Below are 230,686 nucleotides of genomic sequence, written 5' to 3'. Positions count from 1 at the left end.
AACGTTATCCAATTACACGTGTATGGTGTAATAAACCTACCAAAGTAGCAAAAGCAGAAGATATTTTAATTTCGGTTCGTGCTCCCATAGGTGCAATGAATTATGCTAAAGAAAAATGTTGTATTGGAAGGGGAGTTGCAGCATTAACACCAAATGAAGAAAAAGTGTCATCAGAATTTATATTTTGGTTGCTCAAAGGAAAAAATAATGAATTAAATCAAAAAGGAACAGGAAGCACATTTAAAGCGATTGGACGAAAAGTCCTTGAAGAAATTCAAGTTCCAGAAATTAATCTTGAACTTCAGCGGAAGTACGCATCAAATTTAGAACGGATTTACTCTATTATTCAAGATCGACAAAGACAACTGGAGCAATTAGACAAGTTAGTTAGAGCCCGATTTGTCGAGATGTTTGGGGATGAAAATAATTCTAAAAATTGGAATGTTGTAAATGTTGAAGATGTTGCAGATGTCCAAGTTGGTGTTGTTATAAAGCCATCCCAGTATTATACAGATGAAAGTGAAGGCGTAAGAGCTTTTCGCTCTCTTAATATAGGTGCGGGATTTATTAAAGATATTGATTGGGTATATTTTACTAAAGAAGGACATCTGAAGAATTCAAAATCTACTCTTAAAGAGAATGATTTGTTAATAGTAAGGTCTGGTGCACCCGGTACCGCCTGTGTTGTTACAGAAGAATATGCGGGATGTAATGCAGTTGATATTATAATTGCTCATCCAGATTGTGAAAAAGTAAATCCTTATTATTTATGTACCTTTACAAATATGCCACATGGAAAAAAACAGATAGATGAAGGGATTGGCGGGGCAGCGCAACAGCATTTCAATGTTGGAAAATATAATAAATTACAATTGATGTTGCCGCCAAAGACGTTGCAAGATGAGTTCGGTGATTTTATCAATCAAGTCGACAAATCAAAATTGCAATATCATCCGCATACGCACACCTGTCAACCCAATACCAGTTAATATTCGACTATTTCATGCAAAATTCATAGAAAGGACACTACTTATGCCTAAAATGACAGTTTATCACGGCGGCTACATGCCGGTGAGGGAACCGGAAATTCGGATCGGGAGAAATACGAAGGACTTTGGTCCTGGATTCTACTGTACAGTGATCAGGGAACAGGCGATTCGCTGGGCGAGAAGATATGATACAAAAATTGTCTCAGTATATGACGTGCGCCTGAATACAAAACTGAATATCAAAGAATTTTCCACGATGACAGAAGAATGGCTGGATTTTATTGTCGCATGCCGGAATGGACAACCTCATTCATACGATATCGTGATCGGAGCGATGGCGGATGACCAGATTTACAGCTACATTTCTGATTTTATTGATGGAAGTATCACCAGGGAACAGTTCTGGGTATTGGCGAAGTTTAAATATCCAACACATCAGATTAATTTTTGTACCGAAGATGCCTTGAAGTGTTTGGAATATAGAGATTATGAGGTGATTCAATAATGCAGGAAACAGGGCGAGAACCGCAGAAAGACAACGATCTCTTTTTTACATGCAGTTTGATCGATTATATTGCCAGGAAGACAACAAACAAAAGAGCAGATGTTGTAAACGCATTAGGGAAAAAACGTCTGGAAAAGATTTATGATCTTGCGGATGTCTATCATTGTGATAACATGGACCGTGTCAGCGATGATTTCATTGCGGAGTCAGGTATCAAAAAAGGCAGTTTTGATAATGTAGGAGATTGTCAGTATACAATTCCGACTTACTGGGAAATTGGAAAAGTTTATAAAAGGCTGATCAAGAAGGTTGCGGAAAACGAAAAAATCAGTGTGATCGATGCACTGATGCAGGTTTATAATTCTTTTATCAGCCCGAAAATTGATGACTATAACAGCAGTGTTTACTATGAAAATCCATCGTACATTTTTGAAAGCTACAGAGAAAAGAAAATCTTGTAATGATTCAATCAGTCTGTGCACGTGCTGTACGGACGGTAATAAAAAAGTCATACACCCGAACAGGAGGTGTCATCATGACGAACTTTGATTTTTTAAAGGATGAACCAAAATTCAAAAGTTTTGCCGATACAGCGATCGCAGCGGAGCGGATTTTTTCCATTGATGAGTCTGCATCTGTTTTAAACTGCCGTCGGGCGATGGAATTTGCAATCAAGTGGATGTATTCGGTTGACAGCTCGCTGACGAAACCATGGGATGATAAGCTGGTCAGCCTGATGAGTGCGGAAGATTTCCGGGATCTTGTGGATAATGATTTATGGCAGCGGTTGGATTTTATCCGGAAAATGGGAAATACAGCGGCTCATACAGGAAAACGGGTATCGAAGGAGCAGGCGGCGCTGTGTCTGGAAAATCTGTTTGTTTTCATGGATTATGTAGCGTATTGCTATGCAGATCAATATACAGAACGGGCATTTGATGAAAAACTGCTGGGTAAGACAGAGACGAAACCAGTCGCTATAAAGCCGCAGACACCGGAGATCGACCTGGAAACACTGATCAAAGAAAACCAGGCGTTAAAGGCAGAGCTGACGGCACGAAGAGAAGAGCAGCAGCCGACCTATGTGCCGAAACCGCTTGATATTTCGGAATATAAGACAAGAAAACTTTACATCGATGCCATGCTGGAGGATGCCGGTTGGATCGAGGGGAAAAACTGGCTGAATGAAGTGGAAATCCCGGGAATGCCGAATAAGAGCGAGACTGGATTTGCAGATTATGTTCTCTATGGGGATGATGGAAAGGCGCTTGCGATCATCGAGGCAAAGCGGACCTGTGTGGATGTGAGCAAGGGACGGCAGCAGGCGAAATTATACGCGGATCTGATCGAAAAACAGCAGGGAAGAAGACCTGTGGTATTCCTGACAAATGGATTCGAAACGCGGATTTCGGATAACCAGTATCCGGAGCGGAAGGTTGCTTCCATCTATTCAAAGCGTGATCTGGAAAAACTGTTCAATCTGCAGTCCATGCGTACCGGCTTGACGAATATTTTTGTCGATAAAAAGATTGCCGGGCGCTATTATCAGGAGGCAGCGGTGAAAGCAGTCTGCGATAGCTTTGATCGGAAAAATCGCAGGAAAGCGCTACTTGTCATGGCAACCGGTTCCGGAAAGACGAGAACCGTGATCGCGCTTGTCAAAGTCCTTCTGAATCATGGATGGATCAAAAATGTACTGTTTCTTGCAGACCGGAACAGCCTGGTAACACAGGCGAAAAGAAGTTTTGTCAATCTTCTGCCGGATTTTTCCGTCACGAATCTCTGCGAAGAGAAAGATAATTATGGCGCGCATTGTGTCTTTTCCACCTACCAGACGATGATGAACTGCATTGATATGGTTCAGGATGAAGATGGAAAATTGTTTACATGCGGACATTTTGACCTTGTGATCTGTGATGAGGCACATCGATCCATTTACAATAAATACCGGGATATTTTCAATTATTTTGATGCCCCGCTTGTCGGACTTACCGCAACTCCGAAGGATGAGATCGATAAGAATACATATGAAATCTTTGAATTGGAAAGTGGTGTGCCGACATATGGATATGAGCTGGCTCAGGCGGTAAAAGATGGTTATCTTGTGGATTTTATGTCGATCGAGACGAGGTTAAAATTTATTGAAAATGGGATTGTCTACGATGAACTTTCTGAGGAGGATAAGCAGGAGTACGAGGAGACTTTTGAGACAGAAGATGGAAATCTTCCGGAGCAGATCAATTCTTCGGCACTTAATGACTGGGTGTTTAATGAAGATACGATTCGTGAAGTCTTGAATATTTTGATGACAAATGGGCTTCGCGTGGATTATGGGAATAAGATCGGAAAGACGATCATTTTTGCGAAGAACCACCGGCATGCAGAGAAAATTCTTGAGGTGTTTGGAAAAGAATATCCACACTTGAAAGACTATGCAAAAGTGATAGATAATTATCTGAACTATGCGCAGAGTGCGATCGATGAATTTTCAGATCCAAAGAAAATGCCGCAGATCGCGATATCGGTTGATATGCTGGATACTGGAATTGATGTTCCGGAGGTCTTAAACCTTGTATTCTTCAAAAAAGTTATGAGTAAGGCAAAATTCTGGCAGATGATCGGACGCGGAACGAGACTTTGTCCGGGACTTATGGATGGTGCAGATAAGGACAAGTTTTATATCTTTGATTTTTGTGGGAATTTTGAATTTTTCCGGATGAACAAAGGAAAATCGACAGCGAATACGATTGCGGTTCAGGGGGCGATTTTTCAGCTGAAATTCGAAATGTCGTACAAGCTTCAGGATCTCGCATATCAGACAGAACAACTAAAAAAATTCCGCAGTTCGCTTATTGAAGATATGACCGGAAAGGTGCGCGAGCTGAATCGGGATAATTTTGCAGTCCGTCAGCATTTAAAATACGTGGAACTGTATTCATCAGGAGAGAACTATCAGGCGCTGACTTATGCGGATACTTTGGTAGCTCGGGATGAACTGGCACCGTTGATTGAACCGGAAAAAGATGATGCGCAGGCGCTCCGTTTTGATGCACTGATGTACGGAATTGAGCTGGCGTATCTGGCCGGAAAGAAATATTCCAGGGGGAAACATGATCTTATAAAACGAGCAAGGGGTCTTACAAAGGTTGCAAATATTCCGGAGATTACAAAACAGGCACCGTTGATTGAGCAGATCCTCCATACAGATTATCTGGATCGTGCGGATGTCAATGATTTTGAAAAAATACGGAAAAATCTGCGTGATCTCGTGAAGTACATTCCGAAAGAGTATATCATTTATGAGACGAATATGGATGATGAAGTTTTATCTACGGAGTGGAACGAATCGGAGCTCGAAAATGATGATCTGAAAAATTATAAGGCAAAGGCGGAGTTCTATATCCGGGAACATCAGAATGAATCAGTGATTGCGAAGCTGAAAGGAAATATCCCGCTGAATTCCGAAGATGTGAAGGAGCTGGAAAAGATCCTCTGGAGTGATCTCGGAACGAAGGCAGATTATGAGGCGGAGTATGGGGAAAAGCCACTCGGTGAGTTTGTACGGGGAATCGTCGGTCTCGATATGAATGCGGCGAAACAGGCGTTTTCAGAATATCTGGACAGCACCAACCTTGACAGCCGGCAGATCTATTTTGTGAACCAGATTGTGGAATATATTGTCCAGAATGGAATGATGAAGGATCTGTCTGTTCTTCAGGATTCCCCGTTTACAGATCAGGGAAGTATTGTGGATGTCTTCACAGATCTGTCTGTATGGATGGGGATCCGGAAGGTGATCGACCAGGTGAATGCGAATGCGGCGGCATGATGTTATTCCTCATGAAACAGTTTCCGCCGAACGTCTTCTTTTATCTTGACAAGTAACCGTTCGGTTGCTATAATACAAAGTAACCGAACGGTTACAAAAACAAGAAATCAGGTCATGACCGGAAAGACGGAAGAGCCAGACGCTAAGACGCAGTGCTGATTGAAAAATTCAATCTCGCATTGTGTCTTTTGTTTTTCAATGGGTTCACTCGCAAAGATTGCTGCATTCTGCCGATAGGGCGTTTTTGAGATCTATAACAAAAATTTTTGTCGCAGATCAGCTTTTATCCGATCATGCTAACACAGTTCCTTCCGGGAATGCTCCGCGGAATACGCGGCGTACAAGCGGTCCTGCAACGAGGAGCTGGAACGGAAGAGCCATGATAAAGTTCTTCGGAATGTTTGTCAGCCAGATGCTCAGGAGCAGATTGAAGTTTCCGCTCTTTACACATCCCTCAAGAGCTCCGTACATGGACATGATGATCACCATCGGAACGACCATGGAGCAGGAAACTGCGATCACTTTGTGTAATACCGGGCTTTCCGGCTTAACGAGAAAACGGAATGCGAATCCCTTTGCCGGGCCTGATACGACGAACCAGTCCATGCACATCGCAAACACGTAGGCGATCGGGAAACCGATCCATGCTTCGCGGATCGTGGTCAGGTTCAGAGCTCCCATGTGAAGGGTTACATTGTAGATGCTCATCCAGAGCACCATAGTAAAGCACATTAATACGGTGTAGATCAGACTTTCTCTTTTATTTTTTGGCATACTTTTTCTCCTCTTTGTGAAATTGTGTTTTTGGTTATTGTACGTGCCAGCGTACATATTCTTTTTCATGATCGGAAAAGCATATGGAATGTCTTTTCTTCCGGATGCGCTTCTCACTGCAAGGGGCAGAAAAAAGCAGCGAAGTCAACAAAACTCGTTGCGACTCCACTGCTTTTTGTGTGCATCTCACTGCGTTTCCAATCTCTATGTGAACGCAGTATACAATATTTTTCCGGTCTTCGTAAGTCTTTTTTTCCATTTTTTTCATTTTCGGAAACATGCACAAATTGTATACAATATTCTTATATGCTCTTATTCACATTCCCATATGGAGTTTCATGTAATGATTTCCTCACAGAATTTTCACAATTTTTTCGTTGACATTAAATGATGGATGTTTTATGATACTTAGCAAGCTAACAAATTAGTTTACTAAGTATTTGCTAAGAATAAAATCAATGGAATACGGTCGGAGACGACAGGAACTCTGATTTTGGTTTCACATTTTCTTACGGTCAGAGCGGAGAATGGAAAGAAGCGCTGAAATATGAGGCAGACAAAGATGATAGCGATCACGCTCGGTGCGAGAATGAGCTGCGGCACATTCTTTTTTAAAGGGGGATTTTGATTTATGAAAGAAACTGTTGGCAGAAGTATCGGAATGCTGTCCAATTTGATCCGGAGGCATTTCAGTACCTTTTCTTTTCACGACACTCTGAGCCCCGCGCAGGGAAAAACGCTTCATTTTATTCTGGCGAGAAGCATGGACACGGATGTGTTCCAGAAAGATGTTGAGGAAGAATACAGCCTGCGGCCGCCGACGGCCACAAAAATCTTAAAGGATATGGAAAAGAATGGTCTGATCCGCCGGGAAACGGTTCCCTACGATGCGAGATTAAAGCGGATCGTTGTGACGGAAAAGGGAATCCAGTACCAGGAAATGATCCGGGAGAGTCTGGAGGAGACGGAACGAAGGCTGACCGCGGGGATCACGGAGGATGATCTCGCGACATTTTTCCGCGTCATCAGCCGGATGATCCGGAACATGTCCTGATACAGATTAGTCAGATAAGACTCTGTTCTCTTTCCGGCAGCGGGAGACAGAAGACTTATCTGAAAGGAGAAAGTCCGTTATAAGGACAAAAGGGGGAAGATACAGCCGGTTCTGCAAGGATACGGACTTGCTGTACCGAACCTTTTGAACTTTTATCATAACAAATCATAATATGGAAACGAGGTAAGATTCATGGTTAAAACACTTTTAAAAAGCGTGCGCCAGTATAAACGGGCATCCATCGAGACGCCCGTGTTCGTTGCCATGGAGGTCGTGCTGGAATGTACGATCCCGCTCATCATGTCAAAGCTCATCGATGACATGACGGGAACTTCCATGACACCGATCTTAAAGTACGGCGTGCTTCTTCTGGTCCTTGCGACCATGTCCCTGTGTTTTGGAGTCCTCTCCGCAAGATCCGCGGCAACAGCCGGATGCGGACTTGCAAAGAACCTCCGGAGAGATCTCTATTTTAAAACCCAGGATTTCGCGTTTGCGGATATCGACAAGTTTTCATCGTCCTCTCTGGTCACGAGAATGACGACCGACGTCACAAACGTCCAGAATGCGTATCAGATGCTCATCCGGATGGCAGTCCGTGCCCCGCTCATGATGATCTTCTCCGTGATCATGAGCATGAGTATCAATGTCCGGATGTCCTTCATCTTCCTGGCACTGATCCCGGTCCTCGCGATCGCGCTGTTCGGCATCTTTTTCTATGTACATCCGATCTTCAAGCGGATCTTTAAGAAGTATGATGCCTTAAACAATTCCGTCCAGGAAAACGTCGGCGGCATCCGTGTTGTAAAATCCTTCGTCCGTGAAGACTACGAGAAGGAAAAGTTCGGAAAAGCCGCAGAGGAAGTCCGGAAAGACTTCACGATGGCAGAGAAGATCCTCGCATTGAACAACCCGCTCATGATGTTCTGCATCTATCTTGCGATGCTTTTAGTAAGCTTCTTTGGAGCGAAGCTCATCATCGGATCCGGCGGAACATCGCTCTCGACCGGTGAACTTTCCTCCCTGATCAGCTATGGCGTCCAGATCCTGTCTTCAATGATGATGCTGTCCATGGTATTTGTTATGTGCAGCATGGCGCAGGAATCCGGCGACCGTATCGCGGAGGTCCTGACACATGAGAGTGTCCTGAGATCTCCGGAAAACGGAGCGAAGGAAGTGAAGGACGGCAGCATCGAGTTTGATCATGTTTCCTTCCGCTATTCCGGAAAGAACAAGAAATATGCGCTCACGGACATCGATCTTGAGATCCCGTCCGGCGCTACGATCGGGATCATCGGAGGAACCGGTTCCTCCAAGACTTCCCTGATCCAGCTGATCCCGCGTCTCTATGACGTCTCGGAAGGTTCGGTCAAAGTCGGTGGACGCGATGTGAGAGAATATGATCTCCAGGCGCTCCGTGACGCGGTGGCCGTCGTTCTCCAGAAGAACGTCCTGTTCTCGGGAACGATCAAAGATAACCTCCGCTGGGGCAACAAGAACGCCACAGACGAGGAGCTGATCCATGCATGCAAGCTTGCGCAGGCGGATGAGTTCGTCACCCAGTTCCCGGCCGGCTATGACACTTACATCGAGCAGGGAGGAACGAACGTCTCCGGCGGCCAGAAGCAGCGTCTCTGTATTGCGAGAGCTCTTTTAAAGAAGCCGAAGATCCTGATCCTCGATGACTCCACCTCTGCGGTCGACACAAAGACCGATGCCCTGATCCGTCAGGCATTTAAGAATGAGCTTCCGGATACCACAAAGATCATCATCGCCCAGCGTGTCTCCTCTGTGCAGGATGCGGACCGCATTCTCGTCATGGACGGCGGACGGATCGTGGAGTCCGGTACGCATGAAGAACTTCTCGCTTTAAACGGAATTTACCGGGAAGTCAATGATTCCCAGACAAAGAGCAAGGAGGCAGAGTGATATGGAAAAACAGAACAATAGGAAAAAAGGCACTTTCGGCCGCCTGCTCCGCTATATCTTCCAGAATTACAGGATCCACCTGATCGTGGTCATCTGCTGCATTATCGTCAGCGCGGCGGCTTCCGTTGTCCAGACGGTATTTTTACAGCGGCTGATCGATACCTGCATCCTTCCGGGCCTGAAATCGGGCATGGAAAGTGTGAAACAGCCGTTCATGCAGACGATTCTCTCCATGCTCACGATCTACGCGTTCGGTGTTGCAGCGGCGTTCACCTACACGCATCTCATGGCGATCGTGACACAGGGAACGTTAAAGCATCTGCGTGTGGACATGTTCGATAAGATGCAGTCCCTGCCGATCAAATATTTTGATACACATGCACACGGCGATATCATGAGTACCTACACGAACGATACGGACGCGATCCGCCAGATGATCGGTCAGTCGCTTCCGATGGTATTCCAGGCATCTTTGACGATCACAGTCATGTTCCTCATGATGATCTACTACAGCGTGTGGATGACGATCCTGGTCTGCCTGTTCTCGGTGCTTATGCTGACGGTCACGAAGAAATTCGGCGGCGCGAGCTCCCGCTATATGATGGAGCAGCAGAAGTCGCTCGCGAAAGAGGAAGGTTTCATCGAAGAGATGATCCAGGGACAGAAGGTCGTAAAGGTGTTCTGTCATGAAGAAGAGTGCAAGAAGGATTTCGACAAGTTAAATGAGAAACTGTTCTCCGACGGAGAACTTGCAAACCGCTATGGTAACTCCCTGATGCCGATCTTAAACAATGTCGGCAACCTGATGTATGTGGTACTGGCGATCGTTGGCGGACTTCTCGTCTACTGCGGAGCGCCGAACTTAAGCCTCGGCGGAAACGGTGTCCTTACGATCGGTATCATCGTCTCGTTCCTCGGAATGGCAAGACAGCTTTCCCAGACGATCGGGCAGGCATCCATGCAGGTTTCCATGGTCGCAATGGGACTCGCAGGAGCTTCCAGAGTGTTCTCTCTGATTGATGAGGAGCCGGAGAAGGATGAAGGTTATGTAACGCTTGTCCGCGCGGAGTGGACTGCGGACGGAACCTTGAAGGAGACAAACGACAAGAACGGCATCTGGGCATGGAAACATCCGCACAAGGCGGACGGAACCGTCACCTACACCCCGTTAAAGGGCGATATCCGGTTGGAGGATGTTGATTTCGGCTACACACCGGAGAAGCTTGTTCTCCATGATATCACTCTTTATGCGAAACCTGGCCAGAAGATCGCGTTTGTAGGTGCGACCGGCGCCGGAAAGACGACGATCACGAACCTGATCAACCGTTTCTACGACATTCCGGACGGAAAGATCCGTTACGACGGCATCAACATCACGAAGATCAGAAAGCCGGATCTTAGAAGATCTCTCGGCGTCGTTTTACAGGATGTCAACCTGTTTACCGGCACGGTCATGGACAACATCCGCTATGGTCGTCTGGACGCCACGGACGAGGAGTGTATGGCGGCAGCGAGACTGGCGAATGCCGATGACTTTATCCAGAGACTGCCGGAGGGCTACAATACGATGCTCACCGGAAATGGTGCGAGCCTTTCCCAGGGTCAGAGACAGCTCATCTCGATCGCGAGAGCAGCCGTTGCGGATCCGCCGGTCATGATCCTCGATGAGGCGACAAGCTCGATCGATACGAGAACGGAGGCACTCGTCCAGGAAGGTATGGACAACCTGATGATGGGACGTACCGTCTTTGTTATCGCGCACCGTCTTTCCACGGTCCGCAACAGTAAGGCGATCATGGTTCTCGACCACGGTCACATCATCGAGCGCGGCGACCATGAGACGCTGATCGCGCAGAAGGGCGTGTATTATCAGCTTTATACAGGTGCGTTTGAGCTGGAGTAATGGCTGCGGTCTGGTCATACAGTAATTTGTGAATATAACAAGTGAAAACACGCTTCGCGTAAATAAAAATCCCCCTCTAACTTCTGCAGTGTGCCCGGAAATCCGGGTGTGCGGGCAGGAGTGGGAGGGGGATTTTTTATGCCGTCTGTTCTTTTTCTGTCAGAAATGATACAAATCGGAAATGACGGTCGAGGACGTTTCCAATCAGACCGATCACTTTTCCCATGGTAAAGGCAGCAAGGATCGTTCCGATCCCGAGGCCTTTGATGTGGCCGAGGAAGAGGAAGGTCAGTCCGGCAGTCACGGCGAGGCAGGTCACGTCGAAGGTGATCTTGACTCTGGAGTAGGGTACTTTGAGGATCTCAGCTGTTTCACGCGGGAACAGGTCGGTCGGGATGATCGGGAGTCCGCAGCGGTTGGAGAGTGCAATTCCGATGCAGAGGACGACATAGCTCACGATAAAGTAACAGATCTGATATCCGAGTCCCATTGGAAGACCGGCAAGGGCAGTTTTGTAGACATCCAGCATCTTGCTGAAGGCAAAGCCGACTACGAAGCTGAAGAGATAGGTTGGAACGAATTTTTTTCGAAGGACCATCAGGACAGCCACGAGTGTGCCCTGAAAGATGTAGGTCCAGGTGCCGAGTGTCATTCGTGGGAATGATTCGGAGAAGGCGTATGGTACGCTGGAGATTGCCGAGATTCCGGCGCCAGAGTCGAGCATCAGGACTACGCCGAAGCTGTTGATGAGGACAACGATCAAGAGGGCAAGTTCACCTCGCCAGATCGGGCGGGTGTCGTTTTGGTTTTTTGTATTCATTTGTGTATGTCTCCTGTTAGTCGATGTTTCTGTGAGGTGCAGAACGGTTATTATTGTAGCGCGGGGGTGGGGAATGTACAAGAGGGAGTTTTTTGCTGTCCATTGCCCGAAAAAAGTTGCCGGAGACAGGCTAACATCCGAAAAAATGTAGGAAAGAGTGAGCTAACGTCCGAAAAAATGTGGTACAGCACGACTTTAACGTCCGTAAAAATGTAGAATAGAACGAATTTACGTCCGAAAAAATGTAATATAACGCATATTTACATCCGTAAAAGTGTTGATCTCTATGGATTCTTTTTATTCCATGTAGGAGTACGGTTTTACCGGCGGCTGGTCTGCCTTGTGTTCCCCGATGATTTTTTCCATCCAGATCATGTCGTACCAGCGGTTGAATTTATAGCCGCAGTTTTCGAAGGTACCACAGAGGTGGAAGCCGAGATGTTCGTGGAACTGGGCACTGTTTTTGTTGAGATATTCGTCCTCTACTTTGGGGTAGCCGATGCAGGCATAAAGATTCAGAATGCCCATGGTTTTCAGGCGGTCGGCGAGGGCTTCGTAGAGTTTTCGGCCGAGACCACATTTTTTTGCGTTATTGTCGAGGTAGATCGTGAGTTCACAGGCCCAATCGTAGGCAGCGCGGCCGACGAAGGGACCTGCATAGGAGTACCCTTCGATTTTTCCGTTTCGCTCGATCACGAGATATGGATATTTTTTCATGGTGTTGCGCATCCGGTTTTCGAATTCTTCGAGAGAGGGGACTTCGTATTCGAATGTGATCACGGTGTTTTCGACATAATAAGCATAGATTTCCAGGATGCGCGGTGCATCTTCAAGTTTTGCATTTCGGATATTGATGGAATCCATGGGGGACCTCCTTTTTGAAAAACTGCTGTAACAGGAGTTATTATAGCACCGGAAAAAGGAGATGAAAACAGGTGTTTTGTCGCGGAACGATATCCTGCAATCATCGTCGGAAAACGTTTTTACCCCGTAAGTCTTGTAAATGACCAATTGCGGCGTCTGGATGATCCGCCTGCCAAATAGAAAGAATTTCAAGCATATTTTGCAACTGCGCCGGACATGCCAATTGACAACTCCCAAATGCCAGAGTTACAATAACTGTAATGCATAAAACGGCGGTTATCCATAACATATAGGACAGCCGCAGGTAAGGGGAACAAAATGGATTTTACAAGTTTATTTAATATGCAGGGCATGATGTTCTGCGTTCTGGCGCTCGGATGGTATCTGAGGAAAAAAGGGATGATCGATAAGAGTGGAAAGGCGCTTTTGAGCAATCTTGTCATGAACGTGACACTTCCTGCGAGTATCATCAAATCGTTCCAGATGGAATTCAGCATGGATATCTTAAAACTGACCCTGGAAGTGATCGTGATCTCATTTCTGATCCAGATCATCTCGAACGGGCTCAGCCGCGTCCTCTATCCGGGATGGAATGAAGAGAGCCGGAAGGTTCTTCAGTACGCGACGATCGTCTCGAATGCCGGGATCCTCGGAAATGCGATTGCGGAAGGAATCTTCGGAGACCTTGGGATCATGTACGCCGCAGTCTATACGATCCCGACGAGGATCTTCATGTGGTCGGTAGGACTCACTTACTTTACGGAGGCGCCGACGAAAAAAGAACTTGTGAAAAAGGTGCTGACCCATCCGTGCATCATCGCGATCTTTACCGGAATGGTGCTTCTCATCTCGCAGTTTCAGCTTCCGGGATTTGTAAACCAGACAGTCCGGACGATCGCCGGAGCTAATACGTTCTGCGCGATGCTGCTCATCGGATGCACACTGGCGGAGGTGCCGTTTAAAGAGGTGTTCTCAAAAGAAGTTTACTATTATACATTTATCCGCCTGTTCCTGATCCCGGTCATCGTCCTTGCAGGATGCCGGTTGTTCCGGATCGACTCGTTGATCACAGCAGTCTGCGTGATCCTCTCCGCGATGCCGGCGGCGAGCACGAGTGTAGTCCTTGCGGTCAAATATGGAAAAGACGACCGCCTGGCAACGAAGATCGTTGTCTTTTCCACGGTCGTCTCATTGATCACACTTCCGATCTGGTGTTATTTCCTGCAGTAGGAGATCCTGTGGGACTTTCAAGGTAATACCAGAGGTTCATTCGGATAAATTCGTACATACTGAGCCGGAAATCCCGTTCTTTATGCGGGATTCCGGCTATTTTTAATGCTTCCTTCATGACCGGATTCGAGTGAGTGCTCCCACAGAGACCGGACGCATGGTACAGGACGGCGAGAAAAATTTCGCTGGCGTCATGGTCAGAGAGACTGAAGTGGTCTGCCATAAGTCTGACGAAAGCATCTTTGCCGGTAAAATAACTTTTTTTAAAGCAGGCAAGCCGGCAGGCAGAGACATGGACCTCGATGATTGTGCAGAGGATATCGCTGTAGCGGAAATAGTCGCGGTGGTCGTTTAAGACATCGGCCCAGCGGCCAGCCCACTCGTCCGGAGTCCATGTTTTCCCTTCCGGGAAAGCGGCGAAAAGATCATCGAAATAGGAGTGCATCTTATCGGAACAGATTTCCAGATAGATCTCTTCCTTTGTCGTCACGTATTTGTAGAGGTTTGCGCGTGTCCATGACAGCTTTCCTGCGATCGTGGACAGGGTGATCTCCTGGTAGGTGACGGAATTAAAAAGAGAGTCGGCAGCAGCCTTGATCTCTGCCATCCGGGCCTGTTTCTGTTCTTCACTTCTTGCGCGTACAAAGTCTGTCATGGGGTTCACCTCCTGTCAATTCCATGCTTTATTCAATAAATACACCATCATTATAATTGATTTCCAGGCACTTGACAAGGCATGTGGGGTATGCTAACATCAAAATTAGTTACAACATGTCACTTACGAAACAGATGAAAACCGTGAGACTGGGACGCAAAATCCTGTTACAGTGCGCGGGCATGGAGTGCCCGTGTACTGTAACGGAAGATGATTTTAGATCCCGGCCGGTGAATCGCGTGGGAAAAGGAGAAGCGGATGGATAAGATCAAGAAAAATTTTGGATTTGGCTGTATGCGTTTCCCGATGATCGGGGAAGAGGTGGACGAGAAACAGGTCTGTCAGATGGTCGATTATTTCCTGGAACAGGGATTCAATTACTTTGACACGGCGCGCGGCTATATCAGCGGAAAGAGTGAGCTTGCGATCAAAAACTGCCTGACGAGCCGTCACCCGAGAGAGAGCTATATCCTCACGGATAAGCTGACTGGAAATTTCTTCGAAAAAGAAGAGGATATCCGTCCGCTTTTTGAGTCCCAGCTGAAACGCTGCGGAGTGGAGTATTTTGACTTTTATCTGATGCATGCCCAGAATGTTGAAAAGTTTGAAAAGTTCAAGAAATGTCATGCGTATGAGACGGCACTGAAATTCAAGGAAGAGGGAAAGATCCGCCATCTTGGAATCTCGTTCCATGACTGTGCGGAGGTCCTTGACCAGATCCTCACCGAGTATCCGCAGGTAGAGGTGGTACAGCTCCAGTTCAACTATATCGACTATGATGACCCGGCGGTTCAGTCCGGAAAATGCTATGAAGTCTGCAGAAAGCATGGAAAACCGGTGATCGTCATGGAACCGGTCCGCGGCGGCAGTCTCGCAAATCTTCCGGATAATGCAAAAGCAGTATTTGACGAGCTCCATGGCGGAAGTCCGGCGACATATGCGATCCGCTATGCGGCGGGATTCCCGGGGATCATGATGGTCCTCTCCGGAATGAGCACGATCGACCAGATGAAGGAAAATCTGGACTTTATGAAAGACTTCAGGCCGCTTGACGAGAAAGAGACACAGGCGGTAGAGAAGGTATGTGAGATCATCCGGGGCAAAAAGCTGATTTCGTGTACAGAATGCCGCTACTGTGTGGACGGCTGTCCGAAAAAGATCTTGATCCCGGATCTTTTCGACTGCATGAATGCGAAAAAGATGTATCAGAACTGGAATTCTGACCATTACTATGAAATCCACACGAATGGGCATGGAAAGGCATCCGACTGCATCAAATGCGGAAAATGTGAGCAGATTTGTCCGCAGCAGCTGAAGATCCGCGATCTGCTGTGTGATGTTGCGGCGGAATTTGAGAAGAAAGAGGCATAAAGGAGAATAACATGGGATTTCATGAACTGGAAGAAAATCTGATCGATATGGTGAAGGAGCAGCAGGCGAAGCTCGGGTTTCGCCCGGAGGTGATCCGGCTGTACTATCCGGTCTCGACGCTGAATCACTTTTTCGGGACAGATGATACCCAGGAACGGATGGAAGAGCGGCTTCAGGAGCTTGGAGTCCACACGAAGGATACGCTTGGAGCTGTTCAGGTGACCGCAAAAGGGGACCGGTTCTGTATTAAGATCCCGGAAGAGGGCAGTGTGTTCGTCCATGAACAGATGAAAGGACGGGAGTTTATCCAGGACCTTGTAGAACTTGTCGGGAGACATGGATGCAGCCTTGATGAGATCCGGGAGCTTTTCCTCAAATGGTCGGAATATGCCGTGTTTGAAGAAATTGAGGACGGCGATTTCGACTGGGCGTTCCACTTTGCGGATGGCATCCCGGATCGGTATTATTACTGTTTTAAGGATGAGGGATGCCATCTGATCTACCACCGGTTCCTGCCGGAGGATTATGAGGAGCTGCTGTAAATGGAAGACCGGTAATTTCATTGCCGATGGAGTTTACAATTCCAGCGTCGCTGCGATTTTTTTCAATGTCTCCGCAGACGCCCGGAGCTTTTCGGCTTCCTCCGCATTTAACGCGATTGGAACATGCGTCTCGATGCCGGTTAATCCCACGATGGCCGGCATGCTGAGGGAGATGCCGTCGATCCCGTACTCCCCGTGCATCATGGAGGAAACCGGGAGAATGGACCGCTCGTTGCGGATGATGCATTCGCAGATCCGTTTGACGCTCATGGCGATCCCGTAATAGGTTGCCTGTTTTTTGGAGATGATGTCATAAGCGCTGTTTTTTACGTCCTCCGCGATCCGGTCCATAGCGTGGTCATGGTCGAAATGGCCGCGCATCTCGCAGAAGGTGTTTAACGGGATCCCGGAGACGTTGGTGCTGCTCCATGCGGCGATCTCGCTGTCTCCGTGCTCTCCGATGATGAAGGAATGGACGCTGCGGCTGTCGACACCGAGATGTTCCCCGAGCGCATATTTTAACCGCGCCGTGTCGAGTACGGTTCCGGAACCGATGACGCGGTTTTCCGGGAAGCCGGAGAGCTTTAACGCCGCGTAGGTCAGGATGTCGACCGGATTGGACACGATGAGGAGGATTCCCTCAAAGCCGCGCTTTGCGATCTCGGGGATGATCGTTTTGTAGATTGCGACATTTTTGTGGACCAGGTCCAGGCGCGTCTCATTCGGTTTCTGGTTCGCTCCGGCGGTGACGATGATGATCGCGGAATCGGCGATGTCATCGTAAGTTCCGGCATAGATCTTCATCTGACCGGCAAACGGGATTCCGTGGGCGATGTCCTTCGCCTCCCCATCGGCTTTGTCGTGGTTGACGTCCAAAAGGACGAGTTCGGAAAAGAGGCGGCTCTGCATCAGGGTGAATGCGGTGGCAGATCCGACGAAGCCGCATCCGATGACGGCTGCTTTTCTTGGGTTGATGGTCTGTTTCATAAAGGATCCCTCCTGTTAGCTCAGAATCGTGCGGAGATGTTCCGCGTGGAAGATGGTTTCAGTTTTTCCTTCCTGCATGTTCAGTATAGTATAACCGGAAATGAAAAACCGTTGTATTTACAACGAAAAAACCAGAAAATTCCAGAAAAACCGGAACTCTTTATGTTGGAGAATGCTGCATTAGAAGATAAGTGGTAAATGTTCAGTAGGTCTGCGCATTTACTGCGCTGACCGTAAGAAAACATAGGCGGGTAGGCAAAAATCCCATTGCCGCAGGCAATTTTTCATGGATTTTTGCTCGTGACTGTGAAGGTACTGAACAGTTACGATAAGTGTGAAAAAAGTCATGTTCCCCATCTGAAAAATAGGCGGGAACATGACTTTTTATGTAACAGCGACGTTCTGTTTTGATTTTTCTTATTTCTGCTTTTTCTTCGGATTTTCCGGAAACCATCCTTTCTTTACCCGCTCTTCCTGCTCAAATAATTCCTTGATGCTCCAGATGCAGGTGATCCCGAAAACAGCGATCAGCACGCTGATGATCATATTTGAGATCAGGAGAGAGGCGAGCAGGGAAAAAATCCCGACCCCCGCGAACACAGGCCAGACCTGTTTTCCAAAGTAATATTCTGTCTTGATGACGATCACATGAAAACTGCCGATCAGAAGAAACGTTCCGATCGCAGCGATCAGTCCGGTCCAGTTCATAAAAATTCCTTTCTGTGAATCCTTGTTTTATTATGGTCAGCGCAGAACTACTGAACAGTTACTATCTAATGTTCATAGCTTCCCGTTGTGATCATATACTCGCCTTCGCCCTGGACAAACACGGTGCCGTCGGTTCCGATAATCGAAACGCTCTTTCCGTCAGCACCCGTGATGGAACCTTTGCAGATCAGGGAGGAGACTGTGCTGTTTCCGGTCACGGTCCATGCGGAGAGGGCATCGATCGTTACGTCACAGGTCCCGTTTCCACCGTCGCCGGCATTTGTCTCGTCCTGAAGAATCGAGCCGGTCAGGATCGTTCCGTTCGTGAGGTTCAGCTTCAGATTGCTGATGCTGTCCCAGAGGATCGCACCGCTCATTTCCTGCTCATCTGCGGTGAAGGTGCAGTCAGCGCCGTTCTTTCCACTCTCGCCCCAGCCGCGCTTGTTGGCATTGCCGGTACACTTTAAGAAAAAGTCATTGGATGGAGAGTAGGTGATGTCCACATGTTTCAGATAGAAGGAACTCTCAGTGTTTGTCGTGTAGAACAGACCGCCGTTTAAGGAAGTCAGGCTGCCGCCCTCCATCGAAAAGTTACTCTCGCCGACCTCGGAATCGCCGGACATGCTCTGGTAGAGGATCACGGTCCAGTCGCAGTCATTCTGCTCATTTTCCGGGATGTTTCCGGAGAGCGTGCAGTTTTTGAGGGACAGGGAGTTTAAACCTTCGATGCAGACCGCCTCGGAATTTTCCGCGGAGAGCGCTGCATCGCTGACGGTAATGTCCGCAGTACAGTAGACAGCCGGGGAACCGGTTCCTTTTGACGTGTAGGTTCCACCGTTTATGGTCATGGTCCCGCCGCCGCGGTCGCTCCGGATCGCTGCGGAAGATTCGCCGTTTGTCTCAACAGTAAGGTTGGAAGCGGTGAGAGTTCCGCCGCCGGCGACGTGGATCCCTCCGGAGGTGTCCTGCTTTGTGGTGATCGTGGTGTCGGATACGGAGACATTGCCGTTGCCGTAGCTGAAGACGCCTGCACCGCCTTTCGCGTCGGTGGTGATCGTGCCGCCGGTGAGTGTCAGGGCTCCGTCTGTGGCAAGGGCAGCGGCGCCGGTGCCGTAGAAGCTGGAGTTGTCGCCGCCGGTGCTGTCGGTGGAGGTGCGGTCGATCGTGAAGTTATTTAAAGTGACAGACGCACCGCTGGTCACAAGAACTGCACTTTCATCCTTTCCGGTGGAAGCGTAGGTCTGGTCGCTTTCCTCTTTATCTTCAGAAAAGCTGGAGACAGCATCGTAGGATTCCGGTGCGGAATTCTGTCCGCCCGGGCCGCCAGGACCGCCTTCTCCGTCTGGAGGAGCCTGTTTTCCGTCCATATTTCCCAGAGTACCATCCGGCGGATTTCCTGGCCTGTCAGAATTTTCTCCCGGAGCTCCATCCGGTTTATCAGCCGGAGCGGAATCGGAAGCTTCTGTCACCTGTGCAGTAGTATCAGCGGCGGGATCAGCGGCTTTCTGTCCGCATCCGCCGACCATAAGGGTCCCTGCAAGAAGCATGCAGAAGAGTGCCTGTTTTTTCATGAGAATCAGATCCTTTCTAAAATGAAGTATACAAAGAAGTATACGAATTAAGTTTGTTAAAACTGTGAAATACACAGATTTTTCACATGGCGGAATTTGCCGAGTGTTCATGAGGTGGCGATGCGTGCCTGCACGAAGCAATCGGTTATCAAGGACAAACGCATCCGACGCGAGAAGATGTCAGGGTTCCGGTCTCGTCAATGTCTCGAGAGCTCCCAGAACGCCACCGCACTCGCCGCTGCGACATTTAAGGAGTCAACGCCATGCGCCATCGGGATCATGACCGTGTAGTCACAGCCATCGATCGTGGCGGAGGCGAGACCGTCGCCCTCGGTTCCGAGGATCACGGCGAGCTTTTCTTCTGAGAGAAGTCCGGGATCATCGATGGAGACGGAATCTTCCTTTAATGCCATGGCGGCAGTCTTGTATCCCATGGCTTTGAGGTGTGTAAGTCCGCCTGCGGAGAGATCGGCCTCTTTCGGAAAATAAGTCCACGGGATCTGGAAAACGGTTCCCATGCTGACTCTGGCGGCTCTCCGGTAAAACGGGTCGCTGCAGCCGGAGGAGAGTAGGACGGCATCCATGCCGAGCGCTGCGGCTGAGCGGAAGATGGCGCCGATATTTGTTGGATTTACAACATTTTCGAGCACGGCGATCCGGCGTTTTCCTTTACAGATCTCCTCCACAGAAGGCATCGGCTTCCGCTTCATGGCGCAGAGAAGTCCGCGTGTCAGTGCGAAGCCGGTGAGATTTGTGAGAAGAGAGGCAGCTGCGGTATAAACGGGAAGGTCCGGGTAATCGGAAAAAAGTTCCGGGATCCATGGATCCGTCTGCCGGTCCTCGATCAGGACGGAGACAGGTTCGTATCCGGCATTCAGGGCGCGGCGGATCACATTCGGGCTTTCCGCAATGAAGATCCCGGGGGCCGGTTCGTTGATATGATAAAGCTGGGACTCGGAATAGCGGGAAAAGAGGTCGAGTTCCGGCAGATTAAGGTCGGTGATCGTTATGATTGCTGGCATAAAATCTCCTTTTCGGCTCAGTCTGTTTCTTCTTTTAAGCAGATCAGGTTGCTGACATACGGGCGTTTCCCGGAAAGCACCTCATCGTAAAAATTCTGCTTCCAGTCGATATAGTCGATGCTGTTCTCCAGCTCCCGGATGGATTCGCGCAGCATTTCCTGCTTTCTGGAAAGCATTTCCTTTCGTTTCATGATCGTGCTCTCGCCCTGAAGACAAAGGGCAAGATATTCCTTCATTTCCTGAATGCTCATCCCGCATTTTTTCAGGCAGACCAGGTCTTTGATCCATTTTACATCATGTTCATCGAAAATACGGCGGTTGTTGCTGTCACGTTTTACGTTGGCAGATACCGAAAGTCATTGACCGGTTGTTACAATCGGAATATATAATCGGTAGTATCAATCGGATTATAGCATGAGAGACCCGAAAAGACAAGGAACGGTTCGGCAGGCCGCTGGTTCCTGTCCGCGCATTGCGCAAACATGTGTTATGATATTCGGGCTGAATCTCCTGCTTGCAGGAATCATGAAAGGACGAAAAAGAGCAAAATGAAACTGGACAGAGTGAAACAGATCAGTATAGTCATGGCGGCCGCAGATGTCGTGGATAACGGACTGTCTGTTTCGAGAAACAACGTTCCGAAGGCGCAGGCAGATGTGAAAGAGTGGACGGATTTGTTATCACTTGGAAATTAATGCTGCGGTTGTATGCGGCGGAAGATGGGAAAATCTGATGAATGGTGCCTGGAAAACAATCAGCGGTTGGTTAGGCAGAGAGATGGAAGCTAGAAATTTGGAAGAATCGGAAATCGAAAGGAGGAAAATGAACTTGAAGGCAGTGGAGCAGCTTCCGGACAGCGTGGTGCATCTGACATATCTGACGAAAAAGAAGCTGGACTGAGACAGGAAGAGTATGCCTGCCCGGATCAGAAAATAATGAATGAAAAGGCGCCGTGCACGGACAGGAAAAATCCGTGTATAGGCGCCTTTCAACACGAAGATTATAAGCATAGCGCAGGAAATACCTTCACTTGACAAGCAGGTACTTGCATGATACGATTATATTAGTTACAACGTGTCACTTAAACGACGAATGTCCGTGAACGGCGGATATTCCCTGGTCCTGCGGGGAGGAAAAAGATGGATTTTTTCAGAAAAAGCACGGCAAAGAAAAATGCGGATCAGAAAGGAAATCTGACGGAAGGACCGATCGCGAAGGGGCTTTTTACGTTTATGATCCCGATCTTTCTCGGTCAGCTTCTGCAGCAGCTCTACAACATGGCGGACGCCTGGGTCGTCGGGAACTTTGCGAGCAATGACGCATTTGCGGCGGTCAGCCTGTCCGGAAATGTGACGATGTCGGTGATCACGCTCTTCGGCGGGATCGCGATCGGCGGCGGAGTCGTGATCTCAAAATACTTTGGAGCACAGGACGAGGAGAACCTGCGGCGGGCAGTCCACACGAACTTCCTTCTTGGAATCGTGTTTTCCATTCTCGCGACGATCATCGGTCAGGTGTTTGTCCCGATCCTGCTTGGCTGGCTTCACACGCCGGACAGCGTAATGACGGAGGCGCGACTGTACTTTGGAATCTATTTTGCCGGCGTCTCCACGGTCATCATGTACAACATCTGCATGAACATCATGCGGGCGGTCGGGGACAGCGTACATCCACTCTATTACCTGATCTTTTCCTCCGTGGTGAACATGATCCTGGATCTCATTTTTGTCGCCGGATTCAAATGGAGCGCAGCCGGAGCCGCGGTTGCGACCGTGATCGCGCAGGGACTCAGCGTTCTTTTATGCCTGTCACGCATGGTAAAGGACGGCGGGGCAGCGACGATCCATTGGAAGGAACTGCGCTTCCATAAAGAAATGATCCGCCAGGTTATCGTCCAGGGACTTCCGACGGGGCTCCAGAACTCGGTCATCAGCATCGGAAATCTCGTCGTCCAGTCAAATATCAATACATTCGGCGCATTCGCGATCTCCGGACAGGGTGCCTTTGCGAAGCTTGAGGGGATCGCGTTTCTCCCGATCATGAGCATGTCCATGGCGCTCACGACCTTTGTGAGCCAGAATCTTGGAGCCGGGAGAGCAGACCGGGCAAAAAAAGGCTCCGCCATCGGCCTTGCGTTCGGCATGGTGATGGCAGAGCTTGTGGGAATCTGTCTTTTTATCTGGATCCCGATCCTTCTTAGGATCTTTGTCGATGCACCGGAAGCGATCCGCTTCGGAACGATCCATGGAAGAACGGTTGCACTGTTCTTTTTCCTTCTGGCATTTTCCAACTGCGCGTCCGGCGTCCTCCGCGGAGCCGGAAAATCAGTGGTCCCGATGTTCACGATGCTCATCTGCTGGTGCGGGATCCGCGTTCTCTACGTGACGATCGCACTCCGGATCATTCCGGTATTCCGGACGATCTCATCGGCTTACCCGCTGACATGGAGCTTAAGCTCGATCATTTTTATCGTATTCTTGCTTCGGATGGACTGGGAAAAGCAGATTTAAATCTCTTTTCCGCGTTCATTGATCACGAGTGCCATAAATTCTAACGGCTCATCAAACGGATTTTTGATGGCATGGCTCTGACCAACCTCGATCACACAGACATCGCCCGGGTGGATCTCGGTCTCTGTGTGGTCGTTGTCCTCAAAGATCCCCTTTCCTTTGATCACATAGTACGGCTCGGTATTTTCTACATGCTGGTGGAAACCGATGCTGCCGTGCGGCGGGATGATCACGTGTGCGTACATGGATGCATGTCCCATGAGCTCGTCCTTGCTTAAAAGATGACGGATCTCGACGGTGCCTTCACCGCCTCTTAAATTCGGTACAAATGCGACTTCTGTTTTTCTGACCATAGTGGAAACCTCCCTGAAATATTTCAATAAAAATCTGCCGGGCAGCCATCTTTGCGGGATTGGTCTGCCTAAAATATTGACAAATTTATTATACTGCATATTTAGAAAAAGAAAAATCTGATTTTATATTTTTCGCAACCCGGCAATATGTTTATATATGCCTGAATAGTATGGCCGCTGTAGGTGTTCTTGCATTTTCCATTTGGGTTCAAAACATGAGAAAATATATTTTTTACATTTAAGATCAAAATGCTGGGATACAAGAGAAAAATACCAGGAATGCCCCCTGAGTGAACGAGATTCAGGGGGCATTTTATATTCTGCATGGCGGTGATTTCAGACAGATGATCGGCTTACCCAAGTGTATGGAAGAAATCCACCGTCTTATTCACTTTCTTCATCAGATGATCAAACATCTCCGGTGTCAGGGACTGGGCACCGTCGCAGAGGGCTTTTTCAGGATTGTTGTGGACCTCGATCATGAGACCGTCAGCTCCGGCTGCGATCGCTGCCATAGCGAGCGGCTCGACCATGAAACGGATCCCGGCTGCGTGGCTCGGGTCGATGATGACCGGAAGGTGAGTTTTCTTCTTTAACATCGGGACAGCGGAGATATCGAGCGTATTTCTGTAGGAAGTCTCGAAAGTACGGATCCCGCGCTCACAGAGGATGACCTTTTCATTTCCACCTGCCATGATGTACTCGGCACTCATCAAGAGCTCGTCCAGAGTGTTGGCAAGTCCGCGCTTTAAGAGGATCGGCTTGTCGATCTTTCCGAGAACCTTTAAGAGCTCGAAGTTCTGCATATTTCTCGCACCGACCTGGATGACATCCACGTCATCGAAGAGCGGGAGATGCTCAGCACTCATGATCTCTGTGACGACCGGGAGACCTGTGGCTTTTTTTGCCTCGAGGAGAAGATCAAGACCGTGCTCATGAAGCCCCTGGAATGCGTACGGGGAAGTTCTCGGCTTGAAAGCACCGCCGCGGAGAAGAGTAGCGCCGGAGCGTTTCACATCCTCAGCGACCTCTGTGATCTGTTCCTTCGTCTCGATCGAACACGGTCCGGCGATCACCTGGAAATTGCCGCCGCCGATCTTTCTGCCGCAGATATCGATCACGGTGTCATCCGGGTGCATGGAGCGGTTTGCCTTTTTGTACGGCTCGCGGATCCGGCGGACATCCTCAACGACATCGTTGGCGCGCAGCCAGTCCTCATGGATCATACTCGTATCACCGATCAGTCCGATCAGGGAAGCTTCGGTTCCCTCAGAGAGATGAAGCTTGAAGCCCTGGTTTACAAGTTCGGTCTTTAAAGATTCTACTTTCTGTTTATTGGCGTCTTTCTTTAAGATAATGATCATGATTGTTTTCTCCTTTTTTCTGTTAAAATAAAAAATCCGGTGTCTGCTGCAATCGCAAACACCGGCTCCACGTTTTCGTTACGTTTCCTCAGGTCCTTTGACCTTCGATCGGAGAGGTTTGTTTTTTGCAGCAGAAACAGTCCGCGCCGTAATAATAGCCCGGAAAATAATAAAAAGAATAGGATGCAAAAAGATTCATCATCTGGTTCTTCATATCTGCTGTTCTCCTCTCTGAAGATTGACCGCCGGATCGATTCTTTCCGGCTGTTGAAGTTATCATAGCGCTGTCAGATGCATTTGTCAATAGAAAAATTCAATAAGTTGAAGTTTTACGCTTTTATGTGATAAAACATACAAAAGAATGAAATAATAAAGGCTAAAAAATAAAGAAGAGCAGAAGAATGATCAGAACAAAAAAGATCCGAACAGCAGTGGGGATAGAAGACTAGTTGTAAATTTGTAAGTACGATACAAGGACGTAAAAGGTCAGGATTACAGAAGACGGGAATATCACGAAAAATCCCCGGCGCAGCCATGTGCTCATAACTATGCCGGGGATTTCCAGCCGATCAAAATCTCTATATCCTATTCCAATGACACCGTATTCGCAATGATCTCCACGCACCGCTCGATCCCGAGAGTACCGCTGTTTAAGCAGAGATCATAATTTTTCGGTTTGCCCCACTCATTGCCGCTGTAGTACTGATAGTAGTCGCGGCGCTTCGCGTCGATGGCACGAATCCGGCTTTCCAGCTTCTTCACATCCTCATCCGGTTCCTTTTCAAGCGCCAGGATGCGCTCCACACGCTTTTTGAGACCGGAGGAGATAAATACCCGGAAAGCATCCTCAACGATCACGTCAGAACATCTTCCGATGATGACACAAGGTCCCTGGTTCGCAAGCTGGCGGATGATCTTCGACTGGATCACAAAAAGCTGATCAGAAACCGGGATCTCATAGGCAGGGGAGAAAGGATCGACCGTTGCGAGATCATCATAGTTGATCCGCTTCTGTCTGGCGATCACCTCATCGTTTGCGTGAAAAAGATCCTCAGAGATATTGCTGTCCTCGGCCGCCATAGCGATCAGTTCCTTATCGTAAACAGGAATCCCAAATTTCTTTGCGAGGCAGACGCCGATCTCGCGTCCGCCGCTGCCGAATTCACGGCTGATAGTGATGACTTTGCTCATAATATCTTCCTCCCCTGTACAAGTTGCTATTATCCTTAATTCTGCACAGTTTCAGTGCTGTCTGTAAAGAGTATACCATAAAATCGCCAAAAAGTTACACAAAATTTTCCAATTTATAGAACTGTAAGAAAATATAAAACAGGCTCAACGCGTCCCGCCTTCCGCCACTATGAATCATTCAAAAAAATTACGGCCCACGCAACGCGTAAGCCGTAACCACAGATCAATCCACTTACTCACTCAGATAAGCTTTCTTCACCTGATCATTATTCATCATATCCTTCGCATCCCCACTCAAAACGATCTTCCCCGTCTCAAGCACATACGCCTTATTCGCGATCGAAAGCGCCTTCTTCGCATTCTGCTCGACCAGGAGAACCGTCACACCGTCGCGGTTGATACTCTGGATAATGTCAAACACCTCATTCACATAGATCGGAGACAGACCCATCGACGGCTCGTCAAGAACGATCAGCTTCGGGTGGCTCATGAGAGCGCGGCCCATGGCGAGCATCTGCTGCTCACCGCCGGAGAGAGTACCGGCTGGCTGGTTCACACGCTCCTTCAGACGCGGGAAACGCTCGTAGATCATGTTCAACGTCGCTTCCATCTCCGCCTTGTCCTTTCTCGTATAAGCGCCCAGCTTTAAATTCTGGAGAACGGAGAGCGTGGAGAACACGCGGCGCCCCTCCGGAACATGGGCGATGCCCATGCTGACAAGCTTGTAGCCCGGGACTCTTGTGATATCGGTTCCCTCATAGATGATATGTCCGGAACGGGCACTTAAAAGTCCTGTTACCGTGTGCAGCGTAGTCGTCTTACCGGCACCGTTGGCACCGATCAGAGCAACGATCTCTCCCTGGTTTACATCGAAGGAGATTCCCTTTAAAGCCTGGATCACGCCATAATAGACTTCCAGATCTCTTACTTCCAGCATTGCCATAATCTGTTTCTCCTCCTATTCATCACCGAGATATGCCTTGATAACATCCGGATTGCTCAAAACTTCCTGCGTAGGACCTGTGCAGAGAACCTGACCGAAGTTTAACACGGTGAGGCGCTCACAGATGCCGCTGACGAGTTTCATATCGTGTTCGATCAGGAGAATGGTCATTCCGAAATGGTCACGGACGAAGCGGATCGTCTCCATCAGCTCCGCGGTCTCGTTCGGGTTCATGCCGGCCGCCGGCTCATCGAGAAGAAGAAGCTTCGGCTCTGTTGCGAGCGCGCGGGCGATCTCAAGCTTTCTCTGCTTACCGTAAGGAAGGTTGGATGCCTTGAAATCACACTCATTGTCGAGTCCGAACACCTTTAAGAGCTCCATGGCTTCCTCATCCATCTCTTTTTCGACCTTATAATAGCGCGGGAGACGGAGAATTCCCTCGATCGTGGAGTAGGGGTGGTGATTGTGAAGTCCTGCTTTTACATTGTCAAGAACGGAGAGGTCCTTGAAGAGACGGATGTTCTGGAAAGTACGGGCAATTCCGGCCTTGTTGATGTCGGTCGTGGACTTTCCGGTAAGGTTCTGACCGTCTAAGAGGATCGTTCCCGTATCCGGCTTATAAACACCGGTCAGAAGGTTGAAGATCGTGGTCTTGCCGGCACCGTTCGGTCCGATGAGGCCGTAGAGCTGGCCCTTTTCGATATTGATCGCAAAATTGTTGACAGCCTTTAAGCCGCCGAAGGAGATGCTCAGTCCCTTTACACTTAACATGTCTGACATTTTAAGCTTCCCCCTTTCCGGAATGTGTGGTATGTGATGCAAATCCGCCGAAAATCCGTTTGCGGAGCGTGATGAACTGCGGTGCAGAGTTGAAGAGCATCGCAAGGATCAGGACGATCGCGTAGATCAGCATACGGTAGTTGTTTAAGCCTCTTAAAAGCTCCGGGAGCAGATAGAGGATGACGGTGGAGATCACCGATCCGCGGATGCTTCCGATTCCGCCGAGAACGACGTATACAAGGATCATGATGGACATGTTGTAGCCGAAGTTCTTTGGGAGAGCAGTCAGTGTGGTCAGGTTGTGGGCGTAGAGAACGCCGGCAACACCTGCTAAAGCTGCGGAGATGCTGAATGCGAGCAGCTTATATTTCGTGATGTTGATTCCGATGGACTCAGCAGCGATGCGGTTGTCACGGATGGACATGATCGCGCGGCCCGTTCTGGAATTTACAAGGTTCATGACGATCACGAGAGTGATCAGGACCAGGATGATACCGATCGTAAAGGTTGCGGCCTGCGGAGTTCCGGTGATTCCCTGCGGTCCCTTGATGAGGACTTCACCGCCGTCTTTTAAGCCGAGGGACATGGAGTCCTTAAAGGAAATGTGGAAACCATCTGCGTCCCGTCCAAGGAATATGGCGTTGATGAGGTTCTTGATGATCTCACCGAATGCCAGGGTAACGATCGCGAGATAGTCACCGCGCAGACGTAAAACCGGGATACCGATCAGGATACCGCAGACAGCTGCAACGGCAGCGCCGATAAAAATCGCGATCACAAGGCTTACAGTCGGATTTAAGGTTCCCTTCATGCATTTGGAGAAGAGGGCACCGGCGAATGCACCGACGCACATGAATCCCGCATGTCCAAGGCTTAATTCACCGAGGATTCCGACGGTAAGGTTTAAGGATACTGCCATGATCACATAGATACAGAACGGGACGAGAAGTCCCTTTAAAAGGCTGGATACATGTCCGGTGTTCATGAGGATCTCCATGATGAGCCAGGCAGCGGCCACCATTCCGAGGGTGATCATATTGTTGACGAATGTTTTCTTTTTTGCTGTACTTTTCATGTCGATCACCTACACTTTCTCGTTCAGTTTCTTGCCCAGGATACCGGTCGGACGTACTAAAAGGACGATGATCAGTACGGAGAACACGATCGCATCGGAAAGCTGGGAAGAGATATACGCTTTTGACAGGATCTCAATAATTCCGAGCAGGACTCCGCCGATCAGGGCGCCCGGGATGGAACCGATCCCGCCGAAAACTGCGGCTACGAAAGCCTTGATACCAGGCATGGATCCTGTGTACGGGGTCAGGGACGGGTAAGCGGAGCAGAGCAACACGCCTGCGATCGCAGCGAGAGCAGAACCGATCGCGAATGTTAAGGCGATCGTACCGTTTACGTTTACACCCATTAAGGTTGCAGCGCCGCGGTCCTCAGAGACAGCGAGCATTGCCTGACCTGCTTTTGTCTTGTTGATAAATGCGGTAAGTCCGATCATGATGACGATACAGGAGAGGATCGTAACGGTCGTCTCTCCGGTGATCGTGATGGCTCCGTCTGCGAGCTTGATCGCCGGGAATGTCACAACGGATGTAAAGGACTTTGTGTCGGCTCCGAATAAGAGGAGAGCGACGTTCTGTAATAAGTAGCTGACACCGATCGCCGTGATCAGGACGGACAGCGGGGAGGCGTCACGCAGTGGTTTGTAGGCAACGCGCTCGATGACGATACCGAGGAGCGTGCACACGACAACGGCCAGGAGCACGCTTAAGAAAGTCGGCATTCCCAGGTAGCGCGTTGTGATAAATACGGTATAGCTTCCGACCATGATGATATCTCCATGGGCGAAGTTCAGCATTTTGGCAATTCCGTAGACCATGGTGTATCCGAGTGCGATGATCGCGTAGACACTGCCAAGGCTGATTCCATTGATTAAATAGTTGATAAAACCCATCATAACTTTTACACCTCGGTATCTTTTCCGGCGGGTTTTCGCCGGTTCTTGCGGTCTATAATAGGAACGTACAGACCGGATGGACAGTTGCGGGCGGGATCCTGCTGACGGATTTTTGCCCCCGACAGCAAATTTTATGTTCATAATACCATAAGACCCTGAAAGAAACAAGAGGATTGCCGAAGCGACAATCCTCTTAATTCTGTCATTGTTACGGTTCACATGATGTGTCCGGTAACGTCATTCTTTCATGTCTGATTACATCGCCTGGTAAGCGCCGTCTACAACCTTGACAGCCTTCGGTGCCTTGTGCGGCTCGCCGTCTTCTGTCCATGTCATGTTCTCACCTGTAAGACCGTTTACAGTGATCTTTAACATTGCTTCTTTCATCTTGTCGCATGTATCGCTTACAGAAGTCTCCGGTGTGATGCCAGCTTCCTCAGCAGCAGCTTTGATCGCATAGATCGCATCGTATGCATCAGCAGCGAACTGGATCGGTGTCTCGCCGTATTTCTCTTTGTAAGCAGTTACGAACTTCTGTGTGAGCTCGTCGTCAGCATCTGCTGCGAACGGTGTTAAGAGCATTAAGCCCTCAGCAAGCTTTGTATCGAAGTTGTCAACCTGAAGGATACCGTCCATACCGTCACATCCGAAGAATTTCGGAGCGTAACCCATAGTGTTTGCCTGGTTGAGGATCAGGGATGCCTCTGTGTAGTAGATCGGAAGGAATACAAGGTCAGCGCCTGCATCCTTTGCTTTCTGAAGCTGTGTGGAGAAGTCCTTGTTGGAATCAGCTGTGAATGCCTCAGCAGCAACGATATCAAGACCATGGTTTGCAGCCTCGGAAGCGAACCTCTCGTAGATACCGCTGGAATATACATCGGAGCTGTCGTAGATCACTGCGATCTTATCAGCAAGCTTGTTCTCAGCAATGTAGGTTGCGGATGCAGCACCCTGATCCGGGTCAGAGAAGCATACGCGGAATACGTTCGGGTTCTGTGCACACTCAACGGAAGAACCGGACGGTGTGATCTGGAACATATTGTCAGCCATTGTCTTGTCAGCGACTGCTACGCACGGAGCGGATGTTACAGTACCCATGAGCATCTGCATGCCCCAGTCTTTTAAGGTGTTGTAAGCGTTGACGGATTTTTCTGCGTCGTGCTCGTCATCCTGGAAATTAAATTCGATCTGGTATCCGTTGATACCGCCGTCAGCGTTGATCTCGTCGACTGCGATCTGTGCGCCGTTCTTAACTGCGAGACCATATACAGCAGCTGCACCTGTTACCGGGCCGATACCACCGATCTTGAATACTTCACCGGAAGCTGCTGTACTCTCTCCGGCAGCGGCTGTTGTCGCGTCAGCTGCTGCAGCTGTTGTTGTTTCTGTTGTGGAAGAAGAGCTTCCACATGCTGTTAAAGATGCTGCCATTGCCATTGCAAGGCCAAGGCTTAAAAATCTTTTTTTCATAATGTTTCCTCCTCTGGAACTTGTTATCATGATAACCATTCACTGCTTTGTCAATTTGAAGTGGAACGGTTAAAGATTATTTTGAATTATAGGGAGTTTACTTCAAAATGTCAAGCTAATTAAAATTTTAACGGGGAAAAACACGTATTTTTTACGGGTTTATAGCATTTTGGGGAGAAAAACGCTGGATTTATTCAGAGTTGCGGAATAAAACAAGGCTTGTTTTACTGGACGGAAAGAAGCCGGTATTCCGCATTTCAAAGCGGCAGAATCCGCAGCTTCCGTTTGGAAATATTCTGTCCGTAAAAAATAGCGGACGTGTCAGACGATGTGTCTCTGTGATTGACAAAATGCGCGGGAATCGGTAAAATCTGAGTAACTGGGCGAACGAAGATCCTGGCCATCCGAACCGGCCGGAAAGGAGAGTATTATGACGCTTACGCAGTTAAAATATGTGATCACGATCGCAGACACCGGTTCCATGAACGAAGCGGCGAAGCTCCTGTTTATTTCCCAGCCGAGTCTCTCACTGGCGTTAAAGGAGCTGGAACATGAGATCGGAACGGAGCTTTTTAAGAGAAGCAACCGCGGCGTTGTCCTGACCCCGGAAGGACAGGAGTTCCTGGGCTATGCCAGGCAGGTCACGGAACAGTATAAGCTGATGGAGTCCCGCTATATCGAAAAGAAGAACGTGAAGAAAAAATTCGGCGTTTCCATGCAGCATTATACGTTCGCGGTGAATGCGTTCATTGAGATGGTCAAGCAGTTCGGCATGGATGAATACGAATTTGCGGTGCGGGAGGAAAAGACTTACGAGGTCATCGAGGATGTGAAGACATTCCGCAGTGAGATCGGTATTCTTTATTTAAACGACTTTAACCGGAAAGTCCTCACGAAGCTGTTTGATGAGTCAGATCTGGAATTCTGTCCGCTGATGGACTGCGGGATCTATGTCTATCTCTGGAAAGGTCATCCGCTGGCCGGTCAGGACGAGATCACGATCGAGGAACTTCAGGAATATCCGTGTCTCTCCTTTGAACAGGGAAATTATAATTCCTTCTATTTTGCCGAGGAAGTCCTCAGCACCTACAGCTATAAACGGCTGATCCGTGCAAATGACCGTGCGACCCTGTTAAACCTGATGGTGGGCTTAAACGGATATACGCTCTGTTCCGGGATCCTCTGCGACAATCTGAACGGATCGGATTACCTTGCCGTCAAGTTAAAGTCGGATGAGGTCATGACGATCGGATATCTGAAGAGAAAAGGAATCGCGCTAAGCCCGTTGGGACAGAAATATCTGGAGGAGATCCGGAAATTTGAGGGAATGTGACGGATCAAAATAGCAATAGGAAAAACCTATAGCCAGGCACATAGCGAATATATTGGACGAGGGCAGATACCAGGTGGTATGCTGATAAGCATCCGAAAAAGAACGGATAAAAGGCAGATTATAACGGAAACAATAGATTAACCTGTAGTTATAAGTGACTTAACTGCCGGTTATATGGTCTATTATAATAAGGAAGAAACTCATTCAAAACCGGAAAAGATCCTCGGAAACAGTGCAGAGAAGATCCAGGAAATATGAAAAAACAGTGAAGGAACCGATCAGAAAATGCAGACAGACAGAAAAGAAGCGCTCCGCTATCTGGGGCTTGGAAAACATGAACCGGATCCGGAGACGGAGCGGCTTTTAGAGGAATGTATCCGGGAAGCAGAGAGTGCGGCAGATTTCAGACATCTGATCCGGGAGTATCCGCTGATCATGGAAGATGATGGGACGATCAATGGCGGATGTTTTCGGGTGAAGAGTGAAAATTTAAGAAAAAACCTGGCTGGCTGTGATTCCGTGTTGGTGATGGCGGTCACTGTCGGCGCACAGGTGGACAGACTTCTGGCCAGGTACGGGAAACTTTCCGTGGCAAAAGCGGTGGTCATGCAGGCTGCCGCCGCTGCGATGGTGGAAGCTTACTGCAATGAACTGAATGCCGGGTGGAAAAAGGAATATCTGGAAAAAGGCCTCTATCTCAGACCGAGATTTTCGCCGGGATACGGAGATTTTCCGCTGTCGGCGCAAAAAGAGATCCTTGACGGCCTGGAGGCGGGGAAAAGGATCGGGATCACTCTGACAGAGGGATACCTTATGATGCCGTCAAAATCGGTGACGGCGGTGATCGGTGTGAGCAGGACACCGGCAGCATGTACGATCGAAGGATGTGAAGCGTGCGGGAAAAAGGACTGCGCGTTCCGGAGATGTCAGGACTGAGATACAGAAAATAAAAAATGATGGAAAATTACGAGCTGATCCGGTCAGGATCCGGATCAGGGACGATAGGAGAGAACCATGAATATTCTGGAACTGATGAAAGAGAGACGAATTTATTTTGACGGAGGAATGGGAAGTCTTCTGCAGGCGAGAGGACTGCAGCCCGGAGAACTTCCGGAGACATGGAATCTTTCCAAACCGGAGATCATCGAGGAGATCCACAGGGAATACCTGGAAGCAGGCTCTGATGTGGTGACGACCAATACCTTCGGTGCGAACCATTTTAAATTCAAGGCCGAGGACGGATATTCGGTGCAGGAGATCGTTGCGGCAGCGGTGGGAAATGCGAAGCGCGCGATCAAAGCCTGCGGACACGGATACGCGGCGCTCGACATGGGACCGACCGGAAAGCTCTTAAAGCCGTACGGTGATCTCGAGTTTGAGGATGCCTATGAGGCTTATAAAGAGGTGGTCATCGCCGGAAAAGAGGCGGGAGCCAACCTTGTGATCATCGAGACGATGGGAGACGGCTACGAGTTAAAGGCGGCAGTCCTGGCAGCAAAAGAAAACAGCAATCTCCCGGTCTTTGCGACGATCACCCTCGATGAAAAGGGAAAAATGCTGACCGGAGGAAATGTGGAGTCCGTGACGGCGCTTTTGGAAGGCCTCGGCGCCGATGTGATCGGATTAAACTGCGGACTTGGACCGATCCAGCTTCTTCCGTTTTTAAAAGATATGGTACGTGTTTCCTCCACACCGATCCTTGTAAACCCGAACGCAGGACTCCCGAGAAGTGAGGGCGGAAAGACTGTCTACGATATCAATGCGGACGAGTTTGCCGAGGCGATGAAGGAGATGGCACGGAACGGGGCGACGGTCCTCGGAGGCTGCTGCGGAACGACGCCGGAGCACATTCACAAGACAAAACTTGTCTGCGACGCGATCCCGGTCTGTGAGATCACAGATAAAGGACGGACCGTGATCTCCTCCTACTCCCATGCGGTGACGTTCGGCGGCCGCCCGATCCTGATCGGAGAGCGGATCAATCCGACCGGAAAGCCGAAATTCAAGCAGGCATTAAAGGATAAGGACCTGACATACATCCTCTCCATGGGTGTTGCCCAGCAGGAGAGCCGCGCCGATGTTCTCGACGTCAACGTGGGACTTCCGGGGATCGATGAACCACAGATGATGGTGGATGTCGTGAAGGAACTTCAGGGTGTCCTGGACCTGCCGCTGCAGATCGATACTTCCAATCCGGTGGCGATGGAGCGGGCGCTCAGGATCTATAACGGAAAACCGCTGATCAACTCGGTAAACGGAAAGAAAGAGGTCATGGAACAGATCTTCCCGCTCGTAAAGCATTACGGCGGTGTTGTCGTTGCCCTGGCACTCGATGAGGACAGGATCCCGGAGACTGCGGACGGAAGAATTGCGGTCGCGAAGAAGATCTACGAGACGGCGGCATCCTACGGGATCCCGAAGAAGGACATTCTCGTGGACTGCCTCTGCATGGCGGTTAGCTCCGATAAGAACGGGGCGCTTACAACCCTGGAAACTGTGCGGAGAGTCCGGGACGAGCTGGGCGGAAAGACGGTTCTCGGCGTTTCCAACGTGTCATTCGGACTTCCGATGCGCGAAAATATCAATGCGTCATTTTTCCTTCTCGCAATGCAGAATGGGCTTTCTGCAGGGATCGTGAACCCGAATCTGGAAGCGATGATGCAGGTTTACGACAGTTTCCTGGTGCTGACGGCGCAGGATGAGAACTGTGCGGGATATGTGGGGATCTACGGTCCGAAGGAAGCGGAGAAAAAGAGACAGAAGGAGATCTTAAAGGCAGCGGCTGTGAACCAGGCGGCAGGCGTGAGCGGGACTGCGGGCACCGGAAGTGCGGCAGGTTCCGGAACTGCATCCGGGGCAGGAGCAGCGGATACGGGCTCTGCGTTAAAGAAGAGTATCATAAAGGGAATGTCCCAGGCGGCGTCTGATGCGGCGAGACTTGCCCTGAAGGATACGGATGCGCTCGAACTCATCAACACGGACATGATCCCGGCTCTCGACGAGGTCGGAAAGGGATTCGAGGCCGGAACGGTGTTCCTTCCGCAGCTTCTGATGAGTGCGGAGGCTGCGAAGGCGGCGTTTGCTGTCGTGAAGGAGTCCATGGAGGCGAGCGGAGAGGTCCAGGAGAAGAAGGGAAAGGTGATCCTGGCGACGGTGAAGGGGGATATCCATGATATTGGGAAGAATATCGTGAAGGTCCTTCTGGAAAATTATAGTTTTGATGTGATCGATCTTGGAAGAGATGTTCCGCCGGAGACGGTCGTGGAAGAGGCGATCAGGGAGCACGTGCCGGTGGTCGGACTCAGTGCTCTTATGACGACAACGGTTCCGTCGATGGAGGAGACGATCAAGGCGCTGAGGAAGGATGCGCCCTGGGTGAAGGTCATGGTCGGAGGTGCGGTTCTGACGCAGGAGTATGCGGATGCGATCGGGGCGGATGCGTATTGCAAGGATGCGATGGCGTCGGTGAATTTTGCGGCGAGTGTGATCGGGAAGTAAGAGATCAGAGCGTGATATAGTTGTGACTGCCGGGTTCTTTGGAGAGCCTGGCAGTTGTTTTTTCGGGAGAGAGCGTGTTGGCGAGAGCGGGGCGGAGAGCTTCCGGTCAGGAGTGCGGTGGGATCCTTCCCCGTATTCATGCACTCCTGACCGGAAGCTCTCCGCTGCAGGCGCAAGGAGTGCGCCGTTGCTGCGCTCGGCGCGGATTGTGCAAAAAAGTGTGCAGAAGTATGGATTTTTCTACCGTGATACGGTATAATGATAGTTACTGTATCAGTCTGCGGTATTGTTTGGCTGTTTTGGTGCGGCGAATGGGATGATCGCAGACTCGCACGCTAATAAAGGAGAAGATCAGATGAAAAAGATTCTGGATATCATCACGGATGAGATGAGAAAAGCTTTTGCGGCGAATGGTTATGACGAGAATTTTGCGAAAGTGACGTTGTCTAACCGTCCGGACCTTTGCGAGTATCAGTGCAATGGTGCGATGGCAGCTGCAAAGACATATAAAAAGAAACCGATCGATATCGCGAACGGTGTTGTGGAGCAGTTAAAGGACAGCAAGGTGTTTGAAGAGGTGAATGCCGTTATGCCGGGATTCATCAATTTAAAGGTAGATGCTTCTTTTCTTTCTGACTATATGAACGGAATGAAGGATGCGAAGAAGCTTGGTATGGATGAGGTCGAGAATCCGGAGACGATCATTATCGACTATGGCGGAGCGAATGTTGCGAAACCGCTTCATGTCGGTCATCTTCGTTCTGCGGTGATCGGTGAGGCGTTAAAGCGCATGGGACGTTTTGTCGGCCACAAGGTGATCGGTGATGTTCATCTCGGTGACTGGGGGCTTCAGATGGGACTTATCATCGAGGAGTTAAAGGACAGAAAGCCGGAGCTTCCGTATTTTGATCCGAATTTTACAGGGGAGTATCCGGAGGAGGCACCGTTTACGATCTCTGAGCTTGAGGAGATTTACCCGGCGGCGAGCGGAAAGTCCAAGGTGGATGAGGCGTTCAAGGAGCGTGCGCAGGAGGCAACTTTCAAGCTTCAGAGTGGATATGCGCCGTATCGTGCGATCTGGAAGCACATCATGAATGTGTCTTTAAAGGATTTGAAGAGAAACTATGCAAATCTCGATGTTGATTTTGATCTCTGGAAAGGGGAGAGCGACGCGCAGCCGTATATCCCGGGACTGATCAAGGATCTTCAGGATAAGGGACTTGCTTACGAGAGCCAGGGTGCTCTTGTTGTCGATATCGCGGAGCCGACCGATACGAAGGAGCTTCCGCCGTGTATCGTGAGAAAATCCGACGGAGCCGCTCTCTATGCGACTTCTGACCTTGCAACGATCGTTGAGAGAGAGGAAGATTTCAAGCCGGATCACTACATCTATGTTGTGGACAAGCGCCAGGAGCTTCATTTTACCCAGGTGTTCCGTGTTGCGAAGAAGGCGGGGATCGTTCCGGCAGACCGGAAGATGGATTTCGTCGGTTTCGGAACGATGAACGGAAAGGACGGAAAGCCGTTTAAGACGAGAGAGGGCGGCGTTATGCGTCTGGAGAACCTGATCGCGGATATCGATGAGGCTGCTTACAACCGTATTATGGAAAACCGTACCGTCTCCGAGGATGAGGCGAAGAAGACAGCTGAGATCGTTGGTCTTGCCGCTTTAAAATACGGGGATCTCTCCAACCAGGCGACAAAGGATTATGTCTTCGATATCGACCGGTTTACTTCTTTCGAGGGAAATACAGGTCCGTATATCCTGTACACGATCGCGCGAATCAATTCGATCTTAAAGAAATATCAGGATACCTGTGAGAATACAGAGAACGGTGAGATCCTTCCGCCGTCCGCAGAGCCGGAGAAGACCTTAATGCTCGCACTCTCCAGATACAGTGACGTGATGCTCACCTGTTTTGAGGAGCTTGCACCGCATAAGATCTGTGCTTACATTTACGAGCTCTCCAACGCATTAAACCACTTCTATCACGAGACAAAGATCATCGCCGAGGAAGATAAAAAGAAACAGGCCGGATATATCAGCCTTGTTACATTAACCCGCAATGTTCTTATGACCTGCATCAACGTCCTGGGATTTGACGCGCCGGAGAGAATGTGATGAAATAACCTGTCAAGCGGCTGTACAGATTGGGAAGCTTGCTTCCCAAGATGCACAGACATTTGACAGGTAAAACTTCATGAGCAAGTAGGCCGTGAGGCCGGATTGCGAATGAAGTTTGAGATCGTGGGAGCGCGAAGCGCGGAGCGATCTGGTTTCGTAGGATATTTTATTAAAAAACCTGGGGGACAAATCGATATGGAAGTAACGGAGCTTACCGCCGAAACCTTCTGGAAAGGCGAAACAGAGATCAGAGGAACCGTCATGGACGGGGAAGATGAATACCGTGTCCGTATCCTGCGCAAGGGTAGTCAGAATTTTGACTACTCTTGTTCGCATATCAGTAAAACAGGAAGAAATCTTGGATTTTGCGGAGTCTCCTGCACACAGGGACCGGACGGGATCCCGATGTGCCCGCATGCCCATGCCCTGCTCGCGGAGTGGATCCGCAGGGAGAGCAGAGAGTCAAAACATCCGGTCTCCACTTCACAGAAGGTCCGCTTTATGGTCCGGGAATACACAAACCGTGAGGTGAGCCGGATCATGGGGGCCTCCGAGGAAGGACATTACCGTCTGGTCCCGATCGTCGCGATCTCGCGGGAACAGGTGAAGGTCCGCTTCACGGTGGGACGGGAGAAACAGTACCCGGTGAAGGATCTGACCGCCTTCGCGAAAGCAATGGAAAACATGAGTCTTGTCCAGTACGGAAAAGGACTGGCTTTCCACCACAGTCTCCAGGCTTTTGATGAGGAGAGCCGTGCGCTGGCGCTTCTCATCATGGAGCGTGTCGGATTTTTCCGGGAACAGTACCGCGGAAGCGGAAGATTTTCCATGGAGGCGGAGCCGGCGTTAAAGGAGCTGATCCTCGGAAAAGCCGGGAGAGAGCGCTTCTTAGCGATCATGGAAGGTCAGACCATCGAGTGCGAGGACTACCGGAAGAAAAAACGGATGCTCACAGTAAAAAGGGAAAATCCGGTCTTTACCGCGGTAGTGAAAAAAGAGGGAAGAGACGGCATCAAAGTCACCGTGGACAAGGATATCATGGCCTTTTCCGGTGAAAAATCCCTGTTTATCGCAGATCAGGAGGCAATCTACTGCTGTGATGCGGACTACACGGAGTGCCTGACCGTATTTATGGAATACATGGTCATGGGACTGGACGCGGAGAACGAGGTCTCAGTCAACGACCGGGATATGCCGCTCTTTTACGAGCGTGTTCTGAGAAAGCTGGAATCCTTCGGACTGATCCGCTCAGAAGGCGTGGATCTTGAGAGCTACCGCCCGAAAGAGTTGAAAGCCTCGTTCTATTTTGACAGTGACGCTGTCGGGACGGTCAATCTGCGCCCGGAGCTTGCATATGGAGATTTTTCCTTCCATCCGTTGGCAGATGAGAATGTTCCGAAAGAGATCTGCCGGGATGTTCCGGGAGAGTTCAAGGTGAGCCAGCTGATCACTACCTACTTTAAATATACGGAGGACGGTTCCGGAAACCTTGTGATCAAAAATGATGACGAGGCGGTATATCGTCTGATCTCTGAGGGAATGAAGAAGTTCATGGACACGGGTGACGTGTTCGTGTCCGAGTCCTTCAAGAAGATCCGCGTTCTCCCGCCGGTGAGCACATCTGTCCAGGTGAGAACGCTTGGAAGATGGCTGGAGCTTGAGGTGGATACCGGGGCACTTCCGAGGGAAGAGCTGGCGGCGGTCCTTGCGGCTTACGGGAAGAAAAAGAGCTTCTACCGGATGAAGAACGGCGACTTCCTGACACTCGGGGACGGCGGACTTCTCACGGTGGCAAAGATCGCGGAACAGCTGGGTGTCTCGAAGGAGCTGGTTGGTTCCGAGACGATCAAACTTCCGGCGTACCGCGCCATGTTCCTAGATGCGGCGTTAAAAGAGGATAAGAGTGTCAGCGTCTACCGGGACCAGCTGTTCAAGGCGGTGGTCCGCGGCATGAAAGACGTGGAAGACAGCGATTATGAGATCCCGGAGCGCCTCGCTTCAACGCTCCGCAGTTACCAGAAAGTCGGATACCGGTGGTTAAAGAGCCTGGATGCATATGGTTTCGGTGGAATTCTCGCAGATGAGATGGGTCTTGGAAAGACGATCCAGGTCATCGCCCTCCTGCTCGATGAGAAGGCGAAAAACGGCGGAGTTTCTCTTGTCGTGTGCCCGGCGTCCCTTGTATACAACTGGGAAAATGAGTTTGCCCAGTTTGCACCGGAACTTAAGATCATGACGGCGGCGGGAAACCAGGCCGAGCGCGAGGAGATGTTCGCAGCTTACGAGACAGAAAAGCCGGATGTGATCATCACCTCCTACGACCTTTTAAAGCGCGATATTCTCTGGTATCATGAAAAGGAGTTCCGCTTTGAGATCATCGATGAGGCGCAGTATATCAAGAATTCCTCCACACAGGCGGCGAAGTCTGTAAAGGCTGTTCCGGCAAGAACACGCTTTGCTTTGACGGGAACGCCGATCGAGAACCATCTCGGAGAGTTGTGGAGTATCTTTGATTTCCTGATGCCGGGATTTTTATTCACCTCGCAGAAATTTAAGCGGGCGTTTGAGATGCCGATCGTGAGAGACCAGGATCCGAATGCCCTGGCTCAGTTAAAGAAGCTCACAGGTCCGTTTATCCTGAGAAGATTAAAGAAAGACGTCTTAAAGGAGCTTCCGGATAAGCTTGAGACGGTCCTGTATTCCAACATGGAAGGCGAGCAGAAGGATCTCTACACGGCGGCAGCCGCCTCCTTAAAGGAACAGCTGATGGAGGGAACCGACGGTGACTACGGAAAAGAGAGGATGCAGATCCTCGCGGAACTCATGCGTCTGCGCCAGATCTGCTGTGAGCCGTCCCTGTGTTTTGAGGGATATAAAGGCGGCTCTGCGAAGCTTGACACCTGCATGGAACTGCTCTTGAACGGGACATCGGCAGGTCATAAGATCCTCTTATTCTCACAGTTCACGTCGATGCTCGAGATCATCGCAAAGCGTCTGAAAAAGGAGAAGATCCCGTTCTACCTGCTCACCGGTTCGACACCGAAGCGGGACCGCATGCAGATGGCATCTTCTTTCCAGAAGGACGATGTGATGGTGTTCCTGATTTCCCTGAAGGCAGGCGGAACAGGATTAAACCTGACAGCTGCGGATGTGGTGATCCATTACGATCCGTGGTGGAATGTGGCGGCGCAGAACCAGGCGACAGACCGTGCCCACAGGATCGGTCAGGAAAATCAGGTCTCCGTATTCAAACTCATCACAAAACATACGATCGAGGAGAACATCCTGAAGCTTCAGGAGATGAAGCGGGATCTCGCGGACACTGTGGTGACGGAGGGAACTGGAGCACTCAGCAGCATCACAAGGGAAGACCTGATCCGGATGCTGGACGAGGATGTATAGCTGCTTTCCTGCATCAGGATCCTGCTGCAGTGTGCGGACAGGCAGTGCGTGATCTGTAACGAAATGGTTACAGTACACTGGCACTCCATGCCCGCGCACTGTAACAGGATTTTGCCGATGCTTCGCATTCCGAATCGGCAAAATCCGCGACCACAACGGTATCATACGGAATTTTCAGTTCAGAAAATTCCTACCCGTGAAAAATAACACGAAATGCCAATGACATAAGAAAATCGACAGAAAAATTCAAAGTTTTTTCGGTGGATCTATGTTAGCATAGAGAGAGGAAAGGTGACTTTTCAGCAGGTCTGCGCATGGTAAAATGCGTGAACAGCGGCATCTTTGCGAAAATATACCGGAAAAAGAGGAAAAAGACATGAGAAAAATGAACAGAATTATCCCGTTTGCACTTGCGTGCGCGATCTTCGCGGCGCAGCCGGTGCAGGCGGCTACGATCATCCGTGACAGCGATAAACAGACGACCAGCCAGAATACTCAGACGACAACAGCGGGGACACAGGCTGGAAACGAGGGCGGTCCGGGATATGAGAACAGTACATCAAACAATACAAACAGTGGAAACACCCAGAGCCAGGTGAGCGCAGCGGCAAAAGCGGCTGCAGATGCCATCACAAAGCCGGAGATCACATCGGAGGCGGGAATCCTCTATGATGTGACGAACGGAAGAGTTCTCTTCGAGAAGAATGCCGATGAGAAACTCGCCCCGGCCAGCACCACAAAGCTCATGACAGCGCTCCTTGTGCTGGAGAAATCGAAACTGGACGACAAGGTGACGTTTTCAAAGACGGCTGTCACAAATCTGGAGTCCGGTGCGGTGAAGATCGGACTTGTGGAAGGAGATCAGGTATCTGTAAAAGACTGCCTCTACGGACTTCTCTTAAAATCCGCCAATGAGGTTGCAAACGGACTTGCCGAGCATGTCTCCGGCAGCATTTCCGCATTCGCAGATCTGATGAACGCGAAAGCAAAGGAGCTTGGCTGCACGAACACTCATTTTGTGAATCCGAACGGTTTAAACTCTGACCAGCAGTACACGACATGCCGTGATATGGCAAAGATCGCAGCTGCCGCATTTGCGAATCAGACGCTCTGCCAGATCGATTCCACATTGAGCTACAAGTTCCCGGCAACAAAGGCTGCTGCTGCGAGAACGATCACTCCGGGCCACAAGATGCTCTATCCGAATGATTCCAGATACTATGCAGGAATCGTCGGCGGAAAGACGGGATATACTTCCAAGGCAGGAAACACTCTTGTGACCTGTGTTGAGAAGGACGGTGTCCGCATGGTCGCAGTGATCTTAAAATCCAAGAGCACCCACTATGCAGATACAAAGAAAATGCTGGACTACGGATATCAGTATGTCAATACAGAGAAAGGCAATACGACCGGAAACAGCACGACAACGACTGCGAAGCAGGAGACTGCGGGAAAGTGGGTTCAGGACAACGGAAGCTGGAGATATGAATTCGCTGATGGAACAAAGGCTGTCGGAACGATCTATACGATCGATGCCGCTGATTTCGGCTTCGACCCGGATGGAAAGATGGTGACCGGATGGAAGATGTTCGGAACTGACTGGTACTATTTTGAGTCCAACGGGACGATGGCGAAGAATGCCTGGAGACAGGATTCCGGCAAGTGGTTCTATCTCGGTGCAGACGGCAAGATCGTGAGAAATACGACGATCGACAACAAGTATAAAGTCGGCGCGGATGGTGCCTGGGTACAGTAAAAAACATGCGCTGCCGTGTGCAGCGGCGAATATCACGCATAAGAGAAAACGGCAGTGATTTCTGAAAATAATAAAGAATAAGAGGAGTGCTTTATCATGAAAGAAAGAGTAAAAGTAATGCAGGATATGTACGAGAATCGTTCCACCAACAAGAAGGCAGCAGGATGCACCGTTATCATCAGCGGCGAGATAAAAGACGTGATGGACAAGATCATTGCGAAACATCCGGAGTACAAGAGCTATGCGCAGGCATTTGCAGGCGTTGTTGAGCGCGGGATCCGCGTATTTGAGGAGGAATAATCCGATTTGGGGACAGCAGTGTTTCTGGTTGCCGGCGCCATCGCATTTGGGGGCGGCTGCCTGGCGCGTTCCCGGTATGAGCGGGACTGCCTTGTTACGGAAGAATACCGGATCGTCTCGGAAAAGATCCACGGTCCGGGAAAGACGATCGTCTTTCTGACAGACCTCCACAATAAGGAGTTCGGAGATCAGAACTGCCGGCTGCTGGATGCGGTCCGGAAGGTGAAGCCGGATGCCGTTTTATCCGGCGGGGACGGGATGGTTGCAAAAAAAGGAAATTCTGATGTGGAGATTCCGAGAAAGCTTCTGACGGAGCTTGCAAAAGAATTTCCGGTATACTGCGGAAATGGAAACCATGAGTGCCGGATGGTCTGGAAGTCTGACATTTACGGTGCAGCCTATGAGAATTACCAGGCTGCCCTGGAAAATGCCGGGATCCGTTATCTCGCGAACGGTTCTGCGGATCTCGACGGAGAGATCAGGATCTATGGTCTCGATCTCCCGAAGAGCGCTTACCTGCCAAGGTCGGGACAGATCCCGGAAAATCTCTTGAAGGATGCCCTGGGAGAGCCGGATCCGGGAAGATTCAATCTTCTTCTCGCACATTCTCCTCTGTTTTTTGAGGAGTATGCGGCCTGGGGAGCGGATCTTACGCTCTCCGGACATTTTCACGGCGGCACGATCCGGCTTCCGGTCCTCGGCGGAGTCATGACCCCTCAGTATCAGTTTTTTTATCCGCGCTGTGCGGGTGAGTTTGAACTTCCCGGAAGATGGGGAGAGAGGAGCCGGATGATCGTCGGACGGGGACTTGGAACCCATTCGATCAATATCCGGTTAAATGATAAACCGCAGGTGGTTGTGATACGGCTCTGCGGTTTGGAAGATGGAAAGAGCGAAAAAAGCTGATTTCCATGTACCGTAAGGAAAGAGTGTGCCATGGCACATTCTTTTTTGCGGTTCAAAGCAACACAAAGGCATCTGATATCTGAAAACATGAGGTGTATATGGAATTATCGTACAAACTGGAAAAGTTTGAAGGTCCGCTGGATCTTCTTCTTCATCTGATCGAAAAAAACAAAGTGAATATCTATGATATCCCGATCACCGAGATCACGGACCAGTACATGGAGTACGTTCGGAAGATGGATGAGGAAGACCTGGATGTGGTCAGCGAGTTCCTGGTGATGGCGGCGACACTTCTCGATATCAAGGCGCGGATGCTGCTGCCGAAAGAAGTAAATGAGGAAGGCGAGGAGGAAGATCCGAGAGCGGAACTTGTGATGCGCCTCCTGGAATATAAGAAATTCCGGCTGATGTCGGAGGAGCTGAAGGATCTGGAGACCGGGGCGGACCGTGTGTTCTACAAAGATCCGACGATCCCGCCGGAGGTGAAGGAATACGAGGAGCCGGTGGATCTCGATAAACTCCTGGACGGTGTGACGCTCACAAAGCTTCAGAAGATCTTTGAGGCGGTCATGAAGCGGCAGCAGGACAAGATTGATCCGGTCCGCAGCACGTTCGGAACGATCAAAAAGGAGCCGGTGAGCCTGGAGGACAAGATCACTTCGGTTCTCGGCTATGCGAGAAAACACCGGAAGTTCAGTTTCCGCCAGATGCTGGAAAAACAGAGAGATAAGACGGAGGTCGTCGTGACGTTCCTTGCACTGTTGGAGCTCATGAAGGTGGGAAAGATCCATCTGACGCAGGAACATCTGTTTGACGACATGTACATAGAATCTCTGGAGCCGGAAGGCGGGGAACAAGATGACAATGAAATCGTCGTCACGACTGTTCAGTAGGACTGCGGAAAAGTCTGCTGCCGGGATATACGAGTGTAAACGGTGACAGGCGGGCGAATGCGCTGAGCGCAGGAAAACATGGGATGATACGATCGTGGAGGAATTTGAATGAGAGTGGAAAACCTGAAAACACAGGAGTCCGTTGTGGAGTCCGTGCTGTTTACCATGGGGCAGTCTGTGGAGATCCGACAGCTTGCGGCGGCATTGGAATCGGATGAGGAGACGGCCATCCAGGCCGTGGAGCGCCTGAAGGAAAAATATGACAAGAGAAAAGCTGGCATGCAGATCGTGCGGCTGGATGACAGCTACCAGATGTGCAGCCGTGTGGATTATTATGAAAATCTGATCCGTGTCGCAGCAACGCCGAAAAAGCAGATCCTGTCGGATGTGGTGATGGAGACGTTGGCGATCATCGCCTACAAGCAGCCGGTCACCAAGGCCGATATCGAGAAGATCCGTGGGGTAAAATCGGACCATGCGGTCAACCGGCTTGTGGAATACGATCTCGTCTATGAGGCGGGCCGCCTGGATGCGCCGGGCCGCCCGGCACTTTTTGCGACGACCGAGGAATTCCTGCGCCGTTTCGGCGTCGGATCCACGGAACAGCTCCCGGAGATGAATGTGGAGCAAAGAGAAGAGATCCGGAGTGAGGTTGAGGAAGAGCTGAACCTGAGGATCGATGAGGAAGGTCATCTGCTGGATGATGACGAAGATCCGGAAGAAGATGCAGATGAGAATGAGAACGAGAAAGAGATAGAAAACAACGAGGCTTACGGGGAGGATTCCATATCATGAAATGCAGTGAGATCAAAGTAGTCAAAAAAGACGGGACGAAAGAGGAGTTTAATGTCCAGAAAGTCCTGGCGGCAGTAAATAAGTCTGCAAACCGCGCGATGATCAACTTCTCGAAGGCCGAGAGTAAGTTTATCTGTGAATTTGTGGAAGAAAAAGCGGAGGACCTGGATGAGGCGGAAGTCCCGATCGCCCAGATGCACAACATCGTCGAGGGCGCTTTGGAGCGCGTCAACCCGGTGGTCGCGAAGAGCTACCGCGATTACCGCAACTATAAGCAGGATTTCGTCCAGATGCTCGATGAAGTCTACAAAAAGAGCCAGTCCATCATGTACATCGGCGACAAGGAGAACAGCAATACGGACAGTGCTCTCGTCTCCACGAAGCGCAGCCTGATCTTCAATGAGTTGAATAAATCTTTATACCAGAAGTTCTTTATGACCGTCGAGGAGCTTCAGGCATGCCGGGACGGATATATCTATATCCACGATATGTCAGCGCGACGCGATACGATGAACTGCTGCCTGTTTGACGTCAATGAGGTCTTGAGCGGCGGTTTCGAGATGGGAAATATCTGGTACAATGAGCCGAAGACCCTGGATGTCGCATTTGACGTCATCGGCGATATCGTTTTAAGTGCGGCGAGCCAGCAGTACGGTGGTTTTACGGTTCCGAGCGTGGAGAACATCCTGGCGCCGTATGCCGAGAAATCCTACGGAAAGTATATCGAAAAATATATCGACCTCGGTCTCGACGAGGAGAAAGCGAAGGAGATAGCCTGGAACGACGTTCAGAGAGAGATGGAACAGGGCTTCCAGGGCTGGGAGTACAAGTTCAACTCCGTTTCCTCCAGCCGCGGTGACTATCCGTTTATCACGATGACGGCAGGAACCGGAACAAGCCGGTTCGCAAAGATGGCGACGATCACGATGCTCAATGTGAGAAAGAAAGGTCAGGGAAAAGAAGGCCACAAGAAGCCGGTCCTGTTCCCGAAGCTTGTGTTCTTATATGATGAGAACCTTCACGGACCGGGAAAAGAGCTTGAGGACGTTTTTGAGGCCGGGATCGAGTGCTCTTCCAGGACGATGTATCCGGACTGGCTCTCCCTGACCGGTGAAGGTTATATCGCCGGCATGTACAAGAAATACGGGAAGATCATCAGCCCGATGGGCTGCCGCGCGTTCCTTTCTCCGTGGTATGAGCGGGGCGGCATGGAACCGGCTGATGAGAATGATGTTCCGGTGTTTGTCGGCCGCTTCAACATCGGTGTTGTGAGCCTGCATCTTCCAATGATGCTTGCAAAGGCACGACAGGAGAGCAAGGATTTCTACGAGGTCCTGGATTATTATCTGGAGCTGATCCGGAAGATCCATATCCGGACTTACGCGTACCTTGGAGAGATGCGCGCGTCCACAAACCCGTTGGCGTACTGTGAGGGCGGATTCTACGGAGGTCATTTAGGACTTCACGATAAGATCAAACCACTCCTTAAGACGGCGACGGCATCCTTCGGGATTACAGCGTTCAATGAGCTGCAGAGACTGTACAACGGAAAATCCCTGGTGGAAGACGGGGCGTTTGCGATCGAGGTCTTAAAACACATCAATGAGAAGGTGGAGCAGTTTAAACACGAGGACGGAAATCTCTATGCGATCTACGCGACACCGGCGGAAAACCTCTGTGGACTTCAGGTCAAGCAGTTCCGGAAAAAATACGGGATCGTGGAGAATGTCTCCGACCGCGAGTATGTCAGCAATGGCTTCCACTGCCATGTGACGGAAGATATCACGCCGATCCAGAAGCAGAACCTCGAATACCGGTTCTGGGAACTCTCCAACGGCGGAAAGATCCAGTACGTGAAATATCCGATCGACTACAATAAAGAAGCGATCCGCTCCCTCGCGCGCCGCGCGATGAAGATGGGATTTTATGAGGGCGTGAACCTGTCGCTGTCCTACTGCGATGACTGCGGACACGAGGAGTTAAATATGGATGTGTGTCCGGTCTGCGGCAGCAAAAACCTGACAAAGATCGACCGTATGAACGGATATCTGAGCTATTCCCGCGTCAAGGGCGATACGAGGCTGAATGATGCGAAGATGGCCGAGATCGCGGAGCGGAAATCGATGTGATGGAAACAGTTAGCAGTGCGTAAATTTTGTCAAACAAACGCGTTGCAAGCTTGCTTGCATAAGGGTTTGTTTGGCAAAATTTACATAGGGCGAACGCCCGAGATATTCTTGTTTTTATGAAATAAAAACAAGAATATGTGCACTGCGTGAAAATATAAAATAAAAAAGAGGTGATCTCATGCGCTACCACAACATTACAAAAGAGGACATGTTAAACGGCGACGGCCTGCGCACCGTCTTATGGCTTGCTGGCTGCAGCCATGCCTGTCCGGGCTGCCAGAACCCGGTGACATGGGATGTGAAAGGCGGACTCCCGTTTGACGAGGAGGCAAAGCAGGAACTTTTCGAGGCGCTGGCGCCATCCTGGATCTCCGGCGTGACATTCTCCGGCGGTGATCCGCTTCACTGGCAGAACCGGAAAGAAGTGGGAAATCTGATCGAAGAAATCCACGAAAAGTTCCCGGAAAAGACGATCTGGCTGTATACAGGATTTCTGTGGGAAGACATCCGGGATCTTCCGTTTCTGAAAAACGTGGATGTCCTGGTGGACGGACCGTTCGTGGAAGCAGAAAAAGATGTGACCCTGCACTGGAAAGGCAGCGCGAACCAGAGAGTCATCGATGTGAAACAGACGTTAAAAAATAAAAATGTAGTGCTCTATCAATCGAAATAGGACAAACGATCAGGGACAACACCTGATTTTGCCGATGCTTCGCATTCCGAATCGGCAAAATCTGCTGCCACAACTGTACACGGCAGGAGAGAGGCAGAAGGAGACAGTGACAGCTGCGTTGGCATGTGATACAATAAGACCATAGAAAACATGCAGACTCATGGGACGGATAGAAGAGAAAATTGCAGAGAACTTTCATGGAAAGGAAGGATGTCTATGCTGGCGAAATATGTACTCTGTATTTTAACGATCGAATGGGCGGTACTCGGAATGCGCCTTTTAAAAGGAAAAGGACGTTCTTATGAGCGGATCCGGAATGATGACAGGATCCGGGAAAAAGAACAGTTTGTCCGTTTTCAAGGAATGAATCTCCTGTATCTTGCACTGGTCGCATTCCTGACTCTGCTCACGACATTTGCAGGTTCCGACCGCCTGACGATCTGCTTTTTTGAGCTCACAGCATTGGCTCTGTTTGGACGGCTGCTATATGGAAATTGGAAATACAGCGGGAAGATCTGGATCCGGTGGTGACAATATAACAGAAACTATGCATCCGAAGGAAAGCTCAGTGGGGAGATTCCTGTAGGTGTGAGAAGGTACTGAATAGTTACAAATAAAGGAAAAAGGGATTTGGCATATCAGATGATGGCCAGGTCCCTTTTTGTATTTCAATGAATTCGAAAGAAGCTGCCAGCGGCAGAACTGTAAGTGTTACTGCGACATTTACCGGATCTGGATCCGGATCGTCCGCTCAAACGGATGTTCTGGCGTTGTGATGGAAAAATGTTCCGGCAGAACATGTGGGGAATCCGGAACATCCTGGGCTTCGAGCGCGATGGCGCATGACGGGCAGGAGTGCGTGCCGTCCGGGAATCCGATGGAATCATCGAGAAATCCGCCGGAATAGATGACGAGTGCCGGGGCATCCGTGTAAAGCGTGATGGAGTGTCCGGAAACAGGATCGCTCAGGATACATGCTTTTCTTACAGGCTGCGGAAGTGACCGGAAATTGCGGGAGGTCTGGTCACGGCTCAGGATAAATGCATGGTTGTAACCGCGCGCGATGGAAAGCTGCCTGCGGCAGCGGGAGCGGAGTTTTTCCTCGCGCGGCAGAAAATCCAGCCGGCTCTTAAGAGAAGCAGGGCTGGAAAAGTCGAATATCGTCCTTGCGATAGGGATGATTTCGACGGGAATATGTTCCTCATTATTCAGGCAGACATTGTTTGCGAAAACGGTGAGTGTCTCATCAAGCGCGGAAGATGAAAAGTCACCGGAAAGATTCCAGTAGGTATGATTCGACATATTGATATAAGTCGGCCGGTCCGTCGATGCCCGGTACCGGATGGTCAGCCAGTTGCTGTCATCGAGCGTATATTCCGCATGAAACGTGCGATTTCCCGGATATCCGTCGACGCCGTCGGCGAGAAATGCTGAAAATCCGATCGAGACAGAATCATAATCCTGGCGGACGAATTCTGTGTTCCAGTTCTGAGCGGAGAGATTATGCGGACCGCCATGCAGCTGGTTCGCACCTTCGTTTGGGGTCAGAGGGATCGTTTCTCCTCCGAGAAGGATGGAGGAGCCGGAGATCCTTCCGGCATTCGGGGCAAGCGTTGCTCCTGCATAACACGGACAGATGCGGTAAAAATCAGGATTGCCGGAACTCAATGTGATCGGAAGTTCATTCCCGTCTGTTTCCGGATGGTCGGACCATTTCTTACCTTTAAAAGCAATTTTTTGAATGGACGCTCCAATCGAAAACAGGGAGAGCGAGAGTCCTGAACTGGTTATTATGTCGAAAAAATGCGATTTTTCTCCGGTATCAAATGTGAAAAATTTATCACTTAACTGCATGATACGCCATCTCCTTTCTGATTCCAGTTTAAAATATTTGTACAAAAAAGAGAACATAAAAAAACGATGAGAGCAAGATTTAAAAATAATACAGCAAGCGATGATAATGATGATTATTGGAAAAAAGGTATAATATAAAGTAAATAAAGCGAAAGGCACAATAGAAATTATCTTCTGAAGTGACTGCCAATACAGTACGAAAAAAGAAAAGACTCAAAATGACAGTGAAAAAGGGAGGAACGCAATATGAGCAGTATGTTGGAATTTCAGAACATCTGTAAATATTTCCCTGGTGTAAAAGCACTGGATAATATTTCGTTTAAGGCATATGCAGGCGAGGTTCTGGCATTCCTTGGAGAGAACGGAGCGGGGAAATCCACACTTCTGAAAGTGCTGAATGGAGATTATCAGCCGACAAGCGGAAAATATCTGCTGGACGGTGTGGAAAAACATTTCCAGTCCCCGCATCAGGCGATCGAAGAAGGAATCTCTGTTATCTATCAGGAACGTCAGATTCTTCTGGAGCTTTCGGTCGCAGAGAATATTTATCTCGGAAGAATGCCGGTCAACCGTTTTGGATTCATCGATACCCAGAAAGCAAACCAGATGGCATCAAAGATCATTGAAGATTTTGGTCTTCCGATCCACCCGTCGACAAAAGTCAAAGATCTGAGTATCGCTTACCAGCAGATGGTCGAGATCATGAAGGCATATTCGAGAGAGAATCTGAAGGTAATCTGCTTTGATGAGCCGACAGCATCCCTTTCCGATTCAGAGATCGATGCTCTGTTTAAGATCATCGAAAAGCTGAAAGCGGAAGGCAAGATCATCATCTATGTATCTCACCGAATGGATGAGATCCAGAGGATCACCGACAAAGTGGCGATCTTCAAGGATGGTCATTATGTGACGACAGTAAAGACCGGTGAGGTCCCGGAATCGGAGATGATCCGGATGATGGTCGGACGTGATCTCGGAGATATCTACAAAAATCTCGACAGGAACAAAGAGATCGGAGAGGTTCTCCTGGAAGTAAAAAATGTTTCTTCCGACTATGTGAAAGAGAATTCCTTCGTCCTCAGAAAAGGTGAAGTGCTTGGATTTTCCGGACTTGTCGGTGCAGGACGGACAGAACTCATGAGAGCGATCATCGGCGCGGATCCGATCCGCAGCGGAGAGATCATTCTCGAGGGAAAGATGATCCAGAACCGATCTCCGCATGAAGCGATGGAACACGGGATCGTTCTCGTACCGGAGGACAGAAAACTTCAGGGAATTCTTTCAAACCTTGATATCAGTGATAACATCAATATTTCCATGCTGGACAAAAACTCCAACAGTCTCGGCTTTGTAGATGCAAAGAAGGAAGAAAAGATCGCAGAAGACGGCATTAAAAATTTCAAGATCAAGACGCCTTCCGCAAAGAAAAAGATCGTGGAGCTGTCAGGAGGAAACCAGCAGAAATGCATCGTTGCACGCTGGATCAGCACGAATCCGAAGGTCCTGATCCTGGATGAACCGACAAAAGGAATCGATGTCGGTGCAAAGTCCGAGTTTTACCAGATGATCTGCCAGTTCGCAAAACAGGGACTCGGCGTGATCCTGATTTCTTCCGAACTGCCGGAAGTCATGGGATTATCCGACCGGATCATCGTCATGCGTGCAAGACGGATCGTTGGTGAGGTTTCAGCAGAAGATGCAACTGAGAGTACACTTCTCAGCATGGGAATGATCGGGGAGGTAAAAGAAGCATGAGTACAAAGAAAAAAAGTAGGATCCATATTGACGGCGACAAGCTTGTTCTGATCGCAGCGATCATTGTAGTATTTGCATTGTTTACCTGCCTGAATAAAAACTTCCTGTCCGTCACAAACATGATCAACATCCTGATCGCGGCATCCCTCGTCGGAATGGTCGCAGTCGGACATACATATCTGATCATTGCCGGTCAGAACGACCTGTCTCCTGGTTCACTTGCAGCGTTTTCGGGAGTTGTAGCAGCACTTCTCGTATCAAAGGGAATGCCGTTCGCGGCAGCTGTGATCGTTACGATCGTCTGCGGAGCAGCCGTAGGCTTCTTCAATGCATTCATGGTCAACAAGATCCATCTGGAGGCATTCATCGCAACACTCGTAACACAGTCCATCATCCGTGGATTTGCCTACATCATCTGCGGAGGAAAACCGGTATCCATCAGCAATAAGACATTCCTTCTTCTCGGAAAAGCAAGGATCTTAAACATTCCGGTATCTGTATGGATCATGATCATCTGCATCGTCGTATTCGGTATCATCCTTGCAAAGACGAAATTCGGACGCAGCGTATATGCGATCGGCGGCAGCATGGATGCAGCAAGACTTGCAGGCTTAAATCCGAAAAAGATCATCACAACCTGTTATGTGATGATGGGTATCCTCTGCTCGATCGGCGGCATCATATTCGCGGCACGTATGAACTCCGGACAGCCGGCCGCAAACGTCAACCTCGAGTTTGATGCGATCACAGCTGTTATCCTCGGCGGTGTATCCTTCGTCGGAGGTGTCGGCAACATGGGCGGCACGATCCTCGGTATCATCCTGATCCAGTCCTTCAACACAGGACTTACGATGGTAAACGTTCCAAGCTTCTGGCAGTATGTCGCAAAAGGCGGACTTCTTCTTTTCGCTCTGACAACTGACTACATCAGAAAACAGAAGCGAGAGAAAGACCTGCTTGCAGCTTCCATGAAGAACCTGTAGATACCAGGGACCAAAGGCCGGAAATCCGGTGCAAGCGGATTTTTGATCCCAACATCATTGTATCAATTATGTAAACAAAATAAATTTTATAAATGGAGGGTTTTATTATGAAAAAGATGAAAAGAACAGCAGCGTTTGCAGCAGCCGCATTATTGACAGCAACGGCACTTGCCGGATGCAGCAGCTCCGACACATCCGCAACAACAGCAGCGGCAGCAGCTGATACCACCGCAGCAGCAGCTGACACGGCGGCAGCAGATGCAGGATCATCAGAAAAAGGTGTTGTTTACGGTATTTACAAAGCCGGCGACCAGACCTGGTTCATTGATGAGGGCGCAGCAGCACAGAAGAAAGTAGAGGAAAATGGAGATGAATTCATTTTCGTAGATGCAAAGATGAGCCCGGAAGAATACCTGAAAGCAATCGATAACGCGATCGCAAACCAGGCAAAGGGAATCGTAACCTGTATCCCGGACCAGACAATGTCCCAGGCTGCCGTTGACAAGTGTAAAGAAGCAGGCATCCCGATCGTTGCAGCCGATGATGCACTTCAGAACGACGCCGGTGAAAAGATCGCTCCGTGGGTAGGAATCAATGCTTACGTCATCGGACAGGCAAACGGCGACTGGCTTGCAGCATATGCAAAAGACAACGGTCTTGTAGAAGATGAGACAAGCGGTCTTCTGATCCTGACAATGGATACCGTTTCTTCCTGCGTACCGCGTGCAGAAGGTGAGTATGATAACTTTACAGCAGGCTGCCCGGACTTCCCGACAGAAAGAATCTTTAAAGCAGACTATGACGGAACGACCGATAAAGGAAACACAGCGGCGACATCCGTTATCACAGCACATCCGGAGATCAAGAAATGGATGGTAACAGGTGCAAACGAGGAAGGTACGATCGGTGCTGTCCGTGCACTTGAGAGTGCAGGTCTTGATGCAGATGCATGCGTAGTAGGTCTTGGTGCTTACATGGCAAAAGACGAGTGGAACAACAAAGGCGCTGACGGTACCTGCATGAAGGCAGCAACATACTTCTCATCTGACTCCGTAGGAACCGGTTCTGTTGAGGTTCTGTATGATGTGATCGCCGGTAAGGACGTTCCGCAGGAGACAGCAGTCGATGCAGTTGTCGTAACACCGGAAAACTACAAAGAAGTAATGGGAAAAGCGGCAGAATAAAAAGAGACCGAGTCCTGTTTTTGTAAATCCTCTCATAAAAAGGGCTGCCTGAATGATTCCGGCAGCCCTTTTCGCATGATATGATCCGATCAGGTTCGATTCTGGTTACAGGCGAGACGGTATTCGGTCGGCGTCTGTCCGGTCACCTTTTTAAAGGTGGTACAGAAGCTGCTCTCACTGCTGAAACCGGTCTGGAAGCAGACGTCCTTGATGGGGATCTCCGAAAAGTTCAGAAGATATTTTGCATTGTTTACCCGTGTCAGGATCACGTATTCATGCGGCGAGAATCCAGTCTCTTTTTTGAAAAGACGACTGAAATAAAAAGGACTTAGAGAAGCCTGGGAAGCGAGATCGTTTAAGGACAGGATCTCCGTCAGATGATTGTTGATGTAGGTGATCGTGTCCTCGATGATGCCGCCAGAGACAGCCTCCGGGTGTTCGTGGTCGCGGCTGACAAAAAGTTCGGTCAGCATGTTGACAATGTAATTGTTAAACAATGCCTCCTTTAACGGGAGATGTTCCCGGAAACGGAGATAGATCTTATGGAGATACCGCTCAAACCGGTAGGTGTCTTTCAGACTGATGACCGGAGCGGAACTGCTCATGATCGCCTGATAAAATGCACGTGCCATAGGACCGTCAAAGTGGATCCATTCACATTCCCAGGGCGTCGAGCTTCTGTAGGCATGGGGATGATAACAATCGAGAAATACGATCTGGCCGGGAAGTGCCCGGAATACCTGATCATTCAGCTCAATGATGCATTCCCCGCGCTTGATGTACATGAGAAGAAAATTGTCGAACGCAGTGCGGCGGAGACTGTAATCATCGCTGTAGGAAAAATTTCCGATGATCAGCGGATAAAAAAATAAGGACTGCGCCTGGGCGCTTGGGGTATAGACATAATAGTCGGAACCGGGGAGAATCCCTTTTTCGGTAGAGATCATGGAGTGTTTCCACCTTCCTTTCAAAGACGGATCCGGCAGGATCTGACGGCTGGTTACGATGTGCGCATGGTGCGGAAGATGACTTCCGGAACGAAAGAGCCGGGATGCGCAGTACTGGTTTCGATTATAAAGAGAAACGGGAAAAAGGTCAAGAATGATGAGAGCAATTTTTTGAAATTACATGGCAACTGAAGGTAATGAAAAACAGGAGTAATTACAGTATAGTATAAGCAAGAACGAAAAATAAGAGAGTTCCTGAAACGAAGGCAGGGAGATGTGGCTGCCGTTCAGGGAGATGAATTTTCTGAACTGAAAATTCCGTACAATACAGGAACGAGAATAGAAAACAGCAGGAGGTCAGAATTATGAGTGGAGTGAAGATCTGGGAAGAAAATGTGGTCATTCCTACTTATGGGATCGGAGCAGCAGATAAAAACCCTATGTTTTTGGAGAGCCGTGTTTATCAGGGAAGCTCCGGCCGGATCTATCCGTACCCGACGATCGAAAAGATTTATGATGAGAAAGAAGATAAGACGTACCATGCCGTCTGGCTGGAAAATGAGTATCTGAAAGTCATGATCCTTCCGGAGCTCGGAGGCAGGATCCAGAGAGCGTACGACAAGACGAATCATTATGACTTTGTCTATTACAACCATGTGATCAAACCGGCTCTTGTCGGCCTCTGCGGTCCGTGGATCAGCGGAGGAATCGAGTTCAACTGGCCGCAGCACCACCGCCCGACGACCTTCTCACCGGTCGACTATCTTCTGATCGAGAATCCGGACGGATCAAAGACATGCCGTGTCAGCGACGTCGATCAGATGTACGGAACAAAAGGCGAGGCAAGCTTTACCCTCTATCCGGGAAAAGCCTATATCGAGATCAAAGGTCAGCTCTATAACCGGACTTCCACACCGCAGACCTTCCTCTGGTGGGCAAACCCGGCTGTCCCGGTCAACGATCACACACAGTCGATCTTCCCGCCGGATGTCCATGCTGTGATGGATCATGGAAAACGTGACGTTTCAAGATTCCCGATCGCAACGGGTATTTATTACAAACATGACTACAGCGAAGGTGTTGACATTTCCCGTTACAAAAACATTCCGGTTCCGACCTCCTACATGGCGGAAAAGAGTGATTTTAACTTTGTCGGCGGATACGATTACCAGAAACAGGCAGGAATCCTTCATGTTGCCGACCATCATATTTCTCCCGGAAAGAAGCAGTGGACCTGGGGATGCGGCGATTTCGGAAAGGCCTGGGACCGCAACCTGACAGATGAGGATGGTCCGTATGTCGAGCTGATGACCGGCGTCTATACGGATAACCAGCCGGATTTCACCTGGTTAAAACCGATGGAGGAAAAGCGGTTTACCCAGTATTTCATGCCTTATAAGACGGTCGGAGCTGTAAAGAACGCCAGCATCGAGGCGATGGTCGGACTTGATGCGGATGAGAGCGGGATCCGTGTTGCTGTATACACAACGCAGGAATATCCGGATGCCCGAGTCATCCTTGCATATGAGGGACAGGTCCTTCTGGATGAAAAGAGAACGATCTCCCCGGTCGCTCCGTTTGAGACGCATCTGGATCAGGTTGTTGAGGACGAGACAAAACTTACGGTCCGCGTTCTCGACGGAACGAGAGAGATGATCTCCTACACACCGGCGAAAAAAGAGATCCCGAAGGTTCCGGATCCGGCGGAGGCAGCGAAAGATCCGGAGGAGATCATGTCAAATGAAGAGCTGTTCCTGACAGGACTTCACATTGAGCAGTACCGCCATGCGACATACCGCCCGGACCCATACTATCTGGAAGGGCTGAAACGCGACCCGGGCGATATCCGGATCAACAATGCATACGGTTCGCTCCTGATGAGAAGAGGCTGTTTTAAGGCTGCTGAGGCACATTTCCGGACAGCGATCAAACGTGCGACCTGGAAGAATCCGAACCCGTATGATTCCGAGCCGTACTACAACCTCGGATTATCCCTGTTTTATCAGGAGCGCTATGATGAGGCGTTTGATGCATTCTATAAGGCGACCTGGTCCAATGAGCAGCAGGAGATGAGCTTCTATTATCTGGCGTGCATTGAGGCGATGAGAGGAAACTTTGAGAGTGCACTGGAACTCGCGGAAAAAGGCCTTGTGAAGAATACGCACAATATCAAGGCGAGAGGACTCCGGGCATACCTTCTCGGCAGACTCGGAAGAACGGAAGAAGCGAAAGCGGCAGTCAGCGAGAACCTTGCGATTGACCCGTTTGATTATGTCTCCATGCTGGAATCCGCATATCTGGATCCGGACCATGCAGAAGAGATCCGCGCGAAGGTCAATAAGCTCTCCAGAAACTTCCATGAGACGTATCTGATGGCGGCGAGAGACTTTGCGGAGTACGGGGCATACGACAAGGCGGTTGATACACTCCGCGAATGCAGTGAGAGCTGGCCGATGTTAAAGTACTATGAAGCATATGATCTCGGAAAGATGGGAGCTTCCCATGAGGAGATCCTGAAAGTGCTCAAAGAGGCAGAAAACTGCAGTACGGATTACTGCTTCCCGAATAAGCTGGAGGACATCCTTGTTCTGATCGATGCGCAGAAACAAGATCCGGACGGGGCAAATGCATTCTATTACCTTGGAAACCTCTGGTATGACAAGCTGCAGTACGATCAGGCGATCAGCTGCTGGGAGACTGCGGCGGAGAAGAAGCCGGAATTTGCGATCACATGGAGAAATCTCTCCCTGGCATATTACAACAAGAGAAAAGATCCGGAAAAGGCAAAGGCAGCGTTGGAAAAGGCAGCAGAACTTGCACCGAACGATGCGAGAATCTTCCTGGAGCTTGACCAGCTGTACCGGAAACTGGAAATGCCGGTCGCTGAGCGACTTTCCCGCTATGAAAAGGCAAAAGAGATCTTTATGCAGCGGGATGATCTGATGATCGAATATGTCACGCTCTTAAATCTCTCTGGCCATTATAAAGAGGCATATGACTTTATCATGGCGCACCGGTTCCATCCGTGGGAAGGCGGAGAAGGAAAGGTTACGACCCAGTATACGACCTCTCTCCTGGAGCTCGGAAAAGCGGAAATCGCAAAAGAGCACTGGAGCGAGGCAAAAGAGATCCTTGAGAAGGCGCTGGTATATCCGGAGAACCTCGGGGAAGGAAAGCTGGAAGGAACGAAGGACAACCACATCCATTATTATCTCGGACTTGCAAAAGAGCATCTCGGGGAGAACGAGGCGGCGAAGGAAGAGTATGAGGCAGCTTCGATCGGAACGGATGAACCGGCAGGAATGATGTACTACAATGACCAGCCGGCCGACATGATCTACTATCAGGGACTTGCAAAAGAGAAACTTGGTCTGCCGGTGGAGGCAAAATCGAGATATTACCGTCTGCTCGACTACGGAGAGCGCCATCTGTATGACAAGATGCGCGTTGAGTACTTTGCAGTTTCCCTCCCGGATTTCATGATCTTTGATGATGACCTGGATAAGAGAAACAAGACGCACTGCTATTATCTGATGGGACTCGGATATCTGGGACTCGGAGATAAGGAAAAGGCAGCAGAGGCATTCCGGAACGCGATGCAGCTTGATCCGACGCATTTGAACGCAGGGCGTTATCTGAAGATGGTGGAGGAATAGAAGCCGGAAAAAGTCTTAACGCAGGCATAACAGAAAAAAGAAGGGGCATGAATTTTTTACAATTCATGCCTCTTCTTTTTTGCAATTTAGAAAGCTGCCTGCTTCGATTGCGAAAAGCAATCAGCAGGCAGTCAAATCGGATCGCAGATATCCATTGATGAAATTACATGGTTGCCTCGTTCTTTTCCGCTTCCTGCTCCCTCGCATTCATGATCAGCATCTGAAGCCGGTTTTCGATGTTTGCGAAGCTGACATCCGGATCGTAGTCGAGCGGAAGGATCTGGACGTCCGGGTAGAGCTCCTTTAAGCGCTTGGAGATTCCGCGGCCGACGACGTGGTTCGGCAGACAGCCGAACGGCTGCAGGATCACAAAGGCACGGCAGCCGTGGGCGGCATGGTGCAGGATCTCTCCCGGGATCAGGACGCCCTCTCCGGCATCGAAGGTGTGGTGGATGATCGGATCACTTTCCTTTACGAGCTCCGGAAGGCGCACCGCCGGGCGGTCGTAGAGAGGGTGAGCACTCGCGATCTTGTCCGCCGCATCGTGGGCGAGATCAAAGAAGAGATCCGCCATCCGGTACCAGAGCTTTTCCTGGAGCGGCTTATGTAAATGATACTCACGGACCTGCATATCCCGGTAGAAGTAGGATTTCTGGATGACATCGGACATTCTCGCCTCGATGATCTCGAAGCCGTTCTGCTCTAAAAACGCCTCGATGTCATGGTTTGCACCCGGGTGGAAGTTTAAGAGGTACTCCCCGACGATCAGGACGGTCGGTCTCGGATGAGAGCGGTCATACGGAACCTGTTTCATGATCCCGATCGCCTTTGCGAAGCCGTGTTTTGCGCCGTTTACGCCATGCCTGGAAAGTCCGTTGATCACAGCGTCCATCGCCTGCTCAAAGGCGGCATCGGCACTTCCTTTTGTAAGCTCATAAGGACGGATCTTCCGGAGCAGTTCCTCCAAAATATCGATCATCGGAAGCGCGTAGGCGATCCGGAGCGCGGAGAGGAGATTTAAGCGGAATCCCGGATGGAGGTTATGGAAATCCGCATCGTCGTTTGTGAGGATCGGAACATCGGAAAATCCTGCGTCATCGAGCGCCTTTCTTAAAAGTGCACTGTAATGCGTCAGACGGCAGTCGCCGATATATTTTCCGGTTGCGATCGCGACATCTTTTCCATCGTATTTTCCACTCTTTAAAGCGGCGAGCGCTTCACCGATCACGATCTGGGCAGGGAAGCAGATGTCATTGTGGACATATTTTTTGCCGAGACGGATCGCCTCGTCCCGCCCGATCGGCAGCGGCTCCGCGCGGAGCCCCTGTTTTTCCATCGTTGCCGACATGACGCGGCAGAACGCGTGGGAGGTATTCGGGATCAGAACGATGCGCTCTTTTCTGTCTTTCTTCTCGTACTTTACCGGGTACGGATCCGTGAGGGCATGGACCGGAGCTTCCTCGTGCTTTTCTCTCTGCATCCGGACTGTCTCGATAAAGGACCGGACACGGATCCGGAGCGGTCCCTGGATCTCACTCTCGTCGAGCTTTAAGACGAGCGGGATCTTCCCGGATACCTGTTTCATGAGGCGGATGATCTCATCGGAGAGGTAGGCGTCATGGCCGCAGCCGAAGCTTACGATCTGGACATATTCCAGGTGTGGATTTTCAGCGGCAATGACAGCGGATCCGAGCATTCTCGCATGGTAGTTGTTGACGACATCGAGACGGCTGTTGGTGAGATCCACGTCGTTGACGCCCGGAACGGCATCTGCGGTGAGGACCGGGATGCCGAGACTCGTGAACATCTCCGGAAGGTTGTGGTTCACTAACGGATCATTCTGATACGGTCTCGAGGCGAGGATCACGGCGTAGCGGTTCTCCTCCGTGACCTGCTTTAAGATCCGTTCGCCTTCTGCTAAGAGCTCCTGGTGGAAGGAATCCTCCGCCATGTCGGCATAGCGGATCGCCTCTTTGATCTCGGATTCCGGGACTCCATAAGTCTCATGGATATATTTTGTGAGCTGCTCATTCCGGTCTTCTTTCGTGTACCAATGGAACAGCGGATTGTCAAACGGGATCCCGAATACATGCTCCGGATTGTCGGAGTTTTTGATGACGAGCGGATATCCCTTTACGATCGCACACATCCATTCACTCGTCTTTTCCTTGTTTTCCGACTGGACGGAGGTGATGGACGGCATGAAGATCCGGTCCACATGCATGTTCGCGAGACTGCGGATATGTCCGTGGACGAGCTTCGCCGGGAAGCAGACCGTATCGGAGGCAACCGCGGAAAGTCCCGACTCGTAGAGCTTGTGGCTGCTCGGGGCGGACACACGGACGGTAAAGCCGAGAGAGCGGAAAAATGTGGACCAGAACGGCATGGTCTCCCAGAAGGAGAGGACACGCGGGATCCCGATCACAAGATTCCTGGAGGTTACGTGTTCCGGGACCGGGTAATCTTTCCACAGCAGGGATTCCCGGAGTTTGTAGCAGTTCGGGACTTTGTCACGCTTTTCCATGCGCTCGCGCTGAAGTTTCTGAACAGCCGGATCTTTCGGGTCTCCGAGGACCTCTCCGCGCTCACAGCGGTTGTTGGTGACCCAGGACTGGCCGTTCGGGAAGCGGACGATCGTTCGTTTGCAGTGGTTCGTGCAGAACGGGCACGGGGCATTCGCCTCCTGGGTGTAGGAGAAGGAATCCATTGCGTCGAGTCCGATAAAGGTCCGCTTCTTCGTTCCATCCGCCATCGCCTCTTTTGTGAGGATCGCGGCGCCGATCGCACCCATCATACCCGGATACGGGGCGCGTACGATGGTCTTTCCGGTGTACTGTTCAAATGCGCGCAGAACGGCGTCATTCCGGAAGGTTCCGCCCTGGACCATGATGTGATCCCCGAGAGAGTCGAGGTTTGAGATCCGGATGACCTTCGTGAAGACATTCTCGATGATGGAACGGCAGAGACCGGCCATGATATCTTCCGGCTTTTTCCCGTTTCTCTGCTCGGTGACGATGCTGCTGTTCATGAAAACGGTGCAGCGGCTGCCGAGGACCGCCGGATTTTTCGAGGAAAAGGCGGCGTCTGCGATCTCCGTCACCGGGATCTTCAACGTGGAAGCGAAGTTTTCCAGGAAGGAACCGCAGCCGGAGGAACATGCCTCGTTGACGAGAATGTTCGTGATGATGCCGTGGTCGAGCCAGATGGCCTTCATGTCCTGGCCGCCGATATCGAGAAGAAACGTGATGTCCGGCATGTACTGGAACGCGGCTCTCGCATGGGCAACCGTCTCGACGACATGGTATTCGGTGGAAAATGCCCTGGAGAATAAAAGTTCACCGTATCCGGTGGAGCCGCAGCCTAAGATCTCCAGAGTTACGCCCGCATCGCGGTAACGGTTCCGCATGGTGATCAGGGCATTTTTTGCGACGGTCAGCGGATCGCCCTGGTTGGAGGCGTAGAAGAAGTCGAGAAGCTTTCCGTCATCGCCCATTAGGACAAATTTTGTCGTGGTACTGCCGGAGTCGATGCCGAGCCATGCGCGGATGGTCGTTCCGGGTGTGAGTGCTGCCGGAGTGAAGTCTCCCTTCGGATGTTCTTTTAAGAAGGTGTCATGTTCCTCTTTGGAGGAGAAGAAGAGCGGGGCTACATGTTCCTGACCGGAATGCTGATTTTTCTTCGCGTCCTCCTGGACCTGTTCCAGGAGGGAGACCCACTCAGTGAGCGGAAGGAAGGTGACCGGAGCGTCCGAGGCTTCCGGATCTGCCTCTTTGAACATGCCGTTTAAGGAGAGTGCTGCACCGTAGGCGACCATGATCTCCGGGTGTTCCGGGACTAGGCGCTCGTTTTCTTTCAGGTTCAGACGTTCAGAGAAGACATCGATCAGCTTCGGGTTGAAGGTCAGCGGACCTCCCTCAAAGACGACCGGAGGTTTGATATCGAGTCCCTGTGCAAGTCCGCCGATCGTCTGTTTGGCGATCGCGTGGAAGGAGGAGAGGGCGATATCAGCTTTTGCGACTCCCTGGTTTAAGAGCGGCTGGATATCGGTTTTTGCGTAGACGCCGCAGCGCCCGGAGATATCGTAGACGCAGGTTCCCTTGCAGGCAAGTTCGTTCATTTTTTCCGGCGGGGTCTGGAGAATGGAAGCAACTTCGTCGATGAAGGCGCCGGTTCCTCCGGCACAGCTTCCGTTCATGCGCATGTCGGCGACGTTTAACGCGCCGGTTTTTGAATCCGTCTTGAAGAAGATGATCTTTGCATCCTGACCGCCGAGTTCGATGGCGGTGCCGACGGTCTCGTATGTATTCTTTAACGCGATGGAGTTTGCGACAACCTCCTGGATATAAGGGGTATCGGCTGCTTCTGCGACCGGTTTTGCCCCGGAGCCGGTGAGTATGATCCTGGCTTTTGTGTCAGGAAATTTTTCTGCCGCCTGCCGGATCGCGAAGAGGACGCTTGCAAGCTGATCTGCGTGGTGGCGGCGGTAGTCAGAGTATAAGAGTGATTCGGTCGTCTTATCGAGGACCGTGATTTTTGTAGTGGTGGAACCGACATCGATTCCGATGAGTAATTGTTTCATATATTTGATCTTTCGTGATAGTGATTTATCGGGTCTGCACCGACAGAAAGAAAAAGGGCATAAACCCGTTTCGTACCTGGATTTACGCCGATTTCTACACGATGCTGGTGATATTTTAGCGCTGGATTTTTTAAAAGTCAAGGAAATAGGTGCGAGGGAAGCGTTAAAAACGTGTTAAGAAGTGAGTGGCTTCGGGCGGGGCCGGTGAGTTTCCGCTCAGGAGTGCAAGGTGATCGCGGGAAGGTTCCTCTAGGCTTGCAGGAGACTGCTAAGGGCGAATGCCAGGTGACACAACTCGCTGCGCTCAAACAAGTGTCACCTGGCATTCAACGCATTCTCCCGCGAGCCAAGAGGAAGCCAGATCCCGTGATCAAGGCACTCCTGATCGGAAGCTCACCGGCTGCAGGCGCATTGACCACAGGATAAGGTGGGAGGGATAGGTGAAGACTGTGGTTTTAGCTGCGGTACAGGGGAAAATCGGCATACTATGATTTACGTGAACAATGAGCCAAGGTCTGCGCTTGCGTGAGACATTGGCGACTGTCGCGATAACAAGGGGAAACTCGCGAAGCGTGTTTTCACTTGTTGAAGTTTCATGGAAAATCCAGTATAATTTTGGAAGATTATGATACTTTTGGAGGGGGTTTTATGAGCCGGACAAGTATGGATATGACGCGGGGATCTTTGAAGAAACAGATCCTGTTTTTCAGTATTCCGCTGATGCTTTCGAATTTGCTGCAGGTTCTGTTCAACATGTCGGATATTGCGGTGATCGGGCAGTTTGCGGGGGCGATGTCTCTGGGGGCGGTTGGTTCTACGACGACGTTGATCTCGATGTATACGGGATTTCTGATCGGACTTTCCGGTGGGATCAATGTGCTGACGGCGCTTTATATCGGGGCGAGGAACCGGAAGTCGGTTTCGGAGACGGTACATTCGGCGTTTCTTGTCAGCCTGGTGGTCGGATTGATCCTGCTGATTTTGGGAGTTTCTACATCGCGCGGTGTGCTGGTGCTTTTAAATACGAAGGAGGAGCTGATCGACAAGGCCGCTCTGTACATCCGGATCTATTTCCTGGGGATTCCGGCGCTTGCGCTTTATAATTTCGGAAACGCGGTGTTCAGTGCGGCCGGGGATACGGGGCGTCCGCTGAGATATCTGTTTTTGTCGGGGATCGTGAATGTGATCCTGAATCTGTTTTTTGTGATCGTCTGTAAGCTTGATGTAGTTGGAGTGGCGCTTGCGAGTGCGTTGTCTCAGTGCCTTTCGGCGTTTCTGATCGTGATGGCATTGTTCCGGAGTCATGAAGATTTCGGACTGCATCTTGCAAAGCTCCGGCTTTCGAAGGATAAGGCGCAGGCGATCCTGCGGCTCGGGATCCCATCTGGTTTTCAGAATGCGATCTTCGGGATCGCAAATCTGTTTGTCCAGCTCGGCGTCAATTCTTTCAGTGCCGTGATGGTAGCGGGAAATTCCGCGGCGGCGAATGCGGATGCGCTGATCTACGATGTGATGGCGGCGTTCTATACGGCCTGCGCGAGCTTTATGGGGCAGAACTACGGCTCCGGAAACAAAAAGCGTGTGCGGGACAGTTATTTTGTGAGTCTTGCATATTCATTCGGGATCGGACTTGCGATGGGACTTCTTCTCGTCGTGTTCGGAAAGCAGTTCCTGTCCTTATTTACGAATGACCCGGAAGTCATGGCAGCGGGAATGAAGCGCCTGACGATCATGGGATTTTCCTATGGGATCTCCGCGTTCATGGACTGCACGATCGCGGCATCCCGGGCACTCGGAAAGAGTCTGGCACCGATGGTCATCGTGATCTTGGGTTCCTGCGTATTCCGGATCGCGTGGGTCTATACGGTCTTTGCGTATTTTCAGACGATCCCGTCCCTGTATCTGCTCTACAGCTGTTCCTGGTCGCTCACGGCGATCGCGGAGATCCTGTATTTTGTACATGCGTACCGGAGGGCGATGGAGAAGATCGCGGAAACGCGGAGCTGACAGGGGGTGTTGAGCGGGAGATGATTCTTGTTTGGATGGCTGGAAAATGGGTGATAGAAAGAGCGTAATAACTCGGAATTTACAGGAAGTGTGACAAGAAAGCCAAAACGGTATACTGGGAAAAAAGATTAAGAAAAGAATAAAGAGCTGGTTTTAATTGTAAAATTTATGGGGAACTAACATCAGCTTATTGACATAAATATAAAAATAAGTATAATAATAGTTGAGTAATTGTTCAACTATTATTATTTTGAGGTGAATATATGTCAAAAACGTCTTATATTTGTAATTGCGATGTAATTCATGAGGATATTGTGAATGATGTGAAATCCAAGATGCAGCCAAAAGATGATTATATCCAGTTGGCTTCTTTGTTTAAGCTATTTGGAGATGGAACTAGAGTACAAATCTTACACGCTCTAGAACAGAGTGAGATGTGTGTATGTGATCTTGCAGTGCTACTGGGGGTAACAAAATCTGCAATTTCGCATCAGTTAAAGGCATTACGCCTAGCGAATCTGGTAAAATTCCGTAAAGAAGCACAGATAGTTTACTACTCGCTGGCAGATGATCATGTGAAAGAGATTATTGACAAGGGATTTGAGCATCTTTGGCAGAAATAATATTTTTTAACATTATAGTTGAGTAATTGAACAATTAAACAAATTATAAGGAGATTATCATGAAACGCATATTTCTATTAAAAGGGTTGGACTGTCCAAATTGTTCCGCAAAAATTGAAAAAGAAGTCGGAGAGTTGGATGGAGTGCAATCCTCAGTGGTAAATCTGATGAAGCAGACGCTGACAATCAATGTTGCTCCAGCTGCCGCAAATACAATAGCCAGTCAGATTGAAACGATTGTCCACAGCCATGAGCCAGATGTGGAAGTTTCTGAAATTGTACAGGAATCTTATATACCGGAAAAAAAGCAGGAGGCCAATGAATCCTATAACAATGAGGATAAGAAGTTGACAGTTCGTTTAGCGACTGGTGCAGCAATCTATGCCATTGGTATGGCATTGACTGTTTTTGCGAAAGTGCCACTGCCTATCGAGTTAGCTTTTCTCATTGTTTCTTATGTTATTCTTGGTGGAGATGTTGTATGGCAGGCTGTGAGGAACATTTCAAAGGGGCGTGTATTTGATGAACATTTTTTGATGAGTGTTTCTACGATTGGGGCTTTTGTCATTGGTGAATATCCAGAAGCAGTTGCTGTTATGCTATTCTATCAGGTAGGTGAATTTTTTCAGTCATTGGCTGTTAAGCGTTCAAGAAAATCTATATCAGACTTAATGGATATACGTCCAGATTCTGCTACAGTAAGAAGAAATGGGGAATTGATTACCATATCTCCAGAAAATGTCTCCATTGGTGAGATTATTATTGTAAAGCCTGGTGAAAAAATTCCATTAGACGGTGTGGTATTGGATGGAGATTCTATGCTGGATACAAGCGCCTTAACAGGAGAATCAGTTCCGAGAAGTGTTCATAAAGGAGACGAAGCACTTTCCGGTTGTATGAATCAGACGGGTGTCTTAATGATTAAGACAACAAAAGCATTTGGTGAATCTACGGCTTCAAAGATTATTGATCTTGTGGAAAATGCGTCAAGCCGAAAAGCACCAACAGAAAATTTTATTACTACATTTGCACGTTATTATACACCTGTGGTTGTAATCTTAGCAGCTTTTCTGGCGATTCTGCCACCGATCATTCTTGGCGGAGGCTGGACAGAGTGGATTCGCAGAGGATTTGTTTTCCTTGTGGTATCTTGTCCATGTGCATTGGTTATTTCAATCCCGCTGACTTTCTTCGGCGGCATTGGTGCAGCATCTAAACGAGGTGTTCTTGTAAAAGGAAGCAATTATTTAGAGGCACTTAATAATGTCAGCGTTATTGTGTTCGATAAAACCGGAACACTTACAAAAGGTGTTTTCAATGTGACGGATATTTTGCCTGCAAATGGATTTTCAAAAGAACAGGTTCTGGAGTATGCGGCAGAGGCAGAGAGTTTTTCTAACCATCCTATTGCAAAATCCATTCTTGCTGCTTATGAAAAAGAAATTGATCAGTCAGTGATTTCTGATTATAAGGAAATTTCAGGATATGGAATCAGTGTAATGGCAGGGGAAAAGAAAGTTTTTGCTGGCAATACGAAACTTATGGATACAGAATGTATAGAGTACACAACCTGTGAAAAAGCAGGTACAAAAGTTTATTTGGCTGTAGATGGTCAATATGCAGGATGTATTTTGATAACAGATGAAGTGAAGCCGGACAGTAAAAAAGCAATTTCTGACCTGAAACATATCGGCGTGGAAAAAACAGTCATGCTTACCGGTGATGATGAAAAAATTGGGAAGTCTGTTGCAGAAGAATTGCAGTTGGATAAATATTATGCACAGCTGCTTCCTGACCAAAAAGTGGAAAAGGTTGAGCTTTTAGATAGTAAAAAGAGACCGGGAAGCAAATTGGCTTTTGTTGGTGATGGTATCAATGACGCTCCTGTCCTTGCCCGTGCAGATGTTGGTATTGCAATGGGTGGGCTTGGTTCGGATGCGGCCATTGAAGCAGCAGATGTAGTTCTGATGACAGATGAACCGTCTAAGCTGGTGGACGCGATTGAAGTAGCAAAAGCGACAAAACAGATTGTCATGCAGAATATAGTGATTGCTCTTGGGATTAAGAGTGTGTTCCTGATTCTTGGCGCTCTTGGTATTGCGGGAATGTGGGAAGCTGTATTTGGTGATGTAGGCGTTACCATAATTGCTGTTTTGAACGCAATGAGAATTTTGAAAAAATAGGAAATGAGGTGGGAATGTGAAACGAAAACTGATTCTGTTAGTTGTTACGATTGTTTTTCTTGTAGGGTTTGGTGCCATTTTACATTCACCGCCTTCTATGATTGATGCAGTCACAGGAGCAACACCGAAGTCAAAAAAGGCGGCTCAAGCCTCCGCACAGTTGGAAGGCTCTTATGTTCTCGGTATTAATATGATGTCAGATGGTCTCGACAACGAGAACACCCGGAATAAATTAAAAGAATTGGCACTGGACGATTCGGAAACAAATGAAACAGATCTCATGAAAACGGACATTAGTTTTCGGTTATATGTATCTGAGACGGATTATCCGCTTGTCAGTTATGCTAAGAAACTCTGTGACAGGTTGAAACAGGCCGGTTTCTCCGTAGATCTGAAAGAGTACAGTAACACAATGATGCTATCAAGAGTGGTAAGTGGAAAGTATGATGTATTCCTGGCATCGGATGATTTTATTGACGTTACAACGCTAACACAGATGGACTATATGATCATGGACAGCGAAGAAATGAGGTGAGCGGGAATTTATGAGAAAATGGAATACGATTTTGTCTGTTTTAATGCTTCTTATTTTTATGATTCATGGAATCATGGGCAGCTTTATGCTGAACGGAGTTGGAAGTAGCGCAGGGAAACTTCTTGCATGGATTGGTGTTGGTATTCTTGTTGTGCATACGGTGATTGGTGTCATCCTGACAGTTCAGAGTTTACGGACAGCGAAGCAATCCGGAAAAATGTATCTGAAACAGAACGCCATATTCTGGGCGAGACGAGCCAGCGGGCTGGCAATACTGATCCTGCTGTTCTTCCATATTGGCTTGTTTGGAAAGGTGCAGAATGGGACATATATTTTGTTCCCTTTTACAACGGTAAAGATGGTAACTCAGCTTTTGTTCGTAGCGGCAATCTTTGTTCATATTTTTATCAATATACGCCCATTGCTCGTATCACTGGGAATCATTAGTTATAAAGAACGAAGGAGCGATATTTATTTGATCCTTTCGGTGCTTCTTCTTTTTATAGCGGGAGCGGTTATTTTATATTATATTGGGTGGCAATATCTATGAGTAAGACAATTATTATTATAGGTGCTGGACTGGCAGGACTTTCAGCGGCTTTGCAGGCAGCGGAAAATGGATGCAATGTAAAACTGGTTTCCTTCCTTCCGTCAGAGCGGGCACAGTCTGTTATGGCGGAGGGCGGTATCAACGCAGCTTTGAATACAAAAGATGAAAACGACAGTCCCGAAGAACATTTTACAGATACAATAAAGGCAGCATGTGGTCTGGCAGATCCAAATGCAGTTTGGGGAATGACACAGGCAGCACCGGAGCTGGTGCACTGGCTGCTAAAACTTGGAGTTAAATTTAACATGAGTGGCTATGATGATGTGGATCTGCGGAATTTTGGCGGGCAGAAAAAGAAACGGACTGCTTTTGCACAGAGCGATACCGGGAAGCAGATCATGACAGCTATGATAGACGCTGTTCGCAGGAAAGAAGCATCTGGTATGGTAGAACGGTTCAGCCATCATTCTTTCCTAACACTTCGTCTGTGTGGCAATATTTGTTGTGGCTGCGTAATCAGGGATGAATACAGTCAGGAGACTGTGGAATTACCGGGGGATGCGGTTATTGTTGCCACCGGTGGTATGCACGGATTGTTTGGAAATACAACGGGTTCGCTGAGCAATACAGGAGAAGTCACCGCAGAATTGTTCCGGCTTGGTGTTCCTCTGGCAAATGGCGAGATGATCCAGTACCATCCGACAACTGTGAAATGTGGTGGAAAACGCATGCTCATCAGCGAGGCGGCCAGAGGGGAAGGTGGCAGGTTGTTTGCCATGAAAGATGGAAAACAATGGTATTTCATGGAGGAAAAATACCCGGAGCTTGGAAATCTGATGCCACGAGATATTACCGCCAGAGAGATATGGAAGGTCAGCCATGAATCAGAGGTATTTCTTGACATGACGGAAATATCGGACGAGATTATTTCAAATAAGCTATCTGGTCTGGCAGACGATTGTATGACCTATCTGCATAAAGATATACGAAAGGAACCGGTGTCTGTTTTACCGGGAATTCACTATTTTATGGGAGGCATTCTGGTGGATGAGCAGCACAGAACGCCGATTCAGAATCTTTACGCTGCCGGAGAATGCTGTGCCCAATATCATGGTGCCAACCGTCTTGGTGGAAATTCTCTGTTAGGAGCGTTATACGGAGGACGTGTTGCGGCAAAATCAGCATGTGAACAGGCAGATGTAGTAGATCTATCTTGTGCGACACAGATAGATTTTCCACCAGCGTCTCAAATTTCAGAAATAAAGCAATTAAACAAAGTGATGCAGGATACTATGGGCGTTGTCAGAAATGAGAATACGTTGTTAAATGGGATTCAAACGGTACAAGCGCTGACAGGAAATCTTCCATTGCTTGGCATGGCAGTTCTAAAGAGTGCTCTTGCAAGAAAAGAAAGCCGTGGTGCACACTGGCGGGAGGATTATCCGAAGAGCAATGACGATGATTACCTTAAAACAACGGTAGCCAGATTTGATGGAAAGCAGATACAGATTTCCTTTGTACCTGTTCCAGAAAGGCGGTGATTCACTTGGTATATAAAATAAGAATCAGGCGGCAGGAGAGTCAGAAATCAGACAGTTATTGGCAGGAATTTGAGTATGACGGAAGCAAAAACAGCTCTGTTGCCACTGTTCTAAAGGAATTGAACAGTAGAACCCCTTTGAAAGATAACTCAGGAAATATAGTTACTCCCATCAGCTGGGAATGTAGCTGTATGGTGCGAAAATGTGGGGCTTGCGCCATGCTGATTAACGAACGTCCGAGGCTGGCATGCTCTACATTTCTACATACGTTAAAAGGTTCTACAATTACCTTGGAACCTTTAAGCAAATTTCCGCTTGTAAGAGATTTGATCGTTGACCGGTCAATTCTGTTTGAAAATTTGAAAAAACTGAATCTTTGGCTTGAAAGTGAAGCTTATATGAATCCGTGGACACATGAACCGAGATACCAGTCGGCACGCTGTCTGATGTGTGGCTGCTGCCTTGAAGTGTGTCCTAACTTCTCTGCAAATGGGACTTTCGCAGGCGCTGTTGCTGCAGTCAACGCATTTCGGATTCTGAATGAAGAACAGGAAAGCACTCATTTGAATGAGATTTCTGCTGAATATAAGAAGAAATATTTTGAGGGATGCGGGAAGTCGTTATCTTGTCATGATATTTGTCCGATTGGTCTGCCTGTGGAAGAACTGCTTGTAAGGTCGAATGCAGCGGCTGTTTGGGGCAAATAAAATGGAGGATAAAAGCTATAATGAATGTATGAAGAGAATCAAAAACTTGATTCTCTTTTTTTAAAATACATACATTGACAAATATCTATGTTATATTATATTGAACATAGACAATGATCAATGTGAGGTGTCAATATGAATGCAATGGACTGGCGAGTAAACTTATTAACTGATAAATTCCGATTTATGTAATAAAATTCTCATGCAAAAGCTTCTTTTAACATATCCGAAAAATCCTCAATGTAATACCCGGAATTATCCTTTCGCCAGAAGGCGCAGTATGTCTTCCGGACAGGACCCCGTTTCTGACGAGAGGAATCCGGTCAATGGTGGAATCCGACCATACAGGATCGCCGATCACATCGACGGGCATATATCCCTGTCCGGATGGGTCATCAGGATACAGGGGATATTTTTTAATTCAGCGATATCGATCATTTCCAGACGTCCAAGCGTATTTCGGCTGGAAATTTCGATATACATCCGGCTTTCAGCCAGGATTTCATTGTTGTAGCGGTCGGAAAATGCCCGTCTCTGGTCATTCAGTACGAGGTCGACCCGGTCCGTTTCCATTGCTCTGTAGAGTTCTTCATGACTTCCGACCATGATATGCTGTATTTTGGGCGAACAAGAAAAATACGGTAATCTGGACTGGTCAAATTAACAAAAACTGGCTGTTTTAAAAAGTCCATATATCATATATCATAAGGCTAAGCTGATACAGCAAATACAAAAAGAAAGCCTGATGTCATTCTCCAAGGGCCCTGAGAGTACATTCATCGGGAAAAGAGGAATGATGATATGAGCACAAACCAGGCAGCAGTGGCTGCAAAAAAAGGATACAGCACAAAAGAACTCGTTTTAGATGCAATGTTTATTGCGCTGACGTATGTATTTACAGCCTTTGTAAATGTGAGACTCCCGATCGCGGCAAACGGAGGACTGATCCATCTCGGAAATGTACCGTTATTTATCTGCGCGATCCTGCTTGGAAAACGCACCGGCATGCTGGCTGGCGCTTTTGGTATGGGACTGTTTGATCTGTTATCCGGCTGGACGGCATGGGCGCCGTTTACGTTCGTGATCGTAGGTGCGATGGGTTACGCGGTTGGCGCGATCACAGAAGGACACCACAGCTTAACGAGAGATGCGATCGCGATCGCGGTTGCGTGTGTGATCAAGGTTGTAGGATACTATATCGCAGAAGTGATCATTTATCACAACGTGTTTGCCCCGGTTGCTTCGATCCCGGGAAATCTGGTCCAGATCGGCACAGCAGCTGTAATCGTTATGATCTGCATTGAGCCGCTTCGCAAGATCCTGCGCCCTGTCTTAAAATAAAAGGAAGCTCCGGGCAGGGATTTGATCCTGCAGGCGAGAGAAAGGAAGAGATTATGTACGATATCATGACACCCGGCCCTACACAGGTGAGGGAAAATGTACGGCAGGCGCGGGCGCTTGCCTGCACCAATCCGGATCTGGATGCCGATTTCTATGATTTTTACAAGGAGACCTGTGAGGAGATCAGCGAGCTCCTTCATACGAAAAATGAGACGCTGATCCTCGACGGAGAAGGAATTTTAGGACTGGAAGCGGCCTGTGCGACGCTCACCGAAAAGGGAGACCGCGTGCTTGTAATGGATAACGGAGAATACGGAAAAGGCTTTGCCGGGTTCGTGACCATGTACGGCGGAGAGCCGGTTCTTTACTCCACCGACTACCGCAACGCGTTTGATGTGGCGGAACTGGAAAAATATCTGGAAAAAGATCATGACTTTAAATATGCGGCGCTGGTACACTGTGACACTCCGAGCGGGATGTTAAATGATGTCTCAAAGCTCTGCCCGCTGTTAAAAAAGTACGGGATCCTGACCCTGGTGGACTCCGTTTCGGCCATGTTCGGCGAGGAGATGCGGGTGGACGATTATCAGATCGATCTTCTCTGCGGAGGATCCCAGAAAGCGGTTTCCGCACCTCCAGGATTAAGTTTTGTGACGATCAGTGCGGATGCTTACAAGACGATGCATTCGCGGAAAACACCGGTCGCGTCCTTCTATGCGAACATCCTGGCGTTTGACGGCTATTATGAGAAAAAGTGGTTCCCGTATACGATGCCGATCAGCGATATCTACGGACTGAGACAGGCGTTCGATAACATTAAAAATGATCCGTATATGCTGGAGCGGCATGCAAAGATCGGAAATGCGGTCCGGGCGGCAGTAAAAGAAGCCGGCCTGGAATTATACCAGGAGACAGGATTTTCCAACACTGTGACGGTATTCAATGTCCCGGAAGGGACCACGGACACCGCGATCCTCACCGCAATGAAGGAAAAATGCAACATCATGCTGGCCGGATCCTTCGGCGCGTTTGCGGGGAAAGTGATCCGCATCGGGCATATGGGCGAAAACGCCTATCCGGAGAAAGTGGGAGCCGTGATGGCCGGTCTGGATCTGGTATTCAAAGATCTGGGAATCACGCTGAAGTGCAGCCTGAAAGAGGCGTATGACAGGAAGATGAGCGAGCAGTAAAGGAATGTCGGCAGAATGCTGCTATGGCAGTTTTTTCACGGGTAAGAATTACGATTTTATCGGATGATCAAAGAAAATATGATAAATGCATAAAACGAAAAAGACCTGCAGAAATGTATGAAATCTGCAGGTCTTTTTATGTTGATATAGATTATCGGAATCTACCGGCTTGGGCCGACCGGAATTATGCGCCAAGTCTCACGCACGTCTGGCTGGAAACGCAGGATTATTCTCTCACAAGAACTTTTGTGATCTCCGCGATATAAACGGTGTGGTAATCTTTCTCCGGATACCATTTTTCATCGTTTTCTTTTGCGATGAAGTTCTCCGGGCGGATCTCATCCTCGTAGAGCTTTTTGCAGACGAAGACCATGTCTGCTTCCTCGAAAGCTGCTGTACCGTCAACAAAGTACGGAGTCAGACCGGCTTCTTTGACCTTATCGCAGTCACGGCCGGATTTGGAACCGCAGATGGAGAGTGCCTGTTTGTGCTCCGGCCCGTAGAAGGACAGGGTAAAGGTATCGTTCGCGTCGACGAATTTCTTTGTGTAGCGCTGCGGGCGGATATAGCAGGTGGCAACATTTTTGCCCCAGAGAACGCCGAGACCGCCCCAGCTTGCGGTCATGGTGTTGTATCCGGACTGATCGCCGGCAGTGATCAGCATCCACTCGGAACCGATCTTTGTAAAGGGATTAAAGGTGAGACTCTTGATATCAACTTCTTTGAATGCCATGGGAAAAACTCCTTTCATTGGTGGGGCAGAAACTTGTCTGCACGGAAATTTCTGTAAAGAGATCCATGCACAGGTGCCGGATCTTTTGCTGTTCCTATTATAAAAGGCATAGGACGAAAATGCAAATGGAATTCTCAGCCCGGGAAATTCCATCCCACGAAAAAACAGCGGAATACCGGCAGATAAAAACGTTAAGATCCTGCATGAATCTTAACAAAAAGGCAGATAATCGGAAACTTGGTCTTGAAGAAAAAGAATGCCGGTGTTATATTTTTGACAAGAAAGATCTGTCCGGCTCGCTGATCCTGCGAATGTGGGAGACAGGAGATGGAAGGACGTATCAACGAAAATGTTTGGAGGAAACATTTATGAGAGGTGTAGAGACAAGGATCCAGGAGATCCGTCACCGGATCTTCCGGGAAGTAGCAAGAATGGCGTACCATACGGAATGGCCGGTGGACAAACGAATCGAGGAACTTCCTTATAAGATCATTCCGGGAGAAGTTGGAAATTTCAGAAATGATGTGTTTCTTGAGCGGGCGATCGTGAGCGAGAGACTGCGGCTTGCGATGGGACTTCCGTACCGCGGGGCAGCGGATCCGGCGCCTGTCTCAACAGGGATCGAGGAGGCGGACAAACCGGAGACTTACTACACGCCGCCGCTCATCAACGTGATCAAATTTGCGTGCAATGCATGTCCGGAAAAGCGTGTTTACGTGACAGACGGCTGTCAGGGCTGCCTGGCACATCCGTGCGTGGAGGTCTGCCCGAAGGATGCCGTGACGCTTGACCGGACGAACGGAAGATCGAAGATCGACCCGGATAAGTGTATCCGGTGCGGACAGTGTGCCAATGTCTGTGCGTACCATGCGATCATCATCCAGGAACGTCCGTGTGCGGCGGCGTGCGGGATGGATGCGATCCACTCCGACATGAACGGAAAGGCAGATATCGACTATAATAAGTGCGTGTCCTGCGGACAGTGCCTTGTGAACTGCCCGTTCGGTGCGATCGCAGACAAATCCCAGATCTTCCAGGTCATCCGCGCAATCCAGACGGGCGAGCGCGTTTATGCGGCTGTGGCACCGGCGTTTGTCGGTCAGTTCGGACAGAAGGTCACACCCGGAAAACTCCGTGCGGCTATGAAAGCGCTCGGATTTGCGGATGTCTTTGAGGTTGCCATCGGCGCGGATTTATGTGCAGTCCAGGAGGCGGAGGACTTCGTGAAAGAAGTTCCGGAACAGCTTCCGTTTATGGCGACCTCCTGCTGTCCTGCATGGTCGGTGATGGCGAAAAAGCTGTTCCCGGACTACTCGAACTGCATCTCGATGGCATTGACACCGATGACGCTGACAGCGCGACTCATTAAGAAGAAACATGAGAAAGGGAAAGTTGTCTTTATCGGACCGTGCGCGGCGAAAAAGCTGGAGGCGATGCGGACTTCCGTGCGCAGCGATGTGGATTTTGTCCTGACCTTCGAGGAGATGGCGGGAATCTTTGATGCGCGCCATGTCGACATCGAAAATATCGAGGAGGATGAAGGCGGAGTCAATGCTGCATCGAAGGATGGACGAAACTTTGCGGTTGCCGGCGGTGTCGCGAAATCCGTGGTGGATGTGATCGCACAGATGTATCCGGAGAAGGAGATCAAGGTTGCGAACGCGGAAGGCTTAAAGGAGTGCAAGAAACTTCTTCAGCTCGCCAAAGCCGGAAAGTACAATGGCTATCTTCTGGAAGGAATGGCATGCCCGGGCGGCTGCGTTGCAGGTGCCGGAACGATGCAGCCGGTCAAAAAATCTCAGGTTGCGGTAAACCTCTATGCGGGAAAAGCCGGACATGTGACGAGCGACAAGACCGAGTATGTGAGCGAACTGGATAAACTGGTCGATTAAAAGTAACGATGATAAAACTTATATGGACTTGCAGAATGCGGCTTCCTTGACGGGGAGCCGCATTCGTTGTAAAATAGGAATCCGATGCCCTTTTATGATAGGAAGGAGGAAAAAACATTGGAGCAGGAGAGAAAAGAGCTTTTGAACAATGAAAGTGAAGATAGAGCAAAGAATAAGACAGGTCTTGTTCTCGAAGGCGGCGGCATGCGCGGGATCTATACCGCGGGTGTGCTCGATGTCTTTCTGGATGAGGGGCTTGAATTTGACGGCGTGATCGGTGTCTCGGCAGGCGCAGTCCATGGATGCAGTTTCCTGTCCGGGCAGCGGGGGAGAAGTATCCGGTATTATAAAAAATACTGTGCGGACAAACGCTTTATGAGCGCTGAGAACATGATACGGACCGGAAACTTTGTGGACACGGATTTCTGTTACCATGAACTTCCGGAGGTCCTGGATCCTTATGATTATGAGGCGTTCGACCGCAATAAGGAGAAAACGGATTTCTATGTGGTCTGCAGCGATGTGGAGAAGGGAACACCTGTCTACGCGAAGCTTCATGACATGAAGAAGGATATCGATTATATCCGCGCGTCAGCGTCGCTCCCGTATGTCTCAAAGTTTGTGGAGCTGGGCGGCAGAAAGCTTCTCGACGGCGGCTGTACCGACAGCGTTCCGGTCGAGGCATTCATGAAACTCGGTTTTACAAAGGATGTTGTCGTTCTGACCCGTGATCTGGAGTACCGGAAAAAGCCGGAGAATGCCTGGATGGCAGATCTTGTGTACCGGAAGTACCCGAAATTTGCCGAGGTGTTAAAGAACCGCTCGGTGGAGTACAACCGCAGCATCCGCAGGATCGAGAAGCTGGAAAAAGAAGGAAAGATCTTTGTGATCCGGCCGAGTGTACCGCTCACGATCAGCAGGACTTCGAGAAGTGCAGAGGAGATCGAAAAGACGTATCAGGTCGGAGTTCTCGACGCAAAGAAACAGATGGCTGCGTTGAAAGAATGGCTCGATATTCGCGGATAAGAATGACCTCAGAGTGTGACCGGTGAAAAACAAGACCGGGAACAGGAAACAGTCAGTGAAAAGAAGGAAGGAGAGCGCCTATGTCAGTGAAAGAATCGGGATCGGGAAATACGGATCACAGGATCCGCCCGGTTGCCAGAATCCACACGGATTTTCCGACAAAGTTCGGGATTCCCAGGCAGAGCGGCCTCACAGGAGATCTGGAGTCCCGGATCGTATTTGAACCGGAGTTTTCCAATCCGGACGCGGTCCGCGGGATCGAAGAATTCTCCCATCTCTGGCTGATCTGGGAGTTCTCCGAAAATGTGAGGGATCCGAAGAAGTGGTCTCCGACCGTCCGCCCGCCGCGGCTCGGCGGAAACACGAGAGTCGGCGTGTTTGCGACGAGATCTTCGTTTCGCCCGAATTCCCTGGGGCTCTCCGTGGTCCGCTTAAAGGCGGTGGAAACCGGGGAGAACGGAATGCCGGTCCTTGTGGTGACAGGGGCGGATATGATGGATGGGACGCCGGTCTTTGATATCAAGCCGTATATTCCCTTCGCGGACAGCCATCCGGAGGCGAAGGGCGGGTTTACGGACCAGACGAAGGAATACGGGCTCAATGTCCGGATCCCGGAGGAGTTCTTAACACTCCTTCCGGAGGAGAAACGCGCCCCGCTCCGCACCGTCCTTTCCCAGGATCCGCGTCCGTCCTACCAGGAAGATCCGGCACGGGTCTACGGGATGGAATTTGCCGGGTATGAGGTAAAATTCACGGTTTCGGGAGAGACGCTCTATGTGAAGCAGGTGGAGAAAATTCACTCTTCGCAGTAAAAAAATCCGGACTGCCGTATTTGTGCAGTTGGACAAAAACCAAAAACAAGGAAGTTAGAAAACACCAGGAGTTAAAAGAAGATGGAAAACGTATTTTTAAAGTAGTTTCTGATGATCAGCGACGTTCGGACGATCGCGTTCCTCGCTGTTCTCGCGGCTCTGTTTTATCTGATCCATGTGCTGTACCATAAAAAACACATGGATTTTGCTGCCGTAGTCATGGTTGGTACCGGACTTGGACTTGTCCTCGGCCTGGCGATCCAGTTTGTGGCCGGATTCCCGGATAAATCGATGGAAGTTGCTTTCGTCGCAGAGACGACAACCTGGTTTGCAATGTTCGGAAGCGGCTACATCAACCTGATCAAGATGATCGTTGTCCCGCTCGTCATGATCTCCATCATGCAGGTGATCATCAACATGCAGCAGGGCAGCAGCATGGCGAAGCTCGTAAAAAAGACACTTTTAGTCACGATGGGGATGGTTGCGATCGCATCTGTGACCGGTATCGTGATCGGAACGCTGTTCGGCGTCGGAAAAGGCGCAGCGATCGTGGAAGATGGAACCGCGACTGCTAAGGATATTACCCCGGTCGCTACGACCATCAAAAACCTGATCCCGGGAAACATCGTGCAGGCGATGGTCGACAGCAACATCATCGGCCTCGTTATCTTCTCCGGATTCCTGGGTCTTGCGATCTGGTGGATCAACTATGAGAGCAAGGAAGAGGCGAAGCCGTTATACGATCTGATCAACGCGGCTCACAAGGCGATGATCAATATGGCGCTCCTGATCCTCGACTACATGCCGTGGGCTGTGATGGCGCTCCTCGCGAACACGATCGCGCAGAGAGGTCTCTCCTCCATCCTGGAAGTCGGAAAATTCATCATCGCGCTTTATGTGGCGGCTGTCGTTCAGTTTATCATTCAGATCCTCTTCCTTGTGATCAACGGTCTGAATCCGGTCGTATACATAAAGAAATCGTTTGCGACCATGCTGATGGCATTCACCTCCCGCTCCAGCGTCGGATGTCTTCCGATGACGATCGAGACACTGACAAAGAAGCTTGGTGTTGACCAGGGTACCGCAAGCTTTGTAGCCGGATTCGGTACAACCGCAGGAATGCAGGGCTGCGCGGGTATCTTCCCGTCACTCCTGATCATCTATGTCTGCAACGTGACAGGAACTCCGATCGATATCACGATGATTGTGATGACGATTTTTGTCGTTACGATCGGTTCTCTTGGAATCGCCGGTATCCCGGGAACAGCCACGATGGCAGCTTCCGTCGGACTTTCCGGCGTCGGCATGGGCGCCCAGTTCGGTATGGTAAGCCCGATCTTAGCGATCGACCCGATCATCGATATGGCAAGAACCATGATCAACGTCACAGGTTCCCTGACGAATGCCCTTGTGGTGGATAAGCTGATGGGAAATCTGAATATGGATGCGTATAACGACATGAGCGAAAGGATTGTGGGAGCACGAAGTGCGGAACAATCCGGTATCAATGCTAAAACTAAAAAAGAAAACGCAGAGTAATCATAGATCCCCGCATGTGCCTGGCAGACAGGTATGTGCGGGGATTTTTCTGCCTCCATTTACCTGCAAGAAACTGCGGTTGCCCGGTTCCTGATCACGTAAGATCAGTCATCATACTGCGCATCATGTTAAAAATATATCTATTTCCGCTAAAATCCCGAAAAAACTGGACAGCTCCTTATTTTTCTGTATAATAGGTAATTGTCGGTTTTTTTACGGCTGGCGGTTATTTTTTGTTTTAAAAGAAATTTCAGGTAAATTCTTTAGAAAACAAAAAAGATCCTACTATATTTAGAACACGAAAAGAAAAAAGGAGAGTTTGAGTATGGAAAAAATACGTCCAATGTTGTTCACAACATTGAAGAAGTATTCCGGTGCCCAGCTGATGTCTGACGTCGTAGCGGGTATCATCGTAGCCATCATCGCCCTTCCGTTATCTATCGCGCTGGCACTGGCATCCGGCGTGGGTCCGGAGCAGGGTATCTACACGGCGATCGCAGCAGGATTTGTGATCTCATTCTTAGGCGGCAGCCAGGTACAGATCGCGGGCCCGACAGCGGCGTTCGCGACGATCGTAGCCGGCATCGTTGCGAGAAGCGGCGTGGAAGGTCTGGCAGTCGCTACGATCCTGGCAGGTATCATCCTTGTTATCATGGGATTCTGCCAGCTTGGTTCCCTGATCAAGTTTATCCCGTTCACGATCACGACCGGATTTACCTCCGGTATCGCGGTGACCATCGTGATCGGACAGTTAAAGGATTTCTTTGGAGTGACCTACCCGGCCGGCATGGAGACGATCGAGACGATGCAGAAGTTAAAAGCGTTTGCAGCCGGTTTCGGTACGATGAATATCCATGCGGTGATCGTTGGTCTTGTCTGCCTTGCGATCCTCATCGTGATGCCGATGATCACAGAGAAGATCCCGGGATCCTTAGTGGCAGTCATCGCAGGTATCGTGATGGTAAAATTCCTTCCGTTACAGGTCAACACGATCGGAGATCTCTACAGTGTCAGCAATGCACTTCCGGCCTTCCATATGCCGGCATTCAGCTATGACGTGATCCAGGGCTCTTTATCCGACGCATTCACGATCGCAATCCTGGCAGCCATCGAGTCCCTGCTTTCCTGCGTCGTTGCAGACGGCATGATCGGCGGAAAGCACCGCTCCAACACAGAGCTTGTTGCCCAGGGTGCAGGTAATATCGTTTCCGCCCTGTTCGGCGGTATCCCGGCAACCGGTGCGATCGCACGTACAGCAGCAAACATCAAAAACGGCGGACGTACTCCGGTGGCAGGTATGGTCCATGCGGGCGTCCTTCTTCTGATTCTCGTGATCCTGATGCCGTATGCAAGCTGGATCCCGATGCCGACGATCGCGGCGATCCTGTTCATGGTAGCCTACAACATGTGCCAGTGGAGAACCTTCGCAAGACTCGCAAAGACGGCTCCGAAGAGCGATATCGCAGTTCTTGTTCTTACCTTCTTCTTAACCGTTGTCTTTGACCTTGTCGTAGCGATCGAGGTGGGCATGGTCCTTTCCTGCCTGCTGTTCATGAAGCGCATGAGCGATGAGATGGGAGTCAGAAGCTGGCTCCATGTGGAGGAACTTGAGGAGCAGAAGCGCGACGAAGAGGAAGCTGCCAAAGGCGCGAAAAAGGCAAATGCGATTCCTTCTGTAGAGGAAGCGCAGCTGAAGGCGGCGGCAGAGGAGATCAACCCGGCAGATTTACGCCAGATCCCGATGGAGCTTGCAGTCTATGAGCTCACAGGACCGTTATTCTTCGGCGCGGCTGACCGCATCAATCAGATCACAGTGGGGGAAGGCACAAGATGCCTGATCCTTCGTATGCGTGCAGTACCGGCGGCGGACAGCACGGCCATGAACTCCATGACAGCCCTCTATGAGCGCTGCAAAAAGAACGGCGTGACTCTGATCCTGTCCCATGTCAACGAGCAGCCGATGCGCGCGATGGAGAAAGCCGGATTCGTGGATCTGGTGGGCAGAGAGAACTTCTGCAGGAATATTGAGGAAGCCCTTGACCATGCGGACAAGATGCTTGAGAAGTAAATAAGGCGCGGAGGAAGATTTTTCTGCGCAAAGCTGAAAAGAGCTGTGTGACTATATTTGGGTCAGCAGCTCTTTTGGGCATATGTAGGGAAGCCCAGACTGCAAAAATTAAATTATATTTTTGAAAAAGTCTGTTAAGATGACGCAAAACGTGAAAAAATACATACAAAAGTTACAAAAATCCTGACGAAATATATTGTACATGTTATTTGCAAAATTCGTGTTAAGGAGAAAAAATAAGCGATTAAGCGGCGGCTAAAAAGCAGGTAAAAAGGTAGCGGGGATAAAAATTCTGTGATATATATGGTTCGACTTAAAAACAGGAGAGAAATTTCATCCTGTCAGATTAAAACATCCCGAAAAAGAAATTTGGCAAAGATTCTTTGCAGGAAACAAAAGCGGGGTGGATATAAAAGAAGAGTTTGGGAGGTCTATATCATGGCTAATTTATTTTCGATCCTTTTCATCATCCTTGTTGCAATTGTAGGCGGTATTCCGACCATCGTGATCACGGGTTATATTCCGGTCATGATCGCTCAGAAGATTTATAGAAAAGTGAAGTACGGATATTCTTTATATCGTTAAAATAAAGGGATGGTTGACTGGCTGTTTGAAAAACCGGCAGTGAAATCTGAACAAATATCATTAAGACGGGTGACTTTTCGGAAAATTATCTGCAATCTTAACACGATTTTAGCAGAAATTATGTTATAATGAATCCAAAAGAAGAACAAGTGATAAGAATGGCAGCAGTTGTTCTTCATGGATCATAAAAAAACCGGAGGTTCCCCTATGAGCACAAAAGTCAGATCAGTGTTAAAGAACAGCGGGATCGCGTTCGGGATCCTGGGAATCGCGACGGCATTTTGTTTTCTTGTCCAGCGGATCTCAGAATCAGACACGCATGTCCCGCTGTTGTTCGTTTTGGCGGTGTTGTTTGTGTCCCGCTTTACGGATGGATATGTTTATGGAATCGTCGCATCGATCATCGCTGTTTTCGGTGTGAACTATGTTTTTACATTCCCATATTTCAAACTGAACTTTGCGATCACGGGATACCCGCTGACCTTCGTCGCCATGTTGGCCGTAGCCTGCAGCGTCAGCGCCCTGACGACCCAGATCAAAAAGCAGGAGCAGATGCGGCTGGAGGTCGAGAGGGAGAAGATGCGGGCGAATCTTCTGCGGGCGGTGTCCCACGATATCCGCACTCCGCTGACTTCCATTGTGGGATCCGCATCAGGAATCATCGACAACTATGATGCACTCTCAAAAGAAAATATTCTGGAACTTCTGGAAGATATGAAGTCTGAAGGACAGTGGCTGGTCCGCATGGTGGAAAATCTGCTCTCGATCACGAGGATCGGGGATGGAACCGCAAGGATCCATAAGGAAGAGGAGCTGGTGGAGGAAGTCATCAGCGGTGCTGTCACGAAATTCCGGAAACGGTTCCCGGATATCGAGGTGATCTCAAAGATCCCGGACGATGTCCTTCTTGTCCCAATGGATGCGATCCTGATCGAGCAGGTGATCGTAAATCTCCTGGAAAACTGCGTGCTCCACGCGGACGGTATGACAAAGATCTGGTTGATCGTGACGGAGGACGGGGACCAGGTGAAATTCTCCGTTGAGGATGACGGTGCCGGAATCGAGGAGTCCGTTCTTCCGAGAATGTTCGACGGAAGTTTCCAGTCGGAGGACGGAAAAGAGAGCGATTCCAAGCGAAATATGGGAATCGGACTTTCGGTCTGCATGACCATCGTAAGAGCCCACGACGGAATCATGAAAGCAGAAAACAGAAAAGAAGGCGGTGCCAGAGTGATGTTCTGGCTGCCGAAAGGAGTGGACACGGAATATGGAGATTAAAGACAGAGTGCTGGTCGTGGAAGACGACAAGAGGATCAGCAATTTCATCAAGACAGTGCTGGAAGCGAACAATTACGATGTGATCGTCGCGCAGACGGGAGCGGAGGCATACAGCATGGTGACCTCCCAGTGTCCGGACGTGGTGATTTTAGACCTCGGTCTGCCGGACATGGACGGCATGAAGATCTTACAGGGCGTGCGGGAATGGTCCGCGATGCCGGTGATCGTTGTGTCGGCGAGAACCCATGAGAGGGATAAGGTGGAGGCGCTGGATCTCGGAGCTGACGATTACATCACGAAGCCTTTTGGAACATCCGAGCTTCTCGCAAGGATCCGCACCGCGATCCGTCACACAAGGTCTGGGATCCCGAATCAGCCGGGCGGACAGACGGGAGTTTTTAAATCCGGCGGATTGACCATCGATTATGACAAGCACCGCGTGTTTATCGACGGTGTGGACGCGGGGCTGACCCAGAACGAGTATAAAATTGTGAGTCTTCTTGGAAAGTATGCCGGGAAAGTCATGACTTACGACTATATTATTAAAGAGATCTGGGGACCGAATATGAAGAACGATAACCGGATCCTTCGCGTGAATATGGCGAATATCCGGAGAAAGATCGAGAAGAATCCGGCGGAGCCGCAGTATATTTTTACAGAGGTTGGCGTCGGATACCGGATCGTGGAGCCGGATTAGGACAGGATGCCGCGTTGCAGCGGAAAGGGAATAAGCTATGGTAAAAACACCTGTTGTGTCCTCTATAAATTTAGAGGGCAGCAGGTGCTTTTTGTGTAATAGGGAATTCCGAGGAATTCCCTATTACACAAAAGGCACTAACGTGCCAATGATGTGCACTCGCGCGAAGATGTAGATTGTCGCAAGCGACCGCGCGAGGCGCGAGATATGCCAAGGCACATTCTTATTTATATTATATGTTCGAATGAAAGTTACGTTTACAGGTGCTGCCGGTATGCGTGAAAATGTCAGCTTTCGCTGTATGAAGCTGGTGAACACTGCAGACCAGGGAATTTTAAACTTGCTGAAATTATTGTGTGGCAGCAGCCTTCCGGACAAGTTCATCCAATGTCCCGAACCGGTAGCCCATCTCCTCCCACTTCGTCAGCAGCTCATCGAGGATCGCCGCGTTTGTGGAGGAAGTACTGTGCAGAAGCACGATGGCACCCGGATGGATGCGGCCGAGAAGTTTTTTGAACGCTTCCTCCTTTGTGGGCTGCTGATCCTGATACCAGTCCACATAGGCGAGACTCCAGAAGAAGGTCTGATAGCCGAGAGCTTTTGCCATCTGAAGATTCGCTTTGCTGTATTTTCCCTGGGGCGGCCGGTAGTATCTCCGCATGGTCTCTCCTGTGATCTCTGTGTAGCTTGTTTCGAGGCTTGAGAGCTCTTTCGCGAAGCTTTCCGGATCGCTGATCTTCGACATGTCCGGGTGGTGGTATGTATGGTTTGCGACAATATGCCCCTCGGAGACCATGCGTTTTACGAGGTCCGGGCTGGTCTCCAGGTAGTTTCCGACGACGAAAAACGCGGCGGGAACCTGATGTTTTTTCAGGGCGTCCAGGATCATGGGGGCATTGCCGTTCTCATATCCGGCGTCGAAGGTCAGGTAGATGACTTTCTCGCCGGAAAGATCGGCGTACCAGGTGTTGTACTGCTTTAATTCATCTGCCGTGACGTTAGCGACAGGCGGTTTTCCATCCTGCTGGAATGAGAGTCCCCAGTTTCCGTCCGCAGATGCCGGGACTGACGGAATGACGGTGGCGGCAAAAGCGCCGAGGACATAGGAGAGGGGGAGTAGGATGAGAGCCAGGAGAAGTGCGGCTGGACGGCTTCCTGCAAAAATCTGGTCATGATCGCGCGGAAATTTTTTTAAAAGACAGAAAAATGGAAATTTCATGAAATGATATCCTTTTCATGTGGTTCCAGAGACGTGCAGATGTCTCATGGAACTGCTTTTTATAATATATTCCACCCCAGATATTTGTATTCCATCGCAAAATGTGGTAAGATGTGTTGGTGCGCGTAAAGCTGCCGGTTCGGCAGTATGAAAGGAGAGAAAAAATTGAAGATTAGGATCCGGAGGATTCTTTTTCCAATACTGTTCTGTCTGGCGGTAGCATGTATCATTGAACTTCCGCTTGCGCAGACAACGATTTTCGGGGACGACGTGATCTTATGGGATACCTTGTTCCGCTCAGTCATCGCGGTTCCGATGCTGGTACATCTTTATAGAGAGGATTCGGTGTTCAGGGGAAAAGAACACTGGAACGGAAAAATCGCGGTTGCGGCATTTTTCAGTGGCGCGGGAATATCTCTGGCGTTCGGCCTTGTGGTGAGAGCGCTTCAGATCTCTGGCGCGGCCCTGGCAGATGAGAGCCTGTTCACAGGAAATCTGTGGCTGGAGGCTGTGGTGCTTCTGGCGGCATCCCCGATCCTTGAGGAATATTTTTTCCGCGGCGTTCTCTATGGAAGATGCAAGGAGCTTGTATCCGCCCCGGCGGCAGCATTTATGACCGCGGCGTTTTTCGGTGTGTTCCACTGGGACCTTGTGCAGGGAATCTACAGCTTCTTTATGGGGCTGATCCTGGCATATCTTATGGAAAAAACGAATACGGTGAAGGCACCGGTGGTGTTCCATTTCGCGGCGAATCTGGCGGCACTTGTTCTGGAGTTTTTTTAGCATGACGGAAAGAGTGTGCTTATATTTTGTATCAAAATCGGTCGGTTCCGGCGGTCCTGATGCCGCAAAGATGACGAAAAAGGCGGCAGATTGCCGTAAAATCGTAAGGGAATCGTAATTGAATCACCAAAACCCAGATGATAAAATAGTCTAGGCAAAAAAGAAAGGCGGGAAAACGACATGAAAAAAAGAACATTATTCCGCAGTGGTGCGGCGTTTCTTATGGGACTTCTGATGACCGCAGCGGTGGGATGTTTCACAAGCTTTGCTTATGACAGCGCAAGGCTGAAGGCTTGTTCAGTAGAGAACGGAAACAGCATTTCCGTCACAGGAACAGCTACGACCGGCGCTTTAAATGAGGGGGAAACTCCGGATGATGGCTATTATTATCTGTTCGAGCTTCACCCATATGAGTCTGAGATAGGCTCCAGAACGGACTACATCGCATGGAGCAACAAATCCGACAAGTTAAAATTCACCTTAAAATACAGCGGTGATTCCACAGATACGATGCTCTATTCCAGATTTGTGGTTGCGTTAAAGACCGGCAGCACCTACACACCGATCAGCAATGCGATCTATGTGACGAATCCGGGCGACGTTGCAAAGTTCCGCGAGGATTACCCGGAGCCGATGAGCAAAAAAGGACTTCTGATCCAGCTTGATATGCTCGGCGACGCGCTGAACCTGGGTGTAAAGCACACGACGGTCAATATCCCGTATCACCAGCTTGTGGGCGGCAATTTAAAGTACAAATACAACGGAAAGACCTACAACTTCAACGGTGATCTCATCAAGGATTATGATAAGATGATCAGTGCGTTCTCTGCAAAAGGAATCGTTGTGACGGCGATCCTTTTAAATGGCTGGAACGACAGCTACCCGGAGCTTCACGAAGCCGGGCTTGCGAAGAGAAAGGAAGCTTTCTACTACGGTTTTAATGTCTCCACGGAGCAGGGATATGAGACGACCCGTGCGCTGCTCTCCTTTATGGCAGAGCGCTATTCCGGTGCCCACGATGACTACGGCCGTGTCAGCAACTGGATCGTCGGAAATGAGATCAACAACAACTTAAACTGGAACTACACCGGTCCGATGGATATCGATTCCTATACAAAGCTCTATTCAAAGGTATTCCGTGTGGCCTACACGGCAATCAAGAGCCAGAGCCGGAACGCGCGGGTCTTCTTCTCCACAGACTATGAGTGGAAGCGCGCAAACTCCAACCTGATGTACGGCGCAAAGGATTTTATTGACCGCTTCAACGCCGATATCCGTGACGAGGGAAATATCGAGTGGGGACTTGCCTACCACCCGTACCCGCATCCGATGACAGAGCCGGAGTTCTGGGATGATGATCAGACGGGCGCTGTCAACAATACAGAAGATTCGCCGGTGGTAAACTTTAAAAACCTCAACGTCCTGACGGATTACTTCCAGAAGGACATCATGCGCGATGCAGGCGGAAATGTCCGCCATATCATTCTCTCTGAGGAGGGCTTTACCTCAAAGAGCGCGACCCGTGGAGACGTCTATGATATCCAGGCAGCGGCATTTGCCTACGCGTACTATCTTGTGGACAACAACCCGTATATCGACGCGTTTATCTTAAACCGTCAGGTCGATGCGGTGATCGAGGTAGAGCAGTCCTGCTCGTTTGGTCTCTGGACAGTTGACATGTCAAGCCCGAACAGGGTCATCGCCGTTATGCCGAAGAATATTTACAACGTATTTAAATATATTGATACAAATAAATCTCTGAAGTATACGGAATTCGCGAAGAAGATCATCGGAATCAACAAGTGGAGCGATGTGATCCCGGGATTTAAGCTGCAGGAATAATTCAAAAGAATAAAGCTGGTATTTTGATCCGGCAGGGCACTTTCAGATATGTGTTCTGCCGGATCTTTTCGCTTACAAATGCCAGTTTTACGGGATTTTATTGACAAAATCCTGACGAGGGCTTATAATGCGCTATGACAATTACTTAGCACGACAACTCAGGAAATGGCAGGAAACAGTTTGGTGTGTCAACATTTTTCGGGAGGATATCATTATGGCAAAGAAGAACCCAATCGCAGCCGCAGCAAAGAAAATGGCTGCAGCACCGGTTAGCAATAACACTGTAGAAGCAGAGGCAGCAGTTAAGGCAGAAGCAAAGGCTGAGGCTCCAAAGGCAGAAACCAAGAAGGCAGAGGAGCCGAAGAAGGAGACTGCAAAGAAAGCTCCGGCAAAGAGAACAGCAGCAAAGGACATCAAGACATCCGTAGTTGTACAGTTCGCCGGCAAGGAAGTTGCAGAGAAAGATCTCATCGCGGCTGTTAAGAAGGCCTACACAAAGAAAGGCAATAAAGTCGGCGATATCAAGACCATCGAGATCTATGTTAAGCCGGAAGAGAGCGCTGCTTACTATGTAGTAAACGGTGTCGGCGCGGATGATTACAAGATCGAACTGTAATCAGAGTTTCAAAGAAACAGATTTACGGACTGCTGCAGATAGAGACTACGGTCTGTAAAAGAGCAGAGACTAAGAAAGAGCGTCCGCCGGGATTTTCCCGACGGGCGCTTTTGAGATCAGGAGACTATGGAAAAAGAGAAGAAGATTAAGCTTCCGGAAGCATTCGTGAAAAAGATGGAGAAGCTTCTTGGCAGTGACGCGGAACCGTTTTTTGAAAGTTATGACGCGGAGCGGAAATTCGGTCTGCGGGTCAATCCGTTAAAACAGAAAAATGGCTGGACGGCAGAGGCGGGAACGCCTCTGGAAGAATACCTGGGAGGACTTGCAAAAGTTCCCTGGGCGAAGGAAGGATTCTACTACGAGGCAGATATGCGCCCGGGACGTCATCCGTTCCATGAGGCGGGGGCATACTATATTCAGGAACCAAGTGCCATGTCCACAGCGGAGGCATTAGCCCCAAAGCCCGGGGAGCGGATTCTGGATCTCTGTGCGGCACCCGGAGGAAAATCCACCCATCTTGCGGGAAAAATGGGCGGACAGGGGCTTTTAATCTGCAATGAGATCCATCCGGCCCGGGCAAAGATCCTGTCCCAGAATATCGAGCGCCTCGGTATCGGAAATGCGGTGGTGACGAACATGGATCCGTTTCAGCTTGCACCGGCGTTTCCGGAGTTTTTTGATGGGATCGTGGTGGACGCGCCCTGTTCCGGAGAAGGAATGTTCCGAAAGGATGAGAATGCCAGAAATGAGTGGAGCCCGGACCATGTCAAACAGTGTGCAGGGCTTCAGGACGGAATTCTGGACTGCGCGGCAGTCATGTTAAAAGATGGCGGACGGATCGCATATTCTACCTGTACATTTTCACCAGAGGAGAATGAACAGAGTGTAGCGAGATTTCTCTCGCGCCATCCGGAATTTTCTGTGGAAAAGCCGGAACTTGCGAAGTACTTTTCAGCAGGACATCCGGAGTGGGCAGACGGGAACGAAGAACTGAAAAAGACAGTCAGGATCTGGCCGCATCTGGCGGATGGGGAAGGTCATTTTCTGGCACTGCTTGTGAAAGGGGAGAGTTCCGGGGACACTGTGACGGAGGCAGACAGTCAGAACGCTGCAAAGATCGTGGAAAAGCGGAAGAAGGGCAGCAGGAAAGACAATAGAAAAGATGATGGCGCCCTTTCTGAGGCAGTCTCCGCATTCCGTGAGTTTGAAAAAGAGAACCTGACGGATGCAGAGGAGCTGGAAGACAGAAAGAAATTTCTGCTGTTTGGAGAAAATCTCTACCTCGTTCCGGAGATGATGCCGGATCTTAAGGGGCTCAGGGTCTTAAGACCGGGGTTACATCTTGGAACAGCAAAAAAGGGCAGGCTTGAACCGTCCCATGCTCTGGCCCTGTTTTTAAAGAAAGAGGAAGTGAAGCAGACGGTGGAGGTCGGTTTTGGGGCTCTTGCCTTGAAATATCTCCGCGGAGAGACGCTGCGGGAGGAAGATTTTGAAAATCAGGGAATCCCGGCAAAAGGCTGGGTCCTTGTGACGACCGGCGGCATGTCACTTGGGTTTGCGAAAGCAGCCGGAGGAATGCTCAAGAACCATTATCCGAAGGGCTTGAGGATTCAGGGAGGCTGACGGAACCTGTTTCGTTAAAAGACAGGCCCTTCCGGATTTTTGATGTCCGGAAACAGGTTCTGCATATCCTGCGGCAGCGGAGCAGAGAATTCAAGCTTCTCCCCGGTCGCAGGGTGGGAAAAGCTCAGATAGGTGGAATGAAGCGGCTGGCGGTCGATCAGACGGTAGTCCGGGCAGTAGAGAAAATCCCCCGGCAGCGGGTGCCCGATGGCTTTCATATGGACGCGGATCTGGTGCGTTCTTCCGGTCTCCAGCAGGAGACGGATGAACGAGAGGTCGGCGTCCTTGTTGTATGCAATAGTCTGATAATGGGTCACGGCAGCATCACCCCGCTCCGGATCGCAGACGCGCTCAATGGTAGAGCCGTCTTTTCTGGCGATCGGAAGGTCAATGGTGCCGGAGTCAGCTGTCTTTCCGGAAACGATGGCGGCGTATTCCCTGTGGATCGCATGATCCTTCACGGCATCTGATAGAATACAGGAGCTGTAGGGATTTTTTGCCAGAAGTATAAGCCCGGAGGTATCCCGGTCCAGACGGTTCACGGCGCGGAATACGAACGGTGTCTCCTCATTCCTGTAATACCAGGCGATCGCGTTTGCCAGCGTGTTCTCGTAATGTCCCTGAGACGGGTGGACCGGCATTCCGGCAGGTTTGTCGATCACGAGGACATGTTCGTCTTCATAGACGACAGAGAGATCCGCAGGAACCGGAACGATCTGTTCAGAAGCTTTTTTCTCTGTAACATGGACGTCCAGGCAGTCCTCCGGCTGGAGGACTGTGTTGGAAAAGACGGTTTTCCCATTTAGGAAGAAACTTTCCGCGGTGTTCCGCAGGTGGACCACAAGGCGGGATGAATAGCCGGAATCCAGAAGAAATGCAGCGATGGACCGGCCGCTTTCCGATTCGGTGATTTTGTAGGTTAAAATTACATTCATGAAATATCCTTTTTGATAAAATACGGGCAGTCAGCAGATTTCATTGTACCACAGGAAAAATTGCGCGGCAAGTCTTAGAAAGCAGACGCATATGTTGTGATAAATATGCATCGGAAGTCCTGAAACATGTGGAAGAATCAAAATATCGCTAAAAAGGCACGGTCGTGGGCCGGCAAATGGACCAGACCGACAGAAAAGATGGAGAGAAAGCGCGGTGCGTCCCTGATTGTGCAGCTCTGTCTGGGAGCGTTCCTGTTTTTTTCGGCTGCAGTTCCCGGAAATTATCCGTATGCGGAACACAGCGGGAGTCAGGCTGGTCAGCCTGCGCTGGAATCGGCGGCAGCGCAGCCGGAGACAGATCCTCTCCTTCTGAACTCCCGTGCCGCTGTTTTGCTGGACGGCGATACGGGGCGCGTTCTGTACGGAAAAAACGAGACGGAAGTCCTTCCGATGGCCAGTACCACGAAGATCATGACCTGTATTCTGGCGCTGGAAAACGCCGGGCCGGACACGGAAGTTCTGATCTCAGACCGCGCAGCATCGATGCCGGAGGTAAAGCTGCATGTGAGAAAAGGGGAAAGATACCGCCTGAGAGATCTCCTGTATTCCATGATGCTGGAATCCCACAATGATTCCGCCGCAGCGATCGCTGAGGCCGTTGGGGGCAGTGTGGAAGATTTCGCAGATATGATGAATCGGAAAGCGGCGGAACTCGGGTGTGAGGATACATATTTTCTGACACCCAACGGACTGGACGCGAAGGAGAGGAAAAGCGGAAAGATCCATTCCACAACGGCGGCAGATCTGGCGCGGATCCTCAGATACGGGATCCTGTTTTCTCCGGCAAAGGAGGAATTTCTTGCCATCACAAGAGCACCGTCCCATACGTTTTCAGATCTCTCCGGCGATAGAAGCTTTTCCTGTATGAACCACAATGCTCTTCTGACATCCATGGCGGGTGCGGTCTGCGGAAAGACCGGATTTACGGGAAAAGCAGGGTATTGTTATGTGGGGGCGGTAAAAAAAGGAGAAAAATTATTGATTGCAGCACTGTTAGGCTGCGGATGGCCACCCCATAAGACATACAAGTGGCAGGATATGAGGAAGCTTGTGACATATGGGGAGGAAAATTTTGAATATCAGGAGATCGAAAAACAGGGGCTTGGGAAATCTGCGGTGATTTCAGTGGAAAACGGTGTAATGCCGGAGGTGAAGATTCGGATCGAGAATGGGAGTGCAGATGAGAAAACACTCCGTGTCCTGCTGGGGAAAGATGAAAAAATCCGGGTGAGAACGAAGATAGCAAAGGCTGTGGATGCACCGGTGAAGGAGGGCATGCCGGTGGGGCAGAGAGATTATATGATCGATGGGATTATTCTGGACAGTGATCCGGTGGTGACAGACGGGAAGGTTGACCGGTGGGATTTTGGATATGCAGAGAGGATCGTGATGATGAAGTTCTGGCTCTACTGACATTGGTCGCGAACAGTAACGTTCTGGCAGTAACATGTGATGGGAATCCTGTTATCATACATACTTGAATTATAGGGAAATCCTGTTATACTGATAGAAAAGAAAATTGGTAACTGCAAGGGTACCGGACAGTTACTGAAAATCTATCAGTACGGAGGCATAAAAGCATGCAGACAAAACTTACAAGAGAGGATGCCATCGAGCTCCTCAGAAAACACAACAAAGAACCGTACCACATTCTCCACGGACTTACCGTCGGGGGAGTTTTAAAATGGTACGCGAATGAGCTTGGATATGGGGATGAAGCCGGATTCTGGGAGATCTGCGGAATCCTTCATGATATTGATTTTGAGGAATACCCGGAAGAACACTGTCTGATTGCCCCGCGCCTGTTAAAAGAAGGCGGAGCGGAAGACGAGGTGATCCATGCAGTCTGCAGCCACGGATACGGCATCCACGAGTGGATCAACGCAAAGCCGGAGCATGAGATGGAGAAAGTCCTCTTTGCGGCAGACGAGTTGACCGGTCTGATCTGGGCGGCAGCGAAGATGCGCCCTTCAAAGAGCACGAAGGATATGGAAGTATCCAGCTTAAAGAAAAAATTTAAGGATAAGAAGTTTGCGGCCGGATGCTCCAGAGACGTCATCACAAAAGGGGCGGAAAATCTCGGCTGGGAACTGCCGAAGCTGATGGAGATGACGATCCTCGCCATGAGATCCTGCGAGGACTCTGTTGCGGAAGAGATGAAAGAGATGGGACTGGCGGAATAAAAGCGGAAAGCCTGTGAGATGGAGTACGGACAGGAAACTTAACAGAGAAATAACAAGTGAAAACCTGAGAAGCTTTTTGGGCTCCTCAGGTTTTTAAGCTGGTGGGAAAACTTTTCTATCGTCCGGTCGGGTTTTCCTCCCGGTCCTGTCATTTCACGCTCTTGATCTGTGCGGTCATTTTGTTCGGCAGGCAGACGATGATCTCGCCGTCCATATGGATCTTCCCCTGGTGAACGCAGATCTTATCGGGGCAGGTCGCTTCGGAGACCCAGACTTCCCCGTCTTTGATGATCAGATGGTTTGTGCCGCCGGATACACCATCGATCGTGAGTTCCTGATCTTTTGCGAGATCGAGTGTCTCGACGACGTTTCCGTCGACAGAGATCTCGACGACTTCTGCCGGGCTCTTATGCATCAGCTTTGTCCCGAGAAACAGAAGAGCGGCAGCCGCAAGGACCACGGCGATCAGGATCAGGTCCTGTTTCTTAAAAAGTGTGTGTTTCATGTCTTTATTTTCTGTCATAAAAATCTCCTGAAAACTCAATAACCAATGAGGCTGCAGTGCCTGCGGATCCCGGATGCGCTGAGCCGGGGATCATTGTTTAATGATAAAGTCTTCCATCCCGTCCGAATAATAAACGTGATAATCCTCATCGATAAAGCATGCATAGATCCCGTCGAGGGAATTTGCAAGCTCCAGTCCTTTTTCAAGTCCGAGAGAAAAGCAGGTGGTGGAGAGACCGTCACCGTCCACGGATTCTTCGGAAAGGATCGTCACGGAGATCAGCCCGTTATCGTAAGGATACCCCGTTGCCGGATTTAAAATATGATGGTAATTTTTTCCGTCAACCTCAAAATGGCGTTCATAGACGCCGGAAGTGACAACGGAGAGATCATCGATGCCAAGCACCTCAAAAGTCTCATCGCGGTCCGCAAACGGTTTCTGAAGTCCGATGTGGAACTTGCTCCCATCCGGCTTTTCTCCGACGCAGAGAACGTTTCCGCCGAGATTAATGATTGCGCTCTTCACGCCGGCATCCAGAAGCTGATCCTTGATACGGTCGGCGATATATCCCTTCGCGATAGATCCGAGATCGATCGTGGTGTCAGGGGAAAGGAACGTCAGGGTGTTTCCGGAGAGGACCAGGTTGTGATAATCCACTTTCGGAATGTCCGCTTCAATGTCCGCCGCATCCGGGATCACAGCCTCGCCACTCGTGAAGTTCCAGAGGGAGCTCAGCGGTTCGATCGTAATGTCGAAAGCGCCGCCGGACTTTTCGCAGTATTCCAGACCTTTCGATAAGAGAGCCGCCATATCGTCGGAAACCGTGACGGTGTCCGTAGTCCGGTGGTTGATCTGATAGAGTTCACTAGTCTCTAACGTCTTGCTGAAAATGTTTTCATACTCTTTACAAAGTGCCATCGAATCGTCTAAGATAGAGGAGTCGTCAGAATCGTAGAGGGTGATGGTGACGAAGGTGTTGAGCAGAAAATCGGAACGGCTCAAAGGAGTCTCAGGAGTGAGAAGACCCGGACCGTCACTATTTTGGCATCCACTCAGTGCCATGCCGGAAACGAGAATGAGACCGGCGGCACAGATGCTGAAGATTGTTTTTTTGTTCATATTTGTACTTCCTGTAATTTGATGGATGATCGTAACTTTCCGATCAATGAGGAGCCGTTACGCCGGATCCTCATAATATCTGATTTTTTATTCTAACAAACAGACTTTTGAAAGTCAAGAAAGACGAGGGATCGATCCTATGTATCGAGAAAAAAAGGCGATAAATATCGCATTGTACGGACTTCTCATCGCACTCGCCATGGTGCTCAGCTTTGTTGAGACGCTGATCCCCATTCCGATCCCGGTCCCGGGCGTAAAGCTTGGACTCGCGAACCTTGTGACGGTGGTGGGACTTTACCTGATCGGGATCCCCGGAACGATCGCGGTGGCCCTGATCCGCATCGTTCTTGTGGGTTTATCTTTTGGAAATCCATACAGTATGATCTACGGGCTGTCAGGAAGCTTTCTCAGCCTGTTTGTGATGGCAATCTTAAAGAAAACGGGAAAACTCTCCCAGATCGGTATCAGCGTCCTCGGTGGCATCGCCCACAACATCGGTCAGATCACATTCGCAGCTGTCATTGTCCAGACAGCAGGCGTATTTTACTATCTCCCGTTCCTCCTCGCCGCCGGCTGCATCGCAGGAACCCTGATCGGAGTTGTCGGCGGGATCATTACAGAACGCCTGATGCACGCAATGCGCGGTATAAAAAAATAAAATACCGATTGTATTGAGGGGATATTTTTACTATAATGAATGGTAACAGGTTGCAGGTGCGCCCGATTGTTTCGGAGCATTCTCTCAGGCAAGTTTACTTGTCTGAGAGAATGATGCGGAATAATCTGGCATAGGGCGACCGCCCTATGCTTCTTGTTTTTCCATCGGAAAAACAAGAAGAGCGCACAAAAACCAGCCAATCAACTATCATGCAAGCTAACATATAACCGCAAAATCGGAGGGGATACATCATGATTGAAATGTCAGTAAAAAAACTGGTACAGTATGGAAAAGAAACAGGCCTGATCGAAAAAGAAGACGAGATCTACGCCAGAAACCAGATCCTGGAAGTTCTCGGCATGGATGAATATGAAGAGCCTGGCGAGATCGTGGGGACGATCAGCCTGGAAGATACCTTAAATGAGCTGACCGATTACGCGGCAGAACACGGGATCCTTGAAAACAACAGCGTTGTGTACCGGGATCTCTTTGATACGCGGCTCATGAACTGCCTGATGCCGCGCCCGAGTGAGGTCGTAAAAAAGTTCCACAGTGAATATGAAAAGTCCCCGGAGGATGCGACCGGTTATTTCTATAAACTGAGTCAGGATTCCAACTATATCCGCCGTTACCGCGTCTGTAAAGATCTGAAGTGGATCACAAAGACAGAGTATGGGGATCTCGATATCACGGTAAACCTCTCCAAACCGGAGAAAGATCCGAAAGCGATCGCAGCTGCAAAGAACATGAAACAGAGCGGATATCCGAAATGCCTGCTCTGCATGGAGAACGTCGGCTATGCGGGCCGCGTCAATCATCCGGCGAGAAACAACCACAGGATCATCCCGCTGACTTTAAACGGGGAGAACTGGGGATTCCAGTATTCTCCGTATGTCTATTATAATGAGCACTGCATCGTCTTCAACGGAAAACATACGCCGATGAAGATCGACCGGAACACATTTAAGAAATTATTTGATTTCGTCACGATGTTCCCGCACTATTTCCTGGGATCCAATGCGGATCTCCCGATCGTTGGCGGTTCCATCCTGACCCACGACCATTTCCAGGGCGGAAGATATACCTTTGCAATGGCGAAGGCGCCGGTGGAAAAGAGTTTTACAGTCAATGGATTCGAGGATGTGGAAGCCGGGATCGTAAAATGGCCGATGTCCGTGATCCGGATCCGTGGGGAAAAGAAAGAGCGGCTGATCGATCTTGCAGACAAGATCCTGACTGCATGGCGCGGATACACAGATGCGGATGCGGATATTTATGCGGATACAAACGGAGAACCGCACAACACGATCACCCCGATCGCGAGATTCCGCGATGGGAAGTTTGAGCTGGACCTGGTGCTCAGAAATAACCGCACCACCGAGGACCGCCCGCTCGGCCTGTTCCATCCGAACCCGAAGCTGCATCACATTAAAAAAGAGAACATCGGACTGATCGAAGTCATGGGTCTTGCGGTCCTTCCGTCAAGACTGAAAGAAGAGCTTGCCCTGCTCGCAGCTTATATTGTAGAAGGAAAAGATATCCGCAGCGAAGAGTCGATCGCGAAACATGCGGACTGGGTGGAGGAATTCCTTCCGAAATACGAGAAGATCACAAAAGACAATGTGATGGAGATCCTGCAGGATGAGGTCGGTCATGTATTTGCGAATGTTCTGGAGGATGCCGGTGTCTATAAACGCACAGAGGCAGGCCGGGAGGCATTCGGAAGGTTTATCGCGTCCCTGAACTGAAGATCCTGCGGACGCATATGCAGAATGGGAGTGAATCACTGCGATCACGTTACATTTTCCTTAATATTTTCATAAATGTAAGGACGGTGTCTCGCCAAGCGCAGGAAAATATGTTATACTTGATAACTGTTTAACGAGAATCAGCAGAAATTCTCCTGTCGCTGCCGGTGGTGAGGAGAGTGGAAGATGAGAAACTCAACGGCAGCGGCGGCAGAGAAAAATCAAAAGGAACGGTCTTTTCAGCAGCCTGTATCTGATGCCGGAACGTGAAAAGGAGACTGACATGTTAAATGAGGAGAAGATCCGTCTGATGACGGGGATCGCCATGTTTGAAAAGAAAATGATGAAGGAATCCATTCCTGCGAACCGGTATTTTAAGAGCGATTATGTGGGAAGCCACCTGATCCGGTCGTTTATCGCGTATTCACTGACCGTCTGCCTGTGCCTGATGCTATGGGTCCTTTACCGTTTTGATGATCTGATCAATGCGATGGCAGTCGACGATCTGCTTTCACTTGGTGCACGCCTTGTATTTTACTATGTGGCAGGACTTCTCGCATATCTTGTCGTGACCTGGAAGATCTATTCGAGACGCTATGATGAGGCGGTGGGAAAACTGAAGATCTACCAGGCAAAACTCCGGCGGCTGGATAAAAAGTACAACCAGCAGGGAGTGAAGGAAAACGGGGAGGAAAAGAGTAAGTGATCGGACTTTTAGTATTTAAGGAAAAACTGAAACAATTTTATGGGAAATATAATATTTACATCGTACCGGTCGTAAGATTTCTGGTAGGATTTCTCACCTTCTGGCTGATCAATGCGAATGTGGGATTTATGACAAAGCTGAAAAATCCGCTGATCCCGGTGGTAATGGGACTGATCGCCTCCTTTATCCCGTACGGAGTGACTGCGTTTTTAGCCGGGATCTTTATCCTGATTCATGTTTCCCAGGTGTCTCTGGAGATCGCCCTGATCATCTTTGTATTCATGCTCGCGGTTACTGTCCTTTACTATGGTTTCCGCCCGGGGGACGGATATCTTCTGCTCCTGACTCCGCTGCTGTTTTTCCTGCGGATCCCGTATGTGGTCCCGCTCGTCGTAGGTCTTTCCGGAAGTCTGGTCTCGATCGTTCCGGTGTGCTGTGGTGTCTGCATTTACTATATCCTGATGTATTTAAAGCAGAATGCGGGGACACTGACCGGAAGCTCCATGACGGAGATGGCGGACCGTTTTATCCAGATCGTAAAAAATGTGTTCGGAAATGAACTCATGTGGGTCATGGTGGCTGCGTTTGCCGCTGCGATCCTTGTCGTGCTCATTATCAAAAATCTCTCGGTGGATTATTCCTGGTCCATCGCCATCGTTGCAGGAGTGATCACCCAGCTTGCTGTGATCTTTGTGGGAGATTTCAACTTCAATCTTCCGGTATCTGCCGGTTCCATGATCTTTGGGATCGTTGTCTCGGTGGTGATCGCCCTGATCTACCAGTTCTTTGTATTCGCAGTGGATTATACGAGAACAGAGTATCTGCAGTATGAAGATGATGATTACTATTATTATGTAAAAGCTGTCCCGAAGCTCACGGTGTCCGCACCGGACGTAAAGGTACAGCGGATCTATTCGAGAAAAAACGTGAGACGCGAGAAAAATGAAACGCGTGAATAATTGTACGGAGGTAACAAAATGACAGAATTTCTTGGGAATATGTATTCCTGGTTTACATTTATTCCGAAGATCACATTGTCGAATCTTTTTGAAATTCTGATCCTCACAGTCCTGATCTATGAAGTCCTTTTGTGGGTAAAGTCGACGAGAGCAGGAGTGCTGCTGCGGGGTGGTATGATCATTGTCGGATTCTATCTGCTGGCGGCGATGTTCCATCTGAATACGATCACCTGGATCATCAACCATATGGGCCAGCTCGTATTGACGGCTCTCATCATTATCTTCCAGCCGGAACTCCGGAAAGCGCTGGAGCAGCTCGGAAGCAAAAACATCATCACAGATCTTTTTATTTCCGAGAATTCCAGACTCCAGGAGGGATATACGGAAAAGACCGTAAACGAGATTACACGCGCTGCCTTCGAGATGGGAAAAGTAAAGACAGGAGCGCTGATCGTGATCGAGCGCGACACTCCGCTTCCGGAGATCGAGCGAACAGGGATCCCGGTGGACGGGATCGTGACGAGCCAGCTTCTGATCAATATTTTTGAGCATAATACGCCGCTTCACGATGGAGCGATCATTATCCGCGGAAACCGTGTGACCTCTGCGACCTGTTACCTGCCGCTTTCTGATAACCTCAGCATCAGTAAGGATCTCGGAACGAGACACCGCGCAGCTCTGGGGATCAGTGAGAGCACGGACAGTCTGACGGTGGTCGTATCGGAGGAGACCGGACGGGTATCGCTGGCAGAACGCGGAAGTTTAAGAAGGATCAACAGTCCGGAAGAGCTGAAACTTGCGATCGCTGCGAAGCCGCAGGAGGAGACTGTATCCGGCCCGTTCAAACTTCTGAAGGGATGGCATAAAAATGAAAGAAAAGCAGAATAAAAGATGGGGGCTTTTGCTGATTTCCTTCCTGTGTGCTTTTTTAGTCTGGCTGGGAGTTGTCAATGTGGCAGATCCGGTCATGACGGATACGGTCGAGGTGCCGGTGGAGATCGTCAACAGTGATGTCCTCACAAAGAATAATCTGACTTACGAGGTTGTCGGAAAGTCGACGACGACAGTGCAGTATGAGGTAAAGACGACGAATGCGTATCGGATCCGTTCTTCAGATTTCCGTGCCTATGCGGATATGACGGATATGTGGTCTGTGACAGGAGCGATCCCGATCAAGATCGAGGTCTTAAATCACTCGGAGTACCTGGTATCTACCCCGGTAAGCCGGAGCGGGACCATCAAGATCGAGACGGAACCTCTTCAGAGAAAGACATTTACGATCGGGGTTACGACGACGGGAATGCTCGAGGATGGTTACCAAACCGGTAAAGTGACACTCTCACCGGAAACACTTACGGTGGAAGGTCCGGAATCCCTGATCGGGCAGATCAGCAGTGTCGGGGTCGAGATCAATTTAGACGGAAAGAATGCAGACTGGAGCGATTCGGAGGAGCCGAAGTTCTATGATGCAAATAACAACAGCATTACGATCAGCGACCGTCTGATCAGCAACTGCAAGAGCGTGGATTACACCATGGAGATCCTGAAGGTGAAGAATCTGAGCCTGGACTTCGATGTCACCGGTGAGGTGGCGAGCGGTTACCGTTATTCAGGTGTGGAATGCGCGCTTAAGAGTGTGCCGGTAGTTGGATTAAAGAGCGCTCTGGCGTCCTTAAATACCATCACGATCCCGAAAGAAGAGCTGGATGTTACCGGAGCAAAGGCGAACATCGTAAAGACGATCGATCTGAATGATTACCTGCCGGAGGGAGTTTCCCTTGCCGGAATGGACAGCTCCGAGATCACGGTGACTTTGACCGTGGAGCCGTTAAAAGAGCAGGAATACACGGTGCGCATCAGTTCTGACTGTTATGTTGGCGCTAACAGTTCCTACAGCTATCAGGCGGAACCGGCAACCGTTACGATCCGGATCCGAGCGCTTCAGGAGGAACTTGACAGCCTGCAGTTCACATCCGATGATCTGAGTCTGAATGTCTCAGGAATGGGAGAGGGAAGTCATCAGATTCAGCCTACACTGAACAGAGAACTGGATTCGGCGTATGATCTGCTGGGAATCTCCAGCTGTGTGGTAAATGTTACAAAAGAGCAGGAATCCGCGGCAGAGACAACACCGGAGACAACCGTAGAGGAGACAACTAAAGCGTCTGAGATTACTGCAGAGAGCAGCAAAGAGGCGGAGACAGAGGAGGAGACCACCGCAGCAGCGACAAGACATGCGGTGATCGTCCCGCCAGAGACAACAGAAGCTCATCAGGCAATCGGACTTCAGACGTTATTTCGAAATTAGGAGTTAAAAATACTTATGGTAAAGCAAAAAGTTACAATTGGAAACCCGACCGGTCTGCACTTGAGACCGGCAGGGCTTCTGTGCAAGGCGGCATTGCGGTTTCAGAGTTCGATCAAATTTGAATATGGACACACGACAGCAAATGCAAAAAGTGTACTGAGCGTGCTGGGGGCATGCGTAAAGTGCGGAGATGAGATCGAATTGATCTGTGATGGAGCGGATGAGCAGGAAGCCATGGCCGCGATCACAGAGCTGATCAACAGTGGTCTCGGAGAGTAGGCTGATATGCTGGTTTATGTGATCTGTTACGGCGCTGCCATGCTTTTTGCATTCAGCGCCCATTTTACCTTATCGGGGATGTCGCTGCTCCTGGCAGCGGTCTATCTCTATCTGAGAGAATACGGAAAGAGTGGAAACCCGCTCCATCTGCGCGGGCTGTTTTCCTTGTTCTATGTAGGCGGAGAGGGGATTTCCTGTCTGAAGCTTTCCAGACTCCAGACAGAGTGGAGCCTCGAAACCTGGGCATGTTTTTTTGTCGCATTTGCGGCATTCTGGAATGTGTATGAACTTGCAGAAAAGCGGTTCAGCAGAAAGAAAACGGAATCCGCAAAGGATGGTAATGTTCAGAAAGAATGTCTGCAGAGCGGATTTACGCAGGCAGCTGCCGCAAAATACGGGGATCATATTTTTATAGCGATTGCCGGACTTACAGCATTGTCGTTTGCGGCGTTTCTGTTTGAAGCAGTCCGCCTGGGATATGTTCCGTTCCTGCTTCGCGGGGTGCCCCATGCATATTCCTATTTCCATATCTCAGGAGTTCATTATCTGACGGTTTCCTGTGTGCTGGTCCCGTCGATGGAGGTTCTTCTCTGGTTCTACAAGAGAGAGATGAAAAAAACGGAAAAGATCCTTTCGCTTATTCTGACAGGAGTCGCTCTTCTGATCCCGGTGCTCTGCGTATCGAGATTTCAGCTGATCTTTGCGGTGATCCTTGCGGTGCTGACCTTTATGATCGTCAGCGGACACAGAAAACTCCGGTATCTTTTCTTTGCTGCGGCAGGACTTGTTCCGCTCTATGTGATCCTGACGATCGCGAGAAGTCACGATGTGACGTATCTCAACGGGATTTTCGAGATGAAGAATGCAGCTACGCCGATCTTTATCACGCAGCCGTACATGTACATTGCAAACAATTACGACAATTTTGACTGTCTTGTAAAGCAGCTTCCCGCCCATTCGATGGGATTAAAGGGAATGTTCCCGCTCTGGGCTCTCTCCGGGCTTAAATTTTTAAAGCCGGTGCTCGTGGACTGGCCGATCTACGTGACGAAGGAGGAGCTGACGACGGTCACCTTGTTCTACGATGCCTATTATGATTTTGGTATCGCCGGTGTATTTTTCTTTTCATCGGTACTCGGAGTCCTGTCTGCGTGGCTTTCTTCGAGGATCTATCCGGGAAGAAATCCGGCCTGGTATCTGTTTTATTCCCAGGCGGCTCTCTATTTTATGCTCTCGTTCTTTACAACCTGGTATTCCAATCCGACGACCTGGTTTTACTTTGCGGTGACCGGTGCCTTTGGAATTTTCTTAGAGATAAAAAATAAACGGAGGAAACAGTTATGATATCAGAAAAAATGAAACCATTTATGGCAAACAATTCCGCGATCCGTGCAATGTTCGAGGAAGGAAAGCGCATGGCGGCCATTTACGGAAAAGAGAATGTCTATGACTTCAGCCTTGGAAATCCGAATGTGCCGGTCCCGCAGGTGACAGAGGCGATCCTTGATGTGGTGAAAAATGAGGATTTCATGACACTCCATGGATATATGAGCAACGCCGGTTTTGAGGATGTTCGCCAGACGATCGCGGATTCTTTAAATAAGCGTTTTGGAACGAATTTCTCATTCAAAAACCTGATCATGACGGTCGGTGCGGCCAGCGGTTTAAATATCATCTTAAAGAGTATTTTGAATCCGGGCGATGAAGTGATCGTATTTGCACCGTATTTTGTGGAATATAATGCGTATGTGAGAAACTATGACGGAAATGTAGTGATCATTTCTCCGGATACGGAGACATTTATGCCGAAGCTTGATGAGTTTGAGGCGAAGATCACTGCCAGAACGAAGGCTGTCATCATCAACAATCCGAACAACCCGACAGGTGTTGTCTATGATGAGGCGACGATCAAAGCACTGGCTGCGATCATGGAGAAGAAGGAGAAGGAGTTCGGCACATCGATCGTACTGATCTCTGATGAGCCGTACCGCGAGCTTGCTTACGGCGGAGTGGATGTTCCGTTTGTGACAAAGTTCTACCACAATGCGGTTGTGGGATACTCTTACAGTAAGTCTCTTTCTGTTCCGGGTGAGCGTATCGGATATGTTGTGATCCCGGATGAGGTGGATGACTCCGCTGCGCTGATCGGTGCGGCTACGATCGCAAACCGTGTGATCGGGTGTGTGAATGCGCCGTCCCTGATCCAGAAGGCACTCCAGTACTGCATCCAGCATTATGTGACGGTGGATCTTGCAACTTATGAGAAGAACAGGAATCTGATCTACGGGGCATTGACGGAGTACGGGTTTACTTGTGCGAAGCCGGATGGAGCGTTCTATCTGTTTGTGAAGTCACCGGTTGAGGACGAGAAGGAGTTCTGCGAGGTGGCAAAGAAGCATCATGTGCTGGTGGTTCCGGGAAGTTCGTTTGCTTGTCCGGGGTATGTGAGACTGGCTTATTGCGTGTCTTATGAGCAGATCGAGAGGTCACTGCCGGCGTTTAAGGAGATCGCGAAGGAGTATGGGCTCTGCAAGTAAGAATGATATATAAAGGGGGATCTGCCTGGGTAAAATACTGCAGATGAGAAAAGCAGGATTTTTACGTGGATAGGAGGTCCGCAAAATGAATTTCAGAAAGTATATGGGAATTATTTTAAATATTGTTGTGCCATTAGCGATCATCTACGCGGTGTGCGTATGGGGATTGCGGCTGGTGGTGTTTTTCCTGCCGTTTGTGATCGGGTGGATCGTGGCGATGATCGCGAATCCGCTGGTCCGGTTTCTTGAGAGAAAGCTGAAGATCGTCCGCCGCCATGGTTCAGTGATCCTGGTCGTCGGGGTTCTTGGACTCGTGATCTTTGGATTTTATGGGCTGTGTTCCTGGCTGTTTCAGGAGATGACGGAGTTTGTCCAGGCGCTGCCGGAAATTTATGGATCTGTTCAGGGCGAGGTCAATCAGGCGTATGCCCGGATCGGCGGTCTTTTGAAGTATCTTCCGGCGGACACGGAAAATACGATCGGTGCGATCCTGGAGAACGCGGGCGGTTACATCGGGGACTTTGTTCAGAAGATCGCGGCATCGGCGGGCGGAAGAGTGGTCCGCACGCTCCCGGAGGTGTTTGTCAATGCGATCATCATCTGTCTCTCGTCGTATCTGTTTCTTGCGGATCATGACAGGATCGTGGAGACAGTGAAGCAGTTTACACCGGAACCGGTGTTAAAGTATGGGAGAATGGTGAGGAAGGATGCCCGGACGCTGATCGGCGGATATTTTCTTGCACAGTTTAAGATCATGTTCGTGATCGCGATCGTTCTTGTGATCGGAATGCTGATCCTTGGGGTCCCGTATGGGATTTTTCTTGGGATTGGGATCGCGATCCTTGATTTTCTTCCAATGTTCGGAACGGGAACGGCGCTGATCCCGTGGGCGGTGGTGAAGCTGTTTACCGGTGAGTACGGGTATGCGGTCGGTCTCATCGTACTTTATGTCCTGACACAGGGGATCCGCCAGGTGATCCAGCCGAAGATCGTCGGTGACAGTATGGGACTTCCGCCGTTAGCAACTTTGTTTTTCCTTTATCTTGGTTTCAAGTTCCGCGGCATCGCCGGAATGATCATCGCAGTGCCGATCGGGATCCTGTTTATCCGTTTTTATGAGTACGGAGCGTTTGACGGACTGATCCGGAATGTGAAACTTCTTGCGGAGGAGATCAGGAAACTGATGGAGGGCTAGATTCCCATTGATATCGCGACAGTCGCCAAGGTCTCGCGCAAGCGCGGACTTTGGCTCGTTGTTTGCGTAAATATAAAACAGGCATTTTGGAACGAAAGAAGGTTCCAGAATGCCTGTTTTTATCGGTGATGAATCATCCGGTCTGTCACGGCATAAAATAAAATGATATTCGATCGATCGAGGATAGTATGGCACAGGGATATTTGCAAGTTGATGTTGTATCTGATGTGAACAGTTTTCCGGTGCAGGATGCGGATGTTGCGATCGCCAGGACAGAAGAGCCGGATAAGATTATCGAGGAGACGCGGACGAACAGTTCCGGGCAGACGGAGAATCTTTCATTAGATGCACCGCCGCCGGAACTTTCCTTATCGCCGGAGGAGACGGAGCGCCCGTACGCGGAATACACGATCCGGATCACGGCTCCGGGATTCAAACCGTTTCTTGTTTCCGGGACGGAAGTTCTGGCGGAGGTGACGGCGATCCAGGGGATCCGTCTGCGTCCGCTTTCCAATGCACCGACCGGAGAGCAGACGGAGACGGTGACGATCCCGGATCATACGCTCTATGGGGATTATCTTCCAAAAATCGCGGAGAGTGAGATCAAACCGGTCACGGAAACAGGAGAGATCGTACTCTCCAGAGTTGTTGTCCCACAGACCATCGTGGTGCATGACGGCGCACCGACCAATGCGTCTGCACCGGACTATTATGTTCCTTACCGTGATTACATCAAAAATGTGGCTTCCAGTGAGATCTATGCGACGTGGCCCCGCTCCACGATCGTCGCGAATGTGCTGGCGATCATGTCCTTCACGTTAAATCGTGTTTATACGGAATGGTACCGCAATCAGGGATATGATTTTACGATCACATCATCAACCGCGTATGATCATAAATGGATTTATGGGCGGAATATTTTTGAGTCCATCTCTGTCGTGGTGGATGATATTTTTGATAATTATCTTTCGCGGCCGGGAGTGAAACAGCCGATCCTGACACAGTATTGCGATGGGCGGAAGGTTCGGTGTCCGGGGTGGTTAACGCAATGGGGCAGCTGCGAGCTCGGAGAAGCGGGGTATAGTCCGATCGAGATCCTGCGGAATTTTTATGGAGATGATATGTATATCAATACGGCGGAACAGATTTCCGGCATCCCGGCATCGTGGCCGGGATATGATCTGAAGATTGGTGCCACCGGTGATAAGGTGCGGCAGCTGCAGGAGCAGTTAGACGCAATCTCCAGCGTGTATACCGCAATTCCGGATATTTCCCCTGACGGGATCTACGGTCCGGCTACCGCGGCAGCAGTCCGGGAATTTCAGTCGATCTTCGGATTGCCGCAGACCGGAGTGGTGGACTTTGCCACCTGGTATAAGATCTCTCACATTTATGTGGGGATCACCAGGATCGCAGAGCTGTCATAGATTGGAGACGGGGCAGGATTTTGCCGTCAATCTGTATTCAGGATCGGCAAAATCCACTGCCGCGCTTGTTTTCACGATAGAGAAAGTATGGAGAGCTCCTCCTCTGAAAAAGCCCCGGATTTTCATGGATTGCCGTCCTTTTTTGTAGACAGGAAGCGGCATAAAAAACAATGTTGTCGGAAAAACAGGAACGATTTTCTGTAATTTACCAGAAAAAGCCTTGTGAAATATAAAAAAATGTGCTATGATACACATGTTAAAAAAAGATTGCAGATATGGTTCATCGGTAGAACGCTAGCTTCCCAAGCTGGAAAGGCGGGTTCGATTCCCGTTATCTGCTTTATAGGCAGCAGATTCAGTCCTCTGTTCATTGGAAATCCCAGTGTGCAGAGGACTGTTTTTATTTAGGCAAACAACGAGCCAAAGTCCGCGCTTGCGCGAGACCTCGACGACTGTCGCGATAACAAGGGGGAAACTTGCAAAGTGTGTTTTCACTTGTTATAAAAAGAACCGGCCACGTGAAAGTGTGTGGCCGGTTCTTTGAGAAATCAGCGTCGGAAACTCAGATTCCCACAGAAATTCGTTCTGCAGCCTGTATTGCAGCCCGTATCGCATCCAATCCCGGAACTGCAGGTGCTGCCGCATGTCTGGTCTGTGCAGCTTGCTCCGAGTATCCGGTACACATCGGCAGCACGGAGATTTGAGACCGCACAGCCGTTCTGCATCCGGATCACGGAAACAGCATAGTTTCCATTGGAAGCGCAGGTGCTTCCGGAAGGAAACGCAGTCTGGCAGGAACGGCCTGCGGCGAAGGACGCGAAAGGCATTGTGAGTGTCATCATGGCGGAAAATGCGAGAACTGCCATCATCTGTTTTTTCATGGTAAAACCTCCTGTTATTTGAAATGTTACAAAAATGTTACAAAACAGATTCTACCATAAAATTCTGCTGACAGAACTGGGAATGGATGGAAAAAAGTCCTACTTCGCAGCGGATGCCGCTTTATCCTTCCGGATCAGCTTCCTCATCGCCTCCACCGCCGTCACGACAGCAGCCTCCGTATCGTAGACCTGGACGTCCTCAAGGCCGAGTTCACGTCTTGTCTGGTTTGCGATCACGAGCATTACGGAGCCGGTGCGGACTCTGCGGACGCTGCCGACGATGAAGAGGGCTGCGGATTCCATCTCGGAGGCGAGGGCGCCGCAGGCGATCCAGGCTTTCCATTTTGAGTTCAGCTCATCGGCGACCGGCATGGAGTCCGGGGAATGCTGACCATAGAAGTTGTCCTTGCACTGGACAACGCCGAGATGATGGCGGTATCCGAGTTCCTCGGAAGCTTCTTTCAGAGCCGCTACGACATCGAAATCCGGGACGGCCGGGTACTCGATCGGTGCGTACTCTTTTGTGGTCCCCTCAAAGCGGATCGCACCGGTCGCGATCACGAGATCCCCGCCAAGAACTTCTTTCTGCATTCCGCCGGAAGTACCGACCCGGATGAAGGTGTCCGCACCGCAGTGGACAAGCTCCTCGACTGCGATGGACGCGGATGGTCCGCCAATTCCGGTGGAGACGACGCTGACTTTCTCGCCGTCAAGATATCCGGTATATGTTGTGTACTCCCGGTTCTGGGCAATCTTTACCGGGTTGTCAAAATGTCTGGCGATCTTTTCACAGCGTCCCGGATCACCCGGAAGGATCACATAGCGTCCGACTTCCCCTGCACTGACGCCGATATGGTATTCTTTTTCTTTTGCATAAACAAGTTTGCTCATAGAACCTCCTTTTTGAGCGGAGCGGAAAAGATCCGGTTTCCGCCGCTGCTCAGAAAAATTCGATTTTTTTCTATTTTAACATTTTGGAATGGGGAAAACAATAGATGATAAAACCGACGGAGGGCAAATGCTTTGTGATGGTGTTTTATGCAGAAACCGGAATTAAGAATGTTCGGCAATCCCTGAAAAATCACCGGGGTTTGCTACTGCTAACTTTCATTTGAAAAAACTTGAAAAAAATCCGCGAAACCAGTTGAAAAATATCGATACTCATGGTAGAATAGTGAAAATTTGGGCTGAGATAAGTATGCCCGGATCAAGCAGCGAAATGAACACATAAGAAAGGGTGGCGTCATGAAAGCATATTTAATACTGGAAGACGGAACCGTGTTTGAAGGAACAAGCATCGGCTCTACCAGAGAAGTGATCAGTGAAATTGTTTTTAACACATCCATGACCGGTTATTTAGAAGTCCTTACCGATCCGTCCTACGCAGGACAGGCAGTGGTAATGACTTATCCGTTAATTGGTAATTACGGTATTTGTAAAGAAGATATGGAGTCCGGACAGGCATGGCCGGATGGTTATATTGTCAGAGAATTATCTAGGATCCCCAGTAATTTCAGAAGTGGGGACACGATTCAGCATTTCTTAGAAGAACAGGATATTCCAGGTATCAGTGGTATCGATACAAGAGCCCTCACAAAGATTTTAAGAGAAAAAGGAACCATGAACGGCATGATCACAACGAACGGATCTTTTGATCTGGAAGAAGTGAAAGAGCGGATCAGGGCGTATCAGGTAACAGGCGTTGTATTAAAGACAACCACAAAAGAGAAATACGTTCTCCCGGGAGAAGGAAAGAAAGTTGCACTCATGGACTTTGGCGCAAAGAAGAATATCGCCAGAGAGTTAAATAAGAGAGGCTGCGAAGTGACCGTATATCCGGCAGATACTCCGGCTGAGGAAGTCTTAAAGACAAACCCGGATGGAATCATGCTTTCCAACGGCCCTGGAGATCCGGCAGAGAACACGGAGATCATCAAAGAAGTCAGAAAGTTTTATGAATCCGATGTTCCTGTTTTTGCCATCTGTCTCGGACATCAGCTCATGGCTCTTGCCACAGGCGCAAATACATATAAGCTGAAATATGGCCACCGCGGCGGAAATCACCCGGTAAAAGACCTTGAGACAGGCCGCGTCTACATTTCCTCCCAGAACCACGGATACGCGGTAGACGAACACAGCATGAATCCGGAGGTTGCCGTTCCGGCGTTCGTGAACGTGAACGATAAGACGAACGAGGGATTAAAGTACGTGGGCAAGAATATCTTCACCGTCCAGTACCACCCGGAAGCATGCCCGGGACCACAGGATTCCGGATATCTGTTTGACCGCTTTTTACGCATGATGGAGGAGGAAAGATAATGCCTAAGAATCCAGAGATCAAGAAAGTACTTGTAATCGGTTCCGGTCCGATCGTTATCGGCCAGGCCGCAGAATTTGACTACGCGGGAACACAGGCCTGCCGTTCCTTAAAGGAAGAAGGCATCGAGGTCGTTCTCTTAAACTCCAACCCGGCAACGATCATGACAGATAAGGATATCGCGGACCGGGTATATATTGAGCCGCTGACAACCGAGGTTGTCGAGCAGTTGATTAAGAAAGAAAAACCGGACAGTGTCCTCCCGACCCTTGGCGGCCAGGCCGGCTTAAACCTTGCAATGGAACTGGAGGAGGCAGGTATCTTAAAGGCAAATAACGTGCGCCTTATCGGTACAACAGCCCTCACGATCAAAAAAGCCGAAGACCGTGAAATGTTCAAGGAGACAATGGAAAAGATCGGCGAACCGGTGGCTCCGTCTGAGATCGTTGAGGATGTGAACACAGGTCTTGCTGTTGCAAAAGAGATCGGTTATCCGGTCGTTCTCCGTCCGGCTTATACCCTTGGCGGCTCCGGCGGCGGTATTGCCTATAATGAGGAGCAGTGCGCAGAGATCCTGGAGAACGGACTTCGTTTATCCCGTGTGGGCCAGGTCCTTGTAGAGCGCTGTATTGCGGGCTGGAAAGAGATCGAATATGAGGTTATGCGTGACGGTGCAGGCAATGTGATCACCGTCTGCAACATGGAGAATATCGACCCTGTGGGCGTACATACCGGTGACAGTATCGTTGTCGCTCCGTCCCAGACATTAGGAGATAAAGAGTACCAGATGCTTCGTACCTCCGCGTTAAAGATCATCACAGAGCTTGGTATCACCGGTGGCTGCAACGTACAGTACGCACTTCACCCGGAGAGCTTCGAGTACTGTGTAATTGAGGTAAACCCGCGTGTAAGCCGTTCCTCCGCCCTTGCGTCCAAGGCGACAGGATACCCGATCGCGAAGGTTGCCGCGAAGATCGCCCTCGGCTACACACTTGATGAGATCAAGAACGCTGTTACAAAGAAGACCTACGCAAGCTTCGAGCCGATGCTCGACTATGTGGTAGTCAAGATGCCGAGACTTCCCTTCGATAAATTCATCAATGCGAGTCACAAGTTAGGAACCCAGATGAAAGCGACCGGAGAGGTCATGAGTATCTGCACAAGCTTTGAGGGTGGCTTAATGAAAGCGATCCGCTCTCTGGAGCAGCATGTGGACTCCTTAATGTCTTACGACTACAGCGGACTCACAGATGAACAGTTAAAGGAGCAGCTTCACAACGTGGATGATCGCCGGATCTGGGTCATTGCGGAGGCACTCCGCCGCGGCTTCGATTACGAGCTGATCCACGACATCACGAAGATCGATATCTGGTTCATCGACAAGTTAATGATCCTCGTTGAGATGGAGAATGCCTTAAAGAAAGTTGGGAAGAACCTCGACGCTGATCTTTTAAAGGAAGCAAAGCGCATCGAATTCCCGGATAATGTGATTGCGAAACTCACAGGTCTCGCAGAAAATGAGATCAAGGAGATGCGTCATGCAAACGGCATCCGTGCTGCCTTCAAGATGGTAGATACCTGCGCGGCCGAGTTTGCAGCTGAAACTCCGTACTATTACTCCTGCTTCGGCAGCGAGAATGAGGCAGAGGGCGAGACTGAGAAGAAGAAGGTTCTCGTTCTCGGCTCCGGACCGATCCGCATTGGTCAGGGTATCGAGTTCGACTTCTGTTCTGTTCACAGCACCTGGGCCTTCGAGAAAGAGGGCTTTGAGACCGTCATCATCAACAATAACCCGGAGACTGTCAGCACAGACTTTGATATCGCTAACAAACTGTATTTCGAACCGCTGACTCCGGAGGATGTGGAGAGCATCGTTGATATTGAGAAACCGGACGGAGCAGTTGTCCAGTTCGGTGGACAGACAGCCATCAAGCTCACAGAGGCTCTGATGAAGATGGGAGTCCCGATCCTGGGAACCGCTGCCGAGGATGTTGACGCCGCTGAGGACAGAGAACTCTTCGATGAGATCCTGGAGCAGTGCCAGATCCCGAGAGCAAAGGGACAGACTGTATTTACAGCAGAAGAGGCGAAAAAGGCAGCAAATGAGTTAGGCTATCCGGTACTCGTTCGTCCGTCTTACGTTCTTGGCGGACAGGGTATGCAGATCGCGATCTGCGATGAGGATATCGACGAATTCATCGGCATCATCAACCGGATCGCGCAGGAGCATCCGATCTTAGTTGATAAGTATATCATGGGTAAGGAGATCGAGGTCGATGCGATCTGCGACGGTACCGATATCCTGATCCCGGGTATCATGGAGCATATCGAGCGTACCGGTATCCATTCCGGCGACAGTATCTCCGTATATCCGGCGAAGAGCATCACCGAGGACAACAAGAAGACGATCGTGGAATACACAGAGAAGCTCGCAAGGGCGCTCCATGTAAAGGGAATGATCAACATCCAGTTTATTGTAAATGACGAAGGTGTATTTATCATCGAGGTCAACCCGCGTTCCTCCAGAACCGTTCCGTATATCAGTAAGGTAACGGGAATCCCGATCGTACCGCTGGCAACTCAGATCATCTGCGGTCATACGATCCGTGAACTCGGCTACACACCGGGACTCCAGAAAGAGGCAGATTACTACGCAGTGAAGATGCCGGTATTCTCTTTCGAGAAGATCCGTGGAGCTGATATCAGCCTTGGACCGGAGATGAAATCCACAGGTGAATGCCTCGGCATCGCAAAGACCTTCAACGAAGCTCTTTACAAGGCCTTCCAGGGCGCAGGAATCAAGCTTCCGAAGTATAAGAACATGGTCATGACTGTCCGCGATTCCGATAAGGAAGAGATGCTCGACATTGCTGCGAGATTCAAGGCACAGGGTTACCGTATCTTCTGTACCGCAGGAACCGCAAAGTATTTCAATGAGCACGGCGTAAAGGTCATTCCGGTAAGAAAGATCGAGCAGGAGTCTCCGAACCTTCTTGACCTGATCCTTGGACATGAGATCGACCTTGTCATCGATATCCCAGCACAGGGCGCAGAGAGAAGCCATGACGGCTTTATCATCCGCCGGAATGCGATCGAGACAGGCGTTACCGTTCTCACTGCGGTCGATACTGCGAGAGCGCTTGTGACAAGTATGGAAAATCGTGCAAAAGAACTTACACTGATCAATATTGCTGAAATCTGATATTGGTAAAAAATAGAAGAGCAGCCCGTTTCACGCTGGAGTGAGATGGGCTGCTTTTTACGTTGCCCCAGCAGCGTATGCCGGAAATTTGAAAAACACGCACCGCATTCTCGTTACTTCAGTGATGAGTTAGGTGCGCTATTTATTTACAATAATATCGAACATATGTTTACATGCTTAGTAACATATGGTATAATATTCATATGGAAAAAGATATATTTACTATTAAAGAAAATTCTCTTTCGTATGGTAGAGGATATGTGTACTCGCTTCAATATCATCTGGTCTGGTGCACGAAATACCGAAAGAAAGTTCTGACCAATGGTGTAGATCAGGAGTGCAAAGAAATGTTGCAGGAAATCGCACAAGAATATCAATTTCGGATCCTTGCGATGGAAGTAATGCCGGACCATATCCACCTGTTACTGGATTGTAAACCGCAGTTCTTTGTTTCGGATATGATCAAGATCATGAAAGGAAATCTTGCGAGACAGTTGTTTCTTGCACATCCGGAACTGAAAAGGGAGCTGTGGGGCGGACATCTCTGGAACCCATCTTACTGCGCTGTGACCGTCAGTGACCGAAGTCGGGAACAGATCATGGCTTATATCGAAGGACAGAAAGAAAAAGAGAACAGAAAGTAGAGGAAACCTATGCAGGTCGTATCCAGCTATGGCGCGGAAATTAAAAATAAGAATATCCCGATCCGCCATACGCTGGCGCTTTACCGGGAGGCGGTCCGCTGTCTGACGGAGATATATGAGACCGTATGGACAGAGTTATCCATGATCGATCAGATAAAACGGAGATTTAACGAGGCGGAACATCTGGTACATGAAACAAAGAAGAATCATGCAAGATTTGACTTCGATGCCCGTTTTCCGAAAATGCCGTCATATCTGAGAAGAGCGGCGATCCAGCATGCGCTCGGGAGTGTTTCCTCGTACCATACAAGATTGGAACAGTGGAAAAATGGAGCGATTTCCGGAAAACCGAAGCTTGTATATGAAAACCATGCGATGCCGGTATTTTATCGGAATGTCATGTACAAACCAGGAGAAGAGAGTGAAGACGCGGCCTGCCTGAAGCTTTATGATGGTCATGACTGGAAATGGTTCCGCGCAGGTCTGCTTCATACGGATATGGAGTACCTGCGCAGGCACTGGTCCGGAAAAAAGTCTTCTGCTCCGGTTTTGGAAAAACGACATCAGAAATATTTTCTCCGCTTTTCTTATACGGAAGAAGTTACATTATCAAAAACACCTGTAAAGGATCAGCTCATCTGCAGTGTGGATCTTGGAATCAATACGGATGCAGTCTGTAGTATCATACGGTCAGACGGAACTGTCCTGGACCGGAAATTTATCAATTTCCCCAGTGAAAAAGACCGGCTGTCCCATGTACTCGGAAGGATCCGGAGATTCCAGAAGGAACACGGTTCCAAGCAGATCGGAAGCCGATGGGCGTATGCGAAACGTCTGAATACGGAACTTGCCAGAAAGACTGCCCGTTCGATCGCAGAATATGCTCATGAGAATCATGCGGATGTGATCGTGTTTGAGTACCTGGAAATGAAGGGAAAGATTTCAGGAAAGAAACGACAGAAACTGCATCTTTGGAAGAAACGGGAGATCCAGACTATGTGTGAACACAAAGCACACCGGTATGGGATCCGTGTGTCCCGTGTCTGCGCATGGAATACCAGCCGTCTGGCGTATGATGGAAGCGGACCGGTCAGCCGAGATCCGAAGAACCACAGCCTGTGTGTTTTCCAATCTGGAAAACAGTATAACTGTGATCTGTCAGCATCCTACAATATCGGAGCGAGATACTGGATTCGGGAAATCATAAAAACCTTACCGGAAACGGAAAGGTCTTCACTGGAGGCAAAAGTACCTGCGGTGAAGCGCAGAACCTCATGCGTTTATGCTGACCTGCTCATCCTTCAGAATGAGTATGGATGTTCGAAAGCTGCATAAACACAGGCAGATATCCGGAGGACTACCTGTTATGTGGAACCCAGCCGTACCCGGCATGGCGGATGCGCATATCTGCGCAGTTCTAAGTTTCAGGCGTATCCGCCGGTATCCGGTCTTGCCGTTTAAAACGGCTGAGAAGCATGTGACTTTAGTCATGTGAGGTTCACAGAGGTGACGCGCTATGCAAAAAAAGAAATATTAACGCTTTATCAAGATGAATATATGCATTGATAATGTATAAAACATTGAAAAAACTGCATGAAACAATATAATTATGCACTGAATATTGTATAAAATGCATAATCTATAAAAAAAACATAAAAAAGTGCTTTACAAAAGAATAATTATACATTATAATGCGTATCAACATCACACATGTGAGACATAGAAAAAGATAGAAACAAAGAGGAGAGGATCGATTATGAAGAAGAACATCGTTTTAGCTATGACAACAGCAGCGGTCATTGCTGCTCTTACAGGATGCGGAAGCTCCAAGACCACTGAGACAACGGCAGCAGCTACAACGGCAGCTGAGACAACAACAGCCGACGCGACAACAGCGGCTGAATCAAAGGAAGCAGATAAGACAGAGGCAGCAGCCGCAGCGGAAGGTTCCTTAAAGGCACTTGAGAATGTAGATCCGAAGGGCCATCTCGGAAAAGTTCTTGCGGCAGGAAAGATCACAATGGGAACATCCCCTGATTTCGCTCCGTGGGAATTCAAGGATGTCAGCAGTGGAACAACCGAGTATGTCGGTGCCGATGTGGAGCTTGCAAAATACATCGCTGAGAAGCTTGGCGTAGAACTTGAGATCAAGCCGATGGAGTTCTCCGCAATCCAGCAGGCAGTTACTTCCGGAAACATTGATATGGGTATCTCCGGCTTCGCTTACACAGATGAGCGTGCAGAGGCTATGGGACTTTCCGAGCGTTATAATGTAAACACGAAGAAAGGTCAGGGCCTTTTAGTTAAGAAGGAACTTGCTTCCCAGTACAATACAGCAGAATCCTTCGCAGGCAAGAAGGTTGCTACCCAGAACGCAACCTTACAGAACAAGCTTGCTACAGAGCAGCTTCCGTCTGACGTTCAGATCCAGTTAGTGACAAATATAACAGACGGTGTTATGATGTTAACAACAGGCAAGGTTGACGCACTCGCTGTATCCGGTGATAACGGTGAATCCCTTGCAAAGACATACGACGATATCGCAATGGCAGATTTCATGTTTGACTATTCAAGTGAAGGTAACGTTATCGCAGTCAAAAAAGGCGATGATGATCTCTTAAATGCGATCAACGAAGTGATCGTTGAAGTTAACGAGAAAGGTCTCTATGAGCAGTGGAGGGAAGAGGCAGTTGCTCTTGCTGATAAGCTCGGTATCGAGACGCACTAATTTCGGAGCGGATCGTTTCGTTCCGTGATGGAAGATCAGCGCAGGACGGAATCGGTTATCACTTCAGGTTACAGAAAATACAGAGCTCGGTCTTTCCGGTGAAAATGCCGGAAAGACCTTTGTCTGTTTTCAAGTTTTATCTACGAAAGGAGTTTTCCAGATGGAGTTTCTTAACGTCATGTTAAAAGTCTGGATGAAGTACTGGAACTTATTCTTACAGGGTCTTGGAATGACACTGTTTATGGGTCTCCTCACCGTCCTCATCAGTACCGTTTTCGGTTCTCTGATGGCACTGATGCGCCGCAGCAACGTGGGCATCGGAAAATTTAAGCCGCTCCGGCTGATCGCTACCGTTTATGTCGAAATTATCCGCGGTACGCCGATCCTGCTGCAGCTATATTTCTTCTACTTTATGCTGCCGACCTGGCTCCCGTTCCTCAACTTAAGCGAGTTTACATGCGTTATGACTGCATGCTGCGTAAACTCTACCGCTTATGTCTGTGAGATCGTCCGCGCAGGTATCCAGGCTGTCGATGTCGGACAGACTGAAGCTGCCCGTTCCCTTGGCTTAAACGCGCGCCAGACCATGATCCATATCGTTCTCCCGCAGGCAGTTAAGAATATTCTTCCGGCACTCTGCAACGAGTTCGTAGCGATCGTCAAGGAGACATCTCTGGCGTCCACGTTCTTTATCGGAGAACTTATGACCCAGTTTAAGACCATCAACGGTCTTACATTCCGTGTACTTGAGCCGTTAACCATCGTTGGTATCATTTACTTCGGCGTGACATTTATCATGTCCAAGCTGATTGCTTTACTGGAGAGGAGGATGAACGCAAGTGAGCGCTAATGAAAAAGAATTGATTCGTGTAGAAGATCTGCATAAATCCTTCGGCAGTCTTCAGGTATTAAAGGGTGTTACCGAGCATGTCAATCATGGCGAGGTCGTTTCTGTTATCGGACCGTCCGGCGGCGGTAAAAGTACATTTTTACGCTGCTTAAACCTTCTTGAGACACCGACATCCGGAAAGATCTATTTCGAGGGAACCGATATTACCGACAAGAATGTGGATATCAACCTGCATCGCCAGAAGATGGGAATGGTATTCCAGCACTTTAATGTATTCAATAATCTTACAGTTGGAAAGAATGTAACGCTCGCCCCGGTCCTTCTCGGAAAGAAAACACAGAAGGAAGCCGACGAGATGATGCGGGAGCTTTTAAACCGCGTTGGTCTTGCGGATAAGGAGAACCAGTTCCCAAAGAAGCTTTCCGGCGGACAAAAACAGCGTCTTGCGATCGTGCGCGCGCTGGCGATGGAACCGGATGTTATGCTTTTTGATGAGCCGACTTCCGCCCTTGATCCGGAGATGGTAGGAGAGGTTCTTCATGTTATCAAGGACCTTGTAAAGACAGGAATGACTACTGTGATCGTAACCCATGAGATGGGATTTGCGAGGGAGGTCTCCGACCGCGTATTCTTTATGGATGGCGGCGTGATCGCGGAGAAAGGCACTCCGGATGAGGTCTTCAATCATCCGCAGAACCCGAGGACACAGGAATTTTTAAGCAAGGTATTATACTGATGAAAGAACAGCGGGAAAAGCTGTTTTAACAGGAGCCATATCCCGCTCAGGCAGACTTTTGGAGTCTTGCCTGGCGGGATTTTTGAAAGGAGAACATGACATGTCAGCATCCAAACAGACAGCATTCGATTATATCGACGAGAAATCAGGAGTGATCACCGACGTATCCGATAAGATCTGGGACTATGCGGAGCTTTCCCTGAGAGAGTACAAATCCGGTGAACTTTACGCAAAGGTATTAAAAGAAGAAGGATTTACTGTCGAACATCCCTTTGACAACATTGAGACTGCATTCCGCGCTTCCTACGGTTCCGGAAAGCCGGTGATCGGTATTCTGGCTGAGTATGATGCTCTGACAGGTCTTTCCCAGATCGCCGGATCTGAGACCAGAAAAGAGCTTGTCGCAGACGGAAACGGCCACGGCTGCGGCCACAACCTTTTAGGTGCGGGTTCCATGGCTGCGGCTTTTGCTATAAAAAAATATCTGGAAGAAAAAGGTGAGGGAAGCGGTAAAGTGATCCTTTACGGCTGCCCGGGCGAGGAAGGCGCTGCGACAAAGGCATTCATGGCAAGAGACGGCGTGTTCGCGGAGTGCGACGCGGCTCTCACCTGGCATCCGGGCAATGTGAACCAGGTCACATCCGGAACCTGCAACACCTGTATCCAGAGCGAGTATAAGTTCACCGGAGTTGCCTCCCATGCAGCCGGTGCACCGGAAAAGGGACGTTCTGCTCTCGATGCGGTGGAGCTCATGAACATCGGCGTCCAGTTCTTAAGAGAGCACATGCCGGACAGCTCCAGGATCCACTACTCGATCACGGATGCCGGCGGAGATTCTCCGAACGTTGTCCAGCCGAGAGCGCAGGTCCTCTACATGGTCCGTTCCATCTGGGTCAAAGATGCCCTGGAGCTTCAGGAGCGGGTTGACCGGATCGCGCTTGCGGCATCCATGATGACGGACACAAAGATGGAGAAAAAGTTCATCGACGGCTGCTCCAACACAGTCCCGAACAAGGTCCTGGAATCCCTGATGTGGGAAAACTTCAATGACCTTGGCGTCTGCCATTACACAGAGGAAGAGTTAAAGTATGCGAAGGCGCTTTACGATTCTGTTGAGATGAAGTCTGCGGATCTTCCGGGAGATGCGACGAAGGACAGCGATGAGATCTACGAGTTTGTGGATGAGAAGTCCAAACATGGCACCGTGCCGATGAATGAGTTCCTTGTTCCGTACCTGTACTCCGAGAAGCCGAGAATGGGCTCCACGGATGTCGGTGATGTGAGCTGGTGCGTTCCGACCGCGCAGATCAACACTTCCACATTCCCGGCACAGGCGCCTGGACATTCCTGGCAGAATGTCTCCTGCGGACGGACATCCATTGCCCACAAGAACATGCTACTGGCAGGAAAAGTCATCGCAGCGACGGCGATCGATCTCATGGAGAAGCCGGATGTTCTTCAGGCGGCGAAAGATGAGTTCAATAAGAAGATGAAACGCTACGGCGGCTACATCTGCCCGATCCCGAAGGACGCGGTTCCGGTCGTTCCGGGCGAGAAGATGTAATTGTGCAGATAGTCACGAAAACAAAATAGACTGGTCGTAAGTCCGGCCGGACAGATCATGCAGCAGACGTTTGCTGCACAGAGCTGTCCGGCTTTTGTTGGTTTGGCCAATTCCGTAAAATGAAACCATATCTGCAGATTTCGCCAATTTACAGATTTTTTACACATTTTTCAGCGAAAAGATAGGAATCGCGGTTCTAAAACACGCAAAAATGTGGTATAATATAAAAGTATATTTTCAGATAGGAGAACAAATGGTTGCTTTCGGTGGCGGAAATTTTCTGAATTGAAGATTCCGTAAAATGTCGCTGCGGTCGTGGAGCCTGCTGATGTGTTTTCACGGCAGAAAGGAGCGGATGGATATGAATATCAGGGAAACGATGGAACAATGGGAACGCCAGAATCTCAGCCCGTATGCTGCTCTGAGCAGTGAGACGCTGGGGCGGGACCGCGAGGAAGTCCCCTGTGATGTCCGTCCTGCCTACCAGCGGGACCGTGACCGGATCCTGCACAGCAAGTCATTTCGCCGCCTGAAAGACAAGACACAGGTCTTTCTGGCCCCGGAAGGCGACCACTACCGCACGAGGCTGACGCACACGCTGGAGGTCTCCCAGATCGCCAGGACGATCGCAAAGGCGCTTCGGATGAATGAATCCCTGACGGAGGCGATCGCGCTGGGACATGATCTCGGACATACGCCTTTCGGACATGCCGGCGAGTACATATTAAATGAGATCTGTGAGGACGGTTTCGCCCACTTTAAACAGAGTGTCCGGATCGTGGAGGTCCTGGAGAAAAAAGGACAGGGATTAAACCTCACGAAGGAAGTGCGCGACGGGATCTTAAACCACAGAACGTCAGGAAACCCTGCGACGCTGGAGGGAAAGATCGTCCGCTTCTCTGATAAGATCGCGTACATCAATCATGACATCGATGATGCGATCCGCGGGAAGATCATCACCGAGAAAGATATCCCCAGAGAGTTTGCGGATGTCCTCGGTGATACGGTAAAGGACCGCCTGAATATCATGATCCATGATATCATCAACAACAGCATGGACAAGCCGTCGATCTTCATGTCTCCGAATGTGGAGCAGGCGATGCGCGGGATGAGAGAGTGGATGTTCGAGCATGTCTACCGGAATCCGGCCGCAAAAGGCGAGGAGGGAAGAGCGCAGCAGCTGATCGTGACGCTCTATGAATATTATCTGAAACATGTGGACGAGCTTCCGGAGGAATTCCGGATGATGATGGAGACCCGCGGTGAGAAGAAAGAGCGGGTCGTCTGCGATTATATTGCCGGGATGAGCGACGGATACGCGATCGACCGGTTTGAGGAATTATTTGTGCCGAAGGCATGGAAGATATAAAAAATACGCATTGTGGGAGGGATGAAACGTGTATTATCCGGAAGAAGTGATCGAGGAGGTACGGACGAGGAATGATATCGTGGATATCGTGTCCCAGTATGTAAATCTGAAGAAAAAGGGCGCAAACTATTTCGGCCTGTGCCCGTTTCATAACGAGAAATCCCCGTCGTTTTCTGTCTCCCCATCGAAGCAGATGTACTACTGTTTTGGCTGCGGAGCAGGAGGAAACGTGATCTCCTTCGTGATGGAATATGAAAATTATACCTTTGTGGAGGCTGTGAAGATGCTGGCGGACCGCGCCGGGATCGCGCTGCCGGAGATGGAATATTCGAAGGAAGCAAAGGCCCAGGCAAGCTTAAAAAATACGCTCCTGGAGATCAACCGCCTTGCTGCAAATTTCTTTTATTACCAGCTAAAGCAGCCAGCCGGCAAGATCGGATATGATTACCTGAAGGAAAAGCGGCGGCTGAGCGATGATACGATCCGCCATTTCGGACTTGGATATTCCAGCAAAGTGCCGGATGATCTGTACCGGTATATGCGATCGAAAGGGTATCACGATGATATCTTAAAAGAGACAGGCCTCTTCTTTATTGATGAGCGCGGGGCAAGGGATAAGTTCTGGAACCGCGTCATGTTCCCGATCCTGGACGTCAACAACCGCGTCATCGGCTTCGGCGGACGTGTGATGGGGGATGGGGAGCCGAAGTATTTAAACTCCCCGGAGACGAAGATCTTCGATAAGAGCCGGAATCTTTATGGACTGAACTTCGCAAGAACGTCCAGGGCGAAATATATGCTGGTCTGCGAGGGATATGTCGATGTGATCGCGATGCACCAGGCGGGTTTTACGAATGCCGTGGCGTCCTTAGGGACCGCATTTACGTCCCAGCACGCGATGCTGTTAAAGCGATATACGGATCAGGTGATCCTGACCTACGACAGCGACGGAGCCGGCGTGAAAGCGGCGCTCCGGGCGATCCCGATCCTGAAAGAAGTCGGGATGTCCATCAAGGTTTTAAACATGAAGCCGTATAAAGATCCGGATGAGTTTATCAAGAACCTCGGAAAAGAGGAGTTCCAGAAGCGGATCGACAACGCAGTCGGGAGTTTCATGTTCGAGATCTCGGTGATCCGGAACCAGTACAACATGCAGGATCCGGAGTCAAAGACAGGATTTTATAATGCCGTCGCGAAGAAGCTGCTGGAATTCCCGGAAAAGCTTGAGAGGGATAACTATACGGAAGCCGTCGCAAGGGAGTATATGATCCCGGAGGCAGACCTCAAAAATCTCGTGAATTCCATGGGCGGACTCATCGGAGTGACGACAAGAGAGCGCGAGTATGACAAAGAGCGGATCCGACAGAAAAAGGAGAAGGAGGACGGGATCCGGAAGTCCCAGCGACTGCTCCTCACATGGCTCATCGAGCGGCCGGAGCTGTTCGAAAAGATCCGCGGCATCATCACGCCGGAGGATTTCGATGATGAACTCTATCGGGAAGCAGCGTCCATGGTGTTTGAGGAATATGAAAAAACAGGAAGCGTGAACCCTGCCCAGATCCTGAATCATTTCATCGAGGGCGAGGAACAATACAGGGAAGTAGCTGCCCTGTTCCATGCGACACTCAGTGAATCCTTAAATAATGAGGAGCAGAGGAGAGCGTTTTCCGAGACAGTCAAAAAGATCAAGAAACACAGTCTGGATGTGAAGGGAAAGACTGCAGATATCAGAGAATTACAGGAAATTATCAGGCAGCAGTCGGAACTTGCTGCCCTGAATATCACACTGGACTAGAATCCAGCCGGGAAGGATGGAATTATGGAGGAAAAGACACTTACATTTGACGAGAAGTTATCAAAACTTCTGGAACTCGCAAAGAGCAAAAAGAATGTCCTGGAAGAGAAGGACATTCACGATGCGTTTGCGGGGGAAGAACTGACACCTGAGAAGCTGGACCGCATATATGACTTCCTGGATAAAAAGCATGTTGATGTTTTAAAAATGTCAAACGATGACGATATGGATCCGGATCTGTTCACAGAGGATGAAGATCCGGACCCGGAGGATGAGATCGATATGGAACATATCGACCTCTCAGTTCCGGAAGGAGTCAGCGTGGATGACCCTGTCCGGATGTATTTAAAGGAGATTGGGAAAGTGCCGTTGCTCTCCCCGGATGAGGAGATCGAGCTGGCAAAGAAGATCGAGCTTGGGGATGAGGCGGCGAAAAAGAAGCTCGCCGAGGCCAATTTACGTCTTGTGGTCAGCATCGCAAAGCGCTATGTGGGACGCGGGATGCAGCTTCTGGACCTGATCCAGGAGGGAAATCTCGGACTCATCAAGGCCGTGGAAAAGTTTGATTACCGGAAGGGATACAAGTTCAGCACTTACGCGACCTGGTGGATCCGTCAGGCGATCACCCGCGCGATCGCGGACCAGGCGAGAACGATCCGGATCCCGGTCCATATGGTCGAGACGATTAACCGGCTTGTGAGAACACAGCGCCAGCTGGTACAGAAACTCGGAAGAGAGGCAACGCCGGAGGAGCTTGCGAAAGAGCTCGATATGCCGGTAGACCGCGTGAGAGAGATCATGAAGATCTCCCAGGATCCGGTGTCCCTGGAGACGCCGATCGGTGAGGAGGAGGACAGCCATCTTGGAGATTTTATCCAGGATGACAACGTGGAAGTGCCGGCGGATGCCGCGACGTACACACTGCTCCATGAACAGCTGATGGAGGTCCTTTCAACGCTCACGGAGCGGGAGCAGAAGGTCCTGCGGCTGCGGTTTGGTCTGGATGACGGGAGACCGAGGACGCTGGAGGAGGTCGGAAGACAGTTCAATGTGACGAGGGAGCGGATCCGGCAGATCGAGGCGAAGGCACTCCGGAAACTGCGCCATCCGAGCAGAAGCAAGGTTTTAAAGGATTATTTGGACGAATAAGCGAAAAAAGAATGGAGAAAACATATATGAAATTATCAGAACGCCTGGAGATGGTGCTCTCGTTCGTGGAACCGGGAGAATCCGCGGCAGACGTTGGGACGGACCACGGGCATGTGCCGGTGGAACTTGTCCGGAGAGGAATCGTAAAAAAGGCAGTTGCGATGGATGTGCGGAAGGGACCGCTTTCCCGTGCAGCGGAGAATATTGCGCTCGCAGGACTTTCGGAGAAGATCGCGACAAGACTCTCAGACGGGGTGGCAAAGCTGCTTCCCGGGGAGGCGGACTCGGTCGTGATCGCCGGAATGGGCGGTGAGCTGATCATTAAGATCCTGGAGAACGGAAGGCACATGTGGGATTCCGTGTCCCAGTGGGTGTTGTCCCCGCAGTCGGAGATCTTTAAGGTCCGCAGATGGCTTTTGGAAAACGGGTTTGAGATCCGCAGGGAAGATATGCTCTTAGAGGACGGGAAGTATTATACGGTGATGGATGTCCGAAGAAGAGGCTCCGGTGACGCTGATCAGGCGGCAGATGCTCTGAAAGGTGCAGATCAGGCAGATGGGAATGCGCAGGATGCAGCTTCCGCCAGTGGGCTTTCCGGACTTTCTGAGGACAGCCGGATGCTCTACGGGGATTATCTGATCCGGACGAAAAATTCGGTGCTTCTTACATATCTGAAAGAGGAAGAGGAAAAGCTCGCTCGTTTTATCGGGGATCTTTCCGCAAAGGCCGGTTCTTCGGAGCGGGCGGCTGAACGTCTTTCGGAGTTAAAAGTACAGTTGAGGGAAAATCAGGAGGTACAGCATGAAATGCAGGGAGATCATTGAGATTTTAGAGACGCTTGCGCCGAAGTCCTGTGCCTGTGACTGGGACAATCCGGGACTTCTTGCTGGGCGTATGGATAAGGATGTAAAGAAGATCCTGCTGACACTGGACGCGGACGATGCGGCGGTGGAGCGGGCGAAAGAGATCGGTGCGGATATGCTTTTGAGTCATCATCCGCTGATCTTCAAGCCGGTGAAGCATGTTTCCGATGAGGATTTTATCGGAAGACGTCTTGTCTCCCTGATCCAGGCGGATGTATCCTATTATGCGATGCACACGAATTTTGACTCGGCGCCGGGATGTATGGCGGATATTGTCGCGGACCGGCTGAATTTTGTGGATCGGAAGCCGCTGGAGCTTATGGGAGAGCTTTCGGGAACTGCTTATGGAATCGGAAAGACCGGAACTTTGAAGAAGCCGATGACGGGTCCGGAGCTTGCTAGAGAAGTGAAGAACCGGTTTGGACTGCCGTTTGTCACGGTCTACGGGAGTGAGCTTTATGAAAATGAGCCGGTGACGAGAGCGGCGACTTGTCCGGGTGCCGGAGGAAGTGAGATCCGGGAGGCGCTTCGGGCAGGAGCGCAGGTGTTTATTACCGGGGATATCAGTCACCATGAGGGAATCGATGCGGCAGCCCAGGGGATGATGATCATTGATGCGGGGCATTATGGGCTGGAGCATGTGTTTATGGACTTTATGGAGGGATTTTTGCGGGATAAATTGCCGGAGGAAGTTGCGATCGAGAAGATGGCGGTGAAGTTTCCGGCGGTGGTGATATAGGATGGATTGGAGGCGGTTTTATGGCAGTTGTGAAGGCGAATGGAATCGGGAAGGTTTATCCGGAGGGGACTACATATCTGGAGATCGCGAGGGATTTTCAGGATCAGTATGAGAATGACATTCTGCTTGTAAGAGTGAATGGAAAGCTCAGGGAGCTGGATAAGACTCTGACGGAGGATTCGGAGATTTCGTTTATCACGGCGGAGGGGAATGCCGGGTATAAGACATATGAGCGCAGTGCGATCTTTCTGATGCTGAAGGCGTTTTATGAGGTAGTCCCGAGAGAGAAGATCAGGAAGATCCAGATCGATTTTGCGCTTGGAAACGGAATTTACGGGGAGCTTGTCGGGGATGTCCCGGTGGATGAGAAGCTGCTTTTAAAGGTAAAGGCGCAGATGGAGAAGCTGCGGGATGCGGCAATCCCGGTCAAGAAGCGGAGCATCAACACGGATGATGCGGTGGAGCTGTTCGGGAAGCATGGGATGCATGATAAGGAGCAGCTGTTCCAGTACCGGCGGGCATCTCGGGTGAATATTTACAGTATCGGAGAGTTTGAGGACTATTTTTACGGGTATATGGTCCCGGACACGAGTTATGTGAAGTATTTTGATCTGGTGCCGTGCCATGCGGGATTTCTGCTGCTGCTTCCGGTGAAATCGGATCCGAAGCATGTGGAGCATCCGGCGGTCAGGGAGAAGCTGTTCTCGATCCTTCATTCATCGTATCGCTGGAGTGACAGTCTTGAGGTCCCGAATGTCGGTGCTCTGAATAAGATGATCGCGGACGGGAAGGGACAGGATCTGATCCTGATGCAGGAGGCACTCCAGGAGAAGAATATCGGTCAGGTTGCGGAACAGGCCGTGAAGGATCCGGACCGCAGGATCGTGATGATCGCAGGACCGTCTTCTTCGGGAAAAACAACATTCAGCCATCGGCTTTCGACGCAGTTTGCAGCGCTCGGATATAATCCGCATCCGATCTCCGTGGACAATTATTTCCGCAACCGGGAAGAGTATCCGCTCGATGAGAACGGACAGCCGGATTTTGAGGCGCTCGGGTGTGTGGATATTCCGCAGTTTAATGAGGATATGAACGCTCTGCTCTCCGGCAAGACCATCGAACTTCCACGGTTTAACTTTAAGACCGGTAAGAGGGAATACAAAGGCGAAATGCTGAAGCTTGGAAAGAAGGATATTCTCGTCATCGAGGGCATCCACTGCCTGAATGACGCGATGTCCTCAGAACTTCCGAAGGACAGTAAATTTAAGATCTACATCAGCGCCCTGACGCAGTTAAATGTGGACGAGCACAACCGGATCCCGACGACAGACGGGCGACTGATCCGTCGGATGGTGCGCGATGCGAGAACGAGGGGAACCTCCGCGTTAGAGACCATCGAGCGCTGGCCGTCGGTGCGCCGCGGCGAGGACAAGAATATCTTCCCGTACCAGGAGAGCGCCGATGTGATGTTTAACTCCGCGCTTGTGTATGAGCTTGCGGTATTGAAGCTCTATGCGGAACCGCTGCTCTTCAATATCCCGAGAGACCGGGAAGAGTATGATGAGGCGAAGCGGCTCCTCAAATTCCTGGATTATTTCCTTGCCATCGACAGTGATGTGATCCCGAAGACTTCGATTCTCAGGGAGTTTATCGGGGGAAGCTGTCTGAATGTGTAGTTGTATCCGTTTTTTTCTGTGGCATTTTCATATGAGTGTGCATCCATATGGACATTATCTGTAAAAGCCGTAACGAAAAAAATATAAACACACGTCTGGACATCAAAATAAATATATGCTAAAATAAACAAGTTCTGAGTAGGACAGATGGTCGCTGCTGCAATTCTCAGGGATGCAGGAGAGGAAAGTCCGGGCTTCAAAGGGCAGGGTGCCGGATAACGTCCGGCGAAGGCGACTTCAGAGACAGTGCAACAGAAATAAACCGCATGGCAGCATGTAAGGGTGGAAAGGCAGTGTAAGAGACTACCGCCTCACTGGTAACAGGGAGGGCACATGCAAACCTCACTCGAAGCAAGGCCAAACAGGAAGCATAAGGCGGCCCGTCTGCTTCCGGGTAGGCCGCTTGAGCCGTCCGGTGACGGACGGTCTAGATAGATGACCATCCAACGACATAACCCGGCTTATCGTCTTGCTCAGAATATTGAATAAGGAAAATGATGAAGACCGCTTTCCAGGATCTCGGGTTGAGATTTTGGGGAGCGGTCTTTTGAATGTTCAAAAGCTGTATTTGTTACTGGAAATGCGACACAAATGTTATCATCTGTGATATGATAAAGCCAGAGAACGAGCGGACAAATTGTATCAGATCAGGAGGTAGTGGATATGCGTGAGTGGATGGATTTAAATGATGATGGAGAGATCGATGCTTTTGAGCAGATGATGAAAGATGAGATGCTTTGCACCAGCCGGGAAGAACATATTGCATTGTTTGGAGATGCCGGGGATTTTGATGATGATGAAGATGACGACGATGATTTCTAAGAATATTTTCTGAATGACTGCGGGAAAGTGATGGACAGTGGATAATACTGGAAAGGAAAAAGCTCAATTTGAATATTTATTTCTGGATATAGAGTGGAATCAGGCACCTGGAACGACAGAAATAGATGGCTGGGAAATAATTCAGATCGGTATAGTAGCAGCTGATGCAGAAATGCATCCATTAAAGACGTTTTCTAAAGCCATTAAATTGAGTGATCCAGAGCTGTTTAATGAAAAAACGGTAAAAATTTCCCATACACCACTCTCCAATATCATGCAGGGAAAATCAGAAGAAACAGTTTTGAGAAGCTTTGCACAGACATTTCCCCAATACCATTATATTGTCGTATGGACAAAAGATACTTACGAGCTGTTCAAACGAGATATGAGCAATAATGGAATCCTGCTGAAAAGGCATAAAATAATAGTTATGCAAGAAATAATTGGTATTATCGCAGGAAAGCTGTTATCAGAAATATAGCGATGCGACTGCGGAAGAGAGCTGTATTGCAAACGTTGTGACAAAGAAACTGCATGCAGAGAATTGCAGGTATATAAAAAATATGCCGCTTACGGAAAAGAATATAGAAAAAATATGCAAGTGGTTTCAGCTATCATACAGTATCAGCAATGATACCGTATTTATCCGGACTGCATTTGCAAGCTGGATCGTATATTTACAGGACAATAAAGTAAAGAAGCTGCTTCATGAAAATTATCGGTCATTTAATCCCAAGTCTTTTAAAAAACAGAAATTGAAATGCACGGAAGGATATCACAAACAAACATTGCCATCAGACAATTTTTTTGAAGTGGTCGAATACATAAAATGTCATGATTCCGGTGCAGTGAAAAGAATGTCAGAGAAAAGCAGACTGGAAAAACTACTGGAACAGGTCGCATCGGAACTTAAAATAAAGGATGTAGAAGAGGCAGATGAATGGAAAATATAACGATAAGAGATATTTGTGGGAACGATAAGGAAGAATATTTTAAATTACAAAAAGAAACGTGGATCAATCCTAAGAATATAGATGGTGATCAAGAGAAACTATGGGAAATGAAATTAGAGGATGAGCAGATTAATTGTACGATTACAGATGGAAATACGATCTATGGATTCTGTGGTGTAAAACGTAAAGTTGATGTTTATCCGGAAGTTGAGATAGAAATTTTTAAGGAATATGCTCATAAAGGGATTGGATCTGATGCTCTTACTCTTTTATTGGAGAGGGGAGCAAAAGAAAAAAGATTCCAGACATATATTGCAAAGGTATCACCGGATAATTATCCAAGTATCCTGCTTTTTCGAAAGCTCGGTGCAAAACCGGCAGGTCTGAAAAGAAATATCATTATTGATGAAAAAGAAACAGAGGAATACGAGACCAGAAATAAGGACTATATTACTGATAATTTAAGAACTGTTGCAAAACTTTTTCAAGTTGAGGCAGAATGTCTGCTTAGCCATAATCTGATTTTTCAGATGGACATGCCAATTTCAAAAGTCCCGCAGTTTGATTTAGAATTAAAGGGCAACCTTCAGTACGAAAAGAATATTGAACGATGTGCATATAGATATCATAAAGAATATCTGGTAAGGGAATTGACGAAAATAAAAGATCAAATAGCAAATGCCAAGAAGAAAGAGGATATAGAAGAAAGCTTTACAAGTCTTATCGCAAAGATGGAATTGTTGCTTTAAAGCTAAGAGCATGATTGAAAAAAAGAAAAGAAACGGAAACCTGTTTCATGCGATGCAAAAAGGAATATCTGTGATATGATAGAGAAAGAGAATATCTGCAGGTGCACCTGCGGCGGATCAGGGGGTATTATATATGCGAGAATGGATGGATTTAAACGATGATGGAGAAATCGATGCTTTCGAACAGATGGTGAAAGATGAGATGCTTTGCACCAGTCGTGAAGAGCATATAGCGTTGTTCGGCGATGCCGGGGATTTCGATGATGATAGTGATGAAGATGATGACTTCTAAAAAATTGTAATAGAACGGCTGTTAAGGTCATCTTGAAGCGGATCAACCCAGCTAATTCTACATATAAGTGATTGACTGATATAACTCAAGGAGAGTTTAAGGCAAATCATATGTGTGTGGAGTTGACTGGGTATTTTTTGGCATACCTATGTGATGAGAAAATACATAACTAAAAAGGAAGAAAAACAAAGTAATAATAATTTCTGCAAAATTAGATTGCAATTTGCAATACTATTTGTCGTTTTTGCAAACTCATTGTATAATAGAGATAGTTGACAAAAAATGAAAAGGGTGAGAATATGGCAATCAGCTACAATAAATTATGGAAATTACTCATTGACAAAAATATGAAGAAAATGGAACTGCGTTGTGCCGCGGGGATCTCTACAAATGCCCTGGCGAAACTTGGAAAAAATGAGAATGTAAATACGGGTGTTCTTGAAAAAATATGCCATGCCCTTAATTGCCAGGTGGCGGACATTATGGAGATTACAGATGTGGAAGATAGTTGTTTGAAGAGAGAAGAAAAATGATTAAGTATATTTGTAAAAAATGCAATATCAATACAGAAACTTCCGTTTGTCCTGTTTGTGGAGAGCGAGCGGAGGTGGAAAGTTCCACTATTTATTGGTGTGATGATTGCAATATTCCATTATATGATGAAATTTGCCCAATTTGCGGGAAAAAGGGACATAGAATCGGTTCTGATTTAAGGCCAGTATTTCCTGAAGAACGATTGCTTCTGGAAGTGATGCTTGGGGAACCTTTTAAATATAAGAATGCTGCGGTATGGAACGCCTCCGGCAACTTTTATTATGCTGATGGAAAAAAGATTCCGTTTTCTGTAAAACAGACAAAGCTGTTGGATGCAAAAAAAATCAGAGAACAGATAGAAGAGCTTTCGCCCCAAAATTCATACGATTTTTTCAATGAGAATATTCGTAAATTTCTTGTTGCAAATCGCCAGAGGTATGATTATATCTCAAATGAGGCCATGGAGTATATCAGAACTATGGCTGAAGGCGTAAGTCTGACGGAAATGTTTGTATCTTTCAGCGGCGGAAAAGATAGTACGGTTGTTTCAGACCTTGTTTTGAGAGCATTAGGGACCCAGCAAGTGCTGCATTTGTATGGAGATACAACCTTAGAATTCCCAGAATCCGCAAAATATGTGAAACGATTTAAGGCAGAGCATCCAAAAACTCTTGTGATTACAGCTAAAAACAAAGACAAGAATTTTGAAGAACTTTGCGAACAGTTGGGACCGCCGTCACGAGTGATGCGTTGGTGCTGCACGATTTTTAAGACTGGGGCAATTCAAAGAAAGATCCAGACGTTATTTAAGAACCAGAAAAGGATCCTCACTTTTTATGGTATCCGGAGGAGCGAGTCAAATTCCAGAAACAAATATGACAGGGAATCCGACAGTCCAAAGATTGCGGTACAGAGAACGGTGTCCCCGATTATTGACTGGATGGATTTCGATATATGGTTATACTTGCTGACGACCGGGACTGATTTTAATGATGCCTACCGTTTAGGATATACGAGAGTAGGATGCTGGTGTTGTCCGAACAACAGTGCATGGTCAGGATTTTTATCAGAAGTATATATGCCGGAGCAGTATGAAAGATGGCATACGTTCCTTATTGACTTTGCAAAACGGATTGGAAAACCGGATCCGGAAGTTTATGTCGATGACGGATGGTGGAAAGCTAGACAGGGAGGAAACGGACTGGATTATGCACAGACTTCCGTTCTGACCTTTGAACCGTGTGCCTTGCAGGAAAATACATTGAATTTCGAACTTCAGAGACCGATCAGCGAAGAACTCTATGAGTTGTTCAAACCGTTTGGGTATATTAACAAATCTCTTGGAAATGAGCGGCTTGGTGAAGTATACGTTGTTGGGAAAGACGGCACCTTGCAGCTGAAATTGCAGGGGAAAATTGGCCAGACAACATTGAAAGTCAGTGTTCTTAACAAAAATGCGGCCCACAGTAACGGCCTAAAATCTGTGGAAGACAAAATAAAGAATCAGATTACGAAATTTCAGATGTGTATGGGATGTCTCGGCTGTGAAAGTGCTTGCCGATTTGGTGCGATCGAGATTATTACAAATCATTCAGGTTTGGTTTCGTATAAAATAAAAGATGATAAATGTGTTCGGTGTGGACATTGCATTACCCATTATGATGGTGGATGTTATATGAGAAAGGTCATGTGTATCAAACGCTAAGAGAGGGCAACAGGAATGATCAAACGTAAATATAGATTAAAAGGACATGAATCCTTTATTTTAAGAGATGGATGGCTGACAAAAGGAATTCAGGCAGTGGAAAATGATAGCGGAGTATTCTCTAAGAATTCCGGCGCCGATGCCCTTGGGGTAGGAACGAACATGGCAAAAGCAATCCGGTACTGGATGCGTACTGCGGGTGTGACTAGAGATGTCCCACAAAAAGGAGTACAACTTACTGAATTGGGAAAAGTCATCGCCGAGTATGATCCTTATATTGAAGATACATTTACACTTTGGGTTTTACACTGCAAAATAGTAGGAAATTTTGAGCAGGCAACGGCATGGAATGTATTCTTCAATAAAATGGATTTGACCTCTGCTTTTACTCGTGATGATATGTTTAAGATGGAACAGGAATTAATCCTGGAGGAAACGGGGGAAGAGGAAGTTTCGGAACGTTCCCTTCGAGATGACTGTACGGCTATTTTATCCATGTATTCTGAAAAAGGAGAGCAGGGTGATGATCCGGAAGACAAGAAAATCAGCCCTTTTGAAGAACTGGGATTAATTTCCAGAGTAGCCAAGGGAAAATATGTGAAGACCAGACCGGTCATGAATAAATTGGATCCTCTGATTATTTTGTTTTTAATCATGGAAGAACTGAATGCGAACGGCAGCATGCAGATCGATTATACAACGGATGGTAACAATATGCCAGGAAAGCTCTTAAATCTGAACCGGATTATGGTGAATGATTTTCTGGATACTCTTCAGGCAAAAAAATTCATCATTGTGAACCGAACAGCCGGGCTTGACATTATATATCCGGATCAGAGCAAAGAACTGACGCCGGTGGATTTACTTACCATGCATTATGAAAGGGGTATTACCTCATGAGACTTGCAGATTTAGTAAAAATTGATCACCGATTTGAAAAATCAGTGAACCTGCTTCTCGACTTAAATGATGAGAGCAAGCTGAAATTATATATTCCGACCCGTTCTTCCATAAAATTACTGACGGAGTATCTGGAAGAAGTGGATACTTTTTCAGGTAAGAGGGCAAATATCCTCATTGGCCCTTACGGAAAAGGAAAAAGCCATTTGCTCTTAGTCTTACTGGCTATTTTGTCCGGGAATGATACGGACGAAATGAGACAGCTGATTGAACGAATTGGTAATCTTGATGACAATGCCAAGGAAGAAATAGAAAAGGTATATAAAGCTAAGAAATTACTTCCGGTCATTATCAATACGAGCAGCGGGGATCTTTCTCAGGCATTTGTAAGAAGCTTAAACCAGGCTCTGAAACGTGAAAAGTTATCCGATGTTGTGCCGGACAACTATTTCTCTAAGGCATTGTTTACCATTGCACAGTGGGAAAAACATTATCCGGATACCTATAATGCGTTTAAAAAAGCGTTTCAGGATCACCCAGAGACAGTTATGAATGGGCTTGAAGCGTATGATTATGATTCACTGAATAAGTTTAAAAAAGTATATCCGACGCTGACTTCCGGCAGTGAATTTAATCCAGAAATAGAAGATGATACACTAACAGTATATCGTTCAGTTAATAAACAGCTTTGCAACAAACATGGATATGATGGTATTTATATCATTTTTGATGAGTTTAGTAAATACATTGAAGGACATACAGCAGAAGGATTTTCTGCAGATATGAAAACACTTCAGGACCTGTGTGAACTTTGCAATTCGTCGAAAGAAGAACAGCTTCATTTAACCTGTGTGGCACACAAAGCAATTCGCTCGTATGGAGATTCTTTGTCGAAAGAAGTAAAGAATGCATTCCTCGGTGTAGAGGGGCGTCTGAATGAAATGCAGTTTATCGTATCTTCTCAGAATAACTATGAACTGATTGCCGACGCAATTCAGAAAAAACCAGAGTTTGACAAATGGGTTGCGGAAGCAGAAGCATATCAGAGTATGCTGGATCATTCCTATCAGGTACAGGAACTGCGTACCTTATTTGATAAAAAAGATTTTGATGAAATTGTTGGACGTGGTGCATTTCCACTGACTCCGCTGTCTGCATGCTTGTTACTCCGACTCAGTGAAAAAATAGCACAGAATGAACGGACGCTGTTTACATTTCTGACAGGGAAGGATCTTTACAGCCTGGCAACGTATGTGGAGCGATGCAGTAATATTGAGTTTGCTGGGGCACCGCTTATTTATGATTACTTTTCACAGCTTTTAGAGGGAGAGAAGGACCAGACGGTTCACAGGGAATGGTTGAATGCAGAAAATGCAATCGGAAAAATAGAAGATGAAGATGCCAGAAAAATTTTGAAGGCAATCGCTGTTATTCGGATGATGAACCAGCCGGGAGAGTTCCCGGCAAATGCTGAGTTTCTATACCTTGCAACCGGGTTGGAGAAAGAGCGTTGTGAAAATGCAATCGCCTTCTTATGTAGGGAAAAGATCATAACTTTCAAAGAAAATGATAAATCTTATGATTTTCATGACAGTATCGGCGTGGATTTGCAGGAAATTGTTTCCGATTGTGTGAAAAGACAGTTTGCGAATATAAATGTACCGGATGTTCTAAATCAGATCAATAAACAGAAATATATTCTTCCAAAGAAATATAATCAGGATCATTGTATGACTCGCTATTTCCAGGTACATATTATGAATTCTGATTCATTTATGGCATTATCATCCATGGAATATTTGACAAAAGAGAATGAACCGGATGGATATTTATTTTTAATTCTCAATGGCCATAAGGAAAAACAGTCGACTATCAAACGGCATCTTGAGGAACTGGGCGATCCATCCGTCATGGCGGCGATAGTTGAACAGATGCCATATATAAAGGAAAAAGCGCAAAAATTTCTTGCAGTACAAAAATTACTATCAGATCAAGTGTTTATAAAGGAAAATGAAACTGCAACAGTAGAGTTGGAGACATGGAAAAAGAGCCTGATTGATGAGCTGAATAATGTGATTGCAGACATTATAGATCATATTAGTGTTCTTTATACTCCGAACGGAGCAGAAAAGATTGGAAATAAGCGTCTAAACCGTGTTGTCAGCGATGTGGCAGAAGCTGTATACAATAGAACTCCAATTATCAATCATGAATTGATCAACCGACATAATATTACCGCGCAGACATCCAAGGCGAGAAATATTATACTGGATGATATTTTTCATTCAAGGCAGTTTGAACAGTACAGTACCGGCACGAGTGCGGAATCGACCATTTATCGTGCTTGCCTTGGTGCAACAAAAGAAGACGAAAATCTGTTGTTTATCAGAAGTAAAATTACGGAATTTATTCATGAAAGCAAAGGAAAGAAGAATGTGTTTGCTTCTCTGGTGAATAAATTGACCAAAGCGCCATACGGAATGCGTCGTGGTGTTCTTCCAATCTACATTGCAGAACAGATCATGCAGCTTGAGGACATGCCAGTCATCTATCATGATAAAACTGAGATTGCATTGAGCCCGAAATTAATCGTGGACGCGGTGGCAATGCCGGAGAATCATTATCTCTATGTGGAAACGGAGACAGTTGAAAAGTTGGAGTACATTGAAGGAATGGAAAAACTTTTCTCAGAGTATGGCAATTACTGCCGGGAGATTGAAAATATGAACCGCCTTGCAAGATTGAAATGCTTTATGCAGGCATGGTATCGATCTTTGCCGCAGGCAGCCACCACATTTCAAATAGAAGATTATCCAAGACAGGATATGCGTAAGTTGAAATTATTCCGTAAAGCTTTGACCGGAGAACCAAATCCGAGAGAACTGATTTTTGAACGGATCCCGCATATTTTTGGAACTGACAGTCTGTTAGAAGCTTTGAAGGAAGTAAAAGATGCCAAAAAGGATCTTGATGCACATACAAGAAAATTAAAAAAGAAAGCTGAAAAAGTTGTGAGAACAACACTTGACTTGCCAAAGGATGCTGATTTTTTACAGAGCTTAAAAGTATGGTATGAGAATATACCTGCGAATGTCAAAAACAGCATCTTACCAGCAGTGTCACAGAGCCTTTTAAACTGTATTCGCGACATTACGGGAAACAATGAAGGGAATCTGATAGAGAAAATTGCAAAAACAGCAACAAATTTCTTTATTGAAGACTGGAATGATAAGATCATCTCTGAATTTGAAAGCACATTAAAAGCATTGGTATCCGATCTGCAGCAAAGAGAAGAGGCGGTAAGCCCGCAAAGTAAAAAAATCAGTATTTCGACTAACGACGGAATCAAAGAATGGTTTTATGATTTTGACCCGAATGAGTTGTCTGCTTCCGGAATCTTCTTCCAGAGTGCACTTGATGACATGGTGGATGAATACGGGGCATTGGATAATAGCGAGAAAATTGGTATTCTCATGAACCTTGTAAAGAAACTGATGGGGTAAGTATGATGATTTATCTTGATAATGCAGCGACATCATTTCCGCGACCGGAGCAGGTCTATCAGGAAATGGATCGCATTAACCGGACACTTTCCGTGAATGCCGGACGTGGTGGATATAAAGCTGCCAGGGAGGCATCTGCGATTATTTATGATACCAGAAAAAAACTGGCAGAGCTGTTTCATTGCACCAGGAAAGCGGATGTGGTATTGACCCCGTCCGTGACCCAGGCATTCAATCAGGTTTTGAATGGATTGGATATCTCGGAACATACCGTGATATACATGACTGTATACGAGCATAATGCTATTGCCCGCACGGTTGAAGCCATCCGGCAGAAAACCGGATGTACAGTAAGCATGATTCCAGTGGAAGAAAAGACTCTGGAAATTGACTTAAAGAAGACGGAATATCTGTTTCATGAAAAGAATCCGGATATCGTGATTTCCACGGTCATCAGCAACGTGACCGGATATATGCTTCCGGTGAAAAGCTTGTTTGAACTGGCAAAACATTATCATGCGACGACGATAGCGGATGCCGCACAGGCAGCGGGACTGATTGATCTGGATTTCGATGAGATAAACGCGGATATCGTGGGTTTTGCCGGCCACAAAACGTTATGTGGACCATTTGGAATAGGTGGATTTATCATCCGAAAAGATGTATCATTAAAGTGTATATTAACGGGCGGAACAGGCAGCGATTCATTAAATTTATCAATGCCCCAGTCTGCTCCCGGCAGATACGAGGCAGGAAGTGAAAATATTGTAGCGATTGCTGGATTGCATGCGGCACTGGAATGGCTCCGTATAAATCAGCATATGGAGCGTATCAAAGAATTGACAGATTATCTGGTAGATGGTCTTTCAAGAAATCCAGACGTGACAGTCTTTGCATCCAGTCAGCAACTTGGAATCGTATCTTTTGTTATAGAAGGCTATGATTCGGGGGATATCGGTCAGATACTGGATGATGAATTCGATATCGCGGTACGCACAGGGTATCATTGTGCACCATATATCCACGAATATTTAAAAGACAGTTCATATGGTGGGACAGTGCGGGTCGGTATAGGCCCATTTAATACAAAGGAAGATTTAGATGCGTTGTTGGATGCTATCGAAAGTCTGTAAGAGGAATAATGAGATTTATTTTGATAATGTAGAAATGTCATTTTTTAGTCTGGAATTAGTATATGTCGAAATGAATTGCATTGACCGTAATCTTTCAGTTAACGCCTGTCGCGTCGAGGTATATAGCAGGAAGTATTCTCAATGATGAATATGACATCGTTATGCGTAGGGGATATCATTGTGCTCCACATATATTCACGACTATTTAGGTGATAAGCCTTACGCGGGGACAATTCAAGTTTGTATAGGACCGTTTAACACAGATCAGGATATCGATGATTTGGTAGAAAGTTTGGAATCATTATAACAGCATGTCCTGGAAAGGATAAAATATGAACGATTTTGTGAAATATCTTAATGGATTGCACAACTATAATGCGCAGAATCAAAATGCATATGGAGAAAAAAATGTACAAAGCCCCTATTATGAACGTACCCAGGTTCCAATTGATATTTGCCAGCATATTATAAAGTTAATCGAAAAAGAAGAACCTCATATTGTCATTCTGACAGGACATGCTGGAGATGGTAAAACTAGTATTATGTATCAGGTGTTGGAAAAATTTGGTGTTAACATATTATATAGCCAAGTATCTGAGCAAGCGATTAAAGAGATAACAACCGAATCTGGAAAAACAGTGACATGTGTTAAAGATTTTTCTGAATTATCAGATGAGAAAAGACTTAGTACGTTAGAAGAATTAACGGAAGGACTTGCAAATAAAAAATATGGTTTTCTGGTTGCTAATACGGGTCCTTTAATTAATACATTTGGATCTTTGTTTTGTGATGAAGAAGAGCAGGATCAGGCACGGATGGATATCATCGATGAAATGGACTCCAACACAGGAGCAATACAAAATATTCATGGATATCCAATGGCAATAATAAATGTTGCAGCAATAGAAAATACCGAATTTGCTGAAAAATTTTTAAATAAAATACAGAATGAAGAGTTATGGATAGACTGTGAAGCGTGTGAAAAAAAGGCATACTGTCATATTTGGAATAATCATCAATTGATTCAGGAAAATAAAGACAGAGTGTACGAATTCATTCGGTATTATTATATTTGGCAAAGTGAATATGGAACACGTCTAACTATACGAAGTATGGCTGAACATTTGTCTTATGTATTTACTGGTGGAGATGGATGTGAAGATGTGGTGCCAGACAAGCTGCATAAGAAACTTTTTTCAAACCTTTTTTTCGGATATGAAGGTATCATTTCCAATCCTCTTGCAGAGAATGTTATAGCGGTACGCTTGGCTAAGGAAAGTGATGTTTATCTGAAACGCCTTCGGGCAGATGAAGAACTTCTTATTCGTAGAAATTATGAACACTTGTTTGGAGTTTCATTGAATAAAATAATAGCAGATGTGGATACATATACAGAGCTTAATCAGGAGTGGGACAATGAGTTACGACGGATGTATTTATTTATGAGCATTGTAGCAGATGAGCAGCATAAAAAGGATATTGAAGATATTTTTTCAAAACAGTTTTATCCGTATTATATGATTCGAAATGAAGATGCAAAACCGTTAAAAGCTCAAAAAGATTTGATAATTGATGCTTTGCGTATGATTTATACTGGTACAGTGAGTAAGCTAGATAACACGATTCCAATTACTATGAGCTCAGAAAGTGGCATCAGTCAGAGCGTTCAATTAATTGCAGGTAAATTAAATGTAGGTGATATTGATATAAAAAAGAAACCTGATTCGGATATGAATAAAGGAAAGAACAATTTATATTTAGAAATCAAGAACTTTCATTTATATCATTTGACGTTGCCAATGCTGGATCATTTTGAAGAGTTGAGAAAAGGTGTTATAGCTACGAATATTGATCCACAGTTGTCACATGGAATTGAAAATCTTAAAGCAACACTCCTTAGTATAGCTGACACCGATGAAGATAGACTCGATATGTTAGTTATGAGTAATACAGGATATACTCAGGAATCTCTTGTAATAGAAAATGGAATGATCGAATTACAATAGTGAATAGGGAGGTTTCAATGGAACTCAACATAAAAACATTTCCGGCAGGTTTTAATGCTAGCAGTGATAAAATGTCTGTTTCTGCCGAAATCTATGGCAATCGTTTTCACGCCGATCAAACATTGTATGAATATTTGATCGAATTTTTATTGATTTTTGTCTCGGCTGATGATGATCCAGTTAATCCAAAAGAAAAACTGCATTTTCATTCTCCGGACGCTATAGGTAATTTATCTTATACTGTAGAACCAAGAATGGGATTGAAGCGATTCATATTTTTTGATAAGAACAAAAAAGGTGATATTACAAAAATTGATCAGGATGCATATTCAGAACTTATAAAAGCTCTAAAAGAAAAAATAGATGATCAAGATGAAGAACAAAAATCCAATATTCTTGAATCTTTACAAGATCTTTTGCATGGATATGCTGTTATTCTAAAAAAGAGGACTTGGTGTGCACAGGCAATGCTTCCATTATGTCCTGAGTTGGTTTTTTGCGAAGCAATGCCAAAGAAAAAAGAACGTGCAAAACTGGTTTGGAATGAATGTAAAGATGGAGATGAAAGCGACAAAATTAAAATAGACTCTTGTTTTGATTTCTCAAAGCGTAACTTCCTTGCGCGTGGTGGTGAACTTTATTATCTCCATTTATTACAAGGCATGCAAGGACACAACGATAAAAGAGTACGTTTGGAAATGCTTCTTCGAGAACAATTGATTGCTAATGGAAGTAAAATGTCTCAAATTGCAAACTTTGTTCAGAATACATGGGAAGAATACATGGAATATAATGAGCATCCGACTGAAAAAATTCATATTTCCTTCATTCCAGAAACGGCATATAAGAATGTTGGCACTGATAGCGTAGATGAATTGATTAATTTTATGTCTTGCAATATGCATCCGGTAAGTAAAATTGAACTGCTTTCCAAGGGGGTTATGATTCAGGTTTTAAGAATGCTTTCTGTTGCAACAACCAATTATCTTGGTTTAGAACGTGAGTGCTGGATCGTGGATGTCGGCAATATGAATGCGAGCGTTATCAAAAAAGTTGCAGCAAATAGCTTTGCTAAAATTCAAGGAACATTTACGACAGCAATTGGACAAACAAAAACCATTGCTGCATTAACTGATGGTGAAGAACGTCTGAAGTATATTGTAAAAGCTAGAAAAGATTCTTTCGATATTTTTAAATCAAAAGGGAAAGAATTACAGTGTATTATTCCAACATCGGGGCCATATGAGCGGTTCGCCTTACCAGAGGATTGTATTAGGTTTTTAGTGTTAGCATTAATTGCACCGCAAAAGAAAATGACACTGGATATGTTCTTAGAGGAGCTATATAAAAAATATCGTATTATTATTGGACCTACTCAATATAAGAAATGTAATAATGAAGATATGGATGTAACGCTTGCTAATAGTTTCAATTAAAATGTTTTAGCATTTCAAGAATTTTTGAAATCTACTGGATTTTTACGAGAACTATCTGATGCGACATCTATTGTCATTAATCCTTATAAGGAAGGAGTGAAATAGTGCGTTATATCATTGAACAAATATGTGAAATCATTGTGGAAAAGCAACCAGATACAAATGATGAGGCGATTGTATTGGTGAATGGTTTCGAACAATTAAATTACTATGCGGAGCTAGCGGCGGCGTTAGAAAAACATTACATTGGTAGTAACTATTCAATCAATATAAAACTTGCAAAGAAAAAATGGGACGAACTTTCGACATCTTCTTCTGCTGGGTCACAGGATATACAGATGATGGAGCAACATGGATGGGTTGCAGATAAAGAAGGTGTTACATTCTATCGTAACCAACATAACGTTGATATTTTGGTTTTACTCGGCACTGAAGATGAAGAAGATACTGGGGGACTTGCAAACTGCTTTCAGATTACACCTGACAGTCTTTTAGCAAGACTGGATGGCGCATATCATAAAATATTTAGAAAATGCTTTACATCAGATTTAGAAACGGGTGCTCAACAGTGCATCGATAAAGCCTATAAGTCATTGTTCGAATATGTACCAGCGGATATTTGTAAACTGAGCGACTTTGCAGATAAATGGAATGGAACTTTTAATACTATTAATGAATTCTGCGAAGAGTTTGGAAAAAGTCTGCAAAATTGGGGAATGCCAAATCGAATAAATGTTCCGTTGAAACCATCAGATTTTAATAAAACACGTAATGTCTTACGTGATGAAAGGGAGTTTATCAGCGGAAAGCTTTTTCAACGTCTTTCTCAAAAGAAATATGCAGGTTTGCAGAAAAAAATCGCCGAGTATGAAATGAATGGACGTTATGCCGGTAATGGAACAAATTGGTTTGCGTATGGATTAGATGATTATGGCGAATTTTCTAAAGTTTTACTAGAATTCGCACGCGGTGAAAATGTTGCTCAAAATAGACTCCGTTTGCTTAAAGTGGATTATGCTATTATAGACGATGTTTTAAAACTTAAAATATCCGATACAAAAAATGATAGGATTTCTGATAAATCAATCACAGGGGATCCACTTACAGTGATGTTATCTACAGCCTTAATTGCATTGCAAGATGCGAAAAGAAACGATAAAACAGAAATTGCGAAAATTTGTTTTCATTTTAAAGAGGCAAGCATTGTAACTGGATATACAGATGTTGATGATATCGAAAAAAAGGAACTACTTGTTGAAGTATGGAAAAATATTTGTGTTCATGTAAATGGGATTTTCGAATTTATTAATCAGAATGAATGGAAAGCGTTTGGCAATTCCATAGACATTACATGTGATACTGAAGATTTTTTTTCTCCTCAAGAAGCTGAAAATAAAACCAATAGTGTAGTAAGCGTATCTACCGGAACTAATACGTTAAATAAAATAATATTCGATGTGAGGGTGCTTGATAATCACGGAAATTTGTTAAGCAATCATAAAGAAAATATTAATAAATTAATGGATTATCATTACACGTGGAAATTTAGTTCGGATGCTGCTTGGTTATTTGATTTTAAGGATATTGTTTCGGAGAAATCATTTATTGATATTGGTGCTAAACGTGTTCCGATTGGAGTAATGAAGCGTGCTAAAAGTACAACTGTAATACGAAGTGAGGAAGAGTTCTTCGATCTGTATGGGGAAGAATCAGTTGATTTTTCTTTTGACTTAGAGAAAAATATTTCCGAATGGTTGAAAAACGCTGAGTACACTATAAAAAGTTATATAATATTATTTGCTAATCTCGGCGAAGCATTTTGCAAATTTGTTCAAGAGATTTCAGAAAAGGGTTTCTATAATTGTATATGCGGCGATGTTATTACCAATTTTTATCAGCGGTATACAGAAATTGCGAATAGTATTCTGCAATATAAATTTAGTGAAAATCAAGAGTGGGTCAAAGATGCCTATCTTCAGGCATTTGCCATATTGGATTCTTCCAATTATATTGAGAATGAAGATGACTCTGAATGTGTAATTATTCCACCGTGGCATCCAGTCGCAATACAAAAAATTAAAGACCAGAAAAGATTCTTGATAGATGGATTGAGTCAGAAAATTGCAGAGGCTGATGAAAATAATTCATTAATGAATATACCTAACCTTATAGAGCATTTCAACCAGATGACAAAAATTCAGTCAACGATTGATTTGTTTCCAACCAAAGGAAATGAATATATGGGGGTTCTTGGCACATTTGGTAACTTTTGCGTATATGGTAATGAGAAAAATACAGCTTTGGTCAGAACTAGAATTAAAGATGTTCTGCGCAAAGAGGCTATTTATGATGAAGAATTTAAAGCGTCTGAATTGACCCAGATGAACGACGATGCAAAAATGCTTTATGATGTATTACTTGATTATAATAAAGCAATGCCATCAGTACGACGTTCTCTTAATATCGTGTTCTTAAATCCTCCTGAATTGCAGCCCATTATTTCAGCTATATCCAAATACACGAAAGATATTCGTCTCGAAGATGAAATAGCTGCAATTAATATGAAGCTTTTTATTCTTGTAAGGCCAGAAAATAAAGGTGGAAAAAATTATCTTACGTATTGGATGGATGAATATTTTGCAGAGGATAAAAATACAAATGTTCGCATTTATATGAATGAATGGTCGGGCTACAATGAATTATGCAAGCTTATGCCTGAGAATAGTGATATTGTTTTTAACATGGATCTGTTACATGCAGCGTCATTTCATTTTATTTCGAATCCTGGAAAAACAATAAGTAAAATAACTGATTGTCGTTTCCCTATTGTTTATAAGCCATCACCGTTGTCTAAAACATCTACGAAGAGAAAAATAGAGTTGACGCAGACACAGTTCAGTGCAGCATTTAAATATTCGCAGGTGGTTCGCTATAAGAAGAATCCAGAAAAGGCACCTAAGGAAGAAGAATACCTTGCTGTAAGAGAAACATCGGTAGATGAAAAAACTAAGCTGATTATTGATATGCTTCATACAAAGGCATATTGGGTTGTTTGTATTGATAAAGTAATGGATGGTGCTTTGCTTCGTGGTAAAGAAGGTGAAACATCATACAACATTATTGGTTTCAGTACAGGTAAGGGAATGTATGGACAATATAATTTGACGATTACAGCCAGAAATTCTATTCTTGAAACGGTAGAACGGAAACTCAGAGATCGATTAAAACGACTGTTTAAATGGCAGGATACAGACATTAATACAGCGGTTCAAACGGTTATGAGAGAGGCACGAGGGCTTGATGGTATTAGTTTACTTTCTGCGGTCAATCAGAAAAGTACAAATATTCATGAATTTATGGCATATGTTTTAACGTCTTTGCGTGAAAAGAAAATTGTATCCGATAGCGCATTAAAGGTTATTGTTCATCTTGATTCGTATAAACATTGGTTTGATAACAGCGAAAAAGATGATAACTCTAAACGTCCAGACTTTTTGTTGTTATCTGTAGCTCCAAACGGAGAATCTTTAAGACTTCAGGCTGAAATACTTGAGTGCAAAACTGCATTGTATAAAAATGCCGATCAGCATATTGAAAAGGCAATAGGACAAGTGGAACATGGACTCAAACAGCTGAAGAGCTTGTTTGATCCGAAATCGACTTCCATCGAACGTAGATATTGGTTTGCTCAATTGTATCGAGCACTTGTTTTTGCGCAAGTAACATTCTCTGATAATAGTGAAGAGTTTTTTGAACTTTCAGGAAGGCTACGAACTATATTAGATGGGAATTTTGAGATTGAATGGAGCGGAAGTATTTTGGGGTATTGGATTGATATGCCTGGAGACAAAGAAGAAATTAATGACATCCATGGTATAATTATACACCATATCCCTCAACAGTGCATACAGGAATTACTTTTGAATAAATCAGATGCAACATATGTTGATATTGATGAGGAAATAATGGATACGGTTGACGATGAAACAGACGCTGTTATAAAAAAGAAAGCCGAAGAAGAAATTGAGAAAGAACGGCAAGCCATCATTGCTAGAAAGAAAATTAAAGAGCAGATTCAACTGGTTGCTTATCCTAAAACAGTAGTAGAAGTTGATCTTTCATCGCAGAATCAGAAAAGAACAGAAGTTGATGATAATAGTGTTCAATCAGAGTTTGGTAAGATAGAAGAAGTGACAGAAATAGCTTCAAATATGCAGCCACAGTGTGATGAATCAAAAGATGAAAATCAGGAATCTCTCTTAGAATCAACATTGGCTGTTTCAAATGTAAATACAGAGGAGGGAGGGAGCAGAGTAGACGCAGTTTTGAACGGATCTCTTAAAGATGTTCGTGTTTTAATCGGAAAAGATCGAAATAGCAATGATGTGTGTTGGGAATTTGGGCATAAGGGATTATCAAACAGGCACTTACTTATTACCGGTACCTCGGGACAGGGAAAAACCTACTGTATCCAAACTATGCTTTATGAGTTATCAAAGACTAATATTTCTATGGTAGTATTTGATTATACAGAAGGTTTCAGAAGGGATCAGCTTGAAAAAAAGTTCATTGATAAAATGTCTGATCGTATGGATGAACAAGTGATTTATTTTACTGGTGTTCCAATCAATCCATTTAAAAGGCATGAAATTGAAATTGCTGGTATGAAAGCTCCGGAGAAAATATCTGATGTTGCTCAAAGAATTGCATCAACGCTAACTCATGTGTATGATTTTGGAGAACAGCAGTTTGCTGCAATCTATGAAGCATGTAGTAGTGGGCTTTCTAAATATGGAGAACAGATGAATATGAAATATTTAGAGAGTGAATTAAACGCAAGTACAAATAAAGCAGCAAAAACTGTTGTATCTAAGATGCTTCCGTTTCTTCATAGTGTCGAATTCTCAGGTACACAATGTGATTGGGGGGATATTCTGTATAATACGTCTGGAAAATTGACTATCTTTCAGCTAACAAGTTTTGTAAGAGATATCCAGGTGATTATCACGGAATTCATGTTGTGGGATATGTGGCATTATACCAAGAAGAACGGTAGTAAAGATAAACCATTTGCAGTTGTTTTGGATGAAGCCCAGAATTTATCCCATGCAGACAACTCACCGAGTGGAATGATACTTACCGAGGGAAGGAAATTTGGATGGTCTGCATGGTATGCAACACAGTCCTTGAAAGTTTTAAATGATGATGAAGTTACGAGATTGATGCAGGCTGCTTTTAAATTGTATTTTAAGCCAACAGATTCAGAAATCATCCCTATGGCAAAACAGCTAAATCCTAACGATGCAAATGAGTGGAGATCACCGTTATCTAATCTAAAAAAGGGAGAATGTATTGTTGTAGGAGACCGGATTCAAAGAGATGGTATTTTTAAATCAAGTAGGCCGACATTAACACATGTAACAGCATTTGAAGAAAGGTAAATTATGAGGGGCTTCGGTCCCTCATTTATAAAAGCGTATGGATAAACTAATAAAAAAAAATATAGAGTTTCATCAGACCTTTAAGCCAGAACGTAATTGCCTGAATAGCTTATTAACGGACCTTGATATATGTTCAGGAAAGGATGCACAGGAAATATCTAAAATAACAGGTATTCCAACTGGAAAAAGTAGCGGAAAAGTGGTTCCTACGATTTGTTATTTGGAATACATGGGCATGATTACAGAGACGTTGTCAAATAAAAAATACGATTTGTCATATACTGCTTTAGGTGAAACTGTAATGGCAGAGGATCCAGGGTTGATGGAGCCATTAACACTTTTGCTTATGAATTGTATGTTATTGAGAAAGTATGCAGGTGCGGAGTTATGGTACTATATCATTTGCGAAATTTTCCCCAAATATCATGGAAAAATCAGTAAATCGAACTTAGAAAAAGAACTATCAATGCATTTTCAAAAAGAAGTAAATCTTGCACCTTTCAATGGTACTTATAGCACTTTATTTGCACCATTGAAGTTCTTAAATATTGACAGTAATGAATATGCATTAGCTCACCATACTTTTAATGAAGAATATATTTATCTATATGCATATGTTCTTTATGAATATTGGGATGAATGGGCAAATTCTTTTAGTCTGGAAGAACAGGACGAGCTAAGAATTTCAAAGACGGAACTTACGGCTCCTCAGATTGATGAAGCTGGATTTAGGTTTCCGTTTGGCTGGGATGAACAAGAAGAATACAGGGCATTGGAAGCAATGCACGATAAGGGAATTATAGCTCTGAATCGACAAATGGTTCCGTTTACAGCAAGGCGTGTTTATCCAAAAGAAAAATTGATTGATCTATTATATAGCGAGTTATGCTAGGCAAAAGGGGGAAACATAATGAAACTTGGAGAAGTACTTGAATTCAGAAAAGATTTATATTTTGAAGGTGCAGTTCAAGCGGATTGGTTTTATGATCCAGAAAAAGCTTCAAAGGTTGCAGAGAATTTTGTATTTCATGGAAAAAACTATTTCGGCGTAGAGGCAAAAAGGGATAGCATTGATACGATAAGTCTGGTTAAAACTTTGGTTGGAAAACTTGGAAAAGAGGATTCCAATCCAAGAACACTGGCAATCGCTGACTATGGAACTGGTAAATCACATTTAGCAGTTACACTTGGACAAATATTTTCTGGCGCTTCTTATATGCCGGAAACATATGAGAAAATATTACATAACATTGAGAAGATTGATCCAGAATCTGCCAGTGATATTCGCAGATTAAGCAAAGATAAAAACTTTGTAATAATGCTTAATGGGATTCGTGACTTTAATCTTCATTCAGAAATTTTAAAAGCTACACAGAAGAGTCTTAAACTTTATGGAATTGATGATACAGAATTAAAAAAATTAAATCGAACAATAGAAACAGCAAACAGATTCTTTGAGTTGAATGCAATTAACCGCCTTCATGATTTTGAAGTAGCTGCAGCAAGAAGAGGCTGGAGAGAGATGGGGGAATGCTTGATTGATAAAATTAAGGATTCATTAGGTTCTGATGATATTGCATTTGAAATTATTAATGATGTTTATGAAACGACAACTGGACAGAGGATTCGTTGGGAAGAGGGCATTTCTGCGAAAGTAATTCTTGAAATGCTTCTAAACAAATTTTGTGGTTTAAATGGACAATTTGATAATGTTGTTGTTTTATTTGATGAGTTTGGACGGTATCTTGAATATGCTTCTGGTACAGATGCCGCAAAATCTGGCGATAATGCGCTTCAGGAGATATTCGAAGTATCGCAGAATGCGGCAGGAACCTTACAAATTATTGATTTTATTCAGGATGAGATAAAAGCATACCTGGATAGGGTAGATCAAAGTCGTAATTTATCTCGTTACATAGGAAGGTATGCGGAAAGTGAAACTTTTCATATTTCTTCTAATCTTGAAACCGTATTTGCTAATCTTATTTCTAGAAATAATGTAGATGCATTTAGAGATAGAATTGTAAATTGGCTTAATAGTAAAGAAGAAAACTGGAAAATCATTTATGATGTTTTAAACAAATGGACACGCACTTCTGGCATATGGGCTGATTACACTAAGTTTCGAAAAGTAATTGTTGAAGGAATATATCCCATACATCCAATTGCTGTCTTCATGCTTACTCAGCTATCAGATTATTTGCAAAACCGTTCATCACTGACGATAGTTAGTAGATTTATTTCTGATTTGTCCGATGTGGAATTAGATAAGTCGATTCCTTATATATTGCCAACAACTCTGATGCATGGAGATTTTTATATTGAAATGTTGGCAGCAGAAACAAGTGGCCGTCATCGTTCTGATTTATGTATTCGATATGATAATATTCTGAAAAAAAATGAAGCAAAGTTTGATGATTTGACAAAAACAGTTTTACGTGCGAATCTTATTACCCGGACTCTGCGTTTTAATACAAGATCATATGATGAAGCAAAAGAATCCTTAGCTCTTTGTTCGGGTTTACCCATTGAAAAAATTGAAGACGCTTTACATATTCTTGTTGATGAATATGCAGTAATGGCTTTTGATGAGATGAGTGGTTGCTTTGATTTTACCGAAGATGCAAAAGGCGCTTATGATTATAAAATTATGAAACGCCGTTTGTTTTCAACCATTAAAGTTGATATCCGAAATTTGTTTAGCACGGCATCGATTCTTGAAGTGGGCGGCTTTTTGCAAAATCAGCTGACAAACTTTAATACCGTACACAAAATCACAACAAATGAATGGTGTTTCACGCAGGAGGTTATGCTTGCAGAAGATTTAACCTCGAATATTGCCGAAAAATATATTAAGGACTGGGATTCTTCACGCAGTGTTGTTGTACCAAAGGGGCGTTTGATTTGGCTGTATCTTAATAAAGATTCAGATTACCATATTATTGAGCGGTTACAATCGATAGCGCAAAAGTTTGTAAATACACCGATTGTTATGTTGCTTCTTAATGATGTTGATAATAAATTACAGAATATCTTAACAGAATATGAAGTTCTAGATCATATGGACGCCAAGACACGAGATGCCTATAATATGATATATATTAAAGACAGAGAACGGGTACTTGATAATTTAAAGAACGCGTTTGAAGCATTAAAAAAGCAACGTGAGCAAATTACTGCAAATGGAACACGCACTCTTGAAAAACGTCTTCCGAGTGCATTAACTGAGATATTTGAAACATTATATCCGAAAATAGTGTCATTTAATTTTGACGGTTTACTAACTCAGGGCAACAACTTTACTGGTAACGGTATAAAGAATTACTGTCAGATTCTTAAAATGTTCTTATCTAATAAAGTGAATGAAGATACCATACATGATTTTCAAATAGATATTCGTAATCGTATCCAAGCACTTTTTATGATAGACGGATCGGCTTCCTGGAAGTGTATTACCTCTGAATACGCTATTATCTCACCACTTAATAAAAGTGCTAGGTCTATTTATGATATGGTAGAAACCGAATTAAATAAAAATGAATCCTACAACTGTGCTACTTTTTTTGATACATATTGCGCACCGCCATATGGATTAAGTGAAGAAGCCGCTACCATGTTCCTTGCAATGATAATTACAAATCTCTGGCATAACATTAGAGTGGAATATAATAATGTACGGACAACGGTTATAGAATGGAAAGATCATATTGTTGAGGACAAGAAACTTCATATTGATCAATTAAAAATGACTACCTTATTATGGGTAGATACCGGATCCGTGGAATCAAAGTTTTCACAGCTATTTAAGAAAATTGAATCTAACAAGGATATTTCTGAATCGAAAAAGTTAGAGAAAGAATTGAGCTCTTTAATAGAGTTTTATGGATTGCCGGAATCTATGGAGGTTCATAAGCGGCTTGCTGATTTACAGTTTGAAAAGTTCAGAAAGGCGGAGACAATATGGCTTCATAGAGTCGAAGATATTGAAACAGAATTAGATGAATCTGAAGAAAAAGCAAATGTAAATAAGACTTTGAATGCGATTGAGATGATTAATAATCTCTCTATAGCGGAAATTTTTATTAATAATGGTATTATTGTCTCTGAAGAATACAAGACACAACCTGCAGTACTTTTAAAACGTGCAGATGCATTAATCAAAGTAAACTTCAAAAATTGGTTGGATCAAAGTGTTTATTGCAAATCTATTGATCAGATGAATGCTTTTGAGAAATTTTATCAGAGATGCGCGGGTAGTTTATTAAGGTTTGGATACCCTGATTTTTCAAAACTAGTTACTGCAAAGGGAGAAAAAGAATTAAGAAACAAAGCGGAAATAAAAAGTAGGCAAGAGCTTGTGGATGACGGAAAAAAATTCTTAAAATCTTATAAGAATATGAAATCGAATGATTATTTGGAAGCAAAGAAACTGTTAAAGGACAGTGTTGAATTGCAGTCACGGTTTGAAAAATATGTAGCTGGGCTTGGTAAGGAAGCTTTAATAGTTGGAAAACAGGTTAATATTGCGACTGAAAAACTTACCACACACAAGAAAAAGATGGATGATGACATTGCATCGGTATTTGATATAGTTGCTGAAGCAGATTCTTTAGATAGCCTTGAATTAGCATCTGAATGCCTTAATACTGTATTAACTTATACAATGGCAGAAAATGATAGGAAGGAGTTTATTGATCTTCAAAACAAAATTGTTTCATTGCAGACCGATATAAAAGAAATTGCATCATATAGCAACAACCGTAAGGAATTTGAAAAAGTGGCGGAGCAATTTCGGGATAAATATTCCAATGAAAATCAAGATTACGATTTTATTCCAGTTATAGAAGATTGTATCGCTAAAACTAAAGAGAAAATTGACCAGAAAGATATTGCGTGGCGAACAAGATACCTTACTTTAGGAAGTCGGAGCAGACAAGATGTGTATGCATGGAAAGAAAATATCAAAATGCTCCCTGCTTTTTTAAGCGAGGCTACTAAAAATGATATTCTAAAGCTTGATGTAGAGGCCGAACAGATCATAAGCAATGGAAAGATTGAGGATGTGCTTCAATATTTTAATAAGTTGACAATTGATGAGCGAAAAAAATGCGTATGTATTCTAAATGACAGTGTCACTAAGGATAATATGGATACAAAGAAAATTTCCGATACGGGAATTTTTGATAAAGTAAACTTTGAATTAATGAGTGACAAAGAGATTATAGAGTATGCGGACACCAATAGAGAAAGTTTGAGCAATAAAGAAATGACGCAAATATACACTATGTTGATTGCACGAAATTGTTCTGAGATTGAATATTATCTGATGAGGGGAAGGTATTATTTATATGATGGAGAATATGAGAAGGCGATGAACGATATCAAGCATTCTCTCATCTTAGACCCTAGAAACAGTTCAGCGCATGCGTGGAAAGCAATTATTTTACAAGGGATACAAGATGGAAAAGTAGCATTAAAAGAATTAGATTATGCATATGATTACTTCCTATTAGGAACACTGTAAATACAAGGCTTTTCGGAGCCTACAAACCAGAAAAAATAATATTTGATCTATCACATTACGCAAAAAGCCGTCCGGCATGAAAAACGGGCGGCTTTTTTGCGTGGATAGACGGAAAGGAGGCGCAAAAATAACTACAAAATTTTAGCGTTCAAATTTGTGCAACTTTAACGAAAAGGAGGATCGTAAATGGCCGATGAAAAATTGAATACTGGCCCTGCGGAGAATATTTTCACGGAGGCCGCCGAGCCTATCGCCACACCCGAACAGGCCGCAGCATCTGAACCCCAGCAGGAACAGACCGAGCCTGCCATACCTGAGCCCGGCGATGTGGTTGTGTCCTTTGACAAAATCAATGAGCTTATGGCAGAAAAGAGACAGAACGCCCGCGCCGAAGTCGAAAAGGCGGAAACCCCCGAAGCGCCGGAGGCGGCAGCCCCCGGAGAAACACCGCAGCCCGCCAATACGGAGGAACCGAAAAAGCCGCGCCGTGGCCGTCCGCCGAAAGCAGAAAAGGCCGCGACTGAAAATCAAAAATCGGAGAAATCGGCTGGGGCCCGCAAGGGCCGCCCACCCAAGGCGGATAAGACGGCCCCTGACAAGCCCAAGCCGTCCAAACGAGACAAAGTGTCCCGAAGTGACGGAAAGGCCCCGGATGCCAAGGAGCCCATTAAGCCCGCACAGGATACGGCACCGAAGGAAACTGCTACTGCGGAACAGACGGCTCCCGAGCCGACCACACCGCCCCGCCCGGTTGAGGAAGGCAAGCTGGTTTATCTGAAACTTTCCGAGGTTCATCCGTTTCACACATTCCGTCCGCACCCCTTTAAGGTACGGGACGATGCGAAGATGCAGGAAATCGTTGCTTCTATCCGCGTAAACGGTGTAATGGTTCCCGGTCTTGCCCGCCCGGAGAAAGACGGAAACGGCTATGAAATTGTAGCGGGCCATCGCCGTACCCACGGCAGTGAACTGGCGGGGCTGGAGGAAATGCCCTTTATTGTCCGTGAAATGACCGACCACGAAGCGGTGCAGGCCATGAAGGACAGTAACAAGCAGCGTGACGGGATGCTCCCCAGCGAATTGGCCGCGCTGCTGGAACTCGAAGTTGAGGACATCAAGCATCAGGGCGGGCGGCTGAAAGGTGTTGCGGAAGGCGATGTCGGGAAACGCTCGGTTGAGATTGTGGGCGAGGCGCATGAAATGAACTATAAAAAGGTCATGCGCTACTTGCGGCTCAACTCCCTTGTGCCGGAGCTTCTGGATAAGGTAGACGATAAAAAGATGGGCTTCATGCCTGCCGTGGAGCTGTCCTACATCAAATCAAAAAATCAGAGGCTTATTGCTGTTTCCATTGACGGGGAGCAGGCATCGCCCTCACTGGCTCAGGCCAAACGGCTCCGGGAGCTGGATAAGGAAGGCAAACTCAACGGCGATGTCATTGACGGTATCTTATCAGAACAGAAAAAGGAGGATCGAGGCGTGATTATTTCTACTGCGGAACTGGAAAAGTATTTTGGCAAGGAGGTCACTCCCGCCAAAATGAAAGAACAGATTATGTCCCTGCTGGATGACTGGAAAGAAAAACAGCCGCCGGAGCTGGCAAAAGCCCCGAAAAAGCAGGAACTTGACAAGTAACAACTTCGAGACACTTTGTCCCGAGGGGCCCGCCCTCGCGCAGAGGCTCTGGTGGTATATATCCCCCGTCGCCGCCTGTTTTTTAGTACAGCCGGGAGTGGGCCGTCAAGGGTGCAGCGCACCGCCGTTTTCGGCGGCTCGCCCTTGACGGTCTGCCCCGGCTGTGCTATTTCCCCGGCAAGCGGCGGGGGTATATCCTCCAGAGCCGCCCCCTTTCCCAAGACTGGGAAAGGGCGTGGGGTTTGGGTTGAACTTTCTTATTAAAATATCGGAGGTATGAACGATGAAACGACCCCTTGCTTATATCACCGCTGCATGGCTCGGCGGCGATAGCGAAAACGCAGAACTGGCGGCGCAGTATTGCCGCACCGTGTATGAGGCAGGCTTTTCTCCTATTTGTCCGCCTTTGTACTTGCCACTGTTTCTCAACGATGCTGTTCCCGAGGAGCATAAAAGCGGCATCGACATGAGCCGTGACCTGCTCCGCCGTTCTCATGTGCTGGTTGTTTGCGGGCACAGTATGACCGAAGCCATGAAAAATGATATTGCCGTGGCCCAGCGGCTGGGAATTACGGCAACAACCCTTGAGGGTATCCTGACCGTCAAGGGACAAGGCCGCCGCTGATGGCGACCCTGTTTGAAGCCTACGTCACCAACGCCGGGAAGTACAGCGAGGGCCAGCTTGTGGGTGAAACACTGAAATTTCCCACAACCGCCCAGGAGGTGGAGGCTCTCTTGAAACGGATTGGCGTGGATGGCGTCCGCTATCAGGAAATTTTTATTACCTCTTTCGATGGGGATGTGCTGGGGCTCTATGACCATTTGAGCGAGTATGAAAATCTGGATGAGCTTAATCATCTGGCCTGCCTGCTTTCCGAGCTTACCTCATCGGAGCTGGAAACACTGGAGGCCGTCCTCGACAGCGGCGAACACTGTTCTTCGGTGCGGGACATCATCAATCTGACACAAAATCTGGACTGTTACGGCTTTTACCCCGGCGTATCCGATGAGGAAACGCTGGGGCGTATTTATGTGGACGATCTGGAAATGTTGGATGTGCCGGATCAGGTAAAACCGTATTTCGATTATGAGGCGTATGGCCGGGATGCCTGCATCCACGAAAACGGCCATTTTGCCCCGGGCGGCTATATTGTCAAAGAAAGCGATCATTTCTTGGAAGTGTATCACGGCTTGCAGGATATTCCCAAGGAGCATAAGGTGTTCTCTTTCCCGAAGCTCTCTATCCGGGAGCAAATGGCCGCTTATCAGGAAATCATAGACGGTTCTTCTTTGGAGGGCTACCGTCAAATGCAGAAAAAAGGCCGTGGGGATCGGTGATGGCACTTCGAGACAAATTGTCCCAAGGAAGGAGGCGGTGTAACTGATTGATGAAGATATTTCCCGGCGCACGATAGCCATATCTGTAAAAACGACCAAGCTGACGGCGCGGGGACTGGCGTATGTGCTGGGCATGGTGGGTCGGAAGATCCGCAAGGCATACCGTGGGCGGCAAGTACCGCATGGCAAACAAAGTGTGCGAAAGCTCATGGCCCACGGCACAGCCACAAACAGCATTGAGCTATCCGGGGATGCCAAGTCCTTTGACCGCGTGGCCCGGAAATGGAATGTGGACTATGCGTTCTATAAAACCGGGCCGGACAAATACCTGCTATTTTTCAAGGCTGGACAGGCAGACGCAATGACCGCCTGCTTTTCTGAGTATTCCCGGAAGGTGTTAAGCAAAGCAAAATCGAACCGTGTTCCCATCCGGGAACAACTGAAACAGGCGGCGGATCAGCTTTCCAAAGAAAAGCCGAAACAGAAAGAACGTGCAAAGGAGGTGGCCCATGAGGACAGATAAGATTAGAAAATATCTCATTCCAAACATTCCCTATCTGTTCATCCTGTGGGCGTTCCTCAAGCTGGGAACGGCCTACCGGCTGGCGGCGGGTAACGATTTTGCACATAAGCTCATCGGGCTGGGCCAGACGATTGGCCCGGCCTTTGCTGACTTTGCGCCCGGTTTAGTCCCGCTGGATTGGCTTGTCGGCATTGTAGGAGCCGTTGGTTTCCGGCTGCTGATCTATTTCAAAAGCAAGAACGCTAAGAAGTTTCGGCGGGATGCAGAATATGGCAGCGCCCGGTGGGGAACGGAAAAAGACATCAAACCGTTTGTTGATCCAAGGTTTGAAAACAACGTGATTTTGACCGGGACAGAGTTTCTCACGATGAACACCCGCCCGAAAATCCCCGCAAATGCCAGAAACTTGAATTGCTGCATCATCGGCTCGTCCGGCTCCGGCAAAACCCGCTTTTGGCTCACGCCCCAGCTTTTACAGGCTCATTCCTCTTATGTGGTGGTCGATCCCAAAGGCGGTGTGTTGGGACAGGTCGGGGCTTTCCTGCAAAAACGCGGGTACAAAATCAAGGTATTCAACAGCATAGATTTTTCAAAATCCATGCACTATAACCCGCTGGCGTATATCCGCAATGAGGCCGATATTCTGAAATTCGTGGATGCCCTGATTTCCAACACCAAGGGCGAAGGCAAGGAAGGCGATCCATTCTGGACGAAATCGGAAACGCTTTTGTACTGCGCCCTGATTGCCTACATCATTTTTGAGGGGCCTGCCGAGGATCGGAACATGAATACTCTTGTGGATATGATTTCTGGCATGGAGGTTAAGGAGGATGATGAGGACTTTATGAACGCGGTGGACTATATGTTTGCCGGGCTCGAAAAGCGCAAGCCGGATTGTTTCGCAGTCAAACAGTATAAAAAGTACAAATTGGCCAGCGGCAAGACGGCAAAAAGCATTTTAATTTCCTGCGGTGCGCGGCTGGCTCCCTTTGACATCCCGCAGCTTCGTGAAGTCATGGCCTATGACGAATTGGAGCTTGACCGCATCGGAGATCGGAAAACAGCGGTATTCTTCATCATTTCCGATACCACGCAGACCTACAACTTTTTAGTGGCGCTTGCATTTTCGCAGATGTTCAACCTCCTGTGTGAACGGGCGGACAATGTTCACGGTGGCCGCCTGCCGCACCATGTACGGGTGCTGTGGGATGAGGCAGCCAACACGGGACAGGTGCCCCAGCTCGAAAAGCTGGTCGCGGTTATCCGCTCCCGCGAGGTGAGTCTTTGCCTGCTGTATCAGCAGTTGGCACAGTGCAAGGCCATTTACGATAAACACGCCGAGACAATCCTCGGCAACATGGACAGCGTGGTGTTCCTCGGTGGCCGCGAAGCCAGCACCATCAAGGAAATATCCGAGAACTGGCTGGGAAAAGCCACAATCAGTATGCAGACCGACAGCCGCTCCCGTGGTCAGTCGGAAAGCTACAGTCAAAATACCCAGCGGCTGGGCCGGGAACTGATGACCCCAGCCGAACTTGCAACCATGCCGGGAGATAAATGTATTTTGCAGCTTCGGGGCCTGCCCCCGTTCTTCTCTCCCAAGTATGATCTGAAACGGCATCCGAACTACCGCTATACGGCGGAGGCCGATAAACAGAAAAACGCTTTTGACCTCGACAGGCTCATTAACCGCCGCAGGCGGCCCGGTCTGAACGAGGCGTGTACGATGTATGAGGTGACTGTGCCGGACGATGCACTCACGGAAGAGGACGAGGACATCCTCAACTATGATGACATCGACGATCCAGACGCCTTTGCATAAATGCTTCGAGACAAAGTGTCCCGAAGTTTGTAACCTGCCGCCTGCATGGGCGGCTTTTTTGTTACCGGAAAAATCCCGGAGAAATGGAGGCTTATATGGCATTTTTCTCATCTGCAATCGACACTTTACAGACCCTCGTTATCGCTCTCGGCGCTGGCCTTGGCGTATGGGGTGTGGTCAATCTGCTGGAGGGCTACGGCTCGGATAACCCGGGCTCCAATGCTCATGTGCGGTAAAGTAACACAAAAGAATTTGATAGACAACAGCCCATTATTCCGAAAAAAAGCAAAAAATCTAATTGAAATATCAAAAATATTCTGGTATAATAAAGACATGAATTACTTAATCTTACCTTGTGAAATACTAATGAATAAATAGTAGACGGATTATTTATTACTTTAGAAATGAGGTGAGTTTATGAAAAAACTTAAAAGGTTATTTTCGGTTCTGTTGACGTTTGCTCTGGTAATGAGTTTTTCTGTTTCAGTGTTTGCAGCTGAAAAAGCGCCGGATTCAGCTTTGACCGTGAATGAATATAAAGAATTTTTGGCGCAGGAATCTCCGGAGGATTTGCAGAAATTTGAAGCACTTAGTGCAGATGAGCAGGAAAAATTTATTGACTACTTGCTTGATCCTGCAACCTACAGCGGAGATTTAGTTGCACCGGGAATTACAAGAGCAACTACTTATGACCGGACAGAGAAAGTAGCTTCTGGAGCAGATTTAGGAGCAGCTAGGTCTACCAGATATGATGCGTGGGGTACGTCAACCGTAGATATTTTGGGAATAGAAATACTTGAATATCGAATTGAAGTCGGGTATAGCGTGTCCGGCAGTACCATTACTACTATTTATTACAATGACGCATTTGTTGTTAAAAATTTGAATCCGCTTGTTCAGACAGATACAACATCGAAGAGTGCATATATTAGTGGTAATGTAGTTCATGCCAAAGGTACATTCTATTACAAGTTAGGACCGATTGAGGGACTTAGTGTTCAGATTGGAAATATCTACGGAGAGTTATTAGCATATTCCGACGGCGACACAAGCATTTCTTACTGGAGGGACTAAGGATATGCGGCATAAAAAGCTAATTATTACATTGCTTGTAATATTAGGCATAATAATCGTTTTTAGTATTATTGGTTATGTCACATATTTGTACTATTAAAACAATAAATAACCGTCTACTATAAGTTTAGGCGCGGGGGGCAATATTTACCCCCGCGTCTATAATTTTAAGATTCAGAATTAAAAACAACGATTTTTATTTGACGGATAAATAGCAAAGCCAGCCGAGCCAGTCAACGACAAGATGAACGTCGCTCCGCGCCGTCGTTGACAGCCCCGTCCGCCTTTGCTGATGAGTAGACAAGGAGCGACAGCTCCAAGTGCTGCCGCCCTCTTTTATTTTACAACTGAATAACCGCTGCCCCATAGCGGCACATGAAGCAGTAAGTCTGAAAAAGATTTGCTGCTTTTTTTGCGCCCATTTTTGGCAAATCGAGAAAGTATCGGTACTGATAAGTGAGCAGGGGGAAATTCCCGTTTTCTATCAAGCAGCGGGCAAAACACAGCTTCTGAAACGCCTTATTGTTGGGAAAGACCAAGCCGCCGGAAAAGTCTTTGCCAGAAAGAGAGGGAGAACGCCAGCCCGCAGCCTTTTATGAAAAAACTGGTTGCGATTTCCCGAAAAAGTGGCAGTAGGAAGTGAGCGGCAGACCGGCAGTTTCTTAGAGCAAGATTCTACCGCAGTACCAAAATTCGCTTTTCGCTCATTTTGCCCCTGCGGGAATCTTGTTGGGGAGTGCCTTCCCCAAACCCTGCTTATGCGGCTTGCGCCGCTTAAAAATCCTTCAAAATATTTTTTCGGATTTTTCAAAAACAGTTCCGCTTCACACCCCGTTTTTCTCCTATTAGTGAGAGGACACCACGCACAGAAAGGAGGTTTTACCATGCGAAAACGATACAACACACCGCACCGCAGCCGGGTAGTCAAAACACGCATGACCGAGGAAGAATACGCCGAGTTTGCCCAACGGCTTTCTGCTTACAACATGAGCCAAGCCGAGTTTATCCGGCAAGCCATAACCGGGGCAGCCATACGCCCCATCATAACCGTTTCTCCTGTCAATGACGAGCTGCTTGCCGCTGTCGGGAAACTGACCGCCGAATACGGCAGGATCGGCGGCAACTTAAACCAGATAGCCCGGACGCTGAACGAGTGGCACAGCCCCTACCCGCAGCTTGCAGGGGAGGTACGGGCGGCGGTTTCCGACCTTGCTGCCCTAAAGTTTGAAGTTTTGCAGAAAGTGGGTGACGCTGTTGGCAACATTCAAACATATCAGCTCTAAAAATGCCGACTATGGCGCAGCGGAAGCCTATCTCACATTTGAGCATGACGAGTTTACCATGAAGCCCACTCTTGATGAAAACGGGCGGCTGATACCGAGGGAGGATTACCGCATTTCTTCCATCAACTGCGGGGACGAAGATTTCGCCGTTGCCTGTATGCGAGCCAATCTTCGCTATGAGAAAAACCAAAAACGGGAAGATGTGAAAAGCCACCACTATATCATCAGCTTTGACCCACGGGACGGGACAGACAACGGCTTGACCGTAGACCGGGCGCAGGAGCTGGGCGAGAAGTTCTGTAAAGAGCATTTCCCCGGACACCAAGCCCTTGTATGCACCCACCCGGACGGGCATAACCACAGCGGCAATATCCATGTGCATATCGTCCTCAACTCCCTGCGGATTTATGAAGTCCCGCTTCTGCCCTACATGGACAGACCAGCCGACACACGGGAGGGCTACAAGCACCGCTGCACCAATGCCGCTATGGAATATTTCAAGAGTGAAGTCATGGAGATGTGCCACCGGGAGGGGCTTTACCAAATCGATCTTTTGAACGGCAGCAAGGAACGGATAACGGAACGGGAATACTGGGCGGCAAAGAAAGGGCAGCTTGCCCTTGATAAAGAGAACGCTGCCAGAGAAGCCGCAGGACAGCCGACCAAGCCCACCAAGTTTGAAACGGACAAGGCGAAGCTGCGCCGGACGATACGGCAGGCACTTTCCCAAGCTACCAGCTTTGACGAGTTTTCTTCCCTTTTGCTGCGGGAGGGCGTGACCGTCAAGGAGAGCCGGGGGCGGCTTTCCTACCTCACGCCGGACAGGACAAAGCCTATCACAGCCCGGAAGCTGGGGGACGATTTTGACAAGGCTGCTGTCCTTGCCCTGCTCACGCAGAACGCCCACAGAGCCGCCGAACAGACCACAGACATACCCGAATACCCACACACCCAAAAGGAACGCTTGCGGGAGGAAAAAGCCGCAAAAACCACCCCGGCAGACAACACCTTGCAGCGCATGGTTGACCGGGAAGCCAAGCGAGCCGAGGGCAAGGGCGTGGGCTATGACCGCTGGGCGGCAAAGCACAACCTAAAGCAAATGGCAGCTACCGTTACCGCCTATCAGCAGTATGGCTTTTCTTCCCCGGAGGAACTGGACGAAGCCTGTTCTGCCGCTTATGCCGCCATGCAGGAAAGCCTTACAGAGCTGAAGCAGGTGGAAAAGACGCTGAACGGGAAAAAGGAGCTGCAACGGCAGGTGCTTGCCTATTCCAAGACCCGCCCTGTCCGGGACGGGCTGAAACAGCAGAAAAACGCCAAAGCAAAAGCAGCCTACCGTCAGAAGCACGAAAGCGACTTTATCATAGCAGACGCAGCCGCCCGTTATTTCAGGGAGAACGGCATTTCCAAGCTGCCGAGCTATAAAGCCCTGCAAGCAGAGATTGAAAGCCTTATCAAAGAGAAAAACAGCGGCTACAACGATTACCGGGCAAAACGGGAGGAATACCGCCGCTTACAGACTGTCAAGGGCAATATCGACCAGATTTTACGCCGGGAACGCAAGCCTGTGAAAAGGCAGGAACAGGAGCGATAAAAACCACCCCAAAATGTACCCGAACCCATACAGAACAAGGGGGCTGCCCCGTACCCTATCCGCAATACCAAAGGATTTTTTAACGGGCTTACAGGGCAGAAAAACCCCGAAAATGATACCGAGATGATACAGAATTACCGCCGATACCGTCACACCAGCGGAAACGGCAGAAAGGAGCGCACCCATGCCAAGAATGAGCAAGAAACGGCGGCTGGAATGGTCTTTTTTCCTGCGGCAAGTGAAAGTCGGGAATACCACCTGCGACCGTATCACATACAACGACCTCTGCCGGGGCTGTACCCATAGCTGCAAGCAGAGCTTCCGGGCGGTTATCATACTCTGCCCCCGCTACTACTCCAAACGCCGGAAAAAGGAGGACAGGGACAATGGCAGATAACCGCAAGTATTACTACCTCAAGCTGAAAGAGAACTTTTTTGACAGCGACTCCATTGTGCTGCTGGAAGATATGAAAGACGGGATTTTATATTCCAATATCCTCTTGAAGCTGTACTTAAAATCGCTGAAAAACGGCGGGAAGTTGCAGCTTGACGAGCATATCCCCTACACAGCGCAGATGATAGCGACACTGACCCGCCACCAGATAGGGACGGTTGAAAGGGCTTTAGAGATTTTCCGGCAGTTGGGGCTTGTGGAGCAGCTTGACAGCGGGGCTTTTTATATGACCGATATTGAGCTGATGATAGGACAGTCCTCTACCGAAGCCGAGCGAAAACGGGCTGCAAGGCTGGAAAACAAGGCACTTTTACCGTCTCGGACAAAAGGCGGACATTTGTCCGACATTCGTCCACCAGAGATAGAGTTAGAGAAAGAGATAGAGATAGAAAAAGAGAGAGAGGGAGAAACGGGACACCCCGCCCCCGCCGCTTATGGCAGATACAACAATGTGATACTGACCGATACAGAGCTTTCCGGGCTGAAAACAGAGCTGCCCGACAAGTGGGAGTATTATATTGACCGGCTTTCCTGCCATATCGCTTCCACCGGGAAGCAGTACCACAGCCATGCAGCCACCATTTACAAGTGGGCGCAGGAGGACGCTGCCAAAGGCAAGGCTGCCCCGAAACAGGGCATACCCGATTATTCATGCAAGGAGGGTGAGAGCTTATGAGAAACGAGATTGAAGCTATGATTACGGACATTACAGCCACTACCGCCGAAGCGGAGGACTACACAGGCGAGGACGGGCTTTTATACTGCGGCAAGTGCCATACGCCCAAAGAAGCCTACTTTGCAGAGGGAAAGACCTGTTTCGAGCGTGACCGCCACCCAACAGACTGCGACTGCCAGCGAGCAGCCCGTGAAAAGCAGCAAGCCGCCGAAAGCCGACAGAAGCACCTTGAAAAAGTGGAGGACTTGAAACGCCGGGGCTTTACCGACCCTGCTATGCGGAACTGGACATTTGAGCATGACAACGGCAGAAACCCACAGACCGAAACCGCCCGCTTTTATGTGGAGAGCTGGGAAACCATGCAGGCTGAAAATATCGGCTACCTGTTTTGGGGCGGCGTGGGGACAGGAAAAAGCTACCTTGCCGCCTGTATCGCCAACGCCCTTATGGAGAAAGAGGTTGCCGTCTGTATGACAAACTTTGCAACCATACTCAATGACCTTGCTGCCAGCTTTGATGGCAGGAACGAATATATTTCCCGCCTTTGCAGCTACCCCCTGCTGATACTTGATGATTTTGGTATGGAGCGAGGAACAGAATACGGGCTGGAACAGGTTTACAGCGTGATTGACAGCCGTTACCGAAGCGACAAGCCGCTGATCGCCACGACCAACCTCACGCTGGAGGAATTGCAGCACCCGCAGGACACGCCCCACGCCCGTATCTATGACAGGCTGACTTCCATGTGCGCCCCCGTCCGCTTCACGGGCAGCAACTTCCGAAAGGAAACCGCACAGGAAAAGCTGGAACGCTTAAAGCAACTGATGAAGCAGCGAAAGGAGAGCCTATGACAGAAACGAAACAGACAAGCACCACCAAAACAGACCGCCGCCCGGACTGTGTGACGGAAATCCGCATGGGCAACTCCGTCCTTACCGTTTCCGGCTTCTTCAAGCAGGGCGCAACCGATACCGCAGCCGACAAGATGATGAAAGTGCTGGAAGCGGAAGCTGCTACACAAAAAACGGCGATTTGACCGACCATAAAGAAGCAGATTTGACGCTTTTGCCGCTATACAGACCGCCGCCCCATGTGGTACAATCAAGGTACGGAATAGTGGGGCTGGCTGTCGGAAACGGAGGATTTTATGTTAAGACAGACCAACCAACAACCAATTACCGCCCTTTACCCAAGACTTTCCCATGAGGACGAGCTGCAAGGCGAGAGCAATTCCATTTCCAACCAGAAGCGTATTCTTGAAACCTATGCAAAGCAGAACGGCTTTTCCAATCTGCGCTGGTACACGGACGACGGTTATTCTGGTGCGAACTTTCAAAGACCCGGTTTTCAAGCCATGCTTGCGGACATTGAAGCCGGAAAAGTCGGGACAGTTATCGTAAAGGATATGTCGAGGTTAGGGCGAAACTACCTGCAAGTGGGAATGTACACGGAAATGATTTTCCCACAGAAAGGTGTCCGCTTTATCGCTATCAATGACGGAGTGGACAGCGCACAAGGCGACAATGACTTTGCCCCGCTGCGGAATATCTTTAACGAATGGCTGGTGAGAGATACGAGCAAGAAAATCAAAGCAGTAAAACGCTCAAAAGGCATGAGTGGCAAGCCCATCACAAGCAAGCCTGTGTATGGCTACCTCATGGACGAGGACGAAAATTTCATTATTGACGAGGAAGCTGCACCCGTAGTCAAGCAGATATACAACCTCTGCCTTGCCGGGAACGGTCCGACTAAGATAGCCCGTATGCTCACAGAGCAGCAAATCCCCACGCCGGGGACGCTGGAATACCGTAGGACGGGCAGCACCCGCCGCTACCACCCCGGCTATGAGTGCAAGTGGGCGACCAATACCGTTGTGCATATCCTTGAAAACCGGGAATACACGGGCTGCCTGGTAAACTTCAAGACGGAAAAACTCTCTTACAAAGTCAAGCACAGCGTAGAAAACCCGGAGGAAAAGCAAGCGATATTCGAGAACCACCACGAGCCTATCATAGACACCCAAACATGGGAACGGGTGCAGGAGCTTCGCAAGCAGCGCAAACGCCCCAACCGCTATGATGAAGTGGGCTTGTTCTCCGGCATACTGTTCTGTGCAGACTGCGGCAGTGTGATGTATCAGCAGCGATACCAGACGGACAAGCGCAAGCAGGACTGTTATATCTGCGGCAACTACAAGAAACGCACCCATGACTGTACGGCGCACTTTATCCGCACCGACCTCTTGACCGCTGGTGTACTCTCCAATCTGCGGAAAGTGACCAGCTATGCGGCAAAGCATGAAGCCCGGTTTATGAAGCTCCTGATTGAGCAGAACGAGGACGGGGGCAAGCGCAGGAACGCCGCCAAGAAAAAGGAGCTGGAAGCCACCGAGAAACGCATAGCCGAGTTATCCGCTATCTTCAAGCGGCTGTATGAGGACAGTGTGACCGGGCGCATATCAGGCGAGCGTTTCACAGAGCTGTCGGCAGACTATGAAGCAGAACAACGGGAGCTGAAAGAAAGAGCCGCCGCTATCCAAGCGGAGCTTTCCAAAGCACAGGAAGCCACCGTGAACGCAGAAAAGTTTATGAATGTTGTCCGGCGGCATACCAGCTTTGAAGAACTTACCCCTACTCTGCTGCGGGAGTTTGTAGAGAAAATCGTTGTGCATGAGTGCAGCTATGACGAGAACAAGACCCGCAGACAGGACATTGAGATTTATTATTCTTTTGTTGGCAAGGTGGACTTGCCCGAATAACCGCCCGACCTATCCGACACAAGAGCTAAGTGCCGGATAGGAACGGCAAAATTTTTTACACTTCTATTACTTCTTTATCGCACATCAATAAAGTCCCAGGGCATGAAGCAGTTCATGGCTAATTAAAGGGAACAAAAAAGAAAGGAAAAGCACAATCCAGACGGTATCAGCGGCAGTCTACAAGAATAAATTGTGATTACACAAGATTGGTGCTATAATAAGAGAAAAGTTCCTGCCGGGGCAGCCGCCCCGGTGGTATGGATAGGAAGGCAGGAAAGCTATATGCACATCAGCTATAAACCACTCTGGCATACACTGTTAGAGCGTGATATGAGAAAAGAAGATTTAAGGCTTGCCGCTGGTATGACAACGAATATGATTGCCAACATGAGCAAAGAGGGAAAGCACATCAGCATGGACACATTAGCCCGTATCTGCGAAACGCTGAATTGTGAGATTACCGATGTGATTGAGTTAGTACCAGACGAGCCTGCATCCACAGGAGGTAAGGAACATGAGCGAATTGAAACCAAGAATAACAGAAAACGGAATTGATTATATCCTTGTCGGAGATTACTACATCCCGGATTTGAAGCTGCCGGAAGAACACCGCCCCATAGGAAAGTATGGACGGTTGCACCGGGAATATTTAAGAGAAGTCCACCCAGCCAGATTGAACACATTGATATTGACCGGAGAGCTATGGACATATCTTGCAAACCTGAACGAACAGGCACAGGAACGGATAGACACCATCATAGAGCAGATGAAAACTGCCGAGGGCGTGACCGAAGAATTAAAGCGTACCCATCAAATGGAATGGGTGCGGCGGTGTAATAACATTCACAACCGGGCAGAAGAAATTGTATTGCATGAGATGATTTATTCATAATGGTATGGTAGAATGATTATGACAAAATAGAGTTTGAAGGGGGCATGAAAATGGCAATCTCAAATATAAATACGATTATCAATGATGATATTCATAAAGTTTGGGATATTGTTTTTGCTGTTGATAAATATAGTGAGTGGCGAAGCGATTTAAGCAAAACAGAAATCATAAATGATAAGCAGTTTATTGAGTACACGAAAGACGGATATGCAACTATATTTTCTATTACTGCTGTTGAGCCATATAAACGTTGGGAATTTGACATGAAAAATAGCAATATGACCGGGCATTGGATTGGTATTTTTACAGCTAAGGGAAATGAAACACAAATTGATTTTACAGAAAATGTGACACCTAAAAAGTGGTTTATGAAACCTTTTGTAAAACTCTATTTGAAGAAGCAGCAAACTCAATTTGTTCTGGACTTAAAAAAAGCATTGGAACAACAATGTTGAAGTTGTAAAGGAGAGAATACTATGAATAGAATCAAATATGCAGAACAGTTATATGCTCTTATTTCTATGTGCTTAGGCTGTGCTTTTATCGTTTTTGGTTTGCTTAGTTTTATTGGAATATTACAGCCTACATCAACGTCAATAGTCCAAAGTCAAAGGAATATTGGGATTGTTTTTTCTGTACTTGGTGTCGCTTTTTTAATTGCACAAGCAATTTTTACAGCTCTTGCTTCTGCAAAGAAGAAATCCTATTACGAGTTGATTTCTAACGGAATTAAAGTTAATGGGATTGTAGAAAAAGTATATATGCAGAAGTTTCTACAATATGGGAAAAAGTCCCCGTACAGAGTTCTTTACAGCTATACATACGGAGGGAAGATTTATCATCACAAAAGCCATCTCTTATGGGATAAGCCGTATATGAAAGAAACAGATTCGATTGCAGTATATATAAATGATTCAGAGAAATCGGCAATTCAATTATAGGGCGTATTTTAGTTGTATCCTTAGTTTATCGCCCTAAATTTTAACTGAATAACCACAGCACAAACCGCTGCTACATGGAAGCTAACAAACCATGCAACAGCGGTTTTTCTTTATCGTTTTTTCCTCTGGCTGATAGGCGTTCCCATTTTCTTTGATTTTTTGAGAATCCGAATCAGCCAGCGAAATTCTTCGTCTGACAGATTTTTATAGTTGATACCAAGCTGCTTGCAGTAAAGAACAACCAGCTTTTCATCCCGGCTGCCTTTGAAATTTTCGACAGCTTCCAGATTTTCTTTCAGTTCATCGGCAACGGTGGTCTGGGGTGCACTCTCGCTGTCCTTTTTATGGGCTTCCCGAATATCCCGGATAATGAGGTTGAGGTCATCCAGAACCATGTGGCTGAAATATTCATCATCACTGATATGGGCGGCTTGCAACACTTTCAAATGGGGGTCGTCTTCGCCAGGGCGATACCGTTCAATGATTTCATGCCGGACGGTATCGACAAGGGCATTGAGGTTCTGAATCTGCATGGTGGCAATCCCATCCACATAAATCTCAATATCCGCAAGAAACTTGATAAAGTCCTTATGGGTGGCAAGTTCGCACAGCAGACGGTTGTTAATCCGACCGCTTTTCAGAAGTGCTACCATCTCATCACTCAAATGCAGCTCCCTTAATGGCGTGTTGATCTCCGCCCGGTTCTCTGTCCGGCAAAAGAGATAATCGAGGGACACCCCATAAAAATCTGCCAGCAGGATAAGGTTGCCATGATTGATTTCCTTATAGTCGTCTTTTTCATAACTGCCAAGAGCCGATTTTGAAATACCCGTTTGCTCAGCCAGTTCTTCCAGTTTTAATCCTTTGTTTAATCGTAAATCTTTTAGCCGTTCCTGTATTGTAGTAGCTCCGTTCATTGAAGCAGTTCCCCCTTCTGACGACATTTATAACCGTTGAATTGATTATACCATATCAATTCCACAATCGTGGAAATTTCTGATTTTTACCCCGAATTCCTACTTTGTGGACATACGGCACAGGGCACAAAAATGTTCTATGATACAGGTAGTTCATCGATGGATTATTCCAATCGAATGACCAGCCTGTGTGGGATATGCTTCCCCGGCGATGTAGTGCCATGACTTTTGGCAGGGATATGGAGGAACCCTGACCGAAACGAGCATACCAAAGGGAGCGATACGCCGCTGTGAGATTCAGGGGAGGAACGACACCGGGGAGAACTGGCGAACTGACACCGAAATGATACCGAAACACGACAATCTGATAGGGGGATAGTCTACCCTATCGTTGATACTTCGGGAGATTTTAGGCGGTTCTATGGCTGTAATTTTGCCAAAAATCGCCCCGAAACCATACACTAAAACGGGAGGAAGCGCAATATGCCGAGAATGAGCAAAAAGAGGAAGCATGAGCTTTCCTTTTACCTCAATGACCGGGGGCGTGTCACTTACAACGAATTATGCCGGAAATGCCAGCATGGGTGCAGGCAGAGCTTCCGGGCGGTTGTGGTTGACTGCCCCCGTTATTTATCCAAACGAGCAAAGAAAAAGGAGGAACACACCGAATGAATTTTGAATTTATGACGATAGACACACCATTGCCACCCTGTATGCCCTTTCCCATAGCGTTGACAGGCTTTCCGGTCAGCAGCACCGCAAAGGTCATGTACTGCCGGATGCTGGACGCTATGCTGTCCAAAGGGCAGGAGGATGAGAACGGAATCCTGTTTGTCTGCTTCCCTGTTACAGCCATTGCCGCAGTCCTGTCCCGTAGCTCTATGACGGTCAAGCGTTCTCTGAATGAACTGGAAACCGCCGGACTTATCATGCGGGTGCGTCAGGGCGTTGGAGAACCAAACCGGATTTATGTGCTGATACCGGGAAAGGAGGATGCTGCCCTTGCCTGATACCTCAAAGCTGGAAAGGCTCAACCGGGAGCTGGAAAAAAGTGAAAAGAAACTGCGGAAAGCCATCAATGATGAAAAGGCGTTGAAGCACCAGTTGAAGCAGCTTACCCGAAAGGAACGGACACACCGGCTCTGTATTCGTGGCGGTATGCTGGAAAGTTTTCTGCAAGAGCCGGAACGCCTGACAGATGATGATGTTATGCTGCTGTTAAAACTCATTTTTCACAGGCAGGACACGCAGGAATTATTGAAAAAACTGCTGGAACGGAAGAAGCCGGAAAACCCTTAGTTTACTAAGGGCGCAATTATACACCACCCAGAGGTTGGTGCATTGCGTTCTCCGAAGGCTCCTCGCCGGAGGGCTGTGATTTTCCGCAGTCATGGTCTGCTCCAAATCATACAGGGGACGCTACGCTTCCCCTGCGCTGGCTGCCGCCAGCTACCCTTTTGTGGACTTGCCATCTGGGGACACCTTGCGCTGCAAGCTGTTCCCATCTGACAAGTTTCATAAAATACGCTATCTTTTCGATAGGTAATAAAGTATAATGAAATCAATAACAAACTGGACTTGAATAACGGGAGGGACGCCTATGTTATGGTCTATTAGTGGTGGAGTTATAATTTTGGTTTTAGGTGTGTTTATTTTTTTAAAGCCAGATTTAGTGTGGAAATTAACAGAAGCATGGAAATCTTATCGTGCAGATGAGCCATCTGAGTTATATCTGAAAACCACAAAAATTGGGGGTATTTTATTTGCTCTATCAGGAGTTGTTATGATAATACTACCCTTTATTTTGAAATAATAACTTTCAGATTGCATGACGAGCGACAAATCAATTTTAGGAGGGATATAGATGCCGGTTATCGAGATTATAACGATTGTATTTGCAGCGATTACAATTTATTTGTGTTATGACGAATATAAAAAAGGAAAAATGAGTTTGAGGAATTTCAAAATAGTTTCTATATGCGAAAGTCTTGCGATTTTAGGAATGATATTTTTGATAATTTGCTGTTATTCAAATATGAAATTATAATGGGGAGCTAAAAATACGAAATGATGAAATATCAATGTCCTTGCTGCGGATATTTTACCTATAATGTTCCGGCAAATGAAGATTGTGGGTATATCTGTCCCGTTTGTTTTTGGGAGAATGACCCGTTCATTGCTTCTGATAACGAACCAAGTGACTCTAATCATGGAATAACGCTAAAAGAAGCGAAATCCAATTTCTCAAAATTTGGTGCTTGTGAAAAAGAAATGTTATGTTATGTCCGACCACCAAGAGATGATGAAAAAGAAATTTCATAGTAGTGTGTAAAGGAGAATCAAATGAAGCATAAAAAGTTTTTGTTAATTGCACTGATATGTTTAATCGGTATAGGTATTAGCTTTCTTTTGTTTTCTGCTCATAGACCATTCAAAGATTTAGAGGCAGCAGATATTACTTCGGCAAGTGTTCGGTTATCGCCACCTGATACAACAATTCAGATAGTAGAAACAGAGGAATTAGTATCATATCTCAATGAGGTAGTTATTTACAATAAGGACAACTCATATACAGAATATGCCGGACAAGCAGTTATTTTCACTCTGTCTTTGGCAGATGGTTCTCAAGTGGAGATTATAGCATACAATCCATTTATTATAATTGACGGTATTGGTTATAAATGCAAATATGAACCTTGTGAAGCTCTTAATCATTATGCTAATGAGCTAATGACAAGAGAACCATAATTTTTAAGTGTACCATCTACCCATCGGGTCAACTTGTCCCGAACTTTTACAGCTAAATATCCGCCGCCCTCACAGCGGCACACCGAGCAGGAAATCTGAAAAAGGTCTCCTGCTTTTTTTCTGCCAAAATGAGGTGGTAAAACGCCACCCCATCCGCCAATTACCGAAAGGAGGGACACGAAATGCCCTGCCCACACAACGAAATCACGATTGTTCAGCGCAGCCAGCGGCAGTCTGCGGTTGCCGCCGCTGCTTACCAAAGCGGCGAAAAGCTGTTCTGTGAATACGACCAGCAAGTGAAGCACTACCCGGAAAAGCGTGGTATTGTCCACAATGAAATTCTGCTCCCGGCAAACGCCCCACGGTCGTATGCAGACCGCAATACCTTATGGAACGCCGCCGAAGCGGTGGAAAAGCAATGGAACTCCCAGCTTGCAAGGCGGTGGGTGCTTACCATCCCAAGAGAGATACCACCCGACCAGTATGCTGTCCTTGTCCGGGAGTTTTGTGAGCAGCAGTTTGTTTCCAAAGGCATGATTGCTGATTTTGCAATCCATGACCCCCATCCGCCGGGACACAATCCCCACGCCCATGTCATGCTCACTATGAGGGCAATGGACGAACATGGAAAATGGCTTCCCAAGAGCCGCAAGGTTTATGACCTTGATGAAAGCGGAGAACGGATAAAACTTCCGTCCGGCAGGTGGAAAAGCCACAAGGAGGATACGGTTGACTGGAACGACCAGAAGTATTGTGAAATCTGGCGGCATGAATGGGAGGTCATCCAGAACCGCTATCTGGAAGCCAATGACCGCCCGGAGCGTGTGGACTTGCGTTCCTATGCCAGACAGGGGCTTGATATTATCCCTACTGTCCATGAGGGGGCTGCTGTCCGGCAGATGGAAAAGCGTGGTATCCAGACGAATATCGGAAATCTGAACCGGGAAATCAGAGCCGCCAACAGTCTGATGAAGTCCATCCGGCAGCTTATCCAAAACCTCAAAGGCTGGATTACCGAGCTGGGAGAAAAACGGAAAGAGCTGCTTGCACAAAAAGCGGCGGAGGAAGCGACACTTCTTCCCAATCTGCTGATGAAGTACATGGAGATACGAAAGGAAGAACGGAAGGACTGGACGAGGGCTGGACAGAACCGGGGGACTTCACAGGACTTAAAGGCAGTCAGCGAAGCCCTGTCCTATCTCCGGCAAAAGGGGCTTTCCACTGTGGAGGACTTAGAAGCGTTTCTGGAATCTTCCGGGAAATCAGCCGCAGATTACCGCAATCAGATGAAGCCAAAGGAAGCCCGCAGCAAAGTGATTGACGGGATTCTTGCCAGCCGGACAGACTGCAAGGAATGTAAGCCTGTCTATGAGAAGTACCAGAAGATATTTTTTAAGAAAACAAAGGAGAAATTCAAACAGGAACACCCGGAGGTTGCCCGGTATGCGAAAGCCGCCGCCTACCTTGCCAAGCACCCGGACGATAAGGACAGTACCCAAAAGGAGCTGCAAGAGGAGCAGGAAACGCTTCTGGAAGAAATTGCAGCCCTGAAAACACCGCTGACCGAGGTACAGGAGGATTTGAAGAAGCTGCGGGACATTCGCTACTGGGTACGGAAAGCCACCCCCGGCACAGAAGAAAGCAAAGAGCAGCCCAAGAAACAGCCTATCAAAGAAGTCTTGCAGGATAAGGCTGACGAGAAAAAAGCACAAAGAACTGTCCCGGCACAGACGAAATACAAACAACAGGATATGGAACTTTAACAGGCACTTGCCATTTTCAATCAGAGAATGTCAGGTGCTTTTCCTTTTTCAAGGAGGGATAGATTTGAATGTATTTGAAGCTGTGAAGCAGTCCGTCACTTCTTCCCAATCTGCTGATGAAGTACATGGAGATACGAAAGGAAGAACGGAAGGACTGGACGAGGGCTGGACAGAACCGGGGGACTTCACAGGACTTAAAGGCAGTCAGCGAAGCCCTGTCCTATCTCCGGCAAAAGGGGCTTTCCACTGTGGAGGACTTAGAAGCATTTCTGGAATCTTCCGGGAAATCAGCCGCAGATTACCGCAATCAGATGAAGCCAAAGGAAGTCCGCAGCAAAGTGATTGACGGGATTCTTGCCAGCCGAACAGACTGCAAGGAATGTAAGCCTTTCTATGAGAAGTACCAGAAGATATTTTTCAAGAAAACAAAGGAGAAATTCAAACAGGAACACCCGGATGTTGCCCGGTATGAGAAAGCCGCTGCCTACCTTGCCAAGCACCCGGACGATAAGGACAGTACCCAAAAGGAGCTGCAAGAGGAGCAGGAAAAACTTCTCAGCGAAATCGCAGAGCTGAAAGTACCGCTGACCGAGGTACAGGAGGATTTGAAGAAGCTGCGGGACATCCGCTACTGGGTACGGAAAGCCACACCCGGCACAGAGGAAAGTAAAGAGCCGCCTAAGAAGCAGCCCATCAAGGAAGTCTTGCAGGATAAGGCGGACGAGAAAAAGGCTCAAAGAACCGCCCCGGCACAGGCGAAACACAGACAACAGGATATGGAACTTTAACAGGCACTTGCCATTTTCAATCAGAGAATGTCAGGTGCTTTTCTTATTTTCAAGGAGGGATAGATTTGAATGTATTTGAAGCTGTGAAGCAGTCCGTCACAACAAGACAGGCTGCGGAGCATTATGGAATCCATGTAGGTCGGAACGGGATGGCTTGCTGCCCGTTCCATAACGATAAAACCCCAAGTATGAAGCTGGATCGGCGTTACCACTGCTTCGGCTGCGGTGCGGATGGGGATGTGATTGATTTTACCGCCGCCCTGTATGGGCTGGGAAAGAAAGAAGCTGCCGTACAACTGGCACAGGACTTCGGGCTTTCCTATGAGGACTGGAAACCGCCGGGAAAGGCAAAAAAGCCCAAGCCCCGGCAGAAATCCCCGGAGGAACAGTTTCAGGAAGCAAAGAACCGCTGCTTCCGTATTCTTGCCGATTATCTTCACTTGCTTATGGCATGGAGAAAGGACTACGCCCCGCACTCCCCGGAGGAAGCCTTTCATCCCCGGTTCGTGGAAGCCTTACAGAAGCAAGCCCAAGTGGAATATCTGCTGGATATATTGCTGTTCGGGGAAACAGAGGAAAAAGCGGCTTTGATTACGGACTACGGAAAGGATGTGATACAGCTTGAACAGCGAATGGCAGAGCTTGCAGCCGCAGACGCAGCAAGAATTAAAAAACACCATGAACGCCATGCAGCCACCCCAGAGCATTGAGGAAATCAAAGCGGGACTGGAAACTACCGAGAAAGGCGGTGTCCGTCAGAGCATACGGAACTGCCTGACCGTATTCCAGCGTGACCCGCTGCTTTCCGGGGCTATCGCATACAACATCCTGACCGACCGCAAGGACATCATAAAGCCCATCGGCTTCCACAGAGAAAGCACCGCCCTGAACGATACGGATATGAAGTATCTGCTTCTCTATCTGGAAGAAACCTATGGGCTTACCAATGAGAAAAAGATTGATAATGCCATCGGGATTGTGGCGAATGAAAACAAGTACCATCCCATCCGGGACTACCTAAGTGCCCTTGTGTGGGACGGGACAGAACGAATCCGTTTCTGTCTGCGGCACTTTCTGGGGGCTGACGCAGACGATTACACCTATGAAGCGTTGAAGCTGTTCCTGCTGGGTGCAATCTCACGAGCCTTTCAGCCGGGGTGCAAGTTTGAAATCATGCTCTGTCTGGTAGGCGGTCAGGGGGCTGGCAAGTCCACTTTCTTCCGTCTGCTGGCAGTCCGGGACGAGTGGTTCTCCGATGATTTGCGGAAGCTGGACGATGAAAATGTGTACCGCAAGCTGCAAGGTCACTGGATTATCGAAATGTCGGAAATGATGGCAACCGCCAACGCCAAGAGCATTGAGGAAATCAAGTCGTTTTTAAGCCGGCAGAAAGAGGTCTACAAGATACCCTATGAAACCCACCCGGCAGACCGCCCCCGTCAGTGCGTGTTTGGCGGCACTTCCAATGCCCTTGACTTCCTGCCCCTTGACCGTTCCGGCAACCGCCGCTTTATCCCGGTCATGGTGTACCCGGAGCAAGCCGAGGTTCACATTTTGGAGGACGAAGCTACTTCCAGAGCCTATATCGAGCAGATGTGGGCAGAAGCGATGGAGATTTACCGAAGCGGCAGGTTCAAGCTGGCTTTCAGCCCCGCCATGCAGCGGTATCTCAAAGAACACCAGCGGGATTTTATGCCGGAGGACACCAAAGCCGGAATGATACAGGCGTATCTTGATAAGTACACCGGGAGCATGGTCTGTTCCAAGCAGCTTTACAAGGAAGCCTTGAACCACACCTTTGACGAGCCGAAGCAATGGGAAATCCGGGAAATCAACGAGATTATGAACCAGTGCATTTCCGGCTGGCGCTACTTCCCAAACCCAAGAATGTTTTCCGAATATGGCAGACAAAAGGGCTGGGAGCGTGAAAACCCGGCAACGGACTCCGGCAACCCGTCTGAAAAAACGATGGATGGTTTTGTGGAGGTCACAGAACAGATGGAGCTTCCATTCTGAAAATGACCGCCCGTTGCACCCCCTGTTGCTATCCCGTTGCCGAGCCGGTTGCCGGGGAAAACCCCTTATTTCCGGGCTTTTCTCCCTTATAACAACCAAAACAACAGAAAAATAAAAGAAAAGTATAAATAGTAACCATCGCCAGATTGAGATTGTTTGCAAGGTCTTTTGAAGCCCGTTGCCGGACTTCGTTGCCGACACCCTCTGTCTGGCTATTTTCATGTATGGAGGATAACTGCCTATGGCAAAAAACAAAACAGAGATTCATGTTACAACGGTGTTTGACGGGGAACTGGACGCCACTGATGTGTTCGTCAGCCTGATTTCCCAGAAATACGGAAAGACAAATACAAAAGAATATCTTGCTAAAAAGAAAGATATAAGCTATAATGAAGATAAGGTTCAAAAGAGCCAGATACCGTCTGGATTGTGTGGGTAAATGGCTATGATGAACGAAATGGAATACAGAACAATCGGAAAGGCACTTGCCGGGGGCTATCGTGCAGCGGTCTATTGCAGGCTGTCAAAGGACGATGACCTGCAAGGCGAAAGTGCCAGTATCGCAAACCAGCGTGATATGCTGGAAAAATACTGCGAAAAGCAGGGATGGGAGGTTGTGGCAGTCTATCAGGACGATGGCTTTACAGGTCTTAACATGGAGCGTCCTGACTTACAGAGGATGTTAAAAGCCATTGAGCGGAAACAGATCAACCTTGTCATCACGAAAGACCTCAGCCGACTGGGGCGTAATTATCTGCAAACCGGGCATTTGATTGAGGACTTTTTCCCAAGAAACGGTGTCCGCTATATCGCCATGAATGACGGTATCGACACTCTGCGGGATAACAACGATATTGCCCCGTTCAAGAATATCCTGAACGAGATGTACAGCAAGGATATTTCCAAGAAAGTCCATTCCTCTTATCTTCTGAAAGCGCAGAAAGGACAGTTTACCGGGTGTCTTGCCCCGTTTGGGTATCGGAAAGACCCGGAGGACAAGAACCATCTGCTCATTGACGAGGAAACAGCCCCGATTGTGCGGCTGATTTTCGGATATGCCCTGAACGGTCATGGTCCGAACTATATCCGCAGACGGCTGGAGGAAGAAAAAATCCCCTGCCCTACATGGTGGAACCGGGAACGGGGGTTTCGCAATACCCGCACCAAATGGGAAAAGAAAGACCCGGAAAACGGGCGGTATATGTGGGACTTCTCCGTTATCAAAGATCTTTTGATGAATCCCGTCTACACCGGGGCGATTGCTTCCCAGAAAAAAGACTACCGTTTCAAAATCGGAACGATTGGGGAAAAGAAGTCGGAGGACTGGATTGTGGTGGAGGGACAGCATGAACCGCTGATTGACCGCATGAGCTTTGACATTGTGCAGAACAAGCTGAAATCCCGCCAGCGTCCGGGGCAGACAAATGAAATCAGCCTGTTTGCCGGATTGATAAAATGCGGCGAGTGTGGGAAGTCGCTGACGGTACGCTACACAAACGCAAAACATCCCCAGCGGATTTATTCCTGCAAGACCTACAATGCCTTTGGAAAGAACCACTGCACCCAGCACCGGATTGATTATGACACCCTTTACAGCCATGTGCTGCGGAAAATCCGGGAATGTGCCAGAGCTGCCCTGATGGACGGGGAAGCGGTTGCCGACCGCCTGACCAATACCTGTGAAGCCGAGCAGCAGGAACAGCGGGAAGCAATGGAACGCTCCCTTACAAGGGACGAGGAACGGATTGAGGTTCTGGACAAAATGGTAATGCGGCTTTATGAGGATATGATTGCAGGGCGTATCAGTGAGCAGAATTTCAACACCATGCTGGAAAAGACACAGACCGAGCAGACGGAGCTTAAAACAAAAGTGTCCGAGGGCAGAAAGCGGCTGTCCGATGAAGTCCAGCTTGCCAATGACGCAAAACAATGGGTGGAAGCCATTCAGGAATACGCCAACATCACAGAGTTGGACGCAGCCACCCTCAACCGTTTAATCAAAGAAATCGTCGTGCATGAGCGCATTGACGAAGATAAAACAAGACACATTTCTATCGAAATTCATTTTAATCTCAAACCCATCCCGGAGGTGGAACAGGTCACTGCCTGACCTGTCCCGCCGGGACGGTTCTCTTAAAAAACACCATATAGATTTTTTGTACGCCGCCGCCCGCCATCGAGCAGAGTTTTACACCTAATTGGGGATAAAACAGCTCATGGCGGGTGGCGGCATCATCGTCATTGGCACTACACTGATCCCGCTGCTGTCTGGCCTGTTTTAAGGTAGGCGCTTATGGATTTTCTCACCGACTGGCTCACAAACTGGCTCAAAGAGCTTCTGATTGGCGGGATCATGGGAAACCTCGAAGGTCTTTTTGATACCGTCAATACCCAGGTCGGAGAGATTGCGGCACAGGTAGGGACTACCCCGGCGGCGTGGCACGCCGGGGTTTTCTCCCTGATCCGACAGCTTTCCGAAACGGTGATCCTGCCGATTGCCGGAATGGTGCTGACCTTTGTTGCCACTTATGAGCTCATACAGATGCTTTTGGAAAAGAACAATATGCACGAGGTTGACGTTGCGAACCTCTATAAATGGATGTTCAAAACAGCCTGTGCAATCTTAATCCTGTCAAATACATTCAATATCGTCATGGCTGTGTTCGATGTGTCACAGAGCGTTATCGCACAGGCAGGCGGGCTCATTCAAGGCTCCACCGATGTTTCGGCGGATATGCTTGCCGAACTGGAAACCTCGCTGGAGGCGATGGACTTGGGGCCGCTTTTGGGGCTTTGGCTGCAGTCTGCGCTCATTGGATTTACGATGAAGGCGATGGGGATTATCATTTTCGTTTTGGTGTATGGCAGGATGCTGGAAATCTATCTGCTGACCAGTCTGGCACCCATCCCCGTTGCTACGCTTTCCAACCGGGAGCTTGGCAGCACCGGGCAAAACTACATAAAGTCCCTGTTTGCCGTGGGCTTTCAAGGGCTGCTGATTCTTGTATGTGTTGCAATTTACGCGGTGCTCATTCAAGGCATCGCAACAAGCGGCGATCCCATCGGGGCAATTTGGGGAACTGTGGGCTACACGGTTTTGCTTTGCTTCATGCTCTTTAAGACCGGGAGCATTGCCCAGCGTATCTTTGGCGCTCATTAACAGGAGGTGGTGCTTATGCCGAGAAGATACGGGGCGGATGGAACGCGCTTATGGAATGGAAAAACGCCGGAGGAGTTTACTGAGGCGGATGCTTACCGCTTTATGGTGGAAACAGAGGCCGTCCTGCAAAGGAAAGAGCTGATGGACGATCCCGCCCAGCCTGCTCCGGCAAGCGGAAAGGAGGAATTTTATCTGAGTAAGAAAGACGATGTATTGCTGACCCCGGAGCAGATTGCTGCGGAGGAGCGGCGCTGGCTATTTGATGCTCCCATCGCGGAGCTTGCAGAAGTCAAGGGCGTTAGTATTGACGAGGCGGTAAAAATGCGGACGGATGCCGTCTTGCAGGAGGCGGTTGTTCCGATCACAGTATCTGTCCGCCCGATTGAGCCGCAGGGTAAACTGATCGGCTTCGCCAGCGTCAATTTTGGCGGTGTGGTCATCGACGATTTTAAGGTTGTGGATGGGAAAAACGGAATTTTTCTCGGAGCTCCCTCTAAACCCGATCCTGCCAGCCGGACGGGATACCGGGCTACGGTTCGGATTCCTGACCACGCCACACAGGAGCGGATTAACGCGGCTGGTGTGAAGGCGTATCATGCGGCGGTGGAACAGCTTGTTGCACGGGCCCAGGCGGTACGGCCTGCCCCGATCAAGGAGCAGATGGCCGAGGCCGCGAAACAAGCTGGAAAAGAAAATGCCGCCCGGCCTGCACCTGCCAAAGCAAAGGAGGCCCGCAATGACCGATAGCCGCACTTTGGGACAACGTGTCCCGAAGGAGGGCTTGTTTCTCATGGACGGCATCGAGGGCTTGCGTTCTTTGCCAAAACATAGCGTGGATATGCTGCTGACTGATCCGCCCTACGGCACAACCCGGAATTATTGGGATGTGCCCCTGCCGCTCCCGGAGCTGTGGGAGGCGGTGAAATGGGCAGTCAAGCCGAATGGCGCAGTGCTGTTTTTCGCACAGTGCCCCTTTGACAAGGTGCTGGGCGCATCCAACCTCGCCATGCTCCGCTATGAGTGGATTTGGTACAAGGAGCGCGGAACGGGCTTTCTCAATGCAAACCGGGCTCCACTGAAAAAGTCCGAGAATATCTTGGTGTTTTACCAGAAGTCCCCGGTCTACAATCCGCAGTTTACTTATGGCAAGCCTTATGCCCGCGTTCATTCCCGAAGCGGTACAAGCTCCAACTATGGGAAATTTGAACGGCAGGGATCGGAGTCCAACGATGGCCGCCGCTATCCCGGAAATGTACTATTTGTGCCTACGGTGTCCGGCGGCATCCACCCCACGCAGAAGCCCGTGGAGCTCTGCGAGTATCTGATCCGCACCTATACCCACCCCGGAGAACTGGTCGCGGACATTTGCGTTGGCTCCGGCACAACCGCGATTGCAGCCATCAACACAGAACGCCGCTTTGTATGCTTTGAAACGGCCCCGTCCTTTTATGCCGCCGCCAGTGAACGCATCCGTGCGGCGCAGGCAGTAAAAAGCTCTGGCGAGAAAGGAGTGTAATTATCCAGCAGTATTCTATCATTTACGCCGATCCCCCTTGGCGCTACTCGGCTAAGAAAGTACAGGGCGCGGCAGAAAATCATTATCCCACTATGAGTATTGAGGAGTTATGTGCGTTGCCTGTGGCTGATCTTGCAGCCCCGGACAGCGCACTCTTTTTATGGGCCACTTTCCCGCAGCTCCCGGAGGCGCTCCGGCTGATCGAGGCTTGGGGCTTCACCTACAAAAGCGTTGCTTTCGTCTGGCTGAAAAAGAACAAGAAAGCGGATAGCTGGTTTTACGGCCTTGGCTTCTGGACAAGGGGCAACGCGGAAATCTGCCTGCTGGCTACCAAGGGACACCCGAAGCGGCAGTCTGCCAACATTCATCAATTCATCATTTCCCCGATTGAAGCCCATAGCAAAAAGCCGGACGAGGCCCGCGACAAAATCGTTTCCCTGATGGGAGATCTGCCCCGCGTGGAGCTCTTTGCCAGGCAGACCCCGCCCGGCTGGGCTGTATGGGGAAATGAAGTAACACCAACCATCCCGGACTTTGGGACACATTGTCCCGAAGTGCAGAAAGGAGTGTGAGCTATGCCCTATGTAAACGTACCAAACGATTTATCCAAAATCAAAACAAAGATGGCTTTCAACCTCACCAAACGCCAGCTTGTCTGCTTCGGCAGTGCGGGCGTGGTGGGGATTCCGGCCTATCTGCTGACCCGTGGCACTCTCGGCAATACCGGGGCGATGTTTCTCATGCTTGGAATTATGCTCCCGGCGTTCCTGCTGGCGATGTATGAAAAGGACGGCTTGCCCTTTGAAAAGGTTGTACGGAATATCATCCGGGCCAAGTTTCTAAGGCCGGGGATCAGGGCCTACCGAACCGAAAACATTTATGCGCCCTTTGCCGGGCCGGGCGCTGGAAAGGAGGATGTGATTGAAAAACACAAAGAAGAAAAACGGAGCCGCTAAGGGTAAAGGCCGGGCAGCCCTGTCCGCCCAGCAGACAATCCCGTATCTGTCCATGCACCCGGACGGCGTGTGCAAGCTCCCGGGCGGGCTCTATACAAAAACCGTGGAATATGAGGACATCAATTACTCCGTGGCATCCACCGAGGATCAGACCGCCATATTCAGCGGATGGAGCTCATTCCTCAACTACTTTGACAGTTCGCTGCCGTTCCAGCTTTCCTTTATCAACCGTCGTTCCCATTCCCGCAGCCGCTATCAAGTCAATATCCCGAAAGCGGATGACAACTATAACAGCGTCCGGGATGAGTTTACCGGGATGCTTAAAAATCAGATTGCCAAAAGCAATAACGGCATTGAACGCTCAAAATACATCACCTTTGGCATACCCGCCGAGGGGATTGCGGAGGCACGGCCCCGTCTGGAGCGTGTGGAGGCCGATGTCATGGGAAACTTTAAGCGACTGGGCGTTCCCTCGGAGCCGATGGACGGACGGGCCCGCCTTGCGCTGCTTCATAGCCAGATGCACCCGGGGAGCCGTGAGGCGTTCCGCTTTTCGTGGAAAGACATCCCGCAGACCGGGCTCGGCACAAAAGACTTTATTGCCCCGGACAGTCTCGACTTCCGCCAGTCCCGCACATTCCGCATCGGCCAGTATTGGGGCGCGGTGTCCTACTTACAGATTATGGCATCGGAGCTTTCGGATAAGTTGCTGGCGGAAATCTTGGAGCTGGATGCGGAAATGACCGTGACCATGCACATTCAGACCGTGGATCAGCTCAAGGCAATTAAGACCATCAAGGGGAAAATCTCGGACATCGGAAAAATGAAGGTGGAGGAACAGAGAAAGGCTGTGCGCTCCGGCTATGACCCGGATATTCTTCCCCCTGACCTGATCACATTCAGCAAGGATGCAGCGGAGCTTCTGGCTGATTTGCAATCCCGCAATGAACGAATGTTTCTGCTGACCTTTACGGTGGTAAACCTTGCCCCTACCCGCCAGCGTCTGGAAAACGATGTGTTTACCGTGGGCGGCATCGCACAGAAATACAACTGCGCTCTGCGCCGTCTGGACTGGCAACAGGAACAGGGTTTTGTTTCCTCGCTGGCCCTTGGTTACAACGAGGTGGAAATCCAGCGCGGTATGACCACCAGCTCCACAGCCATCTTTATTCCTTTTATGACAAGGGAGCTCCGCATGGCTGGGCAGGCCCTCTACTATGGCATGAACGCACTTTCTCACAATGTCATCATGGCTGACCGCAAAAAGCTGAAATCGGCAAACGGGATGTATTTGGGCTCTACGGGCTCCGGAAAGAGCTTTGCCGCAAAGCGCGAGCTCTTGAATGTGTTTCTCACCATCCCGCAGGATCGGATCATTGTGGTTGACCCGATGGGCGAATATGCGCCGCTGGTGCGAAGGCTGGGCGGTCAGGTGATCGAGATTGCCCCGGACAGCCCGCACCATCTCAATCCGATGGATGTGGAGCTCAATATGGCCGCCGGAGAAAGCCCGCTTTCCATGAAGGCGGATTTTCTTTTGTCCCTGTGCGAGCTGGTGGTCGGCGGCAAGGAAGGCTTGCAGCCCATTGAAAAGACGGTCATTGACCGCTGTGTGCGTTTGGTGTACCGGGAGCAGGCGCTCGGATTGGAAACCGCAAAAACGCCGCTGTTGCAGGATTTGTACGAAGAGCTCTTACGCCAGCCGGAGCCAGAGGCCCGGCGCGTGGCAACTGCCTTAGAGCTTTATTGTACAGGCTCCCTCAATCTTTTTAACCATCCTACCAACGTCAAGACGGACAGCCGTGTGGTGTGCATCGTTTTGAAAAACATGGGCGAAAACCTTAGAAAGATTGCAATGCACATCACAAACGAGTTTGTTTCGCAGGCGGTGGATCAGAACTTCCACGAGGGTGCGGCGACTTGGTGCTACTTTGACGAGTTTCATATCCTGCTCCGTGATCCGCTGACAGCCAGCTACTTTGTGGCAGTCTGGAAAATGCTGCGTAAAAAAGGATGTGTGCCGTCTGCTTTGACGCAGAACGTCAAAGACCTTTTGGCCAGCCGGGAAATCGAGAACATTCTGGACAACACGGATTTTATGATTCTGCTTTCGCAGGCGCAGAGTGACCGTACCATTCTGGCAAAACAGCTCGGTATTTCCGAGCATCAGCTTTCCTATATCACACACAGCAATTCCGGCGAGGGGCTGTTGTTCTATGGAAATGTAACCATTCCGTTTGTGGATCGGTTCCCTCGCGGAGAAATCTATGACCTGCTGACTACCCGCCCGGAGGATATGAAGAATGAAACGAAAAACGAATAAAACCAAGGAGGAGGCTTGGTCGCAGACCGCCCACGCCCCTGACGGGGAACAGCCCGGGCCGGAGGCTTCCGACACTTCGGGACAAAGTGTCCCGAAGTCCAAGTTCCGCAAAAAGAGCCAGCAGGAACAGGCTGCGGCGGCAAAGCTCCACATGGAGTCCCAAGGCGAAAAACTGGAACAGGCCCGGGAGAAGCTGGCAAAGCAAAAGCCGCCGAAAAAGCCCGGCCCGGTAAAACGCATAGGCCGTGTTGCCAGCGGTTCCGTTCACAGCTTCGTGCATGGCAAGATTTTTGAAGTGGAACAGGAAAATGTCGGCACGGAAGGCGCACACCGTTCTGAGCTTGTGGGAGAAACCGCGCTACGGCATGGCTCTCGCTTTGTGCGCCGTAAAGTCCGGGAACATCCGGCAAAAGTGATACGCAAGGCCGAGGCCCGCTATACCAAGTACACGGCGGACTACAATTTTCACACCGCCGCACAGGAGCACCCGGAGCTGACGAAAAATACCCTTACCCGCTACTGGCAGAAGCAACGGCTCCGCAGGCAATACCGCAAGCAGGCAAAGGAGGCTGCAAAGCAGAGCGCGGCTGCGGCTGGGAAAACTGCCACAGCCACAGAACGCCTGACTGCCCGGGCAGTGGAATTTGTCAAAAGTCATCCCGCAGGTGCCGTGATTGCGGTGCTCTGTGTGTTACTCCTGTTTGCTATGCAGTCCTGTTCCTCTACCATGCTTATGCTGGGGAACGCCGGGGCCGGTGCATTAGGAGCCAGCACCTATCCTTGTGAGGATCGGGATATGCTGGCCGCCGAAGCCGCCTATTGTGCGCTGGAAGATGATTTACAGCATTATCTGGACACCTATGAAAGCACCCATGACTATGACGAATACCACTTCGATCTGGACGAAATCGAACATGATCCCTATGTGCTGCTTTCTCTTTTGTGTGCGCTCCATGAGGGACAATGGACAATAGGCGAGGTACAGGGAACGCTGCAAATGCTCTTTGACCGCCAGTACATTCTCACGGAGGATGTGGTGGTGGAAACCCGGTATCGCACAGAAACCGACACATGGACGGACGAGGACGGCAACTCCCATACGGACACCTATCAGGTGCCTTACGATTATTACATCTGTACGGTCACGCTGGAAAACTTTGATTTGTCCCATGTACCTGTGTACGTTATGGGCGAGGATCAGCTTTCCCGATATGCCATCTATATGGCAACGCTGGGGAACCGCCCTGATCTGTTCCCGGATTCTCCTTATGTGAACAAGTACATTACCGGGAAACCCGGTGATTACGAAGTGCCCGGAGAATATCTGGACGATGAAACCTTTGCCGCGATGCTTGCCGAAGCGCAGAAATACATCGGCTATCCCTATGTGTGGGGCGGCAGTTCTCCCGCCACTTCCTTTGATTGCTCGGGGTACGTTTCGTGGGTTATCAATCACTCCGGCTGGAATGTGGGCAGGCTGGGAGCCCAGGGGCTCTATAACATCTGTACGCCGACCAGTTCTCCCAAACCCGGTGATCTGGTGTTCTTCAAAGGCACCTATGACACGCCGGGCGTGAGCCATTGCGGGATTTATGTCGGTGATGGAAAAATGCTGCATTGCGGAGATCCCATCGGCTACGCAAATTTGAATACAAGCTACTGGCAATCTCATTTTTACGCCTATGGGCGTTTACCGTGACAGGAGGTTTTGAAATGGCAACTACCAAAAGCATGAAAATTCAGGCCGAGATTGATAAGGTCAAGGCCAAAATCAGTGAACAGCAGGCCCGGCTCAAGGAGCTGGAGCAGAAAAAGCTGGAGGCGGAAAACAGCGAGATCGTGGACATTGTGCGCGGTATGAGCATTTCCCTTACGGAGCTCCCGCTGCTGTTTGAAAAGCTGAAGGACGGAGGTACTTTGGGACAAAGTGTCCCGAAGTCCGAAGAAGAAAAGGAGGAAAACTGAATATGAAACACTTTCGTATGTTGGCGGCGGGGCTTTGCTCCGCCGTTCTTTTATGCGGCTTTGCAATCCCGGCCTATGCCTATTCGGACGGCGGGAATGAGGAACCGCCTGTTGTGGAAGAAACTCCGGCCCCGGAGCCAGCGCCTACCATTACCCCGGGCGAGGGCTTTTCGGAGGATGGAAACCTTGTGACCCGCGATCTGCTCTACGATGCCGCAACCAACAAACAGTTCATCACAGTGGAAACCAGCGGCGGCAACACCTTTTACATTGTCATTGACTATGACAAGCCTGTGGACGAGGACGGCGAACAGTATCACACCTACTTTTTGAACATGGTGGATGAAGCCGATCTGCTGGCGGCACTGGAGGCCGCTGGCGGAGAACTTCCGGCCTGCTCCTGCACAGAAAAATGTGCGCCCGGAGCCATCCATACGGATTGCGAGGTCTGCGCGGTCAACATGACCGAGTGTGCTGGCACAGCTCCCGAACCCGCTCCGGTGACGGAACCTGCGGAGGAGCCGGAACCCGAGCCCCAGCAGAAAAGTAATACCGGGACGCTTCTGCTGATCTTGGCAGTGGCTGTTCTGGGCGGCGGTGCAGGCTGGTACTTCAAAATATACCGCCCGAAGCATGAAAAAGCTGCTGTACCCGAAGAGGATTACAGTGAGGAACTGGCTGATTATGACGATCCCGAGGACGATGGGCCGCCTTGGGACGAGGACGATACCGAAAGTGAGGATAATGAATGAGATTTACCAACAACCCCTATGAGGGATTTATGAAAGAAAAAAGCTACTTTAAGGGTGTGCCGCCCAGCCTGCCGCCGAAGGGCTCCCGTTGTGAAGGCTGCCCTTACTGGCGCGGGATCGGCTGCGTGTTCTGCTACCGGGAGCAGCTCAAACCACCGGGCAACGGGAGGTGATGCTGTGGGCCGAGAACTGACCCGGACAGAAAAAGCGGCAATCCGCAGGCTGGTGTCAAAATGGTGTGCCAACTATGACCGGGACTGCGGCTGCCTGCCGCTGGATTGCGAGTGCTATATGTTTGGGAAATGCTGGACGGGGGCTTATTGCCGCTACTTCCGCGAGGCTGTTCTGCCCCTTGATCCGGCGCTGGAGGCTGCGTTGCTGACAGAGGGGCCAAGGCCGGATTTCAAGGCTTGCCCGGTATGTGGCAGAGCCGTGGCTCCTGATGGACGGCAAACCTATTGTTCGGCGTCCTGTGCAAAGGTGGCACACCGCAGACAGCAGCGGGAATATATGCGAAAAAAGCGGGGCTGATGTGTTGACAATTAGGACACCCAAAACCCGCTTGTGACAAGGCTTTTTAAGGCCCTTTTCTGCGGGAGGCGTATGTTTCTACGTCCGGCCCTGTTTCCGTGAGATGCTGTCAACATTTTAGCTGCCGGGGCTTTGGGACAATTTGTCCCAAAGTTCCGGCTTTTGTGGAAGGAGGTACTATGCCGAAATATTATCCGATCAATGAAGAAGCCGCAAAGCGGGCAAAGGATATGAACAGCTTTTCCGACTATCAGCCGGGCTCCGCTACGGCGAGCTACCGGGCAATGGTCGATGAAGCGTATGCAGCGGCGGAACGCCAGAAAGCCCGTGTCGATCCCATGTACCATGATAAGATTGACACACTGGTGGATCGCTATGCCCGGAAACTTGCCGAAAATCTGAATGAACGCAATGTGATTGATGCCCGTGTACCCTCTATTCTGATCTCCGGGGGCGGTAATTTCCCTGTGGCAAAGAAGCACAAGCAGAACGCCGCCCGGGATCGCAACTATGGAGAGTATGCGGAGATCTCAAAACTGCTTGATAAAATCCGCTCTGTTGGTATGGGCGGGATCAGCGCAGACGATGATCTGGCCGTGGAAAAGCTGACAAAAAAGCTGGAGGGGCTGGAGTTCCAGCAGGCCACCATGAAGGCGGTCAATGCGTATTTTCGGAAACACAAAACGCTGGACGGCTGCCCGGAGCTTACGCCGGAGCAGGCAGAAAAGCTCAAAGCAGATATGGCGCAGTCATGGCACTTGGATAAAAGCAAGCCGTACCCCGCCTATCTGCTTTCCAACAACAACGCCAACATCCGCCGTGTACGCCAGCGCATTGAGGAACTGAGCAGCCGCTCCGAGTTTGCTGGCTGGACATTCCCCGGAGGCGAGGCAAAAATCAACGAGGCTGAAAACCGTTTGCAGATTATTTTCGAGGAAAAGCCCGATGCCGATCAGCGGCAGGAACTGAAAAGCAACGGCTTTAAGTGGGCTCCCAGCCAAGGGGCATGGCAGCGGCAGCTTAACCAGAACGCCATCCGTGCTGCGGCCCGGATAGACTTTCTGCGACCCGAGGACGGTACAAGCCCCTATCAGCTCCAGCCGTTTGTGAAAAGAGAAAACAAAGAAATGTCTCGATGATGGGAGGTGTACTATGGACAAAAATCAAGGCTATGCTATTTTGAAGGCGGTCATGCTGGAAAATGGGCGGGGATTTGCATTGGGCGAGCATCCCACCGCGCCATCCCGCTATGTCACATGGGCCTGCTATGATGACAAGGACGGCCAGCGGCAGTATGAATGGGGTCACTATGGAAATGACCGCACCGCGATGGAACAGGATTTCACAGACCGGGTGCAGGACTATCAGCGTATTTATAACGTCGGGATCAGGCAGACCGAGGCTCCCGGCCTTTACAAGTATTATTCGACCCAGCGGCCTGTGGACATCGGGACATTCCCGAAGCCGCCCTATAACAAGCCGGATGAAATTTTCAATTATGATCAGCGCGTCCCGGTGGAAAATGGCTCGTTCTTGGCTTGGGGCTATCTTACCTATACCCGCCCGCTAACGGAAAAACAGGCATCCTACTATGAGCTGCGTCCTGCGCCTGATAATCCCGACAGGCCCCGTCCGATTGCCGAGCAGATGAAAAATGCGGCAAAGTTGGCGGAGGCAGATCGCGGCTCGGAGGCTCCGGCTCCCCAACGGAGGCAGCCTGACCGTGGCGATAGATAAGGAGGTGCGTATATGGAAAAGAAACGTGAACAGGAATTGTCTGTACTGGAGGTGCTGCGCCTGCACCGTGAATTTCATTTGCCGCACCCTGTTCCGGCAGACGAACAGGAAAAGCCGCTGGATAAGGTAAAGGAGCCGCCCCGCGCCTGCCGCAGCCGGGAGCGTGAGGAGCGATGACAAAGAAACGCCGCCGTCCGATCCATCTTCATGTGATGGTGTCGGAGGCGGAGCAGGCTCTGATTCAAGAACGTATGGCGGAGGCTGGCATCCGTAATATGGGAGCCTATATGCGGAAAATGGCCCTGAGTGGGTATGTGCTTCATGTTGACCTTTCGCCTGTTCGTGAGCTGGTTTCGCTCCAGCGGCGCTGCTCCAACAATCTGAACCAAGTGGCAATTCAAGCCAACACCTACGGCGCGATTTATCCCGAAGAACTCGCGGCCTTGCAGCGGGACTATGCCGCTTTGTGGAGGCCGCTGTCTGATCTCTTGAAACAGCTCTCCGCGCTGGTAGAGCTCTGACTCATCCGGGGAGTGGTTGATACCGCTCCCCGGCTTTTTCTACTTCGGGACAAAGTGTCCCAAAGTAAAAATACTGTTTGCCGGAAGGAGGGATTTTTACGGCGACCACCTACATCCGCCCTTATAAAACAGCGGCGGGAAAAAGTGCAATTCAAACGATGGAGGATCGTTTCACCTATGGCCTGAACCCGGAAAAGCTGGGAGCCGTATCTTCCTATCTCTGCGATCCGAACACGGCTCCCGCCGAGTTTCTTCTGGTAAAAAGTCAATACCTTGCAGAGACAGGCCGGGCCGTATCTCGCGGGGCACTGTTCTTTCAGATCCGGCAGGCGTTTCTGCCCGGGGAGGTTACGGCGGAAGAAGCAAACCGTATTGGTTATGAAACGGCGATGCGCTGGACAAAGGGAAAGCATCAATTCTTTGTCTGTACGCATACCGATAAGGCCCATATCCACAATCACATTTATTTTAATGCAACGGCCTTTGACCGCTCCCGGAAATTTCATAATTTTATTGGTTCGTCCTTTGCCCTGCGGCGGCTCTCTGACCGCGTGTGCATTGAACATGAATTGTCTGTTATCCAAAATCCGCGCCAGCACAGCAAGGGCCGCTTTCTTCACTATGGCCAGTGGATCGGGGAAAAGCCGCCCTCTGCCAAGCAGCGGGTGCGGCTGGCTGTTCTCGCCGCTTTGGAGAAAAAGCCCACGGACTTTGCCGACTTTCTTCGTCTCATGGAGGAGTCCGGCTTTGCCGTAAAACAGGGGCGCGGCGGTGTCATCTCATTCCTTGCGCCCGGACAGGAAAAACCGACCCGGCTCCGGGCTTCCACACTTGGAGCCGGATTTGACCCGGAGGACATCAAGGCGGTAATTGCTGGGGAACGTCCGCTCCCTGAACTACCAGAGGAGCCCACGGTTCCGCCACGGCGAGTTAATCTTATCATCGACATTCAAGAGCGTATGGCCCAGGGCAAAGGCCCGGCCTATGAACGATGGGCCAAGGTCTACAACCTAAAACAGATGGCTGCCGCGCTCCAGTATTTGCAGGAGCATCATCTGACAGACTATGCGGCGCTGACGGCCCGCACCGAGGCTGCTGTGGATCACTTTCACAAGCTGTCTGACGAGCTCCGCACAACGGAGGAGGCTCTTTCCAAAACCTCGGAGCTGATGGCTGCCACGGTGGACTATGCCAAGACCCGCCCGGTGTTCGATGGGTACAAGGCTGCGCGGTACAGCAAAAAGTATCTGGCCCAGCACGAAGCGGAGCTTGCCACTTACCGGGCGGCAAAGGATACTATGAACACCATACTGAACGGCGCAAAACTCCCTAAGATTGAAGCACTAAAAAAATCCCGCCGTGAGCTGGCGGGACAAAAGAAAGCGCTTTATGCAGAATACCGGGAGGCCCAGCGGCAAATGCGGGAGGCCGTGGCAATAAAAGCGAACATTGATCATCTGCTCGGCATAACAGACGAGCGTGAAAATAAGGCCCAGGAACGATAGTGACGGGCCGCAGACTACGGTGCAACGCACCGGGACTTTGGGACAATTTGTCCCGAAGTACAGCGGGTTTGGGGAGCTCCCCAACAAGCATTTTTGCGGGCCCTGCGCCCTGCAAAAATTTCGGAGTGTGGCCACACCCGAATTGCTTGCCAAAACGCGCAACCCGCAACATGGCGCAAAAAACGGAGGTTACGCTTTCTTTTACGTTTCCTCCGTTTCTTTCGATGCTTTCATCGCTTGGATTGTAGCTTCAACGATTTTCAATTCTCTTTCGTCCAAAGCGTTCAACATGGCATCAATCCGCTTCCTGCACTCGCTCCCGCTATTCTGGGACGGGTAAAAGTATTGATCCACCGATATATCAAACATTGTGACCATCTGATAAAAGGTGTTGAAGCTTGGATGCTGACCATCATTTTCATTATACATAATGGTACGTGGAGCGCGGTCAACAATATAGGCCAGTTGCTCCTGTGTCATGCCGCTGGCTTCTCTTGCACGCTTGATGGCGAGCCCTATATCGTGAAAATCAAAGCGTCTTTCATCTCGTTCTATCTTCATAACATCACCTGATATGATTTTACATTTCATGTGATATTATTTGAACGATTATGTATTTCATGCTACTGACTATTTAATTTCACATTCCTTTCTTCCAAAACTTGTATTGTTCGAGTCGAAGAACTATAATATACTCTATGGAGGTGCAGAATGGATTATATGACACTAAAAGAGGCCGCCGAAAAATGGGGCGTGACACCTCGTAGAGTAAATTACTATTGTGCTGCCGGGCGTATTCCCGGCGCTGTGAAGATGGCTGGTGTTTGGCTGATCCCAAAGAACGCAGAAAAGCCGATTGACGGAAGGACAAAACAAGGAAAGGAATTAAAACATGAATAGAATATTGCTATTGGAGGATGATGTCAGTCTAATAGATGGCTTGGTCTACTCTTTGAAAAAGAATGAATTTGATGTTGAAGTTGCCCGTACAGTATGTGAAGCAAAACAATACTTATCCGAACTCGACCGATACGATTTATTGATTTTGGATGTTACTCTGCCAGATGGAACAGGATTTGACGTATGCGAAAGAGTAAGAAAAGAAAATCAGCAGATACCGATTATATTCCTGACTGCATCGGATGAAGAAGTCAGCATAATTCGTGGATTAGATAGCGGTGGGGACGATTATATCACCAAGCCTTTCAAACTGGGGGAATTGTGTTCCCGCATCCGGGCGCTGTTGCGTCGGGCCGGAGTTTCCAAAAGCGAAAAAAACACTTCTATGGAATGTGGCGACATTACCATTGATCTGTTGGGTAGCCGTGCAACCTTAAAGGGAAAAGCATTGGATTTGACAAGCGCCGAATATCGTTTGCTTTGTCTGCTGGTAAGAAACGCAAATCGCGTTGTGACAAGGGACATCATTCTAAATGAGCTGTGGGATGATACAGGAAATTTTGTTGATGATAATACCCTGTCCGTCTATGTACGGCGGCTTCGTGAAAAAGTGGAAACCAATCCGTCCCATCCAGAACACCTTATAACCATTCGTGGGTTCGGCTACCAATGGAAAGAGGTGTCTATATGAGTTTGTACCAAGATAGACAGATTAAAGGGTTCCTGCTATTTTTGACTTTGTTTGCTCTGCTGTTTGTAGGTACAGCAACCGTTTTGACTATTTATCAGGTGAACGATGCGGAAGTCCTATGGCTCAAACATGATGAAGCGGTTTCATCCTCACTTTTGGAACAGGGTGTTCCGAAAGAAGTGGTTGCAGTTGCCTTTACGAACACAGACATCAGTGACGATGGTAGGTCATTATTAGCGGCTGCGGGTTTGGGAAAACAGTCAGAAAGCAGTATGCGGCCTTATTTCAATCAATTTCAGCGTTCCGCTTTCTGCACCATGCTATGCACTGTGCTATTTTTTCTCTTTGTGCTTGCCATAGGAATATTTATTTTTTTCTGGAAAAGGAAGCGATTGTATCAACAGGCCGACAAAATATTGCTAAATTACATCAACGGGGATTACTCTTGTCATTTACCGCAGAATTATGAGGGGGCTATCTACCAAGTGTTTTCTTCGATAGAACAGCTTGCAACTATGCTCCAATCCAAAAATGAAACAGAACGTAAAGCAAAAGAGTTTTTGAAAGACACCATATCCGATATATCTCACCAGCTCAAAACGCCTCTGGCAGCCCTCACTATGTATCAGGAGATCATTGAAAGTGAGCCAGAAAATGCAGAAACGGTCAAACAGTTTGCGGCGAAGATGGGTATTTCTCTAAAGCGTATGGAGCAGTTAATCTTATCCATGTTGAAGATAACCCGACTGGATACGGGAAACATCATTTTTGAGAAAAAAAGTTGCCGTGTGTCCGAGCTGATAGCTCATTCAGTCAATGACCTAACCACAAGGGCTAAAAGCGAAAGCAAGCAGATTCAGATAGATGGCGATGGTGAACAGCAGCTTATTTGTGACATGGAATGGACAGGTGAAGCGATTGGAAACATTGTAAAAAATGCACTGGATCACACGCAAGCTGGCGGTATTGTCCGTATTACATGGGAGCGCACTCCTGCTATGTTTCGGATTTTTATTTCTGATAATGGTAACGGCATAGTCCCGGAAGATATTTACCATATCTTTAAACGCTTTTATCGCAGCAAACATTCCCTTGATACACAAGGAATCGGGCTGGGGCTTCCCCTTGCCAAGTCCATTATTGAGGGTCAAAACGGTGTTATCTCCGTACAAAGTGAAGTCGGAAAAGGTACGCTGTTTACACTATCTTTCCTTACGGATCTGTAAGGTCAAATTCACCTGCTTGTAAGCTGTTTTTGCTATCCTTTTGAGAAAGGAGGTACTGATGACTATGGAAATATTGAAAGTACAAGATTTATGTAAAACTTATGGCAAGGGTGAGGCGAAAGTCGAAGCGTTGAAGAAGGTTTCCTTCTCCCTGGATAAAGGCGAATTTGCTGCCGTTGTGGGTGAATCCGGTTCTGGCAAAAGCACATTACTGAACTGTATTGGAGCTTTGGATACCCCTACTTCCGGCCACATTTGGATTGATGAACAAGACCTGTTTTCCATGAAAGAGGAACAGCGCACGATTTTCCGCCGTCGTAATATCGGCTTTATCTTCCAATCCTTTCAGTTGGTTTCCGAGCTGAATGTGGAGCAGAATATCATGTTTCCGCTTCTTTTGGACTATCGCAAACCAGACCCGGCAGCAGTGGAAGAAATTTTGGAACTCTTGGGACTTACCGAGCGTCGACATCACCTGCCGAGCCAACTATCCGGCGGACAGCAGCAGCGTGTTGCCATTGGCCGGGCGTTAATCACAAAGCCCAAACTGATTCTGGCAGATGAACCTACTGGCAATCTGGACAGCAAGAATAGTCAGGATGTTATCGCCCTGCTTACGCAGGCGTCCCGTCGCTATCAGCAAACAATCCTGATGATTACCCACAATAAGGATTTGACTGCATCCGTTGATCGGGTGTTCCGGGTATCAGATGGCGTTTTGACGGATTTGGGAGGAAAAACAAATGAAGCATTATCTTGACCTTGTTCCCATATCCGCAAAAATCCACAAGAAGCAAAGCAGAATGTCTATTTTCTGCATTGTGCTGGCGGTATTTCTGGTTACAACTATTTTTGGAATGGCAGATATGTTCATCCGCAGCCAGATTTTGCAGGCACAGCAGGAGTCTGGGAATTGGCATATTGCCATTAAGAATATCAGCAATGAAGAAGCAGCAATTATTGCTTCACGCCCTGATATTGAAGTATTTTCACCGTATGGCGTACTCAATTATCGTGGAGATTTAGGCTACACTTTGGGTGGAAAAGATGTAGCGATATGCGGTTGTGATGAAAGCTATATAACTGAAATCTGGACTGACCAAATTGAAGAAGGTGTTTTTCCACAGACAAGTAATGAAGCGTTGGTGACTGAAAATGCAAAGCAGATAATGGGTGTTGCGATTGGTGATCCCATTGCCGTAGAAACTCCTGATGGCGATAAACTGAATTTTACCATATCAGGATTTATGAATAATACCGCCTCGATCATGAGTGGCGACTCCTACGGCATCATTTTGAACACAGAGGATTACTGCGCGATTTATCCGAATGTATCAGACGGGGAGCCGAATGATTACGGCATTATGTTTTTTACTCAATTTGCAAACACAAGAAATATACAAGGGAAAATTGCAGATTTGAAAGAACAATGCAATTTATCGAATGAACAAATATCTTCCAACAACAATCTGCTTGGATTGCTTGGACAAAGCCGCGTTCCCTTTTTGTTACAGGTTTACTTGGCTGCGGCTGTATTGTTTGTACTGGTAATGTTAGCTGGTATTATGATGATTGCAAGCAGCCTGAACAGCAATGTAGCCCAGCGTACCGAATTTTTCGGCCTTATGCGCTGTATCGGTGCAACCCCAAAACAGGTTATGCGCTTAGTACGGAAAGAGGCGCTTAGTTGGTGCCGTTTGGCAATCCCTGTGGGTATTTCCATCGGTATAGTTGTCATTTGGGTCTTATGTGCGATTTTGCGTTTCCTAAGTCCGGAATTTTTCAAAGCGATGCCTACATTCGGATTTAGCGTACCAAGCATTCTTGCAGGAATCGTTGTGGGCTTGGTAACGGTTTTGTTCGCTGCCTATTCTCCGGCAAAGAAAGCAGCCAAAGTATCTCCGTTGGCAGCGGTTTCCGGTAATGCAAACGACTTGGAGCCTGCAAGAAATGCTGCTAATACACAACTGCTTAAGATTGATACAGCACTTGGAATTTATCATGCAAAAGCAAATCGGAAAAATCTGTTTTTGATGACAAGCTCATTTGCTCTCAGTATTATCCTTTTCCTTTCATTCTCTGTAACAGTTGAGTTCATGCAGCATACCTTAACACCGCTCCAACCTTGGACAGCAGATTTATCTATCATAAGCCCTGATAACGTCTGTGCTATTGACAAAGCATTACTTGATGATCTAAAGGAAAATCCTGTTGTGGATTTAGCGTATGGAAGAAAATTTGCATACGAGGTTCCGTCTGTCACAAACGGTATTGAAAAAAAGATGGATTTAATCTCTTATGAGCAGTATCAATTTGATTGGGCAAAGGACTATTTATTAGAGGGTTCTCTGGAATCTGTGCAAACTGATTTAGGGACGGGCTTAATTGTTTATAATTCGCAGAACACAATACAAATAGGCGATACTGTATCGTTGAATACAAACGGACAAAGTAAAGAAATCCAAATCGTGGGAATGTTGTCCGACTGTCCGTTTTACAGTGCCGCCGGTGTTGGAACAATTATTTGTTCAGAGGATACATTTGAACAAATTACTGGCGAGTCGAAATATACGGTTATTGATGTGCAGTTAGTGAAAGGCACAACAGACGAAGATGTTTATGTGATCCGCCAAATGGTAGATTCCTCATTTACTTTCGCTGATGAACGCATGGGTAACAGCAGTACCATGGGAACTTACTATTGTTTTTGGCTGTTCATCTATGGATTCCTCGTCCTAATTGCAATGATTACAATTTTTAACATAATCAATAGTATTTCCATGAGTGTGTCTGCACGGTTGAAACAGTATGGCGCTTTCCGTGCCATCGGCGTTAGCATGGGACAGCTAAGTAAAATGATTGTTGCAGAAGCCTTCACCTATACCATAATCGGCGGTGTAGTTGGTACGGTGTTGGGACTGTTTTGTAACAAGCTATTGTTTGGAATGTTGATAAGTTATAGATGGGGGGATGCTTGGACTCCTCCATTACCAGAGGTAGCTGTTATTCTGTTAATTGTCGTAAGCTCTGTAATTCTGGCTGTGCATGGGCCAATCAAGAGAATACGCAATATGTCCATTGTTGATACAATCAGCGCACAGTAATTCTACTTTTGAAGCGGGTGGCTTTAGAAGCCGCCCACTTTTGTCTTACAAATTCGTAAGTTGAAATTCACCTGTTTGTAAGCTGATTTTTTTATAATTAAGTTGATGAAAGAGAGGAAAAAATGAAAAAAATCCTTTCCACCAGAGTATTGGTGAAGATTTGTGTATTAACAACTATACTGCTGGTTTTGATAATCTATACTATATGGGGCAATTCAGCATTGATGGTAAGTATGGTTAATATCTCCAGCGATCGCATACCATCTGCCTTTTCTAATTTTCGGATTGCACAAGTGTCCGACTTGCATAATGCTGAATTTGGAGAAAGCAATACAGAATTGATAGAATTGCTGTCTGAACACGAACCGGATATTATTGTGATAACTGGAGATTTAATCGATGCTGGACATACAGACATTGAGATTGCGTTTGATTTTATAAAACAAGCTGTTCAAATAGCCCCTGTCTACTTTGTAACTGGAAACCACGAAGCTAACTTCTCACATTATGATCAATTCAAAACAGGGCTTGAAGCGTCTGGCGTAACTGTCCTTGAAGATGAAGCAATACAGTTAGTGCATAACAACGAAATGATTACCCTTATCGGGCTTTCTGATTCTGACTTTACGATTAAGGGCGATATGTTTAATGAAGCGCCAGCCATGGTCAACACAAAATTGAATAGCCTTATTGATGACGAAAACAGTTACACTATACTGCTATCACATCGGCCAGAGTTATTTGAAACCTATGTATGCTGTGGTGTTGATTTGGTTTTATGTGGTCATGCACACGGAGGGCAGTTTCGATTACCTTTTATTGGGGGGCTCGTTGCCCCCAATCAAGGGCTGTTTCCTAAATATGATTCCGGCCTTTATACAGACGGAAAGACAAATATGGTTGTTAGCCGCGGCCTTGGAAATAGTATTATTCCATTCCGATTTAATAATCGTCCAGAGGTTGTATTAGTAGAACTTAACACCGAATAACGATACTTCAACCGAATATTGAAATGATCTGCCGCACGACGGCAAAAGAAAAAAAGCCGTCGTAGAGCAGACAATTTGACACGCCCATTTGAAACGGCGGCTTTGATTTTCAGAGCCGCCGTTTCTTTGCGTCTACACAAACCAATGACGACTTGCAGGGACACGGTAGCCGATTGGAGGTTATTTTCCGTGTCCTTTTCTCTTTTTCGCAGTATCCATGATCTGCACCAGTTAAAAAAAGCATAGCCCCTCCATCGAAGCAGTCCGGCTTTGAATGTGAAATTAAACAGTACATAACCGATAATATATTTTCGTGCGCTTGTGTGGCCTTGTGTCGCGCAGGCGTATTTTGCTTTCCAGACTTCGAGACAAAGTGTCCCGAGGTGCGGTGCCGTTCTCCGCCATTACTCCATTTCGTTTCCGACCAACCCCGAACAAACTGAAATGGAGGATTTTACGATGACTACTATCAATCTGAAAGATCTTTATTATTGGTACACGCAGGATCAGCTTATCGAAGTTTCTGACGAGGTTGCCGAGGTATTCAAGGCCGATGCCCGTTATGAAATGGCCTACCAGCGGCGGCTCTCCCGGCACAAGGCGCAGTATTCTCTGGACTGCGATGACGGGATTGAGTATTCCGCTTGCCTGCATGAGCCGACCCCGCAGGAGCTCCTTGAACGGATGGAAACCTTTCTTCGTCTGTGGAACGCTCTCAATTCTCTGCCGGAGATCCAAGGCCGTAGAATTGACGCACATATCATTCTTGGCAAGTCGATTAAGGAAATTGCCGAGGCCGAGGGCGTACATGAGGAGTCTATTCGCCAGTCGATCAAGCGTGGCCTTGAACGCATGAAAAAAACTTTTTGATTTTTTCTTCTTAACCCACTTGGAATTGATGAAAAAATGTCTCGGTTTATGAGAGGAGGTTTTCTTCCTAACGCAAGGGAATAACGGCAATCCTGAGTAAGTACGTGGAGCCAGACGGTGGGTGCGCGGTGACATTTCCCAAAAGAGATTGAGCGAACAACACCAACACTGTAAATGGGCCCGGCCATCCCAAGGCCATGATCCGGTGCTGAACAGGTTGGCTGCCTGTTCCTCCGGGCTTGTCGCTTTACTTGCGGTGAGAGCGCCGCACAGAAAATAACGATTGTCTTTGGACAGGCCAAGTAAATATGTGCGGCACTCTCTAATATTCAAAAACTATAATAAACCTCGAGACAAAGTGGTTTTCTAAAAAAACCGTCTTGAAAAAAGTTCAGGAAAAAGCCGTTTCTGCCATAAAATCGACAAAGACCGGGCAGAAAAATCAAAGCCTTTTTTCAAAATAGGCGTTTGTCAACGGCTCCAAAGTGTCCCAAGGTGGAGTAAGGCAACAGGCCAGCATCCCGGTGGTGCTGGCCTGTTGCGTTTCCCCACCAAACAGCGGGAGGCGTTCTATCAATCTGCGAAGGAGGTTTACCGTGAAATTAACTACACAGGAACTTGAACAAATGAGAAGCGTTGACATTGGCGCAGTGGCTGCCGAGTCCCTGCCTGATGTGAGCGGTATGACCTTTGACAATGCGCTTTCCCGAAAGGAGCGCATCTCTCGATTTTTGCAGACTGTCAAAAATCCATACTGCTTTTGCATCGGTGGTGTTGGCGTGAAAATTGAATTTGCTGAAAGCGGGCCATCTCTCCAAGATAAGCTGACGGATTTCCTGCTGCGGCAAAGAAGCGGGCTGTAACTTCGGTTACAGCTCGTTTTGCTTCTTCGAGACAAAGCGTCCCGAAGTGGAGGCATCCTTGTTGTCCTCCCCGGACAGAGTTATAATATAAGTGTAATGTGATAGGGAAGGAGGAACAATGGCACGAGCAAAAAACAGAGGGTATCAGCAGAGTTTCTCTCCCTCTTACACAATCCGCCGCTGGCGGCTGGGCATCTATATCCGGCTTTCAAAGGAAGATTTGAAAAAAGGAAAAGACGATAGCAACAGCGTAAAGAACCAGCGTGACCTACTGAACGATTTTTACCGACGCAACATTGACGAGTTTGAAAGCATCACGGAATATGTGGATGATGGTCATACTGGAACGGACGCCAACCGTGAAGATTTTCAACGGCTCTTGGCGGATGTCATGAGTGGTAAAATCAACTGCGTTATAGTAAAAGACCTGTCCCGCTTCGCACGAAATTATAGCGATGCCGGAAGTTTGATCGATAACCTGTTTGTTCAAATGGGTGTTCGCTTTATTAGCCTTGCTGAGAATGTGGACAGCTACAAGAACCCCGACAGCGTTTCAAATATCATCGTTCCCATTACAAACGTGATGAACGATAATTACTGCTATCAGACTTCCAAAAAGATCCGGCAGGTATTTGATTACAAACGGCGCAACGGCCAGTATATCGGAGCATTTGCTCCTTACGGCTATGTAAAGCACCCAAAGGACAAGCACAGGCTGATTGTTGATCCCGATGCTGCTGAAAATGTCAAACTCATTTTCACAATGCTTATTCAAGGGTCATCAAAACGTGCTATCGCGCTGTACCTGAACGAACACGGCGTACCGAGCCCCTCGGCTTACAAGGTACAAAAGGGCTTGCCTGTTTCGACAAGAGGGTATGACGATCCTATGTGGGGAGTCCGCATGATCCACTCCATTCTTACCAATCCGACCTACACCGGGGATTTAGCCCAAGGCCGAAGCCGGGTGAAAAGCTACAAGGTACACCAGATTGAAGCTGTTCCACGCGAGGAATGGGTGGAAGTGGCTGGAACGCATGAGGCCATTATCGACTATGAAACTTTCGACAAGGTACAGGCTCTCTTACAGCGTGATACCCGTACTTCCCCGAAAGGCCGTGAGGTACATTTATTCAGCGGCTTTCTGAAATGTGCCGATTGCGGGCGGGCCATTACCCGATGCGTTGGCAAGAACAACAATGTATATTATTCTTGCTCAACCTACAAGAACCGTTCCCGGACAGCCTGCACCATGCACTCAATCAAGCATGAACGGCTGGAGGCTGCTGTTTTGTTCGCTGTACAGCATCAGGTACATTTGGCTGTTTCCTACTCGGAAATCGTCACGCAGATCAATTCCGCTCCAATCAAAAAAAGCCAGTCTTACCGACTGGACGATCTGATAGCTGCAAAAGAGCGGGAACTGACAAAGATAACACGCTACAAGCAATCTCTTTATCAGGACTGGAAAGACGGTGAAATCACCCAGCAGGAATACCGGGATATGAAGGCTGACTATGAACGGCAGACTTCTGATATTTCCGCGGTGCTTACCCGGCTGAACACTGAACGCGCAGAACTGGCAAACGGTGTGGACAACGAGCATCCTGCACTGGTAGCCTTTATGAAGTATCAGAACATTGAAGCCCTCAACCGTGAAATCTTGGTTGAACTTGTGGACTATATCAAGGTCTATGAAAACGGCAATATCAGCGTGAAATTCAAATTTGCTGACGAACTCCGCAAGATTGCCGAGTACATTGAAATCAACACTACGGAAGATACCGCAGTAGCGGGCTAACCCCCGCTACGAACCCCTTTGACAGTGTGTTTTCCTAATAGGCGCTAATCATATTCTTTAGATCCTCAAAATCAAGATGTTGTGACTGGTTATGCGAAGTATTATTGTGGTAATGACATGTCATCAGAAGCTATACCATGGGTAAAAAAACATTTGACTTTTAAAGCAAATGATTCTAATGCATTTATAGCATTATTATGTTGTTTGGTAAATACAAAGCAATACAAAGAAATTTTACAATTAACGGAAAAGCACAATTTTCAATTTAGCGATGAGGAGAAGGGAAAATTTCATTTAGTGAGAGCGATAGCATACTACAATCAAGAGGATGATGATCTTACGAGATCTAGGGAAGAAATAGCATTAGCTGTAAAGTTCTGTCCAAATGATGAAAATATTCAGAGCTTTAATAAATTTTTAAATTAAACCCATTGGTCATTTTAAAGGGAAAGGAAGAAATATGAAAACCCCACAATATTCGATCTTATATTTCAAAGAAAATTTCACACAACACCTGGAAGAAATTGGAACCCTTCTGCAGAAAGGAAAGAAGGTAGTCTGGTTCGGTTCCCAGGAGGAAGTGCAACTTTAATGGTGAATTTTAATACCGTACCTTTGAAACACATGAGTGCATATGGATATGCGCACCGTTCGGCCGGAATTTGCAGAATTAAGATATGGGATAAAAATAGGAGCAATATATGGACGGATATAAACCACCTTTTACAATTACAAACAGTATATTATCTCACGTGGCGTCTATTTCTGAAAAAGTCGGGCGTATCACTGTAATGAGTAATATGGAAAACAAGCCTCATCTAAGGAAAAATAATCGGATCAAATCCATTCATTCATCTTTGAAGATTGAAGCAAATTCTCTTTCACTAAGCCAGGTGCGAGATGTTATTAATGGAAAATTAGTTCTTGGAGAGGCAAAAGAAATACAGGAAGTAAAGAATGCATATAACGCCTATGAAAAAATAGCTAAAATAGATCCTTACAGCATAGAAAAATTGAAGAAATTTCATGGTATTATGACAAAATACATAGTAGAGGAATCTGGTGATTTTCGCAGTGGTGAAGAAGGTGTATTTAACGGTGAAGAGTGCATATTTATGGCCCCGCGGTGCGCCGTGTTCCGCAATTGATGAATGAATTGTTTGACTGGATGAATGAAGTGAAAGACCAGGTGCATCCACTGATTTTGAGCAGCGTTTTTCATTATGAATTTGTATTTATTCATCCCTTTACAGATGGCAATGGCAGGATGGCAAGGCTGTGGCACACAGCTATTTTGGTGAAATGGAATCCTGTTTTTGAATACATTCCAATAGAAAGCCAAATTGAAAAATTTCAGGATGATTATTATGATGCAATAGCAAAATGCCATGTGGAGGGAGAATCTACGGTATTTATTGAATTCATGCTGGCTCAAATAGATAATATTTTAGATGAACTTTTGAATCAGATGACAAATAGCGCCACTGATGACGCTATTATTGACACCAATGGCGCTAATCATGACGCTGATAATATGGAAGGCAGACTGCTATCGGGTCTGGAACAGAACCCTTGTATTACACAGACAGATTTGGCCGAAGAGTTATCGTTATCAAGGAGAACTGTCCAGAGAATGATGAAAAAACTAATGGACGATGGCAAGATAAAGAGAATAGGTTCAACCAGAACAGGCTATTGGTAAATAAAGGAAAAGTAAAGAGATATGAAAAAGCCACAATATTCGATCTTATATTTCAAAGAAAATTTCACACAGCACCTGGAAGAAATCGGAACCTTTCTGCAGGAAGGAAAAAAGGTATTCTGGTTTGGTTCCCAGGAGGAAGTGGAACAGTTAAAAAAGATGTACAAGCCCTTTGCAAGTGCCTTTTTCCTGCAGGCATTTGCGATAACGGAAGTGGAGGAGGTGGAAAACTTCGGATCGGCTTCCATCATCGATGGCATGGGAATCGGGCAGGAGTGGAGCCAGCTGTTTTGCTGGCTGGAGGAAAAAATACCCGCATTCAATGCGGCTCAGTACCGGGTTGAACATGCGGGGATAGATTCCAATATTGTGGTAAAGGCATCGGCGGGAACCGGTAAGACTACCGTTATGGTGGACCGTATTTTATATCTGATGCATATGGTTCCGGACTTGAAGATGTCGGAGATCTTCATGATCACATTTACGAACGAGGCCACCAACCAGATGAATGACCGTCTTCAGGAGATTCTTCTGAAAAAGTATTCCCTGACTAAAAATAAGAAATATCTGACCTGGCTGGAACAGCAGTCTCAGATGCATATTTCAACGATCGATAGTCTGGCATATGATCTGTTCCGGCGATTTGGAACCAGTGTGGGGTTTGGCAGGGATCTGGGAATTCAGCCGTTGGAAAGAGAGCGGAAAAACCTGATCAAGGATATTCTGTCTGATCAGCTGGACGATCGAAGGAGTATTTTATCCCAGATTGGGATGAATTATTCAGATGCAGGAAAGGTGATCGATGCATATTGGAAAGAATTGACCAGCAAGGGATATACGATCTCGGAGATCCTGAATAAGGACTGGGGAGAAGTACAGGGTGATCTGGTACTTTCTGATTTCCAAAGAGTCATAAAGGCTGTTTTGAAGGAGTTCGAGGGAAAGTACGTTAGGCTTAAATTGGACGCAAATGCAATCTCCATCAACGATCTGTTTTTTGATTTTGGACATTATTTGCTGGACGAAAGGCTGGAGTGCAAAGGCCTTGCCATGAAATATCTGCTTGTGGATGAGTTTCAGGATACGGACGCGACGCAGATTCGGACCTTTGCGCGGCTGGTTCAGAATATCCATGCAAATCTGTTTGTCGTAGGAGATGTCAAGCAGAGTATTTATTCGTTTAAGGGTGCCACGGATGAGGCCTTTGATATTCTGGACGAGGAGATGCGCGGCAGGCTGCAATATTTTAGCCTTAGAAACAATTATCGCACCTGCTCCAATATCATGAAGGTAATGGAAAGATACTTCTTTGCCTGGTCGAAGGAAGGACTGCTGCGGTATGATGAGGCGGTAAGACCATTTAATTCCAACGTTGGAAGCGTGGAAATGGAATACATAGAGAATAAAAGTTCAGTCGATCGGCAGACGATGGATCTTATCAACAGGGCGTTAAGTGATTTGGAGATGGACATCCGCTCCGGAAGGAAAAAGGTGACGGATAAAGCGAAAGTTGCTGTTCTGGTCCGTGGAAATAATAAGGCAGCTGAAATTGCAAAGTTATGCCGGAAAAATGGGAAAACGGTGGTTTTGAGTTCTGACCGTCCATTTTTCCTTTCTCAGGCAGTGCGGGATTTCTATGCGCTGATCAGTTCCTATATCTTTGCGGAGCAGCCAATCTACACATACAATTATCTGATGACTCCCTATGCTGTTTATGATGGAGTGATCTCAGTATCGGACATGGAATTGATAAAGAGCAGTGGGGGTGAATTATCAGAGTATTTGTCAGGATTTCTTTCCCAGACAAAATGGTATGAATATCAGAGAGAATTCCGTCTCAGACCGGTGGTGGCAGTGATCAAGGATATTGTGGAAAACGGCAATATCATAGAAAATTTTATCGCCATGGATAAGGTAAAGATGTATGGGGAAGTCTGGACGGAAGCCCGGAAAAATAAGCAGGCGCTGATTGATGCGAAAACTTATCAGAAGAACCTGGATAAACTGCTGGAGATGATCCAGCAGAGGATGGATGGGGAGTTTGCGACTCTTTATGATTTATATGTTTATCTCACGCTTATGATCGCCACGAACAGGGAGGAGATGGAACCGGATATTGAGATGGTGAACGACTATACAAGTGTTTATATCATGACAGTGCATAAATCAAAAGGACTTGAATACGATACGGTGATCATGCCGGCCATGAATAATCGTCTGGTTCCCGGTGAGAGAACCTCGATCCTTCCCGGAAAAGATAAAGTCGCCTGGACATTTGAACCGGGAAAAAGCAATCAGATGAAGAGCCGCTGGTATGAAGAATTACAGCAGGAGGCAGCGCAGAAAGGGATGGCAGAAGAAACAAGAATGCTGTATGTCGCAATGACCCGTGCGGTAAACCGGCTGATCCTGCTGGTAAACAACTGGCAGACATATGAAAGCTGGTCATCATTGATTCGAAAGGCAGGACTGATCAATGAGTAATCGGGTATATACTTACACAAAGGTCTCAGAATTGAAAAATGCACCATATTTCAGGGAGATCGCACCGTTGCCGCATTTGACAATGTCAAGAGAAATGGCAGCTAACATGACATATGACATAAGGATCTTTAGGGGAAATATCATGGGTTTCGCTAATTTTGCGCAGCGCCTGTTTCCAGACTGGAATAGCAGTGCGCAAAAGTTTGCCTATGTGACAGCTTTGAACCATTATCTGCGTGGTAAGATTGCTGCTTCTGAAAATAAAGGGGAGCGAGACTGGCTTTTTGGATGTAAAAAGAATCTGCACTCAGCGATCCAGAACATGATCCGTCTGGAGGAGGCAAGGGTCCGCCCGGAAGATGTGAAGGCGTCCGACCGTGATATTTCGCTGTTTCTGGAAATGTGGAACTATCTGGTACAGATAGACAGCAGCATCACAGATTTCAGAAACAGGCTGCAGGAGCTGGAAAAGCCGGAGATCTTTGAATGTGACGTGAACCGGATCTTCCGATTTCATGGAAATAAGACCATGGTATGGAACGGGTTTCAGTTTCTGACGCCGATCCAGCAGTTTGTCTATGACTGTTTTATAAGATCCGGATATAGTATCTACGCGCTCATACAGGATGAGAAAAAGTATCCTTACGCAAATGAGATCTGGAGGCATCTTTACACGGAAAAGAATGGGTATCCGGCGTATGAAAAATGGATCCGGTTTGAAGATCCGGAAGCGAAAAACCCACTTGGTGAAATTTTTGAAACAGGCCAGAATGTAGCGGCGCCGAATGTAAAGATCATAAAATACAGCAATACGATGGAGTTTGTAGCGGATATCCCCAGGATCAAAGAAGAAGGATTTTATCTCTACAGTGCGGATGATTATGCTGCCAACGGCATGCTCAAAGATTATTTTCCGGAGCGCTATGAGGCGAGAAATCTATTGTCATATCCGGTTGGACAGTTCGTGTATACGTTGCATAAAATGTGGGATGAAGATCTGCAGTGTATTACGCTAAACGCCGATGGATTGAGGAAATGTTTTGCATCAGGGTGGCTTTCTGCGCATGGAAAAAGCAGCATCCGATATACAGATGATCTGGAGAGGATATTGCCATACTTTGCAAACTGTTATACCGTGGAAGAATGGAATGAGCGGTTGACTCATTTTTCTGATGCCTATGATAATGCGTACAGCGTTTTTATGCAATCAGAGGGAGATTTCGGAATAGAATCGGGCAAACAAAAAGTTCTTGGTAATCCATTGGTGCATTTTGGACCATTTTCTGTCAAGGAAGACCGGATTGATGATGTGATCGATATGATCAGTCGGTTGATCCGGATGGCGCGGACATTGTTTGGAAAGAACGAACCGGTTTCCATTCAGGATCACATGAGTAGACTGGATACATTGTTAGATATGAGTCATGCCATGTCCCCGGAACTGTACCGTGAAGAAAAAGAAAAAGTAGAACAGATTTTCAAAGCATTGGAAAGTGAAAAGGTAAGAGATTTTCTATGCTATCCGGGAGATCTCGCTGCAGCACTTCTAACCCTTATGAGAGGACAGATGGATGATGAATCGGAAAATAATGAAGGTCTGAAAACGCTTGTTTTCAATATTTTCCAGATCGAAGCTGCCTCGGTTTCCAACATGGGAAAAGTACATATTTGTCTGGCGGATATTACAAAGCTGCCGGGAACAGCCGAACGGTATAGCTGGCCCGTGGACGAAACATTTTTACAGGAGATCGCGGCTAATACAAAAGGAACTTATCTTCCGAACTGGCTGGAAAATAATCAGCTGACGACATTGGCGAATCGTTATTATATTTACAATGCTTTGAAAAACCGGGAAGTGGAACTTTCATGGATCTATCAGCAGGGCGAAAAAAGGTTTTCACCTTCGCCGTATATCACACTCCTGGACCGGTTGTCAGATGCAAAGATCCAAAATTCTATGCTTAGAAATCTGGGTCTGCAGTATGTGGCCGGAGTCAGGGCCCATAAGCGTTTTGAAAAGAATTACTCCATAAAAGAGAACAAGGATCATCATCTATACGATGACGAGTTAGAATATTCTTTATGTCCGATCCGATATGTTTACAGCTGTGTATTGGATGACCGGTCGACATATGTAAACGAATATCAGCAAAATAGGGCAGTGGTTCGCTTGATACAGATATTAAGCAGATTGTTAAAGGACAGATATTCCATCAGGCAGGTCGCAGAGCATGTTTTTGAACTGTTTCCGTATATTCGAAAGGCAGAGAAGAGGCAGATGCTTGATGATGCCATGCGCTGGGGTTTTCCAGAGGGTGAGGAAGGTTATAAGGTTTCTGGTGATTATCAGTATACAGATGAGCGGTTGAAACTCGAATTTCTGGATAATGAGACTCTTTTCTATGCAAAGAAAGTGGCATCCATGCTCATGAGCCAGAATGGAAGAACCGGGATCTATCCGGAGAGAAAAGGTGCGGACGGATCGAAAAACTGCGAATTTTGTCCGCATACAAGATATTGTCCATATGCGATTTTTGGAATAGACTATAAGGGTGATGGCGAATGATTGAAAAAGAATTCTGGGAAGATGTCCGAAATGCATGGATCTTAAAGGCACCACCGCAGATCAGGGATGCAAAAATATCTTCGGGGGGAGAGATCGATCCGGATCTGCTTCAGAATCCGTGGGATATGGACGGTATTCCGTTTGATATGCTGGACTTTGATCAGGCTGTGGAAGCGGGGCTGACCGGAAAAAAATTTGAAGTTAAAAATGAATACAGGAATATGGTGAGATCAGCACCTGCAGAAGTAAAAGCTCCGGAAAGACGAAGGAGGCCAAAGCTTGAGACGGCTGAATTTGAAGAATTTATGAATCGTCAGACAATCCAGGATTATGTCGAGGCATGCAAGCTGCTTTTAAAATGTGAGCTGCCCGAAAAGGTGGAGCAAGTGGAACGAAAATTGATGGAACGTATGGCTGCGCTGCAGGATTATATTACGAAATTTGGAAGTATCTATCAGACAGATCTATCTCAATTTCAGGAGTATTATATCCCGGAAGCATTACAGTTAACGGCTTCTTATCTGGAATACATTGATGAGGATATTGACGAGAACACGATAAAAGAAACGGAAACGGAAGTTCTGGATGCAACAGAGCAGCTTTTGGCGGGAGTCAATGATAAGATCGAAGAGATCCGGAAGTTTGCAGCGATCGAGCTTCAGGCAAAGGCGAAGGCTTTGGAAAGCATGCTGAGTCAGGATGGATATGTTGACCCGGAATTTAAAATAAAGTAACGGAGGAGGAGAGTTGGATGAGCGATACAAAGGATGATATGTTATTTATGGAACCGTCATTGAAGAGCAAATCTCTTGTCGAAGAAGAAAAAACGGCTTCCGCTGGAGCAATTGATGAATCCATGTTATCTGAGGATGAAAAGAAACAGGTGGAGGCCTTTGTAAAACAGATCGATATTTCCAATGTGAAATTAGTGAATTCTTATGGTGCCAGTGCCCAGAAGGGAATTTCAGGATTTTCGGTTTCTATCACGAAAAGTGTAAAGACAAAGAAATTTGGTGATGTTGGAGATAGTCTGAGAGAACTTCTGGCTGCGATCAACAGCACCACGACACCAGAAAAAAAGGGGTTATTCGGATTATTCAAAAAGGGCAGACAAAAGGTCGCGAGCCTGATTGCCAATTATGAAAGCGCGGAAACCAATATCAAAAAAATTGAAAAAGATCTGCAGAAACATCATCAGCAACTGACGAAAGATGTCTTTGTATTCGATCAGATGTATGACATGAATATGGATTTTTACAAAGAACTGACCATGTACATCATTGCGGGTAAAAAGGCTCTTGAACAGGCGAAAAATACGAAGCTGGCAGAATTGCAGGAAAAAGCGACATCGTCTAATGATCAGATGAACACGCAGATCTACAATGATTATGCAAATTCCTGTAAGCGCTTTGAAAAACGGCTTTCTGACCTGGAAATAACGAGACTGCTTTCTATCCAGATGGCACCGCAGATCCGGTTGTTGCAGAATGCCGATCAGGAGGTCGTTGATAAACTTCGTGCAGATATCCTCAACACCATCCCTCTCTGGAGAAACCAGATGGTACTGGCGTTAGGGATTGAGCATACGACCAGAGCACTGAATGCGCAGAACGCGTTAGATGAGATGACGAATGAAATGTTCAGAAGAAATGCGGAAACGCTGAAACAGGGAGCAATTGACGCAGCGATGGCTTCCGAGAGGAGCGTTGTGGATGTGGAGACATTGAGAAAAGTGAATGCAGATATTATCACATCCATCAATGAGGTCGTTAAGATCCATGAAGAGGGAACTCAAAAACGTGTGGAAGCCCAGGAGGAACTGGTTAAGATCGAGACAGAATTAAAAGAGGCTTTACTGGAAGCTGGATCCAGATAAGATGAATGATGAAGAGAAAATTGCGGATTATATTTAATGCACCGGTCGTATTGAGCATTGTGGCGATCAGCTTTATTGCCACTTTATTAAATGATGTTGCGGGCGGAAGTGTGGCAAGGCTGTTATTTATGACGTATCATTCTCCGATACTGTCCCCGATGACCTGGATCAGAATGTTTACGCATATCTTTGGACATGCGGACTGGTCCCATTTTATTGGAAATATGAGCTATTTACTGCTGCTTGGTCCGATGCTGGAAGAAAAATATTCTTCAGGGGTGATATTGGAGATCGTGGTCGTAACAGCTCTGGTAACCGGTCTTGTAAATTATATTTTTGCTCCGGACATGGCTTTATGTGGCGCCAGTGGGGTCGTTTTTGCATTTATGCTGTTATCTTCTTTTACCAGCTTCCGCGAGGGGGAAATACCGGCAACCTTCATCCTGATAGCCATATTATTCTTAGGACAGCAGTTTTGGGAAGGTATGACGGTTCATGATCATGTTTCCAATATGTCCCATATCGTAGGCGGTGTGATCGGGGGTATCGTGGGGTATGGAATCAATAAAAAATCAAGATTCGACAGGTGAGCGTTTTCTTTGACAAAATGATCACAGTTCACCATGTAATACTAAATGTGATAAATATATCACGTTTCTCTTGACATGCGGCCATATGTGCGATATTATTCTCTCAAAAGAGATAAATATATCACATATGGAGGAAAGAAAAATGAAGAAGGAAAAACGGTTGATGTCAGTGATACAGAGCTCAAAATATGACTCATTAATGGGCATCGTTTATATGTTAAGTGGAATTTTTTATTCGATCAGGGGACTTGAGAAGAATCTGACAGCAGCGCTTGCCTTTTCGGCGATTATGACCTCGTTTGTAATTTTTTCCGGAGTTCAACATTTTACATGCAGGAAAGAAGAAATGGATGAGATGGCCTACGAACACTTAAATGAGGCGTCCAGAATCGTACTTTTGGAACAAGGACTGATAGGGGCAGTTCTTTTAATTGTGGATGTGCTTCTGGATCTGTCAAAGGTGGTTTTATCAAAAGAACTTACGATAGGAAATTTTATGATGCTGAATCCTGCATCGTGTATGATGATTTTGATAGGATTTCAATATTTTATGACGGGCTTTCATTTTAGAAGGTTGGAAAGAGAGTAAAATGCATGCCTAAATTTAAGACAAGGATCCATGAATTCCGAAAAGAAATGAATCTGCAGCAGGCGGATCTTGCAGAGATGGTAGGAGTCCGCAGGGAGACGATCGGAAAGCTGGAAAACGGAAAATATAATCCGTCTTTGAAACTGGCAATTGATATTGCAAGAGTTTTTGGAAGATCAGTGGAGGAAGTATTTATATTTGAAGATGAAAATGAAGAATGAAAAGAAAAAAATACCGAGCTGGGTGCGGATTGTAGTTTTGTTATGTGCGTTAGCAATTCCGGTCATGTATGTAACGACCCTGATTTTATTTGCGCTTGGTGATCCAAAGGGAACTGTTTTCATGGCAATATCTCTTAGTGCCTCATTTTTTCTCATGCCTGTTATGTATGCTGTGACGAAGCTTCCGAGAGATGTAGTTGAAACTTATTATAATATAGTGGATATGGCGAAAGAAGACGATAGAAAAGGCTGGAAAAAGAGAAGACGGTTATCATGATTCAATGTCGGCTGCAGTTGACCGGTAAGCCATTGATTGCTCTATTATAGTATACATAAATAAACTGCCAGCTGATTCCGTTTGTAATAAACGGAATTTGCTGGCAGTCTGTTTGTGGAAATTCTATTCTGATATGCGTTCTTCCGCAGGATGAAAATCTGCCATAAACCGTTTCAGAAGGAATATACAGAAATAAGGGAACGTATAAGTACAGTTCTCATGACCGATGTTTTGTGCGGAAAATTTGAAGCCATACCGAATATCGGGATAGCGGTCCGAGCTGATCAGAGTATTCATGGATTTTGCCTTTCCGGTTGTTGCTTTTACTTCCACTGGAATCAGCGAAGTCATGGAACGGATAAAGAAATCGGTTTCAAGCGTGGATGTATCCCGCTTATAGTAATATAGCTTATAATGCTGCTTGACCAGAGCTTCCCCGACAATATTTTCATATAAAGCGCCCTTATAAACGCCGAGATTTTTGTTGGCTCTCAGGTCTTCCTGTGATTCATCGTCCAGCATGGAAACCAGAAGGCCCGTGTCAGCAAAATACAGTTTAAAAACATCCGGATCATAATTGCCTCCTAAAGGAAGTTCCGGAAATTCCAGACAATAACAGATATTTACCATACCGGCATCGACAAGCCATTCCGCACATCCGCGGTAATCACGGAATCTTGCACCGGATGCGACTTTTGAAATTTGAAATTTTTTATTTTCTCTTGCGAGCTGCGGTGCGATCCGGTTGAAAACATTCAAAATTCTTGTCTGATCGATCCCCTGTGCATATTTGCGGATATCTTCTTTATAGTCAGAAATCAATTGCCGTTGCGTGTCGAGAGAATTTTCAAACGTATTTCGTTGGATATACTCAGTTACCACTGCCGGCATACCGCCTAAAACACAGAAATCCAGGAAGAGGGAATGATAAACTTTCATTTCCAGCTCATTAAATGGACGCAGTTCTTTCATGTGGGCAAGCATACTCTGAATGGTTGTGTCATCATAACCTTTTGCCCATAAAAATTCTTCGAAATCTAAAGAAAACATTTCATAGTCTTTTTTATATCCGACACTGTTGCTCTCAATTTTACGATAGTTTACGCCTAACATGGATCCACTGCAGATGACGTCAAATCGTCCGTCAATACAGAAAAATTTCAGGGATGTAGCAATCTCCGGAAATTCGGTAATTTCGTCAAAGAAGATGAGTGTCTTTTGCGGAATAAATCTCTTTGACGGATCGATCAGAGAGATATTTTTTATAATGTCGGATGCCTCATATCCATCGGAAATGATTCCCTTGTATTTTTCATCTCTTACAAAGTTGATTTCAATGATACTCTCGTAGTTTGCTGCCGCAAAATGTTTGATGGATTCTGTCTTTCCGACTTGACGGCTTCCTTTGATGACAAGTGGTTTTCGGTTGGGATCAGATTTCCATTCACAGAGAAAATCATCGACTTTTCTTTTTAAATACATGTGCACACCTCCGTTTCCTTACTATAAGTATACATAAAATGATCGCAAATATCAATTGAAATCACACAAAAACACAGCGAATATAAATAAAAACATCACAAAAACACAGCGAATAATATTTATAAAACCCACAAAACATATAGAATACAATTAGATATACGCATTATATGATGTAGGGGTCAAAATCTCCCTCTGATACCGTATTGATTCATACTGCGCACTCGCGCGAAGATGTAGATTGTTGCAGGCGACCGCGCGTGACGCCTCGAAGGCGTCAGGGAAGATGCTGGTTTCGTTAAGGCTTCCATCATCTTTCCAGCAGCTCCGGAGCCATCTCCTGAAACAGTTCTGCCAGTGCTGATGCTGCCCGGGAGCGGTATTTTCCGGCGGGCCATGCAAGGGCGAGGTCAAGGAAGATTCCTTCTTTTCCTATCCGGAGATAGCGGAAATGATCTCCGGGGACGCGGCAGGAGCGGTAGGTGAAGGCGAGGCCGGCGCCTTCTCTTGCCATAGCGGCGGCGAAGGAGGCGGAGAGATCGGTGCCCTGTCCAATGGGCTCGATTCCGGCATCCCGCAGCGCCTGACGGCCAACACGGCCGAGTACGGTATTGGGCGGTCCGAAAATATATTCGAAGGCGGCAGTGTCCTTGAGATCGATCTAGGAAAGCTCCGGATCGGATTCACATGTTCTGGCGAATTCCATGACCGGATGATCCGCAGTAGTGACGATCATGATCTCATCGCGCATGAACGGCGAAACGCCGTGTCTGATCCGGACCGGCGGGGCAGCGATCAGGGCGAGGTCAAGAAGACCTTCCAGGAGCTGGTCCTCGAGGTCAATGCTGTCCATCTCACAGATCTCAACATGGACTTTTGGATAGAGGGCGCGGAAGCGCTTTAAAACCGGAGGCAAAAGATACGTGCCGCGGTAGGTGCTGATCCCGAAGATCACGGTACCGCCGTTGAGATTTTCGATGTCTGCGGCCTCACTGCATGCGGCGCGGTACTGCTGCAGGATCTGCTTTGCGTGGGAAATAAAGGCATCTCCGGCGGCAGTTGGCCGGACACCGCGGGTGGTGCGGACGAAGACAGAGGTCCCGAGATCCTGCTCTAGGACACGGATCGCCTGGCTTAAGCTGGACTGGCTCATAAAAAGCTTCTCCGCGGCGCGGGAGATGCTTCCCTCGTTTGCGACGGTCACAACATAGTTTAATTCCTTCAGGTCCATAGGATATATTTTCCTTTCAGTCATATAGTCGGTAAGAAAATATCGGAATAGTAGGCGGTATCTCCATTTCACGGCCTGCAGGGTAACGGATCATGTTCAAAAGCAGATATCGGAAATATCGATACCGGGTATATGATTTTAGGGCTTTTTTTAATAACAAATTTAGTATAAAATGATTCCCGTAAGAAAGCAACAGTAAAAAATGATCAGAGAGGGACAAAGCAGATGAAAATGGATCTTATGAAGGGCGTTATCGACATGCATGTTCATACAAATCCGGATCTGCGCCTTCGTGCCTATGATGACTTTGAACTGATGGAAGCGGCGATCCGTGTAGGCGCGCGGGCGATCGTGATCAAGACTCATCAGGGATCGACGGTGGACCGGGCATATCTCTGTAACCGCCACAACGAGATCGTACATGGGAAGATGAACGACTTCACGATGTTCGGCGGGATCACGCTGAACCGGGTGGTCGGCGGAATGAATCCGAAGGCCGTTGACGTGGCACTCCGCATGGGCGCAAAGGTCGTCTGGCTTCCGACCCAGTCGGCAAAGAACCATCTGGAGAAGATGAAGCAGGACACGAGCCGGTGCGTGGAGGTCATAAAAGACGGGACGATCGTTCCGGAGCTGAAAACGATTCTGGATCTTGTCCGTGACTATGACGCGGTTCTCGGAACGGCGCACATCTCGCCGGAGGAATCTTTCACGGTGGTGGAAGCGGCCAGAAACCTTGGGGTGAAGAAGATCGTAGTCACCCATCCGGAATGGTGGGTCGTTGACATGAGCGTTGAAGAACAGATCCGCATGGTAAAGGACTACGATGTGATCCTGGAGCGCTGTTATGCCCAGAACATGGGAGGCGGAATATATAAAAGCAATCTGCCGGATAACCTTGAGATCATCAAAGAAGTCGGATACAAAAATGTCATGGTCGACACAGACGGCGGCCAGACAGAAAATCCGCACTGGGAGCTTGCAATTGAAGAATATATGCAATACCTGCTTGATCATGGGATCCCCGAAGAGCAGGTATACCATATGACACATACAATACCGGCAGGTCTGCTGGGAATTTAAAAATCAGGAGGAGTTTTAACATGAAACACACAGTAACAGTATTTCGCGGCGATGGAATTGGTCCGGAGTTAGTGGACAATGTCTTAAAGATCTTAGAGGCAGCAAAAGCGCCGCTTGAGTATGAGATCTACAATGTCGGCGAGGATGAGTGGAAGAGAAACGGTGCCCTGATTCCGGACGAGGCGTATGCTTCCTTCGAGCGCACAAAAGTTCTCTTAAAGTCCCCGATCACGACCCCGGTTGGAAAGGGATTCCGTTCCTTAAACGTTACCCTTAGAGGCAAGTATGACCTCTACGCGAATATCCGCCCGGTAAAGTCCAATGATGCGGTAAAAACTCCGTTTAAGAACGTGGATATCGTGATCTTCCGTGAGAACACCGAAGGTCTGTATGTCGGAAAAGAAGAACAGATCGATGAGAACACGGTTCACGCGATCAAGATCGTTACCAAGAAAGCATCTGAGCGCATCATCCGCGACGCCTTCGAGTACGCGAAGAAGAACGGCAGAAAGAAAGTTACCTGCGTTCACAAGGCAAACATCCTCAAGATGTCTGACGGCATGTTCCTCGCGATCTTCCGTGAAGTTGCAAAGGATTACCCGGAAATCGAGGCTGATGACAAGATCATCGACAACACCTGCATGCAGCTCGTCATGAACCCGAACCAGTTTGATGTGATGGTAATGCAGAACCTCTACGGCGACATTCTCTCCGACCTTTGCAGCGGTCTGATCGGCGGCCTTGGTCTTGTACCGTCCAGCAACATTGGTGCCGACTATGCAATGTTCGAAGCCGTTCACGGAAGTGCTCCGGATATTGCCGGAAAGCACCTTGCAAATCCGACGGCGTTCCTGTGGTCCGCATGCATGATGCTTGAGTATCTTGGTGAAAATGAGACAGCATCCCGCATCCGAAAAGCAGTGGATGAGGTCCTTGCAGAAGGAAAGCACCTGACAAGAGATCTCCATGGTGAGGCATCTACAGAAGAGTATGTGGATGCTGTGATCGCGAGATTATAATGAAAGAAAGATAGAAAAAAAGAGAACCAAAACCCGGCGGATCGCCGGGGATGGTTCTCTTTTCTGCGTTTTACAGCACTTCGTCACCTGCGGAAGCGGAATTAACTGTGCTTTTCATCGCAATATCTGCACCGATACACCTCATGATCTTTATCATCGAGATAGAAGATATGCGGAAGCTCCTGCTCGATCGAGGTGATGCAGCGCGGGTTCTTGCAGTGGATCACGTTCTTTAAGATCTTCGGGAGATGAAGGCTGCGCTTTTCGGCGATCTTGTCATCGCGGATGATGTTGACGGTGATGTTGTGGTCGATGTAGCCGAGAACATCGAGGTCGATGGCGTCGAGCGGTCCCTCGATCTTGATGATGTCTTTCCGGCCCATCTTGTTGCTCTTCGCGTTCTTGATGATTGCGACGGTGCAGTCCAGCTCGCCTAAACGCAGGTAGCGGTAGATATCCATACTTTTTCCTGCCTGGATATGGTCAAGGACAACACCTTCCCGGATTCCGCTGATATTTAACATGGTTTTTCTACCTCCAGTAATGTCATAATGAGAGCCATACGGACATATACGCCGTTCTGGACCTGTTTAAAGTATGCGGCACGCGGATCATCATCGACTTCGACGGAAATCTCATTGACACGCGGGAGCGGGTGCAGAACGTACATATCCGGTTTTGCGAGTTTCATCTTTTCTTTGTCGAGAATGTAGCAGTCCTTCATGCGGATGTAGTCTTCCTCGTTGAAGAAACGTTCCTTCTGGACTCTTGTCATGTAGAGGATATCGAGGTCGGCGATCGCATCATCCAGGCTTGTTGTCTCTCTGTATTCGATGTTTTTCGCGTCGAGAACGCTCTCCTTTATGTAATCCGGAACTTTTAACTCCGGCGGGGAGATCAGGATAAAGCGGATCCCCTCATAGCGGGAGAGTGCATTGATCAGAGAGTGGACCGTGCGGCCAAATTTTAAATCTCCGCAGAGTCCGACCGTCATATTAGAAAGTCTGCCCTTTAAGGAACGGATCGTATATAAATCAGTTAAAGTCTGTGTGGGATGCTGATGACCGCCGTCTCCGGCATTGATAACAGGAATCGAAGATTTGGTGGAGGCAACATAGGCTGCGCCTTCTTTTGGATGTCTCATTGCGCAGATATCTGCGTAACAGGAAATAACACGAATTGTATCGGAAACACTTTCACCCTTGGTCGCGGAACTGGAATCGGCGGAAGCAAAACCGAGAACGGAACCTCCGAGGTTTAACATGGCCGCTTCAAAACTTAAACGGGTTCTTGTGCTTGGCTCATAGAAAAGGGTTGCTAATTTCTTTCCGTCACACACGTGTGCGTATCGGGAACGGTCTTTCTCAATGTCGGCGGCAAGCTCTAAGAGATTGTCCGTCTCCTCAAGAGAAAAGTCAAGAGGATTTAACATGTGTCTCATGATGTTTGTAATCTCCTTCCAAGTGTTTTGCGTTACCATGCTGGGTAGGAATTTTCTGAACTGAAAATTCCGTACAGTTATAGTAGGGGGAGTGGATTTTGCCGATTCGGAATGCGAAGCATCGGCAAAATCTGTTATCGTTCATGCAGTGCAGGAACGATAACATTTTTATTATTATAGCGAATCCGGAGTGGAATTTCCACTATTTTTTTGAAGAAAATTATGATAAAATGAAGATCAGTGAGTGCAATGCACAAAAGAAAAATAAGCGGATGCCTCTGGAAGGCCTGTGTTTCCGGGAAAAAGGAAGCCGGAGCGAAGGCGCACCGGGCAGAACGGATCGTTGGAGGAACCATGAAAAAGACGATGGAGCAGATCATCTTGGAAGGTCAGGTCGCAAAATGCCGCTCCCTGGAGGAACTTTATGTGCTGTGGGAGCTGATGCAGCAGATGGAGGAAGATCCGGACGGAAAGACCTGTTATCCGGAACTGGATCAGAGAAATTTTCATATTGACGGAATCGTGGACCAGGTGCACTATGACGGGACCCTTTATATATTAAAAGAGACGAACATGCGGAAAATGATCCAGAAAGGCGAGACGATGCCGGTGGTCTCGGATATCCGGGGCGACTTTCTCTCCGGAAAGAGTCCGTCTGGCCGGGTGGAATATCTGGAGTATCTCACTGGCATGCAGAAGGTCCTCTGGGAGGAACGTCATCCGGGGGAAGAGTGCAGACTTACCGGGAAAAAGCTCCGCGAGAAGGCGGCGGTCCTCTATCTCAATAAGCGCGGCGGAAAGGGCGCGGCCGATGAGGTCAGCCTGGATTATGGTCAGTACTATATGGAGTTTATCAAGAAGCAGATCCGGCTTTTAAACCCGAAGACCGTGGTCTGCTGCGGAGAGGATCTCTTCCGCCTGATCGTGATGGAAGTGTTCCAGAATAAGAAACAGAAAAAGAACCGGGAGATCTACATGAAATGGAAAGATCTGATCCAGGGAGATGTCTTTTTTGCAGACCGGGAATACCGTCCGATAAAAGAGGCAAAGAAAGATGAGGCGGCTGTCCGCGTTGTGAGGATGTGGAATCCGTCCTACCGGGTGAATAATGGACAGTATGTGTCGCTGGAGGAGTATCTGAAGGAGTTCCGGAGAAGACTTTCCGGCGGGAAAGAGGATGAGCAGGAGAATCTGCAAAGCGCGGAGCCAGATGAGGAAAACACGGAGTCCCCGATGACGGAGGATCCGGCTGTGGAGAAATCAGAATAGTGCAGGGATACAAGGGAATTCTGGAAGTTTGAAAAAATGGACAGAGTTCCTTTTTCTATGACAGAAAATTTCAAAGGAATTTCCCGCTGCACAAAAAATGCAATGTATGAGAGATGTACACTTGTACGAAGAGGAAGGTCTTCGCTGGAGACTGCACAAAGAGCCCGAATGTGACAGGTCATATTTCTGATCTGTAAGAATTGCTTTTCACAGGAAGAAACTTTCTGAACAGATGATCTTAAAACAGACAGGAATCATCATGGATTTCGCCAATCTGAAATATGGTAAGAAATTGTAAGAATAATTAAGTAATTTTATATAGTCAGAACATGATGCAGACAGTATACTTGAGGTACAAAAAGAACTTTGACGTCAAGATGAAACGTCAGAAATGACAGGCGCGGCGGAAAAGAATGCTGTGTAAAAATTGTAGAAAAAGGAGGCGGACGGATGCAGCAGAGCGACGAAGCGGTGATCCGGGTAAAGGATCTGTACAAGGTATACCGCATGGGCGAAGAAAAAGTGTATGCGCTGAACGGGGTCAGCTTTGAGATCCACAAAGGCGAGTTCTGCGCGATCACAGGACCGTCCGGATCCGGAAAATCGACACTTTTAAATATGCTGGCGGGACTGGAACATCCGACAAAGGGCGAGATCGTGATCGCCGGAAAACATATCGAAAAGCTGAATGAGAAACAGCTTGTAACATTCCGCAGGGAGCGGGTCGGATTTATCTTTCAGTCCTACAACCTGATCGGGACGATGGATGCGGTGGAAAATGTGGCTTTGCCGTTATCGTTTCGGGGAATGCCGAGGACAGCGAGGATCAAGCGGGCGAAGCAGTATTTAAAGCTTGTGGGACTTGAAAAATTTATGACCCACATGCCGAACCAGATGTCCGGCGGACAGCAGCAGCGAGTCGGAATCGCGAGAGCCCTGGCGATGAACCCGCAGATCATCTTCGCGGACGAGCCCACGGGAAACCTGGATTCGAAGACGACGATGGAAGTCTTAAAACTCATGCAGAAGGTCGTGAGAGAGGAGAAACAGACGCTTGTTATGGTTACTCACGACAATAATCTGGCGACCTACGCGGACCGGATCTTTAAGATTATCGACGGAAAGATCGTGAGCATCGAGGAGAATCACCACGAGGTGGATCTTGTGCAGTTAGAAGAGTCCATGCAGGCGGCGGCAGAGGCGCAGGGGAAATCTAAGAATCCGGCAGCAGAAGAGCAAATAGAGACAGTTGTGGAAGCAGAAGAACACCGGATAGAGGGAAAGTCAGAATAACAATCGACAAAATTTTGGAATAAACGCAAAAATATGGAAAGCTGGCACAAATAACTAAAATAGAACAGCCAGGAGGAGAGGAACAGTATGAAAATAAAAGGATTACGCTGGATGGCAACATTCCTTGCTGCGTGTATGCTGATGGGCGCAGTCCCGGCAACTGCATTCGCGGCGAAGGAGACAACAGAAGCGGCGGAGACGATCCCACAGGTATACCGGATGGATGACGATAATGATACCGTCCGCCTTGTGATCGGAAAGACGCCGACCTTATATATCGGGAAAAACGGAACCGTCTCCGTGACACTCATGAACATGGAGGACAAAGACTGGGTCGAGACAGAGATCTGGATCGCCTCCGAGGATGATTTCCGGAACCATTATTCCGATGAGATCACAAAGACGGAGGACCGCGACAGCGAGGAGAGCAGCATCGTCCAGTCCATGAAGACGATCTATCCCTTTGAGGTGACGGATTCCTTAAACCGCCATTACAAGGTTGGTCATGTAAACAAAAAAGCGAAAAAGACCGTCAACCTGAATGTCAATGTAAAAAAAGGTCTGGAAGAGGGCTATTATCCGATTCTGATCTATATCTCAAAGCGCGCTCAGGGCGAGGACGGAATGTCCTCCGAGTACGCAAAGACCATAATGGCGTGGATCGAGACAAAGAAGACAACAGGAACCAGCGAGACAGATGAGGACAGCTCCGAGCCAGTAGCATTCGCCCTCGGCGAGAATCAGTCCACTCCGTCTGCAAACTATTCCGAGGTCATGAATTTCGATGTAAACGTGAGAAATACCGGTTATAAGACTGCCTATGATGTGCGCGTCGATATGGAGCTCTCTGAGGATATCACGAAGTTTCCGTTTGAGATCAATGACGGAAATTATGACCGGCAGATGGGAAATATGAACCCGGATCAGACGGTGGCAGTTCCGTTCAGCATGGCGGTGCGGGAAAAGGCGAAATCCGGCTATTACCCGATCAAGTTTAAGATCCGTTACCGGGAAAACGAGAATGGAAACTTTGCTGCTCCTGTTGAGGATACCTTTTATGTGCGGGTCTATGGAAAAGACGAGGCTGATTCTCTGGATTCTGAAGCAGGCGAGAACGAAAGAACAAAGGCGCGTATCATCGTCGACAGCTTTGAGACGGATCCTGCGGAGATCTATGCCGGACAGGATTTTACGCTGAAGGTGCGCATGAAAAACGCTTCCAACAGTATAGCAGCCAGCAACATCCTGTTTACCTTCGAGTCGGAAGCAGTGAGCGACAGTCCGGTATTTACGACGGTGAACGGTTCAAACTCCGTGGTTGTCAATTCTCTGGCACCGGGAGCATCTGACACGCTGACGATAAAATTTTCCTCAAGTCCCACAGCGGAACAGCGTTCCTACACGATCACGATCAATGAGCAGTATGACAGCCCGGAATTCAAGAACGCGAAGGAAGCCGTAAAGATCGCGGTTGGATTAAAGCAGGAGGCACGGTTAAATACCGGTACCATCGAGGTCATGCCGGATGCTATTTCTGTAGGCGAAGAGTCAAACGTGATGTTTTCCATCAACAACACCGGAAAAGTCATGCTCTATAATGTGAACGCGGTCTTTGAGGCAGACTCTATCCAGAAGAATGAGGCTTATGTTGGAAATATCGAACCCGGAAAAAGCGGAAACGTGGATACGATGATCAACGGAATTGCCCCGACCACGGATGATGGAAAGGTAAAACTCTCCATTACATATGAGGATGAGAACGGAAAAGTCTCCACGGTCGAGAAGGAGATCCAGCTTATGGTAAATGAGGATCAGAGCATGGATGAAAGCAATGTTGACGATACCTGGAACAGTGACGATGTACAGCCGGAACCGTCCACGACGGATAAACTGAAACATCTCGCAATTCCGGTGGGAATCGTGGGAGTGGTCCTTGCAGCTGTGATCCTTGTGGTCATCAGACGCAAAAAGAAGAAAGCGGGAATGGACGATGAGATTCTTTGATCTGCTCATCATGAGCATCAATAACCTGCGCAGACGGAAACTCAGGACGGGACTTACCGTTCTGGGTGTTGTCATCGGCACGGCCTCCATCGTAGTCATGGTCTCTCTGGGAATCGGATTGAAGGAAAATACCGTGGAATCCTATGCTTCCTTCGGAAGCCTCACAAGGATCCAGATCAGTTCCGGATACGGGAACCAGTCCGAGGACGATTACCTCGTGGACGCCACGGTGACGAAGCTTGCGAAGATCCCACATGTGAAGAGTGTGTCCCCAATTCTGGAGACAGATGTGAATCTGAAGCAGGGAGTTTATCAGGGATATTCGAACATTGTGGGAATGCCCAGAGAGGAGCTGGAACAGATTCCGCTGGCGGAGGGAAAACTTCCGGACAAGAATGCGGCGACTCTGGAGTTTATCGTCGGAAATATGGTTTCCGACAACTTTTATAACAGCAAGACCGGAAAGGGAAGCTGGGACGGCGAGGATCTTTCCAAAGTGGATCTTATACACAAGCCGTTTTTTACCATGCTCCAGAATATGGGAAACGGGGATGAAAGCAGCCAGAAAAAGTATCTTTTCCCGGCCTGCGCTCTGGTGGATGGCGGTGAGAACGGATTTTCTGAGTATGGATACCAGATCTACACGGATATTGATCTGTTAAAGACCCAGCTGAAAAAAATCTACCGGAAGAACCCGATCCCCGGACAGCCGACAAATAAAAAGGGAAAACCCTACAATTATTTTGTCTACAATATGATTTACGTGAATGTGGACGATATGGAGCATGTGACGGAGGTCCAGAAAGCGATCACAGATATGGGCTACGAGGCCTACAGCAGCATGCAGTGGCTCGAACAGGCCCAGCAGCAGACGGATATGATCCAGGCGGTCCTCGGAGGCATCGGTGCTGTATCGCTGTTTGTGGCGGCTATCGGAATTGCAAACACGATGATGATGTCCATCTATGAGAGAACGAAGGAGATCGGTGTGCTGAAGGTTTTGGGATGTGCGCTTGGAGATATCCGGACGATGTTTTTGATGGAGGCGGGATTTATCGGATTTATGGGAGGCGTTCTGGGACTTGGCTTAAGCTACAGCGTCTCTGCGGCGATCAATAAGTTTCTGGGAGCCAGTCTCTCCGGCATGACCGGCGGCTCCGGAGCGATCTCAAGGATCCCGCTGTGGCTTTCTGGATCCGCTGTGGTCTTTGCGGTCCTCATCGGCATGCTGGCCGGACTTTTCCCGGCACTGCGGGCGATGAAATTAAGTCCGCTGGCGGCGATCAGAAACGAATAAGATAAATGAGTCCTGGGTGCGTTGACACCTTAAAAATCTGACGTTTTAGCCAGTTTGCAGGCTGGAAAGTAGCAGAAAAACTCCGTAGTAAAGCTGCATATGGAGAGGCGGACGGTTGACAGACAACAGAAAAATCGGGATTAAAAGATCCGGTAAAATAAAAGACACGCCATACAGATTTCACTTAAAACCTGGATGACGTGTCTTTTTTAACTCTTAAAATATCTGATCATTTACCCGGCACTTAAGCCTTGGCCGCCTTCTGTCTGGACAGTGTCTGTACACCTTCAATAACAAGGATGATCGCAAGGAAGATCAGAAGGATTCCGAGGATCGTCTGTGCCCACGGACCCCAGTCAGCGCCGCCTGCGGCAATCATGCCGATCTGGTTCTTAACTGTGAGTGCAAGGGAGGTGATCGTAACGATGATCATGAATGCCATCGGGATCAGGAACATCTTGTTGTTTTTGCCCATGTTTCCGAGCCATGTGGCAACGGCTAAGAGGCCGATACCCGCGAGAAGCTGGTTGGCAGCTCCGAACAGTCCCCAGATCTTTCCATATCCGTTCATGCCGAGAAGAATGCCAAGAACAACCGTGAGGATCGTAGCGAAGTACGGATTTACCATAACCTTTTTCCAGCCCTCTTTGATGTCGGCAGCAGTTTCACCCGGCTCAAGCCAGAATTCCTGGAACATGAAACGCGCAAGACGTGTTGCGGTATCAAGAGAAGTAAGACAGAACGCGGAATATGTAAGTACCAGTAAGGAGTTTAAAATGCTGTAGCTTCCCGGGATGATATCGTCGATCATGTGAGCGATACCGCCGCCGAAGATCGCTGTCGCGCCTTTTAATGCCTGATCCGGATGAACTGCGTTCCACTTGTAAGCATAACCGATCGCGCAGAGAGTTAAAACTGCAAGAACACACTCAAGGAGCATTCCGCCGTAAGCGATCGGCTTCGCGTCAGTCTCTTTGTCGAGCTGCTTGGATGTGGTACCGGAAGATACCAGAGAGTGGAAACCGGAGATCGCGCCGCAGGCAACTGTTGTAAACAGTACCGGGAACATGTACTGAACGCCGTTTCCGTTGTCAACTGCAAAGCTTGTCACAGCCGGGAAGGTGGAGTCGAAGGTCGGATGAGCGACGATGACGCCGAATGCTGCAACTGCTAACATTGCGTAAAGCAGGAAGGAACTTAAGTAGTCACGCGGCTGGAGAAGGATCCATACCGGTGTTACAGAAGCGATGGCGATGTAAAGACCAACGATCCACATCCATGCCTTTGTGGAGAGGTAGATCGGATGAAAGTTCATTCCGATCGCCATGATCAGAACGATCGCAAGAACGCCGAATACGGAAGCGATACCCATCGGCATGTTGCGGCGGTATACACAGAAACCGAATACGATTGCGATCAGGATGAACAGGATCGAGATCATCGCTACGGTTGCCGGAGTCGCGGATTTCGCCATATCAAGTGCGCCGCTCTCATCGTAAACTGCACCGAAGGTGGAAGCAACGATCGAAGCGAAGGCTGCTACGACTAAGATCAGGGTCAGGTAAGAGAAGATGATGAAGAGCTGCTTTGCGCGTTTGCTCATGTTTGCGGAGATGATCTCTCCGATGGATTGTCCTTTGCTGCGGACAGATGCGAACAGTGCGCCGAAGTCATGGACACCGCCGAAGAAAATACCTCCGATGAGGATCCATAAGGTCACCGGAAGCCATCCGAACATAGCGGCGCCGATCGGTCCTGTGATCGGTCCTGCACCTGCGATGGATGAGAAATGGTGTCCCATCAGAACCGGGGCTTTTGCCGGTACATAGTCAACACCGTCTGCCATTGTATGAGCCGGTGTCTCTGTTTTGCTTTCGCCTACGCCCCACTGCTTGCACAGCCAGCCGCCGTAGCAGACATAGCCGATGCCAAGAATGGCAACACAGACGACGAGAAGTACTAATGAATTCATTGTTACTATCTCCCTTTCTTTTAAAATATAATAATGTTGGGGTCAAAAGTTTTTGACCCCTTTGATACCGTATTGTTCCGCACTTTATGCTCTCACAATACTCAAAAACATTCATAATCCGCTCATTTTTCTGCGAAAAATGGCTGCTTATTCATGTTTTTGGCGGGGTCCAAGGTCAAAAAACCTCTTGCAGGCAAGCCTGCATCGGATTTATGACCTTTTCCCCCTGGTATCATATAATACTTTTTTCAAAATTTTCGCAACATGGTGACCGCTTGCGTTTGAAGTGACCTTCCCGTCAGCCACCTCCACCAACGCCGCATGAAAATTCATCCAGCCATGCAGGGAAAAATGAAAACTTTTGTAAATACGGCATTTTTTTAGGGCTTTCCTTGCGTCCTCATCACAGGTATCGCAGACAAAGACTGCCGTAATATAGGAAGCCATATGGCCCGGACCGACATGGATCCGTTTCATGCCGTCAGCATGGATCTCGGATTTTAATTCCTCGAAGGTCTCTAAAGTCAGATGCGGAATGTTGACGAGATAGAGAAATTCCTCGTTTTCCGCGGACCATAATTCTGCCTTTTTTGAGATGACATACTGTCCGGAATGCTCAAAAAAATCGCAGCGGGCTGTGATTGGAGAGCGATCGCCATTGATCATCATATGAATATCGTAAAAAGGTTCGTAGTTTTTTAACAGCCGCTCGATCGCGGACTCTCTTGTGTATTGCATTCGGCTTCCCATTTCTAATATTGATTTTGTGCATGAATTATTATACTTTTATGAAAAATATAAAAATTTTATAAAAAGCTTTATTATTATAACTCTGAATACATAATTATGCAAGTTTTTTACGAGATAAATAGGGAAAGAAACAAAAAATTAGTTTTATAAATTAAGTGGAGGGGAAAATGGATAGGACACCGTGTGCGGGTAATTTGGAAACCAGGAACGCATTTGACAAATATTTGTGAAATTCCTATACTACAATGTAAGTACAGAGTTCCGATCCGGAACCAGGATATATCGGTTAAAGAAGGAGAAAAAGAGATGTTTATAAATTTTTCAAATCATCCGAGCAGCATGTGGGGCGAAAAACAGAAGACGGAAGCAGAAAAGTACGGACTGATCGAGGACCTGCCTTTCCCGGCGGTGAGCGCCCATGCAGACAGGAAAGCGGTTCAGGATCTGGCGGAACACTATGCAGCCATGATCCTTGAAAAGCAGCCGGAATGCGTGATGTGCCAGGGAGAATTCTGCCTCAGCTATCATGTGATCGAAAGACTGAAGAAAGCCGGGGTACGGGTTGTTGCTGCCTGCAGTGAACGTGTGGTGGAGGAAGTATATGGAAAGACGGGAACGGAGAAGAAGAGCGTCTTTCAGTTTATCCAGTTCAGGGAATACTAAAGGGTTCTGTCTGAAGCAGCAAAAATGACTGGCTGTTTTGAAATATGACCAGAAATTAGGAGTAACGATATGAGAAAAAATGAGGAAAACATGACCTGGATGGACATCCCGTATATCACGCTGACGTTTTGTCTGAGATTTTATCAGAGAGTCGCGGTGCCGGAGAACAAGGTTTCCGCGCTGCGAGGAGGTCTTGGGGAGATGCTGCTCCGGAAAAACTGCATTGCGGACCGGGACTGTGAAGCGTGCCGGTTTCAGGACAACTGCATGGTCTGGAATGCTTTTTACACACCGATGCGGCTGAAACCCGGGTATGTGACGGGAAAGGAGAGTCTTGGGTATCTGATCGAATGCGACAATCTGGATACGGTGATGGACGAGGGGCACGGGTTCGTGTTCCGCCTGAAGCTTTTCGGGCGCAATATCCCGCTGTTCGCCCAGTATCTGGATGCGTTCTGGCGCCTCGGACAATGCGGACTCGGGAAAGAACAGGCGAAGTTTGAGATCGCGGCGGTCTACACGGAAGAAGAACAGCTGCTTTTGGATGATACAGAGATCCATATGGAACATTTCCGGGTACACACGGTCGGAGAGTATATCCGGAAGAGAAAATGGGAACTTTCGGGAGAACAGCCGGCGCAGAACGGCGATTATCTGGTCCATTTCCTGAGACCTCTGGCACTGCGGAAGGACCGGATCGATCTGAAATGTTTTGATGCGGAAGCGATCTGGCGCGCGATCCACCGGAAGATCCAGATGATGAGCGCCTTCGATGAGATCGGGACAGAACTGGAAAAACCGCAGACGTGGCCGCAGATCATCGACGCGAGATCGGCAGAGACCTCGGTCAGACGATATTCCAGCACGCACAGAAAAGGAATGGAATTAAGCGGAGTTCAGGGATATGTGATCTTCGAAGAGGTTCCGGAGGAGAGACTGGAAGAACTTCTGGCAGGAGAACTGTTCCATATAGGAAGAAATAACAGCTTTGATTTTGGGCGGTATGTGGTACAGAGACGATAACCTTTATGCCTTTGCAGGCAGAAAGTGCTGAAAGCCTGTGAGGTGAAGGACATAGCCCAGACACTGGGAAGAGAGCTGGGATATGAGCTGGCCGCAAGCGGAGAAAATAAGGAAAAGATGTAAAAGCACCCGCCGCGCGTCCACCGCATAAAATAAAGTAATGAAGCTTAAGGCGGCTTTCTTTGAAGACATTTCCGAAACCACTGAGCGCGCAGGAAGAGCGGGAATACTTAAGACGCTGCAAAGAGGGCGACCTGGAAGCCAGAGAGGTGCTGATCAGCCGGAACCTTCGGCTGGTCGCACATGTGGTCAAAAAATACCAGCAGTCCGGATATGAGACGGACGATCTTCTGTCAGTTGGAACCATCGGCCTGATCAAGGCAGTCAATACGTTTAATGCGGAAAAAGGATCAAGACTGGCGACCTATGCCGTCAAATGCGTGGAAAATGCTATCCTCTCACGGATGCGTTTATGGTTCCAAACCAGTATCCCCAGAGCCGAAAAGAACCGAGATGGCGTATTTTGGCACAGGTATCCGAGAATATGTATATCCTTTGCTCTGCTTTGGACGGCTGCGTAAGGTATGCACCTATGTATATCCATAGTTTCCGACCGATCGCCCCTCGCAAGATCTTGGAAGCACAGCTGTTCAATCAGCAGTATCAGAACTACGAAGATATTCCCAATGTACCGGACAGGCTCCGTTGGTGCCGTCATCACATGGGCCTGATGCAAAAGGAAGTTGCAGAGCTGATCGGTATCAGCCGTGGACATTACATAGATTTTGAAGTCGGATATGTTGACTACTATCCAAAGGAGATTGTGGACAAGTTGGCAGAGCTATATGGAGTACCGGTGGATGACCTGCTGGATGATTACAATCGCTTCTTATATAAAGGACAAGGAAAGATGATACGAGAATATCGTGAAAGTTTGGGACTAAAAAAGAAACCGTTTGCTCGGCTGATGGGAATTTCACCTAATCTGCTTCGAGCATGGGAAGATCATCAAAAGCGAATGAACATCAATTCCTGGAACAAGTATTTCAAAGGGAAAATAAAAGCATAAGAAAAGCAGGTGAGGGGGCCTTAATCGGTTTGCTCACCTGCTTCCTTTTTTGCGGATGCGATAACCGCACCCAGCAACTCCGCCTTTTGATCGGATGGACAATTTAATTTTTTGATATACTGATTGACCATATCTGCGTGGACACCGGCTACTCGCTCTGCCAATTCACGTTTCCCCTGTTCTGTTTTAGGATAATGGACAATTACATTGATTGGAGCACTCTTTCTTGCGATACCACGCACCTCCCTCGGTATTTCAGTTTATGAGAGAGAAGTTGTCCGCTATAACCACATTACTGCAGCCGCTTTGCTACTTCAAAAAATAGGAATTGATGCTATAATAAAAGGTAAGATATTCGGAACTTCTTTCGTGATATCATTCTATCAAGAAACTGTCAAAGGCACATTGAGTGCCAATTGACCATAAATTGACTACTTTTCGAAGGGAGGGCTGTTTATGGAAAGATGTGATTTCAGTTCAGTCATGACCATTGTTCGACGCTTTATCAGCGACGATTACGATACAAACCAAACTG

Annotated in this window: 203 protein-coding genes, 1 tRNA gene, 1 other RNA gene and 6 pseudogenes (2 of these 211 only partly in view); 173 read left to right on the top strand and 38 right to left on the bottom strand. The window is 47.9% G+C overall.

Going from position 1 to position 230,686, the window contains the following annotated elements:
- From ACI3EW_RS11170 to ACI3EW_RS11155, 4 genes are all read left to right on the top strand, one after another.
- Positions 1-989 carry the 3' portion of a restriction endonuclease subunit S gene (locus tag ACI3EW_RS11170; protein WP_405581695.1) on the top strand. Its footprint begins 124 nt before the window's first position, so only the last 989 of its 1,113 coding nucleotides appear in the window; its start codon lies off the left edge, out of view; it ends in the stop codon at positions 987-989.
- A 43-nt stretch (positions 990-1,032) separates the two neighbouring features.
- Entirely contained in the window at positions 1,033-1,494 is a 462-nt protein-coding gene (locus tag ACI3EW_RS11165; protein ID WP_405581692.1) for a DUF3990 domain-containing protein, read from the top strand.
- Positions 1,494-1,955 carry a hypothetical protein gene (locus ACI3EW_RS11160; protein WP_405581689.1) on the top strand — a complete coding sequence of 154 codons (462 nt, stop codon included), beginning with the start codon at positions 1,494-1,496 and terminating at the stop codon, positions 1,953-1,955. Before ACI3EW_RS11165 ends, ACI3EW_RS11160 begins: the two co-directional genes overlap by 1 nt.
- 74 nt (positions 1,956-2,029) lie before the next feature.
- A complete protein-coding gene (locus ACI3EW_RS11155) occupies positions 2,030-5,323 on the top strand; it encodes a DEAD/DEAH box helicase family protein (RefSeq protein ID WP_405581686.1) in 3,294 nt (1,097 codons plus the stop codon).
- A 291-nt stretch (positions 5,324-5,614) separates the two neighbouring features.
- Here ACI3EW_RS11155 and ACI3EW_RS11150 read toward each other — a convergent pair whose 3' ends face one another.
- A complete protein-coding gene (locus ACI3EW_RS11150) occupies positions 5,615-6,097 on the bottom strand; it encodes a DUF2798 domain-containing protein (RefSeq protein WP_215703640.1) in 483 nt (160 codons plus the stop codon).
- A 631-nt stretch (positions 6,098-6,728) separates the two neighbouring features.
- On the opposite strand from ACI3EW_RS11150, the gene ACI3EW_RS11145 reads away from it, so the two are divergent.
- From ACI3EW_RS11145 to ACI3EW_RS11135, 3 genes are all read left to right on the top strand, one after another.
- Entirely contained in the window at positions 6,729-7,151 is a 423-nt protein-coding gene (locus tag ACI3EW_RS11145) for a MarR family winged helix-turn-helix transcriptional regulator (protein WP_215703641.1), read from the top strand.
- A gap of 192 nt (positions 7,152-7,343) precedes the next feature.
- The gene (locus ACI3EW_RS11140) at positions 7,344-9,080 is read left to right on the top strand and encodes an ABC transporter ATP-binding protein (RefSeq protein ID WP_118603374.1); all 1,737 of its coding nucleotides are present in this window, start codon (positions 7,344-7,346) and stop codon (positions 9,078-9,080) included.
- Between the two features lies 1 nt (position 9,081).
- Positions 9,082-10,983, top strand: coding sequence for an ABC transporter ATP-binding protein (locus ACI3EW_RS11135; RefSeq protein ID WP_118533219.1), 1,902 nt, complete (start codon positions 9,082-9,084; stop codon positions 10,981-10,983).
- Positions 10,984-11,119: 136 nt separating this feature from the next.
- Here ACI3EW_RS11135 and ACI3EW_RS11130 read toward each other — a convergent pair whose 3' ends face one another.
- A complete protein-coding gene (locus tag ACI3EW_RS11130) occupies positions 11,120-11,803 on the bottom strand; it encodes a DUF6198 family protein (protein WP_118533217.1) in 684 nt (227 codons plus the stop codon).
- A gap of 297 nt (positions 11,804-12,100) precedes the next feature.
- Entirely contained in the window at positions 12,101-12,667 is a 567-nt protein-coding gene (locus ACI3EW_RS11125; RefSeq protein ID WP_118533215.1) for a GNAT family N-acetyltransferase, read from the bottom strand.
- A gap of 318 nt (positions 12,668-12,985) precedes the next feature.
- Here ACI3EW_RS11125 and ACI3EW_RS11120 point away from each other — a divergent pair, with 318 nt between their 5' ends.
- Complete coding sequence (locus tag ACI3EW_RS11120; RefSeq protein WP_118297038.1) at positions 12,986-13,897, top strand: AEC family transporter; 912 nt, start codon at positions 12,986-12,988, stop codon at positions 13,895-13,897.
- Here ACI3EW_RS11120 and ACI3EW_RS11115 read toward each other — a convergent pair.
- Positions 13,863-14,552 (bottom strand): TetR/AcrR family transcriptional regulator, encoded by a 690-nt coding sequence (locus tag ACI3EW_RS11115; RefSeq protein WP_118533213.1) that lies wholly within the window; start codon positions 14,550-14,552, stop codon positions 13,863-13,865. The two genes, ACI3EW_RS11120 and ACI3EW_RS11115, sit on opposite strands and share 35 nt — an antisense overlap.
- Positions 14,553-14,810: 258 nt before the next feature.
- Here ACI3EW_RS11115 and ACI3EW_RS11110 point away from each other — a divergent pair, with 258 nt between their 5' ends.
- A complete protein-coding gene (locus ACI3EW_RS11110; protein ID WP_118533211.1) occupies positions 14,811-15,923 on the top strand; it encodes an aldo/keto reductase in 1,113 nt (370 codons plus the stop codon).
- An 11-nt stretch (positions 15,924-15,934) separates the two neighbouring features.
- Positions 15,935-16,465 carry a DUF3877 family protein gene (locus tag ACI3EW_RS11105; RefSeq protein ID WP_405581678.1) on the top strand — a complete coding sequence of 177 codons (531 nt, stop codon included), beginning with the start codon at positions 15,935-15,937 and terminating at the stop codon, positions 16,463-16,465.
- A 33-nt stretch (positions 16,466-16,498) separates the two neighbouring features.
- Here the strand turns inward: ACI3EW_RS11105 and ACI3EW_RS11100 are convergent, their stop codons facing one another.
- From ACI3EW_RS11100 to ACI3EW_RS11080, 5 genes and pseudogenes are all read right to left on the bottom strand, one after another.
- On the bottom strand, positions 16,499-17,452 hold the full coding sequence (locus ACI3EW_RS11100; RefSeq protein WP_118297034.1) for an L-lactate dehydrogenase: 954 nt from the start codon (positions 17,450-17,452) through the stop codon (positions 16,499-16,501).
- Between the two features lie 417 nt (positions 17,453-17,869).
- Entirely contained in the window at positions 17,870-18,160 is a 291-nt protein-coding gene (locus tag ACI3EW_RS11095; RefSeq protein WP_118533207.1) for a DUF4491 family protein, read from the bottom strand.
- A 65-nt stretch (positions 18,161-18,225) separates the two neighbouring features.
- Positions 18,226-19,731 carry a hypothetical protein gene (locus tag ACI3EW_RS11090; RefSeq protein ID WP_405581676.1) on the bottom strand — a complete coding sequence of 502 codons (1,506 nt, stop codon included), beginning with the start codon at positions 19,729-19,731 and terminating at the stop codon, positions 18,226-18,228.
- Positions 19,732-19,928: 197 nt separating this feature from the next.
- Positions 19,929-20,753: a TrmH family RNA methyltransferase gene (locus tag ACI3EW_RS11085; RefSeq protein WP_215703648.1), complete on the bottom strand. Its 825-nt coding sequence runs from the start codon at positions 20,751-20,753 to the stop codon at positions 19,929-19,931.
- A 17-nt stretch (positions 20,754-20,770) separates the two neighbouring features.
- Positions 20,771-21,079: pseudogene (locus tag ACI3EW_RS11080) on the bottom strand (MerR family DNA-binding protein); the annotation flags it as partial.
- A 222-nt stretch (positions 21,080-21,301) separates the two neighbouring features.
- Here ACI3EW_RS11080 and ACI3EW_RS11075 point away from each other — a divergent pair.
- Positions 21,302-21,448, top strand: coding sequence for a hypothetical protein (locus tag ACI3EW_RS11075; protein ID WP_405581673.1), 147 nt, complete (start codon positions 21,302-21,304; stop codon positions 21,446-21,448).
- A 444-nt stretch (positions 21,449-21,892) separates the two neighbouring features.
- Positions 21,893-23,263: an MATE family efflux transporter gene (locus ACI3EW_RS11070; protein WP_405581670.1), complete on the top strand. Its 1,371-nt coding sequence runs from the start codon at positions 21,893-21,895 to the stop codon at positions 23,261-23,263.
- Here the strand turns inward: ACI3EW_RS11070 and ACI3EW_RS11065 are convergent.
- The 8 genes from ACI3EW_RS11065 to ACI3EW_RS11030 form a co-directional block, all read right to left on the bottom strand.
- Complete coding sequence (locus ACI3EW_RS11065; protein ID WP_118297029.1) at positions 23,260-23,616, bottom strand: cupin domain-containing protein; 357 nt, start codon at positions 23,614-23,616, stop codon at positions 23,260-23,262. The genes ACI3EW_RS11070 and ACI3EW_RS11065 overlap by 4 nt on opposite strands.
- A 353-nt stretch (positions 23,617-23,969) precedes the next feature.
- Positions 23,970-24,980: a 3-deoxy-7-phosphoheptulonate synthase gene (aroF, locus tag ACI3EW_RS11060; RefSeq protein ID WP_329751736.1), complete on the bottom strand. Its 1,011-nt coding sequence runs from the start codon at positions 24,978-24,980 to the stop codon at positions 23,970-23,972.
- A gap of 585 nt (positions 24,981-25,565) precedes the next feature.
- Positions 25,566-26,171, bottom strand: a complete 606-nt coding sequence (locus ACI3EW_RS11055; protein ID WP_329751737.1) for a cytidylate kinase-like family protein — start codon at positions 26,169-26,171, stop codon at positions 25,566-25,568.
- Between the two features lie 232 nt (positions 26,172-26,403).
- Positions 26,404-27,114, bottom strand: a complete 711-nt coding sequence (locus ACI3EW_RS11050) for an ABC transporter ATP-binding protein (protein ID WP_118514659.1) — start codon at positions 27,112-27,114, stop codon at positions 26,404-26,406.
- 15 nt (positions 27,115-27,129) lie between these two features.
- On the bottom strand, positions 27,130-27,894 hold the full coding sequence (locus ACI3EW_RS11045) for an ABC transporter ATP-binding protein (protein WP_182426862.1): 765 nt from the start codon (positions 27,892-27,894) through the stop codon (positions 27,130-27,132).
- Between the two features lies 1 nt (position 27,895).
- Complete coding sequence (locus ACI3EW_RS11040; protein WP_118297138.1) at positions 27,896-28,969, bottom strand: branched-chain amino acid ABC transporter permease; 1,074 nt, start codon at positions 28,967-28,969, stop codon at positions 27,896-27,898.
- 9 nt (positions 28,970-28,978) lie between these two features.
- Complete coding sequence (locus tag ACI3EW_RS11035) at positions 28,979-29,860, bottom strand: branched-chain amino acid ABC transporter permease (protein WP_118533227.1); 882 nt, start codon at positions 29,858-29,860, stop codon at positions 28,979-28,981.
- Positions 29,861-30,118: 258 nt separating this feature from the next.
- The gene (locus ACI3EW_RS11030; RefSeq protein WP_405581663.1) at positions 30,119-31,333 is read right to left on the bottom strand and encodes an ABC transporter substrate-binding protein; all 1,215 of its coding nucleotides are present in this window, start codon (positions 31,331-31,333) and stop codon (positions 30,119-30,121) included.
- 430 nt (positions 31,334-31,763) lie between these two features.
- Here ACI3EW_RS11030 and ACI3EW_RS11025 point away from each other — a divergent pair, with 430 nt between their 5' ends.
- From ACI3EW_RS11025 to ACI3EW_RS10965, 13 genes are all read left to right on the top strand, one after another.
- Complete coding sequence (locus ACI3EW_RS11025) at positions 31,764-32,666, top strand: LysR family transcriptional regulator (protein ID WP_118297024.1); 903 nt, start codon at positions 31,764-31,766, stop codon at positions 32,664-32,666.
- 285 nt (positions 32,667-32,951) lie between these two features.
- Positions 32,952-33,602, top strand: a complete 651-nt coding sequence (locus ACI3EW_RS11020) for a vitamin B12 dependent-methionine synthase activation domain-containing protein (protein ID WP_118321228.1) — start codon at positions 32,952-32,954, stop codon at positions 33,600-33,602.
- Positions 33,603-33,680: 78 nt separating this feature from the next.
- Positions 33,681-36,164 (top strand): homocysteine S-methyltransferase family protein, encoded by a 2,484-nt coding sequence (locus ACI3EW_RS11015; RefSeq protein ID WP_485662972.1) that lies wholly within the window; start codon positions 33,681-33,683, stop codon positions 36,162-36,164.
- Between the two features lie 355 nt (positions 36,165-36,519).
- Entirely contained in the window at positions 36,520-38,286 is a 1,767-nt protein-coding gene (gene argS / locus ACI3EW_RS11010; protein ID WP_329751741.1) for an arginine--tRNA ligase, read from the top strand.
- A gap of 198 nt (positions 38,287-38,484) precedes the next feature.
- Positions 38,485-41,691, top strand: coding sequence for a DEAD/DEAH box helicase (locus ACI3EW_RS11005; RefSeq protein ID WP_215703657.1), 3,207 nt, complete (start codon positions 38,485-38,487; stop codon positions 41,689-41,691).
- 376 nt (positions 41,692-42,067) lie between these two features.
- Positions 42,068-43,447: a D-alanyl-D-alanine carboxypeptidase family protein gene (locus ACI3EW_RS11000; protein ID WP_118533225.1), complete on the top strand. Its 1,380-nt coding sequence runs from the start codon at positions 42,068-42,070 to the stop codon at positions 43,445-43,447.
- A 96-nt stretch (positions 43,448-43,543) separates the two neighbouring features.
- Positions 43,544-43,747, top strand: coding sequence for a hypothetical protein (locus tag ACI3EW_RS10995; protein WP_118297019.1), 204 nt, complete (start codon positions 43,544-43,546; stop codon positions 43,745-43,747).
- 6 nt (positions 43,748-43,753) lie between these two features.
- On the top strand, positions 43,754-44,653 hold the full coding sequence (locus ACI3EW_RS10990) for a metallophosphoesterase (protein WP_243022368.1): 900 nt from the start codon (positions 43,754-43,756) through the stop codon (positions 44,651-44,653).
- A 98-nt stretch (positions 44,654-44,751) separates the two neighbouring features.
- The gene (locus ACI3EW_RS10985; protein ID WP_118533179.1) at positions 44,752-45,546 is read left to right on the top strand and encodes a segregation and condensation protein A; all 795 of its coding nucleotides are present in this window, start codon (positions 44,752-44,754) and stop codon (positions 45,544-45,546) included.
- 108 nt (positions 45,547-45,654) lie between these two features.
- The gene (gene scpB, locus ACI3EW_RS10980; protein ID WP_118321224.1) at positions 45,655-46,341 is read left to right on the top strand and encodes an SMC-Scp complex subunit ScpB; all 687 of its coding nucleotides are present in this window, start codon (positions 45,655-45,657) and stop codon (positions 46,339-46,341) included.
- Positions 46,338-48,470, top strand: coding sequence for an anaerobic ribonucleoside-triphosphate reductase (gene nrdD, locus ACI3EW_RS10975; protein ID WP_405582121.1), 2,133 nt, complete (start codon positions 46,338-46,340; stop codon positions 48,468-48,470). Before scpB ends, nrdD begins: the two co-directional genes overlap by 4 nt.
- A gap of 178 nt (positions 48,471-48,648) precedes the next feature.
- Positions 48,649-49,143 carry an anaerobic ribonucleoside-triphosphate reductase activating protein gene (gene nrdG, locus ACI3EW_RS10970; RefSeq protein WP_118321222.1) on the top strand — a complete coding sequence of 165 codons (495 nt, stop codon included), beginning with the start codon at positions 48,649-48,651 and terminating at the stop codon, positions 49,141-49,143.
- 216 nt (positions 49,144-49,359) lie between these two features.
- Positions 49,360-49,674 (top strand): hypothetical protein, encoded by a 315-nt coding sequence (locus ACI3EW_RS10965; protein WP_329751745.1) that lies wholly within the window; start codon positions 49,360-49,362, stop codon positions 49,672-49,674.
- A 192-nt stretch (positions 49,675-49,866) separates the two neighbouring features.
- Here the strand turns inward: ACI3EW_RS10965 and ACI3EW_RS10960 are convergent, their stop codons facing one another.
- Positions 49,867-50,997 (bottom strand): aldose epimerase family protein, encoded by a 1,131-nt coding sequence (locus ACI3EW_RS10960; RefSeq protein WP_405582126.1) that lies wholly within the window; start codon positions 50,995-50,997, stop codon positions 49,867-49,869.
- Positions 50,998-51,243: 246 nt separating this feature from the next.
- Between ACI3EW_RS10960 and ACI3EW_RS10955 the strand changes: the two genes are divergently transcribed.
- The 3 genes from ACI3EW_RS10955 (at position 51,244) to ACI3EW_RS10945 (ending at position 54,919) form a co-directional block, all read left to right on the top strand.
- Positions 51,244-52,752 carry a sugar ABC transporter ATP-binding protein gene (locus tag ACI3EW_RS10955; RefSeq protein ID WP_142410512.1) on the top strand — a complete coding sequence of 503 codons (1,509 nt, stop codon included), beginning with the start codon at positions 51,244-51,246 and terminating at the stop codon, positions 52,750-52,752.
- On the top strand, positions 52,749-53,735 hold the full coding sequence (locus ACI3EW_RS10950) for an ABC transporter permease (RefSeq protein WP_117484691.1): 987 nt from the start codon (positions 52,749-52,751) through the stop codon (positions 53,733-53,735). The genes ACI3EW_RS10955 and ACI3EW_RS10950 overlap by 4 nt, the downstream gene beginning before the upstream one ends.
- Before the next feature lie 107 nt (positions 53,736-53,842).
- Complete coding sequence (locus ACI3EW_RS10945) at positions 53,843-54,919, top strand: arabinose ABC transporter substrate-binding protein (protein WP_242994067.1); 1,077 nt, start codon at positions 53,843-53,845, stop codon at positions 54,917-54,919.
- 89 nt (positions 54,920-55,008) lie between these two features.
- On the opposite strand, the gene ACI3EW_RS10940 is transcribed toward ACI3EW_RS10945, so the two are convergent.
- On the bottom strand, positions 55,009-55,866 hold the full coding sequence (locus tag ACI3EW_RS10940; RefSeq protein ID WP_117484692.1) for an AraC family transcriptional regulator: 858 nt from the start codon (positions 55,864-55,866) through the stop codon (positions 55,009-55,011).
- A gap of 365 nt (positions 55,867-56,231) precedes the next feature.
- Between ACI3EW_RS10940 and ACI3EW_RS10935 the strand changes: the two genes are divergently transcribed.
- Positions 56,232-59,522: a DUF5107 domain-containing protein gene (locus tag ACI3EW_RS10935; RefSeq protein ID WP_118533171.1), complete on the top strand. Its 3,291-nt coding sequence runs from the start codon at positions 56,232-56,234 to the stop codon at positions 59,520-59,522.
- Between the two features lie 163 nt (positions 59,523-59,685).
- Here the strand turns inward: ACI3EW_RS10935 and ACI3EW_RS10930 are convergent, their stop codons facing one another.
- On the bottom strand, positions 59,686-64,101 hold the full coding sequence (locus ACI3EW_RS10930) for an acyl-CoA dehydratase activase (RefSeq protein ID WP_485662965.1): 4,416 nt from the start codon (positions 64,099-64,101) through the stop codon (positions 59,686-59,688).
- A gap of 648 nt (positions 64,102-64,749) precedes the next feature.
- Between ACI3EW_RS10930 and ACI3EW_RS10925 the strand changes: the two genes are divergently transcribed.
- The 7 genes from ACI3EW_RS10925 to ACI3EW_RS10895 all read left to right on the top strand — a co-directional run bounded on the left by ACI3EW_RS10925 (position 64,750) and on the right by ACI3EW_RS10895 (position 72,247).
- The gene (locus ACI3EW_RS10925) at positions 64,750-66,108 is read left to right on the top strand and encodes an MATE family efflux transporter (RefSeq protein ID WP_118532905.1); all 1,359 of its coding nucleotides are present in this window, start codon (positions 64,750-64,752) and stop codon (positions 66,106-66,108) included.
- 263 nt (positions 66,109-66,371) lie between these two features.
- Positions 66,372-66,731: an ArsR/SmtB family transcription factor gene (locus ACI3EW_RS10920; RefSeq protein WP_015512809.1), complete on the top strand. Its 360-nt coding sequence runs from the start codon at positions 66,372-66,374 to the stop codon at positions 66,729-66,731.
- 59 nt (positions 66,732-66,790) lie between these two features.
- Positions 66,791-68,914 carry a heavy metal translocating P-type ATPase gene (locus ACI3EW_RS10915; protein WP_405580084.1) on the top strand — a complete coding sequence of 708 codons (2,124 nt, stop codon included), beginning with the start codon at positions 66,791-66,793 and terminating at the stop codon, positions 68,912-68,914.
- A gap of 16 nt (positions 68,915-68,930) precedes the next feature.
- Positions 68,931-69,449 carry a DUF6921 family protein gene (locus ACI3EW_RS10910; RefSeq protein WP_009532262.1) on the top strand — a complete coding sequence of 173 codons (519 nt, stop codon included), beginning with the start codon at positions 68,931-68,933 and terminating at the stop codon, positions 69,447-69,449.
- A 10-nt stretch (positions 69,450-69,459) separates the two neighbouring features.
- Positions 69,460-69,999 carry a pilus assembly protein PilX gene (locus ACI3EW_RS10905; protein WP_405580081.1) on the top strand — a complete coding sequence of 180 codons (540 nt, stop codon included), beginning with the start codon at positions 69,460-69,462 and terminating at the stop codon, positions 69,997-69,999.
- Positions 69,996-71,540, top strand: coding sequence for an FAD-binding protein (locus ACI3EW_RS10900; protein WP_405580078.1), 1,545 nt, complete (start codon positions 69,996-69,998; stop codon positions 71,538-71,540). Before ACI3EW_RS10905 ends, ACI3EW_RS10900 begins: the two co-directional genes overlap by 4 nt.
- Positions 71,537-72,247, top strand: a complete 711-nt coding sequence (locus ACI3EW_RS10895; RefSeq protein ID WP_330578391.1) for a succinate dehydrogenase/fumarate reductase iron-sulfur subunit — start codon at positions 71,537-71,539, stop codon at positions 72,245-72,247. Before ACI3EW_RS10900 ends, ACI3EW_RS10895 begins: the two co-directional genes overlap by 4 nt.
- Positions 72,248-72,604: 357 nt before the next feature.
- Here ACI3EW_RS10895 and ACI3EW_RS10890 read toward each other — a convergent pair whose 3' ends face one another.
- Complete coding sequence (locus ACI3EW_RS10890; protein WP_147352743.1) at positions 72,605-72,853, bottom strand: hypothetical protein; 249 nt, start codon at positions 72,851-72,853, stop codon at positions 72,605-72,607.
- Between the two features lie 195 nt (positions 72,854-73,048).
- On the opposite strand from ACI3EW_RS10890, the gene ACI3EW_RS10885 reads away from it, so the two are divergent.
- Positions 73,049-73,588: an ECF transporter S component gene (locus ACI3EW_RS10885; RefSeq protein WP_117485747.1), complete on the top strand. Its 540-nt coding sequence runs from the start codon at positions 73,049-73,051 to the stop codon at positions 73,586-73,588.
- Positions 73,589-73,641: 53 nt separating this feature from the next.
- Complete coding sequence (locus tag ACI3EW_RS10880) at positions 73,642-74,778, top strand: pyridoxal-phosphate-dependent aminotransferase family protein (protein WP_118532917.1); 1,137 nt, start codon at positions 73,642-73,644, stop codon at positions 74,776-74,778.
- A 226-nt stretch (positions 74,779-75,004) separates the two neighbouring features.
- Here the strand turns inward: ACI3EW_RS10880 and ACI3EW_RS10875 are convergent, their stop codons facing one another.
- The gene (locus tag ACI3EW_RS10875; RefSeq protein ID WP_118321209.1) at positions 75,005-75,511 is read right to left on the bottom strand and encodes a flavin reductase family protein; all 507 of its coding nucleotides are present in this window, start codon (positions 75,509-75,511) and stop codon (positions 75,005-75,007) included.
- Between the two features lie 368 nt (positions 75,512-75,879).
- Between ACI3EW_RS10875 and ACI3EW_RS10870 the strand changes: the two genes are divergently transcribed.
- The 8 genes from ACI3EW_RS10870 to ACI3EW_RS10835 all read left to right on the top strand — a co-directional run bounded on the left by ACI3EW_RS10870 (position 75,880) and on the right by ACI3EW_RS10835 (position 85,408).
- Positions 75,880-77,403 carry a 4Fe-4S dicluster domain-containing protein gene (locus tag ACI3EW_RS10870; protein ID WP_117485759.1) on the top strand — a complete coding sequence of 508 codons (1,524 nt, stop codon included), beginning with the start codon at positions 75,880-75,882 and terminating at the stop codon, positions 77,401-77,403.
- A 117-nt stretch (positions 77,404-77,520) separates the two neighbouring features.
- Positions 77,521-78,429 (top strand): patatin-like phospholipase family protein, encoded by a 909-nt coding sequence (locus ACI3EW_RS10865; protein ID WP_275950599.1) that lies wholly within the window; start codon positions 77,521-77,523, stop codon positions 78,427-78,429.
- An 80-nt stretch (positions 78,430-78,509) separates the two neighbouring features.
- Positions 78,510-79,241, top strand: a complete 732-nt coding sequence (tsaA, locus tag ACI3EW_RS10860; RefSeq protein WP_118532921.1) for a tRNA (N6-threonylcarbamoyladenosine(37)-N6)-methyltransferase TrmO — start codon at positions 78,510-78,512, stop codon at positions 79,239-79,241.
- 111 nt (positions 79,242-79,352) lie between these two features.
- Complete coding sequence (locus tag ACI3EW_RS10855) at positions 79,353-80,780, top strand: cation:dicarboxylate symporter family transporter (protein ID WP_243022357.1); 1,428 nt, start codon at positions 79,353-79,355, stop codon at positions 80,778-80,780.
- A gap of 325 nt (positions 80,781-81,105) precedes the next feature.
- Positions 81,106-82,848, top strand: coding sequence for a SulP family inorganic anion transporter (locus ACI3EW_RS10850; protein ID WP_118532923.1), 1,743 nt, complete (start codon positions 81,106-81,108; stop codon positions 82,846-82,848).
- Between the two features lie 438 nt (positions 82,849-83,286).
- The gene (locus ACI3EW_RS10845; RefSeq protein ID WP_015554124.1) at positions 83,287-83,433 is read left to right on the top strand and encodes a hypothetical protein; all 147 of its coding nucleotides are present in this window, start codon (positions 83,287-83,289) and stop codon (positions 83,431-83,433) included.
- A gap of 207 nt (positions 83,434-83,640) precedes the next feature.
- A complete protein-coding gene (locus tag ACI3EW_RS10840) occupies positions 83,641-84,711 on the top strand; it encodes a sensor histidine kinase (protein WP_118532925.1) in 1,071 nt (356 codons plus the stop codon).
- Positions 84,701-85,408: a response regulator transcription factor gene (locus ACI3EW_RS10835; RefSeq protein WP_015554126.1), complete on the top strand. Its 708-nt coding sequence runs from the start codon at positions 84,701-84,703 to the stop codon at positions 85,406-85,408. Before ACI3EW_RS10840 ends, ACI3EW_RS10835 begins: the two co-directional genes overlap by 11 nt.
- A gap of 349 nt (positions 85,409-85,757) precedes the next feature.
- Here the strand turns inward: ACI3EW_RS10835 and ACI3EW_RS10830 are convergent, their stop codons facing one another.
- Complete coding sequence (locus ACI3EW_RS10830; protein ID WP_405580067.1) at positions 85,758-86,627, bottom strand: polysaccharide deacetylase family protein; 870 nt, start codon at positions 86,625-86,627, stop codon at positions 85,758-85,760.
- A 165-nt stretch (positions 86,628-86,792) separates the two neighbouring features.
- On the opposite strand from ACI3EW_RS10830, the gene ACI3EW_RS10825 reads away from it, so the two are divergent.
- From ACI3EW_RS10825 to ACI3EW_RS10810, 4 genes are all read left to right on the top strand, one after another.
- Positions 86,793-87,410: a CPBP family intramembrane glutamic endopeptidase gene (locus ACI3EW_RS10825; RefSeq protein ID WP_182426848.1), complete on the top strand. Its 618-nt coding sequence runs from the start codon at positions 86,793-86,795 to the stop codon at positions 87,408-87,410.
- 180 nt (positions 87,411-87,590) lie between these two features.
- Positions 87,591-89,252, top strand: coding sequence for a DUF5722 domain-containing protein (locus ACI3EW_RS10820; RefSeq protein WP_118532929.1), 1,662 nt, complete (start codon positions 87,591-87,593; stop codon positions 89,250-89,252).
- A 214-nt stretch (positions 89,253-89,466) separates the two neighbouring features.
- The gene (locus tag ACI3EW_RS10815) at positions 89,467-89,868 is read left to right on the top strand and encodes a DUF6465 family protein (protein ID WP_118532931.1); all 402 of its coding nucleotides are present in this window, start codon (positions 89,467-89,469) and stop codon (positions 89,866-89,868) included.
- A gap of 126 nt (positions 89,869-89,994) precedes the next feature.
- Positions 89,995-91,491 (top strand): RsmB/NOP family class I SAM-dependent RNA methyltransferase, encoded by a 1,497-nt coding sequence (locus ACI3EW_RS10810; RefSeq protein ID WP_118532933.1) that lies wholly within the window; start codon positions 89,995-89,997, stop codon positions 91,489-91,491.
- Between the two features lie 14 nt (positions 91,492-91,505).
- Here the strand turns inward: ACI3EW_RS10810 and ACI3EW_RS10805 are convergent, their stop codons facing one another.
- A complete protein-coding gene (locus tag ACI3EW_RS10805) occupies positions 91,506-92,426 on the bottom strand; it encodes an RluA family pseudouridine synthase (protein ID WP_118532935.1) in 921 nt (306 codons plus the stop codon).
- 126 nt (positions 92,427-92,552) lie between these two features.
- On the opposite strand from ACI3EW_RS10805, the gene ACI3EW_RS10800 reads away from it, so the two are divergent.
- Entirely contained in the window at positions 92,553-93,899 is a 1,347-nt protein-coding gene (locus ACI3EW_RS10800) for a D-alanyl-D-alanine carboxypeptidase family protein (protein WP_118532937.1), read from the top strand.
- A 167-nt stretch (positions 93,900-94,066) separates the two neighbouring features.
- Positions 94,067-94,669 carry a hydrolase gene (locus ACI3EW_RS10795; protein ID WP_405580060.1) on the top strand — a complete coding sequence of 201 codons (603 nt, stop codon included), beginning with the start codon at positions 94,067-94,069 and terminating at the stop codon, positions 94,667-94,669.
- Positions 94,670-94,817: 148 nt separating this feature from the next.
- Here ACI3EW_RS10795 and ACI3EW_RS10790 read toward each other — a convergent pair whose 3' ends face one another.
- Both ACI3EW_RS10790 and ACI3EW_RS10785 read right to left on the bottom strand, forming a co-directional pair.
- On the bottom strand, positions 94,818-95,192 hold the full coding sequence (locus ACI3EW_RS10790; RefSeq protein WP_243022359.1) for a NusG domain II-containing protein: 375 nt from the start codon (positions 95,190-95,192) through the stop codon (positions 94,818-94,820).
- Positions 95,193-95,264: 72 nt separating this feature from the next.
- Positions 95,265-96,293, bottom strand: coding sequence for an FAD:protein FMN transferase (locus ACI3EW_RS10785; protein ID WP_118296978.1), 1,029 nt, complete (start codon positions 96,291-96,293; stop codon positions 95,265-95,267).
- 139 nt (positions 96,294-96,432) lie between these two features.
- Here ACI3EW_RS10785 and ACI3EW_RS10780 point away from each other — a divergent pair, with 139 nt between their 5' ends.
- The 12 genes from ACI3EW_RS10780 to ACI3EW_RS10725 all read left to right on the top strand — a co-directional run bounded on the left by ACI3EW_RS10780 (position 96,433) and on the right by ACI3EW_RS10725 (position 108,450).
- Entirely contained in the window at positions 96,433-96,951 is a 519-nt protein-coding gene (locus ACI3EW_RS10780; RefSeq protein ID WP_118532941.1) for a Gx transporter family protein, read from the top strand.
- 251 nt (positions 96,952-97,202) lie between these two features.
- Entirely contained in the window at positions 97,203-98,699 is a 1,497-nt protein-coding gene (galT, locus tag ACI3EW_RS10775; protein WP_118532943.1) for a UDP-glucose--hexose-1-phosphate uridylyltransferase, read from the top strand.
- 256 nt (positions 98,700-98,955) lie between these two features.
- A complete protein-coding gene (locus ACI3EW_RS10770) occupies positions 98,956-99,405 on the top strand; it encodes a hypothetical protein (protein ID WP_243022360.1) in 450 nt (149 codons plus the stop codon).
- Positions 99,402-100,364 carry an ABC transporter permease gene (locus ACI3EW_RS10765; RefSeq protein WP_118532947.1) on the top strand — a complete coding sequence of 321 codons (963 nt, stop codon included), beginning with the start codon at positions 99,402-99,404 and terminating at the stop codon, positions 100,362-100,364. The genes ACI3EW_RS10770 and ACI3EW_RS10765 overlap by 4 nt, the downstream gene beginning before the upstream one ends.
- An 18-nt stretch (positions 100,365-100,382) precedes the next feature.
- Entirely contained in the window at positions 100,383-101,252 is an 870-nt protein-coding gene (cdaA, locus tag ACI3EW_RS10760; protein ID WP_118532949.1) for a diadenylate cyclase CdaA, read from the top strand.
- Positions 101,233-102,672 (top strand): CdaR family protein, encoded by a 1,440-nt coding sequence (locus ACI3EW_RS10755; protein WP_118532951.1) that lies wholly within the window; start codon positions 101,233-101,235, stop codon positions 102,670-102,672. The genes cdaA and ACI3EW_RS10755 overlap by 20 nt, the downstream gene beginning before the upstream one ends.
- A gap of 15 nt (positions 102,673-102,687) precedes the next feature.
- Complete coding sequence (locus tag ACI3EW_RS10750) at positions 102,688-102,951, top strand: HPr family phosphocarrier protein (RefSeq protein WP_118532953.1); 264 nt, start codon at positions 102,688-102,690, stop codon at positions 102,949-102,951.
- 6 nt (positions 102,952-102,957) lie between these two features.
- The gene (locus ACI3EW_RS10745; protein WP_118532955.1) at positions 102,958-104,295 is read left to right on the top strand and encodes an O-antigen polymerase; all 1,338 of its coding nucleotides are present in this window, start codon (positions 102,958-102,960) and stop codon (positions 104,293-104,295) included.
- Entirely contained in the window at positions 104,292-105,488 is a 1,197-nt protein-coding gene (locus ACI3EW_RS10740; RefSeq protein WP_405580053.1) for a pyridoxal phosphate-dependent aminotransferase, read from the top strand. Before ACI3EW_RS10745 ends, ACI3EW_RS10740 begins: the two co-directional genes overlap by 4 nt.
- Positions 105,489-105,573: 85 nt before the next feature.
- A complete protein-coding gene (gene ytvI, locus ACI3EW_RS10735) occupies positions 105,574-106,683 on the top strand; it encodes a sporulation integral membrane protein YtvI (RefSeq protein ID WP_118532959.1) in 1,110 nt (369 codons plus the stop codon).
- A gap of 188 nt (positions 106,684-106,871) precedes the next feature.
- Entirely contained in the window at positions 106,872-108,110 is a 1,239-nt protein-coding gene (locus tag ACI3EW_RS10730) for a peptidoglycan-binding protein (RefSeq protein ID WP_118532961.1), read from the top strand.
- A 269-nt stretch (positions 108,111-108,379) separates the two neighbouring features.
- Positions 108,380-108,450, top strand: a tRNA-Gly gene (locus ACI3EW_RS10725).
- A 208-nt stretch (positions 108,451-108,658) separates the two neighbouring features.
- Here the strand turns inward: ACI3EW_RS10725 and ACI3EW_RS10720 are convergent.
- Positions 108,659-108,991 carry a hypothetical protein gene (locus ACI3EW_RS10720; RefSeq protein WP_118532963.1) on the bottom strand — a complete coding sequence of 111 codons (333 nt, stop codon included), beginning with the start codon at positions 108,989-108,991 and terminating at the stop codon, positions 108,659-108,661.
- A 99-nt stretch (positions 108,992-109,090) separates the two neighbouring features.
- Positions 109,091-109,882 carry a uridine phosphorylase gene (gene udp / locus ACI3EW_RS10715; protein ID WP_118532965.1) on the bottom strand — a complete coding sequence of 264 codons (792 nt, stop codon included), beginning with the start codon at positions 109,880-109,882 and terminating at the stop codon, positions 109,091-109,093.
- 354 nt (positions 109,883-110,236) lie between these two features.
- Between udp and ACI3EW_RS10710 the strand changes: the two genes are divergently transcribed.
- The 48 genes and pseudogenes from ACI3EW_RS10710 (at position 110,237) to ACI3EW_RS10475 (ending at position 168,611) form a co-directional block, all read left to right on the top strand.
- Positions 110,237-111,310 carry a carbamoyl phosphate synthase small subunit gene (locus ACI3EW_RS10710; protein ID WP_118532967.1) on the top strand — a complete coding sequence of 358 codons (1,074 nt, stop codon included), beginning with the start codon at positions 110,237-110,239 and terminating at the stop codon, positions 111,308-111,310.
- Positions 111,310-114,510 (top strand): carbamoyl-phosphate synthase large subunit, encoded by a 3,201-nt coding sequence (carB, locus tag ACI3EW_RS10705; RefSeq protein WP_118532969.1) that lies wholly within the window; start codon positions 111,310-111,312, stop codon positions 114,508-114,510. The genes ACI3EW_RS10710 and carB overlap by 1 nt, the downstream gene beginning before the upstream one ends.
- A gap of 203 nt (positions 114,511-114,713) precedes the next feature.
- Positions 114,714-115,154: an IS200/IS605 family transposase gene (gene tnpA, locus ACI3EW_RS10700; RefSeq protein WP_118532971.1), complete on the top strand. Its 441-nt coding sequence runs from the start codon at positions 114,714-114,716 to the stop codon at positions 115,152-115,154.
- Between the two features lie 9 nt (positions 115,155-115,163).
- Positions 115,164-116,489 (top strand): IS200/IS605 family accessory protein TnpB-related protein, encoded by a 1,326-nt coding sequence (locus ACI3EW_RS10695; protein WP_118532973.1) that lies wholly within the window; start codon positions 115,164-115,166, stop codon positions 116,487-116,489.
- Between the two features lie 421 nt (positions 116,490-116,910).
- Positions 116,911-117,882, top strand: a complete 972-nt coding sequence (locus tag ACI3EW_RS10690) for a transporter substrate-binding domain-containing protein (RefSeq protein WP_118532975.1) — start codon at positions 116,911-116,913, stop codon at positions 117,880-117,882.
- Between the two features lie 160 nt (positions 117,883-118,042).
- Positions 118,043-118,732, top strand: coding sequence for an amino acid ABC transporter permease (locus ACI3EW_RS10685; RefSeq protein ID WP_118532977.1), 690 nt, complete (start codon positions 118,043-118,045; stop codon positions 118,730-118,732).
- Between the two features lie 10 nt (positions 118,733-118,742).
- Positions 118,743-119,468 carry an amino acid ABC transporter ATP-binding protein gene (locus ACI3EW_RS10680; RefSeq protein ID WP_117469609.1) on the top strand — a complete coding sequence of 242 codons (726 nt, stop codon included), beginning with the start codon at positions 118,743-118,745 and terminating at the stop codon, positions 119,466-119,468.
- 100 nt (positions 119,469-119,568) lie between these two features.
- Positions 119,569-121,032: a M20 family metallopeptidase gene (locus tag ACI3EW_RS10675; RefSeq protein ID WP_118532979.1), complete on the top strand. Its 1,464-nt coding sequence runs from the start codon at positions 119,569-119,571 to the stop codon at positions 121,030-121,032.
- A gap of 361 nt (positions 121,033-121,393) precedes the next feature.
- Complete coding sequence (locus tag ACI3EW_RS10670; RefSeq protein ID WP_118532997.1) at positions 121,394-122,401, top strand: deoxyguanosinetriphosphate triphosphohydrolase; 1,008 nt, start codon at positions 121,394-121,396, stop codon at positions 122,399-122,401.
- Between the two features lie 28 nt (positions 122,402-122,429).
- Positions 122,430-124,196, top strand: coding sequence for a DNA primase (dnaG, locus tag ACI3EW_RS10665; protein ID WP_118532981.1), 1,767 nt, complete (start codon positions 122,430-122,432; stop codon positions 124,194-124,196).
- Between the two features lie 24 nt (positions 124,197-124,220).
- Complete coding sequence (gene rpoD / locus ACI3EW_RS10660) at positions 124,221-125,345, top strand: RNA polymerase sigma factor RpoD (RefSeq protein WP_118321184.1); 1,125 nt, start codon at positions 124,221-124,223, stop codon at positions 125,343-125,345.
- 26 nt (positions 125,346-125,371) lie between these two features.
- Positions 125,372-126,169, top strand: a complete 798-nt coding sequence (locus tag ACI3EW_RS10655; RefSeq protein ID WP_405580038.1) for a class I SAM-dependent methyltransferase — start codon at positions 125,372-125,374, stop codon at positions 126,167-126,169.
- Positions 126,147-126,947, top strand: coding sequence for a Nif3-like dinuclear metal center hexameric protein (locus ACI3EW_RS10650; RefSeq protein ID WP_405580035.1), 801 nt, complete (start codon positions 126,147-126,149; stop codon positions 126,945-126,947). Before ACI3EW_RS10655 ends, ACI3EW_RS10650 begins: the two co-directional genes overlap by 23 nt.
- Before the next feature lie 20 nt (positions 126,948-126,967).
- Entirely contained in the window at positions 126,968-128,623 is a 1,656-nt protein-coding gene (locus tag ACI3EW_RS10645) for a nucleoside kinase (protein WP_118532987.1), read from the top strand.
- Positions 128,624-128,758: 135 nt separating this feature from the next.
- Positions 128,759-129,103: RNase P RNA component class A (gene rnpB / locus ACI3EW_RS10640), an RNA gene on the top strand.
- Between the two features lie 183 nt (positions 129,104-129,286).
- Entirely contained in the window at positions 129,287-129,445 is a 159-nt protein-coding gene (locus tag ACI3EW_RS10635; RefSeq protein ID WP_405580032.1) for a hypothetical protein, read from the top strand.
- Positions 129,446-129,482: 37 nt separating this feature from the next.
- The gene (locus ACI3EW_RS10630; RefSeq protein WP_405580029.1) at positions 129,483-129,926 is read left to right on the top strand and encodes a hypothetical protein; all 444 of its coding nucleotides are present in this window, start codon (positions 129,483-129,485) and stop codon (positions 129,924-129,926) included.
- A gap of 82 nt (positions 129,927-130,008) precedes the next feature.
- Positions 130,009-130,398 (top strand): hypothetical protein, encoded by a 390-nt coding sequence (locus ACI3EW_RS10625; RefSeq protein WP_405580026.1) that lies wholly within the window; start codon positions 130,009-130,011, stop codon positions 130,396-130,398.
- Positions 130,386-131,147: a GNAT family N-acetyltransferase gene (locus ACI3EW_RS10620; RefSeq protein WP_405580024.1), complete on the top strand. Its 762-nt coding sequence runs from the start codon at positions 130,386-130,388 to the stop codon at positions 131,145-131,147. Before ACI3EW_RS10625 ends, ACI3EW_RS10620 begins: the two co-directional genes overlap by 13 nt.
- Positions 131,148-131,280: 133 nt before the next feature.
- The gene (locus ACI3EW_RS10615) at positions 131,281-131,439 is read left to right on the top strand and encodes a hypothetical protein (protein ID WP_405580021.1); all 159 of its coding nucleotides are present in this window, start codon (positions 131,281-131,283) and stop codon (positions 131,437-131,439) included.
- A 299-nt stretch (positions 131,440-131,738) separates the two neighbouring features.
- Positions 131,739-131,972, top strand: a complete 234-nt coding sequence (locus tag ACI3EW_RS10610; RefSeq protein ID WP_405580018.1) for a helix-turn-helix domain-containing protein — start codon at positions 131,739-131,741, stop codon at positions 131,970-131,972.
- Entirely contained in the window at positions 131,969-133,678 is a 1,710-nt protein-coding gene (locus ACI3EW_RS10605; RefSeq protein WP_405580016.1) for a phosphoadenosine phosphosulfate reductase domain-containing protein, read from the top strand. The genes ACI3EW_RS10610 and ACI3EW_RS10605 overlap by 4 nt, the downstream gene beginning before the upstream one ends.
- A gap of 15 nt (positions 133,679-133,693) precedes the next feature.
- On the top strand, positions 133,694-134,578 hold the full coding sequence (locus ACI3EW_RS10600) for a DUF4007 family protein (RefSeq protein WP_405580013.1): 885 nt from the start codon (positions 133,694-133,696) through the stop codon (positions 134,576-134,578).
- Entirely contained in the window at positions 134,575-138,081 is a 3,507-nt protein-coding gene (locus ACI3EW_RS10595; protein ID WP_405580010.1) for a hypothetical protein, read from the top strand. Before ACI3EW_RS10600 ends, ACI3EW_RS10595 begins: the two co-directional genes overlap by 4 nt.
- A 2-nt stretch (positions 138,082-138,083) precedes the next feature.
- Positions 138,084-139,214, top strand: coding sequence for an aminotransferase class V-fold PLP-dependent enzyme (locus ACI3EW_RS10590; RefSeq protein WP_405580007.1), 1,131 nt, complete (start codon positions 138,084-138,086; stop codon positions 139,212-139,214).
- Between the two features lie 332 nt (positions 139,215-139,546).
- Positions 139,547-141,220 (top strand): hypothetical protein, encoded by a 1,674-nt coding sequence (locus ACI3EW_RS10585; protein WP_405580004.1) that lies wholly within the window; start codon positions 139,547-139,549, stop codon positions 141,218-141,220.
- Positions 141,221-141,237: 17 nt separating this feature from the next.
- The gene (locus ACI3EW_RS10580; protein WP_405580001.1) at positions 141,238-142,656 is read left to right on the top strand and encodes a hypothetical protein; all 1,419 of its coding nucleotides are present in this window, start codon (positions 141,238-141,240) and stop codon (positions 142,654-142,656) included.
- A gap of 104 nt (positions 142,657-142,760) precedes the next feature.
- The gene (locus tag ACI3EW_RS10575) at positions 142,761-148,097 is read left to right on the top strand and encodes an ATP-binding protein (RefSeq protein WP_485662948.1); all 5,337 of its coding nucleotides are present in this window, start codon (positions 142,761-142,763) and stop codon (positions 148,095-148,097) included.
- A 37-nt stretch (positions 148,098-148,134) separates the two neighbouring features.
- Entirely contained in the window at positions 148,135-148,989 is an 855-nt protein-coding gene (locus ACI3EW_RS10570; protein ID WP_405579992.1) for a hypothetical protein, read from the top strand.
- An 18-nt stretch (positions 148,990-149,007) separates the two neighbouring features.
- Positions 149,008-153,621, top strand: a complete 4,614-nt coding sequence (locus tag ACI3EW_RS10565) for a tetratricopeptide repeat protein (RefSeq protein ID WP_405579989.1) — start codon at positions 149,008-149,010, stop codon at positions 153,619-153,621.
- A 186-nt stretch (positions 153,622-153,807) separates the two neighbouring features.
- Positions 153,808-155,256 (top strand): ParB/RepB/Spo0J family partition protein, encoded by a 1,449-nt coding sequence (locus ACI3EW_RS10560; RefSeq protein ID WP_257326596.1) that lies wholly within the window; start codon positions 153,808-153,810, stop codon positions 155,254-155,256.
- A 283-nt stretch (positions 155,257-155,539) separates the two neighbouring features.
- A complete protein-coding gene (locus ACI3EW_RS10555) occupies positions 155,540-155,881 on the top strand; it encodes a DUF7768 domain-containing protein (protein ID WP_003020223.1) in 342 nt (113 codons plus the stop codon).
- On the top strand, positions 155,881-156,594 hold the full coding sequence (locus ACI3EW_RS10550) for an antirestriction protein ArdA (protein ID WP_405579984.1): 714 nt from the start codon (positions 155,881-155,883) through the stop codon (positions 156,592-156,594). Before ACI3EW_RS10555 ends, ACI3EW_RS10550 begins: the two co-directional genes overlap by 1 nt.
- Before the next feature lie 43 nt (positions 156,595-156,637).
- A complete protein-coding gene (locus tag ACI3EW_RS10545; protein ID WP_330423789.1) occupies positions 156,638-157,117 on the top strand; it encodes a PcfB family protein in 480 nt (159 codons plus the stop codon).
- Positions 157,104-158,939 (top strand): VirD4-like conjugal transfer protein, CD1115 family, encoded by a 1,836-nt coding sequence (locus ACI3EW_RS10540; protein WP_118596619.1) that lies wholly within the window; start codon positions 157,104-157,106, stop codon positions 158,937-158,939. The genes ACI3EW_RS10545 and ACI3EW_RS10540 overlap by 14 nt, the downstream gene beginning before the upstream one ends.
- Positions 158,940-159,034: 95 nt before the next feature.
- Positions 159,035-159,163, top strand: a pseudogene (locus ACI3EW_RS10535) (Maff2 family mobile element protein); the annotation flags it as partial.
- Positions 159,164-159,356: 193 nt separating this feature from the next.
- On the top strand, positions 159,357-160,013 hold the full coding sequence (locus ACI3EW_RS10530; protein WP_097772901.1) for a hypothetical protein: 657 nt from the start codon (positions 159,357-159,359) through the stop codon (positions 160,011-160,013).
- An 884-nt stretch (positions 160,014-160,897) separates the two neighbouring features.
- Positions 160,898-161,296, top strand: a complete 399-nt coding sequence (locus tag ACI3EW_RS10525) for a plasmid mobilization protein (RefSeq protein WP_025486349.1) — start codon at positions 160,898-160,900, stop codon at positions 161,294-161,296.
- The gene (locus ACI3EW_RS10520) at positions 161,268-162,890 is read left to right on the top strand and encodes a relaxase/mobilization nuclease domain-containing protein (RefSeq protein ID WP_186908284.1); all 1,623 of its coding nucleotides are present in this window, start codon (positions 161,268-161,270) and stop codon (positions 162,888-162,890) included. The genes ACI3EW_RS10525 and ACI3EW_RS10520 overlap by 29 nt, the downstream gene beginning before the upstream one ends.
- 184 nt (positions 162,891-163,074) lie before the next feature.
- A complete protein-coding gene (locus ACI3EW_RS10515; protein ID WP_005927784.1) occupies positions 163,075-163,287 on the top strand; it encodes a hypothetical protein in 213 nt (70 codons plus the stop codon).
- The gene (locus ACI3EW_RS10510; RefSeq protein WP_405580897.1) at positions 163,277-164,020 is read left to right on the top strand and encodes a phage replisome organizer N-terminal domain-containing protein; all 744 of its coding nucleotides are present in this window, start codon (positions 163,277-163,279) and stop codon (positions 164,018-164,020) included. The genes ACI3EW_RS10515 and ACI3EW_RS10510 overlap by 11 nt, the downstream gene beginning before the upstream one ends.
- Positions 164,017-164,871 (top strand): ATP-binding protein, encoded by an 855-nt coding sequence (locus ACI3EW_RS10505; RefSeq protein WP_405580894.1) that lies wholly within the window; start codon positions 164,017-164,019, stop codon positions 164,869-164,871. The genes ACI3EW_RS10510 and ACI3EW_RS10505 overlap by 4 nt, the downstream gene beginning before the upstream one ends.
- On the top strand, positions 164,868-165,056 hold the full coding sequence (locus ACI3EW_RS10500; RefSeq protein WP_002569233.1) for a transposon-encoded TnpW family protein: 189 nt from the start codon (positions 164,868-164,870) through the stop codon (positions 165,054-165,056). The genes ACI3EW_RS10505 and ACI3EW_RS10500 overlap by 4 nt, the downstream gene beginning before the upstream one ends.
- A 111-nt stretch (positions 165,057-165,167) precedes the next feature.
- Complete coding sequence (locus tag ACI3EW_RS10495) at positions 165,168-166,778, top strand: recombinase family protein (RefSeq protein ID WP_405580891.1); 1,611 nt, start codon at positions 165,168-165,170, stop codon at positions 166,776-166,778.
- Positions 166,779-166,970: 192 nt separating this feature from the next.
- Positions 166,971-167,333, top strand: a complete 363-nt coding sequence (locus ACI3EW_RS10490) for a helix-turn-helix domain-containing protein (RefSeq protein WP_483880004.1) — start codon at positions 166,971-166,973, stop codon at positions 167,331-167,333.
- The gene (locus tag ACI3EW_RS10485; protein WP_349213127.1) at positions 167,293-167,670 is read left to right on the top strand and encodes a TnpV protein; all 378 of its coding nucleotides are present in this window, start codon (positions 167,293-167,295) and stop codon (positions 167,668-167,670) included. The genes ACI3EW_RS10490 and ACI3EW_RS10485 overlap by 41 nt, the downstream gene beginning before the upstream one ends.
- 50 nt (positions 167,671-167,720) lie before the next feature.
- A complete protein-coding gene (locus ACI3EW_RS10480) occupies positions 167,721-168,125 on the top strand; it encodes an SRPBCC family protein (RefSeq protein WP_117554236.1) in 405 nt (134 codons plus the stop codon).
- Positions 168,126-168,146: 21 nt separating this feature from the next.
- Positions 168,147-168,611 (top strand): hypothetical protein, encoded by a 465-nt coding sequence (locus ACI3EW_RS10475; protein ID WP_117554235.1) that lies wholly within the window; start codon positions 168,147-168,149, stop codon positions 168,609-168,611.
- A 110-nt stretch (positions 168,612-168,721) separates the two neighbouring features.
- Here the strand turns inward: ACI3EW_RS10475 and ACI3EW_RS10470 are convergent, their stop codons facing one another.
- On the bottom strand, positions 168,722-169,528 hold the full coding sequence (locus tag ACI3EW_RS10470) for a helix-turn-helix transcriptional regulator (protein WP_006060470.1): 807 nt from the start codon (positions 169,526-169,528) through the stop codon (positions 168,722-168,724).
- A 483-nt stretch (positions 169,529-170,011) separates the two neighbouring features.
- Here ACI3EW_RS10470 and ACI3EW_RS10465 point away from each other — a divergent pair, with 483 nt between their 5' ends.
- The 11 genes and pseudogenes from ACI3EW_RS10465 to ACI3EW_RS10415 all read left to right on the top strand — a co-directional run bounded on the left by ACI3EW_RS10465 (position 170,012) and on the right by ACI3EW_RS10415 (position 176,843).
- On the top strand, positions 170,012-170,200 hold the full coding sequence (locus ACI3EW_RS10465) for a hypothetical protein (protein WP_002592123.1): 189 nt from the start codon (positions 170,012-170,014) through the stop codon (positions 170,198-170,200).
- A complete protein-coding gene (locus tag ACI3EW_RS10460; protein WP_002592122.1) occupies positions 170,197-170,538 on the top strand; it encodes a DeoR family transcriptional regulator in 342 nt (113 codons plus the stop codon). The genes ACI3EW_RS10465 and ACI3EW_RS10460 overlap by 4 nt, the downstream gene beginning before the upstream one ends.
- On the top strand, positions 170,531-170,827 hold the full coding sequence (locus tag ACI3EW_RS10455) for a DUF3847 domain-containing protein (RefSeq protein ID WP_173785156.1): 297 nt from the start codon (positions 170,531-170,533) through the stop codon (positions 170,825-170,827). The genes ACI3EW_RS10460 and ACI3EW_RS10455 overlap by 8 nt, the downstream gene beginning before the upstream one ends.
- A 301-nt stretch (positions 170,828-171,128) precedes the next feature.
- Positions 171,129-171,341: a DUF6199 family natural product biosynthesis protein gene (locus ACI3EW_RS10450; protein WP_173785155.1), complete on the top strand. Its 213-nt coding sequence runs from the start codon at positions 171,129-171,131 to the stop codon at positions 171,339-171,341.
- A gap of 51 nt (positions 171,342-171,392) precedes the next feature.
- Positions 171,393-171,575, top strand: a complete 183-nt coding sequence (locus tag ACI3EW_RS10445; protein WP_118468454.1) for a hypothetical protein — start codon at positions 171,393-171,395, stop codon at positions 171,573-171,575.
- Positions 171,576-171,595: 20 nt separating this feature from the next.
- Positions 171,596-171,850 carry a CPCC family cysteine-rich protein gene (locus ACI3EW_RS10440; protein WP_073929945.1) on the top strand — a complete coding sequence of 85 codons (255 nt, stop codon included), beginning with the start codon at positions 171,596-171,598 and terminating at the stop codon, positions 171,848-171,850.
- 21 nt (positions 171,851-171,871) lie between these two features.
- Positions 171,872-172,276 carry a hypothetical protein gene (locus ACI3EW_RS10435; protein ID WP_002594806.1) on the top strand — a complete coding sequence of 135 codons (405 nt, stop codon included), beginning with the start codon at positions 171,872-171,874 and terminating at the stop codon, positions 172,274-172,276.
- Between the two features lie 182 nt (positions 172,277-172,458).
- Positions 172,459-174,039, top strand: a complete 1,581-nt coding sequence (gene mobQ / locus ACI3EW_RS10430) for a MobQ family relaxase (protein ID WP_405580876.1) — start codon at positions 172,459-172,461, stop codon at positions 174,037-174,039.
- Between the two features lie 95 nt (positions 174,040-174,134).
- Positions 174,135-174,827: pseudogene (locus ACI3EW_RS10425) on the top strand (MobQ family relaxase); the annotation flags it as partial.
- Between the two features lie 65 nt (positions 174,828-174,892).
- Positions 174,893-175,537, top strand: coding sequence for a CHC2 zinc finger domain-containing protein (locus ACI3EW_RS10420; protein WP_227623142.1), 645 nt, complete (start codon positions 174,893-174,895; stop codon positions 175,535-175,537).
- Positions 175,506-176,843, top strand: a complete 1,338-nt coding sequence (locus ACI3EW_RS10415) for a virulence-associated E family protein (protein WP_405580909.1) — start codon at positions 175,506-175,508, stop codon at positions 176,841-176,843. The genes ACI3EW_RS10420 and ACI3EW_RS10415 overlap by 32 nt, the downstream gene beginning before the upstream one ends.
- Before the next feature lie 28 nt (positions 176,844-176,871).
- On the opposite strand, the gene ACI3EW_RS10410 is transcribed toward ACI3EW_RS10415, so the two are convergent.
- On the bottom strand, positions 176,872-177,111 hold the full coding sequence (locus ACI3EW_RS10410; RefSeq protein ID WP_021682886.1) for a hypothetical protein: 240 nt from the start codon (positions 177,109-177,111) through the stop codon (positions 176,872-176,874).
- Between ACI3EW_RS10410 and ACI3EW_RS10405 the strand changes: the two genes are divergently transcribed.
- From ACI3EW_RS10405 to ACI3EW_RS10315, 19 genes and pseudogenes are all read left to right on the top strand, one after another.
- Positions 177,085-177,282: a hypothetical protein gene (locus ACI3EW_RS10405; protein ID WP_405580871.1), complete on the top strand. Its 198-nt coding sequence runs from the start codon at positions 177,085-177,087 to the stop codon at positions 177,280-177,282. The two genes, ACI3EW_RS10410 and ACI3EW_RS10405, sit on opposite strands and share 27 nt — an antisense overlap.
- The gene (locus ACI3EW_RS10400) at positions 177,283-178,953 is read left to right on the top strand and encodes a recombinase family protein (protein WP_002304373.1); all 1,671 of its coding nucleotides are present in this window, start codon (positions 177,283-177,285) and stop codon (positions 178,951-178,953) included. It begins immediately after the preceding gene.
- A gap of 91 nt (positions 178,954-179,044) precedes the next feature.
- Positions 179,045-179,125: pseudogene (locus tag ACI3EW_RS10395) on the top strand (Maff2 family mobile element protein); the annotation flags it as partial.
- 11 nt (positions 179,126-179,136) lie between these two features.
- Complete coding sequence (locus tag ACI3EW_RS10390; RefSeq protein ID WP_014080220.1) at positions 179,137-180,003, top strand: VirB6/TrbL-like conjugal transfer protein, CD1112 family; 867 nt, start codon at positions 179,137-179,139, stop codon at positions 180,001-180,003.
- Between the two features lie 15 nt (positions 180,004-180,018).
- Complete coding sequence (locus ACI3EW_RS10385; protein ID WP_405580867.1) at positions 180,019-180,750, top strand: septation protein SpoVG family protein; 732 nt, start codon at positions 180,019-180,021, stop codon at positions 180,748-180,750.
- On the top strand, positions 180,740-181,519 hold the full coding sequence (locus ACI3EW_RS10380) for a DNA-methyltransferase (protein WP_120041463.1): 780 nt from the start codon (positions 180,740-180,742) through the stop codon (positions 181,517-181,519). Before ACI3EW_RS10385 ends, ACI3EW_RS10380 begins: the two co-directional genes overlap by 11 nt.
- 17 nt (positions 181,520-181,536) lie before the next feature.
- A complete protein-coding gene (locus ACI3EW_RS10375) occupies positions 181,537-182,091 on the top strand; it encodes an MT-A70 family methyltransferase (RefSeq protein ID WP_405580906.1) in 555 nt (184 codons plus the stop codon).
- A 3-nt stretch (positions 182,092-182,094) separates the two neighbouring features.
- Complete coding sequence (locus ACI3EW_RS10370) at positions 182,095-182,475, top strand: PrgI family protein (protein ID WP_405580864.1); 381 nt, start codon at positions 182,095-182,097, stop codon at positions 182,473-182,475.
- Complete coding sequence (locus tag ACI3EW_RS10365; protein WP_405580861.1) at positions 182,441-184,798, top strand: VirB4-like conjugal transfer ATPase, CD1110 family; 2,358 nt, start codon at positions 182,441-182,443, stop codon at positions 184,796-184,798. Before ACI3EW_RS10370 ends, ACI3EW_RS10365 begins: the two co-directional genes overlap by 35 nt.
- Positions 184,779-186,497 carry a C40 family peptidase gene (locus tag ACI3EW_RS10360; protein WP_405580858.1) on the top strand — a complete coding sequence of 573 codons (1,719 nt, stop codon included), beginning with the start codon at positions 184,779-184,781 and terminating at the stop codon, positions 186,495-186,497. The genes ACI3EW_RS10365 and ACI3EW_RS10360 overlap by 20 nt, the downstream gene beginning before the upstream one ends.
- Positions 186,498-186,511: 14 nt before the next feature.
- Complete coding sequence (locus ACI3EW_RS10355; RefSeq protein ID WP_015563850.1) at positions 186,512-186,763, top strand: DUF4315 family protein; 252 nt, start codon at positions 186,512-186,514, stop codon at positions 186,761-186,763.
- Positions 186,764-186,765: 2 nt separating this feature from the next.
- Positions 186,766-187,515: a DUF4366 domain-containing protein gene (locus ACI3EW_RS10350; RefSeq protein ID WP_118727990.1), complete on the top strand. Its 750-nt coding sequence runs from the start codon at positions 186,766-186,768 to the stop codon at positions 187,513-187,515.
- On the top strand, positions 187,512-187,688 hold the full coding sequence (locus ACI3EW_RS10345; RefSeq protein WP_262670919.1) for a hypothetical protein: 177 nt from the start codon (positions 187,512-187,514) through the stop codon (positions 187,686-187,688). The genes ACI3EW_RS10350 and ACI3EW_RS10345 overlap by 4 nt, the downstream gene beginning before the upstream one ends.
- Positions 187,689-187,692: 4 nt before the next feature.
- Positions 187,693-188,046: a cysteine-rich VLP domain-containing protein gene (locus ACI3EW_RS10340; RefSeq protein WP_173758471.1), complete on the top strand. Its 354-nt coding sequence runs from the start codon at positions 187,693-187,695 to the stop codon at positions 188,044-188,046.
- A gap of 179 nt (positions 188,047-188,225) precedes the next feature.
- Positions 188,226-189,185: a hypothetical protein gene (locus ACI3EW_RS10335; RefSeq protein ID WP_227226709.1), complete on the top strand. Its 960-nt coding sequence runs from the start codon at positions 188,226-188,228 to the stop codon at positions 189,183-189,185.
- Positions 189,186-189,198: 13 nt separating this feature from the next.
- Entirely contained in the window at positions 189,199-189,783 is a 585-nt protein-coding gene (locus ACI3EW_RS10330) for a defense against restriction DarA-related protein (protein WP_227226710.1), read from the top strand.
- A 12-nt stretch (positions 189,784-189,795) separates the two neighbouring features.
- Positions 189,796-189,960 (top strand): hypothetical protein, encoded by a 165-nt coding sequence (locus tag ACI3EW_RS10325; RefSeq protein ID WP_014080207.1) that lies wholly within the window; start codon positions 189,796-189,798, stop codon positions 189,958-189,960.
- Positions 189,957-190,304, top strand: a complete 348-nt coding sequence (locus ACI3EW_RS10320) for a plasmid mobilization protein (protein WP_227226711.1) — start codon at positions 189,957-189,959, stop codon at positions 190,302-190,304. The genes ACI3EW_RS10325 and ACI3EW_RS10320 overlap by 4 nt, the downstream gene beginning before the upstream one ends.
- A 158-nt stretch (positions 190,305-190,462) precedes the next feature.
- Positions 190,463-191,809 (top strand): relaxase/mobilization nuclease domain-containing protein, encoded by a 1,347-nt coding sequence (locus ACI3EW_RS10315; RefSeq protein ID WP_227226735.1) that lies wholly within the window; start codon positions 190,463-190,465, stop codon positions 191,807-191,809.
- A gap of 201 nt (positions 191,810-192,010) precedes the next feature.
- Here the strand turns inward: ACI3EW_RS10315 and ACI3EW_RS10310 are convergent, their stop codons facing one another.
- Positions 192,011-192,370: a helix-turn-helix domain-containing protein gene (locus tag ACI3EW_RS10310; protein ID WP_054754179.1), complete on the bottom strand. Its 360-nt coding sequence runs from the start codon at positions 192,368-192,370 to the stop codon at positions 192,011-192,013.
- 150 nt (positions 192,371-192,520) lie between these two features.
- Between ACI3EW_RS10310 and ACI3EW_RS10305 the strand changes: the two genes are divergently transcribed.
- From ACI3EW_RS10305 to ACI3EW_RS10210, 20 genes are all read left to right on the top strand, one after another.
- Complete coding sequence (locus ACI3EW_RS10305; RefSeq protein WP_015560012.1) at positions 192,521-192,709, top strand: helix-turn-helix domain-containing protein; 189 nt, start codon at positions 192,521-192,523, stop codon at positions 192,707-192,709.
- Positions 192,702-193,400: a response regulator transcription factor gene (locus tag ACI3EW_RS10300; RefSeq protein WP_012741667.1), complete on the top strand. Its 699-nt coding sequence runs from the start codon at positions 192,702-192,704 to the stop codon at positions 193,398-193,400. The genes ACI3EW_RS10305 and ACI3EW_RS10300 overlap by 8 nt, the downstream gene beginning before the upstream one ends.
- Complete coding sequence (locus tag ACI3EW_RS10295) at positions 193,397-194,626, top strand: sensor histidine kinase (RefSeq protein WP_155175846.1); 1,230 nt, start codon at positions 193,397-193,399, stop codon at positions 194,624-194,626. Before ACI3EW_RS10300 ends, ACI3EW_RS10295 begins: the two co-directional genes overlap by 4 nt.
- 64 nt (positions 194,627-194,690) lie before the next feature.
- Complete coding sequence (locus ACI3EW_RS10290) at positions 194,691-195,386, top strand: ABC transporter ATP-binding protein (protein WP_041254460.1); 696 nt, start codon at positions 194,691-194,693, stop codon at positions 195,384-195,386.
- Positions 195,370-197,730, top strand: a complete 2,361-nt coding sequence (locus ACI3EW_RS10285) for an ABC transporter permease (RefSeq protein ID WP_227226712.1) — start codon at positions 195,370-195,372, stop codon at positions 197,728-197,730. The genes ACI3EW_RS10290 and ACI3EW_RS10285 overlap by 17 nt, the downstream gene beginning before the upstream one ends.
- A 122-nt stretch (positions 197,731-197,852) precedes the next feature.
- On the top strand, positions 197,853-198,719 hold the full coding sequence (locus ACI3EW_RS10280; protein WP_155175850.1) for a metallophosphoesterase: 867 nt from the start codon (positions 197,853-197,855) through the stop codon (positions 198,717-198,719).
- A 459-nt stretch (positions 198,720-199,178) separates the two neighbouring features.
- On the top strand, positions 199,179-199,589 hold the full coding sequence (locus tag ACI3EW_RS10275) for a sigma-70 family RNA polymerase sigma factor (protein WP_015560007.1): 411 nt from the start codon (positions 199,179-199,181) through the stop codon (positions 199,587-199,589).
- Positions 199,590-200,185: 596 nt separating this feature from the next.
- Complete coding sequence (locus ACI3EW_RS10270; protein ID WP_007884026.1) at positions 200,186-200,452, top strand: DUF6870 family protein; 267 nt, start codon at positions 200,186-200,188, stop codon at positions 200,450-200,452.
- 118 nt (positions 200,453-200,570) lie between these two features.
- Complete coding sequence (locus ACI3EW_RS10265) at positions 200,571-202,253, top strand: recombinase family protein (protein ID WP_227226713.1); 1,683 nt, start codon at positions 200,571-200,573, stop codon at positions 202,251-202,253.
- A gap of 117 nt (positions 202,254-202,370) precedes the next feature.
- Positions 202,371-202,679 (top strand): hypothetical protein, encoded by a 309-nt coding sequence (locus ACI3EW_RS10260; RefSeq protein WP_405580842.1) that lies wholly within the window; start codon positions 202,371-202,373, stop codon positions 202,677-202,679.
- Between the two features lie 275 nt (positions 202,680-202,954).
- Positions 202,955-203,401: a Fic family protein gene (locus ACI3EW_RS10255; protein ID WP_405580839.1), complete on the top strand. Its 447-nt coding sequence runs from the start codon at positions 202,955-202,957 to the stop codon at positions 203,399-203,401.
- A 20-nt stretch (positions 203,402-203,421) separates the two neighbouring features.
- Positions 203,422-203,955 carry a Fic family protein gene (locus ACI3EW_RS10250; RefSeq protein ID WP_405580836.1) on the top strand — a complete coding sequence of 178 codons (534 nt, stop codon included), beginning with the start codon at positions 203,422-203,424 and terminating at the stop codon, positions 203,953-203,955.
- A gap of 21 nt (positions 203,956-203,976) precedes the next feature.
- Entirely contained in the window at positions 203,977-206,439 is a 2,463-nt protein-coding gene (locus tag ACI3EW_RS10245) for a UvrD-helicase domain-containing protein (protein ID WP_405580833.1), read from the top strand.
- Positions 206,440-206,581: 142 nt separating this feature from the next.
- Entirely contained in the window at positions 206,582-209,005 is a 2,424-nt protein-coding gene (locus ACI3EW_RS10240; RefSeq protein WP_405580830.1) for a hypothetical protein, read from the top strand.
- Positions 209,002-209,739, top strand: coding sequence for a hypothetical protein (locus ACI3EW_RS10235; protein ID WP_405580827.1), 738 nt, complete (start codon positions 209,002-209,004; stop codon positions 209,737-209,739). Before ACI3EW_RS10240 ends, ACI3EW_RS10235 begins: the two co-directional genes overlap by 4 nt.
- A gap of 17 nt (positions 209,740-209,756) precedes the next feature.
- On the top strand, positions 209,757-210,881 hold the full coding sequence (locus ACI3EW_RS10230; RefSeq protein ID WP_405580824.1) for a toxic anion resistance protein: 1,125 nt from the start codon (positions 209,757-209,759) through the stop codon (positions 210,879-210,881).
- Positions 210,882-210,886: 5 nt separating this feature from the next.
- On the top strand, positions 210,887-211,471 hold the full coding sequence (locus tag ACI3EW_RS10225; protein ID WP_405580821.1) for a rhomboid family intramembrane serine protease: 585 nt from the start codon (positions 210,887-210,889) through the stop codon (positions 211,469-211,471).
- A 142-nt stretch (positions 211,472-211,613) separates the two neighbouring features.
- Positions 211,614-212,060, top strand: coding sequence for a hypothetical protein (locus ACI3EW_RS10220; RefSeq protein ID WP_405580818.1), 447 nt, complete (start codon positions 211,614-211,616; stop codon positions 212,058-212,060).
- 5 nt (positions 212,061-212,065) lie between these two features.
- Entirely contained in the window at positions 212,066-212,281 is a 216-nt protein-coding gene (locus tag ACI3EW_RS10215; protein WP_405580815.1) for a helix-turn-helix transcriptional regulator, read from the top strand.
- Entirely contained in the window at positions 212,259-212,558 is a 300-nt protein-coding gene (locus ACI3EW_RS10210) for a hypothetical protein (protein ID WP_405580812.1), read from the top strand. Before ACI3EW_RS10215 ends, ACI3EW_RS10210 begins: the two co-directional genes overlap by 23 nt.
- Positions 212,559-212,681: 123 nt before the next feature.
- Here the strand turns inward: ACI3EW_RS10210 and ACI3EW_RS10205 are convergent, their stop codons facing one another.
- Both ACI3EW_RS10205 and ACI3EW_RS10200 read right to left on the bottom strand, forming a co-directional pair.
- Positions 212,682-214,040: an ATP-binding protein gene (locus tag ACI3EW_RS10205; RefSeq protein WP_485662918.1), complete on the bottom strand. Its 1,359-nt coding sequence runs from the start codon at positions 214,038-214,040 to the stop codon at positions 212,682-212,684.
- Positions 214,041-214,347: 307 nt separating this feature from the next.
- A pseudogene (locus ACI3EW_RS10200) lies at positions 214,348-215,268 on the bottom strand (LysR family transcriptional regulator).
- Between the two features lie 231 nt (positions 215,269-215,499).
- Between ACI3EW_RS10200 and ACI3EW_RS10195 the strand changes: the two are divergent.
- Positions 215,500-216,351 carry a DUF6282 family protein gene (locus ACI3EW_RS10195; protein WP_405580804.1) on the top strand — a complete coding sequence of 284 codons (852 nt, stop codon included), beginning with the start codon at positions 215,500-215,502 and terminating at the stop codon, positions 216,349-216,351.
- A 20-nt stretch (positions 216,352-216,371) separates the two neighbouring features.
- Positions 216,372-217,370, top strand: coding sequence for an isocitrate/isopropylmalate dehydrogenase family protein (locus ACI3EW_RS10190; protein ID WP_015554165.1), 999 nt, complete (start codon positions 216,372-216,374; stop codon positions 217,368-217,370).
- Between the two features lie 101 nt (positions 217,371-217,471).
- Here ACI3EW_RS10190 and ACI3EW_RS10185 read toward each other — a convergent pair whose 3' ends face one another.
- Both ACI3EW_RS10185 and pyrB read right to left on the bottom strand, forming a co-directional pair.
- Positions 217,472-217,894 carry an aspartate carbamoyltransferase regulatory subunit gene (locus ACI3EW_RS10185; RefSeq protein WP_405580801.1) on the bottom strand — a complete coding sequence of 141 codons (423 nt, stop codon included), beginning with the start codon at positions 217,892-217,894 and terminating at the stop codon, positions 217,472-217,474.
- On the bottom strand, positions 217,888-218,811 hold the full coding sequence (gene pyrB / locus ACI3EW_RS10180; protein WP_118529617.1) for an aspartate carbamoyltransferase: 924 nt from the start codon (positions 218,809-218,811) through the stop codon (positions 217,888-217,890). Before pyrB ends, ACI3EW_RS10185 begins: the two co-directional genes overlap by 7 nt.
- A gap of 354 nt (positions 218,812-219,165) precedes the next feature.
- Here pyrB and ACI3EW_RS10175 point away from each other — a divergent pair, with 354 nt between their 5' ends.
- From ACI3EW_RS10175 to ACI3EW_RS10160, 4 genes are all read left to right on the top strand, one after another.
- A complete protein-coding gene (locus tag ACI3EW_RS10175; protein ID WP_405580798.1) occupies positions 219,166-220,080 on the top strand; it encodes a hypothetical protein in 915 nt (304 codons plus the stop codon).
- 450 nt (positions 220,081-220,530) lie between these two features.
- Positions 220,531-221,373 carry an ABC transporter ATP-binding protein gene (locus tag ACI3EW_RS10170; RefSeq protein ID WP_405580795.1) on the top strand — a complete coding sequence of 281 codons (843 nt, stop codon included), beginning with the start codon at positions 220,531-220,533 and terminating at the stop codon, positions 221,371-221,373.
- 87 nt (positions 221,374-221,460) lie between these two features.
- A complete protein-coding gene (locus tag ACI3EW_RS10165) occupies positions 221,461-223,377 on the top strand; it encodes a COG1361 S-layer family protein (protein WP_215702686.1) in 1,917 nt (638 codons plus the stop codon).
- Complete coding sequence (locus ACI3EW_RS10160; protein WP_215702687.1) at positions 223,364-224,674, top strand: ABC transporter permease; 1,311 nt, start codon at positions 223,364-223,366, stop codon at positions 224,672-224,674. The genes ACI3EW_RS10165 and ACI3EW_RS10160 overlap by 14 nt, the downstream gene beginning before the upstream one ends.
- Before the next feature lie 244 nt (positions 224,675-224,918).
- Here ACI3EW_RS10160 and ACI3EW_RS10155 read toward each other — a convergent pair whose 3' ends face one another.
- The gene (locus ACI3EW_RS10155; RefSeq protein ID WP_118529622.1) at positions 224,919-226,646 is read right to left on the bottom strand and encodes a carbon starvation CstA family protein; all 1,728 of its coding nucleotides are present in this window, start codon (positions 226,644-226,646) and stop codon (positions 224,919-224,921) included.
- A gap of 210 nt (positions 226,647-226,856) precedes the next feature.
- The gene (locus tag ACI3EW_RS10150) at positions 226,857-227,384 is read right to left on the bottom strand and encodes a DUF8052 family protein (protein ID WP_118529623.1); all 528 of its coding nucleotides are present in this window, start codon (positions 227,382-227,384) and stop codon (positions 226,857-226,859) included.
- A gap of 318 nt (positions 227,385-227,702) precedes the next feature.
- On the opposite strand from ACI3EW_RS10150, the gene ACI3EW_RS10145 reads away from it, so the two are divergent.
- From ACI3EW_RS10145 to ACI3EW_RS10130, 4 genes and pseudogenes are all read left to right on the top strand, one after another.
- Complete coding sequence (locus ACI3EW_RS10145) at positions 227,703-228,059, top strand: CRISPR-associated protein (protein ID WP_118296935.1); 357 nt, start codon at positions 227,703-227,705, stop codon at positions 228,057-228,059.
- A 69-nt stretch (positions 228,060-228,128) separates the two neighbouring features.
- Positions 228,129-229,082, top strand: coding sequence for a CRISPR system precrRNA processing endoribonuclease RAMP protein Cas6 (cas6, locus tag ACI3EW_RS10140; RefSeq protein WP_118529624.1), 954 nt, complete (start codon positions 228,129-228,131; stop codon positions 229,080-229,082).
- A gap of 182 nt (positions 229,083-229,264) precedes the next feature.
- Positions 229,265-229,552, top strand: a pseudogene (locus tag ACI3EW_RS10135) (sigma-70 family RNA polymerase sigma factor); the annotation flags it as partial.
- Between the two features lie 122 nt (positions 229,553-229,674).
- Positions 229,675-230,151: a helix-turn-helix domain-containing protein gene (locus ACI3EW_RS10130; RefSeq protein WP_158553078.1), complete on the top strand. Its 477-nt coding sequence runs from the start codon at positions 229,675-229,677 to the stop codon at positions 230,149-230,151.
- Positions 230,152-230,171: 20 nt separating this feature from the next.
- Here the strand turns inward: ACI3EW_RS10130 and ACI3EW_RS10125 are convergent, their stop codons facing one another.
- On the bottom strand, positions 230,172-230,315 hold the full coding sequence (locus ACI3EW_RS10125) for a hypothetical protein (RefSeq protein WP_233430165.1): 144 nt from the start codon (positions 230,313-230,315) through the stop codon (positions 230,172-230,174).
- A gap of 292 nt (positions 230,316-230,607) precedes the next feature.
- Between ACI3EW_RS10125 and ACI3EW_RS10120 the strand changes: the two genes are divergently transcribed.
- Positions 230,608-230,686, top strand: partial view of an NB-ARC domain-containing protein gene (locus tag ACI3EW_RS10120; RefSeq protein WP_117515771.1) — the 5' end (the start) only. The gene runs 2,234 nt beyond the window's last position; 79 of the gene's 2,313 nt are visible here — the first part of the coding sequence; it begins with the start codon at positions 230,608-230,610; its stop codon lies off the right edge, out of view.

Origin of the sequence: Pilosibacter rotomagensis (assembly GCF_045062245.2) — a bacterium.
GTDB lineage: Bacteria > Bacillota > Clostridia > Lachnospirales > Lachnospiraceae > Pilosibacter.
Note: the sequence above shows the minus strand (reverse complement) of the source record. Positions and strands in the feature narration are given on the sequence as shown.

Excerpts from the sequence above, each read along its gene's own strand:
- ACI3EW_RS10230 (WP_405580824.1), top strand. The coding sequence starts at position 209,757 with ATGAGCGATACAAAGGATGATATGTTATTTATGGAACCGTCATTGAAG.
- ACI3EW_RS10695 (WP_118532973.1), top strand. The coding sequence starts at position 115,164 with ATGCAGGTCGTATCCAGCTATGGCGCGGAAATTAAAAATAAGAATATC.
- ACI3EW_RS10380 (WP_120041463.1), top strand. The coding sequence starts at position 180,740 with ATGACCGATAGCCGCACTTTGGGACAACGTGTCCCGAAGGAGGGCTTG.
- ACI3EW_RS10190 (WP_015554165.1), top strand. The coding sequence starts at position 216,372 with ATGAAACACACAGTAACAGTATTTCGCGGCGATGGAATTGGTCCGGAG.
- ACI3EW_RS10750 (WP_118532953.1), top strand. The coding sequence starts at position 102,688 with ATGGTAAAGCAAAAAGTTACAATTGGAAACCCGACCGGTCTGCACTTG.
- ACI3EW_RS10470 (WP_006060470.1), bottom strand. The coding sequence starts at position 169,528 with ATGAACGGAGCTACTACAATACAGGAACGGCTAAAAGATTTACGATTA.
- ACI3EW_RS10675 (WP_118532979.1), top strand. The coding sequence starts at position 119,569 with ATGTCAGCATCCAAACAGACAGCATTCGATTATATCGACGAGAAATCA.
- ACI3EW_RS10150 (WP_118529623.1), bottom strand. The coding sequence starts at position 227,384 with ATGCAATACACAAGAGAGTCCGCGATCGAGCGGCTGTTAAAAAACTAC.
- ACI3EW_RS10355 (WP_015563850.1), top strand. The coding sequence starts at position 186,512 with ATGGCAACTACCAAAAGCATGAAAATTCAGGCCGAGATTGATAAGGTC.
- ACI3EW_RS10235 (WP_405580827.1), top strand. The coding sequence starts at position 209,002 with ATGATTGAAAAAGAATTCTGGGAAGATGTCCGAAATGCATGGATCTTA.
- ACI3EW_RS10350 (WP_118727990.1), top strand. The coding sequence starts at position 186,766 with ATGAAACACTTTCGTATGTTGGCGGCGGGGCTTTGCTCCGCCGTTCTT.
- ACI3EW_RS10985 (WP_118533179.1), top strand. The coding sequence starts at position 44,752 with ATGGAATTATCGTACAAACTGGAAAAGTTTGAAGGTCCGCTGGATCTT.
- argS (WP_329751741.1), top strand. The coding sequence starts at position 36,520 with ATGAAAAAGATTCTGGATATCATCACGGATGAGATGAGAAAAGCTTTT.
- ACI3EW_RS10900 (WP_405580078.1), top strand. The coding sequence starts at position 69,996 with ATGAGTAAGACAATTATTATTATAGGTGCTGGACTGGCAGGACTTTCA.
- ACI3EW_RS10995 (WP_118297019.1), top strand. The coding sequence starts at position 43,544 with ATGAAAGAAAGAGTAAAAGTAATGCAGGATATGTACGAGAATCGTTCC.
- ACI3EW_RS10590 (WP_405580007.1), top strand. The coding sequence starts at position 138,084 with ATGATGATTTATCTTGATAATGCAGCGACATCATTTCCGCGACCGGAG.
- ACI3EW_RS10500 (WP_002569233.1), top strand. The coding sequence starts at position 164,868 with ATGACAGAAACGAAACAGACAAGCACCACCAAAACAGACCGCCGCCCG.
- ACI3EW_RS10260 (WP_405580842.1), top strand. The coding sequence starts at position 202,371 with ATGTCATCAGAAGCTATACCATGGGTAAAAAAACATTTGACTTTTAAA.
- ACI3EW_RS10540 (WP_118596619.1), top strand. The coding sequence starts at position 157,104 with ATGAGGACAGATAAGATTAGAAAATATCTCATTCCAAACATTCCCTAT.
- ACI3EW_RS10795 (WP_405580060.1), top strand. The coding sequence starts at position 94,067 with ATGCAGACAAAACTTACAAGAGAGGATGCCATCGAGCTCCTCAGAAAA.
- ACI3EW_RS10875 (WP_118321209.1), bottom strand. The coding sequence starts at position 75,511 with ATGGCATTCAAAGAAGTTGATATCAAGAGTCTCACCTTTAATCCCTTT.
- ACI3EW_RS10170 (WP_405580795.1), top strand. The coding sequence starts at position 220,531 with ATGCAGCAGAGCGACGAAGCGGTGATCCGGGTAAAGGATCTGTACAAG.
- ACI3EW_RS10510 (WP_405580897.1), top strand. The coding sequence starts at position 163,277 with ATGGCAGATAACCGCAAGTATTACTACCTCAAGCTGAAAGAGAACTTT.
- scpB (WP_118321224.1), top strand. The coding sequence starts at position 45,655 with ATGAGAGTGGAAAACCTGAAAACACAGGAGTCCGTTGTGGAGTCCGTG.
- ACI3EW_RS10935 (WP_118533171.1), top strand. The coding sequence starts at position 56,232 with ATGAGTGGAGTGAAGATCTGGGAAGAAAATGTGGTCATTCCTACTTAT.
- ACI3EW_RS10285 (WP_227226712.1), top strand. The coding sequence starts at position 195,370 with ATGAAGCATTATCTTGACCTTGTTCCCATATCCGCAAAAATCCACAAG.
- ACI3EW_RS11165 (WP_405581692.1), top strand. The coding sequence starts at position 1,033 with ATGCCTAAAATGACAGTTTATCACGGCGGCTACATGCCGGTGAGGGAA.
- ACI3EW_RS10315 (WP_227226735.1), top strand. The coding sequence starts at position 190,463 with ATGGAGGATCGTTTCACCTATGGCCTGAACCCGGAAAAGCTGGGAGCC.
- ACI3EW_RS10320 (WP_227226711.1), top strand. The coding sequence starts at position 189,957 with ATGACAAAGAAACGCCGCCGTCCGATCCATCTTCATGTGATGGTGTCG.
- ACI3EW_RS10515 (WP_005927784.1), top strand. The coding sequence starts at position 163,075 with ATGCCAAGAATGAGCAAGAAACGGCGGCTGGAATGGTCTTTTTTCCTG.
- ACI3EW_RS10465 (WP_002592123.1), top strand. The coding sequence starts at position 170,012 with ATGCCGAGAATGAGCAAAAAGAGGAAGCATGAGCTTTCCTTTTACCTC.
- ACI3EW_RS10405 (WP_405580871.1), top strand. The coding sequence starts at position 177,085 with ATGGCAAAAAACAAAACAGAGATTCATGTTACAACGGTGTTTGACGGG.
- pyrB (WP_118529617.1), bottom strand. The coding sequence starts at position 218,811 with ATGAGACACATGTTAAATCCTCTTGACTTTTCTCTTGAGGAGACGGAC.
- ACI3EW_RS10570 (WP_405579992.1), top strand. The coding sequence starts at position 148,135 with ATGGATAAACTAATAAAAAAAAATATAGAGTTTCATCAGACCTTTAAG.
- ACI3EW_RS10160 (WP_215702687.1), top strand. The coding sequence starts at position 223,364 with ATGAGATTCTTTGATCTGCTCATCATGAGCATCAATAACCTGCGCAGA.
- ACI3EW_RS11105 (WP_405581678.1), top strand. The coding sequence starts at position 15,935 with ATGGGATTTCATGAACTGGAAGAAAATCTGATCGATATGGTGAAGGAG.
- ACI3EW_RS11090 (WP_405581676.1), bottom strand. The coding sequence starts at position 19,731 with ATGAAAAAACAGGCACTCTTCTGCATGCTTCTTGCAGGGACCCTTATG.
- ACI3EW_RS10830 (WP_405580067.1), bottom strand. The coding sequence starts at position 86,627 with ATGAAATTTCCATTTTTCTGTCTTTTAAAAAAATTTCCGCGCGATCAT.
- ACI3EW_RS10950 (WP_117484691.1), top strand. The coding sequence starts at position 52,749 with ATGAGTACAAAGAAAAAAAGTAGGATCCATATTGACGGCGACAAGCTT.
- ACI3EW_RS10290 (WP_041254460.1), top strand. The coding sequence starts at position 194,691 with ATGGAAATATTGAAAGTACAAGATTTATGTAAAACTTATGGCAAGGGT.
- ACI3EW_RS10275 (WP_015560007.1), top strand. The coding sequence starts at position 199,179 with ATGACTACTATCAATCTGAAAGATCTTTATTATTGGTACACGCAGGAT.
- ACI3EW_RS11100 (WP_118297034.1), bottom strand. The coding sequence starts at position 17,452 with ATGAAACAGACCATCAACCCAAGAAAAGCAGCCGTCATCGGATGCGGC.
- ACI3EW_RS10130 (WP_158553078.1), top strand. The coding sequence starts at position 229,675 with ATGTATATCCATAGTTTCCGACCGATCGCCCCTCGCAAGATCTTGGAA.
- carB (WP_118532969.1), top strand. The coding sequence starts at position 111,310 with ATGCCTAAGAATCCAGAGATCAAGAAAGTACTTGTAATCGGTTCCGGT.
- ACI3EW_RS11055 (WP_329751737.1), bottom strand. The coding sequence starts at position 26,171 with ATGAGCAAAGTCATCACTATCAGCCGTGAATTCGGCAGCGGCGGACGC.
- ACI3EW_RS10145 (WP_118296935.1), top strand. The coding sequence starts at position 227,703 with ATGTTTATAAATTTTTCAAATCATCCGAGCAGCATGTGGGGCGAAAAA.
- ACI3EW_RS10265 (WP_227226713.1), top strand. The coding sequence starts at position 200,571 with ATGGCACGAGCAAAAAACAGAGGGTATCAGCAGAGTTTCTCTCCCTCT.
- ACI3EW_RS10840 (WP_118532925.1), top strand. The coding sequence starts at position 83,641 with ATGAGCACAAAAGTCAGATCAGTGTTAAAGAACAGCGGGATCGCGTTC.
- ACI3EW_RS10815 (WP_118532931.1), top strand. The coding sequence starts at position 89,467 with ATGGCAAAGAAGAACCCAATCGCAGCCGCAGCAAAGAAAATGGCTGCA.
- ACI3EW_RS10805 (WP_118532935.1), bottom strand. The coding sequence starts at position 92,426 with ATGAATGTAATTTTAACCTACAAAATCACCGAATCGGAAAGCGGCCGG.
- ACI3EW_RS10475 (WP_117554235.1), top strand. The coding sequence starts at position 168,147 with ATGAATAGAATCAAATATGCAGAACAGTTATATGCTCTTATTTCTATG.
- ACI3EW_RS11085 (WP_215703648.1), bottom strand. The coding sequence starts at position 20,753 with ATGCCAGCAATCATAACGATCACCGACCTTAATCTGCCGGAACTCGAC.
- ACI3EW_RS10850 (WP_118532923.1), top strand. The coding sequence starts at position 81,106 with ATGGAAAAAATACGTCCAATGTTGTTCACAACATTGAAGAAGTATTCC.
- ACI3EW_RS10165 (WP_215702686.1), top strand. The coding sequence starts at position 221,461 with ATGAAAATAAAAGGATTACGCTGGATGGCAACATTCCTTGCTGCGTGT.
- ACI3EW_RS10240 (WP_405580830.1), top strand. The coding sequence starts at position 206,582 with ATGGGTTTCGCTAATTTTGCGCAGCGCCTGTTTCCAGACTGGAATAGC.
- ACI3EW_RS11025 (WP_118297024.1), top strand. The coding sequence starts at position 31,764 with ATGACGCTTACGCAGTTAAAATATGTGATCACGATCGCAGACACCGGT.
- ACI3EW_RS11120 (WP_118297038.1), top strand. The coding sequence starts at position 12,986 with ATGGATTTTACAAGTTTATTTAATATGCAGGGCATGATGTTCTGCGTT.
- ACI3EW_RS10445 (WP_118468454.1), top strand. The coding sequence starts at position 171,393 with ATGCCGGTTATCGAGATTATAACGATTGTATTTGCAGCGATTACAATT.
- ACI3EW_RS10205 (WP_485662918.1), bottom strand. The coding sequence starts at position 214,040 with ATGTATTTAAAAAGAAAAGTCGATGATTTTCTCTGTGAATGGAAATCT.
- ACI3EW_RS10555 (WP_003020223.1), top strand. The coding sequence starts at position 155,540 with ATGAAACGACCCCTTGCTTATATCACCGCTGCATGGCTCGGCGGCGAT.
- cdaA (WP_118532949.1), top strand. The coding sequence starts at position 100,383 with ATGACAGAATTTCTTGGGAATATGTATTCCTGGTTTACATTTATTCCG.
- ACI3EW_RS10740 (WP_405580053.1), top strand. The coding sequence starts at position 104,292 with ATGATATCAGAAAAAATGAAACCATTTATGGCAAACAATTCCGCGATC.
- ACI3EW_RS10880 (WP_118532917.1), top strand. The coding sequence starts at position 73,642 with ATGTACGATATCATGACACCCGGCCCTACACAGGTGAGGGAAAATGTA.
- ACI3EW_RS10915 (WP_405580084.1), top strand. The coding sequence starts at position 66,791 with ATGAAACGCATATTTCTATTAAAAGGGTTGGACTGTCCAAATTGTTCC.
- ACI3EW_RS11045 (WP_182426862.1), bottom strand. The coding sequence starts at position 27,894 with ATGTCAGACATGTTAAGTGTAAAGGGACTGAGCATCTCCTTCGGCGGC.
- galT (WP_118532943.1), top strand. The coding sequence starts at position 97,203 with ATGATTGAAATGTCAGTAAAAAAACTGGTACAGTATGGAAAAGAAACA.
- ACI3EW_RS11030 (WP_405581663.1), bottom strand. The coding sequence starts at position 31,333 with ATGAAAAAAAGATTTTTAAGCCTTGGCCTTGCAATGGCAATGGCAGCA.
- ACI3EW_RS10245 (WP_405580833.1), top strand. The coding sequence starts at position 203,977 with ATGAAAAAGCCACAATATTCGATCTTATATTTCAAAGAAAATTTCACA.
- ACI3EW_RS10215 (WP_405580815.1), top strand. The coding sequence starts at position 212,066 with ATGCCTAAATTTAAGACAAGGATCCATGAATTCCGAAAAGAAATGAAT.
- ACI3EW_RS10600 (WP_405580013.1), top strand. The coding sequence starts at position 133,694 with ATGATCAAACGTAAATATAGATTAAAAGGACATGAATCCTTTATTTTA.
- ACI3EW_RS10810 (WP_118532933.1), top strand. The coding sequence starts at position 89,995 with ATGGAAAAAGAGAAGAAGATTAAGCTTCCGGAAGCATTCGTGAAAAAG.
- ACI3EW_RS10820 (WP_118532929.1), top strand. The coding sequence starts at position 87,591 with ATGAAAAAAAGAACATTATTCCGCAGTGGTGCGGCGTTTCTTATGGGA.
- ACI3EW_RS10400 (WP_002304373.1), top strand. The coding sequence starts at position 177,283 with ATGGCTATGATGAACGAAATGGAATACAGAACAATCGGAAAGGCACTT.
- ACI3EW_RS10940 (WP_117484692.1), bottom strand. The coding sequence starts at position 55,866 with ATGATCTCTACCGAAAAAGGGATTCTCCCCGGTTCCGACTATTATGTC.
- ACI3EW_RS11115 (WP_118533213.1), bottom strand. The coding sequence starts at position 14,552 with ATGACAGACTTTGTACGCGCAAGAAGTGAAGAACAGAAACAGGCCCGG.
- ACI3EW_RS10845 (WP_015554124.1), top strand. The coding sequence starts at position 83,287 with ATGGCTAATTTATTTTCGATCCTTTTCATCATCCTTGTTGCAATTGTA.
- nrdG (WP_118321222.1), top strand. The coding sequence starts at position 48,649 with ATGCGCTACCACAACATTACAAAAGAGGACATGTTAAACGGCGACGGC.
- ACI3EW_RS10360 (WP_405580858.1), top strand. The coding sequence starts at position 184,779 with ATGAAACGAAAAACGAATAAAACCAAGGAGGAGGCTTGGTCGCAGACC.
- ACI3EW_RS11130 (WP_118533217.1), bottom strand. The coding sequence starts at position 11,803 with ATGAATACAAAAAACCAAAACGACACCCGCCCGATCTGGCGAGGTGAA.
- ACI3EW_RS11150 (WP_215703640.1), bottom strand. The coding sequence starts at position 6,097 with ATGCCAAAAAATAAAAGAGAAAGTCTGATCTACACCGTATTAATGTGC.
- ACI3EW_RS11135 (WP_118533219.1), top strand. The coding sequence starts at position 9,082 with ATGGAAAAACAGAACAATAGGAAAAAAGGCACTTTCGGCCGCCTGCTC.
- ACI3EW_RS10960 (WP_405582126.1), bottom strand. The coding sequence starts at position 50,997 with ATGCAGTTAAGTGATAAATTTTTCACATTTGATACCGGAGAAAAATCG.
- ACI3EW_RS11095 (WP_118533207.1), bottom strand. The coding sequence starts at position 18,160 with ATGAACTGGACCGGACTGATCGCTGCGATCGGAACGTTTCTTCTGATC.
- ACI3EW_RS10185 (WP_405580801.1), bottom strand. The coding sequence starts at position 217,894 with ATGTTAAATATCAGCGGAATCCGGGAAGGTGTTGTCCTTGACCATATC.
- ACI3EW_RS10440 (WP_073929945.1), top strand. The coding sequence starts at position 171,596 with ATGATGAAATATCAATGTCCTTGCTGCGGATATTTTACCTATAATGTT.
- ACI3EW_RS10295 (WP_155175846.1), top strand. The coding sequence starts at position 193,397 with ATGAGTTTGTACCAAGATAGACAGATTAAAGGGTTCCTGCTATTTTTG.
- ACI3EW_RS10905 (WP_405580081.1), top strand. The coding sequence starts at position 69,460 with ATGAGAAAATGGAATACGATTTTGTCTGTTTTAATGCTTCTTATTTTT.
- ytvI (WP_118532959.1), top strand. The coding sequence starts at position 105,574 with ATGAATTTCAGAAAGTATATGGGAATTATTTTAAATATTGTTGTGCCA.
- ACI3EW_RS10670 (WP_118532997.1), top strand. The coding sequence starts at position 121,394 with ATGAATATCAGGGAAACGATGGAACAATGGGAACGCCAGAATCTCAGC.
- ACI3EW_RS11020 (WP_118321228.1), top strand. The coding sequence starts at position 32,952 with ATGCAGACAGACAGAAAAGAAGCGCTCCGCTATCTGGGGCTTGGAAAA.
- ACI3EW_RS10450 (WP_173785155.1), top strand. The coding sequence starts at position 171,129 with ATGTTATGGTCTATTAGTGGTGGAGTTATAATTTTGGTTTTAGGTGTG.
- ACI3EW_RS10310 (WP_054754179.1), bottom strand. The coding sequence starts at position 192,370 with ATGAAGATAGAACGAGATGAAAGACGCTTTGATTTTCACGATATAGGG.
- ACI3EW_RS10710 (WP_118532967.1), top strand. The coding sequence starts at position 110,237 with ATGAAAGCATATTTAATACTGGAAGACGGAACCGTGTTTGAAGGAACA.
- ACI3EW_RS10625 (WP_405580026.1), top strand. The coding sequence starts at position 130,009 with ATGCCGCTTACGGAAAAGAATATAGAAAAAATATGCAAGTGGTTTCAG.
- aroF (WP_329751736.1), bottom strand. The coding sequence starts at position 24,980 with ATGATCATTATCTTAAAGAAAGACGCCAATAAACAGAAAGTAGAATCT.
- ACI3EW_RS10615 (WP_405580021.1), top strand. The coding sequence starts at position 131,281 with ATGCGAGAATGGATGGATTTAAACGATGATGGAGAAATCGATGCTTTC.
- ACI3EW_RS10870 (WP_117485759.1), top strand. The coding sequence starts at position 75,880 with ATGAGAGGTGTAGAGACAAGGATCCAGGAGATCCGTCACCGGATCTTC.
- ACI3EW_RS10690 (WP_118532975.1), top strand. The coding sequence starts at position 116,911 with ATGAAGAAGAACATCGTTTTAGCTATGACAACAGCAGCGGTCATTGCT.
- ACI3EW_RS11005 (WP_215703657.1), top strand. The coding sequence starts at position 38,485 with ATGGAAGTAACGGAGCTTACCGCCGAAACCTTCTGGAAAGGCGAAACA.
- ACI3EW_RS10955 (WP_142410512.1), top strand. The coding sequence starts at position 51,244 with ATGAGCAGTATGTTGGAATTTCAGAACATCTGTAAATATTTCCCTGGT.
- ACI3EW_RS10330 (WP_227226710.1), top strand. The coding sequence starts at position 189,199 with ATGGACAAAAATCAAGGCTATGCTATTTTGAAGGCGGTCATGCTGGAA.
- ACI3EW_RS10415 (WP_405580909.1), top strand. The coding sequence starts at position 175,506 with ATGAACGCCATGCAGCCACCCCAGAGCATTGAGGAAATCAAAGCGGGA.
- ACI3EW_RS10300 (WP_012741667.1), top strand. The coding sequence starts at position 192,702 with ATGAATAGAATATTGCTATTGGAGGATGATGTCAGTCTAATAGATGGC.
- nrdD (WP_405582121.1), top strand. The coding sequence starts at position 46,338 with ATGAAATGCAGTGAGATCAAAGTAGTCAAAAAAGACGGGACGAAAGAG.
- ACI3EW_RS10920 (WP_015512809.1), top strand. The coding sequence starts at position 66,372 with ATGTCAAAAACGTCTTATATTTGTAATTGCGATGTAATTCATGAGGAT.
- ACI3EW_RS10345 (WP_262670919.1), top strand. The coding sequence starts at position 187,512 with ATGAGATTTACCAACAACCCCTATGAGGGATTTATGAAAGAAAAAAGC.
- ACI3EW_RS10780 (WP_118532941.1), top strand. The coding sequence starts at position 96,433 with ATGTATCGAGAAAAAAAGGCGATAAATATCGCATTGTACGGACTTCTC.
- ACI3EW_RS10580 (WP_405580001.1), top strand. The coding sequence starts at position 141,238 with ATGGAACTCAACATAAAAACATTTCCGGCAGGTTTTAATGCTAGCAGT.
- ACI3EW_RS10790 (WP_243022359.1), bottom strand. The coding sequence starts at position 95,192 with ATGACAGAAAATAAAGACATGAAACACACACTTTTTAAGAAACAGGAC.
- ACI3EW_RS10525 (WP_025486349.1), top strand. The coding sequence starts at position 160,898 with ATGCGAAAACGATACAACACACCGCACCGCAGCCGGGTAGTCAAAACA.
- tnpA (WP_118532971.1), top strand. The coding sequence starts at position 114,714 with ATGGAAAAAGATATATTTACTATTAAAGAAAATTCTCTTTCGTATGGT.
- tsaA (WP_118532921.1), top strand. The coding sequence starts at position 78,510 with ATGTCAGTGAAAGAATCGGGATCGGGAAATACGGATCACAGGATCCGC.
- ACI3EW_RS10885 (WP_117485747.1), top strand. The coding sequence starts at position 73,049 with ATGAGCACAAACCAGGCAGCAGTGGCTGCAAAAAAAGGATACAGCACA.
- ACI3EW_RS11040 (WP_118297138.1), bottom strand. The coding sequence starts at position 28,969 with ATGAAAAGTACAGCAAAAAAGAAAACATTCGTCAACAATATGATCACC.
- ACI3EW_RS11070 (WP_405581670.1), top strand. The coding sequence starts at position 21,893 with ATGGATTTTTTCAGAAAAAGCACGGCAAAGAAAAATGCGGATCAGAAA.
- ACI3EW_RS11145 (WP_215703641.1), top strand. The coding sequence starts at position 6,729 with ATGAAAGAAACTGTTGGCAGAAGTATCGGAATGCTGTCCAATTTGATC.
- ACI3EW_RS10175 (WP_405580798.1), top strand. The coding sequence starts at position 219,166 with ATGAAAAAGACGATGGAGCAGATCATCTTGGAAGGTCAGGTCGCAAAA.
- ACI3EW_RS10195 (WP_405580804.1), top strand. The coding sequence starts at position 215,500 with ATGGATCTTATGAAGGGCGTTATCGACATGCATGTTCATACAAATCCG.
- ACI3EW_RS10550 (WP_405579984.1), top strand. The coding sequence starts at position 155,881 with ATGGCGACCCTGTTTGAAGCCTACGTCACCAACGCCGGGAAGTACAGC.
- ACI3EW_RS10385 (WP_405580867.1), top strand. The coding sequence starts at position 180,019 with ATGCCGAGAAGATACGGGGCGGATGGAACGCGCTTATGGAATGGAAAA.
- ACI3EW_RS10565 (WP_405579989.1), top strand. The coding sequence starts at position 149,008 with ATGAAACTTGGAGAAGTACTTGAATTCAGAAAAGATTTATATTTTGAA.
- ACI3EW_RS10730 (WP_118532961.1), top strand. The coding sequence starts at position 106,872 with ATGGCACAGGGATATTTGCAAGTTGATGTTGTATCTGATGTGAACAGT.
- ACI3EW_RS10410 (WP_021682886.1), bottom strand. The coding sequence starts at position 177,111 with ATGAATCTCTGTTTTGTTTTTTGCCATAGGCAGTTATCCTCCATACAT.
- ACI3EW_RS10325 (WP_014080207.1), top strand. The coding sequence starts at position 189,796 with ATGGAAAAGAAACGTGAACAGGAATTGTCTGTACTGGAGGTGCTGCGC.
- rpoD (WP_118321184.1), top strand. The coding sequence starts at position 124,221 with ATGGAGGAAAAGACACTTACATTTGACGAGAAGTTATCAAAACTTCTG.
- ACI3EW_RS11155 (WP_405581686.1), top strand. The coding sequence starts at position 2,030 with ATGACGAACTTTGATTTTTTAAAGGATGAACCAAAATTCAAAAGTTTT.
- ACI3EW_RS10755 (WP_118532951.1), top strand. The coding sequence starts at position 101,233 with ATGAAAGAAAAGCAGAATAAAAGATGGGGGCTTTTGCTGATTTCCTTC.
- udp (WP_118532965.1), bottom strand. The coding sequence starts at position 109,882 with ATGAGCAAACTTGTTTATGCAAAAGAAAAAGAATACCATATCGGCGTC.
- ACI3EW_RS10155 (WP_118529622.1), bottom strand. The coding sequence starts at position 226,646 with ATGAATTCATTAGTACTTCTCGTCGTCTGTGTTGCCATTCTTGGCATC.
- ACI3EW_RS10505 (WP_405580894.1), top strand. The coding sequence starts at position 164,017 with ATGAGAAACGAGATTGAAGCTATGATTACGGACATTACAGCCACTACC.
- ACI3EW_RS10280 (WP_155175850.1), top strand. The coding sequence starts at position 197,853 with ATGAAAAAAATCCTTTCCACCAGAGTATTGGTGAAGATTTGTGTATTA.
- ACI3EW_RS10800 (WP_118532937.1), top strand. The coding sequence starts at position 92,553 with ATGTGGAAGAATCAAAATATCGCTAAAAAGGCACGGTCGTGGGCCGGC.
- ACI3EW_RS11140 (WP_118603374.1), top strand. The coding sequence starts at position 7,344 with ATGGTTAAAACACTTTTAAAAAGCGTGCGCCAGTATAAACGGGCATCC.
- ACI3EW_RS10560 (WP_257326596.1), top strand. The coding sequence starts at position 153,808 with ATGGCCGATGAAAAATTGAATACTGGCCCTGCGGAGAATATTTTCACG.
- cas6 (WP_118529624.1), top strand. The coding sequence starts at position 228,129 with ATGAGAAAAAATGAGGAAAACATGACCTGGATGGACATCCCGTATATC.
- ACI3EW_RS10390 (WP_014080220.1), top strand. The coding sequence starts at position 179,137 with ATGGATTTTCTCACCGACTGGCTCACAAACTGGCTCAAAGAGCTTCTG.
- ACI3EW_RS10460 (WP_002592122.1), top strand. The coding sequence starts at position 170,197 with ATGAATTTTGAATTTATGACGATAGACACACCATTGCCACCCTGTATG.
- ACI3EW_RS11050 (WP_118514659.1), bottom strand. The coding sequence starts at position 27,114 with ATGGCAATGCTGGAAGTAAGAGATCTGGAAGTCTATTATGGCGTGATC.
- ACI3EW_RS10855 (WP_243022357.1), top strand. The coding sequence starts at position 79,353 with ATGATCAGCGACGTTCGGACGATCGCGTTCCTCGCTGTTCTCGCGGCT.
- ACI3EW_RS10225 (WP_405580821.1), top strand. The coding sequence starts at position 210,887 with ATGATGAAGAGAAAATTGCGGATTATATTTAATGCACCGGTCGTATTG.
- ACI3EW_RS10945 (WP_242994067.1), top strand. The coding sequence starts at position 53,843 with ATGAAAAAGATGAAAAGAACAGCAGCGTTTGCAGCAGCCGCATTATTG.
- ACI3EW_RS10745 (WP_118532955.1), top strand. The coding sequence starts at position 102,958 with ATGCTGGTTTATGTGATCTGTTACGGCGCTGCCATGCTTTTTGCATTC.
- ACI3EW_RS10530 (WP_097772901.1), top strand. The coding sequence starts at position 159,357 with ATGAAAAAACTTAAAAGGTTATTTTCGGTTCTGTTGACGTTTGCTCTG.
- ACI3EW_RS10785 (WP_118296978.1), bottom strand. The coding sequence starts at position 96,293 with ATGAACAAAAAAACAATCTTCAGCATCTGTGCCGCCGGTCTCATTCTC.
- ACI3EW_RS11075 (WP_405581673.1), top strand. The coding sequence starts at position 21,302 with ATGAAACTGGACAGAGTGAAACAGATCAGTATAGTCATGGCGGCCGCA.
- ACI3EW_RS11125 (WP_118533215.1), bottom strand. The coding sequence starts at position 12,667 with ATGGATTCCATCAATATCCGAAATGCAAAACTTGAAGATGCACCGCGC.
- ACI3EW_RS10220 (WP_405580818.1), top strand. The coding sequence starts at position 211,614 with ATGAAGAAGGAAAAACGGTTGATGTCAGTGATACAGAGCTCAAAATAT.
- ACI3EW_RS10435 (WP_002594806.1), top strand. The coding sequence starts at position 171,872 with ATGAAGCATAAAAAGTTTTTGTTAATTGCACTGATATGTTTAATCGGT.
- ACI3EW_RS10650 (WP_405580035.1), top strand. The coding sequence starts at position 126,147 with ATGAAATGCAGGGAGATCATTGAGATTTTAGAGACGCTTGCGCCGAAG.
- ACI3EW_RS10305 (WP_015560012.1), top strand. The coding sequence starts at position 192,521 with ATGGATTATATGACACTAAAAGAGGCCGCCGAAAAATGGGGCGTGACA.
- ACI3EW_RS10835 (WP_015554126.1), top strand. The coding sequence starts at position 84,701 with ATGGAGATTAAAGACAGAGTGCTGGTCGTGGAAGACGACAAGAGGATC.
- ACI3EW_RS10655 (WP_405580038.1), top strand. The coding sequence starts at position 125,372 with ATGAAATTATCAGAACGCCTGGAGATGGTGCTCTCGTTCGTGGAACCG.
- ACI3EW_RS10595 (WP_405580010.1), top strand. The coding sequence starts at position 134,575 with ATGAGACTTGCAGATTTAGTAAAAATTGATCACCGATTTGAAAAATCA.
- ACI3EW_RS11160 (WP_405581689.1), top strand. The coding sequence starts at position 1,494 with ATGCAGGAAACAGGGCGAGAACCGCAGAAAGACAACGATCTCTTTTTT.
- ACI3EW_RS10605 (WP_405580016.1), top strand. The coding sequence starts at position 131,969 with ATGATTAAGTATATTTGTAAAAAATGCAATATCAATACAGAAACTTCC.
- ACI3EW_RS10250 (WP_405580836.1), top strand. The coding sequence starts at position 203,422 with ATGAATGAAGTGAAAGACCAGGTGCATCCACTGATTTTGAGCAGCGTT.
- ACI3EW_RS10930 (WP_485662965.1), bottom strand. The coding sequence starts at position 64,101 with ATGAAACAATTACTCATCGGAATCGATGTCGGTTCCACCACTACAAAA.
- ACI3EW_RS10335 (WP_227226709.1), top strand. The coding sequence starts at position 188,226 with ATGCCGAAATATTATCCGATCAATGAAGAAGCCGCAAAGCGGGCAAAG.
- ACI3EW_RS10620 (WP_405580024.1), top strand. The coding sequence starts at position 130,386 with ATGGAAAATATAACGATAAGAGATATTTGTGGGAACGATAAGGAAGAA.
- ACI3EW_RS10485 (WP_349213127.1), top strand. The coding sequence starts at position 167,293 with ATGAGCGAATTGAAACCAAGAATAACAGAAAACGGAATTGATTATATC.
- ACI3EW_RS10685 (WP_118532977.1), top strand. The coding sequence starts at position 118,043 with ATGGAGTTTCTTAACGTCATGTTAAAAGTCTGGATGAAGTACTGGAAC.
- ACI3EW_RS10635 (WP_405580032.1), top strand. The coding sequence starts at position 129,287 with ATGCGTGAGTGGATGGATTTAAATGATGATGGAGAGATCGATGCTTTT.
- ACI3EW_RS10480 (WP_117554236.1), top strand. The coding sequence starts at position 167,721 with ATGGCAATCTCAAATATAAATACGATTATCAATGATGATATTCATAAA.
- ACI3EW_RS10255 (WP_405580839.1), top strand. The coding sequence starts at position 202,955 with ATGGACGGATATAAACCACCTTTTACAATTACAAACAGTATATTATCT.
- ACI3EW_RS10610 (WP_405580018.1), top strand. The coding sequence starts at position 131,739 with ATGGCAATCAGCTACAATAAATTATGGAAATTACTCATTGACAAAAAT.
- ACI3EW_RS11065 (WP_118297029.1), bottom strand. The coding sequence starts at position 23,616 with ATGGTCAGAAAAACAGAAGTCGCATTTGTACCGAATTTAAGAGGCGGT.
- ACI3EW_RS11000 (WP_118533225.1), top strand. The coding sequence starts at position 42,068 with ATGAGAAAAATGAACAGAATTATCCCGTTTGCACTTGCGTGCGCGATC.
- ACI3EW_RS10890 (WP_147352743.1), bottom strand. The coding sequence starts at position 72,853 with ATGGTCGGAAGTCATGAAGAACTCTACAGAGCAATGGAAACGGACCGG.
- ACI3EW_RS11110 (WP_118533211.1), top strand. The coding sequence starts at position 14,811 with ATGGATAAGATCAAGAAAAATTTTGGATTTGGCTGTATGCGTTTCCCG.
- ACI3EW_RS10495 (WP_405580891.1), top strand. The coding sequence starts at position 165,168 with ATGTTAAGACAGACCAACCAACAACCAATTACCGCCCTTTACCCAAGA.
- ACI3EW_RS10370 (WP_405580864.1), top strand. The coding sequence starts at position 182,095 with ATGCCCTATGTAAACGTACCAAACGATTTATCCAAAATCAAAACAAAG.
- ACI3EW_RS11035 (WP_118533227.1), bottom strand. The coding sequence starts at position 29,860 with ATGGGTTTTATCAACTATTTAATCAATGGAATCAGCCTTGGCAGTGTC.
- ACI3EW_RS10965 (WP_329751745.1), top strand. The coding sequence starts at position 49,360 with ATGCTGGCGAAATATGTACTCTGTATTTTAACGATCGAATGGGCGGTA.
- ACI3EW_RS10925 (WP_118532905.1), top strand. The coding sequence starts at position 64,750 with ATGAGCCGGACAAGTATGGATATGACGCGGGGATCTTTGAAGAAACAG.
- ACI3EW_RS10645 (WP_118532987.1), top strand. The coding sequence starts at position 126,968 with ATGGCAGTTGTGAAGGCGAATGGAATCGGGAAGGTTTATCCGGAGGGG.
- ACI3EW_RS10770 (WP_243022360.1), top strand. The coding sequence starts at position 98,956 with ATGCCGGAACGTGAAAAGGAGACTGACATGTTAAATGAGGAGAAGATC.
- ACI3EW_RS10720 (WP_118532963.1), bottom strand. The coding sequence starts at position 108,991 with ATGAAAAAACAGATGATGGCAGTTCTCGCATTTTCCGCCATGATGACA.
- ACI3EW_RS10585 (WP_405580004.1), top strand. The coding sequence starts at position 139,547 with ATGAACGATTTTGTGAAATATCTTAATGGATTGCACAACTATAATGCG.
- ACI3EW_RS11015 (WP_485662972.1), top strand. The coding sequence starts at position 33,681 with ATGAATATTCTGGAACTGATGAAAGAGAGACGAATTTATTTTGACGGA.
- mobQ (WP_405580876.1), top strand. The coding sequence starts at position 172,459 with ATGCCCTGCCCACACAACGAAATCACGATTGTTCAGCGCAGCCAGCGG.